Source organism: Mycolicibacterium lacusdiani, from assembly GCF_021916785.1.
In the GTDB taxonomy this organism is placed as follows: Bacteria; Actinomycetota; Actinomycetes; order Mycobacteriales; family Mycobacteriaceae; genus Mycobacterium; species Mycobacterium lacusdiani.
On the sequence record NZ_JAKCFC010000008.1, the window covers coordinates 1 to 226,415 of the forward strand.

Below are 226,415 nucleotides of genomic sequence, written 5' to 3' on the forward strand. Positions count from 1 at the left end.
CCCAACGAACTCACCCGCCGCTCGGCCCTGCCGGCCTGGCTGCACACCTACAATCACCACCGGCAACACTCAGCAATAGGCAAGACCTCGCCCATCACCAGGTTGACCAACGTCCCTGGGCAGTACACCTAGGACTCGACGACGGCGTAGAGCCGGTGGGTGCCGCTGAAGCCCTTGAGTTCCGCGTCGCGGCCGTCGTCGAACTCGATGTCGTCGTGGCCGCTCACGGCGTCCCGGACGGGTTCGCTCACCAGGATCTCGCCGCCGTCGGCTGCCGCGGCCACCCGGGCCGCCATCGCGACGTTGCGGCCGAACAGGTCGTCGCCGCGGCGCACCGACTTGCCGACGTGGATGCCGATGCGGACCCGAATTCCGTTCGGCCGCTTGCTGAGCGCGTGTTGCATGCCGATGCTGCATCGCACTGCGTCCTCCGAATCGGCGAACGCGATCATGAAGCCGTCGCCCTGGCTCTTGACGACGTGACCGGAGTGGCGCTTGACGTGGCGGCTGACCATCTTGTCGTGGCGGCCGATGAGCCGGACCCACGCCCGGTCGCCGATCCGCTCGTTCAGCGCCGTCGATTCCTCGATGTCGGAGAACAGGATTGCGATGCGGCCGTTCGGTGCGAGCCGCGCGAGGTCCGGTCGTTCCACCTCGGCCCAGTCGGCGAGGTCTTCGATGGAGGTACGCACCGCGGCGCCGAGGCCCTCCTTGCGGATGATGTTGGCCGTCTGCCAGACCTGCTTGACCGCTTCGCGCCCGCCGGACAGGAGGTTCGCGCGGGTGTTCAGCCGACGGGTCAGCGCATCGATCTCCTCGTCGCGGGCCCGCAGTCGCAGGGCCAGCACGACGAGCGCGACGCCCTCGGCCACCGCCAGCGCGGCGAGGACGTAGACGGCGATCATGGCTCCCGACACGGGGTCAAGTATTCAATGCCGGGTCTTCGCCCGGTGGCCGAGGTCTTGTTCGCTGGATTGCTGGGTTGCCTCCTCCGGCGAGCGTGCGTGTTTGCGGGCGACACGCCGGGTCAAAACCCGAGTTCGCGCACGCTCGCGGTGGACGTCAGACGCCGGTCGAGCTACCCGGCCGCACGATCATCAGCACCGTGACCGTCACCCACAGGAGGTTGAAGATGCCGGTCGTCATCGCCAGCCGGCCGAAGCCCGCACCGGCGAGGGCATTGCGTTGCGCCGGGAGGATGCTCGCCACCAATACGACCGCCGCCGCGACCGTCAGGGCGATCGACACCAGCACCCACGCGTCGGTGAGAACACCCATCGACGCCGCGGTCGCGATCCCGAACAGCGGCACCGCGATCCCGACGGCCGCGTACGTCACGCAGATCCGGTGCAGCACCGAGGCGACGGCGGGGGCGTCGGCGTAGCGGGGAAAGACGCTGGCCGCCACGGTGATCGGGCCGATGGCGAGGATCGCGAGGATGACGTGGGCGCTGAGCAGTAGTGCGGACATCGCCACCGACGGTAGGGCACCCGTCGCCGTGACACTGCCGTCGATCGGGCCATGCTGCGCTGGAATTCGGACACGAGCGTGCGTGAACTCGCGTCTGAGACCGGCGTGTCGCCCGCAGACACGCACGCTCGCCGAAGAAGGGGAGCCCGCACTACCAGCCTGAGGTACGAGCCCGCGCTACCAGCCCTCGGTGAGCACGCGGTCGAGGGTGTCGACGTAGAAGTCCGCGCCGGCGAGGTCGATGCACAACGGGGGCTTGGTCTTCAGGATGTTCTGGTGGTCGCCGGTCGGCTGAATCACGACGCCGAGGTCGAGCATCCGGTTGCAGATCGCCGTCGTCTCCTCGGGGGCGGGCTCGAGCGTCTCGGGATCGCGGACCATCTCCACGCCCAGGTACAGGCCCATGCCGTGCACGGTCCCGATGATCGGGTGCCTGTCGCGCAACCCGAGCAGGCGCTCCTTCAGGTGAGTCCCGACGCGCTTCGCGTTGCCCTGCAAGTCCTCGTCGGCCAGCACGTCGAGCACGGTCAGCCCGATGACGCACGACAGCGGGCTGCCGCCGGTCGACGAGAAGAAGTAGCCCTGCGAGGCGAACGCGTCGGCCACCGCGCGGCTGGTGATGACCGCGCCCAGCGGGTAGCCGTTGCCCGTCGACTTCGCCACCGAAACGATGTCGGGCACCACCTGCTGCTGGTGAAAGCCCCAGAACCATTCGCCAAGACGGCCGTAACCGACCTGGACCTCGTCGGCGATCGCGTACCCGCCGGCGGCCCGGACCGCCGCGTAGACGTCGGCGAGGTAGCCGTCGGGAAGCGTCATGCCACCGGCGTTGCCGTACACCGTCTCGCAGATGAACCCGGCCGCGGGCCTGCCCTCGGCGGCCAGGTCGGTGATGCAGCGCACGGCATCGGCGGCGTACCGGGGAACGTCCGCACCGCGGTACTTGCCGCGGAAACTGTTCGGCGACTCGACGGTGTGCACCCAGTCCGGCCGGGTGGACAGCGCGTTGGGGTTGTCGGCCGTCGACGTCGACACCGCGTCGGTGCCGTAGGTCCAGCCGTGATAGGCCTCGCGCACCGCCACCACGTCGCGCCTGCCCGTCGCCGCGGTGGCCAGCCGGATCGCGAGATCGCTTGCCTCCGAACCGGAGTTGACCAAGAACACCGTGTCCAGCGGCTCGGGCAGGGTGGCCGCCAGCCGCTCGCTGTACTCCACCACCGCCTCGTAGTTGAAGCGCGAGTTCGTGTTCAGGCGCCGCAGCTGCCGCGACGCCGCGTCGGCCACCCGCGGATGGGCGTGCCCCAGCACCGCCACGTTGTTGACCATGTCGAGGTACACCCGGCCGGACGTCGACATCAGGTGGTGCCGCCAGCCACGCTCGATCTGCGGGGGATCGGCGTAGTAGTGCTCCTGCACCTTGGCGAAGCTGTCGTCCCTGCGCGCCAACAGGTCTCGGTCCGCCGAGTCGGACGCGGTCGGCAGGCCGAGTAGCGGCGCGGGATCGCGGGCGAGCGCCAGCCAGCCCGGCGCGAGTTCGGCAGTGGTGAAGGCGGGCGCCGGCGGCGCGCCGACGGGCTTGGCGGCGACGGCGAACCACTGTCCCGGTGCCGCGGTCGCCAGCGGTGCCCCGGCGTCGACGGAACCGGTCACCGTCACCTCGACGCCTGCGACGGAGACCTCGTGTTCCGTCGAGTGCAGTACGAACCCGTTGTCGACGCGCTCCACCTCGCCCGACCACGGTGCGGTGATGATGACTTCGCGACCGGGCCACAGCGCGATGCCGGTGGGGACGACGGCGGGACTGCTCTGGCTCAAGGCAGGCGCGCGGGTCAGGCGTGGGTGGCCGAACCCGGTGGCGACGAGCGCGGCACCGTCGCGCACGGCCTCGTCGGCGAAGCGGTTCTCGACGCCAGGCGGCAGCCAGCCGCCCGGCTCGAACGCGTCGTCGAACAGCGCGGAGGTGGAGGAGAGGTCGAGTACGGCGATGGCGTCGGCGGACACGTCGGCGACCAGGGGGAGACCGGTCAGCGCCGCGGGTGGATCGTCCAGACCGAGCGCGTGCCGGATCACGCCGGGCATCACGTCCATTGGCAGCGAGGTCGCCAGCTCGAACATCCGGGCCTCGGCGTCGGACTGCTCGGTGAGGTAGGCGTTGTCGGGATCGAGCGTGGCCTGCTGCGCGCCACTGGCGATCAACACCGCTGCGCGCAAGACGACCAGCGGCCACACCGCGTCCGCCTCGGCCAGGGACAGCGGGCGGATCGCGTGAAAGGCCCTGATGCCGGGCAGGATCGAGGTCGGTGACGCGCCCGGGTGCCCGAGCACCGAGGACAGCCCGACGGCGAGTTCGGACACCGCCCACGTGTCGGAGAGGTCGCCGAAGTCGATGATGCCGTCCGGCAATCCCGTCCCCGCGGACGCAATCACGTTGGCGTCGGTGAGGTCGAGGTGCACGGCTTGGCGCGGCAGGTGGTCGGCCAGCGCCGCGACCCGTTCACCGGCCAGCGTCGCCGCAACGGTCAGGCGTGCCCGCACGTCCGGATCGGCGACGTGACCGGCCAGCGCGTGCACGACGTCGGCGCCGAAGCGCAGATCCCACTGCAGCGCCCGGTCGAGCCCGGGGTGGGTGAAGTCGCGCAGCGCCCGGCTCACCCGACCCGCGAGTGTGCCCATCGCCGAGACGATCTCGGGGGAAAGATACCCGGTGTCGACGTACGTCCCGCCGTCGACGAACGGCAGCAGACGCACGTGCGCCGGGCCGTCGAGCAGGTCGTGGACCGTCGTCGACCGCGCACCCGCCAGGTTGGGCCGGGGGACCGCGACGCGCAGCGCCGGCTCGGCGTTGGCGATGAGGTCGGCGGCCTGGTCCTGGGCGTCGAGTTCGGTCGCGGTGAAGGCCGGATTGGACACCTTCAGCACCCCGAGCGTGACACCGTCGGCGCCGCGCACCAGGAAGTTCTTGTCCTGTTGACTGCCAAGCGATTCCGCGCGCGCCTCCACGCCGTAGTGCTCGCGGAGCAGCTGTTCGGCCTGAGCCTCGCTGACCTGCGGCGCGGGGAGTTCGGGCTGCTCGAGGAAGTTGAACCCGGCGCTCACGGGTTGACGAACCGAACCACGACGTCGGTGAAGGCGTCGTTGTCGTCGCCCGCCGCGGTGTGCCCGGCGTCGGACAGCTCGACGAACTCGGCCGCAGGCACCTTGGCCAGGAAGTCCTCGACGCCCTCGGTGCTGACGACGTCGGACAGCTTGCCGCGGATCAGCAGCAGCGGGATCTCGAGGTTGATCGCCGCCTGCTCGAGTTTCTCGACCCGCACGAACGGATCGTCCTCGGGCTTGGTCAGGAACGCCGGGTCCCAGTGCCAGTACCACCGTCCGTCGCGCAGGCGCAGGTTCTTCTTCAACCCCTCGACGTTGCGCGGCTTGTCGCGGTGCGGCAGGTAGGCGGCCACGGCGTCGGCGGCGTCGTCCAGCGAGTCGAAGCCATGGATGTGGCTGAACATGAAGTCGCGGATGCGGGCGCTACCGTCCTTCTCGAAGCGCGGCACCACGTCGACGAGCACCAGCTTGGTGACCAACTCGGGCCCGGCCTCGTGGGCGGCGGCGATCCCGGTCAGCCCGCCCATGCTGGCGCCGATCAGGACGACCGGCCTGCCGATCTGATAGAGCACCGCGAGCGTGTCGCTGCACAGCGCCTCGACGGTGTACGTGGCCGTCGGCGAACGGTCGCTGTCGCCGTGCCCGCGGCTGTCCAGGGCGATGACGTGGAAGCCCGCATCGGCCAGTATCTGCCCGGTGTTCTTCCAGGAGTACCGGTTCTGGCCACCGCCATGCAGCATCACGATGGTCGGCCGATCGGCCGCCGACGGGGCGTCGCGGTTCCACTCGTCGGCGACCAGGGTCAGGTCGTCGACGCCGCGAAACGTCACGGTCTGCACTGCGCCCACGTTGGTCACGGCCATGTACTCCGTCTTCTGTCGTCGCCAGCGCTGATCGCAGGCGACCTCACGTTACTAATGCGGCTGCCCCGATCGGAGCCGACCCGGAAAGTCCGCGATGAGTTTCGTAGCCCGCGCCGGTCGATACGACATGCCCAACATCACCCCTTCACTCTGGTTCGACGGCGACCTCGAGGCCGCCGCCGCGTTCTACACCTCGGTGTTCCCCAACTCGTCGATCGAGGGATTCGTCCGCGCCACCGAGGCCTGGCCGAACGACGCGGGCGACGTCGTCTACGGGACGTTCGTCCTCGACGGTCAGCGCTTCCTCGGCATCAACGGCGGCCCGCAGTTCCCCTTCACCGAGGCCGTGTCCTTCGAAGTGCTCTGTGCCGACCAGGACGAGGTCGACTACTACTGGTCGGCACTGGTCGACGGCGGCGAGGAATCGCAGTGCGGCTGGCTCAAGGACAGGTTCGGGCTGAGCTGGCAGATCGTGCCCAAGCGGCTCTACGAACTGACCGAGGACCCCGACACCGCGCGGTCCGATGCAGCCGTCAAGGCCATGATGGGCATGCGCAAGATCGTGATCGCCGACCTGGAGGCGGCCGCCGACGGAGTCTGATCCCCGCGAGTCGCCGCACGTGACGCTCCCACGGGCACGTACTTTGGACCGGACCCACACGCGTACACGCGGGCCGCCCCGGTTCGTAGCGCCACGGAGGAGCACATATGGCAGACGACGATGCTGCCCCGACGGCCGAGGTGACCGGCCCCGACGAGTCGACCCCGGTCGGTGAGCCGACCGAGAGCGCGGAGGCCGAGACCGCGGAGGCCACCGAGGCTGAGACCGCCGAGCCGGTGGCCGCAGCGCCGACGTCGCACGTACGGCTGGCCCTGATCGCCGGGCTGGTGCTCGTGCTGGCGCTGAGCGGGCTCACCGGGTGGCTCGCCTTCCGCGCTCATCAGTCGAGCGAACTCGCCGACCAGCGGGAGGTCTTCCTGCAGGTGGGCAAGCAGGGTGCCATCAACCTGACCACCATCGACTACACCCGGGTCGACCAGGACGTGCAGCGGATCCTCGACTCGGCCACCGGGGCGTTCTACGACGAGTTCGAGCGGCGCTCCCAACCGTTCGCCGAGGTGGTCAAGCAGGTGAAGTCGAAGTCCGTCGGCTCGGTGACCGAGGCCGGCATCAAGGACCAGACCGCCGACGGGGCCAAGGTGCTGCTCGCGGTCACCGTCGACACCGCGGTCGAGGGGCAGCCCCCGCAGACACCGCGGTCCTGGCGCATGCTCATCTCGGTGCAGCAGGTCGGAGCCGATGCGAAGGTGTCCAACGTGGAGTTCGTGGCGTGACGGACAGAGACGAGACCGAGACCGCCGCCGTGGAGCCCGAGAGCACGGCGATCGAGCCCGACACCGCGCCCGAGGCGGAAGACACCACACCCGCACCCGAGACGGAGACGGCCACCACCCAGGGGACACCCGGGACCGACTGGACCCGCGTGCTCGCCTACGGAATCCTGCCGGGGCTGGTGCTGCTGCTCGCCCTCGCCGCGGCGTACCTGAAATTCGTCGACGACTCGGTGCGCACCGACGACGCCGTGCGCACCGAGACGGTCGCGGCCGCCACCGACAGCACCATCAAGCTGCTCTCCTACACCCCGGATCAGGTGGAGCAGCAGCTCGGTGACGCCCGCAACCTGATCACCGGCCCGTTCCTCGACACCTACACCGCGCTGATCAACGACGTCGTGATCCCCGGCGCCAAGGAGAAGCAGATCGCGGCGACCGCGAGCGTTCCGCAGGCCGCGGCGGTCTCGGCCGATCCGGACCGGGCCGTGGTGCTGGTGTTCGTCAACCAGAGCGTCGTCGTGGGTACCGAGGCTCCGACGAACACCGCATCGAGCGTGCGGGTGACGATGGACAAGGTGGGCGACCAGTGGCTCATCTCGGGCTTCGATCCGGTGTGACGGGCGTGACCGATCCGCGCATCCTCGACGTATCGACGCCCGCCGTCGACGTGAAGGCGCTGGTGTGGGGGCCTGAAGATGGCCCGATCGCCCTGTGCCTGCACGGTTTTCCCGATACCGCGCACGGGTGGCGCAAGGTGGCCCCGGCGCTGGTGGCGGCCGGCTACCGCGTCGTCGCCCCGTTCCTGCGCGGCTACGCGCCGACGTCGCTGGCGTCGGACGGCAGCTATCACGTCGGCGCTCTGATGGACGACGCGCTGCGCGTGCGCGACGCGGCAGGCGGCACCGATCGCGACGTCGTCATCGGACACGACTGGGGTGCGATCGCCGCCACCGGGCTCGCCGCCATGCCCGACAGCCCGTTCACCAAGGCCGTCATCATGTCGGTGCCACCCTCGGCGTCGTTTCGGGGCAAGGTGCCCGACGTCGGCAGGCTGCTCGCGGGGATTCCGCGCCAGCTGATGCGCAGCTGGTACATCGCCTATCACCAATTGCCTTATCTGCCAGACCGTTCCGCGTCCTGGCTGATCCCGCGGCTGTGGCGGCAATGGTCGCCGGGTTACGACGCCACCGAGGACGTCGCGCTGGTCAAGGCCGCCATCGGGTCGCCGGACAACTGGCGCGCTGCCCTGGCCTACTACCGGCAGACGGTCCGCGCGAGCAAGCCGCCCGCGAGTTATGCGGAGTTGCACGGGCATTGGCTGTCGCAGCCTGCGCTGCCGACGCTGTACCTGCACGGGACCGACGACGGCTGCGCGTCGGCGGACTACATCCGCTGGGTGACGCGTGCACTGCCCGAGGGCAGCCGGACCGCACTGGTCGACGACGCCGGGCACTTCCTGCAGCTCGAACAGCCCGACGTGGTCGCCCGGCTGATCGTCGAGTTCGTCGGGAGCTAGCGCTTCTTCAGCGACGGATGGCTGCGCGCCAGGATCGGCAGCAGCAGCCTGCGGGGCAGCGCCTTGTACGCCGCCGCGCCGATGCGGTTGAAGACGCCGGGCACGATGACGGTCCGGCCGGCGTCGAGACCGTCGATCGCGGTCCTGGCGACCTCGGCCGCGTCGACCCACATGACCTTCGGCAGCGACGCCTCGGCGTCGGCGTCCGAAATGCCTGCCGCCGCACCGAAACCGGTCTTCACCGGTCCCGGGCACAGCGTGGCCGACGTGACGCCGGTGCCGTGCAGCTCCTGGCCGAGCGCCTGGGTGTAGGACAGCACGAAGGCCTTGGCGGCACCGTAGGCCGCCTGCCCGGGCAGCGGGCCGAACGCACCGACCGAGGCCACGTTGAGCACCGCGCCGCGTCCCCTGGCCACCATGCCCGGGACGAACCTGCTGCACAGGTCGACCACCGCGCACACGTCCACCTCGACGAGGTTCAGCTCGGCTTCGGGATCGGATTCGGCCACCGGGCCCGACGTGCTGAGACCCGCGTTGTTGACCAGGACGTCGACCACCAGGCCGAGGTCGGCGACGCGTCGGGGGAGTTCCGCGCGGTCCTCGGCGCTGGACAGGTCGGCGGGCAGCACGTGCGCCGACGAGCCGAGCGCGTCGGCGAGGGCTTGCAACTTCTCGGCCCGACGCGCCACCAGGATCACCGTGCGCCCGCGCCTGACGAAGTCGCGCGCCAGTTCGTCGCCGATGCCCGACGACGCGCCCGTCACGAGCACCGCGCCGCCGTCACTTGCCGCTGGAAGCATCGCTGCAGCCTAGCCTTGGTCCATGACCGCCCGACCACTCGCGCCCGCCGATGCGCAGACGTTGTGGCTGGCGGAGAAGATCCCGAGCGACCAGGTCCTGATCTACGGGTTCGACGGAGTACCCGGCGACCTGCCCGACGCGCTCGCCACCGTCGCCCGACGCGCGCGGGCGTGTGACGATCTCGCGGTGCGGGTCGAGAACCGCAGTCGCGGAGGGTATCCCGCGTGGGTCGGCTCCGGCGTCGACGACCGGTTCGTCGTGCACGAGCAGGAGCAGTGGGCCGGGTGTCTCGCCGCGGCCGTCGCGCTGAGCGAGGCGCCGCTCGACCCCTACGTCGCGCCGTGGCGGCTGCACGTGTTTCCCGGCGTCGACGGGATTCCCGGTTCGACCGGACGGGGCACCGTGGCCGCGTTCCACGTCGTCCATGCGCTCGGCGACGGCACCCGGTTGGCGGTGCTGGCGGCCACGCTGTTCGGGCGCCGGGGTCCGATACCGCAGGCCCGTCCACCCCGGGGCGGACCCGCCACGCTGCCCTGGCGCGGTGTGCGCGCCGCCCTCGCGCACCGGGAGATGGTCCGCGACGAGCGGGCGGGCGTCGTGCCGCCGCCCGCCGGGCAGTACCCGCTGCGGCGGACCAACGAGTGGTCGGCGGGCACGACGCTGTTGCGCACGGTGGTCCGCAGGCGTGACCAGTGGCGCGCGGGTCCGGTCACCGTGACCGCCCTGGCGGCGGTGTCCGAGGCGCTCGCCCGGCTGCTGCGCGACTTCGGCGACGACCCCGTGCCGCTCGGCGCCGAGGTCCCGATGGCCCACCGCGGCCCGCGCCTGGCCGACAACCACTACGGCAACGTCGCCGTCGACCTGCATCCGGACGTGCCGCTCGAATCTCGCGGCGCCCGCATCGCCGCCGACCTCGATGCCCGCAGGCGCCGCGCGGAGCACCCGGCGAACCGGGCGGGCGATCTGGCCTTCGCGGCCACGCCCGCACCGCTGCTGCGCTGGGGGGTGGGGAAGTTCGACCCGGCCGCGCGGTCGTCGAGCGTCACCGGGAACACCGTGGTGACCAGCGTCAACCGCGGCGCCGCGGACCTCGAATTCGGCGGTGCACCCGTCGTCGTCACCTCCGACGTACCGGCGCTGTCGCCGATGATGGGGCTCGTCCACGGCGTGCACGGCATCGGCGACGCGATCTCGGTGAGCGTGCACGCGCGCGAGTCCGTGATCGGCGGCGAGGCAGGTCTGGACGGCTACGTCGAGCGGCTGGCGGCGGCACTCGGACCGTCGGGGGCTTGACCATCCGCGTAACAGATGGCCTAGATTCTGTTACGTGGAAGCCTACGATTTCGCCCTGCTGGTGCTGCGCGTCGTGCTCGGTCTCACGATGGCCGCGCACGGTTACAACAAGTTCTTCGGAGGCGGACGGATCCCCGGCACCGCCGGATGGTTCGACAGCATCGGCATGAGGCCCGGCATGTTCCACGCCCGGGTGGCGGCCACCACCGAGGTCGCCGCGGGCCTCGGTCTGGCGGTCGGTCTGCTGACGCCGGTCCCCGCCGCGGGCTTCGTGGCGCTGATGCTCGTCGCGGCGTGGACGGTGCACCGCAGGAACGGCTTCTTCATCGTCAAGGAGGGCTGGGAGTACAACCTCATCCTGGCCGTCGCGGCGGTGGCGATCGCAGGCCTCGGCGCGGGCAAGCTCAGCCTGGACTACCTGCTGTTCCGCGACACCGGCCTGTGGGACTACGTGCAGGGTTGGGGTGGACTGGCGATCGCGCTGGTGCTCGGGCTCGCCGGCGGCATCGGCCAGTTGGCGATCTTCTTCCGCCCGCCCGCGCCGAAGGACGCCTAGCCCGCGAGCAGACGCCAACTCGCACGCCAGGCGCCCGTTTAGTGCGAGTTGGTGTCTGCTCGCGAGGGAAAGTGGTTCTGCAAAACGAGAACACGTTCTAATCTGACCCGCATGGGTTTTCTCAAGCAGACCACCCCCGAGATCGACTTCGAGCAATGGAGCAAGGGCAGCCGCGCCGAGAAGATCGTGCCCATGGCCCGGCACTGGGCCGAGGTCGGCTTCGGCACCCCGGTCGCCCTGCACCTGTTCTACGTCGTCAAGATCCTGCTCTACGTCCTGTTCGCCTGGCTGGTCGTCCTGACGACCACCGGCGTCGACGGCTTCACCAACGTCGGGCAGTGGTACGACGAGCCCATCGTGTTTCAGAAGGTCGTGCTGTACACGATGCTGTTCGAGGTCGTGGGGCTCGGCTGCGGGTTCGGCCCGCTGAACAACCGGTTCTCCCCGCCGATGGGATCGATCCTCTACTGGCTGCGGCCAGGCACCATCCGGCTGCCACCGTGGCCCACCCGCATCCCGCTCACCCGCGGTGACGCCCGCACGCCGTTCGACGCGCTCGTCTACGGCGCGCTGCTGGTGGCGCTGCTCGTCGCGATCTTCTCCGACGGCACCGGCCCGATTCCCGCGCTGGGCACCGAGGTCGGCGTCCTGCCGGTGTGGCAGACGGCGACGATCCTGGGCCTGCTCGCCGTAATCGGACTGCGCGACAAGGTGATCTTCCTGGCCGCCCGCGGTGAGGTCTACGCGTCGCTGGCGGTGTGCTTCCTGTTCAGCGGCCCCGACATGATCATCGCCGCGAAGCTGATCTGCCTGGTCATCTGGATCGGCGCCGCGACGTCCAAGCTGAACAAGCACTTCCCGTTCGTCATCTCCACGATGATGAGCAACAACCCCGTGTTCCGCCCGAAGTGGATCAAGCGGGCGTTCTTCGAGCACTTCCCCGACGACCTGCGGCCAGGCAGGCCGTCCCGGATCCTGGCCCACATCAGTACCGCGATCGAGATGCTGGTGCCGCTGGTGCTGTTCTTCAGCCACGGCGGATGGCCGACGGCGATCGCCGCATTCGTGATGCTTTGCTTCCACTTCGGCATCTTGTCGTCGATCCCGATGGGCGTGCCGCTGGAGTGGAACGTCTTCATGATGTTCGCCGTGCTGGCCCTGTTCGTCGGGCACGCCGACATCGGTCTGGGCGACCTGCAGAGCCCGTGGCCCATCGTGCTGTTCGCCGTCGTCGCGGGAACCGTGGTGCTGGGCAACCTGTTTCCGCGCAAGATCTCGTTCCTGCCCGGTATGCGGTACTACGCGGGCAACTGGGACACGTCGCTGTGGTGCCTCAAGCCCTCGGCGTCGGCGAAGATCGAGGCGAACGTCGTCTCGATCGCGAGCATGCCGCAGGCTCAGATGGAGAAGTTCTACGGCAGCCCCGAGACGGCGCAGATGTACCTCTACATGGGATACGCGTTCCGCTCGTTCAACACTCACGGCCGTGCGATGTTCACGCTCGCCCACCGGGCGATGGCCGGCCTCGACGAGGACGACTACGTGCTGACCGACGGCGAGCGCATCGTGTCCACCGCGATCGGCTGGAACTTCGGCGACGGCCACATGAGCAACGAACAACTCGTCGCGGCGCTACAGCAGCGCTGTCACTTCGAACCCGGCGAGGTCCGCATCGTGATGCTCGACGCGCAGCCCATCCATCGGCAACGCCAAAAGTACCGCCTCGTCGATGCGGCGACGGGGGAGTTCGAGCGGGGCGTCGTCGAGGTCGCCGACATGGTGACCCGGCAGCCGTGGGACGACACCGTGCCGGTTCAGGTCACCTGGTCGAAGTCCGTCACTGCTTGAGACGTAACCGCTTGAGACGTCACTGCATGACGTCGCGGACCTTGATGGTCTCGAAGCCCTCGAGCAGCAGCTCGCGTGCGGTGTCGAGGTGCCTGCGCCAGTGCGCCTCCGCCGCGGCGCCGTCGCCGGCCCGCAGCAGCGTGAGCAGACGGCGGTAGGACCGCAGGAGCTTGTCGTACTCCGCCTTGGACACCTCGCGGTGCTCCTTGATGGCGAAGGCGGTGTGCCGCACGGTGATCTCCTGCAGCATCCCCGCGATGATGGTCAGGGTCGAGTTGCCCGACATCTCGACCATGCGGAGGTGGAAGTCGCCGGTGGCCTCGGCCAGCCGGCCCGATTGCCAGCCCGCCGGGATGTGCTCGGCGAGCATCGATTCGAGTTCCTCGAGCGCCTCGGGGGTGGCGTTCTCGGCGAGCAGCCGGGCCGCCATCGGCTCGATGCCCGACCGGGCGACCAGGACGTCGGCGATGGTGGCACCCGACAGTTCGAGCAGCAGACCCGCGGGGCGGGCGACGATCTCGGGGCCGGGCACCCGTACCCGGGCGCCGGTGCGCGAACCGCGCCGCACCTCGACCAGCCGCTCGGACTCGAGCACGCGGACCGCCTCGCGCAGCGTCGGCCTGCTGACGCCGAAGTGCGTCATCAGCTCGGCCTCGTTCGGCAGGAAGTCGCCTTCCTTGAGCTGACCGTCGACCACCATGCGGCGTAGCGTGCCTGCGACGAGTTCGGCGGTCTTGGGGGAGCGCACGGGTGCACCGCTGAGCGACGCCACCGACTCCGGCCCGATCATGGGCGCGAGTGGGGTGTTGCGGGCCAACGCGCCTCCTCGAATACGACCGTGGCCGGGTTGCCAGCAGGTCAACTCAGTAAAACATGTGAGCGACGACCGGGCAGCCGACGGCCGCCGCCAAGGTCTACCAACCAGTAGGTTGACCTAGTAAACCTACTCCTTTACCGTCGATGAGGATCATTCTGGCGCGCTCGAGCGTCGTCACCCCACGTCGAAGGAGAATTCCATGGCTGAAGCCGTCATCGTCGAGGCGGTTCGCTCGCCTGTCGGAAAGCGCAACGGCGGGCTGTCCGGCGTACACCCGGGCGAACTCTCCGCGCAGGTCCTCAACGGCCTCGTCCAGCGTGCGGGCATCGACCCCGCCCTCGTCGACGACGTCATCTGGGGCTGTGTCATGCAGGCAGGGGAGCAGGCGCTCGACATCGCGCGCACCGCGGTGCTCGCAGCCGGCTGGCCCGAGAGCGTGCCCGGCGTGACCGTCGACCGGCAGTGCGGATCGAGCCAGCAGTCGGTGCACTTCGCCGCAGCCGGCGTGGTCGCAGGACACTACGACGTCGTCGTCGCCGGTGGCGTCGAGTCGATGTCACGCACCCCGATGGGTTCGTCACTGGCCAACGGTGGACACCCGTACCCGGAGGCCTTCCGCAGCCGCTACAGCCAGACCCCCAACCAGGGCACCGGTGCCGAGATGATCGCCGAGCAGTGGGGCTTCGACCGCACCGCGCTCGACCAGTTCTCCCTCAGCTCGCACGAGAAGGCCGCGGCCGCGCAGGACGCGGGTGCGTTCGACGACCAGATCGTCGGCATCAAGGTCACCGGTGAGGACGGCGAGTCCGTCGTGCTGAAGGACGAGGGCATCCGCCGCGGCGGGACCATCGAGAAGATGGCCACCATCAAGCCCGCCTTCAAGGAGGACGGTGTCATCCACGCGGGCAACGCCTCTCAGATATCCGACGGCTCCGCAGCACTGCTGTTCATGTCCGCCGAGAAGGCGAAGAGCCTCGGCCTCAAGCCGCTGGCCAAGGTGCACACCGCGGTGCTGGCGGGCGCCGACCCGGTGATCATGCTGACCGCGCCGATCCCGGCCACGCAGAAGGCACTCAAGCGCTCCGGCCTCTCGCTCGACGAGATCGGCGTGTTCGAGGTCAACGAGGCGTTCGCACCGGTTCCGCTGGCCTGGCTCAAGGACATCGGCGCCGACGAGAAGCGGCTCAACCCCAACGGCGGGGCCATCGCGCTGGGTCACCCGCTCGGCGGCTCCGGTGCCCGCATCATGACCACGATGCTGTACCACATGCGCGACAACGGAATTCAGTACGGCCTGCAGACCATGTGCGAGGGCGGCGGCCAGGCCAACGCCACCATCCTCGAGCTGCTGTGACGGCGGAGACCGAGACGGCTGCACCCGGCGCTCTCACCGAGCGCCGGGGCAACGTCCTACTGATCACGCTCAACCGGCCCGAGGCCCGCAACGCGATCAACGCATCGGTGAGCATCGCCGTCGGCGATGCCCTGGCCGAAGCGCAGAACGACCCCGAGGTGCGGGCCGTCGTCATCACCGGCGCGGGCCAGACCTTCTGTGCGGGTGCGGATCTCAAGGCCATCGCGCGGCGGGAGAACCTGTACCACCCCGAGCACGGGGAGTGGGGTTTCGCAGGCTACGTCCAGCATCTGATCGACAAGCCGACCATCGCCGCGGTCAACGGCACCGCGCTCGGTGGCGGCACCGAACTGGCGCTCGCCAGTGACCTGGTGGTGGCCGAGGAGCGGACGAAGTTCGGTCTGCCCGAGGTCAAGCGCGGTCTCATCGCCGCCGCAGGCGGCGTGTTCCGCATCGTCGACCATCTGCCCCGCAAGGTCGCGATGGAGATGATCTTCACCGGCGAGCCGATGACGTCGGCCGACGCGTGCAAGTGGGGTCTGATCAACCAGGTGGTGCCCGACGGCACCGTGGTCGACGCCGCGCTGGCGCTGGCCGAACGGATCACCGTCAATGCACCGCTGGCGGTGTGGGCGAGCAAGCGCGTCGCGCTCGGCGTCGACGAAGGCGCCATCACCGGCGAGCAGGCGGGCTGGACCAGGACGATGCGCGAAATGGGCGCCGTCCTGCGATCGGCGGACGCCAAGGAAGGGCCGATGGCCTTCGCGGAGAAGCGCCCACCGGTCTGGCAAGCGAAGTAGGAAGGGGCACACCCATGAAGAGACTCGTCTTCGAAGAAGAGCACGAGCAGTTGCGGCAGACGGCGCGTCAGTTCCTCGAGAAGGAGTGCGCGCCGTATGCCGAGAAGTGGGAGAGCGAGCGCCTCGTCGACCGCGAATCCTACGTAGCCGCAGGCAAGTACGGCCTGATCGGCTTCAACCTGCCGGAGAAGTTCGGCGGCGGTGGCGTCGAGGACTTTCGGTTCAACGCCGTGATCGTCGAGGAGTTCGCCCGCTACGGGGCGGCCACCCCCGGGCTGAGCCTGCAGAACGACATCGTCGGGCCGTACTTCGCCAACCTCGCCAACGACGAGCAGCAGGCGCGGTGGCTGCCCGGCTACATCACCGGTGAACTCATCGGTGCGGTCGCCATGACCGAGCCCGGCGCGGGCAGCGACCTGGCAGGCATCAAGACCACCGCGGTGCGCGACGGCGACGACTGGATCCTCAACGGCTCCAAGACGTTCATCTCCGCGGGCATCAACTCCGACCTGGTCGTGGTGGTGGCGCGCACCAATCCCGAGGCGGGCCACAAGGGCTTCTCGCTGCTGGTCGTGGAGCGCGACATGCCGGGCTTCACCCGCGGCCGCAAGCTCGACAAGATGGGGCTGCACTTCGCCGACACCGCCGAACTGCACTTCGAGAACGTGCGCGTGCCCCATGCGAACCTCCTCGGCGAGGAGGGCAAGGGCTTCTACCACCTGATGACCAACTTGCCGTCCGAGCGGCTGTCGATCGGCATCGCGGCCATCGCGGGTGCGCGTGCCACGTTCGACGACACGCTGCAGTACGTGAAGGACCGCAAGGCGTTCGGCAAGCCGATCGGCAGCTTCCAGCACAGCCGGTTCGTGATGGCCGAGCTGGACACCGAACTGGAGATCGGCGAGCAGTACATCGACCGTTGCCTGCGCGCCGCGGTCGACGGCGAGCTGACGGCCGTGCAGGCGTCCAAGGCCAAGTGGTGGTGCACCGAGCTGAACAAGCGGGTGGTCGACGCCTGCGTCCAGCTGCACGGCGGCTACGGCTACATGAACGAGTACAAGGTGGCCCGCGACTACGTCGACGTCCGCATCCAGACGATCTACGGCGGCACCACCGAGATCATGAAGGAGATCATCGGCAAGGACCTCGGCCTCTAGTACGGCGGCCTCTGATACGGCGGCCTCTAGGGCCCCACGAACCAAGAACGGCCCGGGACAACGTGGTCCCGGGCCGTTCTTTCGCGGTGTGTCAGCCGACGGCGGGCGCCGCGCTGGAGGTCGTGGTGGTGGTCGACGACGTCGGGGTGAGCGGCTTGCCGGTGTTGTCGAAGGACGTCTTCGGCGTCAGCGGCGCCGGCGGCGCGGCCGGATCGAGCACCGTGTCGATGATGTAGATCCGTGCGTTGGCCGCCTGGATGCCGCCGCAGATCACCTTGGCGGTGTCGTTGACCTTGATGTCGCCGTCCTTGCCGGTGACCAGCACCTCTTCACCCTGCTGAGTGGGCCGCTGGCCCGCCACGTCGCCGGGGTTCAGCAGGCCGAGGAAGACGTGGTAGTAGTCCAGCTTGCTCAGCGCGGCCGGATCGGTCCGCAGCGCCTCGAGCTGAGCCGGGTCGAGCTTGGCGAACGCGTCGTTGGTCGGGGCGAAGACGACGTAGGGGCCGTTCTCGAGCACCGGGACGATGTTCACCTCGGGGTTCAGTCCGCCGGAGATGGCCGACGAGAACGTGCTCAGCGACGGGATGGCCGCGATGACCTGGCCGACGGGCTGCGACGCCAGGTTGGCGAGGCTGGTGCCCGCGGTGGACAGCTCGCTGCGCACCGGGTCGCAGTTGCCCTGCGGATCGGCGGGCGGCTTGACGGTGGTGGTCTCGGTGGGCGTCGGCTCGGCTTGAGCGGTGATCGCCATCGGCAGCGACACTGCGAGAGCGGCGATCGCCGCCGTCATTCCCAGGGCCTTGCTGGTTTGAGTCTTCACGTTCGGCTCCTCAGCTCGTGCGACGTGTCGGTCGTTGAATGGGGCGAAGAAACTGCATCCCCCGACGCATCGCCCCTCGAATGGTATGTGGACGGTCACGCCATCCGCCAAATCGGAGTGACCTGGGCCACGAGGTCACACCGGGGTGCGGGACCGGCGCCACGTCGGCGGTGCCTACGATCGCGGCATGCCAGAGCCCCTGATCCTGACCGTCAACGGCCACTCGCCCCAGCTGCACGCCGACGCGTGGGTGGCGCCGAACGCCGCCCTCGTCGGACGAATCTCGTTGGGCGCCAAGGCCAGCATCTGGTACGGCGCCACGTTGCGCGCAGAGATCGAGCCGATCGAGATCGGGGATGGCTCCAACGTCCAAGACAGCGTGACCATCCACGTCGACCCCGGCTTCCCCGCGTCCATCGGCGCGGACGTCAGCGTCGGCCACAACGCCGTGCTGCACGGGTGCACCATCGAGGACGGATGCCTGATCGGCATGGGCGCGGTGGTGCTCAACGGCGCGCGTGTCGGCCGCGGCTCGCTGGTCGCGGCGGGTGCCGTCGTGGCGCAGGGCGTCGAGATCCCGCCCGGCTCGCTGGTCGCGGGCGTTCCCGGCAAGGTCCGCCGCGAACTCAGTGAAGACGAGGTCACCAACAATCGCAACAACGCGCTGCTCTACCAGCACCTGATCGACATGCACCGCGGCGCGGCCGGCTAGCCCCCGGGCGGCGGGCTGAGAAGCGCGAAGCCCTCCTGCCGGTAGTAGGGGAAGTACGGGTAGGGCGCCTCGGTCCGGCTGACCGCGTGCAACCGATCCAGCTGGTCGGCGGTCAACCGCCAGCCCACTGCGCCGAGGTTCTCGGCCAGTTGCCGCTCGTCGCGCGCGCCGACGATCACCGACGACACCGTCGGCCGGGTCAGCAGCCAGTTCAAGGCGATCTGCGGCACGGATCTGCCGGTCTCCGAGGCGATTTCGTCGAGCACGTCGACGATCGCGAACAGCCGGTCGTCGTCGATCGGCGGACCGGCGTCCGCGGTGGCGTGCAGGCGGCTCCGCTCGGGGAGCGGCGCGCCGCGACGGATCTTGCCGGTCAGCCGACCCCAGCCGAGCGGACTCCACACGATCGCGCCGACGCCCTCGGCCGCGGCCAGCGGCATCAGTTCCCACTCGTAGTCGCGCCCGGCCAACGAGTAGTAGACCTGATGCGCGACGTAGCGGGGGCGATGGGCGGAGTCGGCAAGCGCGAGGGACTTCATCAGCTGCCAGCCGGAGAAGTTCGACGCGCCGACGTACCGGATCTTGCCGGCGGTGACGAGGACGTCGAGTGTCTGCAGCACCTCGTCGATGGGCGTGCGGGCGTCGTAGCCGTGCAGCTGGAACAGGTCGATCCGGTCGGTCTGCAACCGGCGCAGCGCGTCGTCGACGGCGCGCAGGAGCCTGGGACGCGAGGTTCCCCAGTCGTCGGGCCCCATCGGCAGCCCGGCCTTGGTGGAGATGACCACCTCGTCGCGCCTGCCCCGCAGGGCAGCGCCCAGGACCTCCTCTGAGGCGCCGGCGGAGTACACGTCGGCGGTGTCGAACAGGGTGACACCGGCCTCGAGGCACGCGTCGACGATCCGGCGGGCGGCCTCGACGTCGGTGTCACCCCAGGCGCCGAAGAAGTCGCCGACGCCGCCGAAGGTCGCGGCGCCGAAACCGAGTTCCGACACCACGAGTCCGGAGTCGCCCACTCGTCGATAGTCCACGTTCACTCCTTATAGAGAATTCGTTCCCGTTAGCGGTCGTCTGCCGCAACCGCGACGCAGTGGGAATTCATTCCCGTTAACGTGGAATCGTGACGCCCACGCCCGCCCGTCGGCCCGGCGGCCGCACCGCCGCGGTCCGCACGGCCGTGCTCGACGCAGTGGCCGACCTGCTGGTCGAGTCCGGCCTCGCCGGAGTCGAACTCACCGCGGTCGCCGACCGCGCCGGGGTCGGCAAGAGCACCGTCTATCGGCGGTGGGGGACCATCGGCGCCCTGGTGGCGGACCTGCTGCACGACATGGCCGAGACCTCTGTCCCGCGGGCGGACACCGGCACGCTCCGGGGCGACCTCCGCGCCAACGCCGACCTCGTCCGTCGCACGCTGTCCGACCCGCGCAGCGGCGGACTCTTCTCGGCGATCATCGCCGCAGCCACCTTCGACGCCGACACCGCGGACGCGCTGGCGATGTTCTACGGCCGCCGCATCGCGCAGTGGTCAGGCTGCGTCGACGACGCCGTCGAACGGGGCGAGGCCCCGGTCGGCACCGATGCCGCAGCCGTCGTCCGCGCCGTATCCGCCCCGCTGTACTACCAGTGGCTGATCGTGCGGACGCCGCTGACCAGGCGAGACGCCACGCGTGCCGCCGACGCGGCGCTGGCCGCCGTCGACGCCGGTGTGTTCACGGTGCGAAGCCGACCACACCACGGTTCCCCGCGGACCGGCCCGGGTACAGCGGTATCGTGAAACCCATGCGAGCGCTTGTAACGGGCGCTACCGGCTATGTCGGTTCCAGGCTCGTCACCGCACTGCTCGCCGAAGGCCACGACGTCACCGTCGGATCCCGCAATCTCGCCAAACTCGGGATGTTCGGGTGGATCGACGACGTCAGCGCGGCCTACCTCGACGCCGACGACCCCGACTCCGCGACCAGCGCGTTCAAGGTCGCCGGTGACATCGACGTCGTCTACTACCTACTGCACGGCATCGGCCAACCCGGCTTCCGCGAGGCCGACAACCTCGCCGCGGCCAACGTCGCGCGGGCCGCGAAGGCCGCAGGCGTCAAGCGGATCGTCTACCTGGGCGGGTTCGTACCCACGGACGGCGAACTGTCCGAGCATCTCGCCAGCCGGGCCGAGGTGGCCGAGGCGCTCACCATCGACGGTGGCCCCGAGGTGGTGTGGCTCGGCGCCGCGATCATCATCGGCGCCGGCTCGACGTCGTTCGAGATGCTGCGCTACGTGGCCGACCGCTTCCTGGTCATCCCGCTGCCGTCGTGGGCGAGCAATCCGCTCGACCCGATCTCGATCCGCGATGCCCTCTACTACCTCGTCGCCGCGGCCGATCCCGACCGCGTGCCACCGGGCTCGTACGACATCCACGGCCCGGAGACCACGACCTACGGCGAACTGCTGCTGAGCTACGCGCGGGTGGCGGGCCTGTGGCGTCCGGGGCTGCCGCTGTTCGGCATCGACACGTCACTCGTCTCCGCGGTGACCGGGCTGATCCTGCCGGTACCGGGCGGCCTGTCCGGCGACCTCGTCGAGTCGCTCGACCACCCGATGAAGGCGTCGTCGAGAGGGCTGACCCATCTGGTGCCCGATCCGCCAGGCGGGCTCGTCAACACCGACGACGCACTCGCCCGGTCACTGGAGCGACACCGTCCGCTGCCCGTGAACGAACTGGCCGACCCGCACCACCTCGCCGACACCGACCCGCAGTGGGCGGGCGGTGACGCGTTCCGCATCCGCGGTCTGGCGTCGCGCGTGACGCCCTCGGCGGCCAAGCCTGCGCTGTGCCTGATCGACAACGTGCCGGGCCCGGTGGCGGCCTGGGTGCGCACCGGATTGGATGTCATGATCGGACTCGTGCCCCGGGGAGCTGGCTCTTGAACCTCTTCAGCGAATTCGGCGACATCGTCGGCTCGCGGGCCGCCCCGTACCAGGAGACCGAGAAGCTGGTTCGGCGCAGACGGATCATCGTCGGCGTCGTCCTCGTCATCGGTGCGGTGCTGCTCGGCTTCTCGCTGACCCGCGAGCCGGGCGACGCGTCGTTCTACGGCCTGACCCTGGCGCTGGCCGGCGTGTGGGCTGCGGGCGCGCGGTTGTCCGGACCCGTGCACTTCGGCCACGTCGAGTTCCGGTCGAAGAACCGGCGACCGATCCTCACCGGAACGATCATCGGGTTGTCGCTCGGTGCGGCGTTCATCGTCGGTGGGCTGGTGGCACGCGAGATCCCGCCGGTGCGCGACTACATCGTGCAGGTCCTCGAGTACACCAACTACGGGCCGATCTTCCTGGTCACCTTCATCACCCTGATCAACGGCCTCGCCGAGGAGATGTTCTTCCGCGGCGCCCTGTACAGCGCGCTCGGCAAGTTCCGGCCCGTGCTGATCTCGACGATCGTCTACGCGATCGCGGTGTCGGCCGCAGGCAACCCGATGCTGGGCTTCGCCGGCCTGATCCTCGGCTACGTCTGCGCCTACGAGCGCCGCATGACCGGAGGGGTGCTCGCACCGATGCTGACCCACTTCTTCTGGGGGCTGGTCATGGTGCTCGCACTACCCGTGATCTTCGGCGTCTGACGCCGCCTCACCGCAGCGGGTTGGCAATCTCGTCGCGCGGCATCCGCGCGGCCGTGACCGCCACCGCCGCGAGCAGCACCGGCACGATGCCGGCGGCGGCGAAGATCGTCTCCATCGAGACCACCTTCGACAGCGGGCCGACGATCGCGAACGACACGGGCATGAACGCCAGCGACACGAAGAAGTCCAGGCTCGACACCCGGCCCAGCATCGCCCGGGGCACGCGCCGTTGCAGCAGCGTCCCCCAGATCACCATCCCCGCACCGTCGGTGATGCCGACGACGAACGTGGCCGCCGCCATCAACGGGAACGACGACGTCACGCCCACCACGCTCAGCGGTAGGGAGCCCAGGCCCCACATCGTCATCATCACCGACAGATAGCGCCGCGGCAGGCGCACCGACGACACCGCCAGCGCACCGATCGCACTGCCCACGCCGAAGAACGCCAGGATGAACCCGTAGGCGCGGGCGCCGTCGGCGAACCGGTCCGCGGCGACGAACGGCAGCAGCACCTCGATCGGGCCGAGCACCACCAGCACGAACATGCTCGCGAACAGCAGCGTCCACAGCAGCCACGGCGTGCGCACCATGAACGCGAAACCCTCACGTAGATCACGTACGACGTGCGGACGCTCCGCCTCCGGCGACGGCTCGTCACGCACCGGCCGCGTGGTGACCAGAAGCATCAGACCCAGCGCGAACAGCCCGGCGACCACGTACGCGCCCACGGCGGGGAACGTCGCGCCGACCAGCACGCCCGCCACCGCAGGCCCCACCGCGCGCTGGAACACCGGCCGCACGACGCCCTCGACGCCGTTGGCGGCAAGCAACTGCTCGGCGGGCAGGATCCGGGGCAGCAGTGCGCTGTAGGCGGGGAAGAAGAACGCCGCAGCGATGCCCAGCACGCCCGCGGCGACCGCCATGTGCCAAATGTATAGTGCGCCAATCATTCCGAGCGCGGCGACGACGACCACCGCGACGACGTTGACGCACTCGACGACGATGATGATCGCGCGCTGGTCGATGCGGTCGGCGGCGATGCCGCCGACGAGCACGAAGGCCACCAGTCCCGCTCCGAGGCAGGTCGCCACCAGTGACAGCGACGTGGGATCGTCGTCGAGTTCGATCACCTGCAGCGCCATCACCACGGCCCACATGCCCTCAGCGAAGATCGACAGGGACACCGCCGCGATCAGCAGGCGGTACTCGCGGATCCGGAACGGTGCGAGCACGCGCCAACCGCCGGTTGACACCGGCTCAGTCTCGACGTGCGCGCTCATGTAGACGATGCTCGTCTACGAGCAGCCCTGCCGTCGAATGGTTTTCGGCAGGGCCGGCGTGCCGTGCGGCGCTAGTGATCGCCGAAGTGGGGAGCCCGACGCTCCTGGAACGCCCTGGTGCCCTCGCGGAAGTCGTGACCATCGAGGAGGTCCAGCTGACCCTCGGTCTCGCGTTCGAAGGCGCCGTCGAGTTCGGTCAGCGTCGCTGCGTTGATGGCCTGCTTGGTCTTTCGCAGTGCCACGGCAGGGCCGGACTTCAGCGTCGTGAGCACCGCATCGACGTGGGCGTCGAGTTCGTCCGCGGGGTAGACCCCGCTGACCAGACCTGCGGCCAGCGCGTCGGCCGCCGTCAGTCGCTCGGCCAGCAGCGCCATCCGCATCGCCCGGGTACGGCCGATCGATGCGGCCACCAGCGCCGAGGCGCCGCCGTCGGGCATCAGCCCAATCTTGGTGAACGCCAACAGGAAATAGGCCTTCTCCGAGGCGAGGATGACGTCTGCGGCGATGGCGAGGGAGACGCCGACGCCTGCGGCGGGTCCGTGTACGACCGACACCACCGGCTTCGGCAGGCCGACGATGGCCGCGATGGCCCGGTTGGCCGCGGCCAGCACGTCGGCGGGGGTGCCACTCGCGCCGGGGTTGGCGTGGTCCTCTGCGCTGATTCCGGCCCCGCTGCTGAACCCGCGGCCTGCGCCGCCGATGCGGACCACCTTGACCTCCGGGTCGGTCGCCGCGCGGTCCAGCGAGTCCCCGATGGTGTGCAACATCGCGGCGGTCAGGGAGTTCAGGCTGTCGGGGCGATTGAGCGTCAGCGCAAGCACGCCGTCGTCGAGGGACACCGCGAGATGGTCGATTGCGGCATAGGGCGTCGGATCGGATGCAGTGGTGGTCATGTGCCTCGCCTCGCGTCGGGGCGAGCTCTGAGGCCCGCAGCGGATCGACTTGGTTATACAAGTAAGCTTTGTCGGCGGTCAACCTAGGTCTATTGGTGGAGGCATTGCGATGGCGGGACCACTGCAGGGATTGCGAGTCGTTGAACTGGCCGGCATCGGCCCCGGACCCCACGCGGCGATGATCCTCGGCGATCTTGGCGCGGACGTGGTGCGCATCGAGCGGCCGAAGAAGGGCGGGGGCGTGCAAATGCCCAGCCGGGATTCGATGTTGCGCAACAGGCGTTCGGTGGCGGCCGACCTCAAGAGCGACGAGGGCCGCGAGTTGGTCCTCAAGCTGATCGCCAAGGCCGACGTGCTGATCGAGGGCTACCGCCCCGGCGTCACCGAGCGCCTCGGGCTCGGACCGCAGGACTGCGCGAAGGTCAACGAGCGACTGATCTACGGCCGGATGACCGGATGGGGACAGGACGGCCCGCGCGCACTGCAGGCCGGCCACGACATCAACTACATCTCGCTCAACGGTCTGCTGCACGCCGTCGGCCGCAAGGACGAGCGGCCCGTCCCACCTCTGAACCTCGCCGGTGACTTCGGCGGCGGCTCGATGTTCCTGCTCGTCGGCATCCTCGCCGCGCTGTGGGAGCGACAGACCTCCGGCAAGGGCCAGGTCGTCGACGCCGCGATGGTCGACGGGTCCAGCGTGCTGATGCAGATGATGTGGAGCTTCCGCGCCACCGGCATGTGGAGTGACGTCCGAGGCACCAACATGCTCGACACCGGTGCGCCGTACTACGACACCTACGAGACGGCCGACGGGCGGTACGTCGCGGTCGGCGCCATCGAGCCGCAGTTCTACGCGCTGCTTCTCCAAGGGCTTGGACTCGACACCGCGGACCTGCCGGACCAGAACGACATGGCCCGCTGGCCCGAATTGCGCGAGGCCTTCACCAAGGCGTTCGCCGAGCACGACCGCGACCACTGGGCCGGGGTGTTCAACGGCACCGACGCCTGCGTGACGCCGGTGCTGAGCTTCGCCGAGGTCGAGACCGAAGCGCACATCACCGACCGCGGCACGTTCTACCGCGACGTCTCCGACGCCGGGGAGCACCTGCAGCCCATGCCCGCCCCGCGGTTCTCCCGCAGCGCTCCCGAGCGGCCGAGGCCGCCCGTCGTGCCGGGCGCCGACACCGGAACCGTCCTCAACGAGTGGGTATAGTCCCAACCAACCAGTAGGTCGGCCCTGGGTCGACATCACGAAAGGAATGCATCTGTGCTGATCAAGGACGCCGTTGCCGTCGTCACCGGTGGCGCATCCGGTCTGGGTCTCGCCACGACCAAGCGGCTGCTCGACGCCGGAGCCAGCGTGGTCGTGATCGACCTGCGTGAAGGCGACGAGCTGGCGAAGCTGGGGGACCGGGTGCGGTTCGCCTCCGCCGACGTGACCGATGAGGCCGCCGTCACCCAGGCCCTCGACCTCGCCGAGTCGCTCGGCCCGCTGCGCATCAACGTCAACTGCGCGGGCATCGGCAGCGCGATGAAGACGCTGAGCAAGAACGGCCCGTTCCCGCTCGACGTGTTCAGCAAGACCATCCAGGTCAACTTGATCGGCACCTTCAACGTGCTGCGGCTGTCGGCCGAGCGCATCGCCAAGACCGAGCCGGTCGGCGAGGAGCGCGGCGTCATCATCAACACCGCATCCGTCGCGGCGTTCGAGGGACAGATCGGCCAGGCTGCCTACTCGGCGTCCAAGGGCGGCGTCGTCGGCATGACGCTGCCGATCGCGCGTGACCTCTCGCGTGAGCTGATCCGCGTGTGCACGATCGCCCCCGGCCTGTTCAAGACTCCGCTGCTGGGCTCACTGCCCGAGGAGGCGCAGCGCTCACTCGGTCAGCAGGTGCCGCACCCCGCCCGCCTCGGCGATCCCGACGAGTACGGCGCGCTTGCCGTGCACATCGTCGAGAACCCGATGCTCAACGGTGAGGTCATCCGCCTCGACGGCGCGATCCGCATGGCTCCGCGGTAGACGGGGGTTGCGCAGATGAGCATCACGACGAAGTTCACCGAGGTCTTCGGGGTCGAGCACCCCATCGCCCAGGGTGGCATGCAGTGGGTCGGGCGCGCGGAGTTGGTGGCAGCCGTCGCCAACGCCGGTGGCCTCGGCTTCATCACCGCGCTGACACAGCCCACCCCTGCCGATCTGGCCCGCGAGATCGCCAAGACGCGTGAGCTGACCGACAAGCCGTTCGGCGTGAACCTCACGATCCTGCCGTCGATCAACCCACCGCCGTACGACGAGTACCGCCAGGTGATCGTCGACGAGGGCGTGAAGATCGTCGAGACGGCGGGCTCCAACCCGGCGCCGCACCTGCCGATGTTCCATGACAACGGCATCAAGGTGCTGCACAAGTGCACGTCGGTGCGGCACGGCGTGAAGGCCCAAAGCCTCGGCGTCGACGGCATCAGCATCGACGGCTTCGAGTGCGCAGGCCATCCCGGCGAGGACGACGTGCCCGGGCTGGTCCTGATTCCCGCTGCTGCCAAGCAGATCGAGATCCCGATGATCGCCTCGGGCGGCTTCGGCGACGCGCGTGGCCTGGTCGCCGCGCTGGCCCTGGGTGCCGACGGCATCAACATGGGGACGCGGTTCATGTGCACGCAGGAGTCGTGCATCCACCAGAACGTCAAGGATGCGATCGTCGCGGGTGACGAACGCGGTACCGAGCTGATCTTCCGGACCCTGCGGAACACCGCGCGCGTGGCGAGCAACACCGTCTCCCGCGAGGTCGTCGAGATCCTGAATCGCGGCGGTCAGTTCGAGGAGGTCAAGGACCTGGTCGCCGGGGTGCGTGGCCGTCGGGTGTTCGACGACGGCGACCTCGACGCGGGCATCTGGACCGTCGGCACCGTCATGGGTCTGATCGACGACATCCCGACGTGCGACGAGCTGATCTCGCGCATCGTGCGCGAGGCCGAGGACATCATCACCGGGCGGCTCGGCAGCATGGTCGCGACCGCGGCGGCTGTCAGCGCCTAGATCGGATCAGGACCGGACCTCGAGACGGAGAAAGCCGCCGACCATGGGTCGGCGGCTTTCTTCACGTTCGGCTCGATCAGGCGTCCAGGATCCCGGCGCGCAGGGGTGTTGAACCCGGGCGCCGGCTACTGGATCAGACTGCGGCGGCGAGATCCGGGAACTGTTCGGCGGTGTCACCCTCGAAGAGGATGTCGCCGTGGTAGAGCGCTTCGAAATCAACCTTGATCACGTTGTCACTGCTGTCGTCGATCCACATGTACTGAACAGTAACCACGGGGATTGAGAGAACTCTGAGCCCATCTTCTGAAATTGGTGGCAGCTCTTACCGCTGAGTAGGTTGCGGCGCTCCGGCAAAGCCGCGCGAGACCTGGGAACTCCCCCCGGAACGCGGAGAGCCGCCGACGGCATGCGTCGGCGGCTCGCGTCATGCCCGGACCGCCCTCGTCGCGCCTCGCGACGCTCGACCGCAGTCGCGCAACGCGCATCCGCGCTGCTCGCAGCAGTCATGCCGAGCGGGTGGACCCGCTTCGGTCAGACCGCGGCAGCGAGGTCGGGAAACTGCTCGGAGGTGTCACCCTCGACCAGGACGTCCCCGTGATAGAGGGCCTCGAAGTCGACCTTGATGACATCGGCACTGGTGTCGTCGATCCACATGTACTGGACAGTAACCATCACCATTAAGAGGACTTTGAGTCACGATTCTGAAAACCATGGCAATTCTTACCCACGGGTAGGTTCCACCGGCCGGCAACGAGCTGCAGCGCGGGGCGAAGCCATTGACCGCTCTTGGTTACCGCTGTTAAGTTAACGCTGATTTCTCAGGGGGAGGGAACCACCTTGCTGCGTCGAATTGCCGTACTTGCCATCCATGCGCCCAGGCGGGTGCTGGCTGCCGCCGCGGTCGTGATGGTGGCCGCAGCAGTGTTCGGCATCCCCGTCGCCAAGAGCCTGTCCGCGGGCGGCTTCGCCGACCCCGCCTCCGAGTCATCCCAAGCCACCCAGCTGCTGACCGACGAGTTCGACCAGGGCGACATGCAGATGCTCGTCGCCATCACCGCACCCGACGGCGTCGACAGCCCCGCGGCCAAGGCGGCGGCCGCCGACATCGTCGCTGAGATCGAGCAGTCGCCGCACACGTCCACCGTCACGTCGGCCTGGACCGCGCCCCCGGAGGTCGCAGCCGGGTTGACGAGCCGCGACGGCAAGTCGGGTCTCATCGTCGCCGGCATGACCGGTGGCGAGAACATGGCCCAGAAGTACGCCAAGGCACTCGCCGACGAGGTCGTCCACGACCGGGACGGCGTCACCGTGCGCGCCGGTGGTGTCGCCATGGTCTACGCGCAGATCAGCGCTCAATCCGAGCGCGATCTGCTGCTCATGGAGGCGATCGCCATCCCGCTCAGCTTCCTGGTGCTGGTCTGGGTGTTCGGCGGTCTGATCGCCGCTGCGCTGCCGATGATGATCGGCGCGTTCGCGATCGTCGGCACCATGTCGGTGCTGCGGCTGATCACGTTCGGCACGGACGTGTCCATCTTCGCGCTCAACCTCTCGACGGCCATGGGCCTGGCGCTCGCGATCGACTACACGTTGCTGATCATCAGTCGCTTCCGCGAAGAACTGGCCGACGGCGTGCCGCGCGAACGGGCGCTGATCCGCACCATGTCGACCGCGGGACGCACGGTGCTGTTCTCCGCCGTGACCGTCGCCCTGTCGATGGCGGCGATGCTGCTGTTCCCCATGTACTTCCTCAAGTCGTTCGCCTACGCCGGCGTCGCCACGGTGGCGTTCGCAGCCTTCGCGGCGGTGGTCATCACCCCCGCCGCCATCTGGTTCCTCGGCGACCGGCTGGACTCGCTGGACGTGCGAAAGCCGTTGCGGCGCCTGTTCGGTCGTCGGGAACCGGCGCCGAAGCCCGTGGACCGGCTGTTCTGGTACCGGTCGACCAAGATGGTCACGCGGCGTGCACTGCCGATCGGTCTGGCCGTCGTGGTGCTGCTGCTCGCTCTCGGCGCACCGTTCCTCTCGGTGAAGTGGGGGTTCCCCGACGATCGCGTGCTGCCGAAGTCGGCGTCCGCACACGTGGTCGGCGACGAGCTGCGCAACGACTACGCCGAGGACTCGGCCACCGCGGTCTCAGTGGTGATCCCCAATGCGGACGGGTTGACGCCGAACGTCATCGAGCGCTACGCCGCGGACCTGTCGCGGGTCGCGGACGTGGCGGCGGTGTCGGCGCCCACCGGCACGTTCGTCGCGGGGAACCGGGTCGGCCCGCCGAGTGCCGCGACAGGCGTCGCCGAGGGCAGCGCGTTCCTCACGATCAGCAGCAAGGCACCGCTGTTCTCGGACGCCTCCGAGGCCCAGCTCGACGCGTTGCATGCTGTCGCAGGCCCGGACGGACGTGCCGTGCAGTTCACCGGCGTGGCCCAGATCAACAGGGACAGCGTCGATGCCATCACCGAGCGGCTGCCGCTGGTGCTCGGTCTGATCGCGGTCATCACCTTCGGGCTGCTGTTCCTCCTGACCGGCAGCGTGGTGCTCCCGTTGAAGGCGATCGTGCTCAACGTCCTGTCGCTGGGTGCGGCGTTCGGTGCGCTGGTGTGGATCTTCCAGGAGGGTCACCTGAGCGCATTCGGCACGACGCCCACCGGAACCCTGGTGGCGAACATGCCCGTGCTGCTGTTCTGCATCGCGTTCGGGTTGTCGATGGACTACGAGGTGTTCCTGGTCGCGCGGATCCGGGAGTACTGGCTGAAGATGCGCGCCGACGGGCCCGCGACGCTGACGCGCGTCGAGGCCCGCGCCGTCAACGACGAAGCCGTCGCGATGGGCCTGGCCCGGACCGGCCGCGTCATCACCGCTGCCGCGCTCGTCATGTCGATCTCGTTCGCCGCGCTCATCGCCGCGCAGGTGTCGTTCATGCGGATGTTCGGCGTCGGACTGACCCTCGCCATCCTCGTCGACGCGACGCTGGTGCGCATGCTGCTGGTGCCGTCGTTCATGCACCTCATGGGTGGCTGGAACTGGTGGGCGCCGAAGCCACTGACCCGGCTGCATCAGCGCATCGGGATCAGTGAATCCGGACCCGAGGTCGCCGCGGGGCGCCATCGGCTGGTCGATGCCACAGAGGGCAGCGGGACGTGACCGTCGAGCACCTCAAGCGACGGCGCGCGCCACGCGGGTCGGGCGACCAACTGCGCGAGGAGATACTCGACGCGACCACCGACCTCCTGCTGGAGACCGGGCACGCCAAGGCCGTCCCGATCCGCGCGGTGGCCCACCGGGTGGGCGTCACGCCGCCGTCGATCTACCTGCACTTCGACGACAAGGACGCCCTGCTCGACGCCGTGTGCGCGAGGTACTTCGAACGACTGGACGTGGTGATGCAGCGGCTCGCCGCCGACCAGCCGACCACCATCGAGCGACTCCGCGCACAGGGCATGGCCTACGTGCGCTTCGCGCTCGACAACCCGGAGCTGTACCGCATCGCCACGATGGGCGATCCGATGCCCGGCAGCGACGTCGACGCGACGCTGAACAGCTCGGCCTTCGTGCACCTGCGGGATACGGTGCAGGCTCTCGTCGACGAGGGCATCTACCCGCCCGGGGACGCCACTGTCATGGGCCTCGAGCTGTTGACGGTCGCCCACGGGGTGGCTGCGCTGCTGATCGCGCGGCCCCACATGCCGTTCGGCGACGCCGAGGAGTTCGCCGACCGGGTGCTGCGCTCGGCGTGCTTCGGGCGGATCCTGTTGGGGACGGTCGGCACCGACACCGAGCCGCAGCACGCCGTCGAGTTCCTGAAGGGAATGTCCGATGACTGATCCTGACACCGTCGACAACCCGTTCTTCGCGAAGATGTGGGCGCGGATGTCGGCCCGCGAACCCGAGTCGATCGTGCGGCTGCGCCGGGAGAACCTCCGCGGCCTGACCGGGCGCGTCCTGGAGGTCGGCGCGGGAACCGGCACCAACTTCGCGCTCTACCCGACGACGGTCACCGAGGTGGTCGCCGTGGAACCCGAGGTGCGGCTGGCCGCCCTGGCCCGCGAGGCCGCTGCCACGGCGCCCGTGCCCGTCACCGTCTCCACCGAGACGGTCGAACGGTATGCGGGTGCTGAGCCGTTCGACGCCGTGGTGTGCTCACTGGTCCTGTGCTCGGTGGCCGACCCCGATGCCGTTCTGCGGCAATTGTCGTCGATGCTGCGGCCGGGCGGCGAGCTGCGCTACCTCGAGCACGTCGCGGGCACGGGCTGGCGATCGCGGTTGCAGCGCGTGGCCGACGCGACGGTGTGGCCACGCCTACTCGGCAACTGTCACACCCATCGGCACACCGAGGCGTCGACCGTCGCCGCGGGCTTCGAGGTGGCCGACTCCCGCCGCGAGTGGGTGCTGCCGTCGTGGGTGCCCGCGCCGGTATCCGAGGCGGCCATCGGCCGCGCGGTCAGGCCGTCCTAGGAGCGCGCCGACGCTACGGTTGTTGCTCGAATATCGGCAAAACCCGTCGACAACCGTCGTCTCGGCGTCAGCCGAGGAGTGCGGGCAGGCGCTGGAGCAGCGTCGGCAGTGCCGTGGCAGCGGTCTCGCGCAGGCTGAGCGTCGCGGACGCCGACAGCGCGGTGGCCACGGGGTTCACCTCGATCACCGGGACGCCGTTGGCCAGCGCCATCTCCGGCAGGCCCGCGGCGGGGTAGACGACTGCCGACGTCCCGACCACGATCGCCACGTCGGCATTGGCGACGGCCTCCACCGACCGGTCCCACGCCTCCGACGGCAGCGCCTCGCCGAACCACACGACGTTCGGCCGGATCATGCCGCCGCACGCACACCGGGGTGGGTCGACGGTCTCGACCGGCTCTGGCATGGCGGGGAGTTCGCCGTCGTAGGCGGCATCGCAACGGTCGCAACGGAATTCGAAGAGGCTGCCGTGCAGGTGGTGCACCCGCTGACTACCCGCGCGTTCGTGGAGGTCGTCGACGTTCTGGGTGACGACGTGCACCTCGGCGTAGTCCTGCCAGGCCGCGACGGCGCGATGGCCGTCGTTGGGTGCGACCCCCTTCATCATGTAGTGGCGCCACAGATACCAGGCCCACACCTTCTCCGGATGACGCTGCCAGCCGTCGGTGCTGGAGATTTCGTACGGGTCGACTTTCGCCCACAGTCCGGTCTCGACGTCGCGGAACGTCGGCACTCCACTCTCGGCCGAAATGCCGGCTCCGCTGAGCACGGTCACTTGCACGTTCACCAAACTAGCCGTTCTTGGCCATACTGTGCAGGTGACCGATTTGGGGGAATGGGTTCGCGTCGATCCGCACGCTGCGAGACCTCTGTTCGATCAATTGCGGGTGCAGATCATCGAGGGCGTTCGGGAGGGCAGGCTGACGCCGGGGACGCGGCTGCCCACCGTGCGCGAACTCGCCACGCAGCTGTCGATGGCGGTGAACACCGTCGCGCGGGCCTACCGGGAGCTGGAGTCCGCGGGCATCGTCGAGACCCGGGGGAGGTTCGGCACCTTCGTGGCCAGGGCCGATCCCGCCGACTCGGCGATGGCCAGCGCAGCTCACGCCTACGCGGCAACCGCCCGCTCCCTCGGCGTGGACAAGGCTGCGGCGCTCGAGTACGTCGAAGCGGCGTTCGGTTAGCCGAATTCGAGCAGGGTGAACGCCGGCCGCACCGGATCGAACAGCGGGATTCGCTGGATCGCCCACAGCGCCGCGTTGAACACCCGGCCGCGGCCAGCAGGCAGCGCCACGTCGTGCACGGCACGGATGCCGGGCACCACGTCGACGAGTCGGGCGGCCTCGGATGCCGACATGCTGAACGGCATCGGGGGCACCTTGTAGCGCATAGACGTCCGCATGCCGCGGCGCGCGATCCAGGCGAACCACGACGGCGGCAGGTCGAACATCATCGCGCCGCCGGGGAAGCGCTTGGCGCACTCGGTGATCAGCGCCATCGCCTCGGTCGGCTGCAGGTACATCAGCAGCCCCTCGGCCGTGATGAACACGCCGTCGGTCGGGTCGACGCGGTCCATCCAGCCGTAGTCGAGCGCCGACTGGGCGGCGACCTCGACGCGGTCGGACTCCGGCAGCAGCTTGTTGCGCAGTTCGACGATCGGCGGCAGGTCGACGGTGAGCCAGCGGAACTTCCCGCCGGCGTCCGTTGAAAGCCGCCAGAAACTCGTCTGCAGTCCCTCGGCCAGCGCCACGACGGTGGCCGCCGGGTGGTCGCGCAGATACGTGCGGGTCGCGTCGTCGAATGCGAGCGCGCGGATCGCCATGTCCTGGCGGCGGGCGTACCCGAACTTCGCGAAGTCGTAGTCGATCTTGTCGACGAGCGTGACTGCCATCGGATCGTCGATGATCGCGTCGGGCCTGCGCGCCTCGCTGGCGCGGACCTGCAACGTCAGCAGCGCAGTCTCCGAGACGCCGGACAGGACGGCGTCGACCTTGGATTCCGGGCGGGGTGTCGAACTCACCTTCGCGAATGTACCGAAGGCCTGGAAAGTCAGCGGAACTCGAGCAGCGTGATGCTGGGCCGTGCCCGGCGCAGCGGCCCGACGTGGTCGAACGCGGGCCACGCCTTGAACACCCCGCGACCCGACGGGTAGGCGACGTCGCGAGCGGCTGCCACCCCGGGGATGCGGCCCGCCAACTGCAGCGCTTCGTCGGCGCTCTGGCCGAACGGCATCGGGGGTGCGACGTAGCGGTCGGAGAGCTTGAAGCCCTTGAGCGTCCGCCTACTGAACCAGCGAGGAATCGAGTCGAACATCATCTGACCGCCCGGGAACCTGGCGGCGCACGCGCGGATCAGTCCGATGGCATCGTCGGGGTCCAGGTACATCAGCAGACCCTCAGCGGTGATGAAGGCGCCGTGCGTCGAGTCGACCCGGTCCATCCACGAGGTGTCCAGCGCGGACTGTGCGAGTTCGACGATCCGGTCGTCGTGGGGGAGCAACCGACGGCGCAGGTCCATCACCGGTGGCAGATCGATGGAGTACCAGCGTGATTCACCGACGACCCCCGCCCGGTCGAGGCGCCAGAAGCTGGTCTGCAGCCCCTCGGCCAGCGCGACGACGGCCGCCTTCGGATGGGTCGCCAGGTAGTCGCGTGCCGCGGCGTCGAATGCGACCGCGCGCAGGCCGTGCGACTGGTTGGGCTTGCCGAACTTGAGGTAGTCGTAGGAGATCGCGTCGAACAGCGTCACCGCCCACGGGTCGCGGATCACGCCGTCGGACCGCTTGGCCTCGGAGGCGCGGTTGTGCAGGGTCCACAGCGTGGTCGCCGACACGCCTTCCAAGCCGTTGCCATCGATCACGCTCATGCCAGTCATCGTAGGTACCGTCGCGGAAACGAGGTCGGCTCCGTTGCATGCGGTCGTAGGCTGGCGTCATGACCCGTCACGTGATCGACGACAAGCTCCTGGCAGTGATCGCCAACAACTCGCTGGGAGTGCTCGCGACCATCAAGCGTGACGGTCGGCCCCAGTTGTCGAACGTGTCCTACCACTTCGATTCGCGCGAGGTGGCCATCAAGGTGTCGGTCACCGAACCGCGGGCCAAGACGCGCAACCTGCGGCGCGACCCGCGGGCGTCGATCCACGTGGCGTCCGACGACGGCTGGTCCTATGCGGTCGCCGAAGGCGATGCCACCCTGACGCCACCCGCTGCGGCGCCCGACGACGACACCGTCGAGGCGCTGATCGCCCTGTACCGCAACATCTCCGGCGAACACCCCGACTGGGTCGACTACCGGCGGGCCATGGTCGACGATCGGCGAGTGGTGCTCACGTTGCCGGTCGCGCACCTCTACGGGCTGCCGCCCGGGATCCGCTGACCGGCCGCACCGAAAAAGGTCGCGCCGACGCCCCGTCCGGCAGGCTACTGTTCGTCCATGGCCGAAGAACCCGAGGACGACAACAAACGCAAGTTCCGCGAGGCGCTCGAGCGCAAGAAGGCCAACTCCGGCAACGGGTCGGCGCCCGCCGCGGGCGGGAACAAGCAGCCGCGTTCGCACGGCCCCGCCGAGAGTCGACGTGAGTTCCGCCGTAAGAGCGGCTAGCGAACCGAGGCCCGCACCGACGGGGTGACCGAAGCGGCGATCCTCGCCGCCGCCAGCGCGCCGACCATCACCGAGACGCAGTACACGCCTTCGTCCTTCAGCCCCCAGCCGACGGACGCCAGCGTTGCCGCCGCGGCGATGCACAGCAGCGTGCCGACGAACGTGCTGCACGGCCCGGGCGCCGTGACGCTGCCGCCGTCCCAGAGCGGCAGCGGTTGGTTCTCCAGCGGCCGCAGCGCGACGAATGCTGCGAACACCAGCGTCGCGACCAGCGCCAACTGGATGACGCTCAAGACCACGAAGTGCGGCTCGCCTGGGAAGCGGGGCAGGCCGAGGTAGTCGAAGACCAGGTGCACGGCCAGCAGGACCGGCATGTGCCAGAGGTAGAGCGTCATCGCGCCGGTGTTGCCGATCACCGCGAGCTGCCACACCCGCGGCCGCCTCGCCCACCGGTCGATGGCGGGTGCGAGCGCGATCGCGAACGCGCACAGCATGATCGAGTGGCCTGCCATGAGCAGCGAGGGCGGCGACATGTTCTTCAGCTCTTGGGTCTCGATGCCCACCAGGCTCAGTTCCCAGGGCCCCAGCCACAGCAGACCCACGTTGACCACGAAGGCGCAGACGCCGAGGGTGAACGCCCGGTTCGTGCCGAGGAGACCGCGCCGGTAGGCGACGCCAAGCATGCCCGGGATCACCCATGCGACGAGGTTCACGTAGCCGAGCGCCACGCCGACGTGCCCGGCCACCCGCAGGAGATCGACGACCGCGACGAGGCCGTACGCCGCGGCGATCGCCACGGCCAGCCATGCCCCCGTCGTGATGCGCGTCAGCAGGGGCATCGCCGCGAGGACCAGCACGTAGGCGCCGAGGAACCACAGCAGCTGGATCGAGACGCCCGCGACCGGTTCGTACACGTGCTCGGGCAGTACGTGCCGGAGCACGACGAGCGCGACCGTCCAGAAGGCGAGGTAGTAGAAGACCGGCCGGTAGAGCCGGGTGCACCGCTTGAGCAGCCACCCGCCCCAGCAGTTGGACCCGTAGGACTCGACCGACGCCGCCACCCCCGCGAAGAAGAACAGCGGCATGATCTGGAAGATCCAGGTCAGCGCCTGGAACACGATGGACGTGGTGAGCAGGTTGTCCCAGATGAAGACGCCGTCGACGATGGCGCTGGTGGCCATCACCGTATGGCCGGCGACCACGCCGACCAGGGCAACGATGCGGATGACGTCGATCGCCCGGTCGCGATCCGGCGGGGTCCGCTGCTCGACCTCGATCGCGGTCGGAAAACCCAGTGCCATGCCTAGAAACCTAGGCGGCCGAGGCGTTCTCGGCCCTAGGTAGAACCACTCAATTCGCGGCGGGGGCCAGCTTGCCGGCCCGTTCCTGCCACAGGATCGCGGCCAGGCAGAGCGCCGAGAGCACTGCGACCGCGATCGCGAACGTAATGCCCGCGGTGCGCAACCCCCAGTGCTCGGCGGCGACGCCCGCGCCGACGACAGGCAGCGAGATCGCCACGTACGCCACCACGAAGTACGTCGAGCTGACCTCGGCGCGGCGCTCGGCAGGGGTGCCCTCAACGACGGCCGCCAGCCCGCGACTGAAGCTGATGCCCTGCCCGATGCCCGCGATCACGGCCGCCGCGATCAACGTGGGCAGCGACGAGAAGTGCAGCGCCAGAGCCAACGTCGCCATGCCGAGCACGAGGATGCCGCACCCGACGGCGACTGCGCGCTGGGCGTTGGTCCGTCGCGCGCAGATCTGGGCGATGGCCGAGGCGACGAAGATCGTGCTCGCGACCAGCCCGGCGACGGCGTGGTTGCCGATCCCGATCACGGTCGACAGGAACGACGGCGCGACGGCCATGAACAGCCCAGTCACCGTGAAACCCGCGAAGGCGGCCGTCGCGGCGGTGATGAACACCGGGCGCACCACCGGGGGAATCGACAGGCGCTGCAGGCCGATCCGGCCGGATCGGGACGCCGTCTCCGGCACCAGCAGCACCGCGACCGCCGCGACGAGCATCGCGGCGATGTGCACGACGAACGGGAGGATCAGCGGGTGCGGCGCGTACTGGACGAGCAGTCCCGCGACCACCGGACCGAGGCTCAGCCCGCCGATGTTCGCGATGGTGGCCACCACGGCCGCGAAATCGCGGCGGGACTCCGGGGCGGCTTCGACGATCGCGGCCGTCGCGGTCCCGGTGGCGATGCCCGCCGAGAACCCCGACAGCAGCCGTCCGATGAGCAGCACCGGAACGGTGTCGGCGAACAGGAACACCACCGCGCTGGCGATGGCGAAGCCGACGGCCGCCAGCAGCATCGGGCGACGGCCGATCGCGTCGGACCACCTGCCGAACACCAGCAGCGCGGTGAGCACGCCGACCGCGTAGGTCGAGAAGATCACCGTCGTGGTCAGCACGTCGAAGTGCATGCGCTCGGCGTACAGCGCATAGATGGGCGTCGGCAGCGTGGTGCCCATCATCGCGGCCGCGAACAGGTAGGCCAGCAGGGCCAGCCCGTAGCGCCGGGTAGCGGTCGGAGACGTCACACGTCGAGTGTCGAGCACGAACCCACACAACGCTGGCCGGGGGCGCGGGCTTCCCGGGCCCTTGCGGCAGTCCCCAGACGTCGAGATAGCGCTGACGGCGGTGAACTGCGAGTGGCAGTGGCCGTCAGCGCTATCTCGGTTGCGACCGCTAGTGCGAGACGGCCTTCTCCGCGCCGATGCCGGTCAGCGAGCGGACTTCCATCTCGGCCGCCACCTTGGGGTCCTCGTCGTCCGGCGACGTCAGGGTTCCGACGATGCCGAGGATGAACGCCAGCGGGATCGACACGATGCCGGGGTTGGCCAGCGGGAACCAGGCGATGTCGACGCCGGGGATCATCGCGGTCTTCGAGCCGGTCACGGCCGGGGAGAAGACGATGAGCACGATCGTCGAGATCAGGCCGCCGTACATGCTCCACAGCGCGCCACGGGTGTTGAACCGGCGCCAGTACAGCGAGTAGATGATCGTCGGCAGGTTGGCCGCCGCGGCGACGGCGAACGCCAGCGCCACCAGGAACGCGATGTTCTGGCCGTTGGCGAGGATGCCGAGGCCGATCGCCAGGATGCCGAGCACGACCGCGGTGATGCGGGAGACGCGCACCTGCTCGTCCTCGGTCACCTGGCCACGCTTGATCACGCTGGCGTACACGTCGTGGGCGAACGACGCCGACGCCGTGATGGTCAGCCCGGCCACCACCGCGAGGATGGTCGCGAACGCGACCGCGGAGATGACGCCGAGCAGGATGACCCCGCCGAGTTCGAACGCGAGCAGCGGTGCCGCGGAGTTGACCCCGCCCGGCGCGCCGAGGATGCGGTCGGGCCCGACGATCGCGGCGGCGCCGTAGCCCAGCGCGAGGGTGAACAGGTAGAACGCGCCGATCAGCGCGATCGCCCACACCACCGAGCGACGGGCTTCCTTGGCCGTCGGCACGGTGTAGAAGCGCATCAGCACGTGCGGGAGGCCCGCGGTGCCCAGCACCAGCGCGAGCGCCAGGGAGATGAAGTTGATCTGCGAGGTCAGCGACCCGCCGTACTGAGCACCCGGTGCCAGGACGTCGCGGTTGGCGACGCCTTCGGTGGTGGCGCTGGAGATCGCGGCCTGTGCGGAACCGAGGATCTCGGAGAAGTTCAGGCCGAACTTCGCCAGCACCATGATCGTCATGACCGCGGCGCCGGTGATCAGCAGGACCGCCTTGATGATCTGCACCCAGGTGGTGCCCTTCATGCCGCCGACGAGTACGTACACGATCATCAGCACGCCGACGACGGCGATCACGACTGCCTGGCCGGACTTGCTGGTGATGTCGAGCAGCAGGGCCACCAGGCCACCCGCACCGGCCATCTGGGCCAGCAGGTAGAACAGCGACACCATCAGCGTGGTGGTGGCGGCGGCCATCCGGACCGGACGCTGCCTGAGCCGGAAGCTCAGGACGTCGGCCATGGTGAACTTGCCGGTGTTGCGCAGCAATTCGGCGACCAGCAGCAGCGCGACGAGCCACGCGACGAGGAACCCGATCGAGTACAGGAAGCCGTCGTAGCCGTACACGGCAATGGCGCCCGCGATGCCGAGGAAGCTGGCGGCCGACAGGTAGTCGCCGGCGATCGCGATGCCGTTCTGCGGTCCGGAGAAGCCGCGGCCGCCGGTGAAGAACTCGTCGGCGGTGGCGTTCTTCTTACTGGCTCGGATCACCACGATCATCGTGACGACCACGAACAGCGAGAAGATGCCGATGTTGGCTACGGGGTTGCCGACGGTCTCGGCGGCGAGGTAGGTCACTTGACCCGTCCTTCCAGTTCGGCCTCGAGGTCAGCGCGGATGGCCGAGGCCCGTGGATCGAGGTTGCGGTTGGCGAAGCGGACGTAGATGCCGGTGATGATGAACGTCGTCAGGAACTGACCGAGGCCGATCAACAGTCCGACGTTGACGTTGCCGAAGACCTGGGTGGCCATGAAGTCGTGGGCGAAGGCGCCCAGTAGCACGTAGAGGCCGTACCAGATCAGGAAGAACGCGGTCATCGGGAACACGAAGCGGCGCAGCCTGCTTCGGAGTTCTTGGAATTCGGGGCTGGCTTGCACTTCCAGATACCGCTCGCCGCTGATCGCGGCCGCGGGATCGGAAGGGATGGTCTCGGGCACCGCATTACTCCTGACGACGTGTGTGATTCCGAACTGGTGTCTGAGCCTATTGAGACTCACGTCACATGTGGGGGCTTTCCCCGGGGTCGACGCCGAAACCGGGTGGACGTGCGCTGAGCGGTGCCTGCCCGGCGACGAGCGGTCAGCCGCGGGGGAGGCGCTCGACGCCCATGCCGAGGCGCTCGGGCAGATGCATCCGCGCAAAGATTTGGGCCACCTCGGCAGGGCGGGTCGACGCGGTGACCCTGCTGACCACCACCATCGTCAGGAATGCCAGTGGCACGGTGACCGCGGCCGGATAGCCGACGATCGCCGCGGGCCAGCCGCCGAGCAGGTCCTCGTCGAGACCGCCGGTGACCGCGAGCGTCGTCGCCAGGCCCGAGGCGATGCCGCCGACCACCAGGCCGACGGCTGCGCCGGCGGCGGTCAGACCCCGCCACCAGATTCCGAGCACCAGCAGCGGGCACAGAGTCGACGCGGCGACGGCGAAGGCCAGGCCGACACTGCGCGACAACTCGAGTGAAGATGCCAGCAGCGCAAGGGGAATGGGGATGACGCCGCCGACCAGGGCCGAGATGCGGAAGTCGCGGACCCGGCCCCGCAGGACGTCCGTCGACAGCGCGCCCGCGATGCTGACTAGCAGGCCCGACGACGTGGCGAGGAACGCGGCGATGGCCCCTGCCGCGACCAGCGCGGCCAGCACGGCGCCTGCCACCCCACCCACCGCGGCGCTCGGGAGCAGCAGCACCGCGGCGTCGGCCGTGCCGGTGATGAGCAGCTGCGGCACGAACTGGCGCGCGAACACCCCGAGCAGCGTGGGGAACAGATAGAACAGCGACAGCAGCGCAATGACGGCCAGCGCTGTGCGACGGGCCGCCCTGCCGTCGGGGTTCGTATAGAACCGCACCAGCACATGCGGCAGGCCCATGGTGCCCAGGAACGTCGCGACGATGATCGACAGCACCTGGTACGTCGGGTGACTGCCGCCGAGGCCGCCGCCCGAGGCCATCCAGTCGTCGCCTGCGCCAGGCGCCCCGGCGACCACCGGTGTCGCCGAGCCGGCGGCCAGCGTCAGCGTGGTGCCTGCCCGCAGCGTGTACTCGCCTGGCGCGGTGAACGGCGCGTCGGCGACCGGTGCGCCGTTCACCGTCCCGGTCACCGAGATGCCTTGCGGCGCGGCCACTTGGACCACGACGTCGGTCTCGACGGTGACGGTGGTCTGCTCGCCGATCAGCGGGGGCAGCGGCCCGCCGAGATCGGTGCCGTCCCGCATGACCAGCGTCAGCAGCGCCAGCGCGGGGACGGCGATAGCGGTCAGCTTGAGCCAGTACTGGAAGGCCTGGACGAACGTGATCGAGCGCATGCCGCCGCCGACCACGTTGACGATCACGATGGCGCCCACGGCCACCGGCCCCACCCAGACCGGCAGCCCGAGCAGGGTCTTGAGCGCCAGGCCTGCGCCCTGGTATTGGGGGACCAGGTAGAACACGCACACCACGACCACGACGAGCATCGCGACCTTGCGCAGCCGCGGCGAGCCGAGGCGGAACTCCGCGAAGTCGGGCACCGTGTACGCCCCTGAGCGCCGCAGCGGCGCGGCCACGAACAGCAGTAGGCCGAGGTATCCGGCGGTGAACCCGACCGGGTACCACAGCGCGTCGGCGCCGTACTTCGCGATCAGGCCCGCGACGCCGAGAAAGGATGCGGCGGAGAGGTACTCGCCCGACACCGCGGCTGCGTTCCACTGCGGGCCGATGCTGCGCGACGCGACGAGGAAGTCGGACGTCGTGCGGGACAGCCTGATTCCGTAGAACCCGATGACGATGGTGGCCAGCGCCGAGATCGAGAGGGCGGCGGCGGTCAGCGGTGCTCCGGTCACGGTTCGCCGTCGACGACGTGGACGAAGTCGCGCTCACCCTGCTCGGCCAGTCGCACGTACAGGCGTCCCACCCCGTAGAGGACGGGGTAGACCAGCACGGCGAGGACGAGCCAGTTGAGCCGGATACCGCCGACCCGGACCTCGGAGAGTTCGGGAAACGCCCCGACCAGTAGCGGCACGGCGGCCACCGTGAACACGACGACGGTCGCCAGGCGCAGAGCCAGGCCGAGTTGCGCTCGCACCAGCCCGCGCACCAGCGCGTCGCCGACCTGCGTCTGTTCCTGCACCTCCACGCGCGTCCTGATCACCCGCGCACCGCGCCGCTGGGACAACACGACCCGCTCGCGGTGCGGCCTCGTCACTGCTCGGCCCCCTCGCCAGGCCGCAGGTTGCGCATCGGGTCGCGAACCAGCCGGTCCCGCAGTTCCTTGGCCTGCCTGCGGCTCACGGGTAGCTCCACCGCAGGCGATGCGCCGTTGGCGCGCAACCGGACCAGCATCGAACCCTCCGTGCTGCGCAGACCGGTGACCTGCCGCAGCGCCACCAGGTACGAGCGGTGGATGCGCTGGAAACCCCGCTCACTCCAACGGGATTCGAGCGTGCTGAGCGGGATGCGGACCAGGTGCGCGCCGGATGCCGAGTGCAGTCGCGCGTAGTCGCCTTCGGCCTCCACCCAGCCGATGCTGTCCCGCGGGACGAGGTGCGTGATGCCGCCCAGTTCCGCGGGGATGACGTCGGCGTCGGCTACCGCGATGTCGGCAGACGGTTCGCCGTCGGCGGTTTCGCGCCGCGCCTCCGTCGTCGCGGCCTGCACGCGTCGCACCGCCTCGTCGAGCCGGCTCTGCCGGATCGGCTTGAGCAGGTAGTCGACCGCGCCCACGTCGAACGCCTCGACCGCCTTGTCGTCGTGGGCGGTGACGAACACGACCGCGGGCCGGTCGGAGAAGTTGGCCAGCACGCCTGCCAGTTCCAAGCCGCTGAGGCCCGGCATGTTGATGTCGAGGAACACCGCGTCGAACGGCCGGGCGTTGAGTTCGCGCAGCGCCGAGGTGGCGTCGGCCGCCGTGACGACCTCGCCGATGCACGGGTGTTCGCCGAGCAGGTAGGCCAGTTCGTCGAGGGCGGGTGCCTCGTCGTCGACGGCCAGCACGGCGAGATGGCGCTTCACGTCATGCACCTCCGCCGGCTCGCACGCCTGAACGGAACTTCGGCACCCGCATGATGACCTTCGTGCCCGCCCCCATGGCCGTCTCGACCACCAGACCGTAGTCGTTTCCGAACGCTGCGCGCAGGCGATGGTCCACATTGGTTAGCCCGACGTGTGCCGAATGCCCAGCCGAGGCGTCGGCACCGTCGGCCAGGGCGTCGGCGGGCCCGGAGCGCAGGGCTTCGGGGTCCATGCCCGAGCCGTCGTCCTCCACGGTCACGACGCAGTCGGTGCCTTCGTCGAGTGCGACGATCTCGACCGTCCCGCCGCCGCGACCGGCCAGCCCGTGGCGAACGGCGTTCTCCACCAACGGTTGCAGGGCCAGGAACGGCACGACGACGTTGAGCATCTCCGGGGCCACCTGCAGCCTGACCGTGAGCGCCTCGCCGAACCGGGCGCGTTCCAGGGTCAGATAGCGGTCGATGTTGCGCAGCTCGTCGGACAGCGTGGTGTACTGCCCGGCCGCGCGGAACGAGTACCGGGTGAAGTCGGCGAACTCGAGGATCAGCTCGCGGGCCCTAGCGGGGTCGGTGCGCACGAACGAGGCGATCGTGTTGAGCGCGTTGTAGATGAAGTGCGGGCTGATCTGGGCCCGCAACGCGAGCACCTCGGCGCGGTCGAGGCGCGCCCGCGATGCGTCGAGGTCGGCGAGTTCGAGTTGGCTGGCGGCGTAGCGGGCCACCTCGCCGATCGCGCCGAGCGTGCCGGGGCCCGGTTCCCGGGCAGTCACCACCACCAGGACGCCGAGGGTGTCGCCGCCATCGGTCACCAGCGGCTGGGCGATCATGGCGCCCGCCCGGTGCGCCGCCATGGTCCTGCGCTGCCCGGACAGCGCGCCGGCCGCGGCGGTGTCGGCCGCGGCGAGCGCGTCAGGTGGCCAGGCGTCGGTGTCCGGCGGATCGTGAGCGAGCCGTTGGCCCGCCTCGTCGGCGACGACGACGGCGTCGGCACCGGTGAGCCGCCGGAGGAAGGGCGCCGCACGCTGGGCGGAGTCGGCGTTCAGGCCGTCGCGCAGCGCGTGGGCGGCCAGGGACGCGGTGTGCAGTGCCTCGTGGGTTGCGCGCTCGGTCGGCGTGGCGACCACCCGCCGGGTCCGCACGACGACGACGGCCGCGACCACGGTGGCCAGGATCAGCGCTGCTGCGAGCGCCAACGCGATCTCGCCCGGCATGTCACCTCGCACGGTCGTGTCTGGGCTGGTCATGGTGACCGGGGCTCACCTTAGACTGGCCCGATGGCGAAATTGCAGCTCGTGCAAGATCCGGCCGCCGATGCGCTGCTGGAGTCGAACCCGTTCGCGCTGCTGGTCGGCATGCTGCTCGATCAGCAGATCCCGATGGAGGTGGCGTTCGCCGGCCCCCGCAAGATCGCCGACCGCATGGGCGACCTGGACGCCAGAGAGATCGCCGACTACGACCCGGAGAAGTTCATCGCCCTGGTCTCCGAACGACCTGCGGTGCACCGATTCCCTGGCTCGATGGGCAAGCGGGTGCAGGACCTCGCCCGGGTGATCGTCGACGACTACGACGGCAACGCCGCCGCGCTGTGGACCGTCGGCGACCCCGACGGGCCCGAGGTGCTGCGCAGGCTCAAGGCGCTGCCCGGCTTCGGCGACCAGAAGGCGCGCATCTTCCTGGCACTGCTCGGCAAGCAGTACGGCGTGACGCCAACGGGCTGGCGCGAGGCCGCGGGGGACTACGGCAAGCAGGGCACGCACATGTCGGTCGCCGACGTCGTCGACGCGGGGTCGCTGGACAAGGTGCGGGCGTTCAAGAAGGCAACCAAGGCCGCAGCGAAGGCCGCCAAGGCCTGACCCACAAGCGCCGAGCCTGCTGGGAGATCGCGTATGCAGGTGAGTTCGCGATCCGTCCGCAGTCTCGGCGGCGGTGGCGGGCCCGCTCGTGGGATCGTGAATGCATGGCGAAGACACACTTGAACTGCCCGTGCGGCGAGGCGATCACCGGCTCGGACGAGAACGATCTGGTGGAGAAGGCTCAAACGCACCTTGCAGAAGCACATCCCGGTCGCGAGTACGACCGGGAGATGATCCTGTTCATGGCGTACTGACCGCGACCTAGGACTCGAAACCGAAGCCAAGAGCCGCGAGCGTGCGCGTCCCGCCGGTGAATCAGGCCGGCGTCAGGGGTGGGCGCGCACGCTCGCGGATTGGGACGGAGGCGTTCAGGGCACCACCGTCGAGCCAATGGTCGGCATGAACTGGCACTGCTTCTCGGTCGTCGTGACCTGACCGAAGATCGTGGACATGATGCTGCCGGAGCCGGTGTTGGCGATCGCCGTCAACGTGGTGGGGCCCTCGGGGTTGATGTCGGCCTGCGGCTTGAGCGTCGCCGACCCGGACTCGCCCGTGGTGAGGTTGACCCAGGTGACGTTCAGCGGCAGCTTCTGCTCGGCCGCCGGTCCGGGTGTGCCGACCGCCGTGAAGACGTAGGCGGTCTGACCCGCGGCCGGTCCCGGGGCGGGGATCTTCGCCGGCCCCGCGACCGAGATCGCCGTCGCGAGAACGTTTCCGCCGTCCTTGGTGCACCCGTTGCTGATCGACGGGTACATGAAGTCCTGCGTGACGGGGGCGTCGGGTCCGAAGGCCGGGTTGGCTCCCGGCGCGGGCGCGGCACCGGGGGTGGCGTCCGGCGCGGGTGCGGGAGCAGCGGCCTCGGGTGCGGGCGCGGGGGCAGCGAGCGGAGCCGCCTCCGGTGCGGGCGGCGCCGGGACGGGCGGGGCGTCGGGTGCGGGAACCGGTGCGGGCGCGGCCGCAGGTGCCGCCACCGCCGCGACCTCCGGCGCAGGAGCACCCTCGGGAACCGGGATCGGCCCGACGACGTGTTCCGGGTTGACGCCTGCGGGCAGGTGCACGTCGGCACCTGGCGCCGCCTGCGCCGCCGGCGTGTGTGCCACCTGTGAAACCGCGGGATCGGCCACGAACTGGTTGACCGCCGCCGCCACGTTCTTCGAATCGGTCGGTGCCGCGGAGTTGCCCGCGAACGCCGCCGCGGCGGCCATGAGCATCGATGCGGCGTTGGTCGGGTCGGCGGCCGCCTGCTGAATGGCGGGCCCCAGACTTTCCATCGCCGGCAGGCCCGGTGCCTGCAGGCCGTTGATCGGCGCGGGCACCGGCTGCACGGGTTCGGCGTTGGCGGGCGCAGCGATGGCTTGGCCTCCCAACGTCAGTGCGGCCGACGCGCCCAGCGCGACGAACAGCGTCCTCATCGATGTCATGACTCTCCCGGGATAGATGGCGGTACGCGGCTAGTCAGCGGTCGATCAGGGCAATGCGGAAGTCGGGAAGACCAGCGGCGCAAGGCCTTCCAGGCTCTGGACCGGACCGGCGGCTGCCGGAGCACCCGCAGCCGGTGCAGCAGCCGCTGCGGGAGCGGCCGCTGCGGGCGCAGTGACGGCCGGAGGCGGCGACTTCGGCAGGAGGTTCGCCAGCGGGGTGCCCGCCGGCATCAGCGACGCCAGGTCACCGGGGAAGGCAACCTGCTGCGGCAGGGGCGTCGTACCGCCCGGCAGCTGCGGCAGGTTGACCTCGGCCGACGGCAGCAGGCCCTGTGCGGGCGCCGCAGCAGCGGTGGCGGCCGCGGGTGCTGCGGCAGCGGTGGTGGGCAGGTTCAGCGGTCCCTGACCTGCGGGCAGGCTGACCGACGCCGTCGCGGCGGCGGGTGCTGCCGGGGCAGCTGCTGCCGCTGCGGGGGCGGCTCCACCGCCGGACAGTGCCGAGGCCAGGCCCTGCAGCATCATCGGCGCGTTGGCGGGGTTGAGGAAGTTCTGGAGTCCCGGGATCGCAGGCATGGCGGGCGCGGGAGCCGGGGCGGGCGCGGGCTCGGCGGCGGCCGGCGCGCTCAACGCCAGCGCGGCACCGATCGTGCTCGCTGCAGCAATCATGCTGGTAGCGAAGAGTTTTCTGGCGAAGTGCATGAATCTTCCAATCCGTTGGCGGCAGGTCTGTCACCGAAGCTACGGAGTTACTGGAGTTACTCAAGTGACACGTGTGGCATTTATGCAACCGTTACGCATACGACGGCACATGGTGACCGATCGCTAGAGTCGTGCGGATAGACGAGCACTCCCCGGCCCCGCCGGTAGCGACGACGGCACCGGCCCGCCTGGCTCGGCTGGCGCCGTGGCTGCTCGCGCTCAGCGTGGCCGCCCGGTTCGCGTGGACGTACCTGGTGCCCAATGGCGCGAACTTCGTCGACCTGCACGTCTACGTCGGCGGCGCGGCGACCATCGGCACCGGGCGCCCGCTGTACGACTTCGTCTACGCCGACCAGACGCCGGACTTCCCGCTGCCCTTCACCTATCCGCCGTTCGCTGCCGTGGTGTTCGAACCGTTGCACCTGCTGCCGTTCGGCGTGTTGTCCTTCGCGTGGCAGGTCGGCATCATCGCCGCGCTCTACGGCGTGGTGTGGGTGGCGCTGCGACTGCTCGGCCGCGCCGAGCGCCGGCTGGCCATGCTCTGGACTGCTGTCGGCATCTGGACCGAACCGCTGCGCAGCACGTTCGACTACGGCCAGGTCAACGTCATCCTGGTGCTCGGCGTGCTCCTCGCCGTACTCAGCTCGAGGTGGTGGTTGTCTGGCCTGCTGGTCGGGCTGGCCGCCGGCATCAAGCTCACGCCTGCGGTGTCGGGGCTGTACTTCGTCGGGGTCAGGCGCTGGGGCGCCGCGCTGTTCTCGGGTGTCGTCTTCTTCGGCACCGTCGGCGTGTCGCTGCTGGTGCTCGGCGATCAGGCCCGGTTCTACTTCACCGACCTGCTCGGCGACGCCGACCGGATCGGCCCGATCGGCACGTCGTTCAACCAATCCTGGCGCGGCGGCATCTCACGCATCCTCGGCCACGACGCCGGCTACGGCCCGATCGTGGTCGCCGCACTCTTCGTCACCGCCGTGCTCGCCGTGCTGGCGTGGCGGGCCGTCGACGTCGGATCCGACCGCCTCGGTGGCATCCTCGTCGTGCAACTGTTCGGGCTGCTGCTCTCGCCCATCTCGTGGACCCACCACTGGGTGTGGCTCGTCCCGCTGATCGTGTGGCTCCTGCACGGACCGAAGCGGGAGCGGCGCGGCGCCCGGGTGCTCGGCTGGGGCTGGCTGGCCCTGATCCTGATCGGCGTGCCGTGGCTGCTGAGCTTCGCCCAGCCGACCATCTGGGAGATCGGCAGACCCTGGTACCTCGCCTGGGCCGGCCTGATCTATGTCGTCGCCACGCTGGCGACGCTCGGATGGATCGCGGCTACCGGCCGACGATCCCGTTGATGTCGCGCGCCATGTCGACGTCCTTGGGGGTGATCCCGCCCTCGGAGTGCGTGACGAGCGCGAAGGTCACTGTCCGCCAACGGATGTCGATGTCGGGATGGTGATCCTTGGCCTCCGCGTGCTCCCCGACGCGACGGACGGCGTCGATGCCGTCGAGGAAGGCGCCGAATTCGATCGAGCGGCGCAACGCCCCGTCGGTGCGTTCCCACCCGTCGAGATCGGCTAGTGCGGCATCCACCTGATCATCGGTCAGCACGGCCATGAATCGACGGTATACCGTCGGTGCGTGCCGAACCAGATCGTCGTCGCGGGGGCACTGATCGCCGGAGCGACGCTGCTGGTGGCCCAGCGCGAACGACCGGCGGAACTCGCGGGGTTGTGGGAACTGCCCGGCGGCAAGGTGGCGGCGGGGGAGAGCGACGCCGAGGCGCTCGCACGCGAACTCGACGAAGAACTCGGCGCCGTGGTGACCGTCGGCGCGCGACTGGGCGCCGACGTCGCACTGGGTGGCGGAATGACGCTGCGCGCGTACCTTGTCGAGCACGTGAGCGGCACGATCCGAGCGCGCGATCACCGCGCGTTGCGCTGGGTGACCGCAGACCAACTCGGCGATGTGGCGTGGGTGCCCGCAGACCGCAGCTGGCTGCCCGACCTCGCTGCCGCGCTCGGCGGCCGCTAGTTCAGGGCAAAGACTTTCCGCCGCAACGGCTTACGTGCCGTAGCGCTGTGGCCTCGAGTGCTCAGTACCGCAGTCGGTCGCCCACCACGCGCACCCGTGACGGGTCGCCGTGGTGGCGCGCCGCATACATCGGGTGCAGCAGCGCGGGATGGCGACAATGTGGGCAAGAGGCCGGTGCCTGGTTCGCCGACGAACTCGTCAGGTGGTGACATGCGGCACACCGCACGACGTAGAACCCGCCCATCCAATTCAGCATGCCGAGGTAGATGGCCGCGGTCGCGGCGCCAGCGAGCACGACCACCAACAGGATGGTTCCTGCTTCGAAAACCGTCATAGTCGTTACCTCCAACCGGCGACGGACACCTCCACCGTACGCCGACATAAGGCGAGGTCGTTAGGCTTTTCTCGCGCGTTTGAACACCTTCTCCAGGTCCTTGCCGCGGACGCCGGCCAACTCAGCCTTGTGCACCTTGTGCAGCACCAGCGGACACCGCTTGCAGCGGGGCTTGGAACGGCAACACTTCTTCTTGGCCTTAGCCTCGGCGAACTCCGTGCGCTTCACGTGACCTTCCGTCGATGTTCGTCGTTTTCGTGTTTGGTCCCTGCGCTGCGACAATCGGGGACGTGGATTTGCCCCAAGACTTTCGTAACGTAGCCATCGTCGCGCACGTGGATCATGGCAAGACGACCCTCGTGGACGCGATGTTGCGGCAATCCGGCGCACTCAGCCACCGCGGCGACGACGCCATCGAACGCCTGATGGACTCCGGTGACCTGGAGAAGGAAAAGGGCATCACCATCCTGGCCAAGAACACGGCCGTGCACCGTCACAACGCTGACGGCAGCATGACGGTGATCAACGTCATCGACACCCCCGGCCACGCCGACTTCGGTGGCGAGGTCGAGCGCGGTCTCTCGATGGTCGACGGTGTCCTGCTCCTGGTCGATGCGTCGGAGGGCCCCCTGCCCCAGACCCGCTTCGTGCTGCGCAAGGCGCTCACCGCGCACCTGCCGGTGATCGTGTGCGTGAACAAGACCGACCGCCCCGACGCCCGCATCGCAGAGGTGGTCTCCGAAAGCCACGACCTGCTGCTCGACGTCGCCTCCGACCTCGACGAGGAGGCGCAGAAGGCGGCGGAGTTCGCGCTCGGCCTGCCGACGCTGTACGCCTCGGGCCGCGCCGGAATCGCCAGCACGACCGAACCCGCCAACGGCGAGAACCCCGACGGCGAGAACCTCGATCCGCTGTTCGACGTCCTGATGGAGCACATCCCGCCGCCTCAGGGTGACCCCGAGGCGCCGCTGCAGGCGCTGGTCACCAACCTCGACGCGTCGGCGTTCCTCGGCAGGCTCGCGCTGGTCCGCATCTACAAGGGCAAGTTGCGCAAGGGCCAGCAGGTCGCGTGGATGCGCGAGGTCGATGGACACCCCGTCATCACGAACGCGAAGATCACCGAACTCCTCGCCACCGAGGGCGTCGAGCGGACCAGCACCGACGAGGCCGTCGCCGGTGACATCGTCGCCGTCGCGGGCATGCCGGAGATCATGATCGGCGACACCCTCGCCGACACCGAGCACGCCCATGCGCTGCCGCGCATCACCGTCGACGAGCCCGCCATCTCGGTCACCATCGGCACCAACACCTCACCGCTGGCAGGCAAGGTCTCCGGACACAAGCTGACCGCCCGCATGGTGAAGGCTCGCCTCGACAGCGAACTCGTCGGCAACGTGTCCATCAAGGTCGTCGACATCGACCGCCCGGACGCATGGGAGGTGCAGGGCCGTGGCGAGTTGGCGCTGGCCATCCTCGTCGAGCAGATGCGCCGCGAAGGCTTCGAACTCACCGTGGGCAAGCCGCAGGTGGTCACCCGGACCGTCGACGGCAAGCTGCACGAGCCCTACGAGGCGATGACCATCGACTGTCCCGAGGAGTTCGTCGGCGCGGTGACGCAGCTGATGGCCGGCCGCAAGGGCCGCATGGAGGAGATGGCCAACCACGCCGCGGGCTGGGTGCGGATGGACTTCATCGTGCCGTCGCGCGGGCTCATCGGCTTCCGCACCGACTTCCTGACCCTGACCCGTGGCACCGGCATCGCCAACGCGGTATTCGAGGGGTACCGCCCCTGGGCGGGCGAGATCCGCGCCCGCCACACCGGGTCGCTGGTCTCCGACCGCACCGGCAAGATCACGCCGTTCGCGATGACGCAGCTGTCCGACCGCGGCCAGTTCTTCGTCGAGCCGGGCGACGACACCTACGAGGGTCAGGTCGTGGGCATCAACCCGCGCGCCGAGGACCTCGACGTCAACGCCACCCGCGAGAAGAAGCTCACCAACATGCGCTCGTCGACGGCCGACGTCTTCGAGACGCTCGCGCGTCCGATGGAGCTGGGTCTGGAGCAGGCCATGGAGTTCTGCGCCGAGGACGAGTGCGTCGAGGTGACTCCCGAGGTGGTGCGCGTGCGCAAGGTGGAGCTCAACGCGTCGCTGCGTGCCCGCGCGAAGTCGCGTGCGAAGGCGCGCGGCTGAGCGCACGGGTTGCACTTCGTTAACCTGAACACCGTGCCGACGCCCCTGCCACGTTTCCGTCGCGTCGTCGGTTCATCGTTCACCGCCGTCGTGTGCGCGCTCGTGGTCGCGGGCTGCACGGTCAGCCCGCCCCCGGCGCCGCAGAGCACCGACACCTCGGAGTCGACGCCGCCGCCGCCGATGAAGGCATCGCAGATCATCGTGGCGATCGACTCGATCGGCGCGGGGTTCAATCCGCACCTGATGTCGGACCAGTCGCCGGTCAACGCCGCGATCTCGTCACTGGTGCTGCCCAGCTCGTTTCGGCCCATCGCGGATCCGGCGACGCCGACCGGGTCGCGGTGGGAACTGGACACCTCGCTGCTGGAGTCGGCGGAGGTCACCGGCGAGAGTCCGTTCACCGTCACCTACCGGATTCGTCCGGAGGCGTCGTGGACGGACAACGCGCCGATCGCGGCCGACGACTACTGGTATCTGTGGCGGCAGATGGTGGGCGAGCCCGGCGTCGTCGACCCCGCGGGCTACGACCTGATCACCGGCGTGCAGTCGGTGGAGGGTGGCAAGACCGCGGTCGTCACGTTCTCCCAGCCGTATCCGGCGTGGCGTGAGCTGTTCAACGACATCCTGCCCGCGCACATCGTGAAGGACGTGCCCGGTGGATTCTCGGCGGGCCTGGCCCGTGCGATGCCGGTGACCGGCGGGCAGTTCCGGGTCGAGAGCATCGACCCGCAGCGCGACGAGATCCTGCTGGCGCGCAACGACCGGTACTGGGCCCAGCCCGCCGAGCCGGACCTCGTCCTGTTCCGACGCGGCGGTGCGCCTGCCGCGCTGGCCGACTCGATTCGCAACGGCGACACCCAGGTGGCCCAGGTGCACGGGGGACAGGCGGCGTTCGCGCAACTCAGTGCCATCCCCGATGTCCGGACGGCGCGCATCGTCACCCCGCGGGTCATGCAGCTGACGCTGCGGGCGCAGCAGCCGATGCTGACCGATCCTCAGGTGCGCAAGGCGATCCTCGGGTTGATCGACGTCGACCTGCTCGCCGCCGTCGGCGCGGGCAGCGACAACACCGTCACCCTGGCCCAGGCGCAGGTGCGGTCACCGTCGGATCCGGGCTACGTGCCGACGGCGCCGCCGGCGATGACCAGGGAGGCCGCGCTCGCGCTGCTGGCCGGGGCGGGCTACCAGGTGCAGCCGATTGAGCCCGCGCCACCGTCGACGCCGGGGACGCCCGCGCCCGCCGACGACCGGGGCAGGATCACCAAGGACGGTCAGCCGCTGGCGTTGGCCCTCGGCGTGGCGTCCAACGACGCGACGTCGGTCGCGGTCGCCAACACCGCGGCCGATCAGTTGCGCAGCGTGGGCATCGCGGCGTCGGTGATCGCGCTCGATCCGCCCGTCCTCTACGGCGATGCGCTCGCCGACGACCGCGTCGACGCGATCATCGGGTGGCATCAGGCGGGTGGCGATCTCGCGACCGCGCTCGCGTCGCGCTACGGGTGTCCGGCGCTGGAGGCCACCGCGGTGCCGACGGCCCCGCCGAGCGGCCTGCCCTCGACGCCGGTGACCACCACGTCACCGCCGCGCGGTGCCCCGCCTTCGAGTACCAAGCCACCGATCACGAAGCCGCCAACGGCCACGACGACGAGCACCACGCCGACCGCCACCACGACGGGCACGAATTCGGCACCCGCACCCGGTGGCGATCAACTGATCCAGGCGCCGAGCAACCTGACCGGCATCTGCGATAGGAGCATTCAGCCCAGGATCGACGCCGCACTCGACGGCAGCGAGAACATCGCCGAGGTCCTCACGGCCGTCGAACCGCGGTTGTGGAACATGTCGACGGTGATGCCGATCCTGCAGGACACCACGATCGTCGCCGCGGGCCCCAGTGTGCGGAACGTGAGCCTCACGGGCGCGGTGCCGGTGGGCATCGTCGGTGACGCCGGGCGCTGGATCAAGACGCCCCAGTAGCGCGAATCTGGTTGCGCTGCCTCGCGTTCTCGATCAGGTGGGCGGTGTAGGCGGCGACGGCGAAGACGGCGAACAGCCACAGCGGTGGCCGCGCGAGTTCCCACACGAACAGCGCCGCCCACAGCGGGGCGCGTTGCGTGATCGCCAGCACGCCCGCCGCGCAGGTCAGCGAGACCGCCGCGACGTGCAGGTCGGTGCCTGCCCAGTGATTGAGCGCCAGCGTCACCAGCGAGCCGGCCGCCGCGCCGGTCGCCAGCGCGGGCGTGATCATTCCGCCGACCGCACCCGCCCGCAGGAACAGCGCCGTCGATGCGGGTTTGAGGACCAGCAGTACCGCGGCGCCGCCTATGGTCAGGCCCGCGTCCACGCTGACGGTCAGGATGCTGCGGCCGTTGCCGGGCAGTTGCGGCCACCAGATGGAGCAGATGCCCATGACGAGACCGGCGGCGGCAATCGCGGGAACCAGTGTCCACGAACGCATCTGAGGCCGTGGTCGCGCGGCCGCCATCACCCGGTCGAACGCCAGGCCCACGGCCACCGACAGCGGGGCGATCGCCAGTCCCAGAAACAGCAGCAGATAGGACGACTGCGCGTCGGGCCACACCAGCGAGTGCTCGAGGTGGGTCACTGGCGCGGCGACGGCCACGGCAAGACTCGAGGTGATCAGCGCGGTACCGAGTGCCCGAGGATGCCAGGTGCGCAACATGATTCGGGTGGCGAACAGTGCGCCACCGAGCGGGACGCCGTACACGGCGCCGAGACCCGCGCCCGCGGCGCACGCCAGCAGGATCTCCCGATCCCTCGGCGTCAGGGACAGCCGCGACATGCCGAGATCGCCGAACGCCGCGGAGATCTGGCGAGGCGCGCCCTCGCGTCCCAGTGAGGCGCCCGAGCCGACCAGCAGCACCTGCAGGGCCGCGTCGATCGACATCCGCCACCGCGGGATACGGCGATGGTCGCTGATCGTGGCCGACAGGCTGGGCACGTCGCCGCCGCGCCGCAGCGCCCACCAGCCGAGGCCCGCGAGCGCGCCACCGATCATGGGTCCGGCCGCGCGGCGGACCGGGCTGCTGTCGCCGACGCCGGTGAGCAGGCTGCCGAACGAGTAGTGGTAGGTCAGGTGCTCGATGGCGTGCAGCAGCAGGGTGGTCGCGGCGCCCGCAGCGCCTGCGAGCAGACCGACGATCACGATGGCGCACGAATACTCCGCGGTGCGCCGAGACACCGGCTGAATCTATCTTGTCGGGATGGACGTTCCACGGTTTCTGTTCGTGCACGCACATCCCGACGACGAGACGCTGACCACCGGCGCCACGATCGCGCACTATGCGCGCCAGGGAGCGCAAGTGCACGTGGTTACCTGCACTCTCGGCGAGGAGGGCGAGGTGATCGGCGACCGGTGGGCACGGCTCGCGGTCGACCACGCCGACCAACTCGGCGGCTACCGGATCGGCGAACTCACCCGTGCGCTGAACCATCTCGGCGTGGCGCAACCGTGGTTCCTCGGCGGTGCAGGGAGGTGGCGCGACTCGGGGATGGCGGAGACGCCGGGGCAGGACCGGCACCGCTTCACCGACGCCGGCTTCGACGAGCCGGTCGCCGCGCTCGTCGACGTGATCCACGAGTTGCGGCCGCACGTCGTCGTCACCTATGACCCGAACGGTGGATACGGTCATCCCGACCACATCCGGGCCCACGAGGTGACGATGGCCGCGGTGACCGCCGCCGCGCCGACGTGGCAGGTGCCGAAGGTCTACTGGACGGTGTTGGCGCGATCGGCCGTCGACGCAGCTCTGCGTGGGCTGGCCGGCGCGGAGTTGCCACCGCACTGGACGTCGATCCCGGTGTCGGACTTGCCGTTCTGCTACGACGACGACCAGATCGACGCGGTGGTCGACGCGCCTGAGAGCCGGCAGGCGAAGGTCGCGGCGATGCGGGCCCACGCCACGCAGGTGAGCGTCACACCAGGAGGCGAGGCATTCGCGCTGTCCAACGACATCGTGCTGCCCCTGCTGCACACCGAGCACTTCGTGTTGGTCGCGGGCGCATCGGGCGAGCGCGACGACCGTGGCTGGGAAACGGATTTGCTGTCCGGGCTGAACCTGGGATAGCCGGGGCGCGAGGGGGTAAGCTCCGATCGAACCAACGGCCCGATGGAGGGATGGCGATGGACCCGGATCTGGATCCCAACCTGCAGCACTGGCAGGACCGCCTGGACAGCCTTCAATGGGTGGAGGGTTCGCTGATCGCGTTGCTCGACAGCATCCCGACCTGACCGCCGACGTCCCCGACTGGCAGCGGCCAGTCCTCCTCGGTGTGCTCGCATTCGACGGTGTCCTCTCGGCGCTGGTAGGTGCGTTCTTCCTCCCGCTCTACCTCGGCAGCGTGCCGTTCCCGATCAGCGGGTTGCTCAGTGGTCTGGTGAACCTCGCCCTGGTGTGGGCGGCCTCGCAGTGGACGACGACGCCCCGGTTGGCGGCGCTTCCGGTCTGGGCGTGGCTCGCGACGGTGCTCGTGCTGGCGTTCGCCGGTCCGGGCAAGGACATCGTCTTCGGCGGCACCGGCATCATGCAGTTGGGGCCAATAGTCCTGCTGGTCCTCGGCGCTGCGCCGCCGGTCTGGTACGTGTTCCGGCGGATGCAGGTGCGCGTCTAGTTCGGCTGCTCACCGGATGGCGGCGATGCCCGCAAGGATGATGTCGATGCCTGCGCGGAACTGCTCCCTGTCGTCGTGCTCGCGCAGTTCGTCGGCGATCTGCTGAACGAACGGGTACCGATCGGGTTCGTCCTGGGTCCAGCGCGCGACGACGTCGGTGAGGAAGCCCGCCCGGCTCGTGTTCCGTGCGACGAGGCGGGCGCCAGCGGCGTATTGCGCCGCGAGGCCCAGCACGTAACTGACCAGTGACGACGCGGAATCGAACTGCGCTCGCTCGGATACGCCGAGAGCCTGCAACTGTTGGCCGAGGCCCTCGAAGATCCGCCTCGTTCCGGATTGCCATGGCTCGCGCGAGATCTGGGTGCCCACCCAGGGTCGGGCGTGGATCGAGTCGAACACGGCGAGGGCTATCGCGCGGATCGCGTCGTCCGGTGCCGCACCGACCGGCGCGCCGGTCAGCGCTTCGGTGATGACGTGGTCGGTGGCCGCAGCGAGGAGGTCGTCCTTGTTCGCGACGTGCCAGTAGATCGCCCCGCTGCCGGTCGTGAGCCGCGTCGCCAACGCGCGGAAGGTCAGGGCGGCCTCCCCGTCGGTGTCGAGGATGTCGATCGCCGCGGCGATGATCCGCTCCTTCGATAGGGCGTCCGACCGTCGCTCGGTCCGTCGAGGTTTCGCGGGCACGGGGACATCTTGACACGACTGGAACGTTGTTCCATCCTAAACGCACCATTGGAACGGTGTTCCATTCATCGGCGGCAGGAGCGGTATGACGATCACGATCATCGGTGCGGGGCTGGGCGGTCTGACGCTCGCACGGGTACTGCACGTCAACGGGATCGAGTCGACCATCTACGAGGCAGAGGCCTCGGCGGACGCCCGCACGCAGGGTGGTCAGCTCGACATCCACGAGTACAACGGTCAGCCCGCACTCCGGGCCGCCGGGCTGTTCGACGAGTTCCTCGGCCTCATCCACCACGGCGGGCAGGCGGCGCGGGTGCTCGATCGACAGGCGAACGTGCTTCTCGACGAGCCGGACGATGGCACCGGCGGGCGGCCCGAGGTGCTCCGCGGCGATCTGCGACGGCTCCTACTGGACTCGCTGCCGACAGGGACAGTCCAGTGGGGCCGCAAGCTGACCGGGGTCTCGGCCATGGGCGCGGGTCGGCACGAGCTGTCGTTCGCCGACGGGTCGGTCGTGGCGACCGACCTCCTCGTCGGCGCGGACGGCGCCTGGTCGAGGGTCCGGCCGCTGCTCTCCGACGCGCAGCCCGAGTACGTCGGCACGTCGTTCGTCGAGACGTACCTGTTCGACGCCGATCGCCGACATCCCGCTGCGGCCGCTGCGGTCGGGGACGGGGCGATGCACGCACTCGCGCCCGGCAGGGGCATCCTCGCGCACCGCGAACCGAACGGTGTCCTGCACGGCTACGTCGCGCTGAACCGTCCTATCGAGTGGATCGCGGGCATCGGCTTCGACGACCCCGCCGCCGCGACCGCGCGGGTGGCGGCCGAATTCGAGGGGTGGGCAACCGAACTCACTTCGTTGATCACCGACGGCGACACACCGCCCACGCCCAGGACGGTCTACAAGCTGCCCGTCGGGCTGCGCTGGGAACGCGTGCCGGGCGTGACGCTGATCGGCGACGCCGCACATCTGATGTCACCGTTCGCCGGTGAGGGCGCGAACCTCGCGATGTTCGACGGCTTCGAACTAGGACGCGCGATCGCTGCGCATCCCGTCGACGTCGAGGCGGCGCTCGTCGCCTACGAGGAACCGATGTTCACCCGCGCCGAGGACGCTGCCGCCGAGTCGCACCGCAACCACGGCTTCTTCTTCGACGATCGCGCCCCGGCAGGTCTGCTCGAGTTCTTCGCGAGCGCGCTGGCTGGCGAGCGCGGTTAGTCTTCGGCGTCGTTCGCGTCGTTCGCGTCGTTTGCGTCCGGTGCTGTGGCATCGGGTGCGGCGGGCTGCTCTGCCGGTTCGTCGTCGTCGTCGTCGACGCCGGTGGTGGTAGCCCCGGTGGTGGTGTCGGTGTCCGTCGGGGACGTTGTATCCGCCGGAGTCGCCGGGGCCGTGACGCTGCCGCGGACCTCGCCCTGGGCCTGGACCGTGCCGGACGTCGTCGTCGTGGGTGCGTCCTCGACGGCGGGTTCGGTGTCGACGTCGATGTCGGTGTCAGTGGTGGTGTCGACGTCGGTTTCGGTCTCGGTGGTGGTCTCGGGCTCCATCTCGACGGCCGGGTCGGCAGGCTCCTCGGCAGGGGCGTCGACCGGATCGAGTGACTCGGCGGGGGTCTCGGCGGCCGTCGTCAGCGCCATCGCGGCCACCTCCGTCGTCTCCGTCGTCGCGAACGGGATGGGCGGAATCGGCGGGATCAGCCAGCCGAAGAAGTAGTTCAACTCCGCGATGCCCAAGTTGATGAACGACGCCACGGTCGTGGTGGCGACGGCCCCAATGCCATTGATGTACGACCAGATGTTCAACGGATCGTTGACCACCGGGTCGATGAGGTCGTAGACCACGCTGTCGGCGATCGGAACGACCAGCTCGTAGTAGACGATCCCCACCTGATCGCCGATGAGGTAGCCGTACGGGATGAACTGCAGCACGTACTGCGTGAGTTCGACGCCGTAGTTCACCCAGCCCTGCAACCACTGGTAAGCCGCATTGATGCCGTCCGACGCCGCATTGAGCGTGACCGGATCGGCCGGTGGCTCGGGTATCAGCGCGGCGGCTTCGGGGTCGAGCCGCTCGATGACGTCCCGCGCGATCGCGACCTGTTCGGGCCGCAGCGGCTCGAGGACGACCGGCCGGACCGACGAGGCCAGGTCCACACTGCGCGCCACCGCTTCCGGGCCGGCGTCTCGGGCCGGCATGGCCGCCGGGGAGAGGGCCACCGCCGACACGGCGAGAGCGGCCATGCCCGCGGCCAGATGGGAACGCAGATCAACGCTCATGAAGACGGCCTCTCGCCAGGTGGTGCGTCGATGCAGAACTTACGCGGCCGTCGGCCTCGTGCAGGCGGTTCTCGAAGAGATGGCCCGCCACTGCGTCGCGCCGCGGCGGCTACTGTGGCCGGTATGCCGGGGCCAGTGTTTTCGAATGGTGAGACGCCGTGGATGAAACTCGCCGACTGCGGGGTTACACGGGAGTGGCTCTGAACCCCCAGCACGGCACTTCCCTGCCCAGCCCGGTGGTCCCGCCGAAGTCCCTCGCGGGGCCGGAGCAGGGCGATTCGACTCCTCAGCCGAGTGCCGCCGCCATGAGACGCGTCCTGCGCCGAGCCCGTGACGGCGTCGCGCTGAACGTCGACGAAGCCGCGATCGCGATGACCGCGCGCGGCGACGATCTCGCCGATCTGTGCGCGAGTGCCTCCCGGGTGCGGGACGCCGGACTCGAGGCGGCAGGCCTGCGCGGAGCGACGGGCAAGCTGCCGGTGAGCTATTCGCGCAAGGTGTTCATCCCGGTGACGCACCTGTGCCGCGACAAGTGCCACTACTGCACGTTCGTGACGGTGCCCGGCAAGCTGCGCGCCGAGGGCAAGGGCATGTTCATGGAGCCCGACGAGATCCTCGACGTCGCGCGTCGGGGGGCGGAGCTGGGCTGCAAGGAAGCGCTGTTCACTCTCGGCGATCGGCCCGAGGCCCGCTGGGACGAAGCCCGCCAGTGGCTCGACGAGCGCGGCTACGACTCGACGCTCGACTACGTGCGCGCCATGGCGATCCGGGTGCTCGAGGAGACCGGTCTGCTGCCGCACCTGAACCCGGGTGTCATGAGCTGGTCGGAGCTGTCCCGGCTCAAGCCGGTCGCGCCGTCGATGGGCATGATGCTCGAGACCACGTCGCGGCGGCTGTTCGAGACGAAGGGGCTCGCGCACTACGGCAGCCCCGACAAGGACCCCACGGTGCGGCTGCGCACCCTCGACGACGCGGGTCGGCTGTCGGTTCCGTTCACCACCGGTCTGCTGGTGGGCATCGGCGAGACGCTGACCGAGCGGGCCCAGACCGTACACGCGATCCGTCGCTCCCACAAGGAGTTCGGTCACGTGCAGGAAGTGATCGTGCAGAACTTCCGCGCCAAGGAGCACACCGTGATGGCGGGGGTTCCGGACACCGGGATCGACGACTTCATCGCGACGGTGGCCGTCACCCGTCTGGTGATGGGGCCGAAGATGCGCATTCAGGCGCCGCCCAACCTGGTGTCGCGCGAGGAGTGCCTCGCGCTGATCGGTGCCGGCGTCGACGACTGGGGTGGCGTATCGCCGCTGACCCCGGATCACGTCAACCCGGAGCGGCCGTGGCCCGCACTCGACGAGCTGGCCGCGGTGACCTCCGAAGCCGGCTACGACCTGGTGCAGCGCCTCACCGCGCAGCCGCAGTACGTGCAGGCCGGCGCTGCCTGGATCGACCCGCGCGTGCAGGGACACGTCGCCGCGCTGGCCGATCCCGAGACCGGGCTCGCGCGCGACGTCAACCCGGTGGGCAGGCCGTGGCAGGAACCGGACGAGGCCGCCGAGTCGCTCGGCCGCACCGATCTGAACACCGCGATCGACTCCGAGGGCCGCCGCACCGAGACCCGCAGCGATCTGGGCAGTGCGTTCGGTGACTGGGAGTCCATCAGGGCGAAGGTCTCCGAGCTTGCCGCCCGCGCACCGGAACGCATCAACACCGACGTGCTGGCCGCGTTGCGGTCCGCCGAGCGGAACCCCGCCGGGTGCAGCGACGACGAGTACCTGGCGCTGGCCACCGCGGAAGGACCGGCGATGGATGCCGTTGCCGCGCTTGCGGATTCGCTGCGCCGCGACGTCGTGGGTGATGACGTGACCTACGTCGTCAACCGGAACATCAACTTCACCAACATCTGCTACACGGGCTGCCGCTTCTGCGCGTTCGCCCAACGCAAGGGCGACGCGGACGCGTTCTCGCTGTCGACCGACGAGGTCGCCAACCGCGCGTGGGAGGCGCACGTCGCGGGTGCCACCGAGGTCTGCATGCAGGGCGGCATCGACCCGGAGCTGCCCGTCACCGGCTACGCCGACATCGTCCGTGCCGTCAAGGCGCGGGTGCCGTCGATGCACGTACATGCGTTCTCGCCCATGGAGATCGCCAACGGCGTGACCCGCGGCGGCACGTCGATCCGCGAGTGGCTGACCAATCTGCGCGAGGCCGGTCTGGACTCGATCCCCGGTACGGCCGCCGAGATCCTCGACGACGAGGTGCGATGGGTGCTCACCAAGGGCAAGCTGCCGACGTCGATGTGGATCGAGGTCGTCACAACGGCGCACGAGGTCGGGCTTAAGTCGTCGTCGACGATGATGTACGGCCACGTCGATCAGCCGCGGCACTGGGTCGGGCACCTCAACGTGCTGCGCAACATCCAGGACCGCACGGGTGGGTTCACCGAATTCGTGCCGCTGCCGTTCGTGCACCAGTCCTCGCCGCTGTACTTGGCCGGGGGAGCGCGCCCCGGGCCGACGCACCGCGACAACCGGGCCGTGCACGCACTGGGCCGGATCATGTTGCACGGCAGGATCGACAACATTCAGACCAGTTGGGTGAAGCTGGGCGTCGAGCGGACCCAGGTGATGCTCAACGGCGGTGCCAACGATCTCGGCGGCACGCTGATGGAGGAGACCATCTCGCGGATGGCCGGCTCGGAGAACGGGTCCGCCAAGTCGGTCGCCGAACTCACGGCGATCGCCGAGGGCATCGGCCGTCCGGCCCGTCAGCGCACGACGACCTACACCCCCCTCGCCGCCTGACCCACCCCGTTCGTGGGGGCACCTCCTTGGGGGGCCACCCCTCCCGGGGCACCTTTCTTGGGGTCATCTCCTCCGGCGAGCGTGCGTGTCTGCGGGCGACACGCCGGGTGCAGACCCGAGTTCACGCACGCTCGCGCGGCGTCGGTCAGCTGAGCTGTTCGACCTTCACGAGGCAGTTGACGTCCTGACCGTCGTTGGCGACGCCCGAGTCGACGAGGACGTCCTCCTGGATCTCGCACGACAGCGTCGCAGCGGTGCCGATCGCCGGGTCGGCTCCGACCCACCACGTGGGATCCCCGGCAGACTGCGCGAACTCGGCATGACCGCCGCAACGGTTGGCGACCTGTGTGGTGCTCGGATCGGAGTCGACCGGAACCGTTATGTCGATGCAGTCGGCACCGGTCCAGTCGATCACAGTGACGAGGCTGCCCGCGCCCGCGAGGGGAGTGGGTGTAACAGGAGCGGCGGTCGTCGAGGTCGGCGGCGCGGCAGGCACGAAGGGTGCCGGCGCGTAGACGGGCGCGCCCCCGCTGCCGCCGCTCTCGCACGCCACACCGTCGCCGTCGCGGTCGAGCTTGCGGCTATAGCCCGGCTGTCCGGCATACAGCGGCGCAGCCCCCGCGGCTCTCGCCTCGGCGCAGCTGCCGTACGCACCTGCGATTGGTGAGGTGGTCAGCGCGGTCAGTGGAATCGCCAGTGCGCTGCATGCGGCGTAGACGATGGTCTTCTTCATTCAAGGCCCCCCAGGACATTCTTTGGACATCGGTGGCCGAACGAGCCACCGATGATCGATCGGAACCATCGACAAGATCGTTACGCCTCGACGGAATGAAATCGGACCGCGGTCCGTTTGAATCCTTGACGGTGTTGGAGAGTCCGGCGCCCCAGTCCAAGGAGATCGACATGACCGCAGCAGTTGCCACCGACCTGACCGCCGGCACCTGGGCCATCGACCCCGTCCACTCGTCCATCGGCTTCTCCGTACGCCACCTCGTCGTGAGCAAGGTGCGTGGCACGTTTGGGAGCTTCTCGGGCGCGATCACGGTCGCCGAGGACGGCACCCCGTCGGTTTCGGCCGAGATCGCCGTCGACTCCGTGAACACCGGCAACGAGCAGCGCGACGCGCATCTCAAGGCCGCAGACTTCTTCGACGTCGAGAACCACCAGACCGCCACCTTCGTCTCGACGGGCGTGCGCCAGGACGGCAGCGACTACGTGCTCGACGGCGACTTCACCCTCAAGGGCGTCACCAAGCCGATCCAGCTGAAGCTCGAGTACAACGGCGTCAACCCGGGCATGGGCCACGGCGAGGTCGCCGGCTTCGAGGCGTCAGTCGTGATCAACCGCAAGGACTTCGGCATCGACATCGACATGCCGCTGGAGACCGGCGGCGCGGTAGTGGGCGACAAGATCACCATCACCCTCGAGATCGAGGCCCTCAAGCAGGCCTGACCTCCGCTGCGCGAGCGTGCGTGAACTCGGGTTCTGGCGCGGCGTGTCGCCCGCAGACACGCACGCTCGCGGGAGGGGTCCGGGAGGGCTCCCAAGGCAGCTAGAGCCGCGCGGCCAACTCGGTGCCCTGGCGGATGGCGCGTTTGGCATCGAGTTCGGCCGCGACCGATGCGCCTCCGATCACGTGCGATTCGACTCCGGCGCGGCGCAGCTCGTCCTCGAGGTCGCGCACCGACTCCTGGCCCGCGCAGACCACGACGTTGTCGACCTCGAGCAGTCGGGGGTTCGAGCGCTTGGCGCCGAAGGTGATGTGCAGCCCAGCATCGTCGATGCGTTCGTAGTTCACACCCGACAGTTGCTCCACGGCCTTGGCCTTGAGCGACGCGCGGTGCACCCACCCGCTGGTCTTGCCCAGTCGCCGTCCCTGCGGGCCCGTCGTGCGCTGCAGCAGGTACACCTCGCGCGCCGGCGGCAGCGGGATCGGCGTCACCAGCGCCCCGCGGGCCTCCTGCGGGTCGGCGACGCCCCACTCGGCCTTCCACTCCTTGAGGTTCAGCGTCGGCGATTGATCGGTCACCAGGAACTCGCTGACGTCGAAGCCGATGCCGCCCGCGCCGATCACCGCGACCCGCTTGCCCACGGGCCGACCAGCCAGCGCCTCGGCATAGGACAGCACCATCGGGTGATCGATGCCCGGGATGTCGGGCATCCGCGGGGTCACGCCCGTGGCGAGGACGACGTCGTCGAAGCCGGCCAGCTCGTCAACCCCGGCGCGAACCCCCAGCCGTACCTCGACGTCGTGCTTGGCGAGCATCGTCGCGAAGTAGCGCAGCGTCTCGGCGAACTCCTCCTTGCCGGGAACCCTTCGGGCCAAGTCGAATTGGCCACCTATCGTCGTGCCGGCCTCGAACAGCGTGACACGGTGTCCGCGCTGCGCCGCCGATACCGCGGCTGCCAAACCGGCAGGTCCCGCGCCGACGACGGCGATCGTCCTGGTGTGCCGCGTCGGCCCAAGGACGAGCTTGGTCTCGTGGCCCGCGCGCGGATTCAGCAGGCACGACACCGTCTGGTGCTTGAACGCGTGATCGAGACACGCCTGGTTGCAGGCGATGCACGTGTTGATCTCGTCGGCGGCGTCGGCCTCGGCCTTGCGCACCCAGTCCGGATCCGACAGCAGCGGCCGCGCCATCGACACCAGCTGCACATGGCCGTCGGCCAGGATCTGCTCCGCGGATTGCGGCATGTTGATCCGGTTGGACGCCACCACCGGTATCCGGACGTGTTCGGCGACGGCGTTGCTGACGTCGACGAAGGCGCCCGTCGGCACGGACGTCACGATCGTCGGGACACGCGCCTCATGCCACCCGATGCCGGTGTTGATCATCGTGGCACCGGCCGCCTCGACTTCGGTTGCGAGCGCGACGATCTCGTCCCAGCTCTGGCCGTCCTCGACGTAGTCGGCCATCGACATGCGGTAGCAGACGATGAAGTCATGCCCGACCGCCTCGCGGGTGCGACGGACGATCTCGACCGGCAGCCGTCGCCGCTTCTCCGGGGTGCCGCCCCACGCGTCGGTGCGCTTGTTGGTCCGCGGCGCGAGGAACTGGTTGAGCAGATAGCCCTCGCTGCCCATGATCTCGACGCCGTCGTAGCCGGCCTCGCGTGCAAGCAGCGCGCAGCGCACGAAGTCGTCGATGGTGCCGTCGACGTCCCGGAGCGCGCGCGGCCGGAACGGGTTGATGGGCGCCTTGATCGACGACGCGCTGACCGACAGGGGATGGAACGCGTACCGGCCCGCATGTAGCACCTGTAGCAGGATCTTGCCGCCCTCGGCGTGGACGGCGTCGGTCACCCGGCGGTGCCTGCGCGCGTCCGATGACGTCAGCATCTGCGCCGCGAACGGCAGCAGCCATCCCGTCCGGTTGGGTGCGTACCCACCGGTGATGATCAGGCCGACGCCGCCGCGGGCTCGTTCGGCGAAGTACGCGGCCAGGCGGTCGATGTCGCGGGCGCGGTCCTCGAGCCCGGTGTGCATCGAGCCCATCACGACGCGGTTGCGCAGCGTCGTGAAGCCGAGGTCCAGCGGCGAGAGCAGGGTGGGGTAGGCGCTCACGACCGGCCTCCCATCGCGTCGAGGACTTCGTCGAGCCAATCCACCGATCCCTGTTCGGCCCGGATTCCGCCGCGCAGCACCAGGTACTGGTTGAGTGCAGCGCCGGTCAGCGCGGCAGGCGCGGGGAACTGCCGCTTCGCGAATCGCAGATAGGCGTCGAGCGTCTCGGCACGCTGCCTTCGGAGGCCGACGACCTGGTCGAGCAGCGCCGCCGTCGTCGCAGCCGTGCCGAACGACGCGCCGCGGATTCTGACGGCGAGGTCTCGGGTCGACGAGTCGTTGGTCGAACTGCCACGGACCGACAGCGGCTCGGCGATCCACCGACAGAGTTCCGCGCGACCGGCCTCGGTGACGTCGTACACCTTCTTGTCCGGCCGGGCGTCCTGCTCGACGACCTCCACCTGGATCCAGCCGTCCTGCTCCATCGTGCGGAGGGTGCGGTAGATCTGCTGATGCGTCGCGGCCCAGAAGTAGCCGATGGACCGGTCGAAGCGACGGGCGAGTTCGTAACCGGAGCCCGACTGTTCGCAGAGCGACACCAGGATCGCATGGGGGAGCGCCATGGTCGCACGCTATGCGATACCGATGGTCCTATGCAACTAGTTGCAAGGTCGGGCGGGCGACACCCCGCGGAGTGCTTGGCGGGTTTTATCTGCGACGTCTAGTATCAGTAACCGCGCGCCACCCCTGCCGGGGCGGCGCGAAGTTAGGGCACACTGAGACAGCCGTCCAAGTATCGGCAACGCATACTTGCTCCGGCTTCCTCAGGAGCCCTGAGAACAACCCCGACCAGCGGCCCACTGGACAGGAGAGACACCCGTGACGTACACCATTGCCGAACCCTGTGTCGACGTGAAAGACAAGGCATGTATCGAAGAATGCCCCGTCGACTGCATCTATGAGGGTGCTCGGATGCTGTACATCCACCCCGACGAGTGCGTGGACTGCGGCGCTTGCGAGCCGGTCTGCCCGGTCGAGGCGATCTACTACGAGGACGACGTCCCCGACCAGTGGAGTGCCTACACCCAGCACAACGCCGACTTCTTCAGTGAACTCGGCTCGCCGGGTGGTGCGTCCAAGGTCGGCCAGACGGACAACGATCCGGCGGCCGTCAAGGAACTGGCTCCTCAGGGCGAGGGCTGACGCCCCCGTTCTCGATGCCCCGCCGCGTCTCGGCGTCCCTACCGGTCTTCCCGTGGGACACGCTCGCCGACGTGACGGCGGTGGCACGCGCACACCCCGACGGCATCGTCGATCTGTCGGTGGGTACCCCCGTGGACCCGGTCGCCCCGGTGATCCGGGATGCCTTGGCGGCGGCCAGTTCGGCGCCCGGCTACCCGACGACCGCTGGCACCGCCGCGCTGCGGACGGCGATGGCGACCGCGCTCGAGCGGCGGTACGGCATCACGGATCTCGCCGACGGTGCCGTGCTGCCGGTGATCGGCACCAAGGAACTCATCGCGTGGCTTCCCACGCTGATCGGGCTCGGGTCCGATGACACGGTCGTGGTGCCCGAGCTGGCGTACCCGACCTACGACGTCGGCGCGCGGCTGACCAACGCCCACGTCGTGCGGGCGGACTCGCTGACCCAGATCGGCCCCCGCTCGCCCGCGCTGGTCTTCCTCAACTCGCCGAGCAACCCGACGGGCGCCGTGCTCGGCGTCGACCACCTCCGCAAGGTGGTCGGCTGGGCCCGCGACCGTGGCGTGCTGGTGGCCTCCGACGAGTGCTACCTCGGCCTGGGGTGGGAGGCCGAACCGGTGTCCGTACTGCACCCGTCGGTGAGCGACGGCGACCACACGGGTCTGCTGGCGGTGCACTCGCTGTCCAAGACGTCGTCGCTGGCGGGATACCGTGCCGGTTTCGTCGCGGGCGATCCGGACGTCGTCGCCGAACTGCTGGCCGTACGCAAGCACGCCGGGATGATGGTGCCCACGCCCGTACAGGCAGCGATGGTCGCCGCGCTCAACGACGACGACCACGAAGCCTCGCAGCGTCGGCGCTATGCCAACCGCCGCACCCGCCTGCTCCGTGCGGTGCGCGACGCGGGCTTCACCGTCGACAACTCCGAGGCCGGGCTCTACCTGTGGGCGACGCGCGACGAGCCCTGCCGGGACACCCTGGCGTGGTTCGCCGACCGCGGAATCCTGGTGGCGCCCGGCGAGTTCTACGGCCCGCGGGGCAGTCGCCACGTGCGCATCGCGCTCACGGCGACCGACGAGCGCATCGACGCTGCCGTCGCCCGCCTCGCCGCCTGACCGCCTGCCCTCGAAGGACCGTCAGCGAGCCGTCGCCCGCAGGCTGAGCGAGAGCACCAGCCGCACATCGGGATCGGCGAGCGACGTGCCCAGCTTGTCCTCGACGCGCCGGATGCGGTACCGCACGGTGTTGGGGTGGACGTGCAGCCAGTGCGCGGCCGCCGCCACGTCGCCGAAGGCATCGAGGTAGGCGCGCAACGTGTCCGCCAGCGCGGGATCGTCGTCGCGCAGGGCGCGGATGCGCGGATCGACCAGGCGCTCGTCGGCGGCGACCATCGTGACGATCTCGTCGAGGACGACGGTGGTGCGTGCCTCGTCGAGCGTGGTCACGCGACCGAGGGTGCCGGGGTGGCGGACGGCGCTGTCGAGCACGCGGTCGACTTCGCCGCGGGCCGCCGCGACCCCGGCCAGACCCGCACTCGGCGAGGCGATCACGGCGCGCAGTTCGATGCCCAGTTCCGCGTGCAGCGCACCGATGGTGCCGCGGATCCACGACGGCACCGACGCCCGGCCGGTGTCCGGGAACAGGACGTACACCCGCGACCCGGCGCTCGCGACCTGTGCGTCGGGACGAAAAGCACTGGCGCTCAACGACAATGCGTTCGCCAGACGGGCCGCCTGGGGTCGAGCGCCGTCGAAGCCGATGACCGCGGGCCGACCGTCGGTGGCGATGCCGAGATCACGCGCCAGGTCACCAATCCCGGTGTTCGCGGTGCGCAGACCGAGGAGTTCCTGCACCAGCGCTGCATGGGTCGACGGTGCGGCGGCCAGTCGGGCCACGATGCGCCCCGCCAGCACGGCCGCGCCACGCAGCACCTCGTCGACGTCCCCGGCGAGCGGCCGCGACCCCTCCTGGAGCCAGATGGTGCCCGCGAACCTCGGCGCACGGTCTTCGGTGGTCTGACGGTGGATGCCGACCGCCCGGCGTGGCCGCAGCCCCAGCTCGGGGCGCGCCTCGACGCGGACCACGTCGCCGGCTCGCACCGCATCGAACACGCCCCACTGACTCAGCAGGGCAAGGTGATCCGGTGGTCCCGCCCGCCCGAGGATCGAGAGGCGGCGTAGTTCGTCGGCCTCGTCGTTGGACGCCGAGTACGCCAGCACGTGCGAGCCCTCGTCCTCGATGCTCACCATCCCGTGGGTGCGGTCGGCGATCGACTGCGCCAGGCCGAACAGGTCGGTCCCGCTGTCGTGCAACGGGTCGGCGCGGTCACCGTGGTGTTCGAAGACGTGGTCGACGAGGCGGTACAGCCGTTCCCAGCGGGCTCTCGGCTCGACGGCGACCACCGCAGTCCCCGCGGCGATCGCCCGGGCGGTCACGGCGTCCGACGGTTGCTTGACGAAGATCGCGGCGGGCACCCGGGGCGCCGCCTGACGCACCAGCCAGGCCAGCACCTCGTCGTCCCCGACGCCGAGGAGCAGGAACACGTCGGCCGACACCGACGCCGCGGCCACCCCGAGTCGCACGTCGTCCGAGTCGATCAGCGCCGCGGAGGCCACCAGAAGATCAAGACCGCGCGGCGCCTCCACCAGCGTCACCATCGTGGCGTCGAGCGCGAGCACCAACTGGCCGAGACTGACCCCGGACCTTGCCATGTTGTCCGATGCTACTGGCTAAGCGCGTAACCATTGTCCGATCAGCCAACAATTCGAGGGTGCCGATGCGCGATGGTGTGAGCATGACCACATTCACCGCCATCACCGACGTCCCGATGCCGGTCAACGAGCCCGTACGCGACTACGCCCCCGGCAGTCCCGAGCGGGACCGTCTCACCTCCGCACTCGCCGACCTCGCCGCCGCACCCATCGACCTGCCCCACGTCATCGGCGGCCGCCACGTCATGAGCGACGGCGAACGCTTCGACGTCGTGCAGCCGCATCGCCATTCGAAGGTCCTCGGCACCCTGACCAACGCCGGCCACGCGGAGGCCACCGCCGCCGTCGACGCCGCCATCGCCGCGAAGGACTCGTGGGCGGCTACGCCGTTCGACGAACGCGCCGCGGTCTTCCTGCGCGCGGCCGACCTGCTGGCGGGGCCCTGGCGCGAGAAGCTCGCCGCCGCCACCATGCTCGGCCAATCCAAGTCGGCCTACCAGGCGGAGATCGACGCCTCCTGCGAGCTGGTCGACTTCTGGCGGTTCAACGTGGCCTTCGCCCGGCAGATCCTGGCCCAGCAGCCCATCAGCGCGAGCGGCGTCTGGAATCGCACCGACTACCGGCCGCTCGAGGGTTTCGTCTACGCGATCACCCCGTTCAACTTCACGGCCATCGCCGGCAACCTGCCGACGGCACCCGCCCTGATGGGCAACACCGTGGTGTGGAAACCGTCTGTGACGCAGACGTTCTCGGCCTACCTGACCATGCAGCTGCTGGAGGCCGCGGGCCTGCCGCCCGGTGTGATCAACCTCGTCGCCGGTGACGGGTACGCGGTGTCCGACGTCGTGCTCGCCGACCCACGGCTGGCGGGCATCCACTTCACCGGCTCCACCGCGACGTTCCAGCACTTGTGGCGCGAGGTCGGGACCCACGTCGACCGCTACCGCACCTATCCTCGCCTGGTCGGGGAGACCGGCGGCAAAGACTTCGTGGTGGCCCACGCGAGCGCGCAGCCCGACGTCCTGCGCACCGCGCTCATCCGCGGCGCGTTCGACTACCAGGGGCAGAAGTGCTCGGCTGCGTCCCGGGCGTTCGTGCCCCGGTCGGTATGGGCCCGCATGGGCGACGACTTCCTCGGCGCTACCGAACAACTCAGCTACGGCGACGTGACCGACCTGTCCCACTACGGCGGTGCGTTGATCGACCGGCGGGCCTACGACAAGAACGTCGAAGCCATCGAACGCGCTAAGACGGCGCACGTCACCATCGCCGCAGGCGGCGGTTACGACGACTCCGAGGGCTTCTTCGTCCGGCCGACCGTCCTGCTGTCCGACGACCCCACCGACGACGCGTTCAGCCGCGAGTACTTCGGGCCGATCCTCGCCGTGCACGTGTACGACGACGACGCGTGGGACGACGTGCTCGGCCTAGTCGACGGCGGGTCGGCCTACGGGCTGACGGGTGCGGTCATCGCCGACGACCGCGCGGCGGTGCAAGACGCGCAGAGCCGATTGCGTCATGCGGCAGGCAACTTCTACGTCAACGACAAGCCCACCGGTGCCGTCGTTGGGCAGCAGCCGTTCGGCGGGTCGCGGGCGTCGGGAACCAACGACAAGGCCGGGTCGCCGCAGAACCTGCTGCGCTGGACGTCGGCACGGTCGATCAAGGAGACGTTCGTCCCGGCCACCGATCACGTCTACCCCCACATGGCGGTGAAGTGATGGCGGGCGTATTCGGCAAGGTGGCCAGGCCTGCGATCCTGGCGGCGAGTCGTTCGACGGGGCTGCGTCGAGTGGCCGAGCGCCTGCCGGTCACGCGCGACGTCGTGCACCGCTTCGTCCCAGGGGAGTCGACGTCCGACGTCCTCGAATCGGTTGCGATGCTCCGTGATTCGCGGCGGCTGGTCAGCGTCGACTACCTCGGCGAAGACGTCAGTGATGCCGAGGCGGCCGACGCCACCGTGCGGGCCTATCTCGAGCTGCTCGACGCGTTCGGCAGGCGGGACGAGGCGGGGACCGGTCCGCGGCCACTGGAGGTGTCGCTGAAGCTGTCGGCGCTCGGTCAGGCGCTGCCGCGCGACGGGGAGAAGATCGCCTACGAGAACGCCCACGTCGTCTGCGCCAAGGCCCGCGAGGTCGGGGCGTGGGTCACTGTCGACGCCGAGGACCACACCACCACCGACTCGACCCTCTCGATCGTCCGCGACCTCCGTACGGACTTCGAGTGGCTCGGCACCGTCCTGCAGGCCTACCTCAAGCGCACCGAGGCCGACTGCCGCGAGTTCGCCGCCTCGGGTGCGCGGATCCGTTTGTGCAAGGGCGCATACGACGAACCGGCGACGGTCGCGTTCCGGGATCGGGCCGAGGTCACCGACTCCTACCTGCGGTGCCTACGGGTTCTGATGGCCGGCAACGGCTACCCGATGATCGCGTCGCACGACCCGGAGATCGTCGCCGCGGTGCCGGCGTTGACCGCCGAGTTCGGCCGCGGCGTCGACGACTTCGAGTACCAGATGCTCTATGGCATCCGGGATTCCGAACAGCGCAGACTCGCCGATGAAGGCCACCACGTCCGGGTGTACGTGCCGTTCGGCAGCGAGTGGTACGGCTATCTGGTGCGTCGGCTGGCCGAGCGGCCCGCCAACCTGACCTTCTTCCTCCGGGCACTGGTCGACTGACGCGGCTGCACCAGACCGTCGAGACTGCTGAGAGATCGCGAATTTCGTCGTAAACCCGATCTGACAGCAGTCTCGGCGGCTACGGGCACTGCGCGTAGACGTGCCCCGACGCGCCCGGCGGCACCAGGTCGCGGTCCCGCAGGATGGTCAGCGGCGCGCGGTCCGGCGCATCGCACACGTCGTCGAACGGCTCGGGCAGGTTGTCGGCGTACTCGATCTGCAGGACGCGTGGACCGTAGGCGTCGGCGTAGGCCGCGCATTCGTCGTACGCCGCGCACTCCTCGACGACGGCGAAGTCGAAACCGAGGTCCCGGCGCCCCGTCCCAGCCCACTCGGTGGCGTTCTTCTGACCGATCGCCAGGCCGTGCTCGTGGGCCAGTGCGACGTACGCACGGGCGAGGTCGAACGCGCCGGCCCGGTCGATCCCACCGAAGCGGGTGAACGTATCGAGGTTGTCGATCTCGACGGCGTCGAAACCCGAAGCGGCACAACCTTCCACCACCGGACCCAGCACATCGAGGATCGCCGCCCGCTGCTGCGGTGTCGACGGGTCCAGGACGTACTCGTCGGGCCAGTCGGGGTCGACGACCGGTGACCCGGAGGCGTCTCGCAGCACCGCGTCGCCATGCCGCGCCAGCCACTCGTCACCGTCGCCGGGCTGGGTCTGGAACCCGTTGACGTAGCAGATGCCGTAGGCACCCTGCTGGGGCCGCTGCGACGCGTCGCGCGCGACGACCGACAGGCCCGGGACGTCGTACGCGCCGCCGAGCTGATAGTCGAACGACCCGGTCTCCGGCGGCAGCCGCACCGCGTCGGCAGTAGCGCTGGCGCAGCCGGCCAGCACCGCCATCGCGGCCACGGCCGGCCAGAGTCGGTTCACGCCAGGTCTCGCTCCGCGAGCCGCAGCAGCGTCCACGCGGCGAGGGTTTGAGCGTCGGTGATCTCTCCGGACAGCATCATCGCCTCGATCTGTGCGGTCGTGAACCAGGCGCTGCGCATGTCTTGCTCCTCGTGTTCGCGTTCGTGCTCACCTTCGGTGAGGCCCGTGGCGAGCCACACCCAGCCCCGCTGGCTGCTCATCCCCGGCGCGACGTCGAGTTGACCCAGCACGACCATCGAATCGGCCCGCAGCCCCGTCTCCTCCCGCAGTTCCGCGGCGGCCAGGTCGGCGGCGGCGGGTTCGTTCCCGTCGAGCGAGCCCGGCGCGGTGCCCTGCGGAAACTCCCACCGCCGCAACCCGATCGGATACCGGAATTGTTCGACGAGGCGGAAGCGGTCTCCGTCCCGGGCGACGACGAGGGCATAGGTCGGCTTGTCGACCACGCCATAGATGCCGGGGGAGCCGTCGGGGCGGCGGACGTCGTCCTCGCGCACGACCATCCAGGGGTTGCGGTAGACCTCGCGCGTGGCGAGGCACTCGATGGGATCCACCCGATCAGTATCTCGTCCGGCAGCGGATCCGGCGTAGCCTGCACACGTGCTGCTCACTTCGCTGAACCCCGCGGCCGTCGCCGGAGGGGCCGACGTCGACGACGCCGTGCGCATCGGAGGCGCCACCCTGAGCCGCAGCGATCTCGTCGGCGGCGCCACCTCGGTGGCCGAGCGCGTCGCCAGCCAGGTCGGTGCCGCGCAGCGCGTCGCGATCCTCGCCACGCCCACCGCGACGACGGTGCTGGCCGTCACGGGCTGCCTCATCGCCGGCGTGCCGTTCGTGCCGGTGCCCGCCGACGTGGGGGCTGCCGAACGCCGACACATCCTGACCGACTCCGGCGCTCAGGCATGGCTCGGCGAGGTGCCCGCGGAGCCGGAGGGGTTGCCGCACATACCCGTCCGGTTGCACGCCCGGTCATGGCACCGGTACGCCGAGCCGCCGCCGGAGGCGCCCGCGATGGTGATGTACACCTCGGGCACGACGGGTCTGCCCAAGGGCGTGGTGATCAGCAGGCGGGCGATCGCCGCCGACGTCGACGCGCTGGCCGAGGCCTGGCAGTGGACGCCCGAGGACACCCTGGTGCACGGCCTGCCGCTGTTCCACGTGCACGGCCTCGTCCTCGGTCTCCTCGGCTCGCTACGCGTCGGCAACCGCTTCGTGCACACCGGGAAGCCGACGCCCGCCGCCTACGCCGAGGCCAACGGCACGTTGTACTTCGGGGTTCCGACGGTGTGGTCGCGGATCGTCGGCGATCCCGGTGCCGCTCGGGCTCTGTCGTCGGCGCGGCTGCTGGTCTCGGGTAGCGCAGCGCTTCCGGTGCCGGTGTTCGACGGCCTGGTCGCCCTCACCGGTCACGCGCCGGTCGAGCGGTACGGTGCCACCGAAGCCCTCATCACGTTGAGCACGCGCGCCGACGGCGAGCGCCGCCCGGGCTGGGTCGGTACCCCGCTGGCCGGCGTGTCCACCCGGCTGGTCGACGAGGACGGCGCCGAGGTGCCGCACGACGGCGAGAGCATCGGGCGGCTCGAACTCACCGGCCCGACACTGTTCGACGGCTACCTGAACCGTCCCGACGCGACCGCCGACGTGCTGACCTCCGATGGCTGGTACCGCACGGGCGACGTCGCCGTGATCGACGCCGGTGGCATGCACCGCATCGTCGGTAGGGAATCGGTCGACCTGATCAAGTCCGGCGGATACCGCATCGGTGCCGGCGAGATCGAGACGGTGCTGCTCGGTCATCCCGACGTGGTGGAGGTTGCCGTGGTCGGGCTGCCCGACGCCGACCTCGGTCAGCGCATCGTGGCCTTCGTGGTCGGTGCCGCCGAGCCCCAGGCGCTCATCGACTTCGTCGCAGCCGAACTGTCGGCCCACAAGCGGCCGCGCGAGGTGCGCATGGTCGATCGTCTGCCGCGCAACGCGATGGGCAAGGTGCTCAAGAAGGAGTTGTCGTGACGCTTCGATTCAGCGACGTGTGCATCGACGCCCGCGACGTGCGGGCGCTCGCGTCGTGGTGGGCGACGGTGCTGGGCTGGCCCGCCGAGGACGCCGACGACGGCGACGTCGTGCTCCGGTCCCCGGAGGGCGGACCGAATTGGCTGTTCCTCGAGGTGCCCGAGGACAAGACGGTCAAGAACCGCATCCACTTCGACCTCGTGCCCGACGACCAGCAGACGGAAGTGGACCGGGTCGTCGGGCTCGGCGCCCGTCACGTCGACATCGGCCAGGGCGACGAGTCATGGGTCGTGCTGGCCGATCCCGAGGGCAACGAGTTCTGCATCCTCTCCGCCCAGGGCTAGAGGTCCGAGGGCCGTCTGCCCTCGACGAAGAGGCACGTGGGCCAGAGGTCGCCCGGCCCGCCCTGACCCAGAAGCCAACTGTCGCCACACGTTCCGTACGCGGTGTCGGAGTCCATGGCGACGGTGGTGGCGTAGTTGGCCGCGCTGCCCGGACCCTCCGGGGTGACGACGATCCTGGCCGTCGCACCGTCACCGAATTCCCCGCCGTCGAGCGAGAATTCGAAGCTGTCCGCGCCGACGAACCCTTGATTTGGTGTGTAGGTGAACGATCCATCGAGGTTGATCCGAACCGTGCCGTGGCGCGGCTTCACGTACAGCCGTGCCTTCCCGTACTCCGCGTACTGCGTGTTGGCGAGCAGGCCGAGTGAAGCCGAGACCGTGATCGTCTTGTTCTTCCCAACGGTGTACTGCTTGTCGAGTTCGATCGGCGTGGGGTCGTAGACGCTGATGCTCACCGTCGCAGTCGCGACGTTGCCTGCGCGGTCGGTCACGGTGTAGTCGAACTGGACGAATCCTTGATAGCCGGCGTCGGGGGTGAAGACGATGGTGCCGTCCTTCTGGACCGCCGCCGTGCCGCCGGACTCGGGCTGCGAGCCGATCGTGACGGTGAGCCGAGGATCCTCCCAGTCGTAATCGTTGCCCAGTACGTCGATCGCCACTGCTTCGCCGATCGGCGTCGACGCCGAGTCGTCGTTCGCGGTGGGTGGCATGTCTGGCCGGGTGAACGTGATCGTGACCTCGGCCTCGCTGGTCCGCCCGCTCTCGTCGGTGATGCCGTACCAGAAGCTGTCGCCAATGGCGTTCGCGCCGTTGGAGCGATACGTGAACAACCCCGTCTTGGGGTCGTATTCGACTGTGCCGTGGGAGGGTCCGGAGACGACGCTGATCCCCAGGTCGTCCTTGCGGGGGTTCGTGTCGTTCGCCAGGGGATCGATCGTGACGACGCCCCCGTCGACCACCGTCGCCGAGTCCGGGCGCGCAGTGGGTGCGGTCGACGGCAGAACGGTCACGGTGATGGTTGCCTCGACCGTGTCGCGTCCATCGGACACCTGGTAGGTGAAGGTGTCGACGCCGACGAACCCACGTGGCGGAACGTAGTAGACGACGTTGTCCTGGGTCAGTTGCACCAGGCCGCCACTGCTCGCCGGGCCGACTCCGACGATCCGCAACTCGTCGCCGTCGGGATCGGTGTCGTTGAGCAGCGGGGTGAGGTCGAGCAGCAGATCCCCGTACTGTGCCGACCCTTCTTCTCCCTGATAGCTGTCGTCCACCAGGATGGGTGCCCGGTTGGGTGGGGTGTCGACGTACAGATTGACGAAGGTCGTTCTCTCTGCGCCCAAGTCGTCTGCCACGGTGTACTCGAAGTGGTCGAAACCGATGTAGCCGGTATTCGGTGTGTACGTGAAGGAGCCGTCGGGATTGACGGTCAGGGTTCCGTAGCTCGTCGGCGTGAAGGAGACGACGGTGAAGGGATCGCCGTCGGTGTCGAATTCGCCGGCCAGCAGTCCGTGCTCCGCATCGACGACGAGTGGCACGTCTCGCACCGTTGTGTATGAGTCGTTCGTCGCAGTCGGGGCGTCGTTGAGCACGGACACCGCGATGGTTCCGGTGCCTGCCAGTCCCGAGCTGTCCGTGACGGTGTAGGTGAAGGAGTCGTCGCCGACGAAGCCCACGTTCGGCGTGTACGTGAATCCCGTTGCGGCGTCGTAGGACACCGATCCGTTGGCCGGTTGCCCGATCACGGGACCGGTCAACCCCGGACTGTCGTAGTCGTAGAAGAAGACGCCGATGCCGACCGGGACGTCGTGACGCGTGGTCGCGGTCGTATCAGTGACGTACGGGGGGTCGTTGACCGCGACCACGTCGATCGCGACGGTGTAAGTGGACGTCGACGTTCCGTCGGAGACGGTGTACGTGAAGACGTCCGGGCCGTTGGAATCGGCCCGGGGAGTGTAGGTAAAGGTGCCGTCCGCTTCCGCGACCACCGTCCCCAGCTTCGGGGGATCGACCAGTTCGTAGGTCAGCGTGCCGCTGATCCCTGCCGTCGGCAGCGTGCCCGACACCGGGGTGTCTTCCGCGGTGGTGACGACGATGTCGGGCGGCAGGTCGATCGGGTCCGCGTCGGCTGCCTCGTCGGCTTCCCTGCGGGTCCACGCCAGCACGGCCCACAGCAGCGGCGACGCGGCGGGTGCGCCGGGGCCGGGCAGGACGAAGGGGGCGATCGCCGCCGCGAGGAGCGTCGCCACCGCGGGCGGCGGATCGGCAACGGGGGGAGTGGGCTCGGTCGCCACGACTGGTTCGGGCGTGCTGATGGACACCGAAAGCGGCTGTGCAGCAGGGATGTCGACGGTTTGGTCCGCGGTGGCGGGAATCGGGTCGTGGTCGATGACTGGTGTGTCGTCGTGCACGGTGCCTTGGCGGGGTGGCGTCTGCTGCGGTGCGGTGTCGTTCGACTCGTTCTTCGGACGCGCGTCTTCTGATCCGGATCGCTCGACGGGGGCGGCGGCAGGCTCGGTCTCGAGCACCTCCTCGACCTCGGTGTCGGCTTCTGGTTCGGCATCGGCGGTGTGGGCGCCGCCCGTATTGCTGAAGTTCATGTCCGGCACGTTGGGCTGCCCGGAGTCGGTGGTGGTCGACTCGGACGGACTCGACGACGGCGCGTCACCGGCGGCGGCCGCGTCGGTGGACGTCTGGGCACCGTCACTCGACGCGTCCGACGCCGACGGCTGCGACGCCGAGTCCGACGCGTCGGATGTTCCGTCGTCGGCGCGTGCGAGACCCGCCCCGCTCGTCGTCGCAACGGCTGCACCGATGCCGAGGGCGACCGCGAGCGCGCCGATACGGCCCACGTACCGGGCGTACGTGCCGAGGTTCGGCTCGATCGGAACCGCTCGATGTCTGGCTGGTGCGTGCACGACGGGTCCGCCTCTCGGGCGGGTCTGAGCAGGTCGCCCGCGTGTCGCAGAACTTACGCGACGGACAATTGCTTCGCTGGGCAAACGCAGAAAGTTTCCTTCGACAACACTCTGCGGTTGCTCGGCGAGCGCGTCGATGTGGCGCGGCAACTACGGTGGGGGCGCTCAACAGGCTTATCGGACGATTGGTACGAATTGTGAATGGAATCGCGCAGGTGTCTGCCGGTGTCATTCTTCAGTAGGGGCAAATCATTTGCCGAGCTAGGAAAACCTGCGGTTTGTGGCACGTCGAGAGCGAGGGGGGCCCGGCAAGTCGTCATTGCCCAAGCGCTCGCTCGTCGGTCGCGAACGTGACGCTGGGGTCACCACGGCAGCCCTGTGCGACTCCAGCGTCACGCTCGGCCGGGCTAGTCCCGCGTGACTCAGTTGGCGTGCAGGGCTTCGTTGAGCGTGATGCCGGTGCCGTCGCGTTTGACGACCTCGACCGCGCCGGACAGCGAGTTGCGCCGGAACAGCAGGTTGTTGGCGCCGGACAGCTCGATGGCCTTGACCGTCTCGCCGTCGGCGGTCGTCACCTTGGTGCCGCCGGTCACGTACAGGCCGGCTTCCACGACGCAGTCGTCGCCGAGCGAGATCCCCAGGCCGGAGTTGGCGCCCAGCAGGCAGCGCTGGCCGACCTTGATGACTTCCTTGCCGCCGCCCGACAGCGTGCCCATGATCGACGCGCCGCCACCGACGTCGGATCCGTCGCCGACCACCACGCCCGCCGAGATGCGGCCTTCGACCATCGACGTGCCCAGCGTGCCGGCGTTGAAGTTCACGAAACCCTCGTGCATGACGGTCGTGCCCTCGGCGAGGTGTGCGCCGAGTCGGACGCGATCGGCGTCGGCGATGCGAACGCCCTTGGGCAGCACGTAATCCACCATGCGGGGGAACTTGTCGACGCCGTACACCGCGACGGTGCCGCGCTTGCGCAGCCGGGCGCGGGTCAGCTCGAACCCGTCCACCGAGCAGGGGCCCTGGCTGGTCCAGACGACGTTGGCGAGCAGGCCGAAGATCCCGTCGACGTTGGCACCGTGCGGCGCGACGAGCCGGTGGGAGAGCAGGTGCAGCCGCAGGTACGCGTCGTAGGCGTCGACCGGCTTGTCGTCGAGTGACGCGATGGCGGTGCGCACGAGCACGACGTCGACGTCACGGTCCTCGTCGCGACCGGCGAGCGCGGCCAGGTCTTCGGGCACCTCGGCCACGGACAGGCGCGCCGTGCCCGCCACCTCGTCGTCGGACAGCTCCGGGGCGGGGAACCACGTGTCGAGAACCGTTCCGTCGGCGGCGATGGTCGCCACGCCGACGCCTGATGCGCTAGTCACGCTGTCAGAGGCTACTGGAGCCGGTTCCCCAGTCGCTTCGCTCCCGGCCGCCGCGTCTATTCCCAAGTCGCTTCGCTCCTGCCCGCCGGACTACTTTGGGTCCCGTGGCCCTGCAACTCCGTGCCGATCCCATCGCACTGACCGCCGCGCTGGTGGACATCCCCAGCGAGTCGCGGCACGAGCAGCGCATCGCCGACGAGATCGAGGCCGCGCTGCGCGACCAGGCACCGGGCTACGAAGTGATCCGCAACGGCGACGCCGTGCTCGCCCGCACCAACCTCGGCAGGCCCTCGCGGGTGCTGCTGGCCGGGCACACCGACACCGTCCCCGCCGCCGACAACGTGCCCAGCCGGCTCGACGGCGACCTGCTGTACGGGTGCGGCACGTCGGACATGAAGTCCGGCGACGCAGTCTTCCTGCACCTCGCCGCGACGATCGCCGAGCCCGCCCACGACATCACGCTCGTCATGTACGACTGCGAGGAGATCGAGTCCTCGGCCAATGGGCTGGGCCGCATCGAGCGCGAACTGCCCGACTGGTTGCAGGCCGACGTCGCGATCCTCGGCGAGCCGTCCGGCGGCTTCATCGAGGCAGGCTGCCAAGGCACGATCCGCGTCGTCGTCCGCGCGTCGGGAACCCGGGCGCACTCGGCGCGATCGTGGCTGGGCGACAACGCCATTCACAAACTCGGTGACGTCATGACCAGGCTGTCGTCGTACGAGGCCCGCAACGTCGACATCGACGGCTGCACCTACCGCGAGGGACTGTCCGCCGTCCGCGTCGACGGTGGCATCGCAGGCAATGTCATCCCCGACGCAGCGTCGCTGACCGTCAACTTCCGCTTCGCTCCCGACTGCACCGTCGACGACGCGGTCGGCCACGTGCACGACGTGTTCGCCGGGCTCGACGTCGACCTCGAACTCACCGACTCCGCTGCGGGCGCGCTTCCAGGATTGACCAAGCCGGCCGCCGCAGCGCTCGTGGCTGCCGCCGGCGGTCAGGTTCGGGCCAAGTACGGATGGACGGACGTGGCGCGCTTCGCCGCACTCGGGATTCCGGCCGTCAACTACGGCCCCGGCGACCCGAACCTCGCGCACCGTTCCGACGAGAACGTCGACACTGCGCAGATCACGGCGGCCACCGACATGCTGAGGAAATATCTGCTTGCGTGACATCGCTACCCTGTACGGGTAAGCGCCGTCGAGTCAGAGGTGGGCCGCAATCGTGCTGGGAGACGACATCTCCGGGTGATCCCGGAGTACGTCATGCGTCGCTGATCCCTGCCCTGCCGAAGGGCCGCACGAAAGACCCCCGACTTGTCTCCCATCGTCGTATCCAATCTGTCCTTTTCCTGGCCCGACGACACCGTGGTGTTCTCCGGCCTGTCGTTCACCGTGCCCGAGGGTCGCACCGGGCTCGTCGCCCCCAACGGCGCGGGCAAGAGCACGCTGCTGCGGCTCATCGCAGGCGAGCACCGCCCTCTCGGCGGCACCATCGCCGTCGATGGCACGCTCGGCTATCTGCCGCAGACCCTGCCGTTCGAGGGTCGTCTCACCGTCGCCGAGGTGCTCGGTGTGCAGGCTGCCATCGACGCCCTCGACGCGCTGGCCGCCGGAGACTCCTCGGAGTCGGTGTTCACCGCGATCGGCGACGACTGGGACGTCGAGGAGCGTTCACGTGCGCAACTCGCTCGTCTCGGACTCGGGCACGTCGCCCTCGATCGCAAACTGTCGACGCTCAGTGGCGGCGAAGTAGTCTCGGTGGGGCTGGCCGCACGCCTGTTGGCGCGCCCCGACGTGCTGCTGCTCGACGAGCCGACCAACAACCTCGATCACGCGGCGCGGCAGCGACTGTACGACGCACTCGACGCCTTCGGCGGCACGCTGCTCATCGTGAGCCACGACCGCGTACTGCTCGACCGGATGGACCGCATCGCCGAACTTCGCGATGACGAAATCCATTACTACGGAGGCAACTTCACTGCCTACACCGAGGCAATCGAAGCAGCCCAGTCCTCGGCCGAGGCGGACGTGCGCAATGCCGAACAGCTACTCAAACGCGAGAAGCGGCAGATGCAACAGGCCCGCGAACGCGCAGCGCGGCGTTCGGGCACCGCGGCGCGCAACGTCAAGGACGCCGGGCTGCCGAAGATCGTTGCGGGCAAGCTCAAGCGGGACGCACAGGAGTCGGCGGCCCGGGCCGACGACGTGCACGCCAAGCGCGTCGACGACGCACGGCACCGGCTCGACGACGCCGAACGGGCGATCCGCGACGACGACAGCCTGGCCCTGGACCTCCCGGACACCGAAGTCCCGGCGGGGCGAACCCTGCTCACCGTGCGTGGCGTGGACGTCAATTGGTCCGGGCGAAACATGTTCGGCGACAACGGTGTCGACCTCGACGTTCGCGGACCGGAGCGCATCGCGCTGACCGGACCGAACGGTGCGGGTAAGTCGACGCTGTTGCGCGTCATCAACGGAGACCTCGAACCCGAACGGGGTGCGGTGCACCGAGCCGACGGCCGAGTCGCCTACCTGTCGCAACGATTGGACGTGTTGCAGCCGCAGCAGACCGTCGCCGAGAGTTTGGCCGAGTTCGCGCCCACGTTGGATCACACCCGGCGCATGCACCTGCTGGCACGCTTCCTGTTTCGTGGCGAGCGCATCTACCTGCCGGTGTCGGCGCTGTCGGGCGGTGAGCGGCTGAGGGCCACGCTGCTGTGCGTGCTCTATGCCGAACCCGCTCCGCAGCTGCTTCTATTGGACGAGCCGACGAATAATCTGGACCTCGTCAGCGTCGCGCAACTCGAGTCGGCGCTGAACTCCTACCGCGGCGCGATGATCGTCGTCAGCCACGACGAACGCTTCATCGACGCGATCGGCATCGACCGCCGGCTCGAACTGGTCGACGGTCGGCTCACGCCGGGACGGTGACTACTGCGGCCGGGTCTGGGCCGGTTCGGCCTTCTGGTCGGGAACGGCCCCGACGGGCGGGCGGCCCGCGCCCGCGCCGTCGCCGGTCGTCGGGGCCGCGTCGGGAACCGCGCCGGTAGATGGTCGACCCGGTGCGGCGCCGTCCCTCTCGCGGTCCTCGTGCCGCTCGTCGTCTCGCTCTTCGTCCGAGTTCTTCTCGGGCACGGCGCCGGTCGGTGGTTTGTCGCCCAACAGTCCGGCACCGCCAGCTGCGGCGCCGGCCGCGCCACCCGCCGCGCCGGTGGCCGACTGCACGATGCCCTGCACGCCCTGCATCACCTGCTGGGGGAGTTGAGACAGGCCTTGGGCGAGGCCCGTCACGGCCTGACCGACCGACGACGCGGCTTGGCCCACCTGCGACCCGATCTGGCTCACCATCTGACCCGCCATGTCGCCGCCGCCAGCGGGGCCCGGCGCCGCAGCGGGAGCCGCACCGCTGGCCGCCGCACCGGGAGCGCCACCGCCGCCTGGCGCGCCACCACCCTGGCTCGCCATGGTCTCGGCTGCGGCCTTGAGCTTGTCGGCGCTTGCCATGTCGCCCTTGACGTACAACGCCTGCGCCTGCTTGAGCAGGTCGGCGATGGTCTCGCTGGAACTCTTGGTCGCGCCGATGGTTCCGGTGCGGCTCTGCAGGACTCCGTCGAGGGCGTTGTTGACGCTGGACGCGATGTTGCCGAAGGACTGTGCGACCTCCGCGGCCCGCGGCGCGCCCGCGCCCGTCAGCTGCGACAGGCCGCCGGCCACCTCGGCATGGATCTCCGAGAGCGGCGAGAGGCCGGTGTCGTCGAGGTAGAACTGGCCCGACATGTGATCCTCCCCGTGCTGCAGTCGTCGCTGGCTACTGATTCTATGGGCGTTTGGTGGGGGAGGTGGTCGCTATTTCGCCTCAGCCGGACGCCGCGGGCCAGCCGGGTATGGGATCCCCGTGCGGTGGCGGCGCCTTGTGAAAGCCCGTGGCCATGGCGCGTCGGGTGGCAGCATCGTCGGGCATGGCTGCCTCGCATTGCTCGCGGAGTTCTGGGGTTTCCACGTCTTCGCCTTGACCTGATGGACCCCACAATTCCCCTTGCGAGATTCCGGTTATGAACCAGTTCCCGAAGACGTCGTCGACCGGTGCGGGCAGCGGCCCCATCTGAGGCTGTGGAAGTGCGGACGGCGGAGTTGCGGCTCGTGGTTCCCTATCACTCAACTCGATGCGCCACACCTGTACGGCGTCCCTACCACCGGCTCGGAGTTCTCCGGTTGATTCATCGGCTGCCGTCGACACGAACTTCTTCGGGTCGTTTACTGGGTTCTGGTACACCGAGTAAGCCCCAAGGCAGAGAGTCGCGCGGTAGTGGTCACCTAGCGGCTCGAGGCCAAGGACGTGGGTTGGCTGGTACCCGTAAACCTGACGTTCGACGTACTTCCATCCGTTCGCCTCGTACTGCGCACGTGTCTTCGGGCGAACGAATTGCAGTTGAAAGAGGTCGCCTGGACCGGAGACGGGCTGATTCTCAGGGGTTGCATGCATGAAGCCGGGGTAGACCACTGAGGGGTCTCCACCGGCGAAGGCGGCCAGTCGCATCGACTCAAGGTAGGCCCGAAGCGGAACAGCGGGACCACCCGTGAGGTCGATTCCGGGTGCGGCAGACCAGTGAAACCGAAACTCGTTCGCTTCAGCTGGATAGTTGGAGAACAGCGGCTCCGGCAAGCTGGACGGTGTCGGTGTCGGTGTCGGCATCGCGTCTTCGCCTCTGCCCTCGCACGCCGTGAGGGTCACGGCAACGACAGAGAGCAGCAGCGCGCCCACCCGGCGCCTAACCGATGACATCGCGGTACGCCCGATCGTAGTCTCCGAGCGGGTTGCTCAACACGCCATCGAGGCGGTCGAAGTAGTTGGTTAGTGCGGACCCGTAGAGCGTCCAATCTCTACTGCTTGCGTTCTCCTTGGGAATGTCCAACGACGCGTCCCCGTGCAGAAACGGTCGTAGCCGGGCCCAGTCTGCCGGGTCGCCGATACCGTTCTGCATGAAAACGGAAGCCAGCGCTGACTGCATGGCCAGCGAACTCCCGACGGGAGGGTCACCTGGCTGGTAATCGGGCGGCGGCTGCCCCACGATCGCCTCCTTGAGGAGTGCGGAGTTGATGGTAAGTGCATCGCCTGCTACCGGCACGGTTCCGATGACGTCCTTCACGAGGTCATAGTTGGCAGCTAGTCGCGCCTGCGCCTCCACCTTCGCCGTGGCGGCGTCGTGCTGGGTGTCCGAGATGGAGAGGAAGGCGCCGTGATCAGTGATCCCCTTCAGGCGACCGGCAGCTTCCATCGCGTTCGCGTCCGAGAACTGTCCATTGCTGGTGATGACGGAGTTCGCATACTCGTTGATGAATGCCTGCTGAACTGCGATCGATCGGGTATCCATCGATGTAGCTGCGACCGGGTCGGTGCCAAGCACCCCAAAGACATTGGTTGCGCTTGGATAGGACTGGTCTAGCGAGGTGTCGACCATGTTCCAACCCAAAGTGCCGTCGATGTTGCGCCCCGCCATCTCATCTACGTACGGAGACATGGCATTCGCGAGGCTCTGCGTCAGCTCCGGATTCATCTGTCCCAGCGACATGTTCGGCTGAGACCCGGTGGTGTTGTTCAGGAGGGTGTCCTTGTTGGCGGGGTCACCGAGGTAATCCGCTATGGCGCTAGCGGTTTGGCCGGCGCGCTCGTTCACGGCGGGATCCGACGAGTATGCGTCCCGCGAGATCCAATCCGTCAGCGTGCTTGCAGAATCACCGTTGTCCTGCCACTCATGGGTCATCACGTCCTGCAGGAAGTCCTTGTCGGACGTAAGCATGTCGTGGTTGACCACGGTGTCACGTCCCGCCGTGTCGAAGACCCGCTCGACGACCTCGTCACCCCAGTGCTCCTGGTTCGTGCCGTCTGGCGACTCCTGCGCGGCGAGCCATTCCTTCGCGTTCGACATCATTTCGCGGTCTAGCGCCGTGCCCTGCTGGAAGCGTTGGTCGCCGTCGCCGACGATGTCCGCAAGGTTCTTCATGTTGTCGGCCGCGCGCTGACGTTCTGCTCCCTCGTAGTCCGTCTGTGTGCCCGGATACCCGGCGGAAGGATTCGGTGGCCCGTTGAAGTCACCTCGTTCATTCAAGACCTCTTGAACTCCGGCCGGCAGGGCTCCGGTGTCGCCCGGCAGCACCCCATCGTTCGGAAGAGGGCCGCCGGGAGTCGACGGCACGACCTGGGTGCCGCCCTTGTCGTGCCGCGGGTACTCGACATTCGGATTGCTCATCACCTGCATGGCATTCGTGAGCACGCCCCGCTCTTCACCGAGCCGGTCGCGCGCCGCATTCACATCAGCCATAGACATGTCTGACATTTGCGCCTGCATCTGTCCGACGAGTTCCGCCTGCACCGGATCGAGGGGGTGATCCTTGGCGTTGGGACCCAATTGCTGATCATCGATGCCCTGGAGGATTTCATCTGCCTTGGCCGCTGCCTGTTGGTCTCCTTCGAGTGTCTTGCGTGCCAGCTCCTCCATGTCCTCCGGCTTGAGCTCCTCGCTGCCTTCACCGTCGACCTTCTGGGGGTCTTCCTCGCCGTCCTTCTCGCCCGGCTCCTGGCCCTCGTTGAGCGCTTGCCATCCCTTGTTGATGTCGCCGATCTCGCCACCGATGCGCGCAAGATCTGCGTTCGACTTGGTCACTATTTCCGTCACCTGTCCAAGCCCGTTCTTGACGATGGGCACCAGCATCTGTTCGCGCGTCTTGCCCTGCGGGACCGTCGCCGCGGCGTCGTACACCCATTGCCGGACGGTGTCGAGGTTCTGCCGCCCGGTCTGGACGATCTGTGCCGATTCGGTGATCTTGGTGTTCAGTCGCTGGTCGAGCAAGGCCATCTCGCCGAACAGTTGCCCGTGCTTGGTGTTCTTCGCGTCGTAAGCGCTTGCCGCGCTGCCGGTCCAGTTCGACCCTGGGGCCGCCGACTCGACGGTGGTCTGCATCTGCCGCAGTTGACCGCTTTGGTCAAACCGCTCGCCGGTCTGAGGGGCACCCTCACCGAATGTCTCGCGGGCCTTCGACCAGGTCGAATCAAACCCGTCGAGCACACCCATCGCACACCCCCGGCCACCAGAAATTCTCAGCAACCAATCTTAAGGCTGGTGGCGACCCGAATAACGCACCAAACCATGGCGCGCTACTAGTCTCCAACCCATGTGGTCGAGCTTCGCTGGGATCGCACTGATTGCGTTCATCGTCCTTGCCGTGGTGGCCATCGTGACCGTGTTCATCCGCAACTCACGTGCGAAGGGCTTTCCGACGGTGGAGTCGTCGAGTCACTACGAGCAAGCCAGGGGCGCAATGCCGCCGATGCCGAGACCCGAGTGGGCTGACGACGTCGAGCAGGGCGCGCCGAACACCGACTACCGCTGACCCACCGCCTCCGCCTGCCTCGCCGCGTCGGCCGCAACCCCGTTCATGCCGATACCCGCGAACGCCGCAGAGGCGGCCGACAACCCGGACTCGTCGCGGGCGGTCAGCGCCCGGCCGTAATCCAGCGCCAGCTGGCCCACCACGCAGTCGACCTCCAGACGGGCGATGCCGTCGCAGGCTCGAACGTCGCCCAGCCGCACCGCATCCAGGAGCGCCCGCAGCGCGACGGCCGACTGCCCACCCCGCTCGGCAGCACGGGCGGCTTCGCGAGCCGCGTCGATCGCGCCGTGCACGTCTCGGCGCGCGGCTGCGGTCCAGGCCTTCGCCAGTGACAGTTCCGGTGCGAAGAGCATCGACTTCAGGCCGTGGCGCGCCTCGGCCCGTGCGAGCATCCGGCCGGCGTCGGCGGTCCTGCCGAGCTGACCGAGGCCGTACGCCAACGACATCCAGGAGAGCGGCCCCCACGAGTAGCCCGTCGGGGCCAATGTCGCGGCAGCGCCCTCCAGCAGGCTCACGGCACCGTCGGCATCGCCGCGCCACAGCAGGACGTCGGCCACCAGCACGTCGCCGATCGCGCGACTGGGCCCCGGATCGGCGGAGCGGACCAACCCGTCGGCCAGCTCCTGCGCCCGATCCAGGTCGCCCTCGAGGACCGCCGCCGTCGTCTGCCCGAACGCGCCCGTGAACCGCAGCAGTCCGGGGTGACCGGCGGCGACGGCGCGCATCGCCAGGTCGTCGACGTCGTCGAACGACCCCATCCGCGCGTGGCACAGCGCCGCCGCGGCGGCCGCCCAGCCGACGGCCTGATCGTCGGCGTCGGGGGAGGCCAGCACCCGGCCCGAGATCTCCATCGCCCGCGCCGGGCTGCCGGCATTCATCGCGAACGTGCCCAGCAGGGCGTCGATCGTCGCACCGGCAGGTGCGGTCGCAACGCGCGCGCGGGTGGCGCGCAGGAACGCCGTCGCCCGCTCCGGCTCGTCGAGCATCCAGAATTGGTTGGCCGCCCGCGGCAGAGCCCACGACAGCAGGTCGGTTTCGCTCAGCGTGGACGGATCCACCTCGGCGAGCACGGCATCGGCGTCACGTCCGCGACCCTGCCACGCCAACGCCTGCGCCAGGATGAGTCGGGCGGACAGCGGGTTTCCGTCGGCGAGGGCAGCCCGGCCAAGCTCCTCGGCCGAGTCCAGATCGCCCCGGTCCAACGCGTCGGATGCCACGGCGATTCGATCGACCACGGCCGAAGTGTAGGACCGGCCGGCGACCCGCCGTGGCCGTTCACCACCGTTGCCCCGGCCGGTAGGTTGCTCTCGTGGCCGACCACTCGAAGACCTGGGCCGTCTGCGTCTACTGCGCGTCCGGACCCCGACACCCCGAACTGATCGCGCTGGCCAACACTGTCGGCACCGGCATCGCGACCCGCGGCTGGTCCCTGGTCTCCGGCGGCGGCAATGTCTCGGCGATGGGCGCGGTCGCCGACTCGGCACGGGCCAACGGCGGGCACACCATCGGAGTCATCCCCAAGGCGCTCGTCCACCGCGAGGTGGCCGACGTCAACGCCGACGAACTCGTCGTCACCGACACGATGCGGGAACGCAAGCAGGTGATGGAGGACCGCGCCGATGCGTTCATCGTGCTGCCCGGCGGCATCGGAACGCTCGAGGAATTCTTCGAGGCGTGGACGGCCGGCTATCTCGGCATGCACGACAAGCCGCTCGTGATGCTCGATCCCTTTGGCCACTACGACGGCCTGATGGTCTGGCTACGAGGCCTCGCCGACACCGGGTACGTCGGCCCGCGGGCGCTCGATCGGCTCATCGTGGTCGCCGACGTCGAGGAGGCGCTGGCCGCGTGCGCACCGGCCGCGTGATAACCGTCACCCCATCGCTAGGGTGATCCCATGAGCGACCAGAAATCGAACACTCGCAGCAACGTCGGCCTGCTCGACATCGCCCCCCACCTCCCGGGGCTGCTGATGGATACGCCGGCCATCGTGCGTGGCGCAGTCACCGGGTTCCTGGCGCGGCCGTCGGCGAAGACGTCCATCGGCAAGGTGTTCCAGGACCGTGCCGCCAAGTACGGCGACAACGTCTTCATCCGCTTCGGCGACGAGTCGATCACCTACCGCCAGGCCAACGAGACGGTGAACCGCTACGCCGCGGTGCTGGCCTCGCGCGGCGTCGGGCACGGCGACGTCGTCGGCGTGATGCTGCGCAACTCACCGCAGTCGGTGCTGATCATGCTGGCCGCCGTGAAGTGTGGCGCCGTCGCCGGGATGCTCAACTACCACCAGCGTGGCAAGGTCCTCGCGCACAGCTTCGGCCTGCTCGACGCCCGCGCCGTGGTCGCCGAGACGGATCTGATCGAGCCCATCACCGAATGCGGCGCGGAGCCCAACGGACTGATGACCGTCGACGACCTGCTACAGCTCGCCACCACCGCGCCGACGACCAACCCCGCCGCGACCGCCGCCGTGCAAGCCAAGGACAAGGCGTTCTACATCTTCACCTCCGGCACCACGGGCATGCCGAAGGCCAGCGTGATGACCCACTACCGCTGGCTGCGCGCGCTCGCCGGCTTCGGTGGCCTTGGCATGCGGCTGACGAGTGACGACACGCTCTACTGCTGCCTGCCGCTCTATCACAACAACGCGTTGACGGTGGCGACGTCGTCGGTGCTCAACGCCGGTGCGACGCTCGCGCTCGGCAAGTCGTTCTCTGCGTCGAAGTTCTGGGACGAAGTAATCCATTACGACGCAACGGCTTTCGTGTACATCGGCGAGATCTGCACCTACCTGCTCAACCAGCCGCCCAAGCCCACCGACCGCAAGCACCGCGTCCGGGTGATCGCGGGCAACGGTCTGCGCCCTGCCATCTGGGACGACTTCACCAAGCGCTTCGGCATCAAGCGGGTGTGCGAGTTCTACGCCGCCAGCGAGGGCAACACCGCGTTCCTCAACGTCTTCAACATCGACAAGACGACCGGCATCTGCCCGTCCCCGATCGCGTTCGTCGAGTACGACGGCGAGTCCGGCGAACCGCTGCGCGACGACAACGGGCGGGTGAAGAAGGTCAAGTCCGGCCAGCCCGGTCTGCTGCTCTCCAAGGTCAGCAACTTCCAGCCGTTCGACGGGTACACCGACAAGGACGCGACCGAGAAGAAGCTGATCCGCAACGCGTTCAAGGACGGCGACGTCTGGTTCAACACCGGTGACCTCATGCGGTCGCAGGGGTTCGGACACGCGGCGTTCACCGACCGCCTCGGCGACACCTTCCGGTGGAAGGGCGAGAACGTCGCGACCACCGAGGTGGAGGCCGCCGTCTCCCTCGACCCGCAGATCGAGGAGGCCACGGTCTTCGGCGTCGAGGTGCCCGGCGCGGGTGGCCGCGCGGGCATGGTCGCGATCCAGCTCAAGGACGGCGAGGAGTTCGACGGCAAGGCTCTCGCCAAGGCCGCCTACGAACACCTGCCCGGCTACGCCATTCCGCTGTTCGTCCGCGTCGTCTCCGAACTCGCGCACACCTCGACGTTCAAGAGCCAGAAGGTCGACCTGCGCAAGGAGGGCTACGGCGGCAACTCCGGTGAGGGCGACGAGGACGCCGGCGAGATCGAGGATCCGATCTACGTCCTGGCCGGCCGCGAAGAGGGCTACGTCGAGTACTACGACGACTTCGTCCAGGAAATCGTCGACGGAAAGCGTCCGAAGAACTAGTCGTCTCTGGCGCCGAACTGGAGAGTCACGTCGTGAATCGCCCGCGCGGGCGACGTGACTCTCCAGTTCGGCGAGAGCACCCCCGGGGAGAGCCCCACGACGAGCGAGGTCCTGCCTCACTAGCCAGTGGCTAGCCTGGAAGCGTGCAGTACACCTCGACGGGCACGTTCCTGGGACGCCCCGTCGCGGGCGACCGGGCGATGATCATGGCGATCGTCAACCGGACCCCCGACTCCTTCTACGACCGCGGCGCCAACTTCACCGACGAGGCAGCCATGGCCGCCGTCCACCGCGTCATCGCCGAGGGCGCCGACGTCATCGACGTGGGGGGCGTCAAGGCCGGGCCCGGCGAGACCGTCGACGTCGAGGCCGAGGTGGCTCGCGTCGTGCCGTTCATCGAGTGGCTGCGCGGCGAGTATCCGGACCAACTGATCAGTGTCGACACCTGGCGCGCGGCGGTGGCCAAGCAGGCTTGCGCGGCGGGTGCGGACATCATCAACGACACCTGGGGCGGGGTCGACCCGGGCCTGGCCGAGGTGGCCGCGGAGTTCGGCGCCGGCCTGGTCTGCTCCCACACCGGGGGAGCGGTTCCGCGCACCAGGCCGTTCCGGGTGAACTACGGGATCAGCGAACGCGGCGTAGTCGACGACGTCATCGCCGAGGTGACCGCGGCCGCCGAACGGGCCGTCGCCGCCGGTGTCGCGCGGGACGCCGTGCTCATCGATCCGACCCACGATTTCGGCAAGAACACTCATCACGGTCTTACTTTGTTGCGGCACGTGGAAGACCTTGTAAAAACTGGATGGCCTGTCCTGATGGCGCTGAGCAACAAGGATTTCGTCGGGGAGACTCTGGGCGTGGGATTGACCGAACGCCTGGAGGGCACCCTCGCGGCAACCGCGCTCGCAGCGAACGCGGGTGCCGCGATGTTCCGGGTACACGAGGTCGGTTCCACTCGACGCGTACTGGAGATGGTGGCGTCGATTCGAGGCGTGCGTACACCGGCGCGGACCGTAAGGGGACTGGCATGAGCTTGACACCTGATCTCACCGATGCCGTCGCGGGTCACCGCTGGCTGTCCGATCACAGCTGGAGCCGACCGACGTGGACGGTGAGCGAGCTGGAGGCCGCCAAGCGCGGCCGCACGATCTCGGTCGTCCTGCCCGCACTCAACGAGGAGGAGACGGTCGCTTCGGTGATCGACACCATCAGCCCGCTGCTGGGCGGCCTCGTCGACGAGCTGATCGTGCTGGACTCCGGGTCCACCGACGAGACCGAGATTCGCGCGATCGCCGCCGGTGCTCGCGTCATCAGCCGCGAGACGGCGCTTCCCGAGGTCGCGCCGCAGCCCGGCAAGGGCGAGGTGCTGTGGCGCTCCCTGGCCGCGACGACCGGCGACATCGTGGCGTTCGTCGACTCCGACCTGATCGACCCCGACCCCATGTTCGTGCCCAAGCTGCTCGGCCCGCTACTGACCACCGACGGCGTGCACCTGGTCAAGGGCTTCTACCGCAGGCCGCTGAAGGTGAGCGGCAGCGAGGACGCCAACGGCGGCGGACGCGTCACCGAACTCGTCGCCCGCCCCCTGCTGGCCGCGCTGCGCCCGGAACTCACCTGCCTGCTGCAGCCCCTCGGCGGGGAGTACGCAGGCACCCGTGAGTTGCTGACGTCGCTGCCGTTCGCGCCGGGCTACGGCGTGGAGATCGGCTTGCTCGTCGACGCCTACGACCGGCTGGGACTCGACGCCATCGCCCAGGTCAACCTCGGTGTGCGGACGCACCGCAACCGACCGCTGACCGAGCTGGCCGCGATGAGCCGACAGGTGATCGCCACGCTGCTGACCAAGTGCGGCGTCCCCGACTCGGGCGTCGGACTCACGCAGTTCTTCGCCGACGGGAATGACTTCGGCTCCCGCACGTCGACGGTGTCACTCGTCGACCGGCCGCCGATGAACACGCTGCGCCCCTGAAACCCGACCCGGGGTCACGCCCGCGTCGGACGACTCAGGCACTATCGATGCCGTGACGCTGATCCTCCTGTATCTGGTCGTCCTGATCCTGGTGGCCGTCGTGCTGTTCGGGCTCGGCACCGTGCTGTTCGGCCGCGGCGAGCGCCTGCCGCCGCTACCCCGTGACACCACGGCCACCGTGCTGCCCGCATCGGGCGTGACGGGTGCGGACGTCGAGGCCGTCAAGTTCACCCAGGCGCTGCGCGGATACAAGACCAGCGAGGTCGACTGGGTGCTCGACCGGCTGGGCCAGGAACTCGACCTCGTGCGCGGAGAACTCGACGCGGTCCGCGCAGCACACGGCATCGGCAGCCCGCAGGACGGCTTCGAGTCCGACGTGCCCGACGCTGAGGAGCTAGACGAGGCCGACGACCTCGCTGCCGACTCCGACGCGGGCGTGCACGCCGCACACGCACGCGGCGAGCACGCCGTCGACGAGCGATGAACGCACCGGCCACCGAGGACGGCCTCACCCGCTGCGGCTGGGCCGACTTCTCCGGGCCACGGTGGTCCCTGCCGGACTCGCAGCTGTACCGCGCCTATCACGACACGGAGTGGGGCGTTCCGCTGGACGGCACCCGCGACCTCTTCGAGCGCATGTCGCTCGAGGCCTTCCAGAGCGGGCTGTCGTGGCTGATCATCCTGCGCAAGCGGGAGAACTTCCGCGTGGCGTTCGACGGCTTCGACCCCGAACGGGTCGCGTCCTACACCGAGGTGGACGTCGAGCGGCTGATGGCCGACCCGGGCATCGTGCGCAACCGGGCCAAGGTGGTGGCGACCATTGCCAATGCCAAGGCGGTCGCCGAGCTGGCGAGCCAGGGCGTCGACCTCGGCGAGCTGCTGTGGTCGTTCGCGCCGTCGCCGCGCCCACGCCCCGCGACCATGGCCGAAGTACCCGCCGTGACGCCCGAGTCCACGGCCATGGCAAGGGAACTCAAGCGGCGCGGCTTCAAGTTCGTCGGCCCTACCACGGCGTACGCACTCATGCAGGCGACCGGCATGGTGGACGATCACCTGGCATCCTGTTTCGTGCGGAAGGACGCGTGAATGAAGCGTCCAGCCGCCGCGCGAAGGCGCTTCGCCGGGTCTTTGCACACTGAACGGCCGGAATAGGGAACAATGTAGGAAGTTCAGTTGCAGTTCAGAGCCGGGAGCTTCAACGCGTGGGCGGTCCCGGCCCGACCGGTCCGCTACCGCGGGTCGGCACATGCGGAGGAGGCACTCGATGGCGGCGATGAAGCCCCGGACCGGCGACGGTCCACTGGAAGCAACCAAAGAGGGGCGGGGCATCGTGATGCGGGTACCACTGGAAGGTGGTGGACGACTCGTCGTCGAACTGACCCCCGACGAGGCCGCAGCCCTCGGAGACGAACTCAAGGGCGTCACCAGCTAGCAGTTCGAGCGTGACCGGTCGCATCGGCGGCCGGTCACGCTGCTGTGGCTAGGCTGCCGTACCTAGGCTGCTGTGGCTAGGCACCGACCGCGCGGTACACGTCGAGCGTCTGCTCGGCGATGCGCGCCCAGGAGAACTCGTCGATGCACCGCTGCCGTCCCGCGCGTCCGTAACCCGCGGCCCGCTCGGGATCGGCGACCAGGTTGTTCACGGCGTCGGCGAGATCGGACTCGAACGTCGCGGTGTCGGACTTGTCGTAGTGCACGAGTTCGCCCGTCTCGCCCGGTACCACCACCTCGGGGATGCCGCCGACGTCGGAGGCCACCACCGCCGTCGAGCACGCCATGGCCTCGAGGTTGACGATGCCCAACGGCTCGTACACCGACGGGCACACGAACACCGTTGCCGCGCTCAGGATCTCGCGAATCTTCGGGGTCGGCAACATCTCCCGTACCCAGAACACCCCGGATCGTGCGGCTGCCAGCTCCGTCACGGCGCCGCCCACCTCGGCGGCGATCTCGGGGGTGTCCGGCGCGCCCGCGCACAGCACCAGCTGCACCTCTGGGGCGAACCGGTGGGCGGCCGCGACGAGGTGCGCGACGCCCTTCTGGCGCGTGATGCGCCCGACGAACGCCACGATCGGGCGGCTCGGGTCGACGCCGAGGTCGGCGAGCACCGACCCCTCGGCGGGATACCACGCATCGGTGTCGATGCCATTGCGCACCACGTGCACGCGATTGGCGTCCAGAGCGGGGTAGGTGTTCAGCACGTCGTTGCGCATGCCCGAACTCACGGCGATCACCGCGTCGGCGGCCTCCACGGCGGTGCGCTCCACCCAGGACGACACCTGGTAGCCGCCGCCGAGCTGCTCGGCCTTCCACGGCCGCATCGGCTCGAGCGAGTGCGCGGTCAGGACGTGCGGGACCCCGTACAGCAGCCCGGCTATGTGCCCCGCCATTCCGGCGTACCAGGTGTGCGAGTGCACGACGTCGGCGCCCGCTGCGGCGTTGACCATCACCAGGTCGGCCGAGAGCGTCGCCAGGGCGGGATTCGCCCCTGCGAGCGCAGGATCGGGTTTCGCGACGAACGCGCCGGGCCGGTCGGCGCCCATGCAGTGCACGTCGACCTCGCACAGACGTCTCAGCTGCGCGACGAGTTCGGTCACGTGTACGCCGGCTCCGCCATACACCTCGGGCGGATATTCTCTGGTCATCATCGCCACCCGCATGACACTGACGGTAACGGCCGAATTGGCTCACCGCACCAATTGCCTTGACTTGCAATCCGACAGACTCGCCGCCAATAGTGCGAATGGCTGGCCTCCGCCGGTGACGGCCGATAGGTTTGTGTCATGAGGGAAGCCCCACACGTCCTCGGCATCGTCCTGGCCGGCGGTGAGGGCAAGCGCCTGTACCCCCTGACCGCGGATCGCGCCAAGCCGGCCGTCCCCTTCGGCGGCGCCTACCGTCTCATCGACTTCGTTCTCTCGAACCTCGTCAACGCGCGGTACTTGAAGATCTGCGTTCTGACGCAATACAAGTCGCATTCGCTGGATAGGCACATCTCGCAGAACTGGCGGCTTTCGGGGCTTGCCGGCGAGTACATCACCCCGGTGCCCGCGCAGCAGCGCCTCGGTCCGCGGTGGTACACGGGCAGCGCCGACGCGATCCTCCAGTCGCTGAACCTGGTCTACGACGAGGATCCCGACTACGTCGTCGTGTTCGGCGCCGACCACATCTACCGGATGGACCCGGAGCAGATGCTCCAGTTCCACATCGAGAGCGGCGCGGGCGTCACCGTCGCAGGCATTCGGGTCCCGCGCGCCGAGGCGACCGCGTTCGGTGTCATCGACGCCGACGAGTCGGGCCGCATTCGAGAGTTCCTCGAGAAGCCCGCCGACCCGCCCGGTACACCCGACGATCCCGAGCAGACGTTCGCGTCCATGGGCAACTACATCTTCAGCACCAAGGTGCTCATCGACGCCATCAAGGCCGACGCCGACGAGGACCGCTCCGATCACGACATGGGCGGCGACATCATCCCGCGTCTGGTCGCCGACGGAAAAGCCGCCGTCTACGACTTCAAGGACAACGAGGTGCCCGGGTCCACCGAACGCGACCACGGGTACTGGCGCGACGTCGGGACGCTCGACGCGTTCTACGACGCCCACATGGACCTGGTGTCGGTGCACCCGGTCTTCAACCTCTACAACCGCCGCTGGCCGATCATGGGCGAGTCGGCGAACCTCGCGCCCGCGAAGTTCGTCAACGGTGGCTCCGCGCAGGAGTCGGTGGTCGGTGCGGGCAGCATCGTGTCGGCCGCCTCGGTGCGGAATTCGGTGCTGTCGTCGAACGTGGTCGTCGAGGACGGTGCGATCGTGGAGGGCAGCGTGCTGATGCCCGGTGTGCGGATCGGCCGCGGTGCGGTCGTGCGCCACGCCATCCTCGACAAGAACGTCATGGTGGGCCCAGGCGAGATGGTCGGCGTCGATCTCGACAAGGACCGCGACCGGTTCTCCATCAGTGCCGGTGGCGTGGTCGCCGTCGGCAAGGGCGTCTGGGTCTAGGCCTCGGAACGCTTGCGGCTGCGTCGCCGTCTCAGGACGGTGAAAGCGGCCCACGCGATGACGGCAACGACCACCAGCACCAGCACCGGCAGCAGGATCGCGACGAACACCAGGCCGACGCTCGTTACGTCCTCGACGGTGCTCAACACCGGTGCGGCGATGCCCGCCGTGGACGCGTTCGCGACCGGCCGCACCGCGGTCTTCGTCAGATGCACGACGAGCGCGATCGCGATGCCGAGCACCACCGGTATCCACTGACCCGAGCCGGCGAAGGCGCCGGGGTCGGTGACGGCCTGGGTCTGCGCGGCGGTGCCCGATCCGAACACGATGCCCCCGGCGGTCGGCCGCACGAACGTCTGCACGACGTCGTTGACGCTGTCGAGCGCGGGCACCTTGTCGGCGACGACCTCCACGGTCAGGAGCACCGCGACGATCGCCATGACCCAGCCGTTCTCGAGCCAACTCCAGCCCGACGGCAGTGTGACCAGGTCGGTGAACCGCGCCAGCAGACCCAGCGCGAGCAGCGGAATGTAGGCATTGAGCCCCGCCGCCGTCGCCAGGCCGAACCCGGTCAGCAGTTCCATGGGATCAGTATGCGGCGGGTGACGGTTGTTTCTGGCGGTAAGGTCAGACGATCGTCGGCGACGAATTGAGAGGTCCGACATGAGCGAGATGACACCCGAACTGCAGAGCGAGATCGAAGGCATCCTGCAGACGAGCCAGAAGCGCCACGGGGTCGTCTACCGCGAGATGACCGAAGGTCTGGGTCACGAGGAGATGGCCACCCGGCACGGCAAGACCCCGGCCCACATGAAGAGGTTCGTCACCAGCGTCCGGCACATCCTGGACGGGACGATGCCCTCGACGTCGCTGGTGCTGACGAATTCCTACGGCTACCGCGAACTGCTGAATTACCAACCGACACATGACCTCTACGAGCACGTGACGGCGTGGCTCAAGCGCCTGCGGCAGGTCAAGCCCGAGGTGAGCTTCGAGCCGCTGGACGGCCACGCCCTCCCAGAGGCCTTGAAGGACAAGCGTCGCGCCGAGGTGGTCGAGAAGATATGCCCGCAGTGCTACATGGTGCACCCCGGCGAGTGCTACTGACCGTCGGTCACGACCCGGTCCGCCGCGCCGGCCGTTCGTGCGGAGGGACTTTCGGAGTGTCCCGGATCGATCGGCGCTTGCCCGCCACGGTCGGCAAGCGCCGCCTGCAGCGGGGGCAGATTGGCCGGCCCTCAATGTCGACCGTCCAGTCCTTCCCGCCACCGGGGCACGGCTTCTCCGGTGTGGTCATGGCTGGTCGCCGTCCGCGGGTGGCCTGCGATCGACTGAGCGGGCATCGAGTTTCACGCGTCAAGTATGCGACGGCCGGTCGTCACCAGACGCCAGGCACCAGACGCTTCCGTACGCGCGAAACGTATTCGGGGTAGCCGGGCAGCTCCTGGCGGAGCATCTTCTCCTCGTCGAGGATGCGCGCGGCCAGCACCGGGAGCGCGGCGGCGACCACCACGAGTCCCCACAGGGAGTCCAGCGCGGGTGGCATGCCGACCATCATGATCAGCGCCCCGAGGTACATCGGATGGCGAACCACCCCGTACAGCCCGGTGGACACCAGCGGCTGGTCCGCCTCGACGGTGATGGTGGCGGCCGCGTAGGAGTTCTGCACGACCACCAGCTGCGACAGGACGAGGCCACCCACGACGAGGACGTCGCCGACGACGATGAGCCACAGCGGGACCGACGACCAGCCGAACCGGTGGTCGAGCGCCGAGACCACCAGCGTGGCGACGACCAGTAGCACCGTCGCCGACATGACGATCCGCTGTGCCGGCCGAGTCTCCGCCGTCGGACCTGCCTTCATCCTGCGCGCCAGGGCAGCCGGGTCGCGGACGGCCAGATAGGCGCTCGGCACCATCGTCGCGGTCAGGAACACCGCGATGAACACCCAGGCCTGCCAGTAGTCGACCGTGCCCGCCGGGACGAACAGCGCTGCGCCGAAGAATACGACGCTGAACGCCATGGCGGCGATTGTCTTCAACGCGAGCTTCATGGGCCTACGCCGCATCCCGGCGTCGGTAGAGCCAGCCGGCGACGCCTGCCAACAGCCCGGCGACGACCGTCATCACGACCAGCGCGACGACGGGCACGTCGGTCGGGACGGTGGTCCGTCCCACGGGCGACAGGTCGATCAGCCATTGAGGCAGGCGAAGCAGCGCGCCCAGATACAGCGATGTGACGACGAACGTCACTGCGAGCCAACCGATCCACGCATGCCGCAGCGCGACGCCCAGTGCTGCGACACCGGCCAGCACGGCCAGCGCTGGGACGAATGCCACACCCGCCAGGGTCAGCCGCACCACGGTGCCGGGTTCGCCGAGCGCGATGCCTGCGCCCAGACCGTTGCCGAGGCCGGCGAAGAACATCAGCACTGCAGCGCCGAACACCGCCGACGCGACGGCCGTCAGCAGCCAGCGCCACCGCGAAACTGCCCCCGCGAGAACTGTTTCCCCGAGCCCGGACTGCTCGTCGGAGTACACCCGCAGCACCGCCGACACGACGTAGGCACTCGCGGCGGCAGCCAGGAACTGCGTCATCGTCGTGTAGACGCCGTCGGTGCCCTGCGCGGCGAGCACCCGGGCCAGCAGTTCGTTGGTCGCCGCGGCATCGAGCAGGGACTTCGTCATCGAGCCGAAGGCAAGGCCCGCTGCGAACAGTCCGACCGACCAGCCGATCGTCTGCCCGCGCGCCAGCACCAGGTGCAGGCCGAGCACGCCATGGATCCGGCGCGCTGTGGGACGTTCTCCGCTGGAGGCGACCGTGCCGTCGTCGTACTGCCGCCGTGCCTCGAGTACCGCCGCGGCCGCGATCAGACCGGCGGTGAGCGCGAGCAGCAGGGCCAGGGGCCACCACCGGAGATCGACGAAGGGGCGCATCTGCTGAGCCCAGGCGATCGGCGAGAGCCAGCTGACCGCGCTGCCGGAGTCGTCGATCACGTCGCCGACCCCGCGCAGCAGCGCCGCGAGGGCGAGCGTCGCCATCGCCGCCCCGGTCGCGGTGCGGGCCTGCCGCCACATCTGCGCCGTGACGGCGGCGACCGCACCGAACGCCATGGCCACCGCGCTGACGCCGATGCACATCGCCGCGGTGTCGACGACCTCGAATCCGGTGGCCGACATGGCCGCCGTCATCGTGATGGCCAGCACCACGTTCACCGCCGCGACGACGACGAGCGCAGCGCTGGTCCGGGCGTAGCGTCCGACGACCGAGGCCAGGACGAGTTCCGCTGCGCCGCTTTCCTCCTCGGCGCGGGTATGGCGAATCACGGTGAGGATGGCGAGTATCGATGTCGCCACGATCAGCGTGAGCATCAGTTCGTTCGCCATCATCGCGCCGAGGTCGGTCTCGTTGCCGCCGAACATCGGGCCGCCCAGCATCATCCCGGCAGGGGTCTTGAGCAGGTTGACCCTGGCGAGCCGCGACGCCTCGTCGGGGTAGGCCAGCTCGATGGCGTTGGGTGAGTAGGCCATGGTCAGCGTGAGGACCGCGATCCACACCGACAGCCGAATTCGGTGGCGGCGCAACGCATGCCGGATGAGGCGCGCCGTGCCGGTCCAGGGTGACCCGATGGGGGAGGCCTCGTGCCGTCCGTGACGTGTGGCCGTCGAGGCGGCCGTTGCCGGCGCGGTCATCGGTCGGCGCCCTGATACTCGCGCAGGAACATGTCCTCGAGTGATGCCGGTGCGACGGTCAGTTCGTCGATGCCGAGTTCGGTGAGCCGGTTCATCGCCCGGTCGAGGTCACCGCGGTCGACCGCAAAGCGCAGCAGGCCCTCGTCGTCCCGGAGGTCGTGCACGTACGGTTCGCCGTCGAGCCCGCGCCCGTCGCCGCGGACGCGCGCGGTCACCGTGGTCCGCATCAGGTGGCGCAGTTGCTCGAGTGAGCCGGACCTGACGGTGCGTCCGGCGCGCACGATCGTGACCGTGTCGCAGAGCTTTTCGACCTCGGCGAGGATGTGGCTGGACAGTAGGACCGCGGCGCCCTGGTCGGCGACCTCCCGCACGCACTGCTGGAATGCCTGCTCCATGAGCGGGTCCAGGCCCGACGTCGGCTCGTCGAGGACGAACAGTTCGGCGCGGGTGCTGAATGCGGCGACGATCGCCACCTTCTGCCGATTGCCCTTGGAGTAGGTGCGGGCCTTCTTGTGGGGATCGACTTCGAAGCGTTCGATCAGTTGGTCTCGTCGCTTCTCGTCGACCGCGTCGGTGCCGCGCAGGCCTGCGAGGAAGTCGATGGCCTGCATGCCGGTGAGGTTGGGCCACAGCGTGACGTCGCCCGGCACGTAGGCGATCCTGCGGTGCAGGGCAACTGCGTCGCGCCACGGGTCGCCGCCGAGGAGTCGGACGGTTCCGCCGTCGACGCGCAGCAGTCCGAGCAGCACCCGGATGGTGGTCGACTTGCCGGCACCGTTGGGTCCGAGGAAGCCGGTGACGTCACCTGGTGCCACGGTGAGGTCGAGGCCGTCGAGCGCGCGTGTTCGGCCGAATGACTTGGACAGTCCGCTGATCTCGACCGCTGGCCGATTGGCGTTGTCAGTCATCATCTTTCCTCTCTCCGGGGATCAAGGGGGAACCCTGCTCGCGCTGAGCGCGGAAGGCGTCGTACATCGTGGCGTCGGCCATCAGCCCGTTGGTGTAGATCTCGAGCGCGGGCAGGAGCATGTCCTCGCCGTAGTCGTGCAGGACGGCGCGCAGGTTCGTGGGATCGTCGTGCATCTGCAGATAGAGCAGGAAGCACCCGCCCCCGGCCATGGCCAGGAAGCGCGCGCGGCCCCTGGGGTCCGGGCTCGGCTTGACGGTGCCGGCCCGCACGCCCTCTTCGATGTACCGCTCGGCGTTGTCGATCATCCTGCGCCACAGCGCCTTTGCGAGATCGCCACCGGTCTGGAGGCTGCGCATCAGGTACGCCATCAGCGGCGCGTAGGCCTCGATCTCGGCGAGCTGGGCGAACCACGTCGCCGGGTCCGAGGTCTGCATCGCCTCGCTCTTGCTGCCGTACACGCTCTCGGCGACGTAGTCGTCGCACGCCTTGCGCAGGCCCTCTTTCGAGCCGAAGTGGTGGATGACCAGGCCCGGGCTCACCCCTGCGGCCGTCGCGATCGCTCGCACGCCGACGGTGAACCCGTCGCGGCCGAACAGGTCGATGGCCGCGTCGCGGATGCGGGCCGTTGCCGTGAGGTCGTCGACTGAACGCACGTTTAGTAGATTAAACGCGCGTTCAGTCGGCGGTCAAGAGTGCGGCGCGAAGAGGGCTCAGCCGTTGGCGCGAGTGTGCGTGGACTCGGGTTTCGAGGCGGCGTGTCGCCCGCAGACACGCACGCTCGCCGAAGGAGGCGAGGATCAGTCGCGGGCGGCGGCGAGCAGGCCGTCGCCGAGTGGGATCAGCACCGGGGTGAGGCGCTCGTCCTCGGCGATGAGCCGGGCCGCCTCGCGTACCGCGGCGACCTCCTTGTCGGCGGCATTCGCGTCACCGGCACGGCCACCGAGGGCGGCGCGGTGCACGACGATCGCTCCGCCGGCACGCAGCAGCCGCACGCCCTCGGCGACGAACTGCGGCTGATCGATCGGGTCGGCGTCGATGAACACCAGGTCGTACGAGTCGTCGGCCAGGCGGGTGAGCACTTCCTGGGCACGCCCGCCGATGAGCCGGGTCCGCGACGGCCCGACGCCTGCCTCGGCGAAGGCCTGCTTGGCTAGGCGCTGGTGTTCGGGTTCGACGTCGATGGTCGTCAGCACGCCGTCCTCGCGCATGCCCGCCAGCAGCCACAGGCCGCTGACCCCTGCGCCGGTGCCGACCTCGACGACGGCCTTGGCGCCGGCGAGCCGCGCCAGCACGCTCAGCAGCGCCCCGACTGCAGGCGTCACGGCGCCCGCTCCGCTGTCGTCGGAGCGCTCTCGCGCGGCAGCGGTGATCGCGTCCTCGGTGATCGACTGTTCGGCGTGCGTGAGAAGCGACTCCGAGCGACTCGGCCGCGTCTGAGCGTCATCGGAGCTGGCCATGCCCGCAGCGTAGAGGCCGACCGATCGGCGGCACTCCCCGACACGCCCGTGTCCCGACGCCGAGATGAACCCATTTCGAGGCGGTTTGTGCACTTCGCGGCATGGGTAGCCCGCATTCTCAGGAAAAGTTCAGTTTGCTCATATGCCAACCTCACCAGGGTCGGGAACGGTAATCCCCATGACACACGGCGCAGTCCCGCAGCACGGCCGCGATGGCGGGAATTCTCGCGCCGGGGAAGCCGTTGTTCGGCACGTGGCAACGACGCCGGACATTGGCGTCCGCAAGAGCGATCTGGAGGATCCGACGACCACCACAAGCACGTCCCCCGTGTTCATGGCTCACCTCGAGCAGGCAGGCGCTGACGCAGGCCAATCGGGTTGGGTCGAGCCCACCGACGAGTTGACCGGCACCGCGGTATTCGACGCGACCGGCGACCAGGCTTCGATGCCGTCCTGGGACGAGCTGGTGCGCCAGCACGCAGACCGCGTCTACCGTCTGGCCTACCGGTTGTCCGGCAACCAGCACGACGCCGAGGACCTCACCCAGGAGACGTTCATCCGCGTGTTCCGCTCGGTGCAGAACTACCAGCCGGGCACGTTCGAGGGCTGGCTGCACCGCATCACCACGAACCTGTTCCTGGACATGGTCCGCCGCCGCAGCCGCATCCGCATGGAGGCGCTGCCCGAGGACTACGACCGCGTCCCCGCCGACGACCCGAACCCCGAGCAGATCTACCACGACTCGCGGCTCGGGCCGGACCTGCAGGCTGCGCTGGACTCGCTGCCTCCGGAGTTCCGCGCCGCTGTCGTGCTGTGCGACATCGAGGGTCTGAGCTACGAGGAGATCGGCGCCACGCTCGGCGTCAAGCTCGGCACCGTCCGCAGCCGCATCCACCGCGGTCGCCAGGCGCTGCGCGACTACCTCGCCGCGCACTCGACCGCCGAGGACGGCTACGCCAGTCATCAGGTCCGCTCGGCCTGACCCGACCGCACGCCATCGGGTGCCGAACGGTGCTGATGGGTGTTTCACGGCGCCGCTCGCGCTACATTCGAATAGTGCGCGCCGCGCAGTAGCAGCGACTGGAGAGGAGCGTGAGCGATGGCCGACCCGGGGCACGTTTTCCGTCGGGCGTTCTCCTGGCTTCCCACGCAGTTCGCGTCGCAGAGCACCCATCCCGTTGGGCCGCGCCAGTTCGGTTCCACCGAGCACCTGTCGACCGAGGCCATCGCCGCGTTCGTCGACGGCGAGCTGAGCATGAAGGGCCACCTGCGCGCCGCGGGTCACATGTCGCAGTGTCCGGAGTGCGCGTCGGCCGTCGACGCTCAGGGGCAGGCGCGTACGGCGTTGCGCGAGTCTCATCCGATCGCCGTCCCCACCGCACTTCTGGGTGCGTTGTCGCAGATCCCGCACAGTCCGCATCCCGATCCGCACCTCAACGACGAGGAGCACGGATTTGCTGACGACGTTCTGCGTGACCGTCGCAAGCGCCGGTAGGCTGGACCCCGAGTACGACCCCCGCGTGCGCCTGCCGATCATCTCGCCGGCGGGCGCCCCGACCGAGAGTGAACACGGGTGACCAATCAGGACCAGTCCGGCAACACCCCCCGCCTGACACCGCGCCCGGTGACCCGTCCGCCGGTCGACCCGGCAGCGACCCGCACCTTCGGCAGGCCCGCGGGATTCACCGGGTCCTTTCTCGGCGCCGACAAGCAGCAGGACCAAGGCGAGTACGCCCCGAAGAACCAACCGCCGGACCCCGTGCTGGCCGAGGCGTTTGGCAGGCATGGCTCCGGTGAGTCGCTGCAGCGCCACCCCGCCGACACCGGCGCCCTCGAAGCCGAGCGCGACAAGACCGCCGACGCACCCGCCGACCCGTGGCGCGACCCATCGGCGGTGCCGTCGCTCGGCACACCCGCGGTCGCCCAGACCGCGCCGACCGTCAACGCCGCGCCCCCAGGCAAGCTCGGCGTGCGCGACGTGCTGTTCGGCCGTCGCGTGTCGTGGACCGCGCTGGCGCTGCTGGCCATCTTCGCGCTGGTCATCGGGTTCAGCGGCGGCTGGGTCGGACGCAAGACCGCCGAGGTCGTCGAGGCGTTCACCACCTCCAAGGTCACGCTCGAGACCGACGACAACCCCGAAGGCCCCCCGGGCCGGTTCGCCACCGTCGCCAAGGCCGTCGCCGACTCCGTCGTCACGATCGAGGCCACCAGCAAGAACGAGGGCTCGCAGGGCTCGGGCGTCGTCGTCGACGGCCGCGGCTACATCGTCACCAACAACCACGTCATCTCCGAAGCCGCGAAGAACCCGGCCGACTACAAGCTCACCGTCGTCTTCAACGACGGCAAGGAAGTGCCTGCCAACCTCGTCGGCCGTGACCCCAAGACGGACCTCGCGGTGCTCAAGGTCGACAACGTCGACAACCTGACCGTGGCCCGGCTCGGCGACTCCGAAAAGATCACCGTCGGCGAAGAGGTCATCGCGGCGGGCGCCCCGCTCGGCCTGCGCAGCACCGTCACCAGCGGCATCATCAGCGCGCTGCACCGCCCCGTGCCGCTGTCGGGCGACGGCTCGGACACCGAGACAGTCATCGACGGCGTGCAGACCGACGCATCGATCAACCACGGCAACTCCGGCGGCCCGCTGATCAACATGAACTCCGAGGTCATCGGCATCAACACTGCCGGAAAGTCGTTGTCGGACAGCGCAAGTGGCCTGGGTTTCGCGATCCCGGTCAACGAGGTCAAGGAGGTCGTCGACGCCCTGATCAAGGACGGCAAGATCGCTCACCCGTCGCTCGGTCTCACCGCCCGCTCGGTCAGCAACTCCGTCGCCTCCGGTGCGCAGGTCGCCAACGTCACCGTCGGTGGCCCGGCGGAGAAGGCCGGCCTGCTCGAGAACGACGTCGTCGTCAAGGTCGGTGACCGCAAGGTTGCCGACGCCGACGAGATGATCGTGGCGGTGCGTCAGCTCAAGATCGGCCAGGAGTCGCCCATCGAGGTGATGCGCGACGGCCGTCCCGTCACGCTGATGATCACCCCTGGCTCTGACGCAGACCAGCCCAGCCAGTAGCGCCGTGTTCGCCAACGTCGGGTGGGGCGAGATGCTCGTCCTGGTGATCGCCGGGCTCGTCATCCTCGGCCCCGAGAGGCTGCCCGGTGCGATCCGCTGGGCGTCCAACGCGGTGCGCCAGGCCCGTGAGTACCTGACCGGAGCGACTTCTCAGCTGCGCCAGGACCTGGGCCCGGAGTTCGACGATCTTCGCGAACCGCTGTCGGAACTGCAGAAGCTGCGCGGCATGACGCCGCGGGCCGCGCTCACCAAGCACCTGCTCGACGGTGACGACTCGATCTTCACCGGGAAGATCGACACCCCTGGTGGTGACTCGAAGGGCAATGGCTCGGACACGCCCACCGAGAAGCCGGTGTCGGCACCGACCCTCGGCACGCCACCGGCCAAGCCCGCCGGGCCGTCCGGTGGCCCCACGCGGTTCGACACCGACGCGACCTAGCGCATTCCCCCGTCGCTTCGCTCGCCCTAGCGGCCTGCGGGGTCCAGTCCGAGCGACATGCCCGCGAGGCCGCGCTTGCGCGACGACAATGCGTCGGCGACCTTGCGCAGTTCCTTGCCCGCAGGTGAATCCGGGGCACTGAGCACCAGCGGCGTCCCCGAGTCACCCGCAGTGACGAGCGCAGGATCGATCGGTATCTGGCCCAGCAGCGGTACGTCGGCGCCGACGGCCAGAGACAGACGCTCGGCCACCTTCCGTCCGCCACCCTCGCCGAACAGCGCCATGGTGGTGCCGTCGGGCATCAGCAGCCCGGACATGTTCTCGACCACGCCTGCGATGCGCTGACGGGTCTGCAGCGCGATCGCGCCCGCCCGCTCGGCGACCTCGGCGGCGGCCAGCTGCGGCGTGGTGACGACCAGGATCTCGGCGCCGGGGATCAGCTGCGATACCGAGATGGCGATGTCACCGGTGCCCGGCGGCAGGTCGAGCAGCAGCACGTCGAGGTCGCCCCAGTAGACGTCGGCGAGGAACTGCTGCAGCGCACGGTGGAGCATCGGACCGCGCCACACCACGGGCGTGTTGCCCTGGGTGAACATCGCGATCGAGATGACCTTCACGTCGTGTGCGACCGGCGGCAGGATCATCGAGTCGACCTGGGTGGGGCGGTCCTCGGTGCCGATCATGCGGGGCACCGAGTGGCCGTAGATGTCGGCGTCGAGCACGCCGACCGCCAACCCGCGGGCCGCCATCGCCGCGGCGAGGTTGACGGTGACGCTGGACTTGCCGACCCCGCCCTTGCCGGAGGCGACGGCGTACACGCGCGTCAGCGAGCCGGGCTGGGCGAACGGGATCACCGGTTCACGGGAGTCCCCGCGCAGCAGCTTGCGCAGTTCGGCGCGCTGCTCGTCGTCCATCACGTCGAGGCTGACCTTGACCGCGCCGGTGCCGGGCACGTCGGAGACGGCGCTGGTCACCCGGTCGGTGATCTCGGTCTTCTTGGGGCAGGCCGACGTGGTCAGGAAGATCTCGACGTGCACGCCCGACGAATCGTCGACGGTGACGTTCTTGACCATCCCGACCTCGGTGATCGGACGCCGCAGTTCGGGGTCGATCACCTTGTTGAGGGCGGCGCGCACCGCCGTTTCGAGTTCGCTGGCTGTAGAGGACATCACCTGCGAGTCTAGGCCGCGTCGGCGACCGCTCCGGCAGAGGTCAGGCCGGGGGCGGTCCTGGCTGCTGCCCGAGGGGACCCGGCGGCAGCACCGGGGCGGCTTCGGCGGGCAGTCCGCCGGGCGCGGGCGGAGGTGGCGGCGGGGCGAACGGAGCCGCGGGAACCGGGTTCGGGGGCCCGAACAGCGGCGGCGCGAACGGGGCGGGAGCGGGCGGTGGGACGGCGGCCGGCAGCGGTACCGGGGTGCCCTGGATGCAGAACACCTGGCAGTTCTGCTGCGGTGCTGACGGCGCGGGGGCGCCACCGGGTGCGACGGCACCGGGGTTCAGCGGTCCGGGCGCGGCGGCGGGTGCCCCGATCGTGCCCGCGGCGTTGGTGCCGCCGATGTCGAACAGCGGTGTGACGGCCAGCGGATCGGTCGCGGGCAGGCCGGTCGCGTTGGGCGGCAGGCCCGGGCCGAGACCTGCGCCGCGGGTCGTCGTGAGGTGGACGTCGGAGATCGGCGGCGGCGGGCCGCCGATGACCGGCAGATCGACCGGCTCCACGCCCGTCTGGTAGGCGGCCGCCCATCCAAGTACGTTGCGCGCGTAGGCCATCGAGTTGTTGTAGCGCAGGATCGCGGCGAGCACCTGCGACTGGTCGCGCAGGTTGAGGTTGCCGCTGCACAGGTAGCGGGCGGCGGCCAGCGTCGAGTCGAACAGGTTCTGCACGTCGGCCTTGCCGTCGTTGTCGCCGTCGGAGGCGTAGCGCGCCCAGGTGCCCGGCAGGAACTGCATCGGCCCCATGGCACGGGCGTAGGTGACCCGGCCGGACTGCACGCTCTGCACGATCACTTCGTTGCCCGCCAGCGTCCCGTCCAGGGTCGGACCGTAGATGGGCTGGATCGGCGTGCCGCGTGCGTCGGTGGCACCGCCATTGGCGTGTAGCGATTCGATGCGGCCGATGCCCGCCAACAGGTTCCAGCTGACGCCGCACCCGGGGTAGGCCGACGCCATCATGCGCTCGGCGTTGCGGTAGGCGTTGAGCGCCATCACTGGGATGCGCATGTTGCCCATCGTGCTGAACACGATCGGCGGTGGCGGTGGCGACGGGTTGGCCGCGGCGATCCGCAGTGGCTTGATCGGCTTGGCGGCGGCGATCACCCGGACGCCCGAGTCGTCGGCACCGCGCGCGACGGCTGCGAGTGGCATGTAGCCGTCCGCGCTGACCGTGTGCTTGGGCGCGGGTGCGGCCGCCCCGACCGCGCCGATGAGCACCGCGGGGGCGATGACGAGAACGCCGAAAGCTGGTGTGCGGACCACTCGGGCCGCGCGACGACGCACCGTTGCGATGACGTCGCGTCCGCCAATGTGCACTAAGACCGTCCTACCCAAGCCAAACACCGTGTGAACCAGGTCACCATACCGACTTCGGTTTCATACGTTGCAGCAATCCCCACAATGGCTTTCAACACCCTCGTTGGCGAGATCGCACATCACGGATTGGAGGGTTCGGCACGCCCGTCACTTCGGGTGTCACCGCGTGAGGCCGACTTGCCCTTCTTGTCCGACTTCGACTTGCTCCCACCCTCCTTCGGCGGCTGCAATTCGTTGAGCAGGTCGCGTAGGTCCTCGAGTTCGCGGCGCAGGTAGTCGCGAGTGACGACCTCGCCCACCGCGATTCGCAGTGCGGCCAGCTCGCGGGCGAGGAACTCGGTGTCGGCCTTCGTCTGCTGGGCGCGGCGCCGGTCCTCTTCGAGCGCCACCCGATCGCGGTTCTCCTGCCGGTTCTGCGCCAACAGGATCAGGGGCGCGGCGTAGGCGGCCTGCGTCGAGAACGCCAGGTTCAGCAGGATGAACGGGTACGGGTCCCATTGCAGCTGAAGGGCGAACAGGTTCAGCAGGATCCAGATGACGACGAACACCGTCTGCATCGCCAGGTAGCGGCCGGTGCCGAGGAACCGGGCGAACCTCTCGCCGAAGCGGCCGGCGGCCTCCACGTCGAACTGCGGGGTGAGGCGTCGGGACGTACGGGGTGTGTCGAGGCGCTGACGCGCCGTCGCCTCACTCATGACGGCCTAGCGGGGCCCGCGGCCGTCACGTCGGCAACCGGCAGTTCGGGTTCGTCGACGTTGACACGCCAATCGTGCGGTAGGAGGTGGTCGAGCACGTCGTCCACGGTGACGGCGCCCAGCAGATGGTTCTCCTCGTCCACCACCGGCCCGCAGAGCAGGTTGTAGGCGGCGAAGTAGCGGGTGACCGCGGCCAGCGAGGTGTCGGGGGTCAGGTTGGGCAGGTCGGTGTCTACGATGCCGCTGACCAGGGTGGCTGGCGGCTCGCGCAGCAGCCGCTGCAGGTGCACGCAGCCCAGATAGCGCCCGGTCGGCGTCGCGGTCGGCGGGCGCACGACGAACGCCAGCGACGCCAACGCCGGGGTCAGGTCGGGATCTCGGACGCGGGCCAGCGCCTCGGCGACCGTGGTGTCGGGGGCGAGCACGACGGGACCCGAGGTCATCAGACCGCCCGCGGTGTCGGGGGAGTGCTTGAGCAGTCGCCGCACCGGTTCGGAGTCCTCGGGATCCATGCGGGCCAGCAGCACCTCGGCGCGCGAGGCACCCAGTTCGCCGAGCAGGTCGGCGGCGTCGTCGGGATCCATCTCCTCGAGCACGTCGGCCGCCCGCTCGGTGTCGAGCTGTTCGAGCAGATCGACCTGCTCGCTCTCGGGGAGCTCCTGCAGGATGTCGGCGAGGCGCTCGTCGCCGAGGGCGTTGATCACCTCGTATCGCCGCTTGGACGGTAGCTCTCGGATCGCGTCGGCGACCTCTATCGGTCGCTGCCCCTCGAACTGCGCGAGCAGCTGCGCGACGCCCTGGCCGGGCAGCGCGAGCGCCGACGGCGTCAGTCCGATGACGTTCTGCCATTCGACGGCGTGCACCGACGTGCGCCGGCCTAGGCGCCGGTGGTTCCGCACCGCCACGCGGGTGACGACCCAGTCGCGGGAACGGACCTGCTCCATGGCGAGATCGACGACCACGACGTCGACGCCTGCGAGCTGCGGCAGCTCGGGATCTTCGACGCGGACCCGGGTGTCGAGGACCTGGCCCAGGACGAGGACCTCACCGGGCCGCTGGGCGAATCGGCGCAGCGACACGTTGCCGGTGGTCAGCGTGACCGCGCTCGGCTCGATGGCGGTGACGCGCAGGATCGGCACGAAGATCCTTCTGCGCGTGAGCAATTCGACGACCAGTCCCAGTACGCGGGGCTGCTGCTTGACGATGCTGATGCTGATGACGACGTCGCGAACGCGCCCGATGGACTCGCCATCGGGACCGAGCACCACCATCCCCGCTAGTCGGGCCGCATAGACCCTGTTCACCGCCGCCATGTCTCAAAGGGTAGAGAGTGTTGGCGTGTCCAACCCGTATCGCCCCCGTCGAACCGTCCTGTCGGTCCCCGGTAGCAGCGACAAGATGATCGCCAAGGGCAAGCAGCTGCCCGCCGACGAGGTGTTCCTCGACCTCGAGGACGCCGTCGCCCCGGACGCGAAGGGCGCTGCACGTGCCCGGGTGGCCGCCGCGCTCGCCGAACCCGGCTGGGCCGGTCAGCTGCGCGGTGTCCGGGTCAACGACTGGACCACGCCATGGACCCACGCCGACGTCATCGAGGTCGTGGCGAGTGCAGGCGAACACCTCGACCTGGTGGTGCTGCCGAAGGTCGTCGACGTCTCGCACGTTCAGGCGCTGGACTTGCTGCTCACCCAACTCGAGCACACGCACGGACTTCCGGTGGGACGGATCGGAATCGAGGCGCAGATCGAGAATGCCGCGGGCCTGTCCAACCTCGACGCGATCGCCGCGGCCCCGCGGGTGCAGTCGTTGGTGCTGGGGCCGGCCGACATGATGGCGAGCCTGAACATGCGCACCCTGGTCGTCGGCGAGCAGCCCGAGGGCTACGACGTGGGCGACGCCCACCACTACGTCCTGATGCGCATCCTCGTCGCCGCGCGCACGCACGGCATCAACGCGATCGACGGGCCCTACCTGTTGGTGCGCGACACCGAGGCCTTCCGCAGGGTTGCCGCTCGCTCGGCGGCGCTCGGCTACGACGGCAAGTGGGTGCTGCACCCCGACCAGATCGCCGCGGGCAACGAGATCTTCAGCCCCCGCCAGGACGACTACGACCACGCCGAGCTGATCCTCGAGGCCTACGAGTGGCACACGTCCAGGGCGGGCGGGGCGCGCGGTGCGGTGATGCTCGGCGACGAGATGATCGACGAGGCGAGCCGCAAGATGGCGTTGGTGATCGCGGGCAAGGGCAGGGCGGCCGGGATGGCGCGCACGACGGCGCCGTTCGAACCGCCCGCGTAACGCTCGTCAGAAGGTGGTGACGCCGCTCGCGAAGAGCCCGATCATCAGCAGCAGGTACAGGATCATGCCCGCTGTGATCAGCCCGCCGACGATGACGCCCGCGAGCGCCAGACCCCAACCGTCCTGCCCGGTGCGACGGGTCTCGCGCATCGCGATGATCCCGAGCACGACGCCGACGACCGCGGGCAGGCCGCAGAGCAGCCCGGTCAGCGCGCAGACCAGCGCCGCGATCGCCTTGCCGTTGGTGCCCGCAGGCTGGGCCGCTCGATACGGGTCGTACGGGTAGCCGCCGGCGTACGGCGGATAGGGCGGCGGGTAGCCGGACTGCGGATGACCCGGAGCCGGATAGCCGGGAGCCGCATACCCGGGCGGCGGGTATCCGCCCGGTTGCGACCACCCGTCGGAGTAGACCGGCGGCGGCAGCCCGGGGTTGGCGGGGTAGTCCAGCGGCTGCGTCGAACCGTCGGGTGCGGGGAACTCCGGGCCGCGGTAGGGCTGCTCGGGACCGTTGGTCATCAAGCCGCCGCGACGAGGACGAGCCAGAGCATGCTGAACAGCAGTGTGACGGCGCCGACGATGATCCCCGCGAGCGCCAGGCCCCGGCCGGACTCGCCGCTCACCTTGATCTGGTTGATCGCGACGACGCCGAGGATGATGCCCGCGATCGAGCCGATGCCGCACAGCGACACCACGGACGCCACCAGTGAGGCAATGGCCAACGCGTTCGTCTTCGTGGGCTGCGCGCCGTAGGCCGGATAGCCGGGAGCGCCGTAACCCGGAGCCCCGTAACCGGGTGCGCCATACCCGGGTGCGCCATAGCCGGGTGCGCCATAGCCGGGTGCGCCATAGCCCGGCGGCGGGTACCCGGGCGGCGGACCGTAGCCGGGGGCGGCGCCGTATGGCGGGGGAGGCGGGTAGTTGCCTGGGGTGCCGTACTGCGGTGGCGCCTGCTGGCCGAACTGCGACTGGTCGTACTGGGGTTGGCCGTACTCGGGTTGGCCGTACTGCGATTGGTCGTACGAGGGCTGCTCGTACGAGGACTGGTCGTAGCGGGGCTGCTCGTGGGACGGCGGCTCGTAGGAGTTCGCGTACGCCGGCGCCGAGTCGCCGGAATCCCGCTCGTCAGGTCGCGGGGTGTCCTCGATCGGGGGCGATTCATAGCCCTGGGGAGCCGGTTCCGACCCCCCGGCGCCCGAGTCGGGTGACGACGTCTGACCTGGGTTCGAGTCCTCACTCGTCATGGACCCAAACCTAGCGCACCGCCGATACCGAGTGTTCGACGCGCTTTCGGGGCACGATGAGCCATGCCGGTGCGTTGTCGTGAGAGACGCGAACTCACTTCTTCCGAGGAGACGAACATGACCAGCCCGCTTCAACCAGGACAGAAGCAGGGACGTGGAATGCCCCCAGCACTGCCGACCCCGCCCAAGGGATGGCCGATCGGGTCGTACCCCACCTACGCCGAAGCGCAACGGGCGGTCGACTACCTGTCCGACCAGCAGTTTCCGGTGCAGCAGGTCACCATCGTCGGCGTCGACCTCATGCAGGTGGAACGCGTCACGGGCAGGTTGACGTGGCCGCGCGTGCTCGGCGGCGGTGCGCTGACCGGCGCCTGGCTCGGCCTGTTCATCGGTCTGGTGCTCGGCTTCTTCAGCCCGAGCCCGTGGGGGTCGCTGATCGCCGGTCTGGTCGCCGGTGTGTTCTTCGGCTTGATCACCTCGGGCCTGCAGTACGCGATGGCCCGCGGCACAAGGGATTTCAGCTCGACGATGCAGCTCGTCGCCGGACGCTACGACGTCCTGTGCGACCCGCAGGCCGCCGAGCAGGGGCGGGATCTGCTGGCGCGCTTGACTATCTGACGGGTGTCGCGGTGGTCGCCCGCGCGCGAAGTCCGAGGTCACGATTCGGCCCGATATCGGCCGTACGCGGCGGGGAGTGTTGCACATCACGCCCAGATCGCTCTACGGTTTGCGCGCGGGAGGTTTCCCCGCCCGCCGTCGCGCCAGCGGCGACGTGAAGCGACGGAGCTGCCTCGGCGGCCCGTCGGACGCGGATGGAGGCGGGTCGTGCGCGCTCGGCGGCTATGCGCTGCGGCTGTAGCTGCGCTGACGATGACCTCGGTGGCGTCGTTGACGGCGTGCAGCTCCGGCGGTGGCGGGAACGTCATCAACTTCTACACACCGGCCAACGAGATGGCGACGTTCACCGCGGTGGCGAAGCGCTGCAACGAGGAACTCGGCGGCCGGTTCGAGATAAAGCAGGTCAGCCTGCCCAAGGGCGCCGACGACCAGCGGCTGCAGCTGGCTCGCCGACTCACCGGCAACGACAAGACCCTCGACGTCATGGCGCTCGACGTGGTCTGGACCGCCGAGTTCGCCGAAGCCGGTTGGGCGTTGCCGCTTTCCGACGATCCGGCAGGCCAGGCGGAGGCCGACGCCCGCGAGGACACCCTGCCCGGACCGCTGAAGACGGCCGAGTGGCAGGACGAGCTGTACGCGGCGCCCGTCACCACCAACACCCAATTGCTTTGGTATCGCGCCGATCTGGTACCCGAACCGCCCCGGGACTGGGACGCCATGGTGGCCGACGCCACCCGCCTGCATGCCGCCGGTGAGCCGAGTTGGATTGCCGTGCAGGCCAAGCAGTACGAGGGCCTCATGGTGTGGTTCAACACGTTGCTGGCCAGCGCCGGGGGACAGATCCTCTCCGAGGACGGCGAGACCGTCACGCTCACCGACACCCCCGAGCATCGCGCCGCGACGGTAAAGGCGCTGCAGATCATCAAGTCCGTCGCCACCGCCCCGGGTGCCGACCCGTCGATCACCCAGACCGACGAGGGCACGGCACGCTTGGCGCTCGAACAGGGCAAGGCGGCGCTCGAGGTGAACTGGCCGTTCGTGCTGCCCTCGCTGCTGGAGAACGCGGTCAAGGGCGGCGTCTCCTTCCTGCCGCTCGATCAGCAGCCCGACCTCGCGAGCGCCATCAACGACGAGGGCACGTTCTCGCCGTCCGACGAGCAGTTCACCTCGGCGTACGAGGCGAGCAAGAAGGTGTTCGGCTTCGCCGAGTTCCCGGGCGTCGTGCCCGGACAGCCCGCGAAGGTCACGCTCGGCGGACTGAACCTGGCGGTGGGCAAGAACACTCAGCGCAAGGCCGAGGCCTTCGAGGCGATCCGCTGCCTGCGCAACGCCGAGAACCAGCGGTACACCTCGGTCGAGGGCGGCCTGCCCGCCGTGCGCGCGTCGCTGTACGACGACCCCGCCTTCCAGGCCAAGTACCCGCAGTACGACGTCATCCGCCGCCAGCTCGTCGACGCGGCAGTGCGGCCCGCGACCCCGGTGTATCAGGCGGTGTCGACCCGCATCTCGGCGACGTTGGCGCCCATCACCGAGATCGACCCGGAGCGCACGGCCGACGAACTCGCCGAACAGGTGCAGAAGGCCATCGACGGCAAGGGGCTGATCCCGTGACCGCGGTACCCACCGAGTCGACGGCCGCCGTCGCCGCCACCGACGACGAGCGGTCCGAGCGCAAGCTTGCCTTCCTGTTGATCAGTCCCGCGGTGCTGCTGATGATCGCGGTCACGGCGTACCCGATCGCCTACGCGGTGTGGCTGAGCCTGCAGCGCTACAACCTCGCCGCGCCGGACGACACCGAGTTCGTCGGACTGAGCAACTACGTCACGATCCTCACCGACGGCTACTGGTGGACGGCCTTCGCGGTGACGTTGGCGATCACCGTCGTGTCGGTGGCCATCGAGTTCGTGCTCGGCTTGGCGCTTGCACTGGTCATGCACCGGACGATCTTCGGCAAGGGCGTGGTGCGGACCGCGATCCTGGTGCCGTACGGCATCGTGACCGTCGCCGCGTCCTACAGCTGGTACTACGCGTGGACGCCGGGCACCGGCTACCTGGCCAACCTGCTGCCCGAGGGCAGTGCGCCCCTGACCGAACAGTTCCCGTCGCTCGCGATCGTGGTGCTGGCCGAGGTGTGGAAGACGACGCCGTTCATGGCGCTGCTGCTGCTCGCCGGGCTGGCGCTGGTGCCGCAGGATCTCCTCAACGCAGCGCAGGTCGACGGCGCCGGTTCGTGGACCCGGCTGGTCAAGATCATCCTGCCGCTGATGAAGCCGGCGATCCTGGTGGCGCTGCTGTTCCGCACGCTCGATGCGTTCCGCATCTTCGACAACATCTACGTGCTGACCGGCGGGGCCAACGACACCGGATCGGTGTCGATCCTGGGTTACGACAACCTGTTCAAGGCATTCAATCTCGGCCTCGGATCGGCGATCAGCGTCCTGGTGTTCCTGTCGGTGGCGATCATCGCGTTCATCTTCATCAAGATCTTCGGTGCGGCCGCGCCCGGCAGCGACGACGTGGGGGGAGCACGCCGATGAGCGCTCGCGCGAAGAGCGGGGGAGACCGATGAACGAACGAGCAGGCGCCGGTCGCGCCACGGGCTGGGTCGTCGTCAACGTCGCGGTCGTGCTCTACGCCCTGATCCCCGTGCTGTGGATCCTGTCGTTGTCGCTCAAACCGACGTCGAGTGTCAAGGACGGCAAGCTGATTCCCGCCGAGGTGACGTTCGACAACTACACGGCGATCTTCCAGGGCAACGTCTTCAGTTCGGCGCTGGTCAACTCGATCGGCATCGGGCTGATCACCACCGTCATCGCCGTCGTGATCGGCGGGATGGCCGCCTACGCGATCGCGCGGCTGGCGTTCCCCGGCAAGAAGCTGCTCGTCGGCGTGGCGCTGCTGATCGCGATGTTCCCCCAGATCTCGCTGGTGACACCGATCTTCAACATCGAGCGCGCCGTGGGGCTGTTCGACACGTGGCCCGGTCTGATCATTCCCTACATCACGTTCGCGCTGCCGCTGGCGATCTACACCATGTCGGCGTTCTTCAAGGAGATCCCATGGGATCTGGAGAAGGCCGCGAAGATGGACGGGGCCACACCCGCGCAGGCCTTCCGCAAGGTGATCGCACCGCTGGCGGCGCCGGGCATCGTGACCGCGGCGATCCTGGTCTTCATCTTCGCGTGGAACGACCTGCTGCTGGCACTGTCGCTGACGGCGACCGAGCGGGCGATCACTGCGCCGGTGGCGATCGCGAACTTCACGGGCAGTTCGCAATTCGAGGAGCCGACGGGGTCGATCGCGGCCGGTGCCATGGTGATCACCGTGCCGATCATCATCTTCGTGCTCATCTTCCAAAGACGTATCGTCGCCGGGCTGACGTCCGGTGCGGTGAAGGGGTAGTCATGGCCGAGATCGTGTTGGACCGGGTGTCGAAGAGCTACCCGAATGGTGCGACGGCGGTGAAGGAACTGTCGCTGACGATCGCCGACGGCGAGTTCATCATCCTGGTCGGTCCGTCCGGCTGCGGTAAGTCGACCACGCTGAACATGATCGCCGGGCTCGAGGACATCAGCTCGGGCGAGTTGACCATCGGTGGCGAGCGGGTCAACGAGAAGGCGCCCAAGGACCGCGACATCGCGATGGTGTTCCAGTCGTATGCGCTGTACCCGCACATGACGGTGTGGCAGAACATCGCCTTCCCGCTGACCCTGGCCAAGGCGTCGAAGGCCGACATCGCCGCGAAGGTGGAGGAGACCGCCAAGACGCTGGACCTGACCGAGCTACTGGACCGCAAGCCCGGGCAGTTGTCCGGCGGTCAGCGGCAGCGGGTGGCGATGGGGCGCGCAATCGTGCGCAACCCCAAGGCATTCCTGATGGACGAGCCACTGTCGAACCTCGACGCGAAGCTACGCGTGCAGATGCGCTCGGAGATCGCCCGGCTGCAGAACCGCCTGAACACGACCACCGTCTACGTCACTCACGATCAGACCGAGGCGATGACGCTCGGTGACCGCGTGGTCGTGATGCTGGCAGGCGTCGCGCAGCAGATCGGCACCCCCGAGGAGCTGTACAACCGGCCGGCGAACCTGTTCGTCGCAGGGTTCATCGGCAGTCCGGCGATGAACTTCTTCCCCGCCACCCTGACCGACGTCGGCGTGCGGCTGCCCTTTGGCGAGGTGACGCTCACCCAGGAGGCGTCCGACCTGCTGCGCAAACACCCCAAGCCGGCCAACGTGATCGCGGGCCTGCGCCCGGAGCACCTCGACGATTCGTCGCTCATCGACACCTACGCGCGCATCCGCGGGCTGACGTTCGAGGTGACCGTCGACCTCGTCGAGTCGCTCGGCGCGGAGAAGTACGTGCACTTCCACACCGAGGGCGAAGGTGCCCGGGCCAGCCAGCTCGCCGAGCTGGCGGTCGAATCCGGCGGTGCCGACAACGAATTCACCGCCCGGGTGTCGACCGAGTCGAAGCTCGTGGCAGGCCAGACGGCGGAGTTGGCGTTCGACACCTCGCGGCTGGTGCTCTTCGACGCCGACTCTGGCGTGAACCTGTCGATCCCGCCGGCAGAGTGAGCGACGTCCTCACAGCGGTTCGGGCGCGACTGCGGGAACACTTCGCCGCAGCGGGCGTGACGGGTGACCCCGTCGCGGCGAACGTGACGTTCCTTGGCGCGGAGCCGATGGAGGTGCTGAGGTTCGGCGCCGATGACGACGGCGTGTATCACTATGTCTCCGTTGGGTGTTCGCGGCACCCGATGATGGATCCGATGGAGTTCGTGGCGGACGCGTCGACCGGTCCGCGCGCAGAGGTGGTGCTCTCCCAGCGCGGGCCCACCCCGGCCGGGCTGGCGAAGTCGATCGCGGTGGTGGCGTCCACGCCGTCGATCGAGGGCGTGATCCTGGTCGAGGATGCGTTGATCGACCTGGAGACGCCGCTGTGGGAGGGCGCCCCGTTCACCGCGGTGCTCCTGGCAGGCAGCGACATCGAGGACGTCGACGTCGGCGGGGATCATCCGGTGACGGTGCTGTCGGCGACGCCGATCACCGCGACCGAGGCGGCGTGGGTGCGGCTCAAGGGTGCCGACGCAATGCGCGAGGCGTGGCTCACCGACGGTGTGGACGTGCGCGACCCACGGCGCCGCGCCGCCAGCCCCAGCTGACCTGTCACCGGACGTCGTCTACCGCCAATCCTCATGCGTCACAGCGGTTTCAGCATGATCCGCTGAGCCGGTAAATGTCGGTGGTCGAATGTATGTTCGAACCATGCAGGCCGATGTCGTGGCGGAGACGATCGCGCGGTTGCGCGCCGCCCATGATGCGTTGGCCGCCCTGCCGATCGAGACCTTGCAGAGCGCTGAGTTGCTCTCGGCGATGGACGAATTGGAGGGGTTGAGCTGCCAGCTCCCGGCCCAGCGCGAGCGTCTGCTGGCCCGGCTGCAGACTCAGACCGCGCCGCGGGCGATGGGCGCCAAGTCCTGGAATGAAGTGCTACGAGTGCGGTGGCGGATCGGGTCGGCTGAAGCTGGGAAGCGGCTGGCCGACGCGGCGGATCTGGCACCGCGGCGGTCGTTGACGGGGGATCCGATGGCGCCGTTGATGCCGGCTACCGCGGCTGCCCAGGCGGCGGGGCTGATCAATCCCGAGCACGTCGCGGTGCTGCGGGACACGCTGGCGAGGTTGCCGAGGTCTGTTGATGCGTTGACCCGCGATCAGTTGGAAGTGGACTTGGTGCGGGTGGCGTTGGGGGTGGGGCCCAAGGAGTTGAAGGGAACTGCCGAGAGGCGGTTGTTCCTCCTCGATCAGGACGGTGCGGAACCCGACGAGAGCGAACGCGAGGCGCGACGCGGCGCGACGATGGCCAGGCAACAGTCCAATGGCACGAGCCGCATGACCGCCGACTTGACCCCCGAGGGGCGCGCGCTATTCGAGGCGGCATGGGCCAAGCTGGCCGGACCCGGCATGTGCAACCCCGCCGATGCCGAGCCGTGTGTGTTCGGCACCCCGACCCAGGCCCAGATCGACGACGATCAGCGCACGCCGGCGCAGCGGCGACACGACGCGCTAGTGGCGATCGGGCGGATCGCGCTCATGGGTGGGGACCTGGGCCGGCTCAACGGACTGCCGGTCACCGTCATCGTCCGCACCACGTTGCAGGACTTGGAATCCCGTGCCGGTGTGGGAGTGACCGGGGGAGGGACGATCATCCCGATCAAGGACGTGATCCGGATGGGTTCCCACGCGAACCACTATCTGGCGATCTTCGACCGCGCGACGGGGTCCGCGTTGGATTTGTTCCGCACCCGCCGGGTGGCGTCCCCGGCGCAGCGGGTGATGTTGATGGCGCGCGACGGGGGCTGTACCAAACCCGGCTGCACCGTGGGCGCCTACGGCTGCCAGGTTCACCACGCCGCGGAGGATTGGGCCTCCGGCGGTCTCACGAACGTCGACGATCTGGGTCTGGCGTGCGGCGCGGACAACCGCATGGTCGGCGACGACGACCGCGGCTGGACCACCGCGGTGGTCGACGGCGTCGTGGAATGGACCCCGCCCCCGGCATTGGACACGGGACAGTCGCGGGTCAACTACCACCACCGCCCGGAACTGCTGTTGCGGCCACCCGACGACGACCCGCCAACCACTGAACGCGACGCCGGCCACCCCGGCGGACCAGAACCGCCCGACGCCACCGCGGTCTGATCGCCGCGGCCAGCCCGAGGCCTACAGCCAATGGTTGCGCCGGAACGTCACGTACAGCACCGTGCACACCGTCGCCATGACCGACAGCGCCGCCGGATAGCCGTAGGTCCACGACAATTCGGGCATGTGCTCGAAGTTCATGCCGTAGATGCCCGCCAGCGCGGTCGGGACGGCGGCGATCGCGACCCACGCCGAGATCTTGCGCATGTCGGTGTTCTGCTGCATCGAGACCTTGCCGACCGCCGCCTGCACCAGTGAGCTGAGCACCTCGTCGTAGCTGGCGATTCGGTCGGACGCCTTCATGGTGTGGTCGAGCACGTCGCGCATGTACCGCCGCACCTCCTTGGAGACGAGGTCGTTGTAGTCGCTGCCCATCCGCTCGAGGTCCTTGGCCAGCGGGCTCACCGCGCGGCGCAGCTCCACGACTTCGCGCTTCATCAGGTAGATGTGCTCGATGTCGGTGCTGCTGTCGGGGGAGAAGACGTTCTCCTCCATCGCGTCGATGTCGTTCTCGACCAAGTCGGTGACGTCGAGGTAGGAGTCGACGACGTGGTCGGCGATCGCGTGCATCACCGCGTACGGACCCAGCCGGCAGTTCGACGGGGCGCTGTCCATGTGCTTGCGCACGCTTGCCAGGCCACCGTGGTCGCCGTGGCGGACGGTGACAACGAAGTCGCGGCCGACGAAGATCATGATCTCGCCGGTCTCGACGATCTCGCGCACCTTCGCCATCGACTCGTGCTCGACGTAGTTGACGGTCTTCAGCACCAGGAAAAGCGTGTCGTCGTAGCGCTCGAGCTTCGGCCGCTGGTGGGCGTGCACGGCGTCCTCGACGGCGAGTTCGTGCAGACCGAAGACGTCGGCCACCGACTGCATCTGGTGGTCGTCGGGCTCGTGCAGCCCGATCCACACGAACGCGGCCACGCCCTCGGCCTCCAGCTCGCGGACCTTCGACAGCGCGGCGCCGTGGGTGTACTTGCCCGGCAGGCGGCTGCCGTCGGCGTACACCCCGCAGTCGACCATCGCCCGCGCGACCGGCACGTGGATGGCGTGGAAGTCGGCTTCGGGCGCGCGGCGGGCATTGGCCTTGAGCATCGAGGGTTGCAGCGCGCGGAACGACGGCATCGCCAGGTCCCCTCTCCGTGGTGTGCGCCCTGCTCGGGCGCCGAAATGATACGCCTGCCGGCTGGCAGCGGCGTGCTCACGAGCCGGGAGAGCACCCGGGTGAGATGCCGGGGTGCAGTAACCTGACGCGGGTGTCCAACAGTGCTGTTGATTCGTCGAGTGAAACGCCGTCCGATGCCCGCACGCCGCAAGTCGTCATCGACGACGCCGAGATCTTCGCAGCGCACGAGGGCGGCAAGCTCTCGATCGATCTGAAGACACCACTCGACACGCAGCGCGCCCTGTCGATCGCCTACACCCCGGGCGTCGCCCAGGTCAGCCGCGCCATCGCCGCCGACCGCACCCTCGCCGCGAAGTACACGTGGGCCAACAGGCTGGTCGCGGTCATCAGCGACGGCAGCGCCGTGCTCGGTCTCGGCGACATCGGCCCCGCGGCGTCGCTCCCGGTGATGGAGGGCAAGAGCGCCCTGTTCAAGACGTTCGGCGGGCTCGACTCGATCCCGATCGTGCTGGACACGAAGGACCCCGACGAGATCGTCGAGACGATCATCCGGCTGCGGCCGACGTTCGGTGCGGTCAACCTCGAGGACATCTCGGCGCCGCGGTGCTTCGAGATCGAGCGTCGCGTGATCGAGGCGCTGGACTGCCCGGTCATGCACGATGACCAGCACGGCACCGCCATCGTCGTGCTCGCTGCGTTGATGGGCGCCACCAAGGTGCTCGACCGCGACATGCACACGCAGAAGGTCGTGATCTCCGGTGCCGGGGCAGCCGGCGTCGCGTGCGCGAACATCCTTCTTGCCAAGGGCATCAGCGACGTCACCGTGCTCGACAGCAAGGGCGTCGTCCACACGGACCGTGACGACCTCAATCCCTTCAAGGCCGAGCTGGCCACCAGGAGCAATCCGCGCGCGCTCCGAGGCGGCATCGCCGAAGCGCTCGCCGGTGCCGACGTCTTCATGGGCGTGTCTGCGGGGCTGGTGCCCGAAGAGCTGATCGCGACGATGGCGCCTGGCGGCATCGTGATGGCGATGTCGAACCCCGACCCCGAGATCCACCCCGACGTGGCGCGTAAGTATGCCGCCGTGGTGGCGACGGGGCGCAGCGACTTCCCGAATCAGATCAACAACGTGCTGGCGTTTCCCGGTGTGTTCCGCGGTGCGCTGGACGCAGGCGCCCGCCGGATCACCGAGAAGATGAAAGTGGCTGCGGCCGAAGCGATCTTCTCGGTGGTCGGTGACGACCTCGCGGTCGACCACATCGTGCCCAGCGCGCTGAACCCGCGCGTCGGCCCTGCGGTGGCTGCGGCGGTCGCGGAAGCCTCGGGAGTCTGAGCCCTTGACTCGCCGGCTGGTCGTTGCGCTCGTCGCGCTGCTGATCGCCGGATGCGGCGGCGGGTCGGCGCCCCCGTCGATTGCGGTCGGTGCGACCGACGACGCCCAGTCCGCACTGCTGGCCCAGCTCTACGCCGCGGCGCTGCGCTACTACGGCAGTCCTGCCCACGTGGAGACCAGCGACGACCCGGTGGGCGACCTCGACACGCGTGACGTGCTGGTGGCCCCCGGCCTGACCGGCCGGCTGTTGACGCGCTTCGACCCGAACTCGACGGCCCGCGCGCCCGAGCAGGTGTACCGGGCGATGATCGGCGCGCTGCCCGAGGGCATCGCGGCAGGCGACTACGCCCAGTCCGCCGACGACGGACCGGCCGTCGCCGTCACCGAGAAGACGTCCCAGGCGTGGGGTGGCAGTGACGTCACGGCGTTGGCCCGGACGTGCGGGCGTCCGAATGCCGGCGCGGCCGTCGGCGCCGTCACGCCCCGTGCGGTCGGGTCCTGCCGACTGCCCGAGCCTCGCGAATTCCGGGATCAGACGGCAGTGTTCGCCGCGCTCCGGTCCGGCCGCATCGACCTGGGGTGGACGTCGACGGCGGCCGCGGACGTCCCGGACTGGGCGGTGGTGCTCACCGACCGCACCTCGCTGATCCGGGCGGAGAACGTCGTGCCGCTGTACCGGCGCAACGAGCTGACCGAGCAGCAGGTGCTGGCGCTCAATCAGATTGCGGGCGAACTCGACACCGGCGCGTTGGCCGACATGCTGCGTCAGGTGGGCGACGGCAAGGACCCGGCCGCGTTGGCCGGTGACTGGCTGTCGTCACATCCGCTCGGTCACTAGCTCAGTGCGAGCCGGGGAGCGCCTTGGCGATGACGCCGGAGAACAGCTTCTGGTAGCCCGAGCCGGTGAGGCGCACGATGAAGTCGAGAGCCTTGGCGTCGTTGCCGATCAGCACCCGTGCCTTGTTCTTGCGGACGCCGTCCATGATGATCTGCGCGGCCTTCTCCGGTGACGTGCTTGCCAGCTTCTTGTCGAACGTCTTCGCGAGTTCGTCGACGTCGATGCCCTCGGCTGCCGTCATGTTGCGTGCGATGCCGGTCTTGATGCCGCCCGGGTGGATGGTGGTGACCTTCACCGGATGCTTGGCCAGCGCCATCTCCTGGCGCAGCGCCTCGGTGAACCCGCGCACGGCGAACTTGGCTGCGTTGTATGCCGCCTGGCCGGGCACCGAGAAGATGCCGAAGATGCTCGACACGTTGATGACGTGTCCGTCGCCGGACTCGATGAGGTGGGGGAGGAACACCTTGGTGCCGTTGACGACGCCCCAGAAGTCGACGTCCATGACGCGCTCGATGTCCTTGAAGCCGCTGACCTCGACGTCGCCCGCGAACGCGATGCCTGCGTTGTTGTAGATCTGGTTGACCTTGCCGAAGTGGGCCTTGACGGCGTCGGCGTACAGCTCGAAGGCCTCGCGTTCGGTGACGTCGAGCCGGTCGGCCTTCACCGGGGCGCCGATCGCCTTGATGCGCTGCTCGGTGACGGCGAGGCCGTCGGTGTTGACGTCGCTGATCGCGACCTTGGCGCCCGACCGTGCCAGTTCGATGGCCAGGGCCTGGCCGATACCCGATCCGGCGCCCGTGACGACCGCGACCTTGCCCGCGAAGCCCTCCATGCGTACTCCCTCGTCTCGCTTATTCGACTCGTGTCGAGGATAGACGGTACCGGCGGTATCACGGGAAGCGGGTAACGGATCCGCACCGGGGTGCGAAGGACAGTCCATGAAGCGCATCCCCAAGGTGACGACAGCGTCGTTGGCAATGTCCGCAGGTCTCATCGCGGGCGCGACGTTCCTGGCCACACCGGCGTACGCCGACCCGGGCGCCGATGCCTTCGTGGGAGCACTTTCCTCGGCCGGTCTCGGTGGCATCGATCCGGCGACCGCGGTGTCGGTCGGGCAGTCCGTCTGCCCAATGCTGTCGGAGCCCGGTCAGCAGATGGCCGACGTCGCGGCAGGCGTCTCGGACGCGCTGGGCCGACCGCTCGGCCCCGCGACCATGTTCACCGGCATCGCCATCTCGATGTTCTGCCCGGCCGCGGTCACCTCGCTGGCCAACGGTCAGAACCCGATCCCGTTCGGGCTCGCGGGGTTCTGACCCAACGGATTTCTGCGTGAGGGTCGCCGGACCCGGCAGGCTGGCGACCCTCACGCAGCATCAACTCACTTGGCGAACGCCTCGTCGATGATCTCCTGCTGCTCGACGGCGTGCACCTTCGACGACCCCGACGACGGCGCCGACATCGCACGACGCGAGATGCGCCTGATACCGGTCAGGTGATCGGGCAGCAGCTCCGGCATCGACAGCCCGAACGTCGGCCACGCACCCTGGTTGGCCGGCTCCTCCTGTACCCAGAAGAACTCCTTGACGTTCGGGTACTCGTCGATGGTTGCCGCGAGGCGCTTGCGGGGCAGCGGATAGAGCTGCTCGACGCGCAGGATCGCGACGTCGTCGCGGCCCTCCTTCGCCTTGCGGGCAGCGAGGTCGTAGTAGATCTTGCCGCTGGTCAACAGGATTCGCTTGGCCTTCGACCGGTCGCCGACGCCATCGGTGTACGTCGGCTCCTCCATGATCGAGCGGAACTTCTGCTCGGTGAAGTCGCGGATGTCGCTGACGACGGCCTTGTTGCGCAGCATCGACTTCGGTGTGAACACGATCAGCGGACGGTGAATGCCGTCCATGCCGTGCCGACGCAGCAGGTGGAAGTAGTTGGCCGGCGTCGACGGCATCGCCACCGTCATCGACCCCTCCGCACACACCTGCAGGAACCGCTCGATGCGGCCCGAGGTGTGATCGGGGCCCTGACCCTCGTGGCCGTGCGGCAGCAGCAGCACGACGTCGGACAGCTGGCCCCACTTGGCCTCGCCCGAGCTGATGAACTCGTCGATGATCGTCTGGGCGCCGTTGACGAAGTCGCCGAACTGCGCCTCCCACAGCACCATCGCGTCGGGGTTGCCGACCGAATAGCCGTACTCGAAGCCGACCGCCGCGAACTCCGAGAGCGCCGAGTCGTAGACCATGAACTTGCCGCCCGACGGCGTGCCGTCGGTGTTGGTGGCCAGCAGCTGCAGCGGCGTGAACTCCGCGCCGGTCTTGCGGTCGATGATCACCGAGTGGCGCTGGGTGAACGTGCCGCGGCGGGTGTCCTGGCCGGACAGCCGGACCAGCTTGCCCTCGGACACCAGGGTGCCCAGGGCCAGCAGTTCGCCGAACGCCCAGTCGACCTTGCCCTCGTAGGCCATCTCGCGCCGCTTCTCGAGCACCGGCTTCACGCGCGGGTGCACCGCGAAGTCCTCCGGGAAGGACAGGTGCGCGTCGCCGATGCGTGCGAGCAGCGACTTGTCGACCGCCGTGCTCAGCTTGGCGGGCAGCACCTGGTCGGACTCCACCGACTCGCTGGGTTCGATGTCGTGCTTCTCGAGGTCGCGGACCTCGTTGAAGACGCGCTCGAGTTGACCCTGGTAGTCACGCAGGGCGTCCTCGGCTTCCTTCATCGAGATGTCGCCACGACCGATGAGGGCCTCGGTGTAGGTCTTGCGGACGCCGCGCTTGGTGTCGATGACGTCGTACATGTACGGCTGCGTCATCGACGGGTCGTCGCCCTCGTTGTGCCCGCGCCTGCGGTAGCACAGCATGTCGATGATGACGTCCTTCTTGAACTTCTGCCGGAAGTCGATCGCCAGCCGGGCCACCCACTGAGCGGCTTCGGGATCGTCGCCGTTGACGTGGAAGATCGGCGCGCCGATCATCTTCGCCACGTCCGTGCAGTACTCGCTGGAGCGCGAGTTCTGCGGTGAGGTGGTGAAGCCGATCTGGTTGTTCACCACGATGTGGATGGTGCCGCCGGTGCGGTAGCCGCGCAGCAGGGCCAGGTTCAGCGTCTCCGCCACCACGCCCTGTCCGGCGAACGCCGCGTCGCCGTGCAGCATCATCGGCACGATCGTGAAGCCGTCGGGTCCGTCGCCCTTGTCAACCATGTCCTGCTTGGCGCGCACCAGGCCTTCGAGGACCGGGTCGACGGCCTCGAGGTGGCTCGGGTTGGCCACCAGCGACACCTCGATGTCGTTGTCGCCGAACATCTGGATGTAGGTGCCGGTGGCGCCGAGGTGGTACTTCACGTCGCCGGAGCCGTGGGCCTGGGACGGGTTCAGGTTGCCCTCGAACTCGCTGAAGATCTGCGAGTACGGCTTGCCGACGATGTTGGCCAGCACGTTGAGCCTGCCGCGGTGCGGCATGCCGATGACGACCTCGTCGAGACCGTGCTCGGCGGCCTGGTCGATCGCGGCGTCCATCATCGGGATGACGGTCTCGGCGCCTTCCAGTGAGAAGCGCTTCTGCCCGACGTACTTGGTCTGCAGGAACGTCTCGAACGCCTCGGCGGCGTTGAGCTTGCTCAGGATGTACTTCTGCTCGGCGACGGTCGGCTTGTCGTGCTTGACCTCGACGCGATCCCGGATCCACTTCTGCTGCTCGGGTTCCAGGATGTGCGTGTACTCCACGCCGACGTGACGGCAGTACGCGTCGCGCAGCACCGACAGCACGTCGCGCAGCTTCTTGTACTCGGCGCCTGCGAACCCGTCGACCTTGAACACGCGATCGAGGTCCCACAGCGTCAGGCCGTGGGTCAGGACGTCGAGGTCGGGGTGGCTGCGGAAGCGGGTCTTGTCCAGGCGCAGCGGGTCGACGTCGGCCATCAGGTGGCCGCGGTTGCGGTAGGCCGCGATCAGCTCGATGATCCGGGCGTTCTTGTCGGTGATCGCGTCCGGGTTGTCGGTGCGCCACCGCACCGGCTCGTACGGGATGCCGAGTTCGCGGAAGATCTCGTCGAAGAACTCGTCGTCGAGCAGCAGCTGGTGGACGGTGCGCAGGAAGTCGCCGGACTCCGCGCCCTGGATGATGCGGTGATCGTAGGTGGAGGTCAGCGTGATCAGCTTGCCGACGCCGATCTCGTTGATGCGCTCGTCGCTGGCGCCCTGGAACTCGGCGGGGTACTCCATGGCGCCCGCGCCGATGATCGCGCCCTGGTTGCGCATGAGGCGCGGCACCGAGTGCACGGTGCCGATGGTGCCGGGGTTGGTAAGCGAGATGGTGACGCCTGCGAAGTCCTCGGCGGTCAGCTTGCCGTCGCGGGCGCGCCGCACGATGTCCTCGTAGGCGGCGATGAACTGGCCGAAGCGCATGGTCTCGCACCGCTTGATGGCGGCGACGACGAGTTGACGCTTGCCGTCCTTGCCCTGCAGATCGATCGCCAGGCCCAGGTTGGTGTGCGCCGGGGTGATGACGTTGGGCTTCCCGTCGACCTCGGCGAAGTGCCGGTTCATGTTCGGGAACTTCTTGACGGCCTGCACGATCGCGTAGCCCAGCAGGTGGGTGAAGCTGATCTTGCCGCCGCGCGTGCGCTTGAGGTGGTTGTTGATGACGACGCGGTTGTCGATCATCAGCTTGGCCGGGATGGCGCGGACGCTGGTGGCGGTCGGCACCTCCAGCGAGGCGTTCATGTTCTTGACCACCGCTGCTGCGGCACCGCGCAGGACCGCGGCCTCGTCGTCCTCGGCCGGTGGCGGACCCGCCGGGCTCTTCGGCTTCGCCGGCTCGGGGTTGGCCGCGGTCGCCGACGTGGCGGGCTTGGTCGCGGGCGCAGCGGGCTTCTCGGAGGTCTTGTCGGCAGGCTTGCTCTCGGCTGCTGCGGCGGGCTTCGCGGGCGCCTTCTCAGCCGACTTCTCGGCGGGCTTGGCGGAACTCTTCTCTTGCGCCTTCGGCGCGGTCTTGGAGCCGTTCGACGACGAGCCGTTGGCCGGCGGCGGAGCCGGCGCCGGGGTGGGTGGGGAGGAGGGGCCGGTCTTGGCGGTCGCGCCGCTCCTGCCGTTCGCCGGTGCCGAGGCCTCCGTGGTCGGTTCCGGTGAGTAGTCGACGAGGAACTCGTGCCAACTCGGGTCCACCGAGGAGGGATCCTCCCGGAACTTGCGGTACATCTCCTCGACCAGCCATTCGTTCTGCCCGAATGGTGAAGGTGAACTGCTCACGGCAGCTGTCGCCTCGATTCCTCTGCCATTGCAATCGAGCACGAGCCCGCTTGCGTCCGAATGCGGTATTGGCCCACCCTTGCGCCGCCTTCCAGGCTATCCCTCGCGCACCTGGCAGACCACGGCAACGGTCTTATGGTCGTTGTGGTCTCCGACGGACGGCCCTGTTCGGGGAGTCAGTGCTTCGGCGCGGGCAGCACGTGCAACGTCGACTGCCAGCGCGGGGGCGGCGCCCCGAACGCGACACGGGCGTTGTCGACGATCTTCTTGCCCATCATCCGGTTGCCGACGCCGCCGACCACTGCGCCCACCCCGACCGGCAGCATCTTGCCGAACGCGATCGCCCCGCGCTTGAGCGTGTAGCGCTTGACGAAGTACTTCAGCAGCCGGGAGTTGAGCTGCGACACCGCGGGCAGCGGGAGCTGCGCGGCGCCGTCGGCCAGCCAGGCGCCCTTGGTGCGTCCCGGGCCGACCAGATCCATCACGGCGTGCCTGCCGTCCTCGCCCACCAGCACCGCCAGGACCAGCGCGCGCCGGCGCTCGCGATGCTCGGCGGGGATGCCGTGCACCTCGGCGACCGCGAGGACGAAGACGGCGGTCGCCTCCAGGAACACGACGGTCTCACCGGCGACCGCGGACATGGCGACGAGTGTGCCGACGCCGGGGAACGCCGCGGCGGAACCCACTGCGGCGCCGCTGGCCATCACGGCTGCCAGGTAGTGCTTCTCGAGCCTGGCCACGATCTGGGCGGGCGTCGCCTCGGGATCGGCGTCGCGCAGGCGTTGCACGTAGGCCCGCACCGCGGGGGCCTGCACCCGCGCGCCGCGCTCGATGATGGCCGAGAGGGCCTTGACGGCCGTGCTCGGATCGTCTTCGTCCTCGTGGCCGGTGGCTGGCAGCGGCCGGCCCTTGGCGCGGAATCCAGCACCCATGCTCATCGCCTCCTGTGTGCCGATCGCGGAATCCTCAGGTTAACGAACGGCACCCCGCCCAGCGTGCCCGATGGTGACGGCGGTCACCGTTGGGCATCGGTGACGGCGGTCACTTCGGGTGGGCTCGGGAAGAAATGGGTCGTGCGCATTGCTAAAGAGTTCCATGGCCTCTTCCCCGGACGTAGACCTCGGCAGCGGCGTAGACGTGGCACCCGACGGCACTCAGGCACCGGGTCGAACCCGGATGATCCTGGTGCTCGGCCTGCTCGTCGCGCTCGGCCCTCTCACCATCGACATGTACCTGCCCGCACTGCCACGCATCGCCGAGGAATTGTCGGTGTCGTCGTCGGTGGCGCAGCTGACGTTGACCGGCACGCTGGCCGGTCTTGCGATCGGGCAACTGGTCATCGGCCCGCTGTCGGATTCGCTGGGTCGCCGCCGTCCACTGATGGCGGGCATCGTCCTGCACATGGTCGCGTCGGTGATCTGCCTGCTCGCGCCGAACATCACCGTGCTGGGCCTGGCGCGCGGCCTGCAGGGCGTCGGTGCTGCCGCGACCATGGTCGTGTCCATCGCGATCGTCGGCGATCTGTTCAAGGGCAACGCCGCCGCCACGGTGATGTCCCGGCTGATGCTGGTGCTCGGCGTCGCCCCGGTGCTCGCGCCCTCGCTGGGCGCGGCGGTACTGCTGCACGGGTCGTGGCACTGGGTGTTCGCCGTGCTCGTCGTCCTGGCAGGCGCGCTGCTCCTGATGGCCGCCATGGCGCTGCCCGAGACGCTGCCCACCGGACACCGCAGGCCGCTGCGGGTGCGCGGGATCCTCAGCACGTACGGCCAACTGTTCGGTGACGCGCGGTTCGTCATCCTGGTCCTGGTCGCGGCGCTGGGCATGTCGGGCCTGTTCGCCTACATCGCCGGTGCGTCGTTCGTCCTGCAGGGCCGCTACGGGCTCGACCAGCAGTCCTTCGCGCTGGTGTTCGGCGCGGGCGCGGTGGCGCTCATCGGATCGACGCAGTTCAACGTCGTGCTGCTGCGTCGTTTCACGCCGCAGGCGATCGTCGTGTGGGCGCTCGCGGCGTCCTCGCTCTTCGGTGTCGTCTTCATCGGGCTGGCCGTGGCCGGCGTCGGCGGGCTGGCCGCGTTCGTGGTGCCCGTGTGGCTGATCCTGGGCGCGATGGGGTTCGTCATCCCCAACGCCCCCGCGCTGGCTCTGTCGCGACACTCCGAGGCCTCGGGTACGTCGGCGGCTCTGCTCGGCGCCGCGCAGTTCGGACTCGGCGCCGCGGTGGCACCCCTGGTCGGGGTGCTCGGCAACGACGAAGTCGCGCTCGCGGTGGTGATGACCGCCGGTGCGGTGATCGCGCTGGGTGCGCTGCTGGCCGCGCGGGTCGGCGGAGAGTCCCGCTCCGATGACGAGGAGTTCGTCGGCACGGCCGTAGCGGAACCGGTCTAGCCAAACGGCACACCCCGGAGTCGACTCGGCGACGAGGCGTCCGTAGCGTCGTCGGGATAGTTCGACAGGCGCGATCGGGTAGGGGCGTTCGGCATCCCACCGGAGTCCGCTGGGGCTAAAGCCCCTCGCGAGCCCGGTCACCCGCGCGCACTCACGGAAGACACGAGCGTGACCGCAGTACTAGACGCCCTGCACCGGATGCGGGCCACCGACCCGCGATCGGCGGACCCCTGGCGCGTGCTGTGGGCCATGATGGTCGGCTTCTTCATGATCCTGGTCGACGCGACGATCGTGTCGGTCGCCAACCCGTCGATCATGGACAGCCTCGGCGCCGACTACGACGCGGTGATCTGGGTGACCAGCGCCTACCTGCTCGCCTATGCCGTCCCACTGCTGGTGGCCGGTCGGCTGGGGGACCGGTACGGCCCGAAGAACCTCTACCTGGTCGGTTTGGGGATCTTCACCGCGGCCTCGCTGTGGTGCGGTCTCGCGGACACCATCGAGATGCTGATCGCCGCCCGCGTCGTGCAGGGCGTCGGGGCGGCGCTGCTGACACCGCAGACGCTCTCGTCGATCACCCGGATCTTCCCGCCGGACCGCCGCGGCGTCGCGCTCAGCATCTGGGGCGCGACGGCCGGTGTCGCGACGCTCGTCGGACCGCTCGCCGGCGGCGTCCTCGTCGACGGTCTGGGCTGGCACTGGATCTTCATCGTCAACGTGCCGGTCGGCGTCGTCGGGCTCGCGCTGGCGTACTGGTTCGTGCCCGCGCTGCCGACCGAGAAGAAGGGGTTCGACCTCCTGGGCGTCCTGCTCTCGGGAGTGGGCATGTTCCTGATCGTGTTCGCCCTGCAGGAGGGCGAGTCGCACGACTGGGCGCCGTGGATCTGGGGCATGGTCGTCGCGGGACTCGGCTTCGTCGCTGCGTTCGTGTACTGGCAGTCGATCAACCCCGGGGACCCCCTGATCCCGCTGCGGATCTTCCAGGACAGGGACTTCAGCCTCTCCAACCTGGGCATCTCGGTCATCGGCTTCGCGGTGACGGCGATGATCCTGCCGCTCATGTTCTATGCCCAAGCGGTGGCTGGCCTGTCGCCCACGCGGGCTGCGCTGCTGACGGCACCGATGGCGATCTCGTCCGGCGTGCTGGCGCCGTTCGTGGGCAAGCTCGTCGACCGCCATGCGCCGACGCCGATCGTCGGCTTCGGCTTCTCGGCGCTGGCGATCGGGCTGACCTGGCTGTCGGTCGAGATGACCGACACGACGCCGATCTGGCGCCTCGTGTTGCCGCTGATCGTGATGGGCGTCGGGATGGCGTTCATCTGGTCACCGCTGGCGGCGACGGCCACCCGTCACCTGCCGCCGAACCTGGCAGGAGCCGGTTCCGGGGTTTACAACACGACCCGACAGATCGGCGGCGTCCTCGGCAGCGCAGGCATGGCGGCGTTCATGACCTCGCGGATCGGCGCCGAGATGCCAGGGGGCGGCGAGCGTCCGCCCGGTGCCGAGGCCGGCATCACGGAGCTTCCCGACGTCTTGCAGGTGCCGTTCTCCGCGGCGTTGTCCCAGGCCCTGCTGCTACCCGCATTCGTCGCGTTGCTCGGTGTCGTCGCGGCGCTGTTCCTACGCGGGCCGGGTCACCGCGGGCCCGTTCCGGTGCGGCCACCCGTGGGCGGACGGCATGTGCCCGACGATGCGGATTACTTCCCCGACGACGACGAGTACGTCGAATACACGGTGGATTGGGACGAGCCGGAATCGGCGCCGCTGCAGGCGGTCCGCTCGCGTCTGGACGACCCTGGGGCCCCTCCCGTCGACGAGAGCGTGACGACCCCACTCGACGTGCACGTCGAACACCCGTTGCCCGCCCCTGCCGACGAGTGGCGCGGCGGCCCCGTCGAAGCGTGGCAGCACCTGTTCGTCGACGAAGAGTCGGCAGCGGTCACCGACGTGCATCCCGTGTCGGCTCCTGACATCGCCCGCAATGGCCACGCGCACAACGGCTTCCACGTCGACAGCCCGCTCGTCGACGGCCCGGACCGGTTCGAGGTGCCCTCTCGTTCGCCAGCGGGTAGACACAGCCGCCGCGACGACGAGGCGACCGCGGGCGAGGACGCCGGAACCTACGGTCGGCACTCGATGCGCTTCCGCGATTAGCCGTCAGCCGAACAGCACCGCGCGGTTGAGATAGCAGTCGGGGTCGAACGCCGTCTTGAGCGCACGCATCGCCGCGATGTCCTCGGGGGTGCGCGACATCCGAAGATAGTCGCGCTTGCGGCTGCCCACCCCGTGCTCGGAACTGACGTTGCCGCGGTTGTCGGCGATCAGCGTCATCATCGCCGAGTACAGCGCGCGCTCGGCGTCGCCGTCGAGCGCGCAACGCACCAGGTTCAGATGCAGGTTGCCCTCCCCGACGTGGCCGAACAGCACCGGGATCGCGTCGGATGCGTGGTCGGCGACCAGGGCCGTCGCGGCGGCGGCGAAACCCGGCACGTTCGCGAGCGGCAGTGAGACGTCGAACTTCAGCGGCGGCCCGTACCTGCCGAGCACGTCGGCCACCGATTCGCGCACGGACCACAGGCGCTGTGCGGCAGCGGAATCCACGCCGACGGCCGGATCGCCCACCAGGTCGGCCCGGCCGAGCGCATCGGCCAGCCGCTCGGTCTGGTCGGTGTCACCGGCCAGTTCGACCAGCAGCTGCCATGCGCCGTCGACGGGTGCGGCCACGCCGAGGTGCTCGGCAGTCAGCGCGCTCGCCCGCGCATCGATCAGTTCCAGGGCGGCGATGCCGTCGGCGTCGCGCAACTCGCGGCCCAGTGCGATCAGCGCGCCCAGGTCGTCGAACCCGACGACCGCCGTCACGCGGTGGGCCGGCGTCGGGTGTAGTCGCACGTCGAGCGCGGTGATGACACCGATGGTGCCTTCGGCGCCGACGAACAGCGACGTCAGGTCGTAGCCGGTGTTGTCGCGGCGAACCTCGCTGTGCCTGCGCACGATCGAGCCGTCGGGCAGGGCGACGTCGAGGCCGAGGATCTGTTCGGCCATGTTCCCGTACCGCACGGTGCGCAGGCCGCCGGCATTCGTCGAGGCCATTCCGCCGATGGTCGCGGTGTCGCGTGAGGCAAGGTCGACTCCGAACACCAAAGCCGTTGCGCCCGCCGCCTTCTGCAGTGCCGCCGCGGTCACGCCCGCGCCCACCCGCACGCGGCGCTCGGCCGCGTCGATCGGCCCGATGCCGGTCAGCCGCTCGGTCGAGAGCAGCACGTCGTGGTGTTCGGGCACGGTTCCGGCGACCAGTGACGTCCGGCCGCCCTGCACCGTCACGTTCGCGCCCGCGTCACGGCATGCGCGCAGCACGCCCGCCACCTCGTCGGCGTCGCCGGGACGCACCAGCGCGCGGGCGTTCCCCCGGTAACGGCCGGTGTAGTCGACGCAGCGGCCCACCAGTACGTCGGGATCGGTGCTGACGTGACGCGCGCCGACGATCTCGGCGAGGCGGTCGATCAGCGAATCGGTCACGTCGTGGGTGTACCACAGGCGACGGGTCGGCCCGCCGACCCGTCGGTCAGCGCGAGGAACGCCCCGAGCCCGATCAATCCGTCGGGCGTGGACGGCAGGTAGTCGGTGAGGTGGAGCGACCGGACGATCACCGCCGCGTACTTTGCCCGGCTGATCGCGACGTTGAGCCGATTCCGGTTGAGCAGGAACGAGATTCCGCGCGGGACGTCGTCGGCCGAGGACGCCGTCATCGAGACGAACACCACCGGCGCCTGCCTGCCCTGGAACTTGTCGACCGTGCCGACCTCCACCTCTGCCAGTCCTGCCGCGTCGAGCCGGCGGCGCAGCGTCAGCACCTGGGCGTTGTACGGAGTGACGACCAGGACGTGCCGCTGGGTGAGCGCCGTGGGGCCGTCCTCGTCGGTCCACGTGGCGCCGAGCAGGCGTTCGATCTCGCCGACGATCGCGTCGGCCTCCTCCGGGCTCTCGGTGGAGTTGCCGTCGTGGTTCACCGTCAGCACGCGCACCCCCGGCTCGACGCCGTCGAGGCGGCGGGCAGCGCTGACGTCCTCCCGCGAGTGCAGGCGGCCGTCGTAGGACAGCCGCGACACCGGCGCGCACACCGCCGGGTGCATCCGGTACGAGAGGTCGAGGAAGTAGCCGCGCTCGGGCGGGAGCGTGTGCTCGCCGTCGACGAGCCAGCCGAGCGCCGAGTGGTCGACCGGCTCCGGGTGGGTGCCCTGGCTGACCTGCGGTAGCTGCTGCGGGTCGCCGAGCAGCAGCAGGTTCGTCGCCGCGGCCGCCACGGCGATCGTGTTGGCGAGGCAGAACTGACCCGCCTCCTCGACGACGAGCAGGTCCAGGCTGCCCCTGGGCACGCGGCCGTCGTTGGCGAAATCCCATGCCGTTCCGCCGATCACGCACCCGTCGTGGTCGGCGATGAACCCGGGGTAGTCCTTCTCGTCGACGTCCTGCCACGGTCCGCCGGGGCTCTTCTTCTTGCCGACGCGCTGCGGGTCGACGCCTGCCTCGATCACGCACCCGAGGAGGTTCTCGACCACGGCGTGCGACTGCGCGACGACGCCGACACGCCACCCGCGGGCGACGAGTCGAGCGATGACGTGGGCCGAGGTGTAGGTCTTGCCCGTGCCCGGCGGACCGTGCACGGCGAGATACGAGGAGTCGAGGTCGAGCAGCGCCGCGGTGATGTCGTCGACGGTCTGGCCGGTGCGGGGGAGCCCGCCGCCGCTGACGGTGCGCGGCGGGCGCCGCAGCAGGATGTCGGTGACGGCGTCAGCGGGCAGGTTCGGCAGGCTGGCGCCGATGAGGGTCGCCGCCGACTCGATCGCGGTCTGCAGCGGCTTCTTGCCGATCGGCGGGCCGGGCGTGAATGCGAATGGGGTCTCGTCGAAGCAGCCGCCGTCCTTCGGTTCGCGCTCCATGATGACGACCTCGGTCGGCATCGACGGGTCGTCGCAATCCACCGGGGTGGCCGGACCCCACATCCGTCGGTCGGGGTCGCCGGCGAGGCCCGTCGGACCCGGCGGGGCGTACAGCGCGTACAGCTCCCTGCCGAGTTCGCCGGAGGCGAGTTCGCCGGTGACCCGGAGCTGGCGCTGCTGCTTGCGGGCCTTGGCAGGCTTGTGCCAGTCGGCGACTACCTCGGCGGTCTCGACCATGAACACCCCGCCGTCGTCGGCCCACTCGTCGACCGGGTTGTTGATGCGGTCGAAGTGCGCCCACCAGAACGGCTTGTCCTCGCGCTGGTGGTACCCGCGCGCTGCCGAGACCATGGCGACGGCGGTCTGTTCGGCGCTGCGCTCCTCGGTGCCGTCACCTGCGAACCGCAGCAGCGTGCGCTCGAGGTCGTCGGCGATCTCCCCCGTCGCGGCGGCGGCCTCGTCGCGGACCTGCTGTGGTCCGCGGGGAGGCACCTCGGATTCGATCGCGCGGGCCATCAGCCAGTCGCGCAGTCTGCGCGTCGACCGGCAGTCGTAGCGGTTGTAGTCCTCGATCTGCTTGAGCACGACGGCCGCGTCGTCGGCGCGACCGGCGTCGCGCAACGCGGTGAACTCGGCGTACTGCGTGATGGAGTCGGTGGCCGTGGTGACTTCGCCGTCGCGCAGCTCGTTGCCCATGTACAGCGGCTCGAGGTACTTGATGCTGTAGCTCTCGGTGCCGACCCGAATGCTCTTGCGCACCAACGGGTAGAGGTCGACGAGCGTGCCGCTGCGGAGCAGGTCGTCGACCTCGTTCTCGCCGACGCCGTAGCGGCCCGCCAGCCGCAGCAGCGTGCTCTTCTCGTAGGCCGCGTAGTGGTAGACGTGCATGCCGGGGTAGCGCTTGCGCCGCTTGCGCACGAACGCGAGGAAGTCGACGAGCGCCTGACGTTCACTGGCCCTGTCGTGCGCCCAGAACGGGGTGAACTCGTCGGTGACGCTCAAGACGCCCCACAGGTACTCCAGGCCCCACTCGCGGCCGTCGACCGTCCACAGCGGGTCGCCCTCGAAGTCGAAGAACAGGTCGCCCTTGTTCGCGTCGGGCAGCGCCATCAGGGGTTGGGCGTCGATGACCTCGTACGGCGGCTTGCCGTCCACCCGGTCGGCCACCTGCAGTCGCGCCTGGGCGGTGAGCGCCGTGACCGTGCGCGCGGCGAGTTCGTCGACGGCGCCGTGGTGGTCGGCCAGGTCGCGAACGGTCGTGATGCCTGCATCCAGCAGACGTGCGCGCTGGCTCACCCGCATGCCCGCGACGAGCACGAGGTCGTCGTGGGCGCGCACCTGCACCTCGCATTCCGGGCAGCGGAAGCACGCCCGGATCGACTCGTCCTCCCAGGTGACCGGCGCGTTGCCGGCCAGGTGGTCGTCGAGCAGGCGCTGCAGTGCGGCCCGCCGCGGCAGGTACACGGGGAGCAGCTCGTCGATCCGGTAGCGGGCGATCGCGCCGTCGCCGAGCACCAGTTCGACCTCGGGCGCCACGGGCACGCCGCTGCGCTGCAACGTGTCGGCGTAGGCGGCGAGCTGCAGCAGCGCCTCCACCTTCACCGAGCGGGCCAGCTTGGTGTCGCGCAGCCGGTACTGGTCGCCATCGTCGGCGGTCTCGAGGATCAGGAAGTCGGCGAACCCGACGAAGCGACCGTCGAACATGGCGGCCTGGTAGATGGCGGGGGCGCGGCGCTCGACGGCGGCCCGGGTGGCCTCGGCGGCCGCGGTCAGCCCGGCGACGGTGTAGGTCGGCTTGCCGATGACCACCGCGTTGCCGTCGAGTTCGTCGCGGAGTTCGTCGAGGTGACGCTGCTCGTGCTCGTCGCCGAGCTGAGCGGTGCGGGCCAGCAGCGCATCGTCGGTGGTGATCCGCGGGCCCCGGCCGAGCTGACCGTCGAACGACCGCAGCAAGGCGTACTCGCAGCGCGCCGCCGCAGCGAGATCCGAAGCGCTGTAGACGACTTGGCGGTCGGCGCCTCCGGTCAGGAACATCCTGGCCACTCTAGGCCAGCGGTCCGACACGGGGCCGGGATCGGCCGCGCCGCTGCTAGCCGGTGTTGCCGATCAGCTCGACGCCGTTGCCGTTCCAGCGGAACCGCACCACGCTCTTGAGGCCCGTCGAGCCGCTCGAGTACATCAGTGCCACCGTGTCGCCGGTGGTCGCGGTGTCGTCGATGCCGTTGAACCCATAGGTGTCGGGCACGCCGGTCGGGATGAACTTGCCGAGGTGGAACAGCACCGCGCGGGTGTTCGGGTTGTCGGCATTGGTGTTGGCCTTGATCACCACTGCCGAGAGCGGCGCGCACTCGTTGTAGTTGCCCGCAAGTGGCTCGGGGCTCCAGGGCTGATTGCTCCGCGGATCGCGGGGCAGCTCGGAGACCGCCTTCGCGATCTCGGGCGCCGCGAGGTTCACCGCGCACGGATCTGCGGGTGGAGGTGTCGCGGTCGGTCCCGCGGCGATCGTCGGCTCGACGGGCGGTGGTGCACTCGTCGCGGTCGGCGCGACGGATGCGCTGCCCTCCGGGGTCTTGGAGACGGTCGAGTCGCTGGAACCGCAGCCGGCGAGTAGCACGGCCACCAGCACTGCGGGGCCCAGAACCCGTCGCTTCGCCCGCCCCACGAGGCCATTTTCCCGTCGCTTCGCTCGCCCCAGGCGTCTCACATCACCGCACGGTACCCGTCGTCACACGTGCGAGGCGGTTGGCGGTCGCGAGAACCCGTAGACTCTTCACTCGATGACGTCGCCTGATTCGGATGCCCCGAGCACCGAGACCACCTTCGCCGACCTGCAGATACACCCCGAGGTGCTGCGGGCCGTAGCTGACGTCGGCTATGAAACGCCGTCGCCGATCCAAGCCGCAACCATTCCCGCGATGCTGGCGGGCTCCGACGTGGTCGGCCTCGCGCAGACCGGAACGGGCAAGACCGCAGCGTTCGCGATCCCGATCCTGTCGAAGATCGACACCAACAGCCGCATCACGCAGGCGCTGGTGTTGGCACCGACCCGCGAACTCGCGCTGCAGGTCGCAGAGGCATTCAGCCGCTACGGCGCCCACCTGCGCGTCAACGTCCTGCCGGTGTACGGCGGCTCGTCGTACGGCCCGCAGCTGGCAGGTCTCAAGCGCGGAGCGCAGATCGTGGTGGGAACGCCCGGCCGCGTGATCGACCACCTGGACAAGGGCAGCCTGGATCTCTCGCATCTGGACTACCTGGTGCTCGACGAGGCCGACGAGATGCTGCAGATGGGCTTCGCCGAGGACGTCGAACGCATCCTCGAGGGCACCCCGGAGTACAAGCAGGTGGCGCTGTTCTCGGCCACCATGCCCCCGGGCATCCGCAAGATCACCAGCAAGTACCTGCACGACCCGGTGCAGGTGAAGGTCGAGTCGAAGACCGCGACCGCCGACAACATCACCCAGCGCTACATCCAGGTGGCGGGCCCGCGGAAGATGGACGCGCTGACCCGCCTGCTCGAGGTCGAGCCGTTCGAGGCGATGATCGTCTTCGTCCGCACCAAGCAGGCCACCGAAGAGGTCGCCGAGAAGCTGCGCGCACGGGGGTTCTCCGCCGCGGCCATCAACGGCGACATCGCCCAGGGCGTGCGCGAGCGGACCATCGCGCAGCTCAAGGACGGGTCGATCGACATCCTCGTCGCGACCGACGTCGCGGCCCGCGGCCTCGACGTCGAGCGCATCTCGCACGTGCTGAACTACGACATCCCGCACGACCCGGAGTCCTACGTGCACCGGATCGGCCGCACCGGCCGCGCTGGCCGATCGGGCACCGCGCTGCTCTTCGTGTCGCCGCGGGAGCGGCACCTGCTCAACTCCATCGAGCGGGTCACGCGGCAGAAGCTCGTCGAGTCGCAGCTACCGTCGGTCGACGACGTCAACGCCCAGCGCGTGGAGAAGTTCCGCGACTCGATCACCAACGGCTTGAGCAACCCGGGGATCGACCTGTTCCGCAAGCTGATCGAGGCCTACGAGCGCGATCACGACGTGCCGATGGCCGACATCGCCGCGGCCCTGGCGCTGCAGAGCCACGACGGTGGCGAGTTCCTGATGACCGAACCGCCGCCGGAGAAGCGTCGCGAGCGTCCGGATCGCGACGACGGCCCCCCGCGCAAGCGGCGTGACACCCGCGACGACCTCGCCACCTACCGCATCGCGGTCGGCAAGCGGCACAAGGTGATGCCCGGCGCCATCGTCGGGGCGATCGCGAACGAGGGCGGCCTGCACCGCAGCGACTTCGGACACATCGCGATCCGGCCGGACTACTCGCTGGTCGAGCTGCCCAAGAAGCTGTCACACGAGACGCTCAAAAAGCTGGAGCACACCAAGATCCAGGGTGTGCCGATCAACTTGACGCTCGATCGCGGCCCCAAGCCTTATCGAGGCAACAAGCCGAAGTGACGACCCGGGGCGAGCGGAGCGACGGGGGATGACGCGGGGCGAGCGGAGCGACGGGGGATGACGCGGGGCGAGCGGAGCGACGGGGGATGACGCGGGGCGAGCGGAGCGACGGGGGATGACGCGGGGCGAGCGGACGGAGTTCCGGCCGGATACGGCCGAGGGCGGCCTGGAGTCGGCGGGTCCCAGTCGGGTCGACTCCCTCACGGGCATTCGCGCCGTCGCGGCAATCCTGGTCGTCCTCACCCACGCGGCGTACACCACGGGCAAGTACACCCACGGCTACCTTGGGCTGGTCTACTCGCGCATGGAGATCGGCGTGCCGATCTTCTTCGTGCTGTCGGGTTTCCTGTTGTTCAGCCCCTGGGTGCGTGCCGCCGCCCGCGGCGGCGCGTCGCCGTCGGTGTCGCGCTACGCCTGGCACCGCGTGCGGCGCATCATGCCTGCCTACGTCGTCACCGTGCTGGTGGCCTACGCGCTGTACCACTTCCGCATGGCGGGCCCGAACCCCGGGCACACGTGGGTGGGCCTGTTCCGCAACCTCACGCTGACGCAGATCTACACCGACCAGTACTGGATCACGTTCCTCCACCAGGGGCTGACCCAAATGTGGAGCCTCGCCGTCGAGGCCGCGTTCTACGTCGCGCTGCCCGCGCTGGCGTACCTACTTCTGGTGGTGCTGTGCCGCAGGCAGTGGCGGCCAGGGATGCTGCTCGGCGGCCTGGTGGCGCTCGGGTTGATCACGCCGGCGTGGCTGGTGCTGGTGCACACCACCGACTTCCTGCCCGACGGTGCCAAGCTGTGGCTTCCGGCCTACCTGGCGTGGTTCGTGGGCGGCATGATCCTGGCGGCACTGCGCGAGATGGGTGTCAACGGCTACGCACTGCTGTGCATCCCGTTGGCGCTGGTGTGCTACTTCATCGCATCGACGCCGATCGCGGGGGCGCCGACGACCGCCCCGTCCGAACTCCGTGAGGGCCTGGCCAAGGCGCTGTTCTACGCCGTCATCGCCACGCTGATCGTGGCGCCGCTGGCGCTGTCGAATCGCGGGCTGTACGCCCGTGCGATGGCGAGCAGGCCGATGGTCTTCCTGGGTGAGATCTCCTACGAGATCTTCCTGATTCACCTCGTCACGATGGAGTTGGCGATGGTCGAGATCCTGCACTTCGGGATCTACACCGGGTCCATGTTCTGGTTGTTCGTGGCGACGATGGTGATCACCGTGCCACTGGCGTGGCTGCTGCACCGGTTCACGCGCGTGCGTTCGTAGACCAAGATCGCACACTGTTGGAAAGGCCTGCGGACGTTCGTGGCGGGCCCGTAGGCTGAGTCCCTCGCACTCCAGCCAGGGGGTCGAGATCGCCTCCGCGGCGATGACTTCGGCGATCGGACTCCCTTTCGTGAGCACGCCTGACGGATCGCCGGTGGTCCGGCGCGACATCCTCCCCATCCCGGACCCGCAGCACGTCGGATTGACGACGTACGACGCGAAGGACCCCAACACCAAGTACCCCCCGATCACCACGCTGCGGCCGCCCGAGGGGGCGCCCAACGTGCTGATCGTTCTGATCGACGACGTCGGCTTCGGAGCGTCGACCGCCTTCGGCGGTCCCTGCAACACGCCGGTGGCCGATCGGCTCGCCGCGAATGGCCTCAAGCTCAACCGCTTCCACACGACGGCGCTGTGCTCGCCGACGCGCCAGGCGTTGCTCACCGGCCGCAACCACCACTCGGTTGGGATGGGCGGCATCACGGAGATCGCCACGTCCGCGCCGGGGTACAGCAGCATCCGGCCCAAGGACAAGGCGCCGATCGCAGAGACGTTGCGGCTCAACGGGTACTCGACGAGCCAGTTCGGCAAGTGTCACGAGGTGCCGGTGTGGGAGGTGTCGCCGGTCGGGCCGTTCGGGCAGTGGCCCACCGGCTCGGGGTTCGAGCACTTCTACGGATTCATCGGCGGCGAGGCCAACCAGTACTACCCAGGCCTCTACGAGGGCACCAAGCCCGTCGAACCGGAGAAGACGCCCGAGGAGGGCTACACGCTCAACGAGGACTTGGCCGATCGCGCGATCACCTGGGTTCGCCAGCAGCAGGCGCTGACGCCCGACAAGCCGTTCTTCATGTACTACGCGCCGGGCGCCACGCACGCCCCGCACCACGTCCCCAAGGAGTGGTCCGACAGGTACGCGGGGAAGTTCGACGAGGGCTGGGACGTGCTGCGCGAGCAGATCCTGGCGAGGGAGAAGGAGCTCGGCGTCGTGCCCGCCGACGCCGAACTGACCGAGCGGCACGACGAAATCCCGGCCTGGAACGACATGTCCGACGAGTTGAAGCCCGTATTGGCCCGGCAGATGGAGATCTACGCCGGCTTCCTCGAGCAGACGGACCACGAAATCGGCCGCCTGATCGACGCGATCGAGGACCTCGGCGCGCTCGACGACACGCTCATCTACTACATCCTCGGCGACAACGGCGCCTCCGCAGAGGGCACGCCCAAGGGTTGCTTCAACGAGATGGTGACGCTGAACGGTCTTCCCGACATCGAGACGGACGAGTTCCTGCTGTCGAAGATCGACGACTTCGGCACCGCCGACGCCTACAACCACTACGCGGTGGGCTGGGCGCACGCGCTGTGCACGCCGTACCAGTGGACCAAGCAGGTCGCCTCGCACTGGGGCGGCACCCGCAACGGCACGATCGTGCACTGGCCCGCGGGCCTCGCGGACAAGGGATTGTCGCGCAACCAGTTTCACCACGTCATCGACGTCGCGCCCACGATCCTAGAGGCAGCGGGCATTCCCGCGCCCACGATCGTCAACAGCATTCAGCAGGCGCCGCTCGAGGGTACGAGCATGCTGCGCACCCTGCGTGACGGCGACGCGCCGGAGACCCACGACGTGCAGTACTTCGAGATGTTCGGCAATCGTGGCGTCTACCACCAGGGGTGGACCGCGGTCACCAAGCACCGCACGCCCTGGCTGGCGGATCAGCCTGCCCTCGACGAGGACAGGTGGGAACTGTACGGCCCCGACGATTGGTCGCAGGCCCACGACCTGGCCCGCGAGCAGCCCGCGAAACTGGCTGAGCTACAACGGCTCTGGCTGATCGAAGCCGTGAAGTACAACGTTCTGCCCATCGACGACCGGTCCGTCGAGCGCTTCCTGCCGGAGGTCGCAGGTCGGCCGCAGTTGATCCGCGGCACCACGCAGACGCTGTTCGCCGGCATGCGTCTCCTGGAGAATTGCGTCCTGAACATCAAGAACAGGTCGCACACCGTCAGCGCCCGCGTCACCGTGCCAGACTCAGGTGCGAGCGGTGTGATCGTCGCCCAGGGCGGTGGCGTCGGCGGGTGGTCGCTGTACGCGCACGAGGGCAGGTTGAAGTACTGCTACAACTTCTTTGGCATCGAGTACTTCTACGTCACGGCCGACGAGGCGTTGCCGGCGGGCGAGCACGAGGTGGCGATGCACTTCGCCTACGACGGAGGCGGTCTCGGCAAGGGCGGGACGGTCACGCTGCACCATGACGGCAGCGCAGTGGGCTCGGGTCGCGTGGAGCGGACCGAACCCATGGCGTTCTCCGCCGACGAGGCGTGCGACGTCGGTTCGGACACCGGATCGCCTGCGTCGCAGGACTACGGGCCCCACGGCAACCGATTCACCGGCACGATCGCATGGGCGAAGATAGACATCGGGGACGACAGCCATGATCACCTCGTGACCGCCGAGGACAAACTAGCCATCTCGATGGCCCGGCAGTAGGTCACCGAGCGGTCCGGCCGCCGATCACCACCATGGGGAGCACGAAGTCCTCGAGCATGGTGCGCTCGTCGGCCTCGTCGCGCCCCGGAAACACCAGCAGCGAGACCATGATCCGGACCAGCCACCGGGCGCGCCGCGCGACGTCGTCGACGCCCAGTGACGTCAGGTAGGCCTCGGTCAGTCCACCGATCACCTCCGAGCGCTCGGCCATCTCACCACCGATCGGGCGTTGCGCGGGCGCGAACCAGGACGACAGCGCCGGGCTCTGGCGTACCCGGCGTAGCGCTGCGAGGACGACGCCCACGATGCGGTCGCCCGGGTCGGCGGAAGCGACGGGCTCGTCGGCCAGATCGCGGAACACCCGCTGGGCCTCTCGGTGCACGTAGGCGGTGTAGAGGGCGTCGCGGTTCTCGAAGTAACGGTAGAGCGTCGCCCGCGAGCACCCCGACGCCTTCGCGACGTCGTTCATGCCGATGCTCGCCGCGTCCCGGTGGGCGAACAGTTCGTCAGCCGCATCGAGGATGCGGTCGACGGCCGCCTCGCTACGGCTGCCGGACAACCAGTCGCCGGCCATCACCGGGCCGCCCGCGGGAGGACTGAGAACGGAACCGAGAGCGGCCGTCGGACGTAACTGCCGCCCGCCCAGACGATTCGATCCTCGTCGACCTCGAAGTCGGGAATGCGCGTCAGTAGTTCCTCGAGTGCGACTCTGGATTGCATGCGGGCCGCTGCAGCGCCGAGGCAGTGGTGAGCGCCGTGACCGAAGGTCAGGATGTTGCGCGGTTTGCGCGTGACGTCGAGTTCGCCTGCGTCGCCGCCGTATTGACGCTCGTCGCGGTTGGCCGAGCCGTAGAGGAACATGACGCGGCGACCCGCGGGGATCGTGGTGTCGCCGATGGTCACGTCGCGGGTGGCCGTGCGGCCGAGCATCTGCACCGGCGAGGTGAGCCGCAGGAATTCGTCGACGGCGTCGCCGATCAGTTCCGGGTGGCCGGCCAGGAGTGTGCGCTGATCGGGCCGTTGATGCAGCAATTGCACGGTGCCGCCGAGCATCCCGGTCGTCGTGTCATTGCCGCCCGTGACCATCGTGAACGTGAACGCGAGGATTGACAGCACGCCGGTGATGTCGCCGTCGGCGCCGACGCCCGCGGCGACCAGGTGCGAGACGGTGTCGTCCTCTGGTTCGGCGCGCCGGCGTTCGATCAGGGCGGTGAAGTAGGCCATCATGCCGCCGAGCGCATCGCCGAGGCTCGCCAGTGCGCCGCCGACGCCCCCTTCGGAGGTGTTGGCCGCCACGATGGCCTCGGTCCATCCGTCGAACTGGTCGCGGTCCTCCTCGGGCACCCCGAGATAGTGCGCGACGACCATCGACGGCAGCGGTTTGAACAGGTCGGCGACGATGTCCCCGCCGCCGTCGGCGCGCAGGCGTTCGATGCGCCGCACGACGAACTCGCGGACCGTGGGCTCGACGGCCTCGACCTGCCGGGGCGTGAACCCGCGTGAGACCAGCTTGCGGAACTCGGTGTGCACCGGCGGGTCCTGCATGACCATCGGCGGGTTGTCGGCCAGCCCGATGAGGTCGAGTTCGCCGTAGTTGACCGTCAGGCCCTGGGCCGACGAGAAGGTCTGGTGGTCGCGCGCCGCGGCGAAGACGTCGGAGTGTCGGGAGAGCACGTAGTAGTCGTGTTCGGGATCGTCGGCGGGCACGACGTGATGGACGGGGTCGTGGTCGCGCAGGGCGCGGTACATGGGCCACGGGTCCGGCCACGTCGCCGGCGTCGCCAGGTGGGAGGCGGCCGCGCCGTGAGACAAATCCGTCGTCATGTCTCATGACTACGACAAAGGGCGGCAGATGTCAACGGCTCATCATGGGCCCGCCCGCTCCGAAAGCTGGTAAGGCTACCCTTAGTGCTGCGGACGAGCCGTCGTCGAAGGCGCCGCCGCGGGGAGGAGGCACCCGATGGCACGCGGACTGCAAGGCGTGATGATGCGCGGCTTCGGCGCACGTGACCACGAGGTGACGGTGCTCGGATCCGAACCGCTGGCACCGAACTTCCTGCGGATCCACCTGGTCTCTCCGACGGTGTTCGATGACGCCGAGGCAGAACCCACGTCGTGGCTGCGGTTTTGGTTCCCCGATCCCGACGGCTCCGACACCGAGTTCCAGCGGGCGTACACCATCTCCAGCGCCGACACGGAGACCGGCCACTTCTCCATCGACGTCGTGCTACACGAACCGGCGGGGCCCGCGTCGGCTTGGGCGCGGCGCGCAGAGCCGGGAACGACGATCTCGGTCATGTCGATGGGATCGAGGGGCTTCTCGGTCCCCGACGACCCCGTCGACCGGCCCGCCGGTTACCTGGTGATCGGCGACCCGGCGTCGACGCCCGCCATCAACGGCATCATCGGCGCGGTACCCCACGACATCCCGGTCGAGGTCTACCTCGAGCAACACCACGACGAAGACGCGCTGATCCCGCTCGCCGAGCACCCACGCCTCACCGTGCACCGCGTCGCCCGGCAGGGCCCGACGTCGCTCGCCGCGGCCATCGAGTGCAGGGACTGGTCGAACTGGCACGCGTGGGCCGGCCCAGAGGCCGGAGCGCTCAAGCACGTCCGGACGCGGCTGCGCGACGAGTTCGGGTTCCCCAAGCAGGAGATCCACGCCCAGGCCTACTGGACCGAGGGCCGCGCGATGGGCACCAAGCGCGGTGACGACAAGCCCACCGCGGCGCCCGCGGCCGAACCCGCGCCGACGCCCGTCGCCCCGACACCGGCGGCGCCCGCCCGCGGGAGTTGGCGCGCGCAGGCGGCGGGCCGGTTGCTCGCACCGCTACGGACGCCGCTCATCGTCTCCGGCGTCCTGCAGGCGCTGATCACGCTGATCGAACTCGCGCCGTTCGTCCTCCTCGTCGAACTGGCCCGGCTGCTGCTGACCGGCGCCGACGAGGCCCGACTGTGGACGCTCGGCGTCGCAGCCCTGGTGCTCCTGGGCGTCGGCACCACCCTGTCCGCCGGGCTGACGCTGTGGCTGCACCGCATCGACGCACGCTTCGCCCACGACCTGCGCGTCCGCCTGCTCACCAAGATGTCGCGAGTGCCATTGGGCTGGTTCACCGCTCGCGGGTCGGGCTCGGTCAAGCAACTGGTCTCCGACGACACGCTGTCACTGCACTACCTCGTCACCCACGCCATCCCGGACGCGGTCGCCGCAGTCGTCGCGCCGGTGGCCGTGCTGGTCTACCTGTTCGTGGTCGACTGGCGGATCGCGCTGTCGCTGCTCGGGCCGGTGCTGGTGTACCTGGTCCTGATGTCGGCGATGACCATCCAGTCCGGCAACCGCATCACCCAGGCGCCGCGCTGGGCGGAGCGGATGAACGGAGAGGCCGGCGCCTATCTCGAGGGCCAGCCGGTCGTGCGGGTGTTCGGTGGCGCCGCGGCATCGAGCTTCCGCCGCAGGCTCGACGACTACATCGCGTTTTTGGTGGCGTGGCAGCGTCCGTTCGTCGGCAAGAAGACGCTGATGGATCTGGTGACCCGGCCCGCGACGTTCCTCTGGCTCATCATGGTCGTCGGAACGCCCCTGGTGGTCGCGGGACGGATGGACCCGGTCGACCTGCTGCCATTCCTTCTGCTGGGCACGACCTTTGGAGCCCGGCTGCTCGGCATCGGCTACGGCCTCGGCGGAATCCAGGGCGGGATGCTGGCCGCCCGGCGCATGCAGACGGTGCTCGACGAACCGGAACTGGCCGTGGGAACCGATGGCGATTCGTGCGGGTCTGCCGTCGGCGAAACGGTCGAGTTCGACCGCGTCACGTTCGGCTACCGGCCCGAGGTTCCGGTCATAAACGACGTCACGCTGACGCTGCGTCCGGGCACGGTGACCGCGCTCGTCGGACCCTCCGGATCGGGCAAGTCCACGCTCGCGTCGCTGGCCGCGCGTTTCCACGACGTGCAGCGCGGCGCGATCCGCGTCGACGGCACAGACGTGCGCAACCTGTCGGCCGACGACCTGTATCGCAGCGTCGGATTCGTGCTGCAGGACGCGCAATTGGTGCAGGGCACGGTTGCGGAGAACATCGCGCTCGCCGAACCCGGTGCCGACGCCGAACGCATCGAGAGGGCCGCCCGCGACGCCCGGATCCACGACCGGATCACGCGCATGCCCGACGGTTACGACACCGTGCTCGGAGCGGCGTCCGGTCTGTCCGGAGGCGAGCGTCAGCGCCTCACCATCGCGCGGGCCATGCTCGCCGACACCCCGGTGCTGATCCTCGACGAGGCAACGGCTTTCGCCGACCCCGAATCGGAGTACCTGGTCCAGCAGGCGCTCAACCGGCTCACCCGGGACCGCACGGTGCTGGTGATCGCCCACCGGCTGCACACCATCACCCACGCCGACCAGATCGTCGTACTCGACCACGGCACGGTCGCCGAAGTCGGTACGCACGACGAACTGATCGCCAAGGTCGGTCGCTATCGCGCCCTGTGGGAGTCCGGCCAACCCGTCGCGGCAGGCGCGGGGCGGGAGGCGAGCCGATGATCCGCACCCTGCTGGCACTGATGCCGACCGACCGCAGGGGCAGGGTCGGCGGCTACGCCACGCTGACGGTCCTGTCGGTCCTGCTGCGCGCCGCGGGCACCGTCCTGCTGGTGCCGCTGATCGCCGCGCTGTTCAGCGACGCACCACAGCGCGCATGGGCGTGGCTCGGCTGGCTCTCGGCCGTCACCGTGATCGGCTGGATCGTCGACTACGTCACCGCCCGAATGGCTTTCGACCTCGGCTTCGCAGTCCTCGACAGCACGCAGCACGACATGGCAGACCGCCTGCCCACCATCCGACTCGACTGGTTCACCAACGACAACACCGCTACGGCGCGGCAGGCGATCGCCGCCACCGGGCCCGAACTCGTCGGTCTGGTCGTGAACCTGCTGACCCCGCTCATCGGCGCCGTACTGCTGCCTGCCGCGATCGCCCTTGCCCTGCTGGCGATCTCGCCAACACTCGCCCTGGCCGCGTTGGCCGGTGTCGTGGTCCTGCTCGGTGCGCTGTGGCTGTCGGGAAGGCTCAGCCATGAGGCCGACCAGGTCGCCGCCGAGACCAACACGGCGTTCACCGAACGCATCATCGAGTTCGCCAGGACGCAGCAGGCGTTGCGCGCCGCCCGTCGCGTCGAACCCGCCCGCAGTTCCGTCGGCGCGGCCCTCGAGGCGCAGCACGGCGCGACCTTGCGCCTGCTCGGCATGCAGATTCCTGGCCAGCTGCTGTTCAGTCTCGCCAGCCAGGCGGCACTGATCGGCCTCGCGGGCATGACGACCTACTCGACGGTGCGCGGCGAGCTGGGCGTGTCGGAGGCGATCGCGTTGATCGTGGTGGTCGCACGCTATCTCGAGCCGTTCGCCGCGCTCGCCGAGCTGGCGCCCGCGCTGGAGTCGACGCGTGCCACGCTCGGCCGGATTCAGACCGTGCTCGACGCGCCGACGTTGTCCGCCGGTGTCGCTACGGCCGACGACCCGGCCGCGCCGCCCCGCATCGAATTCGAGGGCGTCACGTTCGGCTACGGCGACGAGGTCGTGCTCGACCGGGTGAGCTTCACGCTCGAGCCCGGCGCGACCACCGCGATCGTCGGGCCCTCGGGGTCCGGCAAGAGCACGGTGCTCGCGCTGATCGCCGGTCTGCACCAGCCCACCAGCGGCCGGGTGCTATTCGACGGCGTCGACCTGGCGCTGCTCGACGACGCCGCCCGCCGGGCCGCAGTGAGCGTCGTGTTCCAGCACCCCTACCTGTTCGACGGAAGCATCCGGGACAACGTGCTCGTCGGCGATCCCGACGCCGATCCGGAGACGGTCGCTGGTGCGATGCGACTCGCGCGGGTCGACGAACTGACCGGCCGGCTGCCCGATGGCGATCAGACCGTGGTGGGGGAGGCGGGCTCTGCGCTGTCCGGCGGTGAGCGACAGCGGGTCAGCATCGCCCGCGCTCTACTCAAGCCGGCGCCGGTGCTCCTGGTCGACGAGGCCACCAGCGCACTGGATACCGAGAACGAGGCTGCGGTCGTCGACGCCCTGACCGCCGACCTGCGCCCACGAACCCGGGTGATCGTCGCGCACCGGCTCGCCAGCATCCGGCACGCCGATCGCGTGTTGTTCTTGGAGGCCGGCCGCGTGGTCGAGGATGGCAGCATCGACGCGCTGCTCGCCGAAGACGGCCCGCACCGCCGCTTTCGGGAGTTCTGGACCCAGCAGCGCGACGCCGCCGACTGGCAGATAGCCGCGCGCGGGTAGCGCCGTGGTTTCGGCGGGGCAGCTAGAGCCCGGCGCCGGGATTCAGGATGTCGTCAGGGTCGAGCGCAACCTTTATGCGGCGGTTGAGTTCCATCGCCTCGGGGCCCAGGTAGCCGGCCAGCCAGGGCCGCTTCAATCGGCCGACGCCGTGCTCGCCGGTGATGGTTCCGCCCAAACCGACTGCCAAGTCCATGATCTCGCCGAACGCCGTGTGCGCGCGTTCGGTCATCGCGGCGTCGGACGGGTCGAACACGACCAGCGGGTGGGTGTTGCCGTCGCCGGCGTGGGCGATCACCGAGATCATCAGCCCGTGCTGCTCGGCGAGCTTCTCGACCCCGCTCACCAGTTCGGCCAGTGCGGGTAGCGGCACGCCGACGTCCTCGAGCAGTAAAGAGCCCTTGGCCTCGACCGCGGGGATCGCGTAGCGACGGGCCGCCACGAACGCCTCGCCCTCGTCGGGGTCGGCGGTGGTGAACACCTCCGTCGCGCCGTGCTCGGTGAACACCGACGCCATGTACTCGGTGTCCTCGACGCCTGCGGGCCCGCGGTCGTCGGAGGCGGCGACCATCATCGCCGCGGCGTTGCGGTCCAGTCCCATCTTGAGCTTGTCCTCGACCGCGTTGATCGCGACGGCGTCCATGAACTCGAGCATCGACGGCCGGATGCGTCCGGTGATCTCGACGACGGCGTCCGCGGCGGCGGCGACGGAGTCGAACGACGCCACGACCGTGCAGCCGCGGTGTTGGGCGGGAAGCAGTTTCAGCGTCGCCTCGGTGACGATGCCGAGCGTGCCCTCGCTGCCGACGAACAGCTTCACCAGGCTCAGCCCTGCGACGTCCTTCAGGCGGGGACCGCCGAGGCGGACCGCGGTGCCGTCGGCCAGCACCACCTGGACGCCGAGCACGTAGTCGGTCGTCACGCCGTACTTCACGCAGCACAGCCCGCCCGCGTTCGTGGCGATGTTCCCGCCGATGCTGCAGATTTCGTAGGACGACGGGTCCGGCGGGTACCAGAGGCCGTACTCGGCGACCGCCTTCTTGACCTCGGCGTTGAACAGGCCCGGCTGGGTGACGGCGGTGCGGGTCACGGGGTCGATGGCGATGTCCCGCATCAGTTCCGTCGATAGCACCAGGCCACCGTCGAGCGCCGTCGCGCCGCCCGACAGCCCGGTCCCGGCGCCGCGCGGGACCACGGGCACGTGGTGCGCCGTCGCCCACCGCATGACGGTCTGCACCTCCTCGGTGCGACGGGGTCGCACGACCGCCAGCGGTGTCCCCGCGTCGGGGTCGGCGGCGCGATCCTGACGGTACGACCCCAGGATGTCGGGATCGGTGACGACGGTGCCGTCTGGCAGTTCGGCGATCAAGGCGCTCAGCGCTGAGTCCATCACCCGATCGTAGGCGTCATGCCGAGAGCGCCGCGTCGAACTGCGCACCGTCGACACCCAGTGGCGCGGACCGAACTCGGTGCGGTGCACCTCGAACCCGAAGCCCGGCAGCGCGGCGAACGTCGCATCGGCATCCAGGGCGACGATGGCGTCGGGGTCGCGGGCAGCCCACGCCTCGACGTAGCGTCGTAGAGCTGAGCCAGTGACGTCGGCGCGCTCACAGGACCGCGAACCCGCGATAGTGCACCTCCGACAACGACACCTGATTGATCGCGACCGTGTGCACGGCGTTGATCCAGCGGTACCGCTCGTCGTCGGTGTCGAACAACGGGCTGGATCGGGCGACCATCTCGTCGTGGCGGATCAGTTCGCCCGCGGCGTACCGGGCTGCCGCCTCCGGTCCCATCCGAACGCGGCCGGTGTTCGTGACGTGGACGTATGCGCCGTCGTCGGTGCGGAGTGTGCCCCGCACGTCGAGCCGGGCGACGCGGTCGGTGCCGAACAGGATCCAGTCGCCCCCGCCCGGCAGGATGTCACCTGCGATGCGCGGGCCCTCGCACCGCCCATGTCGCACGACGTAGGTGAAGCGGGTGCCCACGGGTGTCTCGAAGATCTGCACCGGGTCGAAGGCGATCCGGATGTCGAGCAGGTGCTCGAAGGCGGGGCTCGCGTCGATGTCGACGAGATCGGTTGTCATGGCTGACCTTTCACAGTGGGCGGATGGCGGACGTCATCGATGGTGCGAGGCGGGCCGGGTCGGGCACGTCGAGCCGGCGTCGGTGACGTCGATGCGCCGCAGCATCAGCGGCGAGGGAGAAGGTTGGTAGGTGCCATGCGCGACGCTAACTCGTGATACTTGGAAAAAACAAGTACTCGGTTGGATTATCCAATCGGCGGCTAACATCGGGGACGTGGCGTCCCGTTCCTATGGTCAGCACTGCGCCGTCGCGAAGAGCCTCGACCTCGTCGGCGACCGCTGGACGCTGCTCGTCGTCCGGGAATTGCTCGACGGGCCACGCCGCTACGGCGACCTGCTCACTGCCCTCACGCCGATCGCCACCGACATGCTGGCGAGCCGGCTGCGCGATCTCGAGGCAAACGGTCTGGTGTGCAAGCGCGCGATGCCCCGGCCCGCGACCGGCGCCACCTACGAACTCACCGACGACGGACTCGCACTCGAGGACGTCGTGCACGCCTACGCCCGGTGGGGACGCCACCTGATGAGCCGCCGGGCCGCCAGCGACGTCGTCCGGCCCGAATGGCTGGTGCGCGCCGTGCGGGCCTACGTGCTCGACGATCGCAGCGGGCCCCCGGTCACCTTCCGGCTCGACATGCCCGAGGGTAGCGTCACGATCCGTATCGATGCCGACGGGGTCGACACCGTCGACGACGACGCACCGGTCGACGTCACCCTCAGCGGTCACGTCGAAACCCTGGCCACGGCAATGGATCCGGCGCAGGTGGCCGATCTGGTGGCGGCCGGGCGGCTGCGGATCGATGGCGACCCGGACGCCACCCGCAGGCTGGCGTCGATGTTCGCCCCACCCCGGCGCAGGGCGGGTTAGGCCCGGTCGAGTTCGCGCAGCGCAGGCAGGAACAGCGCCGCGAGACCCAGCACCAGCATCGGGATCGACAGCGCGAGGAACGTCACGTGCAGCCCCGCGGTGTCGGCGAGCGGACCCGCGACGATCAGGCCCAGCGGCCCGGCCGCGTAGGCCAGCGAGCCCATCACGCCGACCACCCGGCCGCGCAGGTGCGGCGGCGCCTGGGTTTGCATGACGTAGTTGTAGATCGGCGCGATCGGGCCGTAGACCAGACCGACGATCGCCGACAGCACCAGGATTACCGGCAGCGGCGGCAGGAACGCGATCACCGTCATCGCCACGCCGAGCACGAGCAGCGCGACGAGCATGACCGTCCGCCGCTTGGCGTACTTGGACAGCACGGCGTAACCGAGCGCGCCGATGACGCCACCGATCGCGAGCGACATCAACACCCAACCCAGCTGTGCCGGCTCGTCCTTGTCGGTGAAGTACTTCGGGAACAGCACGCTCTCCATCGGCATGTAGAGACCCGTCGCCGTCAGGTCGACGACGGCCAGCGTGCGCAGGACGCGGTTGCGCCACACGAACCGCAGGCCCTCGACGATGCCCGCCCAGACCTGGGGCAGCTCGTCGCGGTTCGGCGTGCCTGCACCCTCGAGGCGCAGCACGGCGATGGCCGCGATCGACAGCACGAACGCGCCCGCCGTCACCCACATCGTGTCGATGCCACCCACGGTGGCGATCAGGAGGCCGCCGATACCCGGGCCGACGATGTAGGACAGGTTGAAGATGGCCTCGTACGCGCTGTTCGACCGGTCGAGCGTCCAGCCCGCCCGTTGCGCGGCCTCGGGCAGCATGGTCTCGCGCGCCGTCATCCCGGCCGGATCGAAGAAGGCCCCGAGCGCGGCCAGCCCGGCCAGCACTGCCACGTTGATCGCGTCGACGCCGAATACCAGGGCGATCACCGGCACCGCAGCGACCGACAACGCCGACAGCAGGTCGGAGATCATCGACACCACGCGCCTGCCGAGGTAGTCGACCGCCGCACCCGCGATCAGCGTTGCGACCAGCAGCGGCAGCGTGCCCGCCATCGCCACGATCGAGGCCTCGACCGCAGAACCGTTGCGCTGCAACACCAGCCACGGGAATGCCACCAGCGAGATGCCGTTGCCCGCTCCGGCGGTGAGCGCTGCGAAGAAGATCAGGTACAGCGGCCCGTACTTGGTGTTGATCATGGATATCGCGGCTGAATGTAGCAGCGGGGGAGTCCCGGTAGCGACGGGTTTTCGCGCCGCGGGCACAGTGGTGGTGTGCTGCTGCCCCATCCCCGCACGGGCGAGATGTTCGCCTCACCGGTCCCGCCAGGCGTCGGCTGGCCGGGGGATCCGGCCAGGCCGGACACCCGGGTGGCGAAGACCCCTGCAGGCGTGCGGGCGATGGCGAAGCGGATGACCGACGTGGCCGACGTGGACGCCGCGGTCAGCGTCTGCCGGGCCTGCCCACGGCTGGTCAGGTGGCGCGAGGACGTCGCGCTGGCCAAGCGCCGCTCGTATGCGACCGAGCCCTACTGGGGCCGCCCGGCGCCCGGGTTCGGTTCGGCCACGCCGTCGGTCCTGCTGCTCGGTCTGGCCCCGGCCGCGCACGGCGCCAACCGGACGGGCCGGGTGTTCACCGGCGACCGCAGCGGTGACTTCCTGTTCGCGGCAATGCACCGCGCGGGCCTGGCCACGTCAGCGGTGAGCGTCGATGCCGCCGACGGCCTCGAACTCGTCGACACCCGGGTGGTCGCGGCCGTGCGGTGCGCTCCGCCCGACAACGCGCCGACGCCCGAGGAGCGCGCGGCCTGCGCGCCGTGGCTCGACGCCGAATGGCGTCTGATCGCGCCCACCGTGCGGGTGATCGTCGTGCTGGGCGGCTTCGCCTGGCGCGGCGCGCTCGACATGCTGCGCACCGCTGGCGTGAAGGTGCCCAGCCCGCTGCCGAAGTTCGGCCACCTCGCGGCCGCGCGCATCGGCGACGTCACGCTGCTCGGCTGCTACCACCCCAGCCAGCAGAACACCTTCACCGGCCGGCTCACCCCCGCGATGCTCGACGAGGTGTTCGTCACGGCCAAGACCCTCGCCAACGCGTGATTTCGGCGCGCTTTCCCGCGCTCACCGCGGGCGAACGCGCCCAAATCGCTGAGAAATGTGGGGAACGGACCGGCCGCCGAACGCGTTGAACCACTAATGCGACTCTCGGTACTCGACCTCGTTCCCGTCCGTAGCGACCAGACCACGTCGGACGCCCTGGCCGCCACCGTCGGCGTGGCGAAGAAGGCCGACGACCTCGGCTACACCCGCTATTGGCTGGCCGAACACCACAACATGCCCGCCGTCGCGGCGACCAGCCCGCCGGTGCTCATCGCCTACCTCGCCGCGCAGACGGCCCGCATCCGGCTCGGCTCGGGCGGCGTGATGCTGCCCAACCACGCGCCGCTCGCGGTCGCCGAGCAGTTCGCGCTGCTGGAGGCTGCCGCGCCGGGTCGCATCGACCTGGGGATCGGGCGCGCGCCGGGCAGCGACCCCGTCACCTCGATGATGCTGCGCGGCCCCGCGGGCCGCACCGACGAGGACGTCCAGAAGTTCCCGCAGTACCTCGACGACGTCACCGCACTGATGGGCGCGCATGGCGTCGGAGTGTCCATGCAGGGCCGCAACCTGATGGACCAGAACTACGTGCTCAAGGCGACGCCGGCGGCCACCAGCGAGCCGCGGCTGTGGCTGCTGGGGTCGTCGCTGTACTCCGCGCACCTGGCCGCCGCCAAGGGTCTGCCGTACGTGTTCGCCCACCACTTCGCGGGGCAGGGCACCGAGGAGGCGCTCGCCGTCTACCGCGAGGAGTTCCGGCCCAGCGAGAACCTCGAGCAGCCCACCACCTTCATGACGGTCAACGCCTCCGTCGCGGGCACCCGCGAAGAGGCCGAGGATCTGATGCTGCCGAATCTGCACATGATGGCGCTGCTGCGCACCGGTCAGCCGCTGCGCGCGCTCGACCTCGTCGAGGACGCCCGCGAGATCGGGCTGACGCCGCAGCAGCGGGCCGTGGTCGAATCGGGTCGTCGCCAGGCCATCGTGGGCAATCCCGCCGAGGCGGCCGAGCGGGTGCGCGGGATCGCCGAGCACTTCGGCGTCGACGAGGTCATGGTCAACCCGGTGGCCTCGGCCTATCGCGGCGTCGACCCGGCCACCGCGCCCGCCCGTGAGGACACGCTCGAACTGCTCGCCAAGGAACTGTTCTAGCCGTCAGCTCGGCGTCAGCGCGATGATCGGAATGGTCCGGCTCGTCCGCTTCTGGTAGCCCTCGTAGCGGTGGGAGTTGTTCTCGTTGACCACCTTCCACAGCCGCGCGTAGTCCGGATCGTCGTCGCTGATGATTCGAGCCGTCGCGGGCATGCGCTTGGCGCCGACGTTGATCTCCACCTTCGGCTCGGCCTTGACGTTGAAGTACCAGCCCGGCGCCTTCCGATCGCCGCCGTTCGAGGCGACGACGAGGTACGCGTCGCCGTCGCGGGCGTAGCTCAGCGTGTTGGTGCGCGCGATGCCGGTCTTGGCTCCGACCGTGTGCAGCAGCAGCGACGGCGGTGCCCCGGGAATGCGGTGGCCGATCCTGCCGTCGGTCTTGCGGTAGATCGCGTCGTGCACGCGCAGCAGCGGAATGCCGAGGTAGCGCTCCCACAGGGGCATGTCAGTCATGTCAGCCAGTGTGGCAGGCGCGCCGTCAGTCCGGCAGCCCCGCGAGAGCGTCGCGCAGGATGCGGCCGGTCGCCTCGCGGTCGGGGTCGCGGCGCACCACCAGGCCCTTGGCGAACGACAGCTTGTCGCCGCTGTGCCGGGGCGCCACGTGCAGGTGGATGTGGAACACGCTCTGGAACGCGGCCTTGCCGTCGTTGATGGCGATGTTGTTGCCGTCGGCCTGCAGCTCCGACACCCGGGCCGCGAGGCCGATGCGCTGCCCGATGCGGACCAGGTCGGCGAGCGTCTCGGCCGGTGTGTCGGTGAGGTCGACGGTGTGACGCTTGGGCACCACCAGCGTGTGTCCGCGCACGATGGGGCGGATGTCGAGGAACGCGAGGTAGTCGTCGTCCTCGTAGACCCGGATGCCGGGCGCCTCGCCGGAGACGATGGCGCAGAACACGCATGACATCCCGACACCGTAGCGAGTGGGGTCAGACGTTCTCCTCCGCCCACGCGGCGAGCCTGCGGTCGCGCTCGGCGGCATCGACCTCCTCGACGCGCGTCATCACGGCCCAGCGCTGCCCGAACGGGTCGACGATCGACGCGAACCGGTCGCCGGTGACGAACGTCTGAATTGGCTCGCGCACCGTGGCACCCGCGGCCTGGGCCTTCTCGACGACCGCGTCCGCGTCGGTGCAATAGAACACGATCGAGTGGGTGACCGAATCCGTGCGTTCGACGGCCGCGAGGCCGTAGTCGGGGTTCGGGTCCGACAGCTGCAGGCGCCCGTGCGGAAACTCGAGTTCGGCGTGCGCCACCGTGCCGTTCGAGCCGTCCATCTTCTCGAGCACCGTCGCGCCGAACACCGAGACGTAGAAGTCGATGGCTTCGGCTGCGTCGTCGACGACGAGGAACGGGGTGAGGCTGGTGTAGCCGTGGGGGATCGGTTCGACACTCATGCCGCGAGCCTTCCGCCGGCCCGGGTGCGCGGGCTTGGAAAAACGCGTCAGGCGCCGACGTGCTAACGTGTCTGTAACGATCCTTACAGACAGGAATGCCATGGCGGCGTCGATGACCAAGCGTCAGCAGCAGGGGCAGAGTTCCCGCGAACTCATCCTCGACGCCACCGAGCAACTGATGGCTACCCGCGGCTATGCGGGCACGTCGATCAGTGACATCCGGTCCGCCTGCGGGCTGCCAGCGAGTTCCATCTATTGGCACTTCGGCTCGAAGGAAGGCGTCCTGGCCGCGGTCATGGAGCGCGGTGCCGACCGGTTCTTCGCCGCAATCCCCGGCCACGGCGCCGACGGGCCGGATCCGGTGGACGTCGCGGCTCAACTCGCCGCCACCGCAGGGCTTCTCGCTCAACACCCGGACTTCCTCCGGCTGTTCTTCGTACTCTCGCTCGAACGCAGCGACGACCCTGCGGTCACCGCGGTCGTGCGCCGGGTGCGTGACACCGCCATCGCGGGTTTCCGCGCCGTGATCGCCTCCTTGATGCCCGACGACGCCCCACCGGCGCGGGCTGACGAGGTGGTCGACGAACTCACGGCTCTGGCCGTCGCGCTGTCGGACGGCGTGTTCTTCGCCGATCACCTCGAACCCGATTCGACCGACGTCGACCGGATGTACCGGCGGCTGTTCCAGGCCGTCACCGCACTCATTCCGATCCTGCTGGAGGGACCATGAACGACCGCACCGTGATCATCACCGGCGCCAACGCGGGGTTGGGCCTCGAATGCGCGCGGAGCATCCTCGAGCGCGACGACGCGTGGCACGTCGTGCTCGCGGTGCGCGACCCGCGCCGCGGCGAAGCGGCGGTCACCGAACTCGCGGCGACTCGACGGTGCACGGTGATGCGATGCGATCTCGGCTCGCTGGCGTCCGTCGGTGGGTTCCTCGAGGGGTTCGTCGCCGCCGGTCTGCCACCACTGCAGGCCGTCGTGTGCAATGCCGGCCTGCAGGTGGTGGACGGCACGCAACGGACGGCCGACGGCTTCGAAATGACCTTCGGCGTGAACCATCTCGGGCACTTTGCGCTGATTCGCGGTCTGCTCGAGCACCTCGACGCGCCCGCCCGCATCGTCGTCGTGAGCAGCGGTACCCACGACCCGGCGAAGTTCACCGGGATGCCGAAGCCTGTGTACACGTCGGCCGAGGACTTGGCGCACCCGGCGACCCCCGGTGAGGGACGGCGCCTCTACACCACGTCGAAGCTGTGCAACGTGCTCTTCGCCTACGAACTGGATCGCCGGCTCGGACAAGGCGCCCGCGGTATAACGGTCACCGCCTTCGATCCCGGCCTCATGCCGGGGTCGGGGCTCGCTCGCGAGTACGCGCCACTGCAGAAGTTCCTCTGGCGCTACCTCTTTCCGGTGCTGCGCGTGTTGCCCAACGTGAACAGCAGCCGCGGATCAGGCCGGCGGCTGGCCGCGCTCGCAGTCGATCCGTCGTTCGATGGCGTCACTGGCGCCTACTTCGAAGGCGGCAAGGCCATCCGCTCGTCGGAGGACTCCTATGACGCCGCCAAGGCCCTCGACCTGTGGACCACCAGCGAGCAGTTGGTCGACTCGTAGGCTCGGTGTGTGCCATCCGAGCCCACCGCCACCCCGCAGCTCGGCGTGGTCGGCCGCGCGGCCACCGCGTCGACGTTCGACCTCGACCGCTGGGCGCCGTCCGACGAGGCGGCGCGGTGGGTCGAGAACTTCTGGTCGGTCACGTGGGACCGCACCGGCTGCGAGCCATTCGAGAGCATGGTGATCACCTTTCCGAGCATGCATCTCACCCACGAGTGGGGGACCGACGGCATTCGGCATGGCCACCGGCTGCCCGCAACGCTGATCCACGGTGTCGTGGATACGGTCTTCACGACGACGCTCACACGGCGCGGCGCCGTCGTGGGCGTCCGGTTCCGGCCGGGCGGTTTCGCCGCCCGCTTCGACCGCGATGCCGCCGCCTACACCCGGCGGACGGTGCGTCTGGACGACGAGACCTTCGGCGATGCACTACTTCTCGCCGATGACCGCGATGCGGCTGCCGCCGCGCTCGACGAGGCGATCGCCCGTCACGACCCGGTGCCCGATCCGACCTACGACGCGCTCATCGAGCTGATGGACCGCATGCGCGAGGACGGCGGACTGCACCGCGTCGAGCAGGTCATGGCGATCTCGCCGTGGAGTGCGCGCACCACCCAGCGGGTGTTCCGTCGCTACGTGGGCGTGCCGGTGAAGTGGGTGCTGTGCCGCTACCGGCTGCAGCAGGCGGCGCTGGCGATCGAGACCGACCCGGCACTCGACTTCGCCGACCTCGCCGTCGGCCACGGCTGGTACGACCAGGCGCACTTCATCAACGACTTCCGGTCGATGCTCGGCTGCACTCCCGGCGAGTACGCCGCGCGGCACCGCTAGCGAACGCCGAGCGTGCTCTGGATGTCGGGCAGCATCTGCTGCAGCTGCTGACCCCAGTAGGGCCACGAATGGGTGCCGTTGGGCGGGAAGTTGAACGTGCCGTTGGTGCCACCCGCGGCGAGGTAGGCGTTCTGGTAGTCGCGATTCGACCCGAGGGTAAAGCTCTCGAGGAATTGTTGCGGCAGGCCCGCCACCGCACCGGGCAGATCGCTGGGCGTGCCGCTGCCGCAGTACACCCAGATGCGGGCGCCGGTCGCCACCAGCTGCGCGACGTTGACGGTCGGATCGTTGCGTGCCCACGCCGGATCGGTCCGCGGACCCCACATGGCGTCGGCCTTGAAGCCGCCCGCGTCGTTCATGGCCAAGCCGACGAGCGTCGGCCAGAACCCGTCGGACAGGTGCAGGAAGCCCGACAGCGATGCGGCGTAGCGGAACTGGTCGGGGTAGTAGGTGGCCAGGTTCAGTGCGGTGGAACCGCTCATCGAGAGGCCGACGACGGCGTTGCCGGTTCGCGAGATGCCCTTGTTCTCGGCCAGCCAGGCGGGCAGTTCCTGGGTCAGGAACGTCTCCCACCGGTAGGTCTGAGTGGTGCCGTTGCCGACCGCAGGCTGGTACCAGTCCACGTAGAAGCTGGACATGCCACCGACCGGCATCACCGTCGACAGCCCCGAGTCGAGGAACCACTCGAACGCGGGAGTCTCGATGTCCCAGCCGCTGAAGTCGTCGCGCGCCCGTAGGCCGTCGAGCAGGTACACGGCGTTCGGGCCGCCGCCTTGGAACTCGACGCGGACGTTGCGGCCCATTGCCGCCGACGGCACGTCGAGGTACTCGACGGGAAGACCGGGGCGCGAGAACGCCTGCGCAGGTGCCGGACTCGTGACGCCGACGAGTCCGGCCGTGACGACTAGCGCCAGGCCGATGCCCAGCATTTTCTTGACGAAGCTGGTCATGAATCCGTTCTACTCGCCGAAAGCCATCGACGGAACCCCTCGGCACTACCAAGGTGTTGTCAGACCAGCGCCCGCCACTGCTCGAGCTTGGCGTCGAACGCCATTGTCGCCGCCGGGCTGCTCGACGGGACGCGCACGGCGGGCACGCCCACCCGCACGTGACGCTCGAACAACTCCAGCGCGGCCGACCCGTTGACGACGACCCGGCCGATGCCCGGGTGGTCGCCCAGCAGCGCCTCAATGTCGTTGACGACGGCCGTCTTTCGATCGATGCGGGCGTCGAGGCTGCCTGCCCGGCGACAGCTGTGCAACACGTCCCACAGCGCGACGCCGTGCTCGGTGGCGGCCGTGATCCTGGCCTCGTACGGCGCGTCGGCGTCGAAGCCGAGCACCGCGCCCAGCAACCGCCAGAACTGGTTGCGCGGGTTGGCGTAGTAGCGCCCCGTCGCCAACGACTGCTCGCTGGGGAACGAGCCGAGCACCAGCACGCGGGCACGTGGCCCGACGATGGGCGGCAGCCCTATGCGCATCGGCTCCGGGGAGTCCGTCATGTCAGGAGGGTAGATGAGCCAGGATGTCGGGCATGGCACTCTTCGGTGGCTCAGACGACGACCGCCTCTGAACCCGGGATTTCGGCGCGCTCACCCGCGCTGACCGCGGACGAGCGCGCCGAAATCACGCAGTCAGCTGAGGTGATGCACCTCCTGCAACCCGTAGACGGGTGTGGGGATGCCTTCGTGGCGGGCCTTGAGCTGCAGCGCCAGGTACAGCGAGTAGTGCCGGGACTGGTGCAGGTTGCCGCCGTGGAACCACAGGTTCTCCTGCTGGGTCGGCTTCCACATGTTGCGCTGCTCGCCCTCCCAGGGGCCGGGATCCTTCGTGGTGCCCGACCCCAGTCCCCAGACCTTGCCGACCTTGTCGGCGACGTCCTGACCGATGAGGTCGGCAGCCCAGCCGTTCATCGAGCCGTAGCCGGTGGCGTAGACGACGACGTCTGCGGGCAGCACCGTGCCGTCGGCTAGCACCACGGCATCCTCGGTCAGGTGGTCGACCTGGCCGTGGGCGAGCTTGATGGTGCCGTCAGCGATCAGGTCGGAGGCGCCGACGTCGATGTAGTAGCCCGACCCTCGGCGAAGGTACTTCATGAACAGGCCCGAGCCGTCGTCGCCCCAGTCGAGGTCGAAGCCGGCGGCGGTCAGCCGGTCGTAGAAGTCCTTGTCCCGCTCCCGAATCGCGTCGTAGATCGGGGTCTGGAACTCGTGCATGATCCGGTACGGCAGCGACGCGAACGTCAGATCGGCCTTCTCAGTGGTCATGCCCGACTCGACGGCGCGTTCGGAGTAGAGGTCGCCGAGGCCCAGTTCCATCAGCGAGTCGGACTTCACGATGTGCGTCGAGGACCGTTGCACCATCGTGGTGTCGATCCCGTTCTCCACCAATGCCTTGCAGATGTCGTGCGCCGAGTTGTTGGAGCCGATGACCACGGCGCGCTTGCCGACGTAGCCGTCCGGCCCGGGATGGGCGCTGGAGTGGTGCTGGTCGCCGCGGAAGACGTCCTGGCCGGGAAGCGTGGGGACGTTGGGCTTGCCCGACATGCCGGTGGCCAGCACGAGGTGCTGCGGTCGCAGGGTCACGCGTTCGCCGTCGCGGTCGACCTCGACGGTCCAGCGCTTCTCGGCCTCGTCATAGTACGCCGACAGGCACGACGTCTTCGACCAGTACGGCACCTCCATGACGCGGGTGTAGAACTCGAGCCAGTCGCCGATCTTGTCCTTGGGCGCGAACACCGGCCAGTTCTGCGGGAACGGCAGGTACGGCAGGTGGTCGTACCAGACCGGATCGTGCAGGCACAGCGACTTGTAGCGATTGCGCCACTGGTCGCCGGGCCGCTCGTGGCGGTCGAGCACGATCGCGGGCACGCCGAGTTGCCGCAGTCGCGCCCCAAGCGCGATGCCACCCTGACCGCCGCCCACGACGACGACGTAGGGCTGCTCGGCGTAGCCCAGCGCGGCGAGTTCGTCCTCGCGCTTCTGCGCCCACGAACGGGTGTCTTCGTCGCTGCCGTGCACCGCGCCGAGTACGCGGGACGCGCCCTTGCGTTCCTCGTGGCCCTTGAGTTCCTGAAGCGCGGTCAGGAAGGTCCACGCCTCGTCGCCCTTGAGCCGAAGGTGTCCGGTGCCGCGGCCGACGGCGGTGTCGAACTCGATGAATGCCGACGTGACGCCGTCGCCGTCGTCGGTGGCGGGTTCGCGGGTTCGGAAGTTCGTCGCATCGGTGGTCGCCGCGCGCTCGGCGAGCAGGTCGGCGATCGCGTCGCGGCCCTCGACGGTCTTGAGGTTCCAGGTGAAGGACACCAGGTCGCGCCAGTATGAGTCGAGCGCGAACTTGGCCGCGGCACGTTCGACGTCGCGTGACGCCAGGGCCAGTTCGAAGTCGCGCAGCCAGGAGTCGACGCGCTCCTGCGGCGTGAGGTCGGTGGTGGTCTCGAGCGTTGATGTCATGTGAGCCAGGACACACCGTCAGCGCCGACCTCCACAAGGGCTGCAACCCCCTGCAACTCTTACGTCTGTGCGCCAGGTCACATAGAAACGACTGCATGAGAGCAGCTGTGTACTACGGACCGAACAAGCTCGAGGTCGAGGACGTGCCAGAACCCGAACCCACGGCGGGCACCGTCAAGGTCCGCGTCGGGTTCAACGGGATCTGCGGCACCGATCTGCACGAGTACTACGCGGGCCCGATCTTCGTGCCCACCGAGCCGCACCCGCTCACCGGGCAGCAGATGCCGCTGACGATGGGCCACGAGTTCTCCGGGACGATCACCGCGGTCGGGTCGGGCGTCACCGAATGGGCCGAGGGCGACCGGGTGGCGATCATGCCGCTGTACCGCTGCGGGCACTGTCCCGCCTGCCGGGCGGGCAACTACAACATCTGCGCCCAGATCGGTTTCCACGGCCTGATGTCCGACGGCGGCATGGCCGAGTACACCGTCGTCCCGACCGACATGCTGCACCGCCTGCCGGACAACGTGTCGCTCGAACTGGGCGCGCTGGTCGAGCCGATGTCGGTCGCGTATCACGCGGCGACGCTCGGCGAGCCGAACGCCGACGGCACCTCGATGGTGTTCGGGGCAGGCCCGATCGGGATAGGGCTGTGGTTTGCGTTGCGCGGCAAGGGCGTCGAGGACGTGTTCGTGGTCGAGCCGTCGGCGACGCGGCGCGCGGCGATCGAGGCGCTCGGCGCGCGGACGCTCGATCCGACCGGCCTGGACGTGCCGTCCTTCATCGCCGACCACACCGACGGTCGGGGCGCCGACGCCGTGTACGACGCGGCTGGCGTCGCGCCCGCGGTCGGGACGGCGCTGGCGTGCGTAGGCGCCCGCCGGGCGATGGTCAGCGTCGCGATCTACGAGAAGCCGCTCACCACGCCGCTGCTCAATCTGGTCATGAACGAATCCCGCATCCAGGGGTCGCTCTGCTACACCGCACCCGACTTCGCCGCAGTCATCGACCTGATGTCGCGCGGCGTGTACGACACGACGGGGTGGGTGACGTCGATCGCCATCGACGACGTCATCGAGGAGGGGTTCGAGGCCCTGCACGCAGGCACGAAGATGAAGGTGCTCGTCGACCCGGGGGCGTGAATAACCGCACTGCCAAGGAAGATTCAGCGAGAGGTTCGACATGACCAGATCCATCACGCCACCACTGCTCGACACGGTCGCCTTGGTTACCGGCGCCGGTCGCGGTATAGGGCGCGGCATTGCGCTCGACCTCGCCCGCAACGGTGCCGACGTCGCACTGGTCGACGTCTCGGGGGACGCGATCGCCGCCGTCGCCGAGGAGATCGCCGAGATCGGTTCGAAGACGACGTCATTCGTCGCCGACGTGTCCGATCGTGCGCAGGTGTTCGCTGCCGTCGACCACGCCGCGTCCGCACTCGGCGGATTCGACGTGATGGTGAACAACGCAGGCATCGCCCTCGTCGGACCCATCATGGAGGTGACGCCTGAGGACCTGGCGCGGCTGTGGGCAATCAACGTCGACGGGGTGCTGTGGGGGATTCAGGCCGCGGTCGCCAAGTTCAGGGAACTCGGTTCCACCCCGGGTGAGATCACCGGCAAGATCATCAACGCGTCGTCGATCGCCGGCCACGAGGGCTTCGCGATGCTCGGTCCCTACAGTGCGACGAAGTTCGCCGTGCGCGCGCTCACCCAGGCCGCGGCCAAGGAACACGCCGGCGAGGGGATCACCGTCAACGCTTACTGCCCGGGTGTGGTGGGCACCGAGATGTGGGTGGAGATCGACAAGCGGTTCGCCGAGTTGACCGGCGCCGCGGAGGGGGAGACGTTCGAGAAGTTCGCCGCTACCATCGCGCTCGGCCGACCGGAGACACCCGAGGACGTAGCTGGTTTCGTGTCCTATCTCGCCGGCCCCGGCGCGGACTACATGACAGGCCAGGCCGGACTGATCGACGGAGGCATGGTCTATCGGTGACTTCGTGACACCCGCGTTTGGGCCGAACTGTGACGAGGAGCACAATCGAACGTGATGGCCACGTCCTCGGCGGTACCAGAACCCGCTGTCGCGGCAGGTGACGACCCGCGCAGCTACGCCATGCTGCTGTCGGAGGTCTACGACGCCACGATGGCGGGTCACCGGTCGCCCGCCCGTCCGCGCGGGGTGATCGCCGATTCCTGGAACCGGTTGCTGAACAAGGGAATCGACCCCGACCACCATCACCCGCCGGACGTCGACAGCAGTGGCCTCGACGCGCTGCGCCACGCCTCTGGGCTGTTCGCGGTGCTCGACGACGTCTCCCGCGGACTCGACTCGGTGATCGACGGCGGCGACAACATCCTCGTCGTCGCCGATGCCCGTGGCCGGGTGCTGTGGCGTTACGGCTCGCCGCGGGTGCTGACCAACGCCGACCGGCTGGGCTTCGTCGAGGGCGCCCAGTGGAGTGAGAGCGCCGTCGGCACCAACGCCATCGGTACCGCGCTTGCCTCGCACCGGGCGGTGCAGGTGTTCTCCGCCGAGCACTTCCTGCGCAGCCATCACGCGTGGACCTGTGCAGGCGCTCCGATCAAGGATCCCCGCACCGGTCAGGTTGTCGGCATCGTCGACGTCTCGGGTCCCGCGGCGACGGTGCACCCGACGACGGTGGCGCTCGTCGACCTCGTCGCTCGCCTCGCCGAGTCGCAGTTGCGCGAGGTGCACGACCGGACGTTGAACCGGTTGCGCACCGTCGCCGCCCCGATCCTGGCCCGCGTCGGGCGACCGGCGTTGGCGGTCGACACCGACGGCTGGGTCGCCGCCGTCGACTCGCTGCCCCCGCACAACCGGATCCCGTTGCCGCGCAGTGTCACTCCCGGACGTGCCTGGATACCGTCGCTGGGCGCGTGCGATCTCGAGTCGCTGCCCGGTGGCTGGCTGGTCCGCCTCGCCGAATCCGAAGGCGACGAGGCTGCCGTTCCCTCGCGGGTGACGCTCGATTTGCGCGACGGCGCCGCACCGGTACTCGACGTGGTCGGCCAATTCGGCACGTGGCGGCGGGACATCTCGCCGCGACACGCCGAGATCCTGCACGTGCTGGCCACTCACCGGCAGGGCCGTTCGGCGCCCGAGCTGGCCGACGACCTCTACGGCGACCGATCGCGGGTCGTGACCGTGCGCGCCGAGATGTCGCGACTGCGCAGGCAATACGTTGGGCTGGTGCTCGGCAAGCCCTACCGCTTCCCCGAGTCCGCGGTCGTCGACCTCGTCTACCCCGACGACATGGCGACGGTGCTGCCCGCGTCGACCGCACCGGCCATTCGCGCGGTCCGCGGTATACGTTGACCCCGTGACGGCCGACTTCGACATCGAGTCCTTCGACGTCGAGGCGTCCGGCCTCCTCGACGGCCTCGAGGGCACCGCCCGCGCGGAGCGTGCCGAACTCATTCCCTGGCTGCTGCGCAAGGGCGTGACCGTCGAACAGATCCGCGACGCCTACCAACCCATGCTGCTCGCCTCGCGCCGCATCCTCGGCGACGACGGCCACCTGGTGTCCTCTCGCGAGATCAGTGAGCGGACCGGGATGGACCTCGAGCTACTGCAGCGCCTGCAACGGGCGAGCGGGCTGCCGCGGGTCGACGATCCCGACGCCGAGGTGCAGATGCGCATCGACGGCGAGGCGCTGAGCTACGCGCAGCAGTTCATCGAGCTGGGGTTCACGGCCGACCAGATCGTGCTCGTCGTCCAGGTGCTCACCGAGGGTCTGTCCCGCGCGGCCGACGTCATGCGCTTCGCGGCGTTGCAGGCGGTCAGCGAACCGGGGGCCACCGAACTGGACGTCGCCGAGCGCACCGAGTCGCTGCTGTTGAAGGTGGCGCCGCTGCTCGGCCCGATGATCGCGGACATGCTGCGCCTGCAGCTGCTGCATCTGATGGAGACAGAAGCGGTCAGCGCAGGTGAGCGCGCGGAGGGCATTCCGCTGCCCGGCGCGCGCGAGGTGACGATCGCGTTCGCCGACCTCGTCGGCTTCACCCGGCTGGGCGAGGTGGTGCCGCCGGAGGATCTCGAGCAGCTCGCGCACAGGTTGACCGACGTGGCCCGCGAGGTGGCCGAGCCGCCGGTCCGGTACGTCAAGAGCATCGGCGACGAGGTGATGCTGGTGAGCACGGACCCGGCGGCAATGCTCGACGCGATGCTCTCGCTGGTCGAGGCCACTGAAGCCATCGAGGACTTCCCGCGCCTGCGCACGGGCCTCGCGACGGGGCTGGCCGTCAGCCGCGCGGGGGATTGGTTCGGCGGATCGGTCAACCTCGCGGCGCGCGTGACGACTGCCGCGCGGCCGGGCGCGATCCTGGTCGCCGAGGCGACGCGCGAGGCGATCGGCGACGACCCGCGCTTCGACTGGTCCTTCGCCGGCGCGCGGAAGCTCAAGCACATCAAGGACGACGTGAAGCTGTTCCGCGCCAGGCGGGCCGCGCACTCTTCGGATTGAGATGGCGCCGAGGGCGCGAAAGTGCGAGTGGGCATGACTCTGGACGCTCACTCAACGTTCGCACGCGATGCGGGGGCCTAAGGTGGGTGATCGAACGATGGGAGCAGGAAATGAGTAATCGGCCGCAGACCGCCACTGTCGCGGACTTCCTTGCCGCGCGGCCGGTTACACGCGCCGAGGTGTTCGCCGACCCGTGCCCGGTGCCCGAGGCGCCAGGTGCGTACGGCTGGTGGTTTCGCGAGGTACCGGGTTCGATCGACACGTCCGGCTGTCAGCAACGCGACGGCCTGACCCTGCTCTACGTCGGGATCAGCCAGGGACCACCTCCGGCCAACGGCAAGCCGCGGAGCAAGCAGGATCTCCGCAAGCGCATCAGGTATCACTTCGGTGGCGGCAACGCCAACGCCGAGGGGTCCACGTTGCGCAAGACACTTGGTCTGCTCCTCGCCGAAGACCTCGGCATCGAACTGCGGCGCATTGGATCCGGCGAACGCATGACGTTCGCGGGTGGTGAATCGGTCCTCAGCTCATGGATGGACGAGAACGCGCTCGTGTCGTGGGTGGTTCACGCAGAGCCGTGGAAGCTTGAAGCCGAGTTGATGCGAACGCTGGACGTGCCCTTCAACATCCGGGGCAACGAGGGCAACGCATTCCACCCGGAACTGAAGAGGATTCGCCGCGAGGGCGCAGCGCGCGCCAACAAGCAGCGCATTCTCAAGGAGTGGTGACGTCGGCTACCGCCCTGGCGTGAACCGGCGCAGCCGCAGGCTGTTGGTGACGACGAAGACCGAGCTGAATGCCATTGCGGCGCTGGCGATCATCGGGTTCAGCAAACCGAACGCCGCCAGCGGGATGGCCGCCACGTTGTAGGCGAACGCCCAGAACAGGTTGCCCTTGATCGTCCGCCGGGTGGCCCGTGACAGACGGATCGCGTCGGGGACCGCGCGCAGGTCGCCGGTGACCAGGGTCAGATCAGATGCCTCGATCGCCACGTCGGTCCCCGTGCCCATCGCGAGCCCGAGGTCGGCCTGGGCCAACGCCGCGGCATCGTTGACGCCGTCGCCGACCATCGCGACCACCTTGCCGTCGGCCTGCAGCTTCTTGACGTGGTCGACCTTGTCGGAGGGCAGCACCTCGGCGATGACGTCTTCGATGCCGACCGTGGCGGCAACCGTGCGTGCGGCGCGCTCGTTGTCGCCGGTCAGCAGGATCGGGGTCAGGCCGAGGTCACGCAGGCTCGAGATGGCCTGCGCCGCAGACTCCTTCACGGCATCGGCGACGACGAAGACGGCGCTGATGGCGTCGTCGACGGCCAGCCACACCGGTGTCTGGCCGCGTTGCTCGGCGTCCTCGGCTGCCTTCAGCAGGTCCTCGGGTGCGGTCAGCTCGTGCGCGTCGCGCAGCCAGGACAACCGGCCGGCGACCAGGCGCCTGCCCGACACGATGCCCGTGACGCCCAACCCACCGTGGTTGACGAAGTCGGTGACCTCGGACAGCGGTCCGACTGCGTCGGCGGCATGTGCGGCGATGGCGCGCGCGATCGGGTGCTCCGACGCGCTCTCCAGCGCTCCACCCAGTTCCAGCAGCTCGGGGTCGGCGGGGTGCGCCGCGACGACCGTCATGCGGCCCGTGGTGATCGTGCCGGTCTTGTCGAGGACCACGGTGTCGATCCGACGGGTCGACTCCAGCACCTGCGGGCCCTTGATCAGGATGCCGAGCTGGGCGCCGCGGCCGGTGCCGACGAGCAGGGCCGTCGGCGTCGCCAGGCCCAGCGCGCACGGGCACGCGATGATGAGGACCGCGACGGCGGCGGTGAAGGCCGCGCTCGCCGAACCACCCGCCAGCAGCCATCCGACGAGCGTCAGCGCCGAGAGCCCGATCACCACGGGCACGAACACCGCCGACACCCGGTCGGCCAGCCGCTGGACGTCGGCCTTGCCGCTCTGCGCATCGGCGACGAGGCGGGCCATCTGGGCCAGCGCGGTGTCGGTGCCGACGCGGGTGGCGCGCACCCGCAGCAGGCCCGCGACGTTCACGGTGGCGCCGACGACGTCGTCGCCCGGTTCGACCTCGACCGGCACGGATTCGCCGGTGAGCAGCGCGGCGTCCACCGCGGACGTGCCACTGACCACGACGCCGTCGGTCGCGATCTTCTCGCCGGGGCGCACCAGGAACTCGTCACCGACCGCGAGGGCCGATATGGGCACCCGGGTCTCGCCGCCGTCGGAGACGACTGCGACGTCCTTGGCGCCCATGTCGAGCAGCGCCCGCAGTGCCGCACCGGACTGCCGCTTGGCGCGGGACTCGAAGAATCGGCCCGTCAGCACCAGCGTCGTGACGACTGCGGCGACCTCGAGGTAGAGGTGCGGATGGTGGGCCCCGGAGGTGACCAGCTCCCACGTCGACCACAGGTAGGCGGCCAGCACGCCGACCGAGATCAGGGTGTCCATGGTGGCGGCGCCGTGGCGCAGATTCGTCCAGGTCGCGCGGTGGAACGGAAGCGCACCCCAAGCCACGACCGGCGTGGTGAGCGCGAAAGCGACCCAGGCCCAGTTCGCGAACTGCAGCGCAGGCACCATCGACAGCAGTAGTACGGGAACGCTCAGTACCGCCGACACCACCAGGCGGGGCAGGTACGACTCGTCGGTATTGGGCTCGGCGTCCTCGGTGGTCGGCAGCGTTGCGGTGTAGCCCGTGGCTTGCACCGCGGCGACCAGGTCGTCGGGTGTCACGGTGTCGGGGAACCGAACCGCAGCCTGTTCGGTGGCGAAGTTGACGCTGGCCTGCACGCCGTCGATCTTGTTCAGCCGCTTCTCGATTCGAGCAGCACACGACGAGCAGGTCATCCCGCCGACGTCGAGCGTGACGCTGGACGTGCTCATGCTGCTACGTCGTATCCGGCGTCCTCGATCGCCACGGTGACGGCATCCGGGTCGGGCGTACCCTCGACCCGCACCGATCCCGCCTCGAGGTCGACGTCGACTCCCGTGACGCCGGGCAGCGCCGATACCGCCGACGTGATCGCCGAGACGCAGTGGCCGCACGTCATGCCGCTCACTTCAAGAACCATGCTCATGACCCGAGTGTATACCCATAGGGGGTATGGGTACAGCCCTACCTGGTGAGCCCGTCGACGAGCAGTCGCAGGCGTTCCGCCTCGTGGCCCGGGCGTAATCGCCCGGCGCGCGTGAGGGTGACCAGGCCGTGCAGCCCGGCCCAGAACACCTCCGAGCGAGCATCCGCGTCGCCCTCGTCGGCGCCCGCGGTCACGCCCTGACGCAGTTCGGCGAACGCCTCGATCAGCGGCGGCGGCGTGTCCTCGGCGGCGAAGCGCAGGGCGGTGGCCCTGGTGAACATCGCGTCGTAGACGGCCGGGTTGTCGCGAGCAAAGTCGAGGTATGCCCGAGCGAGTGCGAGGGGGACGTCGCCCGGTGCGCCCGCGCCGGTACGGGCGGCCCGCAGCGCGTCCGCGAGTTCGGCGAAGCCGTCGATGGCAACGGCCTCGGCGACGCGATCCATGCCGCTGAAGTGCTTGTAGAGGACGGGCTGGCTGTATTCGATCTCGGTCGACAGCCGCCGCGTGGTGACGGCGTCCCACCCCTCGGCCTCCGCCAACGTGCGGGCCGTCGTGACGATCAACCGCCTGCGGGCGGCTCGTTCCCGCTCGCGGCGGTCGTTGATGGGCATGCCACACGGTAGCACCGCTAGAAGTGCTAGCGGTGCTATTGACGTCGCGGACGCCCGCGGTTAGCGTTGCTAACACCACGACCGAAGGAGTCCGACATGGACCGGGAGATCATCGTTCGCGCCGCCGTGCTGATCGCGGTGCTGGCCACCGCAGTGGCCTACGGGACCGACGTGTTCTGCGCGATCGTGCTGCGGCCGGCACTCGCGGCGGTCGACGACCGCGCTCTGGTCGCGGTGATGGGACGCGTGCATCGGTATGGCGATCGGCGCATGCCCGCACCGGGTGTTCTCGGGATCCTCGCCACCGCAGCGGCCGTGGGGGCGGCCGTCGTGTCCGCGCACTGGGCTCAGGCGATCGCTGCAGCCACCGCGCTGGTCCTGCTCGTGGTGTGGATTGCGCTCTACGCCACGGTGAGCGCACCCATCAACCGTCGACTGACGGCAGCCGCGGAGAGCGGGGATGCGCTGCCGAACGGCCGCGCGCTGCAGCGGGACTGGGATCGGATCATCGGCCTGCGTGCCGCGCTGCAGGGTCTCGCAGTGGCGGCGCTGTGCGCGGCGCTGATCGTCTAACGCACAGGGGCCACGTACTTCTCGCCCATCCACTGACGACCCTGGAGCCACCGACATGACCGTCACCACCATCGCCTACGTACTCGCCGGACTCATCGGCGCGGCCATCGTCTTCATCGGCGCACGATTCGTCGTGGCGCCCGACACCGCCGCTGCCGGTTACGGCGTGCGACTGGATCTCGCCGAGCCGTCGGCGCGCGCCTATGCGAGCGTCAAGGGCGTGCGCGACATCGCATCTGGACTGTTCGTGTTCATCCTGATGGTCGCAGGCGCAACGCACCTGCTTGGCTGGGTAGTGTTGGCCGCCACCACCATTCCGCTCGCCGACACGGCCATCGTGCTCCGCAGCGGTGGCTCGAGGTCGACCGCCTGGGGCGTCCACGGCCTCACAGCCGCCGTCATGCTGGTGACCGCCGCGCTGCTGCTCATCCCGTGACGCCCTCAGGATCCGAACTCGCGGACCAACCTCTTCTTGTCGACCTTTTCGCCGGCCAACGTGGGCAACGGTTCGGTGCGGACCTCCCACCGCGTCGGTATCGCGAAGTAGGACAGGGTGCCCGTCACGTGCGCCGCCAGGGCATCGGGCGTGGGCGCACCCGTGTCGGGCCGGTGCACGACGACGGCCACCAATTCCTCGCCCAGGTCCGGATGCGGCACGCCGAGGGCAGCGACCTCGACGACCGCGGGATGGCTGGCGATGGCGGCCTCGACGTGCGGGCATGCGATGTTCTCGCCGCCACGGATGACGACGTCCTTCGCGCGGCCGTCGATGAACAGGTAGCCGTCATCGGTGAGGTGGCCGAGATCGCCGGTGTGCAGCCATCCTTCGGCGTCGACCGTGTCGTCGTCCCTCAGGCCCGCGTAGCCGTTCATCACGGTGGGTGATCGCGCGAGCACCTCGCCGACGCCCTTGGCGTCCGGACCGGCAATGCGCAATTCGACGACGCCATAGGGTCGCCCGACGGTACCCGGGTGCACGGCCAGGTCGCGGGCGTCGGCCGCGGTCAGGAAGCCGCCCGCCTCGGTCATGCCCCACGTGTTGCTGAGCCCGCGCGACCGCAGATTCGGCAGCCTCTCCCGGATACGGTCGAGCAGGTCGGTCGACACGGGTGCGCCGCCGAGCGGCCACGACTTCAGGCTGCTCAGGTCGAAGGAGTCGAACTCGGGATGCGCGAGCAGCCGAACGGCCATGGTGGGTACCGCACCCCAGATCTGGATGCGCTCGCGTTCGATGAGCCCGAGGATCTGGCCCGCGTCGAAGCGCCCCTGCGTCATAACGATTCGGCCGCCGGTGAGCGTGTGGGTCAGCAGGCTCGACAGGCCACCGACGTGGAACATGGGCGTCGTAGCGAGGCTGACGGCCTGTGGGGAGTCACCGTCGAGCAGGTGGGGGAAGCGCCGGTTGCGAGCGAGGATGTTGTGCTGGTTGGCGATCACCGCGCGTCGCGACAGTTCGACCGCCTTCGGCATCCCCGAACTGCCCGACGTGAACAGCACCAGCGCGGTGGCGTCAGGGTCGGTGTCGGGTACGGATGCGGGGTCGACCGCGGGTTCGTCGAAGGCGGCCGCCAGGTCCGACAGCGGGCTCGTCGGTACGGCGACGTCGAGAGAAGTGTCGGTCAGGACGTGCACGGGCGCCAGAAGCGTGACGGCATGCTCGATCTCGGCGGGGCTCCACCACCGGTTGGCCAGCACGGGCACCGCCCCGGCCAGCCAGGTGGCCCACAGCGCGACGACCCACTCGGGGGAGTTGTAGCCGAACACCATGACGCGGTCACCGACACCGACACCGCGCGACGACAGGATCGATCGGCAGGCCCATACGGCATCGCGGAACTCCGCGAACGACACCCGGTGCTCGCCGTGCACCAGGAAGGTGCGGTCGGTCCACACCTCGGTGCCTGCGAGGAGGTCGTCGAACGTCGACGGGCCGCTCGCGTACACGATGCCGTCGTGCCCGCCGTAGGAGCCGGCGCGGACCTCGGAACTCCAGACTCCGTCCGCCATGGACTACTGCACCGGGATCTGGATGCCCTCGGACGGCTGAACGATCACGAAGCCCTGGCCGTGGAACGAAACCTGAAGCGCCTCACCGGAACCGCGGCCGATCAGGGCGCCGGCCTTGAAGGTCGTCTTGAGTTGTGTCTGCAGGTTGGCCGACCATGCGACGACGGCATTGGTGTCGGCGAACGTCGGAGCCTCGGCGGCGTCGAGCACCACCGGGGGTCCGTCGGTCGTGATCGCCACCCATCCGGTGCCGCGCAGCGTCGTGTTGAACAGGCCGCCGGTGGCGATGCTGCCTCCCTTCACCCGCTCGATGTTCCAGTCCAGGCTCGAGGAGAACGCCAGGACGTTCTTGCCACTGACCGACAGCCCGGAGTTGTTCAGGTTCAGCAGGTGCACGTCGTAGGCGCGCTCGGCGAGGAAGACGTCGCCCTGGCCCTGGCAGCGCATGAGCGGCAGCCCTTCACCGGTCAGCGCCTTCTTGAGGAACTTCCCGGCGCCGCCGCCCTCGAACGCGAAGTCGACGTTGCCCTGATAGGCGACCATCGAGCCCTGCCGCGCCATGAACGGCTCACCGAGCCGCACGCGCAGCAGCTTGGTGTTCTGGTTGGCGATCGCCTTGGCTTCCTTCTCGCTGAAACGGCCGTCGACCAGGTCGCCGGTGATGCCTGCGAAGCCATCTCCCTGCGGCATCGCCTGGGCCGTCGCCTGCGGCTCTTGGCGCTCGTGCTGCCCACCCTGGTGAGCGGCGGGCTGTCCGGCGTGCTGTTCGGCACCCTGCTGTCCCGCGGGCGCACCGCCGCCCAGTGGCGCGGTGCCGCTACGGCCCTGGTGTGACACCTGGTCGGTCCAATTCCGGCCATCCCACCAGCGGTAATCGAATCGACCCTCGGGGTCGGGTTGCCAACTGCCTGCTCCGGGTCCAGTCACCGGTCACTCCTCGAAGATTGATTGCGGTGGATCGAACGTGCCGCTGCGGCACTGATCTAGAACATTAGGGCAACCCGTCGCGACGGTGTCGCTCCTGGAGTTCTTCGCGCCCGGTAGCACCACGTCGACTGGCATGCTGCTGGCATGTCGAATGAAATCGATCCGACCCGCGCCAAGGGTGCTCTCGCGGTCGTCAAGCAGCATCCCGGGATGGTGTTGTTCCTGGCGACACCGGCGCTGGTCGTGACCGGGCTGATCTGGGTGCTCGCCGGTCCCGGCTGGGCGGCGCTGCTGCTGGTCGTGCTGCTGCTCGGCGGCGGCGCGGCGCTCTACGCGGGCCTCAAGCGCCGCTGACGAGGTCGCGTTACGCCGATGGGTGAAGGACGCTCTCTTACGGCTGTAACGGTGTAATCATGTAAGCATGAGAAAGCACGATCATCGCGGCCGCTCCGGCGGCTGGCAACAAGCACAGCAGCCCGACGCGGCGTCCGCGCCCGACTGGATCGCAGGACGCCTGCCCGAGGGCTGGTTCACCGGCGATCCCACCGTGACCGTCGACCGCGAGGAGATCACGGTCGTCGGCCGCCTTCCCGAAGTCGAGGGGGAGGAGAGCGAGGCCAGGGCATCGGGCCGCGCCGCCCGCTTCCGCGAGGAGACCCGGTCGGAGCGGATGCGCATCGCCGACGAGGCCGAGGCCCGCTACGGACGCAAGGTGGCGTGGGGCGTCGAAGTGGGCGCAGGCGACGAACCCGAGCGAATCCTGTTCACCAACATCGCCGTACCGGTGATGACACGGCTACGGCAGCCCGAACGCCAGGTACTCGACACGCTGGTCGACGCGGGTGTCGCCAGGTCGCGCTCGGATGCCCTGGTGTGGTCGGTACGCCTGGTCGGCCAGCACGCCGACGAATGGCTGGGTCAGCTGCGCGAGGCGATGTCAACGGTCGACGACCTGCGCGCAGAGGGCCCGACGCTCTAGGGCTGAGTCCCTAAACGCGCTCGACCCGAACGTACGTCGCGCTGAGTGTCGACGTCTGCGACAGCGGATCCATGCCTTCGGCGTCGACCAGCAGGTTGCGGTTGACTCCGAAGGACTGCGCTGCCGCGCCGCCGCGGGGGTCGAAGATCCGCGACCCCCACCCGTGGTCGACCACCACCAAGCCCCGCCGCAGTCGCGGCGAAAGACGGGTGTCGAGTTCGATCGACCCCACGGGCGAGGACACCCGAACCCGTTCGCCGTCCGAGACATCGAGCGTCGCGGCGTCGTCGGGATGCATCAGCACCTCGTTGCCCTTGCCTGCCGGGTGTAGGCCCGGCAATTCATTGAGCCAGGAGTTCATCGAGTGCCGGTTGCGGCGGTTGCCGAGCTGCAGCGGGTAGCCCGCCGGCGCCGCCGGTGCCGGATGTTCGAGCAGTTCCCGTGCCCTCGCGACGAACTCGGGCGGCGCGGCGTGCACCCGCTTGTCGTCGGTGCGCAGCGCCTCGCGGAAGTGCCCGAACTCGCGCGGCCCGAGGACCAGTCCGTGCGGGTTGCCGACCACGTCGCGCCATTTCAGCTTGCGGCCGTTGATCTTTCGCGACGTGGCGATCAGCAGCCGGTCGATCCAGTGCGGGGTGAACTCCAGCCCGGGCCGACGCGTGAGTGCCGCCACGCGCCGGGTGGCCGCGACGAACCCGTTGACGCCCTTGGCCCCGAACAGCGGCCGCCGCATCGCGAGTGCGAGGTCCACCCAGATTCGCCACTCCTCGCGGGCGCCTGGCGGCGGTTCGACGGCCTTGGCGCCGTACTGGACGAACGGTTCGTCGTGCATGCTGCTGGTGAACGCGGGCAGGTCGTTGCGTTCCAGCCAGTGCACGGCGGGCAGCAGCCAGTGCGCGTGGCGGTGGCTCTCGCGCTGGACGAAGTCGACGGCCACCAACAGGTCCAGCGACTCGAGCGCGGCGTCGAGTTTCGCACCGTCGGGACCCGATACGACCGGGTTGCCGCTATTGATCACCAGCGCCTTGATCTGCCCGCGGCCCGGCGTGGTGATCTCGTCGGGCAGTTCGGCGAGCGCATGTGCGCCCGCGATCATCTCGCGGCCGCGCAGTCGGCTGTAGTGCGGCTTCACCTTCGCCAGCTCGAACATCCGCAGCGCGTCGACGTAGCCCCGCTCGAACCGTCGACCGCCGGGCCGGTCCATCCGCCCGGTGACGACGTTCAGCACGTGGCCAAGCCACTCGGCGATCGTCCCCGCCTCGTGCAGCGAGACCCCGGTGCGGGTCACGACCATCGCTCCGGGCGCGGTCGCGAAACCCCGCGCCACGGACTCGATGTGGTCGCGGGGGATCTCGCACCGGGCGGCGAGGTCGTCGAGATCGGCCTCGGCGACCAGCGTCCGCAGCTCGGGTACGCCGGTGGCGAGATCGGCGCAGTCCTCGCGGTGCTCCAGTCCCTCGTCGAGGATCACCTTCACCATCGCCAGCAGCAGCGCCCAGTCCTGGCCCGGCTTGACGGCGAGGTGGACGTCGGCCTTCTGCGCCGACTCGGTGGCCACCGGGTCGACGACGACGATGGTCGCGCCGGTCTTCTGCCGGTCGAGCGCGCGGCGCCAGCCGCCGGGCACGGTCTCCAGCCAGTTCCAGGCGCTGACGGCGGGGTTGGTGCCGACCAGCAGGAAGTAGTCACACGCGTCGATGTCGGAAACGGGCGACATCAACTGGGAGCCGTACATGGCCTCCGACACCACGTGCATGGCGTTCTGGTCCACCGACCCCACGAAGTACCGGCTCTTCGTTCCGATGGCGTCGAGCCAGCCGTTCATGAAGATGATGTTCGACGACGAGAAGCCGGCCGGGTTGCCGTAGTAGACGCCGATCGCGTCGGGGCCGTCGGCGTCGATCAACGCGTTCATCCGTGTCGCGATGTCGGTCAGCGCCTCGTCCCACCTCGTCTCGACGTATGAGTCCCCGACCCGGCGCATCGGGTTCACGATGCGCCGCGGGTGTTCGACGAGCTGGTTCGCGGTGCGGCCCTTCGCGCAGAAGTCGTGCCAACTGTGGGCGTTGAGCTTGTCCGGCGCTATCTTGGTGACGCGATTGCCTTCGACGGTCACGTCGATGCCGCACGCTGCCAGGCAGTACCGGCAGAAGGTGTGCACCGTGCGGGCGTCGGATGCCGTCGCGATGGTCGGCCGGGTGGTCATGGTGGCATCCTGCCGCAGCGAATCCGCGCCGCACCGGTGAACGCGAATGAGCGCACCGCTTGTTTCGCGGCTCCCATTGCTCGCGAGATCTACACCAGCGTCGTGGGTGACGCGCGGGGCACGACCGTGGTGTAGACCTCGCGAGGACTCCAGGACTCCAGGACTCCAGGACTCCAGGGCTCCAGGGCTAGGCCCGCGTCATCGCCCAGTACTCGCCGTGGCGGGCCAGCAGGTCGTCGTGGGTGCCGCTCTCGACGATGCGACCGGCCTCCATCACCAGGATCACGTCGGCGTCTCGGATCGTCGAAAGCCGGTGCGCGATGATGAAACTCGTTCGGTCGCGGCGCAGTTCGGCGGTCGCCTGCTGAATCAGCACCTCGGTGCGGGTGTCCACCGAGCTGGTGGCCTCGTCGAGGATCAGCAGGTGCGGGCGCGCGAGGATCGCCCGCGCGATCGTGATCAACTGCTTCTCGCCCGCGCTGACGTTGCCGCCGTCGTCGTTGACGCGGGTGGCGTAGCCGTCGGGCAGCGTGTGCACGAACCGGTCGACGTGGGCTGCCGTCGCGGCGGCGATCACCTCGTCCTCGGTCGCGTCGGGCCTGCCGTAGGCGATGTTGTCGTAGATGGTGCCGCCGAACAGCCAGGTGTCCTGCAGCACCATGCCGATCCGGGACCGCACGTCGTGGCGGCTCATCGTGGTGATGTCGACGCCGTCGATCAGGATGCGGCCAGAGTCCACCTCGTAGAACCGCATCAGGAGGTTCACCAGCGTTGTCTTGCCCGCACCGGTCGGGCCGACGATCGCGACGGTGCTGCCCGGCTCGGCGACCAGCGACAGGTCCGAGATCACCGGCGTGCCCGGCCGGTAGCCGAAGTGGACGTGCTCGAACTCGACGCGACCCGCGGCCCGGTCGGGAACCCGCGCGGGGATAGGCGGATCGGGCACCTGCTCGTCGGCGTCGAGCAGGTCGAACACCCGCTCCGCGCTGGCGATCCCGGACTGCATCGTGTTGTACATCGACGCGACCTGCGTCAGCGGCTGATTGAACTGCCGGACGTACTGGATAAAGGCCTGGATGCCGCCGAGGGTGATCTGACCCGTGGCGACCTGCAGTCCGCCGACCACGGCGACGGCCACGTAGCTGATATTGCCGATGAACGTCGTCACCGGCCCCACCAGGCCGGACAGGAACTGCGCCCCGACACTCGCCTCGTACACGTCGTCGTTGAGGTCGCTGAACCGGTCCTCGGCGTGTGCCCGGTGCCCGAACGTCTTGACGACGGTGAACCCGCTGTAGGTCTCCTCGATGTGCGCGTTGAGCCTGCCGGTGTTGCGCCACTGCGCCACGAACAGCTTCTGCGACCGCCGCGCGATCGTGCGGGTGGCCCACAGCGACAGCGGGACGACGACCACGGTGATCCCGGTCAGCAGCGGTGAGATGGTGAGCATCATCGCGAGCACCGCGAAGACGGTCAGGATCGACGTCAGGAGTTGGGCGATCGTCATCGACAGCGACGACTGGATGTTGTCGACGTCGTTGGTGACCCGGCTCAGCACCTCGCCGCGCTGCCGGGTGTCGAAGTAGGACAGCGGAAGTCGATGCACCTTGTCCTCGACGTCGGCACGCATCGCGACCATGGTGCGCTGCACGACGACGTTGAGCAGACGCGCCTGCAACCAGATCAGCAGGGCGGCAACGAGGTACAGGGCCAGTGCCAGCAGCAGTGTCCGGCCCACGGCATCGAAGTCGACGCCACGGCCGGGGACGACGTCCATGCCGGACAGCAGGTCGGCGAAGGTCGTGTCGCCACGCGCCCGGGCCTCCTCGATGGCTTCGGCCTTGCTGAGCCCGGCGGGCAGCTCGCGGCCGATCACGCCGTTGAACAGCAGGTCGGTGGCGTGCCCGAGGATGCGCGGGCCGACGACGCCGAGCGCGATGCCGCCGATGCCGAGCAGCAGCACCGTCGCGGTCAGTCCACGCTGCGGCACGAGGCGCCGCAGCAGGCGTGTCGCGCTGCCCTTGAAGTCGCGGGTGCGCTCGGCAGGCGGCTCCGTCATGGGCCGCAGGGGCCGGGTCACCGGGTCACGCTCTGGGAGTCCGCGAACTCCGCGTACGGCGGACAGTCCTGCAGCAGCGCGGCGTGCGACCCGACGCCGACGACCATGCCGTCGTCGACGACGACGATCTGGTCGGCCTCGGCGATCGTCGAGATGCGTTGCGACACGACGATCACCGTCGCGCCGGCCGAGACGTCGCGCAGCGCGGCGCGCACCCGCGCGTCGGTGCGCACGTCGAGGGCGGAGAACGCGTCGTCGAACAGGTAGACCGAGGGCCGACGGATGACCGCCCGCGCGATGGCGATTCGCTGCCGCTGCCCGCCGGACAGGTTGGCGCCGCCCTGCGCGACGGGCATCGCCAAGCCGTCGGGGTGCGCCGAGACGAAGTCGTCGGCGGCTGCGACGCGCAGCGCCTCCCACATCTCCTCGTCGGTCGCGCCGTCCTTGCCGTAGCGCAGGTTGTCGGCGACGGTTCCGGAGAACAGGTAGCCGCGCTGTGGCACCAGCCCGATACCGGACCACAGCACCTCGGTGTCGTAATCCCGGACGTCGACGCCGTCGAACCGCACCGCGCCGTCGGTGACGTCGTAGAGCCGGCAGATCAGCGACAGCAGTGTCGACTTGCCCGCGCCCGTCGATCCGACAACGGCGGTGGTGGTGCCTGGCCGGGCGGTGAACGAGACGTCCTGCACCACGGGCTGTTCCGCACCGGGGTGGCGGAACGTCACGCCGTCGAGGACGATCTCGCCGGTCCGCGTCGACGGCGCGTGCGGGTGCTCGGGGCTCGCGATGGCCGCGGGCGTGTCGAGCACCTCGCTGATCCGCTCGGCACACACCGACGCCCGAGGCAGGATGACGAGCACGAAGGTCACCAGCAGCACCGACATCAGGATCTGCATGAAGTAGGACAGGAAGGCGATCAGCGCCCCGACCTGCATCTGACCGGCGTCGATGCGCATGCCGCCGTACCAGATCAGCGCGACGCTCGAGACGTTGATCACCAGCGTCGTCACCGGCAGCATCAGCGCCTGCCACCGGCCCACGGTGAGCGCGGTGTCCGAGAGCGCCTGGTTGGCCGCCGCGAACCGGGCCTTCTCGATGGGCTCGCGGGCGAAGGCGCGCACCACCCGCAGGCCCGAGAGCTGCTCGCGCAGAACGCGGTTGATCCCGTCGATCAGACCCTGCATCGACCGGAACAGCGGCAGCAGACGGGACACGATCCAGTAGTTCGACAGCGCCAGGATCGGCACGCTGACGAGCAGCAACCACGACAGCCCGGCGTCGAGGTGCAGCGCCATCGCGATGCCGCCGATGCTCATGATCGGCGCGGTGACGAACATCGTGCAAGTCATCTGGACGAGCACCTGGATCTGCTGGACGTCGTTGGTGGTGCGGGTCAGCAGCGAGGCGGTGCCGAAGCGCGACGTCTCCTCGGCCGAGAGCCCCGTGACGTGGTGGAAGATCGCCGACCGCAGATCGCGGCCGAATCCCATGCCTGCGCGCGATCCGAAGAACACCGCCCCGACGGCGCACAGCACCTGCACGCCGGTCACGGCCAGCATCAGCAGGCCCAGCTCCACGATGACGCCGGTCTGACCCTGGGCCACGCCGTCGTCGATGATCGCCGCGTTGATCGTCGGCAGGTAGAGCGACGCCAGCGTGCTGATGACCTGCAGGACGGACACGATGACGAGCAGACCGCGGTACGGCCGCACGTACCGCCGCAGCAGCGCCCAGAGCATCCCGTAACTGTCGCATACGCTCCGGTGGGGTCCCTGATCGCCCATTTCCCGCGCGAATCGCCGAAAAGTGCTGGTCAATCGGTCTGCTGGTGGTTGCGGATCTGCGCTGCCGCTACAGTTGCGGGCGTGATGGGACGACGGGGCGACCACCGGAACGGGACACGTGGCCGACGCGACGCGAAGGCTTCAGCGGTCAGGCTGGCCGCCGGGATCCTCGCGGTCACCTCGGTGGTCTCGGCGTGCTCGGGCTCCGACGATCCCGCGAGCCCGGAGGTTCCCTCGGGGCCCGCACCGGCGGCCGACGTCAAGCACGGGCCGTTCTTCCCGGAATGCGGCGGGGTCACAGATCAGACCATGGGCGAACTCACCCAGGTGCCCGGTCTGGTCAACACGGCCAAGACGTCGGTCGGCTGCCAGTGGCTCGCCGGCGGTGGCGTGCTCGGCCCGCACTTCTCGTTCTCGTGGTTCCGCGGCAGCCCCATCGGCCGCGAGCGCAAGACCGAGGAACTCTCCAGGACCAGCGTCGAGGACATCAACATCGAAGGACACGACGGCTTCATCGCCCTCAACGACGATCCGACGCTGGGCGTGAGCCTGTGCGAGATCGGCATCCAGTTCGACGACGACTTCATCGAATGGTCGATCAGCTTCGCCCAGAAGCCCTTCCCCGACGCGTGCGAGGTCGCCAAGGAAGTCACCCGCCAGTCGATCGTGAACTCGAAGTGAGCGCCCGCATGCCTGTCCGTCGCCTCCTGACGACCGTCGGCGCCGTGCTCGCAGTGCTGACGGTGCTGCTCGGCGTGCAGGGCTGCACCCGGTCGGTGGAGGGTGCCGCCGTCCGCGCCGGGTCCGGGGAGAACGCGCGCAACGACGACTCCGAGCGCCAGTACCCGAACCTCCTCAAGGAGTGCGACGTCCTGACCCAGGACATCCTCGCCGAGACCGTGGGCGCGGATCCGCTGGACATCCAGAGCACCTTCGTCGGTGCGGTCTGCCGGTGGCAGGCCCTCAACCCGTCGGGTCTGATCGACATCACCCGCTTCTGGTTCGAGCAGGGCAGCCTCGACAACGAGCGGTCGGTCGCCGAACAGCTGCAGTATCAGATCGAGAGCCGGTCGGTGGCTGGCGTGCCGTCGATCGTGATGAAGCCCAACGACCCCAACGGCGCGTGCGGCGTCGCCAGTGACGCGGCCGGCGTGGTCGGGTGGTGGGTCAACCCGCAGGCTCCCGGCATCGACGCATGCGGCATGGCGATCAAGCTGATGGAGCTGACGCTCAACACCAACAACTGAGCCGACTATCGGGGTACGTGGAAGGCGACCAGTGTCGCCCCACCCAACTCCAGGTCGGCCCACCTGACGTCCGTGCGCAGCATCGCGATCGCCGAGGTGGGGAACTTCGCGGCGATCTCGTCGGCAGCGTCCGTCGCGGCCTGGTCGGCGTCGTCGGTTCCCGCCAACCCGAGCGCGAGGCTCGACGTCGTGGGCTCGTGGCCGACCACCAGTAGTGTCCGGACGTCGTCGTCGACGCCGTTGATCGCCGCGAGAACAATTCCCGGCGTGGCGTCGTACAACTCGTCGAGGAACTCGGTCGGCGCCTCGATGCCCGTCCTGGCCAGCGTCTGCCTGGTGCGGGTGGCAGTCGAGCACAGCACGGCCTCGACCTCGGGTGCGTGCGCCCGGAGCCACTCGCCGGCCAGCGGCGCCTCACGGTCGCCGCGCTCGGCCAGCGGCCTGTCGTGGTCGGCGACGCCGTCGGGGTAGCCCGACTTGGCGTGCCGCATCAACACCAGCGTCCGGCTCGGGTTCGTCGCGCTCACGAACCCCAACCTAGGCCGTCGGCGATAGGCTGCCGCGATGAGCACCGCCCGATCCGACGCCGCGCGGTTGCGCGGATCGTTGGTGGGCGCAACATCGACCACGGTCACGGGTGCCGCGCACGGCCTCGGCGGGGCGCCGCTGCCCGCGGCGTCGGCGGTCCTGCTGCTGGTGGCGATCTCGGCAATGGTGGGGGCGATCGCGTCCTCGTCGGCCGACGCGCAGCGGCGTCTGCCCGTGATCGCGTCGTTCCTCGGGGCGGGCCAGGTGATCGGCCACTACGTGCTGGCGTTCGCCTCCGGGCACCATCACGGCGCGCACTGGTCGACGCCGATGATCCTCGCCCACGCAGGCGCGGCGCTCCTGGTGGCCGCGTTGATCTGCTCGGCAGAACGGTCCTTCGCCGCGGTGACCGCGGCGCTGTGGCGGCTGGTGCTCGTCCTCGTGGCGCTGCTCGGCGAACCGTCGGGCCGACGCCCCCGCACGGTGTGGTGGGGCCCGGAATTGGCGGACCGAGTCCTCGCGGGCTCGGGGCACGTCACCCGCGGACCACCTTCGTTGACCGCCGCCTAGCGCGGCTCTTCCGAATACCGGACACGCGCGCGCCGCGGTCCGGTCCTCCGCCGTGCCCAGCACGGAATTCATTCTCAGACAACGAAGGACCCATCATGTCTGCACCTGGATCGACGTCTACTCCACGATCCGAGCCCGAACGGGCATCCAGCCCACCGGCGCTCACCGCACGATCGTCGCCGCACAGCGGGGTTCCGCTGATTCGGCGGCTGCACTTCTACGCAGGCGTCCTGGTGGCGCCGTTCATCCTGATCGCGGCGATCACCGGCGCCCTGTACGCCGTCGCGCCCACGCTCGAACGCGTCGTCTACCGCGACATCCTGGTCGTCGATCCCGGCGAGCAGGCCCTGCCACTCACCGAGCAGGCGGCAGCAGCGCAAGCCGCCCACACCGGTCTGGTCATGGCGGGCATGCGACCCGCAGCCGACCCTCGGGATTCGACGCGGGTGCTGTTCGCCGACCCGGCGCTGGGGCCCGATACGCAGCTGGCCGTCTTCGTCGACCCCTACGCCGGTCGGGTGCTGGGGGCGGAGCCGGTCTGGTTCGGTCACCTGCCGCTCAGCACGTGGCTCGACGGGCTGCACCGCCATCTTCGGCTCGGCGAGCCCGGGCGGCTCTACAGCGAACTCGCCGCGTCCTGGCTGTGGGTGGTGGCGCTGGGCGGGCTGGCCCTGTGGTGGACCAGGCGCCGGTCGGAGCGCCGCCGCGGCGAGCGTGCGCGACTGTTGATGCCGAGCCCGGGCATCGGACGCAGCCGGACGCTGAACTGGCATGCGGCGGTTGGCGTGTGGATCCTGCCCATGCTGCTGTTCCTGTCCGCGACCGGCATCACGTGGTCGACGTTCGCGGGTGCCACGGTGTCGGACATCCGGACGCACTTCGACTGGGAACGGCCCGCGCTCGTCACGGCGCTCGGAGATTCCTCGGCGCAGACGCCAGGCGACGACCACGCCGGCCATGCCGGACACGGCGGCCAGGCTCCGATGCCTGCCGCGCCCGTCGACGTCGACGGGGTGGTCGCGGCGGCGGCTTCCGCGGGGGTGGAGCTGCCGCTGGAGCTGACCCTGCCCGCGGAACCGGGCGAGGCGGTCGGGATGATCGAGGTCGACGAGCCCTACCGGCTCACCACCGACGCGGCAGCCGTCGACCCGGTGACGTTGCGGGTGACCAGCTCGGTCGACTACGCCAACGACTACTCGACGATCGCCAAGCTCGCCGACTGGGGCATCCGGATGCACATGGGGTTCCTGTTCGGCTGGCTCAATCAGCTGGTGCTGTTCGTCGTGGCCGTGGGGCTGGTCACGGTGATCGTGCGCGGATACCGGATGTGGTGGCAGCGCAGGCCCACCCGCGCATCGGACCGGCTGGTCGGCCGTCCACCCGCACGCGGCGTACTGCGCCGCACGCATCCCGGCATCGTCGCCGTGGTCGTCATCGCCGCGATCGCGGTGGGGTGGTTCCTGCCGCTGCTGGGCGTCAGCCTGGTGGCGTTCCTGGTGGCCGACGTCGCGATCGGTCGGGTTCGGGCGCTTCGACACCGCTGAACCGACGCCGGTGAGCCATTGCCGGGTAGGCCGGTCGCCCACATGCCGATCGACGTCCGTCGACTTGTCGGCGGCCGGCCATACACTCGCCTGGCGTCCCGAGATCACGGGGACGCACGACCAGACGAGAGGGGGCGATGGGATGCGATTCCTGCATACCGCCGATTGGCAACTCGGCATGACCCGCCACTTCCTGAACGACGAGGCGCAACCGCGGTATTCGGCTGCCCGCCGTGACGTCGTCGCCGCCATGGGACCGATCGCCAAGGAGGTGGGCGCCGAGTTCGTCGTCGTCGCGGGCGACGTGTTCGAGGACAACCACCTCGCACCGCGCGTCATCAGCCAGTCGCTGGAGGCCATGCGTCGCATCGAGGTACCCGTGTACCTGCTGCCCGGCAACCACGATCCGCTCGACGCCGGTTCCGTGTACACCAGCGCCCTGTTCACCGACGAGCGGCCCGACAACGTCGTGGTACTGGATCGCGCCGGCGTGCACGAAGTGCGGCCCGGTCTCGAGATCGTCGCTGCACCTTGGCGTTCCAAGGCTCCGACCACCGACCTGGTCGGCGACGTCCTCGCCGGCCTGACCGACGACGGCGTGACCCGCATCGTCGTCGGACACGGTGGAGTCGACGTGTTCCAGGCCGACAGGGACAAGCCGTCCTTCATCCGGCTCGCCGCGGTCGAGGACGCCCTGGCCCGCGGCGCCGTGCACTACGTGGCCCTGGGAGACAAGCACTCTCGGACCAAGGTCGGCAACACCGGTCGGGTGTGGTACTCCGGGGCGCCGGAAGTCACCAACTACGACCACGTCGAAAACGATCCCGGCCACGTGCTGGTGGTCGACGTCGACGAAACCGACCCCGCCCGCCGCGTCGAGGTCGAGGCCCGACGCGTGGGGACGTGGCGCTTCGTCTCGCTGTGCCGAACCGTCGACACCAGCCGCGACGTGACCGATCTCGACCTCAACCTCGACCTGCTCACCGACAAGGACCGCACCGTCGTGCAGGTGGGTCTCAACGGATCGCTGACGGTCACCGACAAGGCGGCGCTCGACGCGTGCCTGGACAAGTACATGCGCCGATTTGCCGCACTCTCGCTGTGGGACAGTCAGACCGACATCGCGGTACTGCCTGCCGACGGGGAGTTCGACGATCTCGGCATCGGCGGGTTCGCCGCGGCCGCCGTCGACGAACTGGTCGCCACGGCCAAGACCGACGGCGAAGAGTCCGACGACGCCCGCGCGGCGCTGGCGTTGCTGCTCCGCCTGGTCGATCGGGGTGCGGCGTGAAACTGCACAGGCTGACACTGCGCAACTACCGCGGCATCGCCTTCCGCGACGTCGAATTCCCCGACCGCGGCGTCGTCGTGGTGTGCGGCGCCAACGAGATCGGCAAGTCGTCGATGATCGAGGCGCTCGACCTCCTGCTGGAGGCCAAGGACCGCTCCAGCAAGAAGGAGGTGAAGCAGGTCAAGCCGACGCACGTCGATGAGGGCGCCGAGGTCAAGGCCGAGATCTCCACCGGGCCTTACCGGTTCACCTACTTCAAGCGCTACCACAAGCGCCCGGTCACCGAGTTGACCGTCACCGCACCCGTCCGCGAACAGCTCACGGGCGACGAGGCGCACGAACGGGTGCAGGCCATCCTCAACGAGACCGTCGACGTCCAACTGTGGCAGGCCCAGCGCGTACTGCAGACGTCGTCGACGTCACCAGTCGACCTCTCGGGCTGCGATGCCCTGTCCCGGGCGCTCGACGTGGCGGCAGGTCAGGCGGTGACGCTGTCGGGAAGCGAACCGCTGCTCGTCGATCGCATCGACGAGGAGTTCCGGCGCTACTTCACCCAGACGGGCAAGCCGACGGGGGAGTGGGCCGCAGCGCTCAAGCGCCGTCAAGCCGCCGCAGCGGCAGTCACCGAATGTCGCTCGGCGGTGGCCGAGATCGAGGAGGCCGTGGGTAGGCACGACGTCCTCACCGCCGAACTCGCCGAACTCGACGCCGAGCGGTCGGTGGTCGAGAAGCGCCTCGAGGCCGCACGCGCCGCCGCCGACACCGTGAGCAAGGTTGCCGAACGGCTGACCCAGGCGAAGGTCGTCGCGGACGCTGCACGGTCGACGCAGGTCGCGGCCACGGCCGCGCTCAACGAGCGTCGCAGGCTCAGAACGGAACTCGAGCAGGAGGCCTCCGGGGTCGAGACGCTCGCGGCCGCATTGGACCAGGCGACGCTCGAGGAGACCGAGGCACGCGAGGCGCACGCCAAGACGACCGCCGCGGTGCTGGCCGCGACAGCCGACGTCGAGGCGTGGCAGGCGGAGGTCGACGCGGCGCGCACCGTCGTCGAGCAGATCGCCAGACACGACGAGGCGGGCCGAATTACGCTGCGACTGAGCAAGATCGACGCCGCCGACGCCCGCCTCCGCGACGTCGACGCATTACTCGCCGAGATTCCGCTGTCCGACCGGACGATGCGTCTGATCGAGGCGGCGTCGGCGGCTGTCGACGTGGCTGCGGCCGCGGCGGAGGCCGCGTCGGCACGCATCGAAATCATTGCGACGGAATGCATGTCGGTCACCGTCGCGGGCGAGGTCGTGTCCCTCGACGCGGGTGCCGCGTGGTCGACCAGTGCGACCGCACCGACCGACGTCGAGATGCCCGGGCTGCTGACCGTGCGGGTGGTGCCCGGCACCCCGGCCGCCCACACCGGCGACGAGTTGGACACCAAGGCGCAGGTACTCGCGCAGGTGCTGCACGACGTGGGTGTCGACGACGTCGAGGCCGCGCGTGCCCTCGACGAGCGGCGGCGCGACCTGACGGCGACCCGACAGCAGCTTCGCGCCACGCGGGACGCGCAGGCTGCCGACGACGACGTCGACGCCCTGCGACGCCGGCTGGCGGCCCTGCGCACCGACCTGCCCGCCGACGCCCCCGATGCCGACGCCGCGCGTACCGAACTCGACACCGCAGCGGCTGCGCACCGGCAGGCACTCGCTACCTGCGCCGCACTGCGCGACGCAGCGTCGACGGCATCGACGCGCGTCAACGAGAAGGCCCCGGCGACAACGGTTCTGCGCAGCAGGATCGACGCAAGACGGGAACGCGCGCAGATGCTTGCCGAGCGGCTGGAGCAGGGGCGGGCGTCGATCACCGACGACGAACTCGTGCTGCGGGCCGACGCGGCCGCCGAACGGCTCGGCGAGGCGACCACCAGGGTCGAGGCGCTTCGCATCGAACTCGACGGCGCCCAGCCCGCCGTGGTCGCCGCCGAGCTGACCGAAGCGAATGCGCTGGCAGACCGCCTGGGCCGCCGACACCGTGACGTCGCCGCGCAGTTGGTCGCCACCACGGCGCAGCTCGGCGTGTACGGCACCGAGGGTCGCCACGGTCGGCTCGACGCCGCCGAGATGGAGTGCGCGCACGCCGAGGCCGACTGGGCCCGGCTGCAGCGGCGGGCGAACGCCGTCATGCTGCTGCGGTCGACCATGACGCGCCACCGCGACGACGCGCGGCAGCGCTACGTCGACCCGTTCCGCGTCGAAGTGGAACGGCTGGGCCGCATCGTGTTCGGCTCCGACTTCGAGGTCGGCATCGACGCCGAGCTGCGCATCCAGACCCGGACACTCGACGGCTGCACGGTGCCGTACGACTCCCTGTCCGGCGGTGCCAAGGAACAGCTCGGCATCGTGGCGCGGTTGGCGGGCGCGGCACTGGTCGCCAAGGAGGACGGCGTGCCGGTTGTCATCGACGACGCACTCGGATTCACCGACTCGAATCGCCTGGTCAAGATGGCCGAGGTCTTCGACGCCGTGGGCGGTGACGGTCAGGTGATCGTGCTGACGTGCAGCCCGGAGCGGTACGCCGGGGTCATTGGCGCGCAGCGCATCGAGCTGACCTCTGCGGTTTGACTGAAAAGCGCGGCGGCGGCTCCTACACTCACGCGACGTGAAGGCTGATTACGTCGTCGTGGGAACTGGGTCAGCCGGATCGGTCGTGGCCAACCGGCTCAGCGCCGTTCCGGGCGTGCGGGTGGCCGTCGTCGAGGCCGGGCCGCCCGACAAGGACAAGTTCGTCCACATCCCGGCGGCGTTCTCCAAGCTGTTCCGCGGACCGCTGGACTGGAACTACCTGACCGAACCGCAGAAGGAACTCGACGGTCGGCAGATCTATTGGCCGCGCGGCAAGGTCTTCGGCGGGTCGTCCTCGATGAACGCGATGATGTGGGTGCGCGGTTTCGCGGCCGACTACGACGAGTGGGCGGAGCACGCCGGACCGGAGTGGTCGTGGGCCAAGCTCGTCGGCTACTACGACCGCATCGAGCGGGGACCACTGCACGTCTCCGATCAGCGCAGCCCACGCAGCACGACCGCGGCATGGCTCGCGGCAGCCAAGGAGTGCGGCTTCACCGTGGATCCGACCGATGACGCGACGCCCGACGGCTTTCGCGAGACGCGGGTCACGCAGCGCCGAGGCGCGCGGTGGAGTGCTGCCGACGCCTATCTCAAGCCGGCGATGCGCAATCCGAACCTCAAGGTGTTCGCCGAGTCCGTCGTCACCCGTGTCCTGTTCGACGGCAGTCGCGCCGTCGGCGTCGAGTTCGACTCCGGCGGCAAGCGCGAAGTGGTCGAAGCCCGCCGCGAAGTGGTGCTGTGCGGTGGCGCCGTCAACACCCCGCAACTGCTCATGCTCTCGGGCATCGGAGACCGGGATCGGCTCGCGGAGTTCGGCATCGACGCCGTTGCGCACTCGCCGGGGGTGGGACAGAACCTGCTCGACCACCTGGTGGTGCCGGTGGGCTTCGAGGTGGAGCGCGACTCGCTGCAGACCGCGGAGAAGCCGCTCGAACTGATTGCCTACCTGCTGCGCAGGCGCGGCATGCTGACCTCCAACGTCGGCGAGGCGTACGGCTTCGTCCGAAGCGAGCCCGGGCTCGACCTGCCCGACCTCGAGTTGATCTTCGCTCCGGCGCCGTTCTTCGACGAGGGCATCGGTGAGCCGCACCAGAGTCACGCGATCGTCATGGGCCCGATCCTGGTCAAGCCCAAGAGCACCGGCACCGTGACCCTTGCCTCCGCCGACCCGCTGATCAAGCCGCTCGTCGACCCGGGGTACCTGACCGACCCCGACGGTGCCGACCGGCGAGCGCTGATGGCGGGCCTGCGGATGACGGCCCGGATCGCCGAGGCGCCGTCGATGCGCGGCCTGCTCGGGGCCATCCTGCGGCCCAACGGGGCGACCGACCTGTCCGACGAGACGCTCGAGCGCGCACTGAACACGTGCTCGCACACCCTGTATCACCCCGTCGGCACCTGCCGGATGGGCACCGACGCCGACAGCGTTGTCGACCCGCAGTTGCGGGTGCGCGGCGTCGACGGGCTACGGATCGCCGATGCGTCGGTGATGCCGACGATCATCCGCGGCCACACCCACGCGCCCTCCGTGCTGATCGGCGAGAAGGCGTCGGACCTGATCAAGTCCGCGTCGACCTGAGCAACCCTCAGAAGTAGGCGTTCGCGGGCAGCGGCGTGCCGTGCAGCAAGTTCTCGCCGATGGCCCGCGCCTTGTAGCCCACCGGGTTGTGCAGGGTGATCGTCCTGATGTTGCGCCAGTGCCGGTCCAGATTGCGCTGCCTGCTGGCCGCGCTGGCACCGCCCAGTTCGAGCAGCCGGGTGGCGGCCTGGGGCGCTACGTCGTCGAGGTGCACCTTGACCTTCGCCGCGCGCAACTGCGCCTCCGCGGCGAGGTCCGCGTCGGGTATGCCGTCGACCTCCGAGGCGGTCGCGGCCGCGATGGCCTCGGCGGCGTCGAGCACCACGGCCCGCGCGATCGAGGCGGTGGAGGCGAGTTCGCCCAGCTGACGCTGCAACAGCGGGTCGTCGGTGGGCCGCTCGGCAACGGCATGGCTGAAGCTGCGGTCACGCGAGCGCAGCAGTGCGATCCCGTCGTCGACGACGTTGGCCAGGATCCCGGCGACCACGGCATGGATGAACAGCTGCAGTGACGCGTACTGCACCGTCGGGACGGGCTCGGCGTCGTACGGGGAGTCCGACAGCACCTCGTCAGCCGACACGGCAACGCCGGTGAACGTGGTGGTGCCCGTGCCGGTGCGGCGTTGACCGAAACCGTCCCAGTCGTCGACCAGCTTCACGCCCGCCCGGTTGGCGGGCACCACCACGGTCGCGACCGAGTCGTGGTCGGTGGTCGCCGTGACCGTCAGGTAGTCGGAGAACAGGGTGCCGGTGCTGTAGAACTTCTGACCGTCGAGCCGGAACCCGCCGGAGCCGTCGGGCAGCAGCCGCGTGTTGAACACCAGGCTGCCGACGGCGTTGCCGCCCTTCTCACTGAACGCGTTGCCGAACACCCGGCCCGCGGCGACCTCGGCCAGCCACTGCCGGGAGCCCTCGGAGGAGACGGTCCGCAACCGCTCCTCGACGAACCAGAAGTGCGTCCGGAAGATGTGCGCGACGATCGGATCCGCGCGCGCCACGTCGATCACGGCCGAGAAGAGCTGCGGGACGGTCAATCCCGCACCGCCGAGCGCCTCGGGCAGCCGAAGCGTGCCGAAACCGGCGCGCTTGAGTGCGGCGACCTGATCGAACGGGTTCACGTCCTCGAGGTCTCGATTCTTCGCCCCCGAGCCGATGTCGGCCAGCAGGGTGGTCCACTCGGTCGATCCCGGCAGGATTCTGTTCACGCCTTCGACGGTTGTCATGAGCACCGTTGTACCGACGGGTTGCCGCGCCGGGCACTGCTTTGAATCACCGGGAACCTAAGCGCACGCCGCGAAGGGCACAATGAAGTGCGATGACCGGGCAACGGCGATGACGATGAACGCCAAGCGCAGGCGCGCACACGACAAGCTCGCCGCGCTGCCTGGCGTCCGCTCGGTCCGCAGACCGGTCGGCGACGGACGCGAGTTCGACCTCTTCTACGTGCGCACCGGGCCCCCGTCCGAGCATCCGCTGCTCGTCGTTCCCGGCGGCCCCGGCGCCGCCTCGGTGGCCTTGTACCGGGGCACGAGACGACGCTTCGCCGAGGCGGGTCTCGACGTCATCATGGTCGAGCACCGCGGGGTCGGGCTGTCCCGGCACGACGACGCCGGCGCCGACCTGCCACCCGAGAGCCTCGTGATCGACGCGGTGGTCGACGACCTCGCCGCCGTTCTCGACGACGCCGGCGTGTCGTCCGCCGCCGTCTACGGCACCTCGTACGGCACGTATCTCGCCGCCGGGCTCGGCGTCCGTCATCCCGAGCGGGTGCACGCGATGGTGCTCGACTCACCGCTGCTGTCGGCCGACGACATCGACGAGGTGCGCATCGCCACCCGACGTGCCCTGTGGGACGGCGACGACCCCGACACCTCCGAACTGGCTGCGAAGATGCGCCGCCTGGTCGCCGACGGCGTGCTCACGCCGGCTGCCACGCAGATGGCGGCCGGGCTGTACGGCTACGCCGGTCCAGCCATCCTGCGGCGTCAACTCGACCTGCTACTCACCGGACACGACTGGCTCTGGGGCGCTGTGGGTCTCGGCACCAAGTTCGTCTTCGAGCGCAAGACGCCCTACCACCACGAACCCGACCTCGTCGGCAGGATCGGCTACCGCGAGCTGAATTACGGCGCGGTGCCCGACGGCTCGCCGCTCGACCCGGCGGTCCCACTGCGCGACATGGCCGTCGGCGACGCGGACTTCGTCGCCGAGCCCTATGACCTGATCGCCGCGATGCCCGCATTCACCTGGCCCACCGTCGTCGTCGCGGGTGGTCGCGACCTGACCACGCCACCGTCGATCGCCGCCCGCATCGCATCGCTGATTCCGGATGCCGTGCTGGTGGAGCTGCCCACGGCAGGGCACAGCGTGCTCGACGCCAAGGAGCGCGCCGCACTCGAGATCGCCGCGGCCGTCGTCGCGGGCAAGGCCGACGAACTGCCTGGGCGCGCAGCGGAACTCGACGCCGCGCCGTCGCCGATCGGGTTCCGCCTGCTGGTGTGGGGCCTCGGCGCCGCGGCAGCTGCCGAGTCGGTGGTCCCACCGGTCGTGCAGCGGGCGGTCCGCAACGTCACTGCTTCATGAAGCCGATCGCGGTGTAGTCGACGTCGGCCAGCCCCGCGGCGCCGAAGTTCGCGAGATTGCTTCGTACGGCGACGTTTCCGGGCGACTGGGTCAGCGGCAGGCTGAACCCCTCGGCCCAGATCAGCTCGTCGAGTTCGTTGGCGAGGACGCGAGCCTTGGCCGGGTCGAGTTCCTCGAGCGTCTGCTCGATCTTGGCGTCGATCTCGGGGCTGCCGATCTTGCCGAAGTTGCTCTCCCCGGTGGACAGGTAGATCTGGGTGAGACCCGAGAGCGGGAAGGCGTCGGCGACCCAGCTGAACTGGGCCAGATCGAAGTTCCCGACGGTGATGTACTGGCTGAAGAATCCGTTGCCACCCTTGGCCTGCAGGTCGAGCTTCACCCCGATCTGCGCCAGGTTGTTCTGGGCGATCTGCGCGACCTGGCGGGTGCTGGCCGCGTCGTAGAAGATGTCGCGGATGACGAGCTGTTTGCCGTCCTTCTCGCGAAATTGGCCGTTCATCGTCCAGCCCAGTGCGTCGAGTTCGCGCTTGGCTGCCTCGGGGTCGAAGGCGACGACCCCGCTGTTGTCCTGGTACCCCTCTTGGCCCGCGACGTAGATGTGGTTGTTGAGCGGCACCGGGTTGTCCACCAGGCCGCGCTGGGTGACGCTGGCGATCGTCTGCCGGTCGATGCCCTTCGAGATGGCAACGCGCAGCCCCTTGTCGGCGAGGATCGAGCCCGGCGCACCGTTCATCGTGAAGTGGTACCAGCCCAGCCCCGGCGCGCGGCGGATCGAGATGCCTGCCGTGCGGCGGGCGATCTCCAGCTCGTCGAGGCTGGTGAGTCCCGTCGCGTCCAACGCGTTGCTCTGCAGTGCCGGGATGCGCGCGGCGTCGTCGAGCACCGAGTAGGTGATGGTGTCCAGACGCGGGGTGGCGCCCCACCACTTGGGGTTGCGGGTCAACGTGATTCGCTGCGCGGTCCGGTCGATGTTGGTGATCTCGAACGGCCCCGCCGACGGGCCGGGCTGGCTCAACTGCGCCTTGTTGAATGCCTCGGGGGTGGTGGTCACGCTCTTGGGCAGCAGCATGGTGTTGCCCGCGAGCATGCCGCGCCACTCGGAGTACGGCTTGGCGAACGTCATGACCGCCTGGCGGTCGTCGACGCCGCGGGTGACCGAGGCGACGCGCTCGCTGCCGTTCGGGCTGGCGATCGCGAAGTCCTTGTTCTTGCCGTTGGTGGCGTCGATCTGGGACTTGATGTCCTCCCACGTGATTGGCGCGCCGTCGCTCCAGGTCGCCTTCGGATTGATCGTGTAGGTGACCACCTGCGGATCGGTGCTGGTGAGTTCGACGTTGGTGAAGTAGTCCTGGTTGACCGTCGCCGTGCCGTCGGGAGCGATGCGGAACGCCCGCGGCATCGTGGCGCGCATCATCGCCCCGGCGTCGGCGACGTTGCCGTCGATGTGCAGCGTGTTGAAGTTCTCCGGGAAGCCCGACAGCGCCAGGCGCAGCGCCCCGCCCTCCTGCAGGCTGGCCGGATCCTGCGGGTTCATGTCGCTGGTGCTGCCGACTTCGGCGTCGCCGCCTGCCGGGGGAGGCGTCTGATCGCCGCTGGAGCAGGCCGTGAGGGTCAAGCCCGCCACCACGAGGAGGCTGGCGATGCGTCGGAACGTCATGCCGACCGACTTTAGTGGTCTGCTCACTATTACCTCCGGAAGCCCGCGTCTGTCCGTACCCTGAAGCTCCCCAGCCTGCGGGCTCGCGAGCCGACTCCAAGGGGGCGCACAGTGTTCGTCACCGACGGCGGCATCGAGACCGACCTGATGTTCCGCCGCGGCGTCAACCTGCCGCACTTCGCGGCCTTCGTGCTGCTGGACACGGCCGAGGGCCGATCGGCGCTGCGCGACTACTACGCCGGATACGCCGCCATCGCGTCGGCCGGTGGGCACCCGCTGCTGCTGGAAAGCCCCACCTGGCGGGCCAACCCGGACTGGGGTCGACTCCTGGGCTACGACGCAGGCGATCTCGAGCGGGTGAACTCGGCGGCGATCGAGTTCATGGCCGAACTGCGCCGCGACCACGTCGACGCAATCGGCCACATCCTCGTCAGCGGAAGCATCGGGCCGCGTCACGACGGGTACGCCGCGTCCTCGGAACCGCACCCGGACGCCGCGTTCGACTATCACCGGCCGCAACTGGCCGCGTTCGCCGCCGCTTCTGCCGACCTGGCCACCGCCTACACCATCACCCACGTCGGCGAGGCCATCGGCATCGTGCTCGCCGCCCGGGCTGAGCGACTGCCGATCGCGGTGTCGTTCACGGTCGACGCGGACGGACGTCTACTGAGTGGCATCGGCTTGGCGGAGGCGATCACGACAGTCGACGAGGCGGCACCGCCGGACTACTTCCTGGTCAACTGCGCGCATCCGAGCCACATCGCCACCGCGGTCGGCCCGGAGCAGGCCGACTGGAACCGCCGCATCGCAGGGATACGCGCGAACGCCTCGACCGCCGGCCACGCGGATCTGGACGCTGCCATCGAACGCGACGACGGCACTCCGCGCGAGTTCGCCGCAGCGCAGGCCGAACTCCTCGACCGGCTCCCGCATCTGTCCATCCTGGGCGGCTGCTGCGGTACCGACGAGCGCCACATCGGCGCCATGGTGCGCGAGACTTCGCACCGTTCCTCGGAGTCCACACCTGGGGAGCCGACCACCGAGGACCGATCATGAGCACGGCGCGAGCCACCGTTGGTATCGACGACCCACGCATCCGAGTCACCACGTGGACGTTCGAGCAGTCCGGTGATTCCACCGGACCCCACCGCCACGAGTACGACTACGTCGTCATACCCGTCACCGGCGGAACGTTCACCGTCACGAACGCCGACGGCACCACCCGTGAGATGACGCAACGCGCAGCAGCGCCGTACCACGGCACTGCGGGCACCGACCACGACGTCGTGAGTTCGTCGGACGCCACCGCGGTGTTCGTCGAAGTGGAACTCAAGGACTGACCGGTCGAGCGCCCGCTACACCGTGGGCACTGCGGCCAGCAGCCGCCGGGTGTACTCGTCCTGCGGATCGGCGAACACGCTCTCGGCGCTGCCCGCCTCGACGACGACGCCGCGGTGCATCACCGCCACCTGGTCGGCCAGGTGCTTGACCACCGACAGGTCGTGCGACACGAACAGATAGGACAGCCCGAACTGGAGCTGCAGATCGAGCAGCAGGTTGATGATCCCGGCCTGGATCGACACGTCGAGCGCGGACACCGGCTCGTCGAGCGCGAGAATCTTGGGCTGCAGTGCCAGCGCACGCGCGATGCCGATCCGCTGCTTCTGACCGCCGGAGAACTCGGCGGGGTAGCGGCTGGCGTCCTCGCGCCTCATCCCCACCAGTGTCAGCAGCTCGGCGACACGTTCGTCGATGCGGGACGCGTCGAAGCCGTTGGCGGACAGGGGTTCCGACAGCACCTCGAACACCGGTAGTCGCGGATCGAGTGACGCCACCGGATCCTGGAACACCACCTGCAGGTCGCCGCGCAGCTCGCGGCGCCCCCGCCGGTCCAGCGCCGCGACGTCGCGGCCGAGCACCTCGATCGAACCGCCCTGCGGCGGTGTCAGTTCGAGGATCTGGTGCAGCGTGGTCGACTTGCCGGAGCCGGATTCACCGACGATGCCGAGCGTGTGGCCCTGCCGCAGGTCGAAGCTGATGCCGTCGACAGCGCGCACCTCGCCGATCCGGCGTCGGAACACCACGCCCTTGGTCAGTTCGTAGGTCTTGACGAGGTCGCGTACCTGGAGCACCACGGGCGCGTCGGGATCCCGTCCGGCATCGGGGGGTGCGGTCGACACGCCGTACACGTCGGCCGCCGAGCGGCCCACCACGTGCTCGACGCGAATGCACGCCGCCGCGTGGTCGGGGCCGACGGGCAGCAGTGCCGGTTCCTCGGCCAGGCAGTCGTCGATCGCCAGCGGGCACCGGGGCGCGAACGGGCACCCCGGCGGTAACGCCTCCATCGTCGGCGGGGCACCCGGGATGGGGACCAAGCGGGCGCCCTGCGGCGCGTCGAGGCGCGGCACCGAACCGAGCAGTCCCACGGTGTAGGGCATCACGCGGTCGGCGACGATGACGTCCACCGGCGCCGTCTCCACCGCACGGCCTGCGTACATGACCATCGCGCGGTCGGCGAACTCGTTCACCACGCCGAGGTCGTGGGTGATGATCAGCACTCCGGCGCCGGTGACGTCGCGCGCGGTGCGCAGGACGTCGAGGATCTGCGCCTGCACGGTGACGTCCAGCGCGGTGGTCGGCTCGTCGCAGATGATCAGGTCCGGGTCGTTGGCGATCGCGATCGCGATCACGACGCGTTGCCGCTCACCGCCGGACAGCTCGTGTGGGAACGCCCGCGCGCGCCGGTCCGGTTGGTTGATGCCGACGAGTTCGAGCAGCTCGACGGCTTTCGTCTTCGCCGCCGCGCGGCTCAGGTTGCGCTGATGTACGCGCAGGGCCTCGGCGATCTGGTCGCCCACCGTGTAGACCGGCGTGAGCGCCGACATCGGGTCCTGGAACACGGTGCCGATCGTGCGGCCGCGGACGCGGGACATGCCCGCGTCGTCGAGGCCGATCAGCTCCTCGCCGTGCAGCCGAACCGAACCCGTTACGTCGGCGTACTCCGGAAGCAGGCCCACCACGGCCATCGCGGTCGCGGACTTTCCCGCGCCGGATTCGCCGACCAGTGCGACGACTTCGCGCGGTCGAACGTCGAAGGACATGCCTCGTACCGCGGCCACCTCGGCGGTGTCGGTGGGGAAGGTGACGGTGAGGTCGGTCACCGAGAGCAGTTCGCTCATCGCCGCCCTCTGCTCTTCGCGCAAGCGCTCATCGCCGCCCTCTGCTCTTCGCGCAAGCGCTCATCGCCGCCGCCTCAGGGTCCGCGCACCCGGGTCCAGCGCATCGCGCAGCCCGTCGCCGATCACGTTGGCGCACACGACGATCAGCACCAGCACCCCGGCCGGGAACAGGAACAGCCACGGGAACGTCAGTGCCGATGCCGTGCCGTCGCTGATCAGCGTGCCCAGTGAGACGTCCGGCGGCTGGATGCCGAATCCCAGGAAGCTCAACCCCGTCTCGGCGAGGATCGCGACGCCGACGTTGAGCGCGGTGTCGATGATGAGGATGGAGGCCACGTTCGGCAGCACGTGGCGCACGATGATCTTCCGGTTGGACACGCCCATGTACCGGGCGGCCGTGACGAATTCGCGCTCGCGCAGACTCATCGTCAGGCCGCGCACGATGCGGGCGCTGATCATCCAGCTGAATGCGGCCAGCAGCAGGATCAGCCAGATCACCGTGTCTGCGCCCCTGGTGCGCGGGGTGATGATCAGGATCAGGATGAAGCTTGGGATCACCAGCAGCAGGTCGACTACCCACATGAGGGCGCGGTCGCGCCAGCCGCCGAAGTACCCGGCGATGGCCCCCACGGTGGCGGCGATGACGGTCGAGACGAACGCGACGCAGACGCCGATCAGCAGCGACTTCTGCATGCCGCGCAGCGTCTGGGCGAGCACGTCCTGGCCGAGCGCGTTGGTGCCGAACCAATGGCTCGGGCTCGGCGGCTGCTGCAGGGCGAAGTAGTCGAGGTCGGTGTACTTCCACGGCAGCAGCGGGGGCAGCGCGTAGCAGCCGACGAACAGCACCAGCAGGATGACCAGCGCGGCCACCGAGAGCCGGCTGCGCAGGAAGCGGCGCAGCGTCAGCGTGCGACGGGATGCGAAGGCGCTTTCGGTGGTCACGAGACCCTCACCCTCGGATCGAGTGCGGCGTAGATGACGTCGGACAGCAGCCCGGCGAGCAGCACGGTGGCCCCGGTGAACAGCGTTATGGCGGCGACGATGTTGGTGTCCTGGTTCGCGATTCCCTGCACGGCCCACTCGCCCATGCCGTGCCAGCCGAAGATCTTCTCCACGAACACCGCCCCGGTGACGAGTCCGCCGACGCTGTAGGCGAACAGCGTCGCCATCGGTATGAGTGCCGTGCGCAACCCGTGCCGCAGCAGGGCCTGTCGCCGGGTCAGACCCTTGGCCCGCGCGGTGCGGATGAAGTCCTGACCGAGCACGTCGAGCATCGCGTTGCGCTGGTACCTGCTGTACCCCGCGATCGCGAACAGCGCCAGCGTCAACGTCGGCAACACCAGGTGCTGCAACCGGTCGACGACACCGTTCCAGAATCCCGGCGCTACCGTCGTGGACGTCTCGCCGATGTATTGGAACAGCTCGAATCCGAGAGCGGAGTTGATCGTGTTGGCGGGCAGCATGAGCAGCGGGGCGAGCACGAACGTCGGGGTGCTGATCAACAGCAGCGACACGATCGTGATGACCCGGTCAGACACCCGGTACTGCCGCACCGCACCCCACGCGCCGACGACGACGCCGATCAGCGTGCCGAGCACCGACCCGATGACCACCAGCCGCAGGCTGACCCCGATGCGCCGACCGAGTTCGTCGGCCACCGGCTGGCCCGTGATCGTGGTCCCGAAGTCGCCGCGGACGGCGTGGGTCACCCAGGTGGCATACCGCTGCACCACCGGATCGTTGAGGTGCAGCGCGTCCGCGCGGGCATCGATGACCGCCTGCGGCGGGCGGGGGTTGCGGCTCTCCAGGCTCTCGAGCGGATTGAACGCCCACGCGGTGAGACAGAACGTCAGGAAGGACGCCAGAACCAACAGCACCGCGTAGTTGAACAGGCGACGAGCGAGGAACCGCGTCACGTCGCGCTCTCGGCTACCCGCATTCGGACAGGGTAGGAGATCGCAGGCGATGCAGCTGCGAACGGCCCTCGCGACCCGGCGTTTCGCCCTGACCGAGGGGGAGCCAACTCGTGGCGAGGACACAGCGTTCGCCCAGTTTCGGCGCGTTCACTCGGAGGTGGAGTCGCACACCGCAGGCGGGACGTGCGACGCGATCACGACGACCGGGAAAACACCATGACGAAGCCAAACCGCAGCCATCGGTTCCTCGCAGCGATCATCGGCGCAAGCGCGGTGGTGACCATCGGTACGCTCAGTGCCGCGGTCAACGCGCCAACCGATCACACCGACCTGGCCAAGAGCACGACGATGTCGATCGGCGCCACCAGCACCGAGACCACGCCACCCACCGCGCCGGCAGTCGCGGTCGCAAAGCCGGCGATGAAGGGCCCTGCGCCGTTGCCATCGGAGGAGGAGGCGGCCAAGTAGCGGCGTGCACACTCGCGCGCCTTCGGAGCCGGAGACGACCGTCGCCGTACCGCCCGTGACCGCTACCCCGCCGGACGGATTTGGCCCGCCGGAGTAATCGCCCACCATCACCGATGATCGAGGGGCGCGGGCGGCGGACCATGTACGAACCCCGCACCCGGCCCCTCGTCCGTGGCGGCGTAGACCGCCGCGCCACCGAGTCCGGCGATGACCGCCGCAACGCCCAACGCGGCCAGCGTGCCGCGGATGCCCCAGGTGCTCACGGGTCCACTCTGGCTGCCCGACGTGGGAGCCGGCTGTGCGCGGTGTCTGACGACGGTGTGAGGAGTAGGGCTGCACAGCCCACGCATAGGTCCGGCACAGGTTCGGCCCATCGACGTGGCGAATACTGGTAGCCATGACCACCGCACAGGACAACGGGCCCGGTCGCGTCGTGATGCGGCGCGCCGACGGTAGCCCGATCAACGTCCTGGTGGTCGACGACGAACCCGTGCTGGCCGAACTCGTGTCGATGGCCCTGCGCTATGAGGGCTGGGACATCACCACCGCCGGCGACGGCGCATCGGCGATCGCGGCGGCACGCCACACGCCGCCGGACGTCGTGGTCCTCGACGTCATGCTCCCGGACATGAGCGGGCTCGACGTCCTGCACGAGTTGCGCAACCAGATACCAGGGCTGCCGCTGCTGCTGCTCACCGCAAAGGACTCCGTCGAGGACCGCATCGCCGGGCTCACCGCGGGCGGCGACGACTACGTGACGAAGCCGTTCAGCATCGAAGAGGTGGTGCTGCGGCTGCGTGCGCTGTTGCGGCGCACCGGCGTCGCCGACGAATCGGGTGGCGCACAGCTCGTCGTCGGCGACCTGGTCCTCGACGAGGACAGCCACGAGGTGACCCGCGCTGGTGAGCCGATCTCGTTGACCGCCACGGAGTTCGAGTTGCTGCGGTTCATGATGCGCAACGCCAAACGGGTGTTGAGCAAGGCCCAGATCCTCGACCGGGTGTGGAGCTATGACTTCGGCGGCCGGTCCAACATCGTCGAGCTGTACGTCAGCTATCTGCGCAAGAAGATAGACAGCGGACGCGAGCCGATGATCCACACCCTGCGGGGGGCCGGGTATGTCCTCAAGCCCGCCCGCTAGCGGCGGGTCGGGGACCCGCGTCTTCTCGCCCCGCACCTGGTCGCTGCGAGTCCGGCTGCTCGTCACGCAGATCGTGCTGCTCGCGACCGTCTGCGCCGCCATCGGCGTCGCCACGGAGTTCGCGCTGCAACGCTTCCTCGTGCACCAGCTCGACGAGCAGGTGCTCGAAGCGGGCAGGCGGTCGACGGCGATCTCCGACATGCCGCTTCCGCCGGAATCATTCGGCCCTGGCATGCGGCCCGGACCGCCGGGGGCGATGGCCCCACCGGAACCGCCGCGCATCGTGCTCTTCCCCGCTCCGCCCGACTTTCCCCTGCGCCAGCGGTTCGATCCGGAGGCCGGGCCCGGTCCCGGCTTCCTCAACGCGCCGGGGCAGGCTGCCCGCACGGTCGGCGCGGTCGTCGAGCGCGACGGTGACGTCGACGCCGGGGTCATCACCTCCGACGGCGGCCGGTCGGCGGTCAGCGCGGCGGCCACCAAACAACTTGGCGCGGTGCCGCCCGATCGCCATCCCGAAACCGTGGATCTCGACGGGCTGGGCCGCTATCGCGTCATCGGCATGCAGTCCCGCCGCGGCGGCCAAACGATCGTCACGGGACTGCCGACGGCCGTGGTCGACGACACCCTGCTGTGGGTCCTCGGCATGTTCTGCGTCGTGGCGATCACCGCGCTCCTGGCCGCCACGATCGCCGGAATCCTGGTCATCAGACGACAACTCGCACCGCTGTCGCGGGTCTCGGCCGCCGCGCGCGCGGTCGCCGACCTCGAACTCGACCGCGGTGAAGTGAGCCTGCCGACGCCCATCGTGCGCGTCGACCCGGCGGGCGCGCACACCGAGATCGGTCAGCTCGGCTCGTCGCTCAACCGCATGCTCGACCGGATCGCGGGAGCGTTGTCGGCGCGGCACGCGAGCGAGACCAGGGTCCGCCAGTTCGTCGCCGACGCCAGCCACGAGCTGCGCACCCCGCTGGCGGCGATCCGCGGCTATACCGAACTGGCGCAACGCAAACGCGCTGAGCTGCCCGACGACGTCGCCCACGCGATGAGCCGCGTGGAATCCGAGACGCACCGCATGACCCAGCTCGTCGAGGACATGCTGCTGCTGGCCCGGCTCGACGCCGGACGCGGACTGATCCGCGAGGGCGTGGACCTCTCGCGGCTCGTCGTGGACGCGGTGAGCGACGCGCACGTGGCCGGCCCGGACCACGCCTGGTCACTCGATCTGCCACCGGATCCGGTGGTCGTGGTCGGCGACGAGGCGCGGCTGCATCAGGTGCTGGCCAATCTCCTGGCCAACGCCAGGACCCACACTCCGGCGGGCACCACCGTCACGACGTCGCTGACACCTGGACCCGGCAGCGTGGTGCTCACGGTGGCCGACGACGGACCGGGCATCCCCGCGGCGCTGCGTCCCGAGGTCTTCGAGCGGTTCGCCCGCGGCGACTCGTCGCGCTCGCGGCGCGACGGCGGCACCGGTCTCGGTCTGGCGATCGTTGCCGCCGTCGTCAAGGCCCACGACGGCACGATTGACGTCCACAGCGCACCCGGGGATACCCGGTTCGTCGTGACGCTGCCCGACGGTTCACAGGCCGGCCACAGCTCGGACCAATCGGACGCCTAGCGCCGCGCCCGAGAATCGGGCAGGTGATAGCCGTACTGCCGCGCGCGGCGAACCCGCAGGACCCATCGGTCGACCGACCACGGCGGGTGACGTGGGAGCGGGCCGGTTTCGGCGCGCTGACCGCGGTCACGGCGGTGCTCTACCTGTGGAACCTGTCCGCCAGCGGGTGGGCCAACGCGTTCTACTCGGCGGCCGCGCAGGCCGGGGCCGCGAACTGGACGGCCATGCTGTTCGGGTCGAGCGACGCGGGCAACGCCATCACGGTCGACAAGATCCCCGGGGCACTGTGGGTGACGGATCTATCGGTGCGGATCTTCGGGCTGAACTCGTGGAGCGTGCTGGCGCCTCAGGCGTTGATGGGCGTGGCCGCCGTCGCGGTGCTCTACGCGGCCGTCCGCCGAGCGTCGGGCCCGCAGGCGGCGCTGCTGGCGGGCGCGGTGTTCGCGTTCACCCCCGCCGCCGCGCTGATGTTTCGGTTCAACAACCCCGACGCCCTGCTGGTCTTGATGCTCGTCGTCGGCGCCTATTGCGTGCAACGCGCGTGCGAGCCGGACACCAGCCGCTGGTGGCTCGTCGGAGCGGGTGTCGCCGTGGGCTTCGGCTTCCTGGCGAAGATGCTGCAGGCCTTCCTCGTCCTGCCCGCCTTCGGCGTCGCGTACCTGATGGCTGCTGCGGCGCCGCTGCGGGCCCGGCTGTTCCGGCTGGCCGCGGGCGCCGTCGCGCTGGTGGTGTCGGCGGGCTGGTACCTGCTGCTGGTGGAGCTGTGGCCCGCCTCGTCGCGGCCGTACATCGGTGGCTCCCAGCACGACAGCATCGTCGAACTGGCGTTGGGCTACAACGGGCTCGGTCGCATCACCGGCGAGGAGGTCGGCGGCCTTGGCAACCTCGACTACGACGTCGGCTGGGGCCGGCTGCTCGGCGCGGGCATGGGGACCTACACCGGCTGGCTGCTGCCTGCCGCGCTGGTCTGCCTGGCGGCTGGGCTCTGGCTCACCCGACGCGCGCCGCGCACCGATTCCCGGCGTGCCGCACTCGTGCTGTGGGGCGGCTGGCTGCTGACGACGGCTTTCGTGTTCAGCTTCGCCGGCGGCATCGTGCACTCTTACTACACCGTCGCGCTGGCACCTGCGCTCGGCGCGGTGATCGGCATCGGGTCGATCACGCTGTGGCGCAACCGAGCCACGCCGTGGTGTGCTGCCGCGATGGCGTCGACCGTCGCCGTCACCGCCGTCCTCGCCGTGGTCCTGGCCGCCCGCCACGACGACTGGCTGCCGTGGTTGCGCGCGGTCGTCGCCGTCGTGGGAGTGGGTGCCGCCGTGCTGCTGCTGGTGGTGGCTCGACTGCCGCATCGGGTGGCAGCCGCGGTGGCCGGACTGGCGCTCACCGCCTGCCTGATCGCGCCTACTGCCTACGCGATCGAGACGGCCGCCGCGGCGCACACCGGTGCAATTCCGTCAGTCGGACCGGCACGCGGATTCGGCGGCATGGGCGGGGGACTGCTCGCGTCACCCGAACCCAGTGCCGGCCTGTCGGCGCTGCTGGCTACCGACGCCGACCAATTCGGCTGGGCCGCAGCGGTGGTGGGCTCCAACAACGCCGCGGGCTATCAGTTGGGCAGCGGCGCACCGGTGATGGCGGTCGGCGGGTTCAACGGCACGGACCCCGCACCGACGCTCGCCGAATTCCAGCGCCTCGTGGCCGACGGTGACGTGCACTACTTCATCCGCAGCAGGATCATGGGGCGGGGCGAGCGAAGCGACGGGGTATTGGGAAGCTTCGGCAAGGCGCAGCCAACGGGGAGTCGCGAGGCCGCGAACATCGCCGAGTGGGTCGAGACGCACTATGCGCCGGTGATCATCGATCGCGTGGCGGTCTACGACCTCACCGCGGCGCCAACGGCGTGACTCACAGCCGGCGCATAGCTCGCGCAGAAGGCCACCACACTGCGCGCGGCGACGATGAAGTCATGACGGACATCGACACGGGAACCGAGCGCATCGCGCGCTTCGCATCCCGACCCAATGCGGCCAGGGCCGCGGCCGAGACCGGCGTACCGGTGCTGGACGTGGTCATCCCCGTCTACAACGAGGAGAACGCGCTGGCCGACTCGGTGCGCCGGGTGCACCGCCACCTGCGGGACACCTTTCCGTACCCCGTGCGCATCACGATCGCCGACAACGCCAGCGTCGACGAGACGCCTCGCGTGGCAAGGGAATTGGCGTCCGAACTCCCCGGCGTGCGCGTGGTGCGGCTGGAGCAGAAGGGCCGCGGTAGGGCGCTCCGCGAAGTCTGGTCGCACTCCGATGCGCAGGTCCTGGCATACATGGACGTCGACCTGTCGACCGACCTCACCGCGCTGGCCCCGCTCGTCGCTCCGTTGATCTCCGGGCACTCCGACCTCGCAATCGGCACCCGCCTGGGCCGGGGGTCGCGGGTGGTGCGAGGGGCCAAGCGCGAGTTCATTTCTCGCTGCTACAACTTGATCCTGAAGTCGACGCTCGCCGCGGGGTTCTCCGACGCGCAGTGCGGGTTCAAGGCCATCCGCGCCGACGTCGCGCGGGAGTTGCTGCCGCACGTGTCCGACGCTGGATGGTTCTTCGACACCGAGCTGCTGGTACTCGCCGAGCGCAGCGGCCTGCGCATACACGAGGTGCCGGTCGACTGGGTCGACGACCCCGACAGCCGGGTCGACATCGTCGCGACCGCCGCTGCCGACCTCAAGGGGGTCGGGCGTCTGCTCCGCGGCTTCGCCAACGGCTCGATCCCCGTCAATGCCATTGCGGCGCAACTAGGACCGTCCCAGGCCGCACCGCGTTCACTGTTCCGACAGGTGGTCCGCTTCGCCACGGTGGGGGTCGCGTCGACGGCCGCCTACCTGGCGCTGTTCATGCTGCTGCACGGCGTGATCGGTGCCCAGGCCGCCAACCTCGTCGCGCTGCTCGTCACCGCGATCGGCAACACCGCGGCCAACCGTCGGTTCACGTTCGGCGTCGCGGGCAACGCCGCGCGCCACCACGTCGAGGGGTTGATCGTCTTTGGCATCGCCCTGGCGATCACCAGCGGCGCACTCGCCGGCCTGCACGCCCTCGTCGACCAACCGCACCGGATGCTCGAGATGTCCGTACTGGTGCTCGCCAACTTGCTCGCCACCGCCGTCCGCTTCGTCCTGTTGCGGGGCTGGGTCTTCCACCCGCGGCGCCTCCGCTCGACTTCTGAAGGAGCCCGTTCATGACCGTCACCGCCGACCATCGGACACCAGCGCCCGCCGACCGGACCGACACCCCCGAACCTCGCTGGGCGAGAACGGGTCTGCTGGCGCTGCTCTCGGGTACCGCCGTGCTCTACCTCTGGGGTCTGGGATCCTCGGGCTGGGCCAACAGCTACTACGCCGCGGCCGCGCAAGCCGGTACGCAGAGTTGGAAGGCATGGCTGTTCGGCTCGCTCGACGCGGGCAACGCGATCACGGTCGACAAGCCGCCTGCCGCAATGTGGTTGATGAGCCTGTCCGGCAGGCTGTTCGGCTTCAACGAGTTCACGATGCTGCTACCGCAGGCGCTGATGGGCGTCGCGGCCGTCGCGGTGCTCTACCTCACCGTCAAGCGCACCAGCGGCCCCGGCGCCGCCCTGGTCGCGGGCACGGTGCTGGCGCTCACCCCGGTCGCCACGCTGATGTTCCGCTACAACAACCCCGATGCGCTGCTGGTGTTCCTGCTCGTCGTGGCGGGCTACACCACGGTGCGCGCGGTGGAGAACGGCAGCTACCGGTGGATGGCGCTCACGGGCGCCGTCGTCGGGTTCGCGTTCCTGACCAAGATGTTGCAGGCGTTCCTGCCGGTGCCCGGCTTCGCGCTGGCGTTCCTGGTCGCCGCCCCGCTCTCGCTGTGGCGACGGGTCGGTGGGCTGCTCGTCGCCGGTGCGGCGCTGGTCGTCTCCGCCGGTTGGTACGTCGCGTTGGTGAGCCTGTGGCCCGCCGGATCGCGACCCTACATCGCGGGGTCGACCGACGACAGCCTGCTGCAGCTCGCGCTGGGGTACAACGGTCTCGAGCGCATCGTCGGTGGTGGCGGTCCCGGTGGCGGGGGTGGCGATTTCGGCCCCGGCGGCGGCGAAGGCAGGCCTCCAGGCGGCAACCTCTTCTTCGGCGGAGACCCCGGCATCGGCCGGATGTTCGGCCCGTCGTTCGGCACCGAGTCGTCGTGGCTGCTGCCCGTCGCGCTGATCGGAATGGTCGTGCTGGCGTGGCTGACGTGGCGGTCTGCCCGCACCGACCTGCGCCGTGCCGGTCTGCTGGTGTGGGGTAGCTGGCTCGTGGTCACCGCGGGCGTCTTCAGCTTCATGGACGGCACCGTGCACCCGTACTACGTGGTGGCGCTGGCGCCCGCGATCGGCGCCCTGGTCGGCATGACCATTTCCGAACTGTGGCAGCGCAGGTCGCTCCTCTGGTCGCGACTGGTGTTGGCGGCGCTGCTGGCAGGCACGGGGGTCTGGGCCTTCGTGCTGCTGGGCCGCACACCGGAGTGGCTGCCCGTACTGCGCTGGGTGCTGCTGGTCGGATCGGCCGTGGTGGCCGTCGGAGTCGCCGTCGGCGCTCGGCGCGGCAGCCGGGTGACGGTGGTCGTGGCGGCGCTGGCCTGCCTGCTCGGTGTCGGCGCGACTGCGGCCTACTCGATCGAGACGGTGGCGGCGAACCACGGCGGCCCGATGGCGACGTCCGGTCCCGCCAAGGCAGAGGGCTTCGGCTTCGGTGGTCCCAGTGGCGGTCCGGGAGCTGGATGGGGCGGGCCCTTCGGTCAGTCCGACAACGCCCAGCTGCAGACTCTGGTCGCCGACGCCGACACCCGCTGGGCCGCAGCGGCAATCGGGTCGATGCAGGTGAGCGACCTCGAGCTGAAGACGGGCGAGTCGCTCATGGCGATCGGTGGTTTCACCGGCGGCGACCCATCGCCGACCCTGGCGGAATTCCAGCAGTACGTCGCCGACGGTCAGGTGCGGTACTTCATCGCCTCCGATCGCGGCGGCCCGCCAGGACAGCGCGGCGGCAGCGCGGGGGAGATCACCGCGTGGGTCGAGCAGACGTTCGCCAAGTCCGACGTCGGCGGCACGACCGTCTACGACCTGGAATCACCGCGATCCTGAGGCTGCCCGCACAGGAGGTCCACCATGTCCGTCACCGACGAGTACCTGAAGAACAACGATGCCTACACCCAGTCGTTCGCGTACAGCGAGGAGGACGTGTGCCAATCGCTGCGACGCATCGAGGCGAGCCCGTTCGTCACGAAGCACTCGTCGGCCCGGGGATTCGTGTTCGACGTCGCCACAGGGCGGCTGGCCGAAGTCACCGCTTGACTCTCAGATGCCGGTGCACAACGCCACGAACGGGATCGGCGCACAGATGCCGATCGAGAAGCCGGGCGTCGGGTCGCCGTTCCACGGTGGAGGCGGGGGCGGAGGCGGCGGGGGCGGTGGCGGTGGCGGAGGCGGCAATGCTGCCGCGACGCAGGTGTTGGTCGCCGGATCGAACACCGTGCCGACACCGCATTCGGCCGCATTGCCGGCTGCCGGCGACACCAGGATGACGAATGAGAGCGGCGCGAACGTGGCCGCAATGACGATCGTCAATCGTCGCGCAATGGCTGCCATCGCTGGCCCCCTCCGGGTCCTTCCCCGACCCCGCTTCAGCCATCATAAGACCGCTCCGACCGGGTGTCACTCGCTTTGATCTGGGCACGATGCGGGCCGAAACGTTGACACTCGCGGCGCTCGCATCATAGATTCCTGGGCATGATTGCAATTCTGGCTATCTCTACCAACTTAAAGAGGAAGTCATGACGGCCACCGAACTCGACCATGCCGTCGGCAAGTACGAGTTGAGCCACCTGCGGGTGTTGGAGGCCGAGGCCATCCACATCATCCGCGAGGTCGCCGCCGAGTTCGAGAAGCCGGTGCTGCTCTTCTCCGGCGGCAAGGACTCGATCGTCATGCTGCATCTGGCGCTCAAGGCCTTCCGGCCGGGCAGGCTGCCGTTCCCCGTGATGCACGTCGACACCGGGCACAACTTCGACGAGGTGCTCGCCGTCCGCGACGAACTGGTCGCCCAGAGCGGCGTCCGCCTGGTCGTGGCCAAGGTGCAGGACGACATCGACGCGGGCCGCGTCGTCGAGACGATCCCGTCGCGCAACCCCATGCAGACGTTCACGCTGCTGCGCGCCATCCGGGAGAACAAGTTCGACGCCGCATTCGGCGGCGCCCGCCGCGACGAGGAGAAGGCCCGCGCCAAGGAGCGCGTGTTCAGCTTCCGCGACGAGTTCGGCCAGTGGGATCCCAAGGCCCAGCGTCCCGAGCTGTGGAACCTCTACAACGGCCGCCACCACAAGGGCGAGCACATCCGCGCCTTCCCGATCTCGAACTGGACCGAGTTCGACATCTGGTCCTACATCGGCGCCGAGAAGATCACGCTGCCGTCCATCTACTACGCGCACCAGCGCAAGGTGTTCGAGCGCGACGGCATGCTGCTGGCCGTCCACGAGTTCCTGCAGCCGCGCAAGGACGAGCCGATCATCGAGAAGACCGTGCGGTTCCGCACCGTAGGCGACGTGACGTGCACGGGCTGCGTCGAATCCAAGGCGTCGACCGTGGCCGAGGTGATCGCCGAGACGGCCATCTCGCGGCTGACCGAACGTGGTGCCACGCGCGCCGACGACCGGATCTCCGAGGCCGGCATGGAAGACCGCAAGCGAGAGGGCTACTTCTGATGAGCGCTCGCGCGAAGAAGAGAAGGAACAGCTGATATGGCAACGCTGCTGAGGATTGCCACCGCGGGATCCGTGGACGACGGCAAGTCGACCCTGATCGGTCGGCTGCTGTACGACTCGAAGGCCGTCATGGAGGACCAGCTCGCCGCCGTCGAGCGCACCTCCAAGGAGCGCGGTAACGACTACACCGACCTGGCGCTGGTGACCGACGGCCTACGGGCCGAGCGGGAGCAGGGCATCACGATCGACGTCGCCTACCGCTACTTCGCCACGGCGAAGCGGAAGTTCATCATCGCCGACACCCCCGGGCACGTGCAGTACACCCGCAACATGGTGACCGGCACCTCGACCGCCCAGCTGGCCATCGTGCTCGTCGACGCCCGCCACGGGCTGCTCGAGCAGTCGCGTCGGCATGCGTTCCTGGCCTCACTGCTCGGCATTCAGCACATCGTGCTGGCGGTCAACAAGATGGACCTCGTCGACTGGGACCAGGAGCGGTTCGACAAGATCCGCGACGACTTCCACGAGTTCGCCGCACGCCTCGACATCCACGACGTCACGACGATCCCGCTGTCGGCGCTCAACGGCGACAACGTGGTCACCAAGTCGGACGCGACGCCGTGGTACGACGGACCGGCGCTGCTGAGTCACCTCGAAGACGTGTACATCGCCGGTGACCGCAACCTGATCGACGTCCGGTTCCCGGTGCAGTTTGTGATCCGGCCGCAGACCCGCGAGCACGCCGACCATCGCAGCTATGCGGGCACCGTCGCGAGCGGCGTGCTCCGCCCGGGTGACGAGATCGTGGTACTGCCAGCTGGATTGACCAGCCGCATCACCGAGATCGAGGGCCCCACGGGTCCGGTCACCGAGGCCTTCCCGCCGATGGCGGTGTCGATCAGCCTGGCCGACGACATCGACATCTCGCGCGGCGACATGCTTGCCCGCGAGAACAACCAGCCGCACGTCACCTTGGAATTCGACGCCATGGTGTGCTGGATGGCCGACGGGGCGGCGCTCGAGCCGGGCCGCGAGTACCTCGTCAAGCACACCAGCCGCACCACCAGGGCCAGGGTCACGGCTCTGGACTACCGCCTCGACGTCAACACGCTGCACCGCGACAAGAGCGCTACGGCGTTGAAGCTCAACGAACTCGGTCGCATCACGCTGCGCACGCAGGCCCCGTTGCTGCTCGACGAGTACTCGCGCAACGCCGCGACGGGATCGTTCATCCTGATCGACCCCGACACGAACGGCACCGTCGCCGCGGGCATGGTCCGCGACACGACGCCGGCGTCTTCGCGCGCGGCGAGTCCCAACGCGATCAAGCATCAGAACCTCGTCACGGCGGAGGACCGGCTGTCGCGTGGGTCGACGGTGTGGTTCACCGGTCTGTCGGGATCGGGCAAGTCGTCGGTGGCGATGCTCGTAGAGCAGAAGCTGCTCGAAAGTGGCCGTCCCGCCTACGTTCTCGACGGTGACAACCTGCGCCACGGGCTCAACGCCGATCTCGGCTTCTCGATGGCCGACCGCGCCGAGAACCTGCGTCGCCTGGCGCACATCGCGACGCTACTGGCCGATTCCGGTCAGATCGTGCTGGTGCCCGCCATCAGCCCGCTCGAGGAGCACAGGGAACTCGCGCGCCGAGTGCATGCCGATCAGGGCTACGACTTCTTCGAGGTGTTCTGCGACACCCCGCTGGAGGACTGTGAACGGCGTGATCCCAAGGGGCTGTACGCCAAGGCCCGGCGCGGCGAGATCACCCACTTCACCGGCATCGACAGCCCGTACCAGCGGCCGAAGGATCCCGACCTGCGCCTCACGCCGGACCAGGCGGTCGAGGATCTGGCGCAGGCCGTGATCGACATGATCGACGCCAAGCGGTGACCGGCGGGCAGGAGCGTAGCGACCGGGGGATCGGCACAGCCACCGATCACGAGGTCGCCGCGGCGCTGGCGACTCAGGCGGGCGAGCTGCTGCTGCGCGTGCGCTTCGAGTTCGCCGACGCCGACGCCAAGGAGCGCAAGTCGGCGGGGGACATGCGCTCGCACGACTTCCTGATGCAGGCCCTGGCGGCCGAACGGCCGGGTGACGCCGTGCTGTCCGAGGAAGGTGCAGACGATCCGATCCGCCTGACCAGCGAGCGGGTCTGGATCGTCGACCCGCTCGACGGCACCCGCGAGTTCTCCGAACTCGGCCGGGAGGATTGGGCCGTGCACGTGGCGCTGTGGCAGGCCGGTGAACTCGTCGCAGGCGCGGTCGCGCTGCCCGCCCAGGGCGTCACGCTGGCCACGCCCGACGTCGCGCCGCCGCCACCCGCGCCGGCCGCGCCGCGCATCGTGGTGTCCCGTACCCGCCCGCCCGAGGTGGCGCTCGCGGTGCGCGAGGCGCTGGGCGGCACGCTCGTGGAGATGGGTTCGGCCGGAGCCAAGGTCGCGTCGGTGGTGCAGGGCATCGCCGACGTGTACGTGCACGCAGGCGGCCAGTACGAGTGGGACTCCGCCGCGCCCGTCGCCGTCGCCCGCGCGGCTGGGCTCTTCACGTCCCGCATCGACGGCTCACCGCTGCGCTACAACCAGCCCGACGTCCTGCTGCCCGACCTGATCGTGTGCAGGCCGGAGCTTGCCGATGCGGTGCTCGCGGTCACGACGGCCCGCTGAGTACGCTCGCAGAGGTGACCCGTCCCACGCTGCGCGAACTGTCCGCCTTGCCCAGCCGCCCCGCCGCGTTGGCAGACTCGGCGCTGGTGCTGATCGACTGCCAGAACACCTACACGCGCGGCGTGATGGAACTCGACGGCGTGTCCGCGGCACTCGACGAGGTCGCGACCCTGCTCGACCGGGCGCGTACCGCAGGCATACCGGTCATCCACGTCCAGCACGACGGTGGTGCCGGCTCGCCGTACGACCTCGGCGACGACATCGGCGCGATCGTCCCGCTCGTCGCGCCCCGCGACGGCGAACCGGTGGTGGTCAAGCAGTACCCCGACTCGTTCGTGCAGACCGACCTCGACGAGCGACTGAAGGCGGCCGGCGCGTCGAACCTCGTGCTGACGGGGTTCATGACGCACATGTGCGTGAACTCGACGGCACGTGGTGCGTTCAACCTCGGCTACGCCCCTTCCGTGGTTGCCAGCGCCACCGCGACACGCAGTCTGCCAGGCGTGGATGGCGCCCCGCTGCCTGCTTCAGCGGTTCAGGCAGCAAGCCTGGCGGCGCTGTCCGATCTGTTTGCCATCGTCGTTCCCGACGCGGCGAGTATCGCTGACGCGGAATAGATCTCGTTCGTACCCGTGTTGCCATTGAATGGTGCAACTGCGCCACCATGCAGCACGATCGAGAGAGACAGCAGTGACAGTCGTTATGCAGCAACGCAACTGGACGAAGTCGATCCTCGCGTCCATCGGAGCCGGTGCCGTGCTGGCAGCAGCCGCGATGACGTACGGAGCCGTGGACGCCGACGTGTCGACCAGACTCTCCGAGGCGCCGTCGAGCGAATTCGGCGAGACCACCACGAAGTCGGCCACGCCGTCCAGCCCGGAGGTCCCTTCCGCAGCGCCAACGGTTCTCGCGCCACCGGCGCCCACGTCCGAACCCGGCTGAGATAATCCGGGTGCAGGCCGGGTCTGCGCCAGTTAGCATGAGGCGCATGCCATCCCGGACTGACCTGTGACTCGTCCGCCGACCCGGGTGACCCGGCTCGGCGAGAAGCAGACTGCCTCGCGCGAGGCGTTGGACGAATTGTTGGCCAGCACGCCGCTGGCCACGATCGCGCTCGTCCGCGACGGCCATCCCACCGTGTTCCCGACTGGATTCACTCGCGTGGGTGAGGATTTGGTGGTGCACGGCTCCACGGGGTCGCCATGGCTGCGGGCGTTGGCCGCGGGCGCTCCCGCCGCGGTGTCGGTGACGACACTCGACGGTGTGGTGGTGGCGCGCAGTGGTTTCGAGTCGTCGTTCCACTACCGGAGCGCGGTGCTGTTCGGTGTCTTCGAGCCCGTTCCCGAGGCCGACAAGGTCTCCTACCTCGACGCGCTGACAGATGCGTTCATCCCGGGTCGGGTCGCCGAGTTGCGCCCGAGTACCCGCAAGGAGATCGCCGCGACGCTCGCCCTGCGCATGGCGATCACGGCCGACAACTGGTCGCTGAAGGTCAGTGCGGGCTGGCCCGATGACCCGGACTCCGACGTTGCCGGCGACGCCTGGGCGGGTGTGGTTCCCATGACCGCCGTCTACGGCGATCCGAGGCCGGCGCCCGACCTCACGGCAGGCATCGAGGTGCCGCAGTCGGTGCGCTCGATGACCGACCGCTCAGTCGAGTAGCGACGTCCGGCGGTACAGGTCGGTCCGCCTGTCGCCGTGAACGTCGTTGTGCTGGTTGAACTTCTTGATCCGTGACTGCGCCAGGTCGAGGTCGGCGGTGACGTTCCCGGCGTGCCCGTACTGGGCCATCGCCATCGGGTAGCCGTCGGCGTCGGTGATGACGCTGCCGCCTATCCAGTCGACGTCACGCTCGGTTCCGGTGCGATCGCACACCGCGATCGGCATCCGGTTCATGCCTGCGCCGGCCTGGACCCGCACCACCTCGGTCGGCCGCTCGCCGTCGGGCCGGGGGAGCAGGGGCCAGTTGACCGGTGCGCACAGCAGGTCGGCACCCTGCAGCGCGGCCGCCCGCACCCACTCCGGGAACTCGACGTCGTAGCAGACCATCACGCCGAGCCTGCCGTGCGCGGTGTCGACGACCAGCGGCAGGTCGTCGGAGAGGTCGAAGACGTTGTTCTCGGTATCCCACAGGTGCGTCTTGCGGTAGACGCCAAGCACTCCGCTGCGGTCCACGACGACGGCGCTGTTGTAGATCTTCTCGCCCGCGTCCTCGGGGAAGCCGCCGACGATGGTCAGATCGAAGGCCTCGGCCAGTCCGGCCCACTCCGCGACCGTCGGCCCGTCACGCGTCTCGGCCAGCGACGCCAATTCGGCCCGGTCGGCGAACACGTAGCCCGAGGACGCGAGTTCCGGCAGGACGACGATCTGTGCGCCATCGGCCGCGGCCTGCTCGACGGCGGCCCTCACGGTGGCCCGGTTGCCGGGGACGTCGCCGACCCGAAGGGGGATCTGACAGCACGTGACGCGGGTGGTCATCCTTCGATGCTCCCGCACGCGGGGCCCGTCCGCACCGTGGACGATGGCACAATCTGCGACATGCGGATGTCGGCGAAGGCGGAGTACGCCGTTCGGGCGATGGTCCAGCTGGCCACGGTCGACGACGGCGTCCTGGTCAAGACCGACGATCTGGCCAAGTCGCAGGGCATCCCTGCGCAGTTCCTGGTGGACATCCTGACCGCGCTGCGCACCGACCGGCTGGTGCGCAGTCACCGTGGTCGCGACGGCGGCTACGAACTGGCCAGACCGGCCGCCGAGATCAGCATCGCCGACGTCCTGCGCTGCATCGACGGCCCCCTGGCGAGCGTGCGCGACATCGGCCTCGGCGACCTGCCCTACTCGGGGCCGACGGCCAAGCTCACCGACGTGTGGCGTGCGTTGCGCGCCAGCATGCGCTCGGTGCTCGAGGAGACCAGCCTGGCCGACGTGGCGGCGGGCTCGCTGCCCGACCACGTCGCCACGCTCGCCGGTGAGTATCTCGGTCAGGAGCAGGAGCGTGGCCACGGCTGAGTGATTCCAGTGAACCACCGCCCACGGCCGGGTGGCAACGGTGCAGGATGTACCGATGAGCGGTTTCGATCTGCGATCGCTGGCGGCGCCGGTCATCGCCGCCCCGATGGCTGGTGGTCCCAGCACGCCCGAATTGGCCGCTGCCGCAACGAACGCCGGTGGGCTGGGCTTCCTCGCCGCCGGCTATCTGACGGCCGAGGCGCTTGCCGACCGCATCGCCGCGGCGCGCGCGCTCACGTCGGGTCCGCTGGGGGTCAACCTCTTCGTCCCGCAGCCCAGCGCCGCGAGTCGTGATCCGCTGCACCGCTATGCCATCTCACTGGAGGACGATGCCCGTCGGTACGGGGTGCGCATCGGCGAGCCGCGCTTCGACGACGACCAGTGGGCCGCCAAGCTCGAGGTGGTGCTGGACGCGCGGCCCGAGGTGGTGTCGTTCACGTTCGGGCTGCCCGACGATGCCGAGTGCGCGCGCTTCCGCGATGCCGGGATCACCACCGTCGCAACCGTCACGACGTTGGCCGAGGGCGAGCTGGCGGTAGGCCGCGGTATCGACGCCATCACGGCGCAGGGGCCGGGCGCCGGCGGGCACCGGGGCACGCTCGACCCCATCGCCAGCCCAGCCACGCAGCCGCTGGGGCAGCTGCTGCGGGCGACGACCGTCGGGCTGAAGGTGCCCGTCATCGCCGCGGGCGGTCTGATGGACGCCGTGGACGTCGCCGACGTGCTGGCGTTCGGCGCCGTCGCCGCGCAACTCGGTACCGCGTTCCTGCTCAGCGACGAGGCAGGGAGCAGCCCCGTGCACCGCGCGGCGCTTCGGGATCCCGACTTCACCGAGACCGTCGTGACGCGATGCTTCTCCGGTCGCTACGCGCGCGGACTGCGCAACCGCTTCGTCGACGAGCACGACGCCGACGCGCCGTTCGGCTATCCCGAGGTGCACTACATGACGAGCCCGTTGCGTGCGGCGGCCGTCAAGGCGGGGGACGCGCACGGCGTCAACGTGTGGGCGGGCACCGGATTCAAGAAGGCCAGGACGGGTTCGGTCGCAGACATCATGTCGGCGCTGGTCTGACCGAATTACCGGCGGGACACCGCGAGATCGCTCCGTCCGACCTGGTCACCCACCGTCGCGGCGGGCAGACGGATCGTGAACGTCGTCAGGCCGTCCGCGGATTCGGCGATGATCTCGCCGCCGTGCGCCTCGACGATCGACTGCGTGATGGCCAGGCCCAGACCGGAGTTGCCGTACTGCCGGGACCGTGACCGGTCGGCGCGCACGAAGCGCTCGAACAGATGGGGTAGGAGGTCGGGTTCGATGCCCGGCCCGTCGTCGCGCACCGTCAGACTGATCGATGCGCCGCCCTCGACCGCAGCTGTGACCGAGGTGCCCTCGGGCGTGTGGTCGCGCGCATTGGACAGCAGGTTGGCCACGGCCTGATACAGCTTGGCGCGATCGCCGCAGACCCAGACGGGTTCGTCGGGGACGTGGGTCTCCCAGTGATGCGAGGGTGCGGACACCGCCACGTCGTTGACGGCGTTGGCGACCAGGTCGGCGAGGTCGACGTCGGCGGTCTCGAAGTCCTCGCCCTCGTCGAGCCGCGCCAGCAGCAGGAGGTCGGACACCAGGGCGTTCATCCGCGCGGCCTCGGCCTCGATGCGCGCCAGCGAGTACTCCGTGGTCTCCGGCAGTACCGACGCGTCCTGCCGGGTCAGTTCGGCGTAGCCCTGGATGGCGGCCAGCGGGGTGCGCAGTTCGTGGCTGGCGTCGGTGATGAACTGGCGCATGCGGCGGTCCGACGCGGCCACCTCGGTCAGCGCCCGTTCCACGTGGGCCAGCAGGTGATTCAGCGTGTCGCCAACGAGGCCCACCTCGGTGCGCGGATCGGTGTCCCGGTCGGGGACGCGCGGGGTGATCGCGTAGTGGTCGCGGCTCAGTGGCAGCGCGGTCACCTCGGCCGCGGTGGCCGAGACCCGGCTGAGCGGCCGCAGGGCGACCCGCACGAACGCGAGCGTGCCCGCCGCGGTCACGACGAGCGCCAACGCGGTCAATGCGGTCACGACGATCGTCTCGCGGGTGGCCGCGGCACTGGCCTGTCGCAGCGACGCAGCGGTCAGCAGCACCTCGCCGGGCCCGGCGGTGCGACTGGTCAGCCGGTACTTGTTGAGGTTGGACAGCCACAGGTCCTCGGACCCGTCGAGACGGCTGGAGCGCTCGACGATCTCGGCGAGCGCCTCGGGGGGAGCGGGCGCTGCGTCGCCGTCCCCGAACATCGCGGAGTCCACGACCCTGCCGTTGCGGACGAGTACGACGATGTTGCCCGGTGCCTGCCCGATCAGTTGGGTCAGCGGCTTCATCGCGTCCGGCGCGGGGAGCCGGCCCGTGGGTAGCGGCGTAGCCCGGTACTTGGCGACGGCCTGGCCGAAACCGTCTGCGGCGACGTTCAATTGGGTGTCGACGATGCCGGTCACCGACGCGCGCAGGGTTAGCACCGACATCGTGCCCACCGTGGCGAGCACCGTCATCACGACGGCCGAGACGCCGACCACCAGCTGTCTGCGCAGCGGCCAGGTACGCCAGCCCCGAGGCGCGCGCCCGCTCACGGCGCCGGCCGCAGTGCGTAGCCCACGCCGCGCACGGTGTGGATCATGGGCGCTCGACCGGTGTCGATCTTCTTGCGGAGGTAGGAGACGTAGAGGTCGACGATGCTGGAGCGGCCGCCGAAGTCGTAGTTCCAGACCCGGCGCAGGATCTCCTGCCGGGTCAAGGCCCGTCCCGGGTTGCGCATGAGGAAGCGCAGCAGCTCGAATTCGGTGGAGGTCAACGAGATCGACGCATCGCCGCGGGTGACGGTGCGGCCCGCTCCGTCAAGCCGCAGGTCGCCGACGGTGAGCGTCTCGCTGTCCTCCGGGGTGAGATATGCCGACCGCCGCAGCAGGCCGCGCAGGCGTGCGACGAGTTCCTCGAGGCTGAACGGCTTGGTCATGTAGTCGTCGCCGCCGGCGGTCAGACCGGTGACGCGGTCGCGCACCGAGTCGCGGGCGGTCAGGAACAGCACCGGGGTGTACTCGCCCGACCCCCGCAGTTGCTCGAGCACGCCGAGGCCGTCCATGTCGGGGAGCATGATGTCGAGCACCACGACGTCGGGTGGGTTGGCGCGGTACTTGGCGACGGCTTCGGCCGCGTCGTGCGCGACGTCGACCTCCCAGCCCTCGTACTTGAGCGCCATCTGGACGAGGTGCGTCAGGGCCCGTTCGTCGTCGACGAGCAGCGTCCTGATGGGGGACCCGTCGGCGCGGTACATCCGCGGCAGCTGACCGAGCACGGCCTGCCGCGGCGCCGCGCCGCCGACCTGCAATGTCACCATCTGTTCATTGTGCCCACCGACGCGTCGATGTCCGAGCGATTCATATGCCGTTCACACGTTCGCAGGTCGGGCGGGTTCCTGCGCTAGCGGTGCATCCGATCCTGGCGATCCGACCCCAATCGATCGACGACGGCGCTCCCGTCGTCGGAACGCACCGTGACCTCGGCCGCCGCGCGGTCGGGATCCTCGGTCTCGGAGACCCGGACCTCGGCGGAGTCGCCCGATGCCCGGACCAGGTAGGGCCCGGGATCGGGCAGCAGGACGACGACGTCACCGGTGCTGCTCGACGCGTCGACGGTCCGGGGCGGCGTATCGCCGAAGTCGACGGACACGTCGCCGTCGACGGTGTCGGCGAGGAAGGACTCGGTGACCGAGATGGGGTCGCGCGTCACGATGTCGGCGTCCTGGGTGCGGACCTCGATGCGGCGCGCGGATCCGCGCAGCACCACCGCGCCGTCCTCGTTGTTCGCGACGAGGGTGTCGACGTCCGCCTGCATCATCAGGACCCCGGCGCCCTGCTGGGTCGTCAGGGATAGGCGGCGGGCCATCTCGGGCGGCAGCGTCACGGTGACTTCGCCCGCGCGGCCCCAACCCATGAAGTCCGGCCGTGTTCCGGTGAGGGCGACGCGGGTGTCGGCTCCGTCGCGGGTCACCTCGAGTGATTGTTCACCGGCACGCGAGGAGTTGATGAGCCGCATGGAGATCCGCGGTTCGGTGGCGTCGCGGTCGGTGGTGACGCGCAGTGCCGCCGGAACGTCGCGGGTGTCGATGACGAGTGACCGCGTGTCGGCGGGCAGCGCTGTCTCGTCGGCGACGACGCGGAACTTGCTGAGCCCCCACGCGCTCACGCCAAGTGCGACGAGTGAACCCACGACCACCACCGAGGCGGCGATGACGAGGAAGGCGCGGATGGCGGTGCGGCCGCCCGGTGTGAGCGGCGCGGGCGGCGGGGGAGCGATGGTGGTCACGTTGATCCCTTTCAGCGGTTCAGGATTCGAGGTAGCGCAGGACCGCGAGCACGCGGCGGTTCTCGCCGTCGTCGGGGGCGAGGCTGAGCTTGGTGAAGATGGAGGCGATGTGCTTCTCGGCCGAGCCGACCGAGACGTTGAGCGACGCGGCGATGGCCGAATTCGTGCGGCCCTCGGCCATCAGTTGTAGGACGTCGGTCTCGCGCGGGGTGAGCGCGTCGAGTGCCGAGCGCTGCCGCGAGCGGACGAGGATCTGCGAGACGACCTCGGGGTCGAGCACCGTGCCGCCGCCGCCGACGACCTGCACCGCGTCGACGAATGCCGGGACGTCGGCGACCCGGTCCTTGAGCAGGTAGCCGAACCCGCGGGTGTCCGAGGCGATCAGTTCGGCGGCGTAGCGTTCCTCGACGTAGTGCGACAGCACCAGCACCGGTGACTCGGGATTCTGCTTGCGCAGTAGCGCGGCGGCGCGGATGCCCTCGTCGGTGAACGTCGGCGGCATCCGGACGTCGACGATGGCGAGGTCGGGCCGCAGTTCGTTGACGATGTGCAGCAGGTTCGTCGCGTCGGAGACACCGGCCACCACCTCGTGGCCGAAGTCGGTGAGGATGCGCTCGATGCCGGCGCGCAGCAGCGTGGAGTCCTCGGCGATCACGATGCGCATGGGAGCACCGCCGTCACGATGGTGGGTCCGGTGGCGGGGCTGGAGACGGTGAAGGTGCCCCTCGCCGCGCGTACTCGGTCGGCGAGGCCGCGCAGGCCGGTCGCGTCGTCGGGGGCGGGAGCCTCGGCGCCGCCCACGCCGTCGTCGAACACCGACACGTGCAACACCTGGGCGGACTCGTCGAATCGCACGGTGACGACCGCCTGGCTCGCCTGCGCGTGCGTGGCGACGTTGGTCAGTGCCTCGGCGACCACGAAGTAGGCGACCGACTCGACCTCCTCGGGCAGGCGGCGGGGGAGGTACACGTTGAGCGTGGTCGGGATGCCCGCGTTCTCGGTGCGCTGCACGACCGCCGAGAGTGCGGCGTCGAGACCGCGGTCGGACAGGATCGTCGGGGCGATGCCACGCACCACGTTTCGGAGTTCGACCAGTGCGCTCTTGGCGTCGTCGTGCGCCTCGCCTATCAGCTTGCGTGCCTGCTGCGGGTCGGTGTCGAGTTTGGTCTGGGCCAGGCCGATGGTCATCGCCAGCGAGACGAGCCGCGGTTGCACGCCGTCGTGCAGGTCGCGTTCGATGCGGTGGCGTTCGGCCTGCGCCGAGGACACGGCCCCCTGCCGAGCGTCGCTGAGGGCGCTCACCTCGTACTGCAGTGCGGCGGTGGGTGACGGCGGCAGCAGCCACCGGTCGATCTGGGCGTCCAGGGCGGGGGCGAAGACCAGAATGGCGACGGCCGCCACCAGGGCGACCAGCGCCAGCAGCCACGCCAGGGGCGGCGAGAGGAAGGACAGGTCTGCGGCGTCGTCGCTGTTGTCGATTGCGGTGGCGACCGCGGGCCCGGCGAAGGCGAACACGATGAGCGCGAAGGCGATCGCCGTGGCGAGGATGTCGTAGGTCATGCGGAGGTAGTGGTGACCAAACGACTTCCAGAACCGCGCGCTGCTGACGTCGAGCCAGAGCTGATGCGCCCACCGCTGGAATCCCGTGTAGTGCGACAGTTTTCGCGACGGTTCGGCGATGCCCAAGCCGAACACGGCTTCGCTGCGCAGACGCTCGACGCGGTCGACGCCGCGGATGAGGTAGACGAAGACGACCGCCGCGAGCGCGAATCCGATGATCGACGGGATCGAGGAGATGCCGATGATCAGGAGTCCGAGCGGGATCCAGAACCAGACGAGGCCGATGGCGGCGCCGGTGATCATCGACGCCGAGGGAATCAGGCCGATGCGGCGGACTGGCCTCTCGGTCTCGTCGACGACCGGCGGGGCGGCGATCGGGTCGGTGGGCGTGGTGACTGCAACCATGCACTCAACCTATGGAGTCGTTGGCTCGGGCAACACGGCGATTGCCGGAGAACCTGGCGGGGGATATCCCCCAGTGCCGGTGCGATGAGTTTTCCGTGCCGGCCTGGTCTGCCCGGGTACGTGAACATCGACTCACCCAGGAGAGACACCATGAGCGTCATCGACGACACCAACAGCGCGTCGGCTACCACCCCGGCCCGGCGTTCGACCTCGCACAAGGTCGGCATCGTGATCAGCGTTCTCGTCGGCGCGTTCCTGGTGTTCGACGCGGTGGGAAAGCTGTCGATGGCGGAGCAGTTCAAGGACGGCACCGCCGCGCTGGGTTTCCCGGTGTACCAGGCGTTGGTGATGGGCATCGTGCTGACCGTCTGCCTCGTCGTCTATGCGATTCCGCGCACGGCGGCGCTGGGTGCCCTGGGCATCACGGCCTACCTCGGTGGCGCAGTGACTGCCAACATGAGGATCGAGTCGCCGCTGTTCAGCCATACGCTGTCGGCCGTGTACGTGGGTGTGCTGCTGTGGGTCGGACTGGCGCTGCGCCGGCCCGAACTGTGGCGCGTCGCCGGATTCAAGCGCTGAGCTACTTGAACGGTTCCCGCAGCGCGCCCAGGTCGCCGGTCACGGTGAGCGGGATGTGCGCCACGGGTCGTGCGCTGAGTCACGAGGGATCAACGCTTCTTCTTCGTTCAGGCGGCGGTCGTCGGCGATGCGTTGTGCGCGGCCTTGGGCGCGGGTGCGTTGGCGGCGGGGCATGGTGAGCCCTGGGTTGTGTTGCGCCCGTTCCTGTTCGGCCTGTTCGGTGGTGATCGTGACCGGTGCGGTGGGCGCGCAGAGGCTGGGGAAGAGCAGCTTGCTGCCTGGCTCGGTGACGTAGGTCCGGCCGTGTGGTGAGGTCCAGATCATGGTGCCGTCGGGGAGTTGTCGGTCGCGCCAGCCGGTGGACCCGCCCCAGAAGGTCTTCAACAAGTGGTGTCGACGGCATAGGCACTTCAGGTTCGATGCGCAGGTGGGGCCGATCGGCCAGGCGATGGTGTGGTCGATGTCGGTCTCGGTGGCTGGTTGCGAGCAGCCGGGGAAGCGGCAGGTGAGGTCTCGACAGCGCACGAACTCGGCCAGGCTCCGCGATGGGGTGTACCGGGGCTCGGGTGGGCTGTCGCCGGGGTGGCAGACCTTGCAGGTTTTCGCGGTGCGTGCGAAGCGGCGGGCGAGGGCTCCGGCGAGGAACGGGCCGCCGAGGATAGCGCCGGGGCGGGTAGCGGGGGATCCGCGATTGGTCGAGGCAGCGGTCTGGGCGTTCGTTCCGCTCGAGCGGCTTGCGTCATCCGCTTCGTGGTCGGTGCCGGCGTCGTGGTCGGCAGCCGGCTCTTCGCCTTCTGGCTCGGCTGCTGCCTCGCCATCGCCGCTCGAGCCTTCGGCCTCGTCGGCCTCGTCGGTACCGCCAACAGTATTGTCCCCCAGTTCATCCCACGTCGTGATCTCGGCCAGGGGCTTGTCGAACAGCGGCTCCGGTTCGCCGTCGAGCGCGGCGTCCTGAGCTTTCGCGGCATCGGACTCGGCGTCGAGGGTGTCTTCGTTCACGACCACGTAGACCACCGCATCGCCCTTCGGGGCTGTGGTGGGTCCGGGGCAGTCGTCGCTGCCGCACAGGCACGGCAGGTAGTCCAAGCCGTGAAGAACGGAGTGGATCGAGTCGGCGCGGCGTTGGTCGATCGTCCGTGGATCGCCCGGGCACACCGTCCGAGCCAGGACATTCAACCGCTTCTCGACGGCCTTGCCGTGGGTGGCGAACAGGGTGCCGAACATCGTGGCCATGCCCGAACCGTCGTAGTCGAACTGAACGTTGCGGCCCTTGCCGCTGAGCTTGGTGCGGTAGACCCCGTGCGGATCGTGTTCGGCGACGATCGCGTCGATGGCGTTGTTCAGCTTGTCCTCCGATAGCGGCGCCCACTCGGTCAGCACGTCGGCGAACGCCTTGTCCACGGCTCGCTGCGCGGCCGGGTCGCGCACCAGGGCGGTGCGTGTCGTGATCGCCGACACCACTCGGTAGGACACCAGCCCGTCGGCGAACAAGGCCGCCACGTGAGGCAGCCGATCCCGCAGTGCGGTGGCGATCAATAGCTGATGCGACGCCGCGCCCTGGGTGATGTTCTGTTCGGCGCCGATCTCCGCGCTGACGGCGCCCCAGTTGTCGAGGTACCACTGCTCGCGGTCGGCGGACCTGTCGGCGGCGTAGGCCTGGTCCAAGAGAACGACCATCGCTGCGAGCCGGCGGGCGGTGGCTGCGGCCTCCACGCGTGCCCACTCAGCCACCGTGCCGGTGGCCCGAAGGACCGTCGCGAACTGTTCGAACATACTTTCGAATCTACTACGTGAGTACGACAACAACGCGCACCGAAAACCCACCCTGACCAGGCTGTGGATGAACACGGCACTGGGGAAGAACCGACCGAACAGCGCCCGAAATGTCGGACCCGAGGTGTAGCCGCGTGAGGCCCCGTAGACGCTGCCCGAGCGGACGGGCCGCGCCGAGGCGTTGAAGGTTCCTCCGAAGCAAGCAACTCGTATTGTTGCGACTCGTCGCTCAAAGCCGGGCATTCCCACATGTGCACCCGCGCGCCGGCGAGACCCGCAAACCGCCCACGAACCGGGAGTCGCCCCCAACCGAGCCCCAATCTCATTGCGCCGTGCCAGAATCCCGGAGTGCAAATCGGGATGACGATGCCGGTGATGGAGCCCAACCTCGACGCGGCGTTGTTGAAGTCGTGGGCAAGGATGATCGACGACGGCCCCTTCTCGTCGCTGTGCTGGGGTGAACGCATCTGCTTCGACAATCCCGAGACGCTGACCCTGCTCGGCGCCCTCTCGGCGTGGACCGACCGCGTCCGGCTGGTGACGACCGTGATCGTCCCGCAGTTGCACGACC

At 69.3% G+C, this 226,415-nt stretch carries 212 protein-coding genes and 3 pseudogenes (1 of these 215 running past the window's edge); 118 read left to right on the top strand and 97 right to left on the bottom strand.

The genetic code is table 11. The annotated features are described in order from the left end of the window. A pseudogene (locus tag LOK44_RS21530) lies at nucleotides 1-132 on the top strand (IS481 family transposase); the annotation flags it as partial. Here the strand turns inward: LOK44_RS21530 and LOK44_RS21535 are convergent. The 4 genes from LOK44_RS21535 to LOK44_RS21550 form a co-directional block, all read right to left on the bottom strand. Continuing rightward, nucleotides 129-905, bottom strand: coding sequence for an adenylate/guanylate cyclase domain-containing protein (locus LOK44_RS21535; protein WP_249783979.1), 777 nt, complete (start codon nucleotides 903-905; stop codon nucleotides 129-131). The pseudogene LOK44_RS21530 and the gene LOK44_RS21535 overlap by 4 nt on opposite strands. Nucleotides 906-1,062: 157 nt before the next feature. Then, a complete protein-coding gene (locus LOK44_RS21540) occupies nucleotides 1,063-1,470 on the bottom strand; it encodes a hypothetical protein (RefSeq protein ID WP_237572143.1) in 408 nt (135 codons plus the stop codon). A 177-nt stretch (nucleotides 1,471-1,647) separates the two neighbouring features. Further along, the gene (locus LOK44_RS21545; RefSeq protein ID WP_237572144.1) at nucleotides 1,648-4,566 is read right to left on the bottom strand and encodes an aminotransferase; all 2,919 of its coding nucleotides are present in this window, start codon (nucleotides 4,564-4,566) and stop codon (nucleotides 1,648-1,650) included. Next, nucleotides 4,563-5,429 carry an alpha/beta fold hydrolase gene (locus tag LOK44_RS21550; RefSeq protein ID WP_237572145.1) on the bottom strand — a complete coding sequence of 289 codons (867 nt, stop codon included), beginning with the start codon at nucleotides 5,427-5,429 and terminating at the stop codon, nucleotides 4,563-4,565. Before LOK44_RS21550 ends, LOK44_RS21545 begins: the two co-directional genes overlap by 4 nt. Nucleotides 5,430-5,556: 127 nt before the next feature. Here LOK44_RS21550 and LOK44_RS21555 point away from each other — a divergent pair, with 127 nt between their 5' ends. The 4 genes from LOK44_RS21555 to LOK44_RS21570 all read left to right on the top strand — a co-directional run bounded on the left by LOK44_RS21555 (nucleotide 5,557) and on the right by LOK44_RS21570 (nucleotide 8,280). Next, nucleotides 5,557-6,030: a VOC family protein gene (locus tag LOK44_RS21555; protein ID WP_237572350.1), complete on the top strand. Its 474-nt coding sequence runs from the start codon at nucleotides 5,557-5,559 to the stop codon at nucleotides 6,028-6,030. A 107-nt stretch (nucleotides 6,031-6,137) separates the two neighbouring features. After that, complete coding sequence (locus LOK44_RS21560) at nucleotides 6,138-6,764, top strand: Rv1363c family protein (protein WP_237572146.1); 627 nt, start codon at nucleotides 6,138-6,140, stop codon at nucleotides 6,762-6,764. Next, nucleotides 6,761-7,381: a hypothetical protein gene (locus LOK44_RS21565; RefSeq protein WP_237572147.1), complete on the top strand. Its 621-nt coding sequence runs from the start codon at nucleotides 6,761-6,763 to the stop codon at nucleotides 7,379-7,381. Before LOK44_RS21560 ends, LOK44_RS21565 begins: the two co-directional genes overlap by 4 nt. A 5-nt stretch (nucleotides 7,382-7,386) precedes the next feature. Then, nucleotides 7,387-8,280, top strand: coding sequence for an alpha/beta fold hydrolase (locus tag LOK44_RS21570; protein WP_237572148.1), 894 nt, complete (start codon nucleotides 7,387-7,389; stop codon nucleotides 8,278-8,280). Here LOK44_RS21570 and LOK44_RS21575 read toward each other — a convergent pair. After that, nucleotides 8,277-9,080 (bottom strand): SDR family NAD(P)-dependent oxidoreductase, encoded by an 804-nt coding sequence (locus LOK44_RS21575; protein WP_237572149.1) that lies wholly within the window; start codon nucleotides 9,078-9,080, stop codon nucleotides 8,277-8,279. The two genes, LOK44_RS21570 and LOK44_RS21575, sit on opposite strands and share 4 nt — an antisense overlap. A gap of 22 nt (nucleotides 9,081-9,102) precedes the next feature. On the opposite strand from LOK44_RS21575, the gene LOK44_RS21580 reads away from it, so the two are divergent. From LOK44_RS21580 to LOK44_RS21590, 3 genes are all read left to right on the top strand, one after another. Further along, nucleotides 9,103-10,374 (top strand): DUF1298 domain-containing protein, encoded by a 1,272-nt coding sequence (locus tag LOK44_RS21580; RefSeq protein ID WP_237572150.1) that lies wholly within the window; start codon nucleotides 9,103-9,105, stop codon nucleotides 10,372-10,374. Nucleotides 10,375-10,408: 34 nt separating this feature from the next. Then, nucleotides 10,409-10,930, top strand: coding sequence for a DoxX family protein (locus LOK44_RS21585; RefSeq protein ID WP_237572151.1), 522 nt, complete (start codon nucleotides 10,409-10,411; stop codon nucleotides 10,928-10,930). Between the two features lie 111 nt (nucleotides 10,931-11,041). Next, nucleotides 11,042-12,778, top strand: coding sequence for a DUF3556 domain-containing protein (locus LOK44_RS21590; protein ID WP_237572152.1), 1,737 nt, complete (start codon nucleotides 11,042-11,044; stop codon nucleotides 12,776-12,778). A 19-nt stretch (nucleotides 12,779-12,797) separates the two neighbouring features. Here the strand turns inward: LOK44_RS21590 and LOK44_RS21595 are convergent, their stop codons facing one another. Next, on the bottom strand, nucleotides 12,798-13,595 hold the full coding sequence (locus tag LOK44_RS21595) for a FadR/GntR family transcriptional regulator (RefSeq protein WP_237572153.1): 798 nt from the start codon (nucleotides 13,593-13,595) through the stop codon (nucleotides 12,798-12,800). Nucleotides 13,596-13,794: 199 nt separating this feature from the next. Here LOK44_RS21595 and LOK44_RS21600 point away from each other — a divergent pair, with 199 nt between their 5' ends. The 3 genes from LOK44_RS21600 to LOK44_RS21610 are packed head-to-tail and all read left to right on the top strand — an operon-like array spanning nucleotide 13,795 to nucleotide 16,906. After that, the gene (locus LOK44_RS21600; RefSeq protein WP_237572154.1) at nucleotides 13,795-14,949 is read left to right on the top strand and encodes a thiolase family protein; all 1,155 of its coding nucleotides are present in this window, start codon (nucleotides 13,795-13,797) and stop codon (nucleotides 14,947-14,949) included. Continuing rightward, on the top strand, nucleotides 14,946-15,749 hold the full coding sequence (locus LOK44_RS21605) for a crotonase/enoyl-CoA hydratase family protein (protein WP_237572155.1): 804 nt from the start codon (nucleotides 14,946-14,948) through the stop codon (nucleotides 15,747-15,749). The genes LOK44_RS21600 and LOK44_RS21605 overlap by 4 nt, the downstream gene beginning before the upstream one ends. A gap of 14 nt (nucleotides 15,750-15,763) precedes the next feature. Next, complete coding sequence (locus LOK44_RS21610; protein ID WP_237572156.1) at nucleotides 15,764-16,906, top strand: acyl-CoA dehydrogenase family protein; 1,143 nt, start codon at nucleotides 15,764-15,766, stop codon at nucleotides 16,904-16,906. A gap of 91 nt (nucleotides 16,907-16,997) precedes the next feature. Here LOK44_RS21610 and LOK44_RS21615 read toward each other — a convergent pair whose 3' ends face one another. Beyond that, entirely contained in the window at nucleotides 16,998-17,726 is a 729-nt protein-coding gene (locus tag LOK44_RS21615) for a fasciclin domain-containing protein (RefSeq protein WP_237572157.1), read from the bottom strand. A 187-nt stretch (nucleotides 17,727-17,913) separates the two neighbouring features. Here LOK44_RS21615 and LOK44_RS21620 point away from each other — a divergent pair, with 187 nt between their 5' ends. Next, complete coding sequence (locus LOK44_RS21620) at nucleotides 17,914-18,438, top strand: gamma carbonic anhydrase family protein (RefSeq protein ID WP_237572158.1); 525 nt, start codon at nucleotides 17,914-17,916, stop codon at nucleotides 18,436-18,438. On the opposite strand, the gene LOK44_RS21625 is transcribed toward LOK44_RS21620, so the two are convergent. After that, entirely contained in the window at nucleotides 18,435-19,466 is a 1,032-nt protein-coding gene (locus LOK44_RS21625; protein WP_237572159.1) for an aldo/keto reductase, read from the bottom strand. The two genes, LOK44_RS21620 and LOK44_RS21625, sit on opposite strands and share 4 nt — an antisense overlap. A gap of 89 nt (nucleotides 19,467-19,555) precedes the next feature. Between LOK44_RS21625 and LOK44_RS21630 the strand changes: the two genes are divergently transcribed. From LOK44_RS21630 to LOK44_RS21640, 3 genes are read left to right on the top strand one after another with little or no spacing between them, the layout of a single operon-like run. Next, the gene (locus LOK44_RS21630) at nucleotides 19,556-20,209 is read left to right on the top strand and encodes a TetR/AcrR family transcriptional regulator (protein ID WP_237572160.1); all 654 of its coding nucleotides are present in this window, start codon (nucleotides 19,556-19,558) and stop codon (nucleotides 20,207-20,209) included. Continuing rightward, a complete protein-coding gene (locus tag LOK44_RS21635; RefSeq protein ID WP_237572161.1) occupies nucleotides 20,206-21,354 on the top strand; it encodes an NAD(P)H-binding protein in 1,149 nt (382 codons plus the stop codon). The genes LOK44_RS21630 and LOK44_RS21635 overlap by 4 nt, the downstream gene beginning before the upstream one ends. Beyond that, nucleotides 21,351-22,046 carry a CPBP family intramembrane glutamic endopeptidase gene (locus LOK44_RS21640; RefSeq protein WP_237572162.1) on the top strand — a complete coding sequence of 232 codons (696 nt, stop codon included), beginning with the start codon at nucleotides 21,351-21,353 and terminating at the stop codon, nucleotides 22,044-22,046. Before LOK44_RS21635 ends, LOK44_RS21640 begins: the two co-directional genes overlap by 4 nt. A gap of 7 nt (nucleotides 22,047-22,053) precedes the next feature. Here LOK44_RS21640 and tet(V) read toward each other — a convergent pair whose 3' ends face one another. Beyond that, on the bottom strand, nucleotides 22,054-23,328 hold the full coding sequence (tet(V), locus tag LOK44_RS21645; protein WP_237572163.1) for a tetracycline efflux MFS transporter Tet(V): 1,275 nt from the start codon (nucleotides 23,326-23,328) through the stop codon (nucleotides 22,054-22,056). A gap of 71 nt (nucleotides 23,329-23,399) precedes the next feature. Further along, nucleotides 23,400-24,221 carry an enoyl-CoA hydratase gene (locus LOK44_RS21650; protein WP_237572164.1) on the bottom strand — a complete coding sequence of 274 codons (822 nt, stop codon included), beginning with the start codon at nucleotides 24,219-24,221 and terminating at the stop codon, nucleotides 23,400-23,402. Nucleotides 24,222-24,330: 109 nt separating this feature from the next. Between LOK44_RS21650 and LOK44_RS21655 the strand changes: the two genes are divergently transcribed. From LOK44_RS21655 to LOK44_RS21665, 3 genes are read left to right on the top strand one after another with little or no spacing between them, the layout of a single operon-like run. Next, entirely contained in the window at nucleotides 24,331-25,434 is a 1,104-nt protein-coding gene (locus tag LOK44_RS21655; protein WP_237572165.1) for a CaiB/BaiF CoA transferase family protein, read from the top strand. 54 nt (nucleotides 25,435-25,488) lie between these two features. Continuing rightward, complete coding sequence (locus LOK44_RS21660) at nucleotides 25,489-26,241, top strand: 3-hydroxyacyl-CoA dehydrogenase (protein ID WP_163923546.1); 753 nt, start codon at nucleotides 25,489-25,491, stop codon at nucleotides 26,239-26,241. A 15-nt stretch (nucleotides 26,242-26,256) separates the two neighbouring features. Then, nucleotides 26,257-27,252: an NAD(P)H-dependent flavin oxidoreductase gene (locus tag LOK44_RS21665; protein WP_237572166.1), complete on the top strand. Its 996-nt coding sequence runs from the start codon at nucleotides 26,257-26,259 to the stop codon at nucleotides 27,250-27,252. A gap of 133 nt (nucleotides 27,253-27,385) precedes the next feature. Here LOK44_RS21665 and LOK44_RS29805 read toward each other — a convergent pair whose 3' ends face one another. Together LOK44_RS29805 and LOK44_RS29810 are read right to left on the bottom strand one after the other, a co-directional pair. Continuing rightward, on the bottom strand, nucleotides 27,386-27,508 hold the full coding sequence (locus tag LOK44_RS29805; RefSeq protein WP_264076872.1) for a hypothetical protein: 123 nt from the start codon (nucleotides 27,506-27,508) through the stop codon (nucleotides 27,386-27,388). 275 nt (nucleotides 27,509-27,783) lie between these two features. Continuing rightward, nucleotides 27,784-27,906: a hypothetical protein gene (locus LOK44_RS29810; RefSeq protein WP_264076871.1), complete on the bottom strand. Its 123-nt coding sequence runs from the start codon at nucleotides 27,904-27,906 to the stop codon at nucleotides 27,784-27,786. Nucleotides 27,907-28,089: 183 nt separating this feature from the next. On the opposite strand from LOK44_RS29810, the gene LOK44_RS21670 reads away from it, so the two are divergent. Genes LOK44_RS21670 through LOK44_RS21680 form a run of 3 tightly spaced genes read left to right on the top strand, consistent with a single transcriptional unit; the run spans nucleotide 28,090 to nucleotide 31,704 of the window. Beyond that, nucleotides 28,090-30,393, top strand: coding sequence for an MMPL family transporter (locus tag LOK44_RS21670; RefSeq protein WP_237572167.1), 2,304 nt, complete (start codon nucleotides 28,090-28,092; stop codon nucleotides 30,391-30,393). After that, nucleotides 30,390-31,073 carry a TetR/AcrR family transcriptional regulator gene (locus LOK44_RS21675; protein ID WP_237572168.1) on the top strand — a complete coding sequence of 228 codons (684 nt, stop codon included), beginning with the start codon at nucleotides 30,390-30,392 and terminating at the stop codon, nucleotides 31,071-31,073. Before LOK44_RS21670 ends, LOK44_RS21675 begins: the two co-directional genes overlap by 4 nt. Beyond that, the gene (locus tag LOK44_RS21680; RefSeq protein ID WP_237572169.1) at nucleotides 31,066-31,704 is read left to right on the top strand and encodes a class I SAM-dependent methyltransferase; all 639 of its coding nucleotides are present in this window, start codon (nucleotides 31,066-31,068) and stop codon (nucleotides 31,702-31,704) included. The genes LOK44_RS21675 and LOK44_RS21680 overlap by 8 nt, the downstream gene beginning before the upstream one ends. A gap of 67 nt (nucleotides 31,705-31,771) precedes the next feature. Here the strand turns inward: LOK44_RS21680 and LOK44_RS21685 are convergent, their stop codons facing one another. Further along, on the bottom strand, nucleotides 31,772-32,485 hold the full coding sequence (locus LOK44_RS21685) for an NAD-dependent deacylase (RefSeq protein ID WP_237572170.1): 714 nt from the start codon (nucleotides 32,483-32,485) through the stop codon (nucleotides 31,772-31,774). A 37-nt stretch (nucleotides 32,486-32,522) separates the two neighbouring features. Here LOK44_RS21685 and LOK44_RS21690 point away from each other — a divergent pair, with 37 nt between their 5' ends. Then, nucleotides 32,523-32,888, top strand: coding sequence for an Rv1152 family transcriptional regulator (locus LOK44_RS21690; protein ID WP_237572171.1), 366 nt, complete (start codon nucleotides 32,523-32,525; stop codon nucleotides 32,886-32,888). Here the strand turns inward: LOK44_RS21690 and LOK44_RS21695 are convergent. After that, nucleotides 32,885-33,724 carry a class I SAM-dependent methyltransferase gene (locus tag LOK44_RS21695; RefSeq protein ID WP_237572172.1) on the bottom strand — a complete coding sequence of 280 codons (840 nt, stop codon included), beginning with the start codon at nucleotides 33,722-33,724 and terminating at the stop codon, nucleotides 32,885-32,887. The two genes, LOK44_RS21690 and LOK44_RS21695, sit on opposite strands and share 4 nt — an antisense overlap. 29 nt (nucleotides 33,725-33,753) lie before the next feature. Beyond that, nucleotides 33,754-34,578, bottom strand: a complete 825-nt coding sequence (locus tag LOK44_RS21700; RefSeq protein ID WP_237572173.1) for a class I SAM-dependent methyltransferase — start codon at nucleotides 34,576-34,578, stop codon at nucleotides 33,754-33,756. 59 nt (nucleotides 34,579-34,637) lie between these two features. On the opposite strand from LOK44_RS21700, the gene LOK44_RS21705 reads away from it, so the two are divergent. Both LOK44_RS21705 and LOK44_RS21710 read left to right on the top strand, forming a co-directional pair. After that, nucleotides 34,638-35,081: a PPOX class F420-dependent oxidoreductase gene (locus LOK44_RS21705; RefSeq protein ID WP_237572174.1), complete on the top strand. Its 444-nt coding sequence runs from the start codon at nucleotides 34,638-34,640 to the stop codon at nucleotides 35,079-35,081. Nucleotides 35,082-35,138: 57 nt separating this feature from the next. Continuing rightward, entirely contained in the window at nucleotides 35,139-35,306 is a 168-nt protein-coding gene (locus LOK44_RS21710) for a DUF5302 domain-containing protein (protein WP_237572175.1), read from the top strand. On the opposite strand, the gene LOK44_RS21715 is transcribed toward LOK44_RS21710, so the two are convergent. The 8 genes from LOK44_RS21715 to LOK44_RS21750 form a co-directional block, all read right to left on the bottom strand. Beyond that, complete coding sequence (locus LOK44_RS21715) at nucleotides 35,303-36,607, bottom strand: acyltransferase family protein (RefSeq protein WP_237572176.1); 1,305 nt, start codon at nucleotides 36,605-36,607, stop codon at nucleotides 35,303-35,305. The genes LOK44_RS21710 and LOK44_RS21715 overlap by 4 nt on opposite strands. A gap of 49 nt (nucleotides 36,608-36,656) precedes the next feature. Continuing rightward, nucleotides 36,657-37,856 (bottom strand): MFS transporter, encoded by a 1,200-nt coding sequence (locus LOK44_RS21720; protein ID WP_308192777.1) that lies wholly within the window; start codon nucleotides 37,854-37,856, stop codon nucleotides 36,657-36,659. A 148-nt stretch (nucleotides 37,857-38,004) separates the two neighbouring features. Continuing rightward, nucleotides 38,005-39,630, bottom strand: coding sequence for a monocarboxylic acid transporter (locus LOK44_RS21725; protein ID WP_237572177.1), 1,626 nt, complete (start codon nucleotides 39,628-39,630; stop codon nucleotides 38,005-38,007). Then, nucleotides 39,627-39,989, bottom strand: a complete 363-nt coding sequence (locus tag LOK44_RS21730; protein WP_237572178.1) for a DUF485 domain-containing protein — start codon at nucleotides 39,987-39,989, stop codon at nucleotides 39,627-39,629. Before LOK44_RS21730 ends, LOK44_RS21725 begins: the two co-directional genes overlap by 4 nt. 142 nt (nucleotides 39,990-40,131) lie before the next feature. Continuing rightward, nucleotides 40,132-41,868, bottom strand: a complete 1,737-nt coding sequence (locus tag LOK44_RS21735; RefSeq protein ID WP_237572179.1) for a sodium/solute symporter — start codon at nucleotides 41,866-41,868, stop codon at nucleotides 40,132-40,134. Then, complete coding sequence (locus LOK44_RS21740; RefSeq protein ID WP_237572180.1) at nucleotides 41,865-42,230, bottom strand: hypothetical protein; 366 nt, start codon at nucleotides 42,228-42,230, stop codon at nucleotides 41,865-41,867. The genes LOK44_RS21735 and LOK44_RS21740 overlap by 4 nt, the downstream gene beginning before the upstream one ends. Continuing rightward, nucleotides 42,227-43,036, bottom strand: coding sequence for a LytR/AlgR family response regulator transcription factor (locus LOK44_RS21745; protein WP_237572181.1), 810 nt, complete (start codon nucleotides 43,034-43,036; stop codon nucleotides 42,227-42,229). The genes LOK44_RS21740 and LOK44_RS21745 overlap by 4 nt, the downstream gene beginning before the upstream one ends. A 1-nt stretch (nucleotide 43,037) precedes the next feature. Then, nucleotides 43,038-44,246, bottom strand: a complete 1,209-nt coding sequence (locus LOK44_RS21750; RefSeq protein WP_237572352.1) for a sensor histidine kinase — start codon at nucleotides 44,244-44,246, stop codon at nucleotides 43,038-43,040. 63 nt (nucleotides 44,247-44,309) lie between these two features. Between LOK44_RS21750 and LOK44_RS21755 the strand changes: the two genes are divergently transcribed. Together LOK44_RS21755 and LOK44_RS21760 are read left to right on the top strand one after the other, a co-directional pair. Then, nucleotides 44,310-44,888, top strand: coding sequence for an HhH-GPD-type base excision DNA repair protein (locus LOK44_RS21755; protein WP_237572182.1), 579 nt, complete (start codon nucleotides 44,310-44,312; stop codon nucleotides 44,886-44,888). Between the two features lie 104 nt (nucleotides 44,889-44,992). Continuing rightward, nucleotides 44,993-45,142, top strand: coding sequence for a DUF1059 domain-containing protein (locus LOK44_RS21760; RefSeq protein WP_163923599.1), 150 nt, complete (start codon nucleotides 44,993-44,995; stop codon nucleotides 45,140-45,142). A gap of 114 nt (nucleotides 45,143-45,256) precedes the next feature. On the opposite strand, the gene LOK44_RS21765 is transcribed toward LOK44_RS21760, so the two are convergent. Both LOK44_RS21765 and LOK44_RS21770 read right to left on the bottom strand, forming a co-directional pair. Beyond that, nucleotides 45,257-46,309 (bottom strand): Rv1157c family protein, encoded by a 1,053-nt coding sequence (locus LOK44_RS21765; protein ID WP_237572183.1) that lies wholly within the window; start codon nucleotides 46,307-46,309, stop codon nucleotides 45,257-45,259. A gap of 45 nt (nucleotides 46,310-46,354) precedes the next feature. Beyond that, complete coding sequence (locus LOK44_RS21770; protein WP_237572184.1) at nucleotides 46,355-46,975, bottom strand: hypothetical protein; 621 nt, start codon at nucleotides 46,973-46,975, stop codon at nucleotides 46,355-46,357. Nucleotides 46,976-47,139: 164 nt separating this feature from the next. Here LOK44_RS21770 and LOK44_RS21775 point away from each other — a divergent pair, with 164 nt between their 5' ends. Next, nucleotides 47,140-48,345 carry a mannosyltransferase gene (locus tag LOK44_RS21775; protein ID WP_237572185.1) on the top strand — a complete coding sequence of 402 codons (1,206 nt, stop codon included), beginning with the start codon at nucleotides 47,140-47,142 and terminating at the stop codon, nucleotides 48,343-48,345. On the opposite strand, the gene LOK44_RS21780 is transcribed toward LOK44_RS21775, so the two are convergent. Then, nucleotides 48,323-48,607, bottom strand: a complete 285-nt coding sequence (locus LOK44_RS21780) for a 4a-hydroxytetrahydrobiopterin dehydratase (protein WP_237572186.1) — start codon at nucleotides 48,605-48,607, stop codon at nucleotides 48,323-48,325. The two genes, LOK44_RS21775 and LOK44_RS21780, sit on opposite strands and share 23 nt — an antisense overlap. A 24-nt stretch (nucleotides 48,608-48,631) precedes the next feature. Between LOK44_RS21780 and LOK44_RS21785 the strand changes: the two genes are divergently transcribed. Then, on the top strand, nucleotides 48,632-49,024 hold the full coding sequence (locus LOK44_RS21785; protein ID WP_237572187.1) for a (deoxy)nucleoside triphosphate pyrophosphohydrolase: 393 nt from the start codon (nucleotides 48,632-48,634) through the stop codon (nucleotides 49,022-49,024). Nucleotides 49,025-49,085: 61 nt separating this feature from the next. Here the strand turns inward: LOK44_RS21785 and LOK44_RS21790 are convergent, their stop codons facing one another. Together LOK44_RS21790 and LOK44_RS21795 are read right to left on the bottom strand one after the other, a co-directional pair. Beyond that, the gene (locus LOK44_RS21790) at nucleotides 49,086-49,358 is read right to left on the bottom strand and encodes an FmdB family zinc ribbon protein (protein ID WP_237572188.1); all 273 of its coding nucleotides are present in this window, start codon (nucleotides 49,356-49,358) and stop codon (nucleotides 49,086-49,088) included. Between the two features lie 60 nt (nucleotides 49,359-49,418). Beyond that, nucleotides 49,419-49,586: a hypothetical protein gene (locus LOK44_RS21795; RefSeq protein WP_237572189.1), complete on the bottom strand. Its 168-nt coding sequence runs from the start codon at nucleotides 49,584-49,586 to the stop codon at nucleotides 49,419-49,421. Nucleotides 49,587-49,654: 68 nt separating this feature from the next. On the opposite strand from LOK44_RS21795, the gene typA reads away from it, so the two are divergent. Further along, nucleotides 49,655-51,550: a translational GTPase TypA gene (gene typA / locus LOK44_RS21800; protein WP_237572353.1), complete on the top strand. Its 1,896-nt coding sequence runs from the start codon at nucleotides 49,655-49,657 to the stop codon at nucleotides 51,548-51,550. A gap of 33 nt (nucleotides 51,551-51,583) precedes the next feature. After that, complete coding sequence (locus LOK44_RS21805; protein ID WP_372481288.1) at nucleotides 51,584-53,527, top strand: ABC transporter family substrate-binding protein; 1,944 nt, start codon at nucleotides 51,584-51,586, stop codon at nucleotides 53,525-53,527. On the opposite strand, the gene LOK44_RS21810 is transcribed toward LOK44_RS21805, so the two are convergent. Further along, nucleotides 53,511-54,752, bottom strand: a complete 1,242-nt coding sequence (locus tag LOK44_RS21810; RefSeq protein WP_237572190.1) for a chloride channel protein — start codon at nucleotides 54,750-54,752, stop codon at nucleotides 53,511-53,513. The two genes, LOK44_RS21805 and LOK44_RS21810, sit on opposite strands and share 17 nt — an antisense overlap. A 22-nt stretch (nucleotides 54,753-54,774) precedes the next feature. On the opposite strand from LOK44_RS21810, the gene mshB reads away from it, so the two are divergent. Together mshB and LOK44_RS21820 are read left to right on the top strand one after the other, a co-directional pair. After that, nucleotides 54,775-55,638 carry an N-acetyl-1-D-myo-inositol-2-amino-2-deoxy-alpha-D-glucopyranoside deacetylase gene (mshB, locus tag LOK44_RS21815; RefSeq protein WP_237572191.1) on the top strand — a complete coding sequence of 288 codons (864 nt, stop codon included), beginning with the start codon at nucleotides 54,775-54,777 and terminating at the stop codon, nucleotides 55,636-55,638. 115 nt (nucleotides 55,639-55,753) lie between these two features. Continuing rightward, nucleotides 55,754-56,182, top strand: coding sequence for a hypothetical protein (locus LOK44_RS21820; RefSeq protein ID WP_237572192.1), 429 nt, complete (start codon nucleotides 55,754-55,756; stop codon nucleotides 56,180-56,182). A 9-nt stretch (nucleotides 56,183-56,191) separates the two neighbouring features. Here the strand turns inward: LOK44_RS21820 and LOK44_RS21825 are convergent, their stop codons facing one another. After that, nucleotides 56,192-56,863 carry a TetR/AcrR family transcriptional regulator gene (locus LOK44_RS21825; protein WP_237572193.1) on the bottom strand — a complete coding sequence of 224 codons (672 nt, stop codon included), beginning with the start codon at nucleotides 56,861-56,863 and terminating at the stop codon, nucleotides 56,192-56,194. Between the two features lie 85 nt (nucleotides 56,864-56,948). Here LOK44_RS21825 and LOK44_RS21830 point away from each other — a divergent pair, with 85 nt between their 5' ends. After that, on the top strand, nucleotides 56,949-58,085 hold the full coding sequence (locus LOK44_RS21830; RefSeq protein WP_237572194.1) for an FAD-dependent oxidoreductase: 1,137 nt from the start codon (nucleotides 56,949-56,951) through the stop codon (nucleotides 58,083-58,085). On the opposite strand, the gene LOK44_RS21835 is transcribed toward LOK44_RS21830, so the two are convergent. Continuing rightward, nucleotides 58,082-59,140, bottom strand: a complete 1,059-nt coding sequence (locus LOK44_RS21835; protein ID WP_237572195.1) for a hypothetical protein — start codon at nucleotides 59,138-59,140, stop codon at nucleotides 58,082-58,084. The genes LOK44_RS21830 and LOK44_RS21835 overlap by 4 nt on opposite strands. Before the next feature lie 194 nt (nucleotides 59,141-59,334). Here LOK44_RS21835 and LOK44_RS21840 point away from each other — a divergent pair, with 194 nt between their 5' ends. Further along, nucleotides 59,335-61,944: a bifunctional FO biosynthesis protein CofGH gene (locus LOK44_RS21840; protein ID WP_237572196.1), complete on the top strand. Its 2,610-nt coding sequence runs from the start codon at nucleotides 59,335-59,337 to the stop codon at nucleotides 61,942-61,944. A gap of 145 nt (nucleotides 61,945-62,089) precedes the next feature. Here the strand turns inward: LOK44_RS21840 and LOK44_RS30145 are convergent, their stop codons facing one another. Continuing rightward, nucleotides 62,090-62,677, bottom strand: a complete 588-nt coding sequence (locus LOK44_RS30145; protein ID WP_372481289.1) for an excalibur calcium-binding domain-containing protein — start codon at nucleotides 62,675-62,677, stop codon at nucleotides 62,090-62,092. 170 nt (nucleotides 62,678-62,847) lie between these two features. On the opposite strand from LOK44_RS30145, the gene LOK44_RS21850 reads away from it, so the two are divergent. Continuing rightward, complete coding sequence (locus tag LOK44_RS21850; protein ID WP_237572197.1) at nucleotides 62,848-63,396, top strand: YceI family protein; 549 nt, start codon at nucleotides 62,848-62,850, stop codon at nucleotides 63,394-63,396. 100 nt (nucleotides 63,397-63,496) lie between these two features. Here LOK44_RS21850 and LOK44_RS21855 read toward each other — a convergent pair whose 3' ends face one another. Beyond that, on the bottom strand, nucleotides 63,497-65,509 hold the full coding sequence (locus LOK44_RS21855) for an oxidoreductase (RefSeq protein ID WP_372481290.1): 2,013 nt from the start codon (nucleotides 65,507-65,509) through the stop codon (nucleotides 63,497-63,499). Further along, the gene (locus LOK44_RS21860; RefSeq protein ID WP_237572199.1) at nucleotides 65,506-66,072 is read right to left on the bottom strand and encodes a PadR family transcriptional regulator; all 567 of its coding nucleotides are present in this window, start codon (nucleotides 66,070-66,072) and stop codon (nucleotides 65,506-65,508) included. The genes LOK44_RS21855 and LOK44_RS21860 overlap by 4 nt, the downstream gene beginning before the upstream one ends. Before the next feature lie 256 nt (nucleotides 66,073-66,328). Here LOK44_RS21860 and fdxA point away from each other — a divergent pair, with 256 nt between their 5' ends. Both fdxA and dapC read left to right on the top strand, forming a co-directional pair. Further along, nucleotides 66,329-66,652 (top strand): ferredoxin, encoded by a 324-nt coding sequence (gene fdxA, locus LOK44_RS21865; protein WP_163923658.1) that lies wholly within the window; start codon nucleotides 66,329-66,331, stop codon nucleotides 66,650-66,652. A gap of 14 nt (nucleotides 66,653-66,666) precedes the next feature. Next, nucleotides 66,667-67,767 (top strand): succinyldiaminopimelate transaminase, encoded by a 1,101-nt coding sequence (gene dapC / locus LOK44_RS21870; RefSeq protein WP_237572200.1) that lies wholly within the window; start codon nucleotides 66,667-66,669, stop codon nucleotides 67,765-67,767. Between the two features lie 21 nt (nucleotides 67,768-67,788). Here the strand turns inward: dapC and LOK44_RS21875 are convergent, their stop codons facing one another. Beyond that, on the bottom strand, nucleotides 67,789-69,363 hold the full coding sequence (locus tag LOK44_RS21875) for a PucR family transcriptional regulator (RefSeq protein ID WP_237572201.1): 1,575 nt from the start codon (nucleotides 69,361-69,363) through the stop codon (nucleotides 67,789-67,791). 83 nt (nucleotides 69,364-69,446) lie between these two features. On the opposite strand from LOK44_RS21875, the gene pruA reads away from it, so the two are divergent. Together pruA and LOK44_RS21885 are read left to right on the top strand one after the other, a co-directional pair. Next, entirely contained in the window at nucleotides 69,447-71,084 is a 1,638-nt protein-coding gene (gene pruA / locus LOK44_RS21880; RefSeq protein WP_237572202.1) for an L-glutamate gamma-semialdehyde dehydrogenase, read from the top strand. Further along, entirely contained in the window at nucleotides 71,084-72,040 is a 957-nt protein-coding gene (locus tag LOK44_RS21885) for a proline dehydrogenase family protein (protein ID WP_237572203.1), read from the top strand. Before pruA ends, LOK44_RS21885 begins: the two co-directional genes overlap by 1 nt. 79 nt (nucleotides 72,041-72,119) lie before the next feature. Here the strand turns inward: LOK44_RS21885 and LOK44_RS21890 are convergent, their stop codons facing one another. Together LOK44_RS21890 and LOK44_RS21895 are read right to left on the bottom strand one after the other, a co-directional pair. After that, entirely contained in the window at nucleotides 72,120-72,920 is an 801-nt protein-coding gene (locus tag LOK44_RS21890; RefSeq protein ID WP_237572204.1) for an endo alpha-1,4 polygalactosaminidase, read from the bottom strand. Then, nucleotides 72,917-73,471, bottom strand: coding sequence for an NUDIX domain-containing protein (locus LOK44_RS21895; protein ID WP_237572205.1), 555 nt, complete (start codon nucleotides 73,469-73,471; stop codon nucleotides 72,917-72,919). Before LOK44_RS21895 ends, LOK44_RS21890 begins: the two co-directional genes overlap by 4 nt. Before the next feature lie 46 nt (nucleotides 73,472-73,517). Between LOK44_RS21895 and LOK44_RS21900 the strand changes: the two genes are divergently transcribed. Next, on the top strand, nucleotides 73,518-74,927 hold the full coding sequence (locus tag LOK44_RS21900; RefSeq protein ID WP_237572206.1) for an acyl-CoA synthetase: 1,410 nt from the start codon (nucleotides 73,518-73,520) through the stop codon (nucleotides 74,925-74,927). Beyond that, entirely contained in the window at nucleotides 74,924-75,271 is a 348-nt protein-coding gene (locus LOK44_RS21905) for a VOC family protein (protein WP_237572207.1), read from the top strand. The genes LOK44_RS21900 and LOK44_RS21905 overlap by 4 nt, the downstream gene beginning before the upstream one ends. Here LOK44_RS21905 and LOK44_RS21910 read toward each other — a convergent pair. Both LOK44_RS21910 and dapD read right to left on the bottom strand, forming a co-directional pair. Then, nucleotides 75,268-78,186 (bottom strand): Ig-like domain-containing protein, encoded by a 2,919-nt coding sequence (locus LOK44_RS21910; RefSeq protein WP_237572208.1) that lies wholly within the window; start codon nucleotides 78,184-78,186, stop codon nucleotides 75,268-75,270. The two genes, LOK44_RS21905 and LOK44_RS21910, sit on opposite strands and share 4 nt — an antisense overlap. Nucleotides 78,187-78,608: 422 nt before the next feature. Continuing rightward, nucleotides 78,609-79,553 (bottom strand): 2,3,4,5-tetrahydropyridine-2,6-dicarboxylate N-succinyltransferase, encoded by a 945-nt coding sequence (gene dapD, locus LOK44_RS21915; RefSeq protein WP_237572209.1) that lies wholly within the window; start codon nucleotides 79,551-79,553, stop codon nucleotides 78,609-78,611. 104 nt (nucleotides 79,554-79,657) lie between these two features. Between dapD and dapE the strand changes: the two genes are divergently transcribed. Both dapE and LOK44_RS21925 read left to right on the top strand, forming a co-directional pair. Further along, nucleotides 79,658-80,725, top strand: a complete 1,068-nt coding sequence (gene dapE / locus LOK44_RS21920) for a succinyl-diaminopimelate desuccinylase (RefSeq protein WP_237572210.1) — start codon at nucleotides 79,658-79,660, stop codon at nucleotides 80,723-80,725. Between the two features lie 144 nt (nucleotides 80,726-80,869). Then, a complete protein-coding gene (locus tag LOK44_RS21925; RefSeq protein WP_237572211.1) occupies nucleotides 80,870-82,486 on the top strand; it encodes an ABC-F family ATP-binding cassette domain-containing protein in 1,617 nt (538 codons plus the stop codon). Here LOK44_RS21925 and LOK44_RS21930 read toward each other — a convergent pair whose 3' ends face one another. The 3 genes from LOK44_RS21930 to LOK44_RS21940 form a co-directional block, all read right to left on the bottom strand. After that, the gene (locus tag LOK44_RS21930) at nucleotides 82,487-83,332 is read right to left on the bottom strand and encodes a type VII secretion target (RefSeq protein ID WP_237572212.1); all 846 of its coding nucleotides are present in this window, start codon (nucleotides 83,330-83,332) and stop codon (nucleotides 82,487-82,489) included. A 79-nt stretch (nucleotides 83,333-83,411) separates the two neighbouring features. Next, nucleotides 83,412-84,317 (bottom strand): hypothetical protein, encoded by a 906-nt coding sequence (locus tag LOK44_RS21935; RefSeq protein ID WP_237572213.1) that lies wholly within the window; start codon nucleotides 84,315-84,317, stop codon nucleotides 83,412-83,414. Between the two features lie 7 nt (nucleotides 84,318-84,324). After that, entirely contained in the window at nucleotides 84,325-86,625 is a 2,301-nt protein-coding gene (locus tag LOK44_RS21940; RefSeq protein ID WP_237572214.1) for a TPR repeat domain-containing protein, read from the bottom strand. Nucleotides 86,626-86,725: 100 nt separating this feature from the next. Here LOK44_RS21940 and LOK44_RS21945 point away from each other — a divergent pair, with 100 nt between their 5' ends. Further along, nucleotides 86,726-86,944, top strand: coding sequence for a hypothetical protein (locus LOK44_RS21945; RefSeq protein ID WP_237572215.1), 219 nt, complete (start codon nucleotides 86,726-86,728; stop codon nucleotides 86,942-86,944). On the opposite strand, the pseudogene LOK44_RS21950 reads toward LOK44_RS21945, so the two are convergent. Then, a pseudogene (locus tag LOK44_RS21950) lies at nucleotides 86,935-88,164 on the bottom strand (tetratricopeptide repeat protein); the annotation flags it as partial. The gene LOK44_RS21945 and the pseudogene LOK44_RS21950 overlap by 10 nt on opposite strands. A gap of 89 nt (nucleotides 88,165-88,253) precedes the next feature. On the opposite strand from LOK44_RS21950, the gene log reads away from it, so the two are divergent. The 7 genes from log to LOK44_RS21985 all read left to right on the top strand — a co-directional run bounded on the left by log (nucleotide 88,254) and on the right by LOK44_RS21985 (nucleotide 94,054). After that, entirely contained in the window at nucleotides 88,254-88,811 is a 558-nt protein-coding gene (log, locus tag LOK44_RS21955) for a cytokinin riboside 5'-monophosphate phosphoribohydrolase (protein ID WP_237572216.1), read from the top strand. A gap of 30 nt (nucleotides 88,812-88,841) precedes the next feature. Beyond that, the gene (fadD6, locus tag LOK44_RS21960) at nucleotides 88,842-90,653 is read left to right on the top strand and encodes a long-chain-acyl-CoA synthetase FadD6 (protein WP_237572217.1); all 1,812 of its coding nucleotides are present in this window, start codon (nucleotides 88,842-88,844) and stop codon (nucleotides 90,651-90,653) included. A 200-nt stretch (nucleotides 90,654-90,853) separates the two neighbouring features. After that, nucleotides 90,854-91,684: a dihydropteroate synthase gene (gene folP / locus LOK44_RS21965; RefSeq protein ID WP_237572355.1), complete on the top strand. Its 831-nt coding sequence runs from the start codon at nucleotides 90,854-90,856 to the stop codon at nucleotides 91,682-91,684. Continuing rightward, a complete protein-coding gene (locus LOK44_RS21970; RefSeq protein ID WP_237572218.1) occupies nucleotides 91,681-92,622 on the top strand; it encodes a glucosyl-3-phosphoglycerate synthase in 942 nt (313 codons plus the stop codon). Before folP ends, LOK44_RS21970 begins: the two co-directional genes overlap by 4 nt. A 52-nt stretch (nucleotides 92,623-92,674) precedes the next feature. Continuing rightward, a complete protein-coding gene (locus tag LOK44_RS21975) occupies nucleotides 92,675-93,106 on the top strand; it encodes a DivIVA domain-containing protein (protein WP_237572219.1) in 432 nt (143 codons plus the stop codon). Continuing rightward, nucleotides 93,103-93,708: a DNA-3-methyladenine glycosylase I gene (locus LOK44_RS21980; RefSeq protein WP_237572220.1), complete on the top strand. Its 606-nt coding sequence runs from the start codon at nucleotides 93,103-93,105 to the stop codon at nucleotides 93,706-93,708. The genes LOK44_RS21975 and LOK44_RS21980 overlap by 4 nt, the downstream gene beginning before the upstream one ends. Before the next feature lie 178 nt (nucleotides 93,709-93,886). Beyond that, entirely contained in the window at nucleotides 93,887-94,054 is a 168-nt protein-coding gene (locus tag LOK44_RS21985; protein ID WP_003406247.1) for a DUF3117 domain-containing protein, read from the top strand. Between the two features lie 76 nt (nucleotides 94,055-94,130). Here the strand turns inward: LOK44_RS21985 and glgA are convergent, their stop codons facing one another. Beyond that, the gene (glgA, locus tag LOK44_RS21990; RefSeq protein WP_237572221.1) at nucleotides 94,131-95,282 is read right to left on the bottom strand and encodes a glycogen synthase; all 1,152 of its coding nucleotides are present in this window, start codon (nucleotides 95,280-95,282) and stop codon (nucleotides 94,131-94,133) included. Between the two features lie 123 nt (nucleotides 95,283-95,405). Between glgA and glgC the strand changes: the two genes are divergently transcribed. Next, nucleotides 95,406-96,620, top strand: a complete 1,215-nt coding sequence (gene glgC / locus LOK44_RS21995) for a glucose-1-phosphate adenylyltransferase (protein WP_163923755.1) — start codon at nucleotides 95,406-95,408, stop codon at nucleotides 96,618-96,620. Here the strand turns inward: glgC and LOK44_RS22000 are convergent. Then, entirely contained in the window at nucleotides 96,617-97,204 is a 588-nt protein-coding gene (locus LOK44_RS22000) for a DUF4126 domain-containing protein (RefSeq protein WP_237572222.1), read from the bottom strand. The genes glgC and LOK44_RS22000 overlap by 4 nt on opposite strands. 79 nt (nucleotides 97,205-97,283) lie before the next feature. Between LOK44_RS22000 and LOK44_RS22005 the strand changes: the two genes are divergently transcribed. Continuing rightward, a complete protein-coding gene (locus tag LOK44_RS22005; protein ID WP_237572223.1) occupies nucleotides 97,284-97,727 on the top strand; it encodes a hypothetical protein in 444 nt (147 codons plus the stop codon). 271 nt (nucleotides 97,728-97,998) lie between these two features. On the opposite strand, the gene LOK44_RS22010 is transcribed toward LOK44_RS22005, so the two are convergent. From LOK44_RS22010 to LOK44_RS22030, 5 genes are all read right to left on the bottom strand, one after another. Next, nucleotides 97,999-98,673: a methyltransferase family protein gene (locus tag LOK44_RS22010; protein ID WP_237572224.1), complete on the bottom strand. Its 675-nt coding sequence runs from the start codon at nucleotides 98,671-98,673 to the stop codon at nucleotides 97,999-98,001. Nucleotides 98,674-98,677: 4 nt separating this feature from the next. After that, nucleotides 98,678-100,312 carry an ABC transporter permease gene (locus LOK44_RS22015; protein ID WP_237572225.1) on the bottom strand — a complete coding sequence of 545 codons (1,635 nt, stop codon included), beginning with the start codon at nucleotides 100,310-100,312 and terminating at the stop codon, nucleotides 98,678-98,680. Continuing rightward, nucleotides 100,309-101,220, bottom strand: coding sequence for an ABC transporter ATP-binding protein (locus LOK44_RS22020; protein WP_237572226.1), 912 nt, complete (start codon nucleotides 101,218-101,220; stop codon nucleotides 100,309-100,311). The genes LOK44_RS22015 and LOK44_RS22020 overlap by 4 nt, the downstream gene beginning before the upstream one ends. Then, complete coding sequence (locus LOK44_RS22025; protein WP_237572227.1) at nucleotides 101,213-101,875, bottom strand: TetR/AcrR family transcriptional regulator; 663 nt, start codon at nucleotides 101,873-101,875, stop codon at nucleotides 101,213-101,215. Before LOK44_RS22025 ends, LOK44_RS22020 begins: the two co-directional genes overlap by 8 nt. Nucleotides 101,876-102,019: 144 nt before the next feature. Next, the gene (locus LOK44_RS22030) at nucleotides 102,020-102,679 is read right to left on the bottom strand and encodes an O-methyltransferase (protein ID WP_163923773.1); all 660 of its coding nucleotides are present in this window, start codon (nucleotides 102,677-102,679) and stop codon (nucleotides 102,020-102,022) included. Nucleotides 102,680-102,857: 178 nt separating this feature from the next. On the opposite strand from LOK44_RS22030, the gene sigE reads away from it, so the two are divergent. The 4 genes from sigE (at nucleotide 102,858) to tatB (ending at nucleotide 106,188) form a co-directional block, all read left to right on the top strand. Further along, nucleotides 102,858-103,661: an RNA polymerase sigma factor SigE gene (gene sigE, locus LOK44_RS22035; RefSeq protein WP_237572228.1), complete on the top strand. Its 804-nt coding sequence runs from the start codon at nucleotides 102,858-102,860 to the stop codon at nucleotides 103,659-103,661. Between the two features lie 117 nt (nucleotides 103,662-103,778). Continuing rightward, nucleotides 103,779-104,174: an anti-sigma E factor RseA gene (rseA, locus tag LOK44_RS22040; RefSeq protein WP_237572229.1), complete on the top strand. Its 396-nt coding sequence runs from the start codon at nucleotides 103,779-103,781 to the stop codon at nucleotides 104,172-104,174. A gap of 78 nt (nucleotides 104,175-104,252) precedes the next feature. Continuing rightward, entirely contained in the window at nucleotides 104,253-105,749 is a 1,497-nt protein-coding gene (gene htrA, locus LOK44_RS22045; protein ID WP_237572230.1) for a serine protease HtrA, read from the top strand. A 4-nt stretch (nucleotides 105,750-105,753) separates the two neighbouring features. Next, on the top strand, nucleotides 105,754-106,188 hold the full coding sequence (gene tatB / locus LOK44_RS22050; RefSeq protein WP_237572231.1) for a Sec-independent protein translocase protein TatB: 435 nt from the start codon (nucleotides 105,754-105,756) through the stop codon (nucleotides 106,186-106,188). 26 nt (nucleotides 106,189-106,214) lie between these two features. On the opposite strand, the gene LOK44_RS22055 is transcribed toward tatB, so the two are convergent. The 4 genes from LOK44_RS22055 to LOK44_RS22070 form a co-directional block, all read right to left on the bottom strand. Further along, nucleotides 106,215-107,357, bottom strand: coding sequence for an Mrp/NBP35 family ATP-binding protein (locus LOK44_RS22055; RefSeq protein WP_237572232.1), 1,143 nt, complete (start codon nucleotides 107,355-107,357; stop codon nucleotides 106,215-106,217). A gap of 43 nt (nucleotides 107,358-107,400) precedes the next feature. Next, complete coding sequence (locus LOK44_RS22060) at nucleotides 107,401-108,714, bottom strand: lytic transglycosylase domain-containing protein (RefSeq protein ID WP_237572233.1); 1,314 nt, start codon at nucleotides 108,712-108,714, stop codon at nucleotides 107,401-107,403. 119 nt (nucleotides 108,715-108,833) lie between these two features. Continuing rightward, on the bottom strand, nucleotides 108,834-109,409 hold the full coding sequence (locus LOK44_RS22065; protein ID WP_237572234.1) for a DUF1003 domain-containing protein: 576 nt from the start codon (nucleotides 109,407-109,409) through the stop codon (nucleotides 108,834-108,836). After that, nucleotides 109,406-110,722, bottom strand: coding sequence for a magnesium transporter MgtE N-terminal domain-containing protein (locus LOK44_RS22070; RefSeq protein WP_237572235.1), 1,317 nt, complete (start codon nucleotides 110,720-110,722; stop codon nucleotides 109,406-109,408). Before LOK44_RS22070 ends, LOK44_RS22065 begins: the two co-directional genes overlap by 4 nt. A 25-nt stretch (nucleotides 110,723-110,747) precedes the next feature. Here LOK44_RS22070 and LOK44_RS22075 point away from each other — a divergent pair, with 25 nt between their 5' ends. Further along, entirely contained in the window at nucleotides 110,748-111,704 is a 957-nt protein-coding gene (locus LOK44_RS22075) for an HpcH/HpaI aldolase/citrate lyase family protein (protein ID WP_237572236.1), read from the top strand. A gap of 6 nt (nucleotides 111,705-111,710) precedes the next feature. Here the strand turns inward: LOK44_RS22075 and LOK44_RS22080 are convergent, their stop codons facing one another. Continuing rightward, nucleotides 111,711-112,220 (bottom strand): DUF4190 domain-containing protein, encoded by a 510-nt coding sequence (locus tag LOK44_RS22080; RefSeq protein WP_237572237.1) that lies wholly within the window; start codon nucleotides 112,218-112,220, stop codon nucleotides 111,711-111,713. Then, a complete protein-coding gene (locus tag LOK44_RS22085) occupies nucleotides 112,220-112,945 on the bottom strand; it encodes a DUF4190 domain-containing protein (protein WP_237572238.1) in 726 nt (241 codons plus the stop codon). Before LOK44_RS22085 ends, LOK44_RS22080 begins: the two co-directional genes overlap by 1 nt. 117 nt (nucleotides 112,946-113,062) lie before the next feature. Between LOK44_RS22085 and LOK44_RS22090 the strand changes: the two genes are divergently transcribed. The 7 genes from LOK44_RS22090 (at nucleotide 113,063) to LOK44_RS22120 (ending at nucleotide 120,264) form a co-directional block, all read left to right on the top strand. After that, nucleotides 113,063-113,563, top strand: a complete 501-nt coding sequence (locus LOK44_RS22090) for a YflT domain-containing protein (protein ID WP_163923805.1) — start codon at nucleotides 113,063-113,065, stop codon at nucleotides 113,561-113,563. Between the two features lie 252 nt (nucleotides 113,564-113,815). Next, nucleotides 113,816-115,174, top strand: coding sequence for an ABC transporter substrate-binding protein (locus LOK44_RS22095; protein WP_237572356.1), 1,359 nt, complete (start codon nucleotides 113,816-113,818; stop codon nucleotides 115,172-115,174). Beyond that, nucleotides 115,171-116,100, top strand: coding sequence for a carbohydrate ABC transporter permease (locus tag LOK44_RS22100; protein WP_237572239.1), 930 nt, complete (start codon nucleotides 115,171-115,173; stop codon nucleotides 116,098-116,100). The genes LOK44_RS22095 and LOK44_RS22100 overlap by 4 nt, the downstream gene beginning before the upstream one ends. 28 nt (nucleotides 116,101-116,128) lie before the next feature. Continuing rightward, nucleotides 116,129-116,965 carry a carbohydrate ABC transporter permease gene (locus LOK44_RS22105; protein ID WP_237572240.1) on the top strand — a complete coding sequence of 279 codons (837 nt, stop codon included), beginning with the start codon at nucleotides 116,129-116,131 and terminating at the stop codon, nucleotides 116,963-116,965. 2 nt (nucleotides 116,966-116,967) lie between these two features. Further along, nucleotides 116,968-118,140 (top strand): ABC transporter ATP-binding protein, encoded by a 1,173-nt coding sequence (locus LOK44_RS22110; protein ID WP_237572241.1) that lies wholly within the window; start codon nucleotides 116,968-116,970, stop codon nucleotides 118,138-118,140. Beyond that, the gene (locus LOK44_RS22115) at nucleotides 118,137-118,727 is read left to right on the top strand and encodes a suppressor of fused domain protein (protein ID WP_237572242.1); all 591 of its coding nucleotides are present in this window, start codon (nucleotides 118,137-118,139) and stop codon (nucleotides 118,725-118,727) included. The genes LOK44_RS22110 and LOK44_RS22115 overlap by 4 nt, the downstream gene beginning before the upstream one ends. Before the next feature lie 88 nt (nucleotides 118,728-118,815). Then, nucleotides 118,816-120,264: an HNH endonuclease signature motif containing protein gene (locus LOK44_RS22120; RefSeq protein WP_237572243.1), complete on the top strand. Its 1,449-nt coding sequence runs from the start codon at nucleotides 118,816-118,818 to the stop codon at nucleotides 120,262-120,264. 21 nt (nucleotides 120,265-120,285) lie between these two features. Here LOK44_RS22120 and corA read toward each other — a convergent pair whose 3' ends face one another. Continuing rightward, nucleotides 120,286-121,389: a magnesium/cobalt transporter CorA gene (gene corA / locus LOK44_RS22125; RefSeq protein WP_237572244.1), complete on the bottom strand. Its 1,104-nt coding sequence runs from the start codon at nucleotides 121,387-121,389 to the stop codon at nucleotides 120,286-120,288. A 131-nt stretch (nucleotides 121,390-121,520) separates the two neighbouring features. Between corA and LOK44_RS22130 the strand changes: the two genes are divergently transcribed. Beyond that, nucleotides 121,521-122,723 (top strand): NAD(P)-dependent malic enzyme, encoded by a 1,203-nt coding sequence (locus LOK44_RS22130; protein WP_237572245.1) that lies wholly within the window; start codon nucleotides 121,521-121,523, stop codon nucleotides 122,721-122,723. A gap of 4 nt (nucleotides 122,724-122,727) precedes the next feature. After that, nucleotides 122,728-123,561 carry a glycine betaine ABC transporter substrate-binding protein gene (locus LOK44_RS22135; protein ID WP_237572246.1) on the top strand — a complete coding sequence of 278 codons (834 nt, stop codon included), beginning with the start codon at nucleotides 122,728-122,730 and terminating at the stop codon, nucleotides 123,559-123,561. A 1-nt stretch (nucleotide 123,562) separates the two neighbouring features. Here LOK44_RS22135 and LOK44_RS22140 read toward each other — a convergent pair whose 3' ends face one another. Beyond that, nucleotides 123,563-124,393 (bottom strand): SDR family NAD(P)-dependent oxidoreductase, encoded by an 831-nt coding sequence (locus LOK44_RS22140; protein WP_237572247.1) that lies wholly within the window; start codon nucleotides 124,391-124,393, stop codon nucleotides 123,563-123,565. A 106-nt stretch (nucleotides 124,394-124,499) separates the two neighbouring features. Here LOK44_RS22140 and LOK44_RS22145 point away from each other — a divergent pair, with 106 nt between their 5' ends. Next, a complete protein-coding gene (locus LOK44_RS22145) occupies nucleotides 124,500-124,874 on the top strand; it encodes a DUF732 domain-containing protein (RefSeq protein WP_237572248.1) in 375 nt (124 codons plus the stop codon). A gap of 65 nt (nucleotides 124,875-124,939) precedes the next feature. Here the strand turns inward: LOK44_RS22145 and LOK44_RS22150 are convergent, their stop codons facing one another. Beyond that, nucleotides 124,940-128,800 carry a multifunctional oxoglutarate decarboxylase/oxoglutarate dehydrogenase thiamine pyrophosphate-binding subunit/dihydrolipoyllysine-residue succinyltransferase subunit gene (locus tag LOK44_RS22150; RefSeq protein ID WP_237572249.1) on the bottom strand — a complete coding sequence of 1,287 codons (3,861 nt, stop codon included), beginning with the start codon at nucleotides 128,798-128,800 and terminating at the stop codon, nucleotides 124,940-124,942. A 176-nt stretch (nucleotides 128,801-128,976) separates the two neighbouring features. Beyond that, nucleotides 128,977-129,732, bottom strand: coding sequence for a hypothetical protein (locus tag LOK44_RS22155; RefSeq protein ID WP_237572250.1), 756 nt, complete (start codon nucleotides 129,730-129,732; stop codon nucleotides 128,977-128,979). A gap of 163 nt (nucleotides 129,733-129,895) precedes the next feature. Here LOK44_RS22155 and LOK44_RS22160 point away from each other — a divergent pair, with 163 nt between their 5' ends. Next, nucleotides 129,896-131,185: a multidrug effflux MFS transporter gene (locus LOK44_RS22160; RefSeq protein WP_237572251.1), complete on the top strand. Its 1,290-nt coding sequence runs from the start codon at nucleotides 129,896-129,898 to the stop codon at nucleotides 131,183-131,185. 198 nt (nucleotides 131,186-131,383) lie between these two features. Next, on the top strand, nucleotides 131,384-133,339 hold the full coding sequence (locus LOK44_RS22165) for an MFS transporter (RefSeq protein ID WP_237572357.1): 1,956 nt from the start codon (nucleotides 131,384-131,386) through the stop codon (nucleotides 133,337-133,339). Nucleotides 133,340-133,342: 3 nt separating this feature from the next. Here LOK44_RS22165 and LOK44_RS22170 read toward each other — a convergent pair whose 3' ends face one another. From LOK44_RS22170 to LOK44_RS22180, 3 genes are read right to left on the bottom strand one after another with little or no spacing between them, the layout of a single operon-like run. Beyond that, nucleotides 133,343-134,701 carry an FAD-binding oxidoreductase gene (locus tag LOK44_RS22170; protein ID WP_237572252.1) on the bottom strand — a complete coding sequence of 453 codons (1,359 nt, stop codon included), beginning with the start codon at nucleotides 134,699-134,701 and terminating at the stop codon, nucleotides 133,343-133,345. After that, entirely contained in the window at nucleotides 134,698-138,156 is a 3,459-nt protein-coding gene (locus LOK44_RS22175; protein ID WP_237572253.1) for a TM0106 family RecB-like putative nuclease, read from the bottom strand. The genes LOK44_RS22170 and LOK44_RS22175 overlap by 4 nt, the downstream gene beginning before the upstream one ends. A 55-nt stretch (nucleotides 138,157-138,211) precedes the next feature. Next, nucleotides 138,212-138,784 carry an LppP/LprE family lipoprotein gene (locus LOK44_RS22180; RefSeq protein WP_237572254.1) on the bottom strand — a complete coding sequence of 191 codons (573 nt, stop codon included), beginning with the start codon at nucleotides 138,782-138,784 and terminating at the stop codon, nucleotides 138,212-138,214. 115 nt (nucleotides 138,785-138,899) lie between these two features. On the opposite strand from LOK44_RS22180, the gene LOK44_RS22185 reads away from it, so the two are divergent. The 3 genes from LOK44_RS22185 (at nucleotide 138,900) to LOK44_RS22195 (ending at nucleotide 144,334) form a co-directional block, all read left to right on the top strand. Next, nucleotides 138,900-140,576 (top strand): DEAD/DEAH box helicase, encoded by a 1,677-nt coding sequence (locus LOK44_RS22185; RefSeq protein WP_237572255.1) that lies wholly within the window; start codon nucleotides 138,900-138,902, stop codon nucleotides 140,574-140,576. A 115-nt stretch (nucleotides 140,577-140,691) separates the two neighbouring features. Further along, nucleotides 140,692-141,843 (top strand): acyltransferase family protein, encoded by a 1,152-nt coding sequence (locus tag LOK44_RS22190; protein WP_237572256.1) that lies wholly within the window; start codon nucleotides 140,692-140,694, stop codon nucleotides 141,841-141,843. Nucleotides 141,844-141,946: 103 nt separating this feature from the next. After that, nucleotides 141,947-144,334, top strand: a complete 2,388-nt coding sequence (locus LOK44_RS22195) for an arylsulfatase (RefSeq protein ID WP_372481291.1) — start codon at nucleotides 141,947-141,949, stop codon at nucleotides 144,332-144,334. A 1-nt stretch (nucleotide 144,335) separates the two neighbouring features. Here the strand turns inward: LOK44_RS22195 and LOK44_RS22200 are convergent, their stop codons facing one another. Together LOK44_RS22200 and LOK44_RS22205 are read right to left on the bottom strand one after the other, a co-directional pair. Further along, nucleotides 144,336-144,908, bottom strand: a complete 573-nt coding sequence (locus LOK44_RS22200; protein WP_237572257.1) for a TetR/AcrR family transcriptional regulator — start codon at nucleotides 144,906-144,908, stop codon at nucleotides 144,336-144,338. Then, entirely contained in the window at nucleotides 144,908-146,158 is a 1,251-nt protein-coding gene (locus LOK44_RS22205; RefSeq protein ID WP_237572258.1) for a cytochrome P450, read from the bottom strand. The genes LOK44_RS22200 and LOK44_RS22205 overlap by 1 nt, the downstream gene beginning before the upstream one ends. 136 nt (nucleotides 146,159-146,294) lie before the next feature. Between LOK44_RS22205 and LOK44_RS22210 the strand changes: the two genes are divergently transcribed. Then, nucleotides 146,295-148,877, top strand: coding sequence for an ABC transporter ATP-binding protein/permease (locus LOK44_RS22210; protein WP_237572259.1), 2,583 nt, complete (start codon nucleotides 146,295-146,297; stop codon nucleotides 148,875-148,877). Beyond that, entirely contained in the window at nucleotides 148,874-150,619 is a 1,746-nt protein-coding gene (locus tag LOK44_RS22215; protein WP_237572260.1) for an ABC transporter ATP-binding protein, read from the top strand. Before LOK44_RS22210 ends, LOK44_RS22215 begins: the two co-directional genes overlap by 4 nt. Nucleotides 150,620-150,641: 22 nt before the next feature. On the opposite strand, the gene LOK44_RS22220 is transcribed toward LOK44_RS22215, so the two are convergent. Beyond that, entirely contained in the window at nucleotides 150,642-152,006 is a 1,365-nt protein-coding gene (locus tag LOK44_RS22220; protein ID WP_237572261.1) for an FAD-binding oxidoreductase, read from the bottom strand. A 60-nt stretch (nucleotides 152,007-152,066) separates the two neighbouring features. On the opposite strand from LOK44_RS22220, the gene LOK44_RS29815 reads away from it, so the two are divergent. After that, nucleotides 152,067-152,198, top strand: a complete 132-nt coding sequence (locus LOK44_RS29815) for a hypothetical protein (RefSeq protein WP_283817883.1) — start codon at nucleotides 152,067-152,069, stop codon at nucleotides 152,196-152,198. A gap of 25 nt (nucleotides 152,199-152,223) precedes the next feature. Here the strand turns inward: LOK44_RS29815 and LOK44_RS22225 are convergent, their stop codons facing one another. Continuing rightward, nucleotides 152,224-152,703: a DUF3237 domain-containing protein gene (locus tag LOK44_RS22225; protein ID WP_237572262.1), complete on the bottom strand. Its 480-nt coding sequence runs from the start codon at nucleotides 152,701-152,703 to the stop codon at nucleotides 152,224-152,226. Between the two features lie 214 nt (nucleotides 152,704-152,917). On the opposite strand from LOK44_RS22225, the gene LOK44_RS30005 reads away from it, so the two are divergent. Next, nucleotides 152,918-153,571, top strand: a complete 654-nt coding sequence (locus tag LOK44_RS30005; protein WP_237572263.1) for an HxlR-like winged helix-turn-helix transcriptional regulator — start codon at nucleotides 152,918-152,920, stop codon at nucleotides 153,569-153,571. Here LOK44_RS30005 and tap read toward each other — a convergent pair. Continuing rightward, nucleotides 153,568-154,785: a multidrug efflux MFS transporter Tap gene (gene tap, locus LOK44_RS22235; protein WP_237572264.1), complete on the bottom strand. Its 1,218-nt coding sequence runs from the start codon at nucleotides 154,783-154,785 to the stop codon at nucleotides 153,568-153,570. The two genes, LOK44_RS30005 and tap, sit on opposite strands and share 4 nt — an antisense overlap. A gap of 105 nt (nucleotides 154,786-154,890) precedes the next feature. On the opposite strand from tap, the gene LOK44_RS22240 reads away from it, so the two are divergent. Then, entirely contained in the window at nucleotides 154,891-155,682 is a 792-nt protein-coding gene (locus tag LOK44_RS22240; RefSeq protein ID WP_283817891.1) for a uracil-DNA glycosylase, read from the top strand. A gap of 96 nt (nucleotides 155,683-155,778) precedes the next feature. Then, nucleotides 155,779-156,831 carry an LLM class flavin-dependent oxidoreductase gene (locus LOK44_RS22245; protein ID WP_237572265.1) on the top strand — a complete coding sequence of 351 codons (1,053 nt, stop codon included), beginning with the start codon at nucleotides 155,779-155,781 and terminating at the stop codon, nucleotides 156,829-156,831. A gap of 3 nt (nucleotides 156,832-156,834) precedes the next feature. On the opposite strand, the gene LOK44_RS22250 is transcribed toward LOK44_RS22245, so the two are convergent. The 3 genes from LOK44_RS22250 to LOK44_RS22260 are packed head-to-tail and all read right to left on the bottom strand — an operon-like array spanning nucleotide 156,835 to nucleotide 158,225. Beyond that, complete coding sequence (locus LOK44_RS22250) at nucleotides 156,835-157,284, bottom strand: nitroreductase family deazaflavin-dependent oxidoreductase (protein WP_237572266.1); 450 nt, start codon at nucleotides 157,282-157,284, stop codon at nucleotides 156,835-156,837. 25 nt (nucleotides 157,285-157,309) lie between these two features. After that, nucleotides 157,310-157,735, bottom strand: a complete 426-nt coding sequence (locus LOK44_RS22255; protein WP_237572267.1) for an HIT family protein — start codon at nucleotides 157,733-157,735, stop codon at nucleotides 157,310-157,312. Between the two features lie 22 nt (nucleotides 157,736-157,757). Next, nucleotides 157,758-158,225 (bottom strand): VOC family protein, encoded by a 468-nt coding sequence (locus LOK44_RS22260; protein WP_237572268.1) that lies wholly within the window; start codon nucleotides 158,223-158,225, stop codon nucleotides 157,758-157,760. Between the two features lie 100 nt (nucleotides 158,226-158,325). On the opposite strand from LOK44_RS22260, the gene LOK44_RS22265 reads away from it, so the two are divergent. Genes LOK44_RS22265 through LOK44_RS22275 form a run of 3 tightly spaced genes read left to right on the top strand, consistent with a single transcriptional unit; the run spans nucleotide 158,326 to nucleotide 160,673 of the window. Further along, nucleotides 158,326-158,955 (top strand): TetR/AcrR family transcriptional regulator, encoded by a 630-nt coding sequence (locus tag LOK44_RS22265; RefSeq protein ID WP_372481292.1) that lies wholly within the window; start codon nucleotides 158,326-158,328, stop codon nucleotides 158,953-158,955. Continuing rightward, nucleotides 158,952-159,842 (top strand): SDR family NAD(P)-dependent oxidoreductase, encoded by an 891-nt coding sequence (locus LOK44_RS22270; protein WP_237572270.1) that lies wholly within the window; start codon nucleotides 158,952-158,954, stop codon nucleotides 159,840-159,842. Before LOK44_RS22265 ends, LOK44_RS22270 begins: the two co-directional genes overlap by 4 nt. A 45-nt stretch (nucleotides 159,843-159,887) precedes the next feature. Beyond that, nucleotides 159,888-160,673, top strand: a complete 786-nt coding sequence (locus tag LOK44_RS22275) for an AraC family transcriptional regulator (protein ID WP_237572360.1) — start codon at nucleotides 159,888-159,890, stop codon at nucleotides 160,671-160,673. Here LOK44_RS22275 and LOK44_RS22280 read toward each other — a convergent pair. The 3 genes from LOK44_RS22280 to LOK44_RS22290 all read right to left on the bottom strand — a co-directional run bounded on the left by LOK44_RS22280 (nucleotide 160,670) and on the right by LOK44_RS22290 (nucleotide 164,124). Beyond that, entirely contained in the window at nucleotides 160,670-161,623 is a 954-nt protein-coding gene (locus LOK44_RS22280; RefSeq protein ID WP_283817884.1) for an alpha/beta hydrolase, read from the bottom strand. The genes LOK44_RS22275 and LOK44_RS22280 overlap by 4 nt on opposite strands. 59 nt (nucleotides 161,624-161,682) lie before the next feature. Further along, the gene (locus LOK44_RS22285; protein WP_237572271.1) at nucleotides 161,683-162,174 is read right to left on the bottom strand and encodes a DNA-deoxyinosine glycosylase; all 492 of its coding nucleotides are present in this window, start codon (nucleotides 162,172-162,174) and stop codon (nucleotides 161,683-161,685) included. 132 nt (nucleotides 162,175-162,306) lie between these two features. Next, a complete protein-coding gene (locus tag LOK44_RS22290; RefSeq protein ID WP_237572272.1) occupies nucleotides 162,307-164,124 on the bottom strand; it encodes a flavin-containing monooxygenase in 1,818 nt (605 codons plus the stop codon). A gap of 95 nt (nucleotides 164,125-164,219) precedes the next feature. Between LOK44_RS22290 and LOK44_RS22295 the strand changes: the two genes are divergently transcribed. The 5 genes from LOK44_RS22295 to LOK44_RS22315 all read left to right on the top strand — a co-directional run bounded on the left by LOK44_RS22295 (nucleotide 164,220) and on the right by LOK44_RS22315 (nucleotide 169,338). Continuing rightward, nucleotides 164,220-165,266: a 2,3-butanediol dehydrogenase gene (locus tag LOK44_RS22295; protein ID WP_237572273.1), complete on the top strand. Its 1,047-nt coding sequence runs from the start codon at nucleotides 164,220-164,222 to the stop codon at nucleotides 165,264-165,266. Between the two features lie 40 nt (nucleotides 165,267-165,306). Next, on the top strand, nucleotides 165,307-166,119 hold the full coding sequence (locus tag LOK44_RS22300; RefSeq protein ID WP_237572274.1) for an acetoin reductase: 813 nt from the start codon (nucleotides 165,307-165,309) through the stop codon (nucleotides 166,117-166,119). 54 nt (nucleotides 166,120-166,173) lie between these two features. Continuing rightward, nucleotides 166,174-167,463, top strand: coding sequence for a helix-turn-helix domain-containing protein (locus tag LOK44_RS22305; RefSeq protein WP_237572275.1), 1,290 nt, complete (start codon nucleotides 166,174-166,176; stop codon nucleotides 167,461-167,463). 4 nt (nucleotides 167,464-167,467) lie between these two features. After that, nucleotides 167,468-168,610: an adenylate/guanylate cyclase domain-containing protein gene (locus tag LOK44_RS22310; protein WP_237572276.1), complete on the top strand. Its 1,143-nt coding sequence runs from the start codon at nucleotides 167,468-167,470 to the stop codon at nucleotides 168,608-168,610. 110 nt (nucleotides 168,611-168,720) lie between these two features. Next, nucleotides 168,721-169,338 carry a GIY-YIG nuclease family protein gene (locus LOK44_RS22315; protein ID WP_237572277.1) on the top strand — a complete coding sequence of 206 codons (618 nt, stop codon included), beginning with the start codon at nucleotides 168,721-168,723 and terminating at the stop codon, nucleotides 169,336-169,338. Nucleotides 169,339-169,344: 6 nt separating this feature from the next. Here the strand turns inward: LOK44_RS22315 and LOK44_RS22320 are convergent, their stop codons facing one another. Genes LOK44_RS22320 through LOK44_RS22330 form a run of 3 tightly spaced genes read right to left on the bottom strand, consistent with a single transcriptional unit; the run spans nucleotide 169,345 to nucleotide 172,297 of the window. After that, complete coding sequence (locus LOK44_RS22320; RefSeq protein ID WP_237572278.1) at nucleotides 169,345-171,492, bottom strand: heavy metal translocating P-type ATPase; 2,148 nt, start codon at nucleotides 171,490-171,492, stop codon at nucleotides 169,345-169,347. Beyond that, nucleotides 171,489-171,686: a cation transporter gene (locus LOK44_RS22325; RefSeq protein WP_237572279.1), complete on the bottom strand. Its 198-nt coding sequence runs from the start codon at nucleotides 171,684-171,686 to the stop codon at nucleotides 171,489-171,491. The genes LOK44_RS22320 and LOK44_RS22325 overlap by 4 nt, the downstream gene beginning before the upstream one ends. 38 nt (nucleotides 171,687-171,724) lie before the next feature. Then, nucleotides 171,725-172,297, bottom strand: a complete 573-nt coding sequence (locus LOK44_RS22330) for a TetR/AcrR family transcriptional regulator (protein ID WP_237572280.1) — start codon at nucleotides 172,295-172,297, stop codon at nucleotides 171,725-171,727. A 96-nt stretch (nucleotides 172,298-172,393) separates the two neighbouring features. Between LOK44_RS22330 and LOK44_RS22335 the strand changes: the two genes are divergently transcribed. Together LOK44_RS22335 and LOK44_RS22340 are read left to right on the top strand one after the other, a co-directional pair. Continuing rightward, complete coding sequence (locus tag LOK44_RS22335; RefSeq protein WP_237572281.1) at nucleotides 172,394-172,870, top strand: DUF1772 domain-containing protein; 477 nt, start codon at nucleotides 172,394-172,396, stop codon at nucleotides 172,868-172,870. A 55-nt stretch (nucleotides 172,871-172,925) separates the two neighbouring features. Continuing rightward, complete coding sequence (locus tag LOK44_RS22340; RefSeq protein ID WP_237572282.1) at nucleotides 172,926-173,306, top strand: DUF4267 domain-containing protein; 381 nt, start codon at nucleotides 172,926-172,928, stop codon at nucleotides 173,304-173,306. 5 nt (nucleotides 173,307-173,311) lie between these two features. Here LOK44_RS22340 and LOK44_RS22345 read toward each other — a convergent pair whose 3' ends face one another. After that, nucleotides 173,312-174,877: a class I adenylate-forming enzyme family protein gene (locus LOK44_RS22345; protein ID WP_237572283.1), complete on the bottom strand. Its 1,566-nt coding sequence runs from the start codon at nucleotides 174,875-174,877 to the stop codon at nucleotides 173,312-173,314. A gap of 3 nt (nucleotides 174,878-174,880) precedes the next feature. Then, nucleotides 174,881-175,804 (bottom strand): AIM24 family protein, encoded by a 924-nt coding sequence (locus LOK44_RS22350; RefSeq protein WP_237572284.1) that lies wholly within the window; start codon nucleotides 175,802-175,804, stop codon nucleotides 174,881-174,883. Nucleotides 175,805-175,948: 144 nt separating this feature from the next. On the opposite strand from LOK44_RS22350, the gene LOK44_RS22355 reads away from it, so the two are divergent. Next, nucleotides 175,949-176,158: a hypothetical protein gene (locus LOK44_RS22355; RefSeq protein WP_237572285.1), complete on the top strand. Its 210-nt coding sequence runs from the start codon at nucleotides 175,949-175,951 to the stop codon at nucleotides 176,156-176,158. A gap of 67 nt (nucleotides 176,159-176,225) precedes the next feature. After that, nucleotides 176,226-176,783: an ATP-binding transcription factor AbmR gene (abmR, locus tag LOK44_RS22360; protein WP_237572286.1), complete on the top strand. Its 558-nt coding sequence runs from the start codon at nucleotides 176,226-176,228 to the stop codon at nucleotides 176,781-176,783. A gap of 10 nt (nucleotides 176,784-176,793) precedes the next feature. Here abmR and LOK44_RS22365 read toward each other — a convergent pair whose 3' ends face one another. The 3 genes from LOK44_RS22365 to LOK44_RS22375 form a co-directional block, all read right to left on the bottom strand. Then, nucleotides 176,794-178,989 carry a molybdopterin-containing oxidoreductase family protein gene (locus LOK44_RS22365; protein WP_237572287.1) on the bottom strand — a complete coding sequence of 732 codons (2,196 nt, stop codon included), beginning with the start codon at nucleotides 178,987-178,989 and terminating at the stop codon, nucleotides 176,794-176,796. A 187-nt stretch (nucleotides 178,990-179,176) separates the two neighbouring features. Further along, the gene (locus LOK44_RS22370; RefSeq protein ID WP_237572362.1) at nucleotides 179,177-181,048 is read right to left on the bottom strand and encodes an ABC transporter ATP-binding protein; all 1,872 of its coding nucleotides are present in this window, start codon (nucleotides 181,046-181,048) and stop codon (nucleotides 179,177-179,179) included. 17 nt (nucleotides 181,049-181,065) lie between these two features. Next, nucleotides 181,066-182,790 carry an ABC transporter ATP-binding protein gene (locus tag LOK44_RS22375; protein WP_237572288.1) on the bottom strand — a complete coding sequence of 575 codons (1,725 nt, stop codon included), beginning with the start codon at nucleotides 182,788-182,790 and terminating at the stop codon, nucleotides 181,066-181,068. A 129-nt stretch (nucleotides 182,791-182,919) separates the two neighbouring features. On the opposite strand from LOK44_RS22375, the gene LOK44_RS22380 reads away from it, so the two are divergent. Together LOK44_RS22380 and LOK44_RS22385 are read left to right on the top strand one after the other, a co-directional pair. Further along, complete coding sequence (locus LOK44_RS22380; RefSeq protein ID WP_249784016.1) at nucleotides 182,920-183,516, top strand: DUF3558 domain-containing protein; 597 nt, start codon at nucleotides 182,920-182,922, stop codon at nucleotides 183,514-183,516. A gap of 8 nt (nucleotides 183,517-183,524) precedes the next feature. Next, complete coding sequence (locus LOK44_RS22385) at nucleotides 183,525-184,082, top strand: DUF3558 domain-containing protein (protein ID WP_237572290.1); 558 nt, start codon at nucleotides 183,525-183,527, stop codon at nucleotides 184,080-184,082. A gap of 5 nt (nucleotides 184,083-184,087) precedes the next feature. Here the strand turns inward: LOK44_RS22385 and LOK44_RS22390 are convergent, their stop codons facing one another. Continuing rightward, the gene (locus tag LOK44_RS22390; protein WP_237572363.1) at nucleotides 184,088-184,573 is read right to left on the bottom strand and encodes a SixA phosphatase family protein; all 486 of its coding nucleotides are present in this window, start codon (nucleotides 184,571-184,573) and stop codon (nucleotides 184,088-184,090) included. A gap of 73 nt (nucleotides 184,574-184,646) precedes the next feature. Between LOK44_RS22390 and LOK44_RS22395 the strand changes: the two genes are divergently transcribed. The 5 genes from LOK44_RS22395 to LOK44_RS22415 all read left to right on the top strand — a co-directional run bounded on the left by LOK44_RS22395 (nucleotide 184,647) and on the right by LOK44_RS22415 (nucleotide 192,209). Then, nucleotides 184,647-185,180: a hypothetical protein gene (locus LOK44_RS22395; RefSeq protein WP_237572291.1), complete on the top strand. Its 534-nt coding sequence runs from the start codon at nucleotides 184,647-184,649 to the stop codon at nucleotides 185,178-185,180. 95 nt (nucleotides 185,181-185,275) lie between these two features. Next, entirely contained in the window at nucleotides 185,276-186,724 is a 1,449-nt protein-coding gene (locus LOK44_RS22400) for a PepSY-associated TM helix domain-containing protein (RefSeq protein ID WP_237572292.1), read from the top strand. Between the two features lie 142 nt (nucleotides 186,725-186,866). Next, on the top strand, nucleotides 186,867-188,015 hold the full coding sequence (locus tag LOK44_RS22405) for a metallophosphoesterase family protein (RefSeq protein WP_237572293.1): 1,149 nt from the start codon (nucleotides 186,867-186,869) through the stop codon (nucleotides 188,013-188,015). Then, the gene (locus LOK44_RS22410; RefSeq protein ID WP_237572294.1) at nucleotides 188,012-190,627 is read left to right on the top strand and encodes an AAA family ATPase; all 2,616 of its coding nucleotides are present in this window, start codon (nucleotides 188,012-188,014) and stop codon (nucleotides 190,625-190,627) included. The genes LOK44_RS22405 and LOK44_RS22410 overlap by 4 nt, the downstream gene beginning before the upstream one ends. A 37-nt stretch (nucleotides 190,628-190,664) precedes the next feature. Beyond that, complete coding sequence (locus LOK44_RS22415; protein WP_237572295.1) at nucleotides 190,665-192,209, top strand: GMC family oxidoreductase; 1,545 nt, start codon at nucleotides 190,665-190,667, stop codon at nucleotides 192,207-192,209. A gap of 7 nt (nucleotides 192,210-192,216) precedes the next feature. On the opposite strand, the gene LOK44_RS22420 is transcribed toward LOK44_RS22415, so the two are convergent. Then, nucleotides 192,217-193,431, bottom strand: a complete 1,215-nt coding sequence (locus tag LOK44_RS22420; protein WP_237572296.1) for an acyl-CoA dehydrogenase family protein — start codon at nucleotides 193,429-193,431, stop codon at nucleotides 192,217-192,219. A gap of 109 nt (nucleotides 193,432-193,540) precedes the next feature. Between LOK44_RS22420 and LOK44_RS22425 the strand changes: the two genes are divergently transcribed. Next, nucleotides 193,541-194,791 (top strand): alpha/beta fold hydrolase, encoded by a 1,251-nt coding sequence (locus LOK44_RS22425; protein ID WP_237572364.1) that lies wholly within the window; start codon nucleotides 193,541-193,543, stop codon nucleotides 194,789-194,791. Here the strand turns inward: LOK44_RS22425 and LOK44_RS22430 are convergent. Continuing rightward, entirely contained in the window at nucleotides 194,778-196,448 is a 1,671-nt protein-coding gene (locus tag LOK44_RS22430) for an oligopeptide ABC transporter substrate-binding protein OppA (RefSeq protein ID WP_237572365.1), read from the bottom strand. The two genes, LOK44_RS22425 and LOK44_RS22430, sit on opposite strands and share 14 nt — an antisense overlap. A 111-nt stretch (nucleotides 196,449-196,559) precedes the next feature. On the opposite strand from LOK44_RS22430, the gene LOK44_RS22435 reads away from it, so the two are divergent. Further along, nucleotides 196,560-197,504: a homocysteine S-methyltransferase family protein gene (locus LOK44_RS22435; protein ID WP_237572297.1), complete on the top strand. Its 945-nt coding sequence runs from the start codon at nucleotides 196,560-196,562 to the stop codon at nucleotides 197,502-197,504. Continuing rightward, the gene (locus tag LOK44_RS22440; RefSeq protein WP_237572298.1) at nucleotides 197,501-197,788 is read left to right on the top strand and encodes a cupin domain-containing protein; all 288 of its coding nucleotides are present in this window, start codon (nucleotides 197,501-197,503) and stop codon (nucleotides 197,786-197,788) included. Before LOK44_RS22435 ends, LOK44_RS22440 begins: the two co-directional genes overlap by 4 nt. A 15-nt stretch (nucleotides 197,789-197,803) precedes the next feature. On the opposite strand, the gene LOK44_RS22445 is transcribed toward LOK44_RS22440, so the two are convergent. Genes LOK44_RS22445 through LOK44_RS22455 form a run of 3 tightly spaced genes read right to left on the bottom strand, consistent with a single transcriptional unit; the run spans nucleotide 197,804 to nucleotide 201,543 of the window. After that, entirely contained in the window at nucleotides 197,804-199,627 is a 1,824-nt protein-coding gene (locus LOK44_RS22445; RefSeq protein ID WP_237572299.1) for an oligopeptide ABC transporter ATP-binding protein OppD, read from the bottom strand. 60 nt (nucleotides 199,628-199,687) lie between these two features. Then, the gene (locus tag LOK44_RS22450; protein WP_237572300.1) at nucleotides 199,688-200,569 is read right to left on the bottom strand and encodes an oligopeptide ABC transporter permease OppC; all 882 of its coding nucleotides are present in this window, start codon (nucleotides 200,567-200,569) and stop codon (nucleotides 199,688-199,690) included. Further along, nucleotides 200,566-201,543 (bottom strand): oligopeptide ABC transporter permease OppB, encoded by a 978-nt coding sequence (locus LOK44_RS22455; RefSeq protein WP_237572301.1) that lies wholly within the window; start codon nucleotides 201,541-201,543, stop codon nucleotides 200,566-200,568. The genes LOK44_RS22450 and LOK44_RS22455 overlap by 4 nt, the downstream gene beginning before the upstream one ends. 216 nt (nucleotides 201,544-201,759) lie before the next feature. Between LOK44_RS22455 and LOK44_RS22460 the strand changes: the two genes are divergently transcribed. Beyond that, nucleotides 201,760-202,011 (top strand): hypothetical protein, encoded by a 252-nt coding sequence (locus tag LOK44_RS22460; protein ID WP_237572302.1) that lies wholly within the window; start codon nucleotides 201,760-201,762, stop codon nucleotides 202,009-202,011. A 107-nt stretch (nucleotides 202,012-202,118) separates the two neighbouring features. Here LOK44_RS22460 and LOK44_RS22465 read toward each other — a convergent pair whose 3' ends face one another. Further along, nucleotides 202,119-202,274 carry a hypothetical protein gene (locus tag LOK44_RS22465; protein WP_237572303.1) on the bottom strand — a complete coding sequence of 52 codons (156 nt, stop codon included), beginning with the start codon at nucleotides 202,272-202,274 and terminating at the stop codon, nucleotides 202,119-202,121. Between the two features lie 173 nt (nucleotides 202,275-202,447). Between LOK44_RS22465 and LOK44_RS22470 the strand changes: the two genes are divergently transcribed. The 6 genes and pseudogenes from LOK44_RS22470 to LOK44_RS22495 all read left to right on the top strand — a co-directional run. Then, on the top strand, nucleotides 202,448-203,152 hold the full coding sequence (locus LOK44_RS22470) for a response regulator transcription factor (protein ID WP_237572366.1): 705 nt from the start codon (nucleotides 202,448-202,450) through the stop codon (nucleotides 203,150-203,152). Next, nucleotides 203,130-204,773, top strand: a complete 1,644-nt coding sequence (locus tag LOK44_RS22475) for a sensor histidine kinase (RefSeq protein WP_237572304.1) — start codon at nucleotides 203,130-203,132, stop codon at nucleotides 204,771-204,773. The genes LOK44_RS22470 and LOK44_RS22475 overlap by 23 nt, the downstream gene beginning before the upstream one ends. A 14-nt stretch (nucleotides 204,774-204,787) precedes the next feature. Further along, nucleotides 204,788-206,677: an ArnT family glycosyltransferase gene (locus LOK44_RS22480; protein ID WP_372481295.1), complete on the top strand. Its 1,890-nt coding sequence runs from the start codon at nucleotides 204,788-204,790 to the stop codon at nucleotides 206,675-206,677. A 62-nt stretch (nucleotides 206,678-206,739) separates the two neighbouring features. Next, nucleotides 206,740-208,005, top strand: a complete 1,266-nt coding sequence (locus LOK44_RS22485) for a bifunctional glycosyltransferase family 2/GtrA family protein (protein WP_237572305.1) — start codon at nucleotides 206,740-206,742, stop codon at nucleotides 208,003-208,005. Next, entirely contained in the window at nucleotides 208,002-209,909 is a 1,908-nt protein-coding gene (locus tag LOK44_RS22490; RefSeq protein WP_237572306.1) for a glycosyltransferase family 39 protein, read from the top strand. The genes LOK44_RS22485 and LOK44_RS22490 overlap by 4 nt, the downstream gene beginning before the upstream one ends. Nucleotides 209,910-209,996: 87 nt before the next feature. Then, a pseudogene (locus tag LOK44_RS22495) lies at nucleotides 209,997-210,119 on the top strand (carbonic anhydrase); the annotation flags it as partial. A 3-nt stretch (nucleotides 210,120-210,122) separates the two neighbouring features. Here LOK44_RS22495 and LOK44_RS22500 read toward each other — a convergent pair. After that, nucleotides 210,123-210,413 carry a hypothetical protein gene (locus tag LOK44_RS22500; protein ID WP_237572307.1) on the bottom strand — a complete coding sequence of 97 codons (291 nt, stop codon included), beginning with the start codon at nucleotides 210,411-210,413 and terminating at the stop codon, nucleotides 210,123-210,125. A gap of 185 nt (nucleotides 210,414-210,598) precedes the next feature. Between LOK44_RS22500 and cysD the strand changes: the two genes are divergently transcribed. The 6 genes from cysD (at nucleotide 210,599) to LOK44_RS22530 (ending at nucleotide 215,847) form a co-directional block, all read left to right on the top strand. Next, a complete protein-coding gene (gene cysD / locus LOK44_RS22505; protein ID WP_237572308.1) occupies nucleotides 210,599-211,525 on the top strand; it encodes a sulfate adenylyltransferase subunit CysD in 927 nt (308 codons plus the stop codon). A 36-nt stretch (nucleotides 211,526-211,561) separates the two neighbouring features. Further along, entirely contained in the window at nucleotides 211,562-213,412 is a 1,851-nt protein-coding gene (cysN, locus tag LOK44_RS22510; protein WP_237572309.1) for a sulfate adenylyltransferase subunit CysN, read from the top strand. Between the two features lie 29 nt (nucleotides 213,413-213,441). Then, nucleotides 213,442-214,185, top strand: coding sequence for a 3'(2'),5'-bisphosphate nucleotidase CysQ (locus LOK44_RS22515; protein ID WP_237572368.1), 744 nt, complete (start codon nucleotides 213,442-213,444; stop codon nucleotides 214,183-214,185). Between the two features lie 14 nt (nucleotides 214,186-214,199). Then, entirely contained in the window at nucleotides 214,200-214,802 is a 603-nt protein-coding gene (locus LOK44_RS22520) for a cysteine hydrolase family protein (RefSeq protein WP_237572310.1), read from the top strand. 73 nt (nucleotides 214,803-214,875) lie between these two features. Next, complete coding sequence (locus LOK44_RS22525) at nucleotides 214,876-215,127, top strand: hypothetical protein (protein WP_237572311.1); 252 nt, start codon at nucleotides 214,876-214,878, stop codon at nucleotides 215,125-215,127. Nucleotides 215,128-215,193: 66 nt separating this feature from the next. Further along, nucleotides 215,194-215,847: a pyridoxamine 5'-phosphate oxidase family protein gene (locus LOK44_RS22530; protein WP_237572312.1), complete on the top strand. Its 654-nt coding sequence runs from the start codon at nucleotides 215,194-215,196 to the stop codon at nucleotides 215,845-215,847. Here LOK44_RS22530 and LOK44_RS22535 read toward each other — a convergent pair. Beyond that, complete coding sequence (locus tag LOK44_RS22535) at nucleotides 215,836-216,663, bottom strand: nitrilase-related carbon-nitrogen hydrolase (RefSeq protein WP_237572313.1); 828 nt, start codon at nucleotides 216,661-216,663, stop codon at nucleotides 215,836-215,838. The genes LOK44_RS22530 and LOK44_RS22535 overlap by 12 nt on opposite strands. A gap of 60 nt (nucleotides 216,664-216,723) precedes the next feature. On the opposite strand from LOK44_RS22535, the gene LOK44_RS22540 reads away from it, so the two are divergent. Both LOK44_RS22540 and LOK44_RS22545 read left to right on the top strand, forming a co-directional pair. Beyond that, nucleotides 216,724-217,194: an Rrf2 family transcriptional regulator gene (locus LOK44_RS22540; protein WP_237572314.1), complete on the top strand. Its 471-nt coding sequence runs from the start codon at nucleotides 216,724-216,726 to the stop codon at nucleotides 217,192-217,194. A gap of 55 nt (nucleotides 217,195-217,249) precedes the next feature. Next, on the top strand, nucleotides 217,250-218,266 hold the full coding sequence (locus LOK44_RS22545) for a nitronate monooxygenase (protein ID WP_237572315.1): 1,017 nt from the start codon (nucleotides 217,250-217,252) through the stop codon (nucleotides 218,264-218,266). Nucleotides 218,267-218,271: 5 nt separating this feature from the next. On the opposite strand, the gene LOK44_RS22550 is transcribed toward LOK44_RS22545, so the two are convergent. The 5 genes from LOK44_RS22550 to LOK44_RS22570 form a co-directional block, all read right to left on the bottom strand. Further along, on the bottom strand, nucleotides 218,272-219,717 hold the full coding sequence (locus LOK44_RS22550) for a sensor histidine kinase (RefSeq protein WP_237572369.1): 1,446 nt from the start codon (nucleotides 219,715-219,717) through the stop codon (nucleotides 218,272-218,274). A gap of 74 nt (nucleotides 219,718-219,791) precedes the next feature. Next, complete coding sequence (locus LOK44_RS22555; RefSeq protein WP_283817885.1) at nucleotides 219,792-220,559, bottom strand: response regulator transcription factor; 768 nt, start codon at nucleotides 220,557-220,559, stop codon at nucleotides 219,792-219,794. Nucleotides 220,560-220,642: 83 nt separating this feature from the next. Further along, nucleotides 220,643-221,527 (bottom strand): DUF4097 family beta strand repeat-containing protein, encoded by an 885-nt coding sequence (locus tag LOK44_RS22560; protein ID WP_237572316.1) that lies wholly within the window; start codon nucleotides 221,525-221,527, stop codon nucleotides 220,643-220,645. Between the two features lie 19 nt (nucleotides 221,528-221,546). Further along, the gene (locus LOK44_RS22565) at nucleotides 221,547-222,191 is read right to left on the bottom strand and encodes a response regulator transcription factor (RefSeq protein ID WP_237572317.1); all 645 of its coding nucleotides are present in this window, start codon (nucleotides 222,189-222,191) and stop codon (nucleotides 221,547-221,549) included. Further along, the gene (locus LOK44_RS22570) at nucleotides 222,179-223,492 is read right to left on the bottom strand and encodes a sensor histidine kinase (protein ID WP_237572318.1); all 1,314 of its coding nucleotides are present in this window, start codon (nucleotides 223,490-223,492) and stop codon (nucleotides 222,179-222,181) included. Before LOK44_RS22570 ends, LOK44_RS22565 begins: the two co-directional genes overlap by 13 nt. A 150-nt stretch (nucleotides 223,493-223,642) precedes the next feature. Between LOK44_RS22570 and LOK44_RS22575 the strand changes: the two genes are divergently transcribed. Next, nucleotides 223,643-224,071 (top strand): DoxX family protein, encoded by a 429-nt coding sequence (locus LOK44_RS22575; RefSeq protein WP_237572319.1) that lies wholly within the window; start codon nucleotides 223,643-223,645, stop codon nucleotides 224,069-224,071. Between the two features lie 39 nt (nucleotides 224,072-224,110). Here the strand turns inward: LOK44_RS22575 and LOK44_RS22580 are convergent, their stop codons facing one another. Then, nucleotides 224,111-225,844 (bottom strand): HNH endonuclease signature motif containing protein, encoded by a 1,734-nt coding sequence (locus LOK44_RS22580; protein ID WP_237572320.1) that lies wholly within the window; start codon nucleotides 225,842-225,844, stop codon nucleotides 224,111-224,113. A 360-nt stretch (nucleotides 225,845-226,204) separates the two neighbouring features. Here LOK44_RS22580 and LOK44_RS22585 point away from each other — a divergent pair, with 360 nt between their 5' ends. Then, nucleotides 226,205-226,415 carry the beginning of an LLM class flavin-dependent oxidoreductase gene (locus LOK44_RS22585; protein WP_237572371.1) on the top strand. 671 nt of this gene lie beyond the right edge of the window, so the window shows 211 of its 882 coding nt (coding positions 1-211); its start codon is at nucleotides 226,205-226,207; its stop codon lies off the right edge, out of view.

Excerpts from the sequence above, each read along its gene's own strand:
- LOK44_RS21535 (WP_249783979.1), bottom strand. The coding sequence starts at position 905 with ATGATCGCCGTCTACGTCCTCGCCGCGCTGGCGGTGGCCGAGGGCGTC.
- LOK44_RS21540 (WP_237572143.1), bottom strand. The coding sequence starts at position 1,470 with ATGTCCGCACTACTGCTCAGCGCCCACGTCATCCTCGCGATCCTCGCC.
- LOK44_RS21550 (WP_237572145.1), bottom strand. The coding sequence starts at position 5,429 with ATGGCCGTGACCAACGTGGGCGCAGTGCAGACCGTGACGTTTCGCGGC.
- LOK44_RS21555 (WP_237572350.1), top strand. The coding sequence starts at position 5,557 with ATGCCCAACATCACCCCTTCACTCTGGTTCGACGGCGACCTCGAGGCC.
- LOK44_RS21560 (WP_237572146.1), top strand. The coding sequence starts at position 6,138 with ATGGCAGACGACGATGCTGCCCCGACGGCCGAGGTGACCGGCCCCGAC.
- LOK44_RS21575 (WP_237572149.1), bottom strand. The coding sequence starts at position 9,080 with ATGCTTCCAGCGGCAAGTGACGGCGGCGCGGTGCTCGTGACGGGCGCG.
- LOK44_RS21580 (WP_237572150.1), top strand. The coding sequence starts at position 9,103 with ATGACCGCCCGACCACTCGCGCCCGCCGATGCGCAGACGTTGTGGCTG.
- LOK44_RS21590 (WP_237572152.1), top strand. The coding sequence starts at position 11,042 with ATGGGTTTTCTCAAGCAGACCACCCCCGAGATCGACTTCGAGCAATGG.
- LOK44_RS21600 (WP_237572154.1), top strand. The coding sequence starts at position 13,795 with ATGGCTGAAGCCGTCATCGTCGAGGCGGTTCGCTCGCCTGTCGGAAAG.
- LOK44_RS21610 (WP_237572156.1), top strand. The coding sequence starts at position 15,764 with ATGAAGAGACTCGTCTTCGAAGAAGAGCACGAGCAGTTGCGGCAGACG.
- LOK44_RS21620 (WP_237572158.1), top strand. The coding sequence starts at position 17,914 with ATGCCAGAGCCCCTGATCCTGACCGTCAACGGCCACTCGCCCCAGCTG.
- LOK44_RS21650 (WP_237572164.1), bottom strand. The coding sequence starts at position 24,221 with ATGACCACCACTGCATCCGATCCGACGCCCTATGCCGCAATCGACCAT.
- LOK44_RS21655 (WP_237572165.1), top strand. The coding sequence starts at position 24,331 with ATGGCGGGACCACTGCAGGGATTGCGAGTCGTTGAACTGGCCGGCATC.
- LOK44_RS21665 (WP_237572166.1), top strand. The coding sequence starts at position 26,257 with ATGAGCATCACGACGAAGTTCACCGAGGTCTTCGGGGTCGAGCACCCC.
- LOK44_RS29805 (WP_264076872.1), bottom strand. The coding sequence starts at position 27,508 with ATGTGGATCGACGACAGCAGTGACAACGTGATCAAGGTTGATTTCGAA.
- LOK44_RS29810 (WP_264076871.1), bottom strand. The coding sequence starts at position 27,906 with ATGTGGATCGACGACACCAGTGCCGATGTCATCAAGGTCGACTTCGAG.
- LOK44_RS21680 (WP_237572169.1), top strand. The coding sequence starts at position 31,066 with ATGACTGATCCTGACACCGTCGACAACCCGTTCTTCGCGAAGATGTGG.
- LOK44_RS21700 (WP_237572173.1), bottom strand. The coding sequence starts at position 34,578 with ATGACTGGCATGAGCGTGATCGATGGCAACGGCTTGGAAGGCGTGTCG.
- LOK44_RS21705 (WP_237572174.1), top strand. The coding sequence starts at position 34,638 with ATGACCCGTCACGTGATCGACGACAAGCTCCTGGCAGTGATCGCCAAC.
- LOK44_RS21710 (WP_237572175.1), top strand. The coding sequence starts at position 35,139 with ATGGCCGAAGAACCCGAGGACGACAACAAACGCAAGTTCCGCGAGGCG.
- LOK44_RS21715 (WP_237572176.1), bottom strand. The coding sequence starts at position 36,607 with ATGGCACTGGGTTTTCCGACCGCGATCGAGGTCGAGCAGCGGACCCCG.
- LOK44_RS21750 (WP_237572352.1), bottom strand. The coding sequence starts at position 44,246 with ATGCCGGGCGAGATCGCGTTGGCGCTCGCAGCAGCGCTGATCCTGGCC.
- LOK44_RS21755 (WP_237572182.1), top strand. The coding sequence starts at position 44,310 with ATGGCGAAATTGCAGCTCGTGCAAGATCCGGCCGCCGATGCGCTGCTG.
- LOK44_RS21760 (WP_163923599.1), top strand. The coding sequence starts at position 44,993 with ATGGCGAAGACACACTTGAACTGCCCGTGCGGCGAGGCGATCACCGGC.
- LOK44_RS21765 (WP_237572183.1), bottom strand. The coding sequence starts at position 46,309 with ATGACATCGATGAGGACGCTGTTCGTCGCGCTGGGCGCGTCGGCCGCA.
- LOK44_RS21770 (WP_237572184.1), bottom strand. The coding sequence starts at position 46,975 with ATGATTGCTGCAGCGAGCACGATCGGTGCCGCGCTGGCGTTGAGCGCG.
- LOK44_RS21780 (WP_237572186.1), bottom strand. The coding sequence starts at position 48,607 with ATGGCCGTGCTGACCGATGATCAGGTGGATGCCGCACTAGCCGATCTC.
- LOK44_RS21790 (WP_237572188.1), bottom strand. The coding sequence starts at position 49,358 with ATGACGGTTTTCGAAGCAGGAACCATCCTGTTGGTGGTCGTGCTCGCT.
- mshB (WP_237572191.1), top strand. The coding sequence starts at position 54,775 with ATGGACGTTCCACGGTTTCTGTTCGTGCACGCACATCCCGACGACGAG.
- LOK44_RS21820 (WP_237572192.1), top strand. The coding sequence starts at position 55,754 with ATGGGTGGAGGGTTCGCTGATCGCGTTGCTCGACAGCATCCCGACCTG.
- LOK44_RS21830 (WP_237572194.1), top strand. The coding sequence starts at position 56,949 with ATGACGATCACGATCATCGGTGCGGGGCTGGGCGGTCTGACGCTCGCA.
- LOK44_RS21835 (WP_237572195.1), bottom strand. The coding sequence starts at position 59,140 with ATGAGCGTTGATCTGCGTTCCCATCTGGCCGCGGGCATGGCCGCTCTC.
- LOK44_RS30145 (WP_372481289.1), bottom strand. The coding sequence starts at position 62,677 with ATGAAGAAGACCATCGTCTACGCCGCATGCAGCGCACTGGCGATTCCA.
- LOK44_RS21850 (WP_237572197.1), top strand. The coding sequence starts at position 62,848 with ATGACCGCAGCAGTTGCCACCGACCTGACCGCCGGCACCTGGGCCATC.
- LOK44_RS21860 (WP_237572199.1), bottom strand. The coding sequence starts at position 66,072 with ATGGCGCTCCCCCATGCGATCCTGGTGTCGCTCTGCGAACAGTCGGGC.
- dapC (WP_237572200.1), top strand. The coding sequence starts at position 66,667 with ATGCCCCGCCGCGTCTCGGCGTCCCTACCGGTCTTCCCGTGGGACACG.
- LOK44_RS21875 (WP_237572201.1), bottom strand. The coding sequence starts at position 69,363 with ATGGCAAGGTCCGGGGTCAGTCTCGGCCAGTTGGTGCTCGCGCTCGAC.
- pruA (WP_237572202.1), top strand. The coding sequence starts at position 69,447 with ATGACCACATTCACCGCCATCACCGACGTCCCGATGCCGGTCAACGAG.
- LOK44_RS21885 (WP_237572203.1), top strand. The coding sequence starts at position 71,084 with ATGGCGGGCGTATTCGGCAAGGTGGCCAGGCCTGCGATCCTGGCGGCG.
- LOK44_RS21930 (WP_237572212.1), bottom strand. The coding sequence starts at position 83,332 with ATGTCGGGCCAGTTCTACCTCGACGACACCGGCCTCTCGCCGCTCTCG.
- LOK44_RS21940 (WP_237572214.1), bottom strand. The coding sequence starts at position 86,625 with ATGGGTGTGCTCGACGGGTTTGATTCGACCTGGTCGAAGGCCCGCGAG.
- LOK44_RS21945 (WP_237572215.1), top strand. The coding sequence starts at position 86,726 with ATGTGGTCGAGCTTCGCTGGGATCGCACTGATTGCGTTCATCGTCCTT.
- fadD6 (WP_237572217.1), top strand. The coding sequence starts at position 88,842 with ATGAGCGACCAGAAATCGAACACTCGCAGCAACGTCGGCCTGCTCGAC.
- folP (WP_237572355.1), top strand. The coding sequence starts at position 90,854 with ATGATCATGGCGATCGTCAACCGGACCCCCGACTCCTTCTACGACCGC.
- LOK44_RS21970 (WP_237572218.1), top strand. The coding sequence starts at position 91,681 with ATGAGCTTGACACCTGATCTCACCGATGCCGTCGCGGGTCACCGCTGG.
- LOK44_RS21980 (WP_237572220.1), top strand. The coding sequence starts at position 93,103 with ATGAACGCACCGGCCACCGAGGACGGCCTCACCCGCTGCGGCTGGGCC.
- LOK44_RS21985 (WP_003406247.1), top strand. The coding sequence starts at position 93,887 with ATGGCGGCGATGAAGCCCCGGACCGGCGACGGTCCACTGGAAGCAACC.
- glgA (WP_237572221.1), bottom strand. The coding sequence starts at position 95,282 with ATGCGGGTGGCGATGATGACCAGAGAATATCCGCCCGAGGTGTATGGC.
- glgC (WP_163923755.1), top strand. The coding sequence starts at position 95,406 with ATGAGGGAAGCCCCACACGTCCTCGGCATCGTCCTGGCCGGCGGTGAG.
- LOK44_RS22000 (WP_237572222.1), bottom strand. The coding sequence starts at position 97,204 with ATGGAACTGCTGACCGGGTTCGGCCTGGCGACGGCGGCGGGGCTCAAT.
- LOK44_RS22005 (WP_237572223.1), top strand. The coding sequence starts at position 97,284 with ATGAGCGAGATGACACCCGAACTGCAGAGCGAGATCGAAGGCATCCTG.
- LOK44_RS22010 (WP_237572224.1), bottom strand. The coding sequence starts at position 98,673 with ATGAAGCTCGCGTTGAAGACAATCGCCGCCATGGCGTTCAGCGTCGTA.
- LOK44_RS22015 (WP_237572225.1), bottom strand. The coding sequence starts at position 100,312 with ATGACCGCGCCGGCAACGGCCGCCTCGACGGCCACACGTCACGGACGG.
- LOK44_RS22020 (WP_237572226.1), bottom strand. The coding sequence starts at position 101,220 with ATGACTGACAACGCCAATCGGCCAGCGGTCGAGATCAGCGGACTGTCC.
- LOK44_RS22030 (WP_163923773.1), bottom strand. The coding sequence starts at position 102,679 with ATGGCCAGCTCCGATGACGCTCAGACGCGGCCGAGTCGCTCGGAGTCG.
- sigE (WP_237572228.1), top strand. The coding sequence starts at position 102,858 with ATGACACACGGCGCAGTCCCGCAGCACGGCCGCGATGGCGGGAATTCT.
- rseA (WP_237572229.1), top strand. The coding sequence starts at position 103,779 with ATGGCCGACCCGGGGCACGTTTTCCGTCGGGCGTTCTCCTGGCTTCCC.
- LOK44_RS22055 (WP_237572232.1), bottom strand. The coding sequence starts at position 107,357 with ATGTCCTCTACAGCCAGCGAACTCGAAACGGCGGTGCGCGCCGCCCTC.
- LOK44_RS22065 (WP_237572234.1), bottom strand. The coding sequence starts at position 109,409 with ATGAGTGAGGCGACGGCGCGTCAGCGCCTCGACACACCCCGTACGTCC.
- LOK44_RS22070 (WP_237572235.1), bottom strand. The coding sequence starts at position 110,722 with ATGGCGGCGGTGAACAGGGTCTATGCGGCCCGACTAGCGGGGATGGTG.
- LOK44_RS22080 (WP_237572237.1), bottom strand. The coding sequence starts at position 112,220 with ATGACCAACGGTCCCGAGCAGCCCTACCGCGGCCCGGAGTTCCCCGCA.
- LOK44_RS22085 (WP_237572238.1), bottom strand. The coding sequence starts at position 112,945 with ATGACGAGTGAGGACTCGAACCCAGGTCAGACGTCGTCACCCGACTCG.
- LOK44_RS22090 (WP_163923805.1), top strand. The coding sequence starts at position 113,063 with ATGACCAGCCCGCTTCAACCAGGACAGAAGCAGGGACGTGGAATGCCC.
- LOK44_RS22095 (WP_237572356.1), top strand. The coding sequence starts at position 113,816 with ATGACCTCGGTGGCGTCGTTGACGGCGTGCAGCTCCGGCGGTGGCGGG.
- LOK44_RS22105 (WP_237572240.1), top strand. The coding sequence starts at position 116,129 with ATGAACGAACGAGCAGGCGCCGGTCGCGCCACGGGCTGGGTCGTCGTC.
- LOK44_RS22110 (WP_237572241.1), top strand. The coding sequence starts at position 116,968 with ATGGCCGAGATCGTGTTGGACCGGGTGTCGAAGAGCTACCCGAATGGT.
- LOK44_RS22120 (WP_237572243.1), top strand. The coding sequence starts at position 118,816 with ATGTATGTTCGAACCATGCAGGCCGATGTCGTGGCGGAGACGATCGCG.
- corA (WP_237572244.1), bottom strand. The coding sequence starts at position 121,389 with ATGCCGTCGTTCCGCGCGCTGCAACCCTCGATGCTCAAGGCCAATGCC.
- LOK44_RS22140 (WP_237572247.1), bottom strand. The coding sequence starts at position 124,393 with ATGGAGGGCTTCGCGGGCAAGGTCGCGGTCGTCACGGGCGCCGGATCG.
- LOK44_RS22145 (WP_237572248.1), top strand. The coding sequence starts at position 124,500 with ATGAAGCGCATCCCCAAGGTGACGACAGCGTCGTTGGCAATGTCCGCA.
- LOK44_RS22155 (WP_237572250.1), bottom strand. The coding sequence starts at position 129,732 with ATGGGTGCTGGATTCCGCGCCAAGGGCCGGCCGCTGCCAGCCACCGGC.
- LOK44_RS22160 (WP_237572251.1), top strand. The coding sequence starts at position 129,896 with ATGGCCTCTTCCCCGGACGTAGACCTCGGCAGCGGCGTAGACGTGGCA.
- LOK44_RS22165 (WP_237572357.1), top strand. The coding sequence starts at position 131,384 with ATGCGGGCCACCGACCCGCGATCGGCGGACCCCTGGCGCGTGCTGTGG.
- LOK44_RS22175 (WP_237572253.1), bottom strand. The coding sequence starts at position 138,156 with ATGTTCCTGACCGGAGGCGCCGACCGCCAAGTCGTCTACAGCGCTTCG.
- LOK44_RS22185 (WP_237572255.1), top strand. The coding sequence starts at position 138,900 with ATGACGTCGCCTGATTCGGATGCCCCGAGCACCGAGACCACCTTCGCC.
- LOK44_RS22190 (WP_237572256.1), top strand. The coding sequence starts at position 140,692 with ATGACGCGGGGCGAGCGGACGGAGTTCCGGCCGGATACGGCCGAGGGC.
- LOK44_RS22195 (WP_372481291.1), top strand. The coding sequence starts at position 141,947 with ATGACTTCGGCGATCGGACTCCCTTTCGTGAGCACGCCTGACGGATCG.
- LOK44_RS22200 (WP_237572257.1), bottom strand. The coding sequence starts at position 144,908 with ATGGCCGGCGACTGGTTGTCCGGCAGCCGTAGCGAGGCGGCCGTCGAC.
- LOK44_RS22205 (WP_237572258.1), bottom strand. The coding sequence starts at position 146,158 with ATGACGACGGATTTGTCTCACGGCGCGGCCGCCTCCCACCTGGCGACG.
- LOK44_RS22210 (WP_237572259.1), top strand. The coding sequence starts at position 146,295 with ATGGCACGCGGACTGCAAGGCGTGATGATGCGCGGCTTCGGCGCACGT.
- LOK44_RS22215 (WP_237572260.1), top strand. The coding sequence starts at position 148,874 with ATGATCCGCACCCTGCTGGCACTGATGCCGACCGACCGCAGGGGCAGG.
- LOK44_RS22220 (WP_237572261.1), bottom strand. The coding sequence starts at position 152,006 with ATGGACTCAGCGCTGAGCGCCTTGATCGCCGAACTGCCAGACGGCACC.
- LOK44_RS22225 (WP_237572262.1), bottom strand. The coding sequence starts at position 152,703 with ATGACAACCGATCTCGTCGACATCGACGCGAGCCCCGCCTTCGAGCAC.
- tap (WP_237572264.1), bottom strand. The coding sequence starts at position 154,785 with ATGATCAACACCAAGTACGGGCCGCTGTACCTGATCTTCTTCGCAGCG.
- LOK44_RS22240 (WP_283817891.1), top strand. The coding sequence starts at position 154,891 with ATGTTCGCCTCACCGGTCCCGCCAGGCGTCGGCTGGCCGGGGGATCCG.
- LOK44_RS22245 (WP_237572265.1), top strand. The coding sequence starts at position 155,779 with ATGCGACTCTCGGTACTCGACCTCGTTCCCGTCCGTAGCGACCAGACC.
- LOK44_RS22250 (WP_237572266.1), bottom strand. The coding sequence starts at position 157,284 with ATGACTGACATGCCCCTGTGGGAGCGCTACCTCGGCATTCCGCTGCTG.
- LOK44_RS22255 (WP_237572267.1), bottom strand. The coding sequence starts at position 157,735 with ATGTCATGCGTGTTCTGCGCCATCGTCTCCGGCGAGGCGCCCGGCATC.
- LOK44_RS22260 (WP_237572268.1), bottom strand. The coding sequence starts at position 158,225 with ATGAGTGTCGAACCGATCCCCCACGGCTACACCAGCCTCACCCCGTTC.
- LOK44_RS22265 (WP_372481292.1), top strand. The coding sequence starts at position 158,326 with ATGGCGGCGTCGATGACCAAGCGTCAGCAGCAGGGGCAGAGTTCCCGC.
- LOK44_RS22270 (WP_237572270.1), top strand. The coding sequence starts at position 158,952 with ATGAACGACCGCACCGTGATCATCACCGGCGCCAACGCGGGGTTGGGC.
- LOK44_RS22280 (WP_283817884.1), bottom strand. The coding sequence starts at position 161,623 with ATGACCAGCTTCGTCAAGAAAATGCTGGGCATCGGCCTGGCGCTAGTC.
- LOK44_RS22285 (WP_237572271.1), bottom strand. The coding sequence starts at position 162,174 with ATGACGGACTCCCCGGAGCCGATGCGCATAGGGCTGCCGCCCATCGTC.
- LOK44_RS22290 (WP_237572272.1), bottom strand. The coding sequence starts at position 164,124 with ATGACATCAACGCTCGAGACCACCACCGACCTCACGCCGCAGGAGCGC.
- LOK44_RS22295 (WP_237572273.1), top strand. The coding sequence starts at position 164,220 with ATGAGAGCAGCTGTGTACTACGGACCGAACAAGCTCGAGGTCGAGGAC.
- LOK44_RS22300 (WP_237572274.1), top strand. The coding sequence starts at position 165,307 with ATGACCAGATCCATCACGCCACCACTGCTCGACACGGTCGCCTTGGTT.
- LOK44_RS22305 (WP_237572275.1), top strand. The coding sequence starts at position 166,174 with ATGGCCACGTCCTCGGCGGTACCAGAACCCGCTGTCGCGGCAGGTGAC.
- LOK44_RS22315 (WP_237572277.1), top strand. The coding sequence starts at position 168,721 with ATGAGTAATCGGCCGCAGACCGCCACTGTCGCGGACTTCCTTGCCGCG.
- LOK44_RS22320 (WP_237572278.1), bottom strand. The coding sequence starts at position 171,492 with ATGAGCACGTCCAGCGTCACGCTCGACGTCGGCGGGATGACCTGCTCG.
- LOK44_RS22325 (WP_237572279.1), bottom strand. The coding sequence starts at position 171,686 with ATGAGCATGGTTCTTGAAGTGAGCGGCATGACGTGCGGCCACTGCGTC.
- LOK44_RS22330 (WP_237572280.1), bottom strand. The coding sequence starts at position 172,297 with ATGCCCATCAACGACCGCCGCGAGCGGGAACGAGCCGCCCGCAGGCGG.
- LOK44_RS22335 (WP_237572281.1), top strand. The coding sequence starts at position 172,394 with ATGGACCGGGAGATCATCGTTCGCGCCGCCGTGCTGATCGCGGTGCTG.
- LOK44_RS22340 (WP_237572282.1), top strand. The coding sequence starts at position 172,926 with ATGACCGTCACCACCATCGCCTACGTACTCGCCGGACTCATCGGCGCG.
- LOK44_RS22345 (WP_237572283.1), bottom strand. The coding sequence starts at position 174,877 with ATGGCGGACGGAGTCTGGAGTTCCGAGGTCCGCGCCGGCTCCTACGGC.
- LOK44_RS22355 (WP_237572285.1), top strand. The coding sequence starts at position 175,949 with ATGTCGAATGAAATCGATCCGACCCGCGCCAAGGGTGCTCTCGCGGTC.
- abmR (WP_237572286.1), top strand. The coding sequence starts at position 176,226 with ATGAGAAAGCACGATCATCGCGGCCGCTCCGGCGGCTGGCAACAAGCA.
- LOK44_RS22365 (WP_237572287.1), bottom strand. The coding sequence starts at position 178,989 with ATGACCACCCGGCCGACCATCGCGACGGCATCCGACGCCCGCACGGTG.
- LOK44_RS22370 (WP_237572362.1), bottom strand. The coding sequence starts at position 181,048 with ATGACGGAGCCGCCTGCCGAGCGCACCCGCGACTTCAAGGGCAGCGCG.
- LOK44_RS22375 (WP_237572288.1), bottom strand. The coding sequence starts at position 182,790 with ATGCTCTGGGCGCTGCTGCGGCGGTACGTGCGGCCGTACCGCGGTCTG.
- LOK44_RS22380 (WP_249784016.1), top strand. The coding sequence starts at position 182,920 with ATGGGACGACGGGGCGACCACCGGAACGGGACACGTGGCCGACGCGAC.
- LOK44_RS22385 (WP_237572290.1), top strand. The coding sequence starts at position 183,525 with ATGCCTGTCCGTCGCCTCCTGACGACCGTCGGCGCCGTGCTCGCAGTG.
- LOK44_RS22390 (WP_237572363.1), bottom strand. The coding sequence starts at position 184,573 with ATGCGGCACGCCAAGTCGGGCTACCCCGACGGCGTCGCCGACCACGAC.
- LOK44_RS22395 (WP_237572291.1), top strand. The coding sequence starts at position 184,647 with ATGAGCACCGCCCGATCCGACGCCGCGCGGTTGCGCGGATCGTTGGTG.
- LOK44_RS22400 (WP_237572292.1), top strand. The coding sequence starts at position 185,276 with ATGTCTGCACCTGGATCGACGTCTACTCCACGATCCGAGCCCGAACGG.
- LOK44_RS22405 (WP_237572293.1), top strand. The coding sequence starts at position 186,867 with ATGCGATTCCTGCATACCGCCGATTGGCAACTCGGCATGACCCGCCAC.
- LOK44_RS22420 (WP_237572296.1), bottom strand. The coding sequence starts at position 193,431 with ATGACAACCGTCGAAGGCGTGAACAGAATCCTGCCGGGATCGACCGAG.
- LOK44_RS22425 (WP_237572364.1), top strand. The coding sequence starts at position 193,541 with ATGACGATGAACGCCAAGCGCAGGCGCGCACACGACAAGCTCGCCGCG.
- LOK44_RS22430 (WP_237572365.1), bottom strand. The coding sequence starts at position 196,448 with ATGACGTTCCGACGCATCGCCAGCCTCCTCGTGGTGGCGGGCTTGACC.
- LOK44_RS22440 (WP_237572298.1), top strand. The coding sequence starts at position 197,501 with ATGAGCACGGCGCGAGCCACCGTTGGTATCGACGACCCACGCATCCGA.
- LOK44_RS22445 (WP_237572299.1), bottom strand. The coding sequence starts at position 199,627 with ATGAGCGAACTGCTCTCGGTGACCGACCTCACCGTCACCTTCCCCACC.
- LOK44_RS22460 (WP_237572302.1), top strand. The coding sequence starts at position 201,760 with ATGACGAAGCCAAACCGCAGCCATCGGTTCCTCGCAGCGATCATCGGC.
- LOK44_RS22470 (WP_237572366.1), top strand. The coding sequence starts at position 202,448 with ATGCGGCGCGCCGACGGTAGCCCGATCAACGTCCTGGTGGTCGACGAC.
- LOK44_RS22475 (WP_237572304.1), top strand. The coding sequence starts at position 203,130 with ATGTCCTCAAGCCCGCCCGCTAGCGGCGGGTCGGGGACCCGCGTCTTC.
- LOK44_RS22485 (WP_237572305.1), top strand. The coding sequence starts at position 206,740 with ATGACGGACATCGACACGGGAACCGAGCGCATCGCGCGCTTCGCATCC.
- LOK44_RS22490 (WP_237572306.1), top strand. The coding sequence starts at position 208,002 with ATGACCGTCACCGCCGACCATCGGACACCAGCGCCCGCCGACCGGACC.
- LOK44_RS22500 (WP_237572307.1), bottom strand. The coding sequence starts at position 210,413 with ATGGCAGCCATTGCGCGACGATTGACGATCGTCATTGCGGCCACGTTC.
- cysD (WP_237572308.1), top strand. The coding sequence starts at position 210,599 with ATGACGGCCACCGAACTCGACCATGCCGTCGGCAAGTACGAGTTGAGC.
- cysN (WP_237572309.1), top strand. The coding sequence starts at position 211,562 with ATGGCAACGCTGCTGAGGATTGCCACCGCGGGATCCGTGGACGACGGC.
- LOK44_RS22535 (WP_237572313.1), bottom strand. The coding sequence starts at position 216,663 with ATGACCACCCGCGTCACGTGCTGTCAGATCCCCCTTCGGGTCGGCGAC.
- LOK44_RS22540 (WP_237572314.1), top strand. The coding sequence starts at position 216,724 with ATGCGGATGTCGGCGAAGGCGGAGTACGCCGTTCGGGCGATGGTCCAG.
- LOK44_RS22545 (WP_237572315.1), top strand. The coding sequence starts at position 217,250 with ATGAGCGGTTTCGATCTGCGATCGCTGGCGGCGCCGGTCATCGCCGCC.
- LOK44_RS22550 (WP_237572369.1), bottom strand. The coding sequence starts at position 219,717 with ATGACGGTGCTCGCCACGGTGGGCACGATGTCGGTGCTAACCCTGCGC.
- LOK44_RS22555 (WP_283817885.1), bottom strand. The coding sequence starts at position 220,559 with ATGGTGACATTGCAGGTCGGCGGCGCGGCGCCGCGGCAGGCCGTGCTC.
- LOK44_RS22565 (WP_237572317.1), bottom strand. The coding sequence starts at position 222,191 with ATGCGCATCGTGATCGCCGAGGACTCCACGCTGCTGCGCGCCGGCATC.
- LOK44_RS22570 (WP_237572318.1), bottom strand. The coding sequence starts at position 223,492 with ATGGTTGCAGTCACCACGCCCACCGACCCGATCGCCGCCCCGCCGGTC.
- LOK44_RS22575 (WP_237572319.1), top strand. The coding sequence starts at position 223,643 with ATGAGCGTCATCGACGACACCAACAGCGCGTCGGCTACCACCCCGGCC.
- LOK44_RS22580 (WP_237572320.1), bottom strand. The coding sequence starts at position 225,844 with ATGTTCGAACAGTTCGCGACGGTCCTTCGGGCCACCGGCACGGTGGCT.